This window comes from Methylobacterium sp. CM6241 (assembly GCF_054817845.1).
Genome location: NZ_CM139246.1, coordinates 3,428,065 through 3,649,036, shown reverse-complemented (window position 1 = coordinate 3,649,036; position 220,972 = coordinate 3,428,065). Strand labels below are relative to the sequence as shown.

The 220,972-nt window shown below is 67.2% G+C and carries 214 protein-coding genes, 1 tRNA gene and 6 pseudogenes (1 of these 221 cut by a window edge); 105 read left to right on the top strand and 116 right to left on the bottom strand.

Going from position 1 to position 220,972, the window contains the following annotated elements; all coding sequences use genetic code 11:
* The 4 genes from ACYQR9_RS17160 to folK form a co-directional block, all read left to right on the top strand.
* Positions 1-148, top strand: partial view of a hypothetical protein gene (locus ACYQR9_RS17160; RefSeq protein WP_056424410.1) — the final stretch only. It extends 221 nt beyond the left edge of the window; 148 of the gene's 369 nt are visible here — the last part of the coding sequence; its start codon lies beyond the left edge, outside the window; the stop codon is at positions 146-148.
* Positions 149-362: 214 nt separating this feature from the next.
* A complete protein-coding gene (gene folP, locus ACYQR9_RS17155; RefSeq protein ID WP_461227504.1) occupies positions 363-1,199 on the top strand; it encodes a dihydropteroate synthase in 837 nt (278 codons plus the stop codon).
* A complete protein-coding gene (gene folB / locus ACYQR9_RS17150) occupies positions 1,196-1,573 on the top strand; it encodes a dihydroneopterin aldolase (protein ID WP_056256306.1) in 378 nt (125 codons plus the stop codon). The genes folP and folB overlap by 4 nt, the downstream gene beginning before the upstream one ends.
* Positions 1,570-2,043, top strand: a complete 474-nt coding sequence (folK, locus tag ACYQR9_RS17145; RefSeq protein WP_311275146.1) for a 2-amino-4-hydroxy-6-hydroxymethyldihydropteridine diphosphokinase — start codon at positions 1,570-1,572, stop codon at positions 2,041-2,043. Before folB ends, folK begins: the two co-directional genes overlap by 4 nt.
* Before the next feature lie 11 nt (positions 2,044-2,054).
* Here folK and ACYQR9_RS17140 read toward each other — a convergent pair whose 3' ends face one another.
* The 7 genes from ACYQR9_RS17140 to ACYQR9_RS17110 all read right to left on the bottom strand — a co-directional run bounded on the left by ACYQR9_RS17140 (position 2,055) and on the right by ACYQR9_RS17110 (position 9,273).
* The gene (locus ACYQR9_RS17140) at positions 2,055-2,600 is read right to left on the bottom strand and encodes a L,D-transpeptidase family protein (RefSeq protein ID WP_461227503.1); all 546 of its coding nucleotides are present in this window, start codon (positions 2,598-2,600) and stop codon (positions 2,055-2,057) included.
* Between the two features lie 62 nt (positions 2,601-2,662).
* Positions 2,663-3,517, bottom strand: coding sequence for a rare earth element methanol dehydrogenase accessory protein XoxJ (xoxJ, locus tag ACYQR9_RS17135; protein ID WP_461227502.1), 855 nt, complete (start codon positions 3,515-3,517; stop codon positions 2,663-2,665).
* On the bottom strand, positions 3,517-4,125 hold the full coding sequence (locus ACYQR9_RS17130) for a c-type cytochrome, methanol metabolism-related (RefSeq protein WP_056424425.1): 609 nt from the start codon (positions 4,123-4,125) through the stop codon (positions 3,517-3,519). Before ACYQR9_RS17130 ends, xoxJ begins: the two co-directional genes overlap by 1 nt.
* 134 nt (positions 4,126-4,259) lie before the next feature.
* A complete protein-coding gene (gene xoxF1, locus ACYQR9_RS17125; RefSeq protein ID WP_419952660.1) occupies positions 4,260-6,062 on the bottom strand; it encodes a lanthanide-dependent methanol dehydrogenase XoxF1 in 1,803 nt (600 codons plus the stop codon).
* Between the two features lie 704 nt (positions 6,063-6,766).
* Entirely contained in the window at positions 6,767-7,516 is a 750-nt protein-coding gene (locus ACYQR9_RS17120) for an ABC transporter ATP-binding protein (protein ID WP_461223420.1), read from the bottom strand.
* Positions 7,497-8,234: an ABC transporter permease gene (locus tag ACYQR9_RS17115; RefSeq protein WP_461229828.1), complete on the bottom strand. Its 738-nt coding sequence runs from the start codon at positions 8,232-8,234 to the stop codon at positions 7,497-7,499. The genes ACYQR9_RS17120 and ACYQR9_RS17115 overlap by 20 nt, the downstream gene beginning before the upstream one ends.
* Before the next feature lie 58 nt (positions 8,235-8,292).
* Entirely contained in the window at positions 8,293-9,273 is a 981-nt protein-coding gene (locus tag ACYQR9_RS17110; protein ID WP_311274602.1) for an ABC transporter substrate-binding protein, read from the bottom strand.
* A 314-nt stretch (positions 9,274-9,587) separates the two neighbouring features.
* Here ACYQR9_RS17110 and ACYQR9_RS17105 point away from each other — a divergent pair, with 314 nt between their 5' ends.
* Entirely contained in the window at positions 9,588-9,965 is a 378-nt protein-coding gene (locus tag ACYQR9_RS17105) for a 4a-hydroxytetrahydrobiopterin dehydratase (protein ID WP_207411184.1), read from the top strand.
* A gap of 3 nt (positions 9,966-9,968) precedes the next feature.
* Here ACYQR9_RS17105 and ACYQR9_RS17100 read toward each other — a convergent pair whose 3' ends face one another.
* From ACYQR9_RS17100 to ACYQR9_RS17090, 3 genes are all read right to left on the bottom strand, one after another.
* Positions 9,969-10,190, bottom strand: coding sequence for a hypothetical protein (locus tag ACYQR9_RS17100; RefSeq protein WP_056425532.1), 222 nt, complete (start codon positions 10,188-10,190; stop codon positions 9,969-9,971).
* A 116-nt stretch (positions 10,191-10,306) separates the two neighbouring features.
* On the bottom strand, positions 10,307-11,158 hold the full coding sequence (locus tag ACYQR9_RS17095) for a metallophosphoesterase (RefSeq protein WP_461227501.1): 852 nt from the start codon (positions 11,156-11,158) through the stop codon (positions 10,307-10,309).
* Between the two features lie 64 nt (positions 11,159-11,222).
* Positions 11,223-11,834, bottom strand: a complete 612-nt coding sequence (locus ACYQR9_RS17090; protein ID WP_461223423.1) for a cation transporter — start codon at positions 11,832-11,834, stop codon at positions 11,223-11,225.
* Positions 11,835-12,013: 179 nt separating this feature from the next.
* Between ACYQR9_RS17090 and croR the strand changes: the two genes are divergently transcribed.
* The 12 genes from croR to ACYQR9_RS17030 all read left to right on the top strand — a co-directional run bounded on the left by croR (position 12,014) and on the right by ACYQR9_RS17030 (position 24,175).
* Positions 12,014-12,493, top strand: a complete 480-nt coding sequence (gene croR, locus ACYQR9_RS17085; RefSeq protein ID WP_056425543.1) for a 3-hydroxybutyryl-CoA dehydratase — start codon at positions 12,014-12,016, stop codon at positions 12,491-12,493.
* A 73-nt stretch (positions 12,494-12,566) separates the two neighbouring features.
* A complete protein-coding gene (locus ACYQR9_RS17080) occupies positions 12,567-13,403 on the top strand; it encodes a TrmH family RNA methyltransferase (RefSeq protein ID WP_461227500.1) in 837 nt (278 codons plus the stop codon).
* A 143-nt stretch (positions 13,404-13,546) separates the two neighbouring features.
* Positions 13,547-15,154 (top strand): phytoene desaturase family protein, encoded by a 1,608-nt coding sequence (crtI, locus tag ACYQR9_RS17075; RefSeq protein WP_056425549.1) that lies wholly within the window; start codon positions 13,547-13,549, stop codon positions 15,152-15,154.
* Positions 15,155-15,192: 38 nt separating this feature from the next.
* Positions 15,193-15,579 carry a DUF2141 domain-containing protein gene (locus tag ACYQR9_RS17070; RefSeq protein ID WP_461225380.1) on the top strand — a complete coding sequence of 129 codons (387 nt, stop codon included), beginning with the start codon at positions 15,193-15,195 and terminating at the stop codon, positions 15,577-15,579.
* A gap of 11 nt (positions 15,580-15,590) precedes the next feature.
* On the top strand, positions 15,591-16,568 hold the full coding sequence (locus ACYQR9_RS17065; protein WP_461227499.1) for an ABC transporter ATP-binding protein: 978 nt from the start codon (positions 15,591-15,593) through the stop codon (positions 16,566-16,568).
* Positions 16,565-17,770 carry an ABC transporter permease gene (locus ACYQR9_RS17060; RefSeq protein ID WP_461227498.1) on the top strand — a complete coding sequence of 402 codons (1,206 nt, stop codon included), beginning with the start codon at positions 16,565-16,567 and terminating at the stop codon, positions 17,768-17,770. Before ACYQR9_RS17065 ends, ACYQR9_RS17060 begins: the two co-directional genes overlap by 4 nt.
* Before the next feature lie 181 nt (positions 17,771-17,951).
* A complete protein-coding gene (locus tag ACYQR9_RS17055) occupies positions 17,952-19,496 on the top strand; it encodes a phytoene desaturase family protein (RefSeq protein WP_461227497.1) in 1,545 nt (514 codons plus the stop codon).
* 59 nt (positions 19,497-19,555) lie between these two features.
* The gene (locus ACYQR9_RS17050) at positions 19,556-20,308 is read left to right on the top strand and encodes a lysophospholipid acyltransferase family protein (RefSeq protein WP_461229827.1); all 753 of its coding nucleotides are present in this window, start codon (positions 19,556-19,558) and stop codon (positions 20,306-20,308) included.
* The gene (locus tag ACYQR9_RS17045) at positions 20,305-21,459 is read left to right on the top strand and encodes a glycosyltransferase family 2 protein (protein WP_461227496.1); all 1,155 of its coding nucleotides are present in this window, start codon (positions 20,305-20,307) and stop codon (positions 21,457-21,459) included. Before ACYQR9_RS17050 ends, ACYQR9_RS17045 begins: the two co-directional genes overlap by 4 nt.
* A 623-nt stretch (positions 21,460-22,082) precedes the next feature.
* A complete protein-coding gene (gene oxlT, locus ACYQR9_RS17040; protein ID WP_056425573.1) occupies positions 22,083-23,378 on the top strand; it encodes an oxalate/formate MFS antiporter in 1,296 nt (431 codons plus the stop codon).
* Positions 23,379-23,588: 210 nt separating this feature from the next.
* The gene (locus ACYQR9_RS17035) at positions 23,589-23,786 is read left to right on the top strand and encodes a hypothetical protein (protein ID WP_056425576.1); all 198 of its coding nucleotides are present in this window, start codon (positions 23,589-23,591) and stop codon (positions 23,784-23,786) included.
* 221 nt (positions 23,787-24,007) lie between these two features.
* On the top strand, positions 24,008-24,175 hold the full coding sequence (locus tag ACYQR9_RS17030; protein ID WP_156467719.1) for a hypothetical protein: 168 nt from the start codon (positions 24,008-24,010) through the stop codon (positions 24,173-24,175).
* A 102-nt stretch (positions 24,176-24,277) separates the two neighbouring features.
* Here ACYQR9_RS17030 and cutA read toward each other — a convergent pair whose 3' ends face one another.
* Positions 24,278-24,598, bottom strand: a complete 321-nt coding sequence (cutA, locus tag ACYQR9_RS17025) for a divalent-cation tolerance protein CutA (RefSeq protein WP_419952651.1) — start codon at positions 24,596-24,598, stop codon at positions 24,278-24,280.
* Positions 24,599-24,684: 86 nt separating this feature from the next.
* On the opposite strand from cutA, the gene ACYQR9_RS17020 reads away from it, so the two are divergent.
* A complete protein-coding gene (locus ACYQR9_RS17020) occupies positions 24,685-25,455 on the top strand; it encodes an NAD kinase (protein ID WP_461227495.1) in 771 nt (256 codons plus the stop codon).
* Between the two features lie 201 nt (positions 25,456-25,656).
* Here ACYQR9_RS17020 and ACYQR9_RS17015 read toward each other — a convergent pair whose 3' ends face one another.
* The 4 genes from ACYQR9_RS17015 to ACYQR9_RS17000 all read right to left on the bottom strand — a co-directional run bounded on the left by ACYQR9_RS17015 (position 25,657) and on the right by ACYQR9_RS17000 (position 30,665).
* The gene (locus tag ACYQR9_RS17015; protein ID WP_461227494.1) at positions 25,657-26,550 is read right to left on the bottom strand and encodes an EamA family transporter; all 894 of its coding nucleotides are present in this window, start codon (positions 26,548-26,550) and stop codon (positions 25,657-25,659) included.
* A gap of 67 nt (positions 26,551-26,617) precedes the next feature.
* Positions 26,618-28,243 carry a DUF2336 domain-containing protein gene (locus tag ACYQR9_RS17010; protein ID WP_461227493.1) on the bottom strand — a complete coding sequence of 542 codons (1,626 nt, stop codon included), beginning with the start codon at positions 28,241-28,243 and terminating at the stop codon, positions 26,618-26,620.
* Positions 28,240-29,379: a lytic transglycosylase domain-containing protein gene (locus ACYQR9_RS17005; protein ID WP_461227492.1), complete on the bottom strand. Its 1,140-nt coding sequence runs from the start codon at positions 29,377-29,379 to the stop codon at positions 28,240-28,242. The genes ACYQR9_RS17010 and ACYQR9_RS17005 overlap by 4 nt, the downstream gene beginning before the upstream one ends.
* Before the next feature lie 116 nt (positions 29,380-29,495).
* Positions 29,496-30,665 carry an MFS transporter gene (locus ACYQR9_RS17000; protein ID WP_461227491.1) on the bottom strand — a complete coding sequence of 390 codons (1,170 nt, stop codon included), beginning with the start codon at positions 30,663-30,665 and terminating at the stop codon, positions 29,496-29,498.
* Positions 30,666-30,764: 99 nt separating this feature from the next.
* Here ACYQR9_RS17000 and ACYQR9_RS16995 point away from each other — a divergent pair, with 99 nt between their 5' ends.
* Together ACYQR9_RS16995 and ACYQR9_RS16990 are read left to right on the top strand one after the other, a co-directional pair.
* Positions 30,765-31,682 carry a LysR substrate-binding domain-containing protein gene (locus tag ACYQR9_RS16995; RefSeq protein ID WP_207411198.1) on the top strand — a complete coding sequence of 306 codons (918 nt, stop codon included), beginning with the start codon at positions 30,765-30,767 and terminating at the stop codon, positions 31,680-31,682.
* Between the two features lie 52 nt (positions 31,683-31,734).
* A complete protein-coding gene (locus ACYQR9_RS16990; RefSeq protein WP_461227490.1) occupies positions 31,735-32,415 on the top strand; it encodes an aldolase/citrate lyase family protein in 681 nt (226 codons plus the stop codon).
* 48 nt (positions 32,416-32,463) lie between these two features.
* Here the strand turns inward: ACYQR9_RS16990 and ACYQR9_RS16985 are convergent, their stop codons facing one another.
* The 3 genes from ACYQR9_RS16985 to ACYQR9_RS16975 form a co-directional block, all read right to left on the bottom strand.
* A complete protein-coding gene (locus tag ACYQR9_RS16985; protein ID WP_461227489.1) occupies positions 32,464-32,922 on the bottom strand; it encodes a hypothetical protein in 459 nt (152 codons plus the stop codon).
* 180 nt (positions 32,923-33,102) lie between these two features.
* Positions 33,103-33,714 carry a flavin reductase family protein gene (locus tag ACYQR9_RS16980; protein ID WP_461227488.1) on the bottom strand — a complete coding sequence of 204 codons (612 nt, stop codon included), beginning with the start codon at positions 33,712-33,714 and terminating at the stop codon, positions 33,103-33,105.
* Positions 33,715-33,722: 8 nt separating this feature from the next.
* The gene (locus ACYQR9_RS16975) at positions 33,723-34,310 is read right to left on the bottom strand and encodes a nitroreductase family protein (protein WP_056425610.1); all 588 of its coding nucleotides are present in this window, start codon (positions 34,308-34,310) and stop codon (positions 33,723-33,725) included.
* Positions 34,311-34,554: 244 nt separating this feature from the next.
* Between ACYQR9_RS16975 and ACYQR9_RS16970 the strand changes: the two genes are divergently transcribed.
* Together ACYQR9_RS16970 and ACYQR9_RS16965 are read left to right on the top strand one after the other, a co-directional pair.
* Entirely contained in the window at positions 34,555-35,472 is a 918-nt protein-coding gene (locus tag ACYQR9_RS16970; RefSeq protein WP_246747829.1) for a hypothetical protein, read from the top strand.
* Positions 35,469-35,852, top strand: a complete 384-nt coding sequence (locus ACYQR9_RS16965; protein ID WP_056425620.1) for a hypothetical protein — start codon at positions 35,469-35,471, stop codon at positions 35,850-35,852. The genes ACYQR9_RS16970 and ACYQR9_RS16965 overlap by 4 nt, the downstream gene beginning before the upstream one ends.
* A 68-nt stretch (positions 35,853-35,920) precedes the next feature.
* On the opposite strand, the gene chrA is transcribed toward ACYQR9_RS16965, so the two are convergent.
* From chrA to ACYQR9_RS16930, 7 genes are all read right to left on the bottom strand, one after another.
* A complete protein-coding gene (chrA, locus tag ACYQR9_RS16960; RefSeq protein ID WP_461227487.1) occupies positions 35,921-37,135 on the bottom strand; it encodes a chromate efflux transporter in 1,215 nt (404 codons plus the stop codon).
* Positions 37,136-37,332: 197 nt separating this feature from the next.
* Positions 37,333-37,962, bottom strand: a complete 630-nt coding sequence (gene ureG / locus ACYQR9_RS16955) for an urease accessory protein UreG (protein ID WP_056256188.1) — start codon at positions 37,960-37,962, stop codon at positions 37,333-37,335.
* 11 nt (positions 37,963-37,973) lie between these two features.
* On the bottom strand, positions 37,974-38,648 hold the full coding sequence (locus ACYQR9_RS16950) for an urease accessory protein UreF (RefSeq protein ID WP_461227486.1): 675 nt from the start codon (positions 38,646-38,648) through the stop codon (positions 37,974-37,976).
* 94 nt (positions 38,649-38,742) lie between these two features.
* Positions 38,743-39,270 carry an urease accessory protein UreE gene (locus ACYQR9_RS16945; RefSeq protein ID WP_461229826.1) on the bottom strand — a complete coding sequence of 176 codons (528 nt, stop codon included), beginning with the start codon at positions 39,268-39,270 and terminating at the stop codon, positions 38,743-38,745.
* An 8-nt stretch (positions 39,271-39,278) separates the two neighbouring features.
* Entirely contained in the window at positions 39,279-41,006 is a 1,728-nt protein-coding gene (gene ureC, locus ACYQR9_RS16940) for an urease subunit alpha (protein WP_056425635.1), read from the bottom strand.
* Positions 41,006-41,566, bottom strand: a complete 561-nt coding sequence (locus ACYQR9_RS16935) for an HD domain-containing protein (protein WP_461227485.1) — start codon at positions 41,564-41,566, stop codon at positions 41,006-41,008. Before ACYQR9_RS16935 ends, ureC begins: the two co-directional genes overlap by 1 nt.
* Entirely contained in the window at positions 41,563-42,183 is a 621-nt protein-coding gene (locus tag ACYQR9_RS16930) for an urease subunit gamma (protein ID WP_461227484.1), read from the bottom strand. The genes ACYQR9_RS16935 and ACYQR9_RS16930 overlap by 4 nt, the downstream gene beginning before the upstream one ends.
* 310 nt (positions 42,184-42,493) lie before the next feature.
* Here ACYQR9_RS16930 and ACYQR9_RS16925 point away from each other — a divergent pair, with 310 nt between their 5' ends.
* The 3 genes and pseudogenes from ACYQR9_RS16925 to rutR all read left to right on the top strand — a co-directional run bounded on the left by ACYQR9_RS16925 (position 42,494) and on the right by rutR (position 44,852).
* On the top strand, positions 42,494-43,039 hold the full coding sequence (locus tag ACYQR9_RS16925; protein ID WP_461227483.1) for a hypothetical protein: 546 nt from the start codon (positions 42,494-42,496) through the stop codon (positions 43,037-43,039).
* Positions 43,040-43,179: 140 nt separating this feature from the next.
* Positions 43,180-44,070 (top strand): annotated as a pseudogene (gene puuE, locus ACYQR9_RS16920) (allantoinase PuuE); the annotation flags it as partial.
* Positions 44,071-44,210: 140 nt separating this feature from the next.
* Positions 44,211-44,852, top strand: a complete 642-nt coding sequence (gene rutR, locus ACYQR9_RS16915; RefSeq protein ID WP_461227482.1) for an HTH-type transcriptional regulator RutR — start codon at positions 44,211-44,213, stop codon at positions 44,850-44,852.
* A gap of 70 nt (positions 44,853-44,922) precedes the next feature.
* Here the strand turns inward: rutR and ACYQR9_RS16910 are convergent, their stop codons facing one another.
* A complete protein-coding gene (locus tag ACYQR9_RS16910) occupies positions 44,923-45,282 on the bottom strand; it encodes a c-type cytochrome (protein WP_311274587.1) in 360 nt (119 codons plus the stop codon).
* A gap of 342 nt (positions 45,283-45,624) precedes the next feature.
* Between ACYQR9_RS16910 and rutA the strand changes: the two genes are divergently transcribed.
* The 6 genes from rutA (at position 45,625) to ACYQR9_RS16880 (ending at position 50,913) form a co-directional block, all read left to right on the top strand.
* Positions 45,625-46,725 (top strand): pyrimidine utilization protein A, encoded by a 1,101-nt coding sequence (gene rutA / locus ACYQR9_RS16905; RefSeq protein ID WP_461227481.1) that lies wholly within the window; start codon positions 45,625-45,627, stop codon positions 46,723-46,725.
* Positions 46,725-47,456, top strand: a complete 732-nt coding sequence (gene rutB, locus ACYQR9_RS16900; protein ID WP_207411339.1) for a pyrimidine utilization protein B — start codon at positions 46,725-46,727, stop codon at positions 47,454-47,456. Before rutA ends, rutB begins: the two co-directional genes overlap by 1 nt.
* 207 nt (positions 47,457-47,663) lie before the next feature.
* Positions 47,664-48,053 (top strand): pyrimidine utilization protein C, encoded by a 390-nt coding sequence (gene rutC / locus ACYQR9_RS16895; protein ID WP_056425656.1) that lies wholly within the window; start codon positions 47,664-47,666, stop codon positions 48,051-48,053.
* Positions 48,050-48,829 carry a pyrimidine utilization protein D gene (gene rutD, locus ACYQR9_RS16890; RefSeq protein WP_461227480.1) on the top strand — a complete coding sequence of 260 codons (780 nt, stop codon included), beginning with the start codon at positions 48,050-48,052 and terminating at the stop codon, positions 48,827-48,829. The genes rutC and rutD overlap by 4 nt, the downstream gene beginning before the upstream one ends.
* A 147-nt stretch (positions 48,830-48,976) precedes the next feature.
* Positions 48,977-49,507: a flavin reductase gene (locus ACYQR9_RS16885; protein WP_461227479.1), complete on the top strand. Its 531-nt coding sequence runs from the start codon at positions 48,977-48,979 to the stop codon at positions 49,505-49,507.
* Between the two features lie 74 nt (positions 49,508-49,581).
* Positions 49,582-50,913: a solute carrier family 23 protein gene (locus ACYQR9_RS16880; RefSeq protein WP_461227478.1), complete on the top strand. Its 1,332-nt coding sequence runs from the start codon at positions 49,582-49,584 to the stop codon at positions 50,911-50,913.
* Between the two features lie 47 nt (positions 50,914-50,960).
* Here ACYQR9_RS16880 and ACYQR9_RS16875 read toward each other — a convergent pair whose 3' ends face one another.
* Together ACYQR9_RS16875 and ACYQR9_RS16870 are read right to left on the bottom strand one after the other, a co-directional pair.
* A complete protein-coding gene (locus ACYQR9_RS16875) occupies positions 50,961-51,200 on the bottom strand; it encodes a hypothetical protein (protein WP_461227477.1) in 240 nt (79 codons plus the stop codon).
* A gap of 202 nt (positions 51,201-51,402) precedes the next feature.
* On the bottom strand, positions 51,403-52,941 hold the full coding sequence (locus tag ACYQR9_RS16870) for an ATP-binding protein (protein ID WP_207411216.1): 1,539 nt from the start codon (positions 52,939-52,941) through the stop codon (positions 51,403-51,405).
* Positions 52,942-53,210: 269 nt separating this feature from the next.
* Here ACYQR9_RS16870 and ACYQR9_RS16865 point away from each other — a divergent pair, with 269 nt between their 5' ends.
* Together ACYQR9_RS16865 and ACYQR9_RS16860 are read left to right on the top strand one after the other, a co-directional pair.
* A complete protein-coding gene (locus ACYQR9_RS16865; RefSeq protein ID WP_056425674.1) occupies positions 53,211-53,417 on the top strand; it encodes a hypothetical protein in 207 nt (68 codons plus the stop codon).
* Positions 53,418-53,437: 20 nt separating this feature from the next.
* Positions 53,438-53,713, top strand: coding sequence for a hypothetical protein (locus tag ACYQR9_RS16860; protein WP_056425677.1), 276 nt, complete (start codon positions 53,438-53,440; stop codon positions 53,711-53,713).
* 43 nt (positions 53,714-53,756) lie between these two features.
* On the opposite strand, the gene ACYQR9_RS16855 is transcribed toward ACYQR9_RS16860, so the two are convergent.
* Positions 53,757-53,894 (bottom strand): hypothetical protein, encoded by a 138-nt coding sequence (locus ACYQR9_RS16855; protein ID WP_461227476.1) that lies wholly within the window; start codon positions 53,892-53,894, stop codon positions 53,757-53,759.
* Between ACYQR9_RS16855 and ACYQR9_RS16850 the strand changes: the two genes are divergently transcribed.
* Positions 53,893-55,437 (top strand): calcium-binding protein, encoded by a 1,545-nt coding sequence (locus tag ACYQR9_RS16850; protein WP_461227475.1) that lies wholly within the window; start codon positions 53,893-53,895, stop codon positions 55,435-55,437. The genes ACYQR9_RS16855 and ACYQR9_RS16850 overlap by 2 nt on opposite strands.
* A gap of 28 nt (positions 55,438-55,465) precedes the next feature.
* On the opposite strand, the gene ACYQR9_RS16845 is transcribed toward ACYQR9_RS16850, so the two are convergent.
* The 9 genes from ACYQR9_RS16845 to ACYQR9_RS16805 all read right to left on the bottom strand — a co-directional run bounded on the left by ACYQR9_RS16845 (position 55,466) and on the right by ACYQR9_RS16805 (position 65,202).
* Complete coding sequence (locus ACYQR9_RS16845; protein WP_461227474.1) at positions 55,466-56,458, bottom strand: P1 family peptidase; 993 nt, start codon at positions 56,456-56,458, stop codon at positions 55,466-55,468.
* 38 nt (positions 56,459-56,496) lie between these two features.
* Positions 56,497-57,402 carry an EamA family transporter RarD gene (gene rarD / locus ACYQR9_RS16840; RefSeq protein WP_207411219.1) on the bottom strand — a complete coding sequence of 302 codons (906 nt, stop codon included), beginning with the start codon at positions 57,400-57,402 and terminating at the stop codon, positions 56,497-56,499.
* Positions 57,403-57,682: 280 nt separating this feature from the next.
* Positions 57,683-59,722 (bottom strand): YgiQ family radical SAM protein, encoded by a 2,040-nt coding sequence (locus ACYQR9_RS16835; RefSeq protein ID WP_461227473.1) that lies wholly within the window; start codon positions 59,720-59,722, stop codon positions 57,683-57,685.
* Positions 59,723-59,897: 175 nt separating this feature from the next.
* Positions 59,898-60,293: a hypothetical protein gene (locus ACYQR9_RS16830; protein ID WP_056425689.1), complete on the bottom strand. Its 396-nt coding sequence runs from the start codon at positions 60,291-60,293 to the stop codon at positions 59,898-59,900.
* Between the two features lie 133 nt (positions 60,294-60,426).
* Positions 60,427-61,167, bottom strand: coding sequence for an amino acid ABC transporter ATP-binding protein (locus ACYQR9_RS16825; RefSeq protein WP_461227472.1), 741 nt, complete (start codon positions 61,165-61,167; stop codon positions 60,427-60,429).
* A 25-nt stretch (positions 61,168-61,192) separates the two neighbouring features.
* Entirely contained in the window at positions 61,193-62,326 is a 1,134-nt protein-coding gene (locus ACYQR9_RS16820) for an amino acid ABC transporter permease (protein WP_461227471.1), read from the bottom strand.
* Between the two features lie 2 nt (positions 62,327-62,328).
* Positions 62,329-63,489, bottom strand: a complete 1,161-nt coding sequence (locus ACYQR9_RS16815; RefSeq protein ID WP_461227470.1) for an amino acid ABC transporter permease — start codon at positions 63,487-63,489, stop codon at positions 62,329-62,331.
* A gap of 177 nt (positions 63,490-63,666) precedes the next feature.
* A complete protein-coding gene (locus ACYQR9_RS16810; RefSeq protein ID WP_461227468.1) occupies positions 63,667-64,674 on the bottom strand; it encodes an amino acid ABC transporter substrate-binding protein in 1,008 nt (335 codons plus the stop codon).
* Positions 64,675-64,914: 240 nt separating this feature from the next.
* Positions 64,915-65,202, bottom strand: coding sequence for a GIY-YIG nuclease family protein (locus tag ACYQR9_RS16805; protein ID WP_461227467.1), 288 nt, complete (start codon positions 65,200-65,202; stop codon positions 64,915-64,917).
* Between the two features lie 379 nt (positions 65,203-65,581).
* On the opposite strand from ACYQR9_RS16805, the gene metC reads away from it, so the two are divergent.
* A complete protein-coding gene (gene metC / locus ACYQR9_RS16800; RefSeq protein WP_207411225.1) occupies positions 65,582-66,769 on the top strand; it encodes a cystathionine beta-lyase in 1,188 nt (395 codons plus the stop codon).
* A gap of 187 nt (positions 66,770-66,956) precedes the next feature.
* Here the strand turns inward: metC and ACYQR9_RS16795 are convergent, their stop codons facing one another.
* The 5 genes from ACYQR9_RS16795 to ACYQR9_RS16775 all read right to left on the bottom strand — a co-directional run bounded on the left by ACYQR9_RS16795 (position 66,957) and on the right by ACYQR9_RS16775 (position 71,642).
* Complete coding sequence (locus ACYQR9_RS16795; protein ID WP_419952625.1) at positions 66,957-67,565, bottom strand: pyridoxamine 5'-phosphate oxidase family protein; 609 nt, start codon at positions 67,563-67,565, stop codon at positions 66,957-66,959.
* 10 nt (positions 67,566-67,575) lie between these two features.
* On the bottom strand, positions 67,576-67,917 hold the full coding sequence (locus ACYQR9_RS16790; protein WP_056425711.1) for a lipid-A-disaccharide synthase N-terminal domain-containing protein: 342 nt from the start codon (positions 67,915-67,917) through the stop codon (positions 67,576-67,578).
* 86 nt (positions 67,918-68,003) lie between these two features.
* Positions 68,004-68,747, bottom strand: coding sequence for a glycosyltransferase family 2 protein (locus ACYQR9_RS16785; protein WP_461223459.1), 744 nt, complete (start codon positions 68,745-68,747; stop codon positions 68,004-68,006).
* Positions 68,744-70,483 (bottom strand): ArnT family glycosyltransferase, encoded by a 1,740-nt coding sequence (locus ACYQR9_RS16780; protein WP_461227464.1) that lies wholly within the window; start codon positions 70,481-70,483, stop codon positions 68,744-68,746. Before ACYQR9_RS16780 ends, ACYQR9_RS16785 begins: the two co-directional genes overlap by 4 nt.
* A 145-nt stretch (positions 70,484-70,628) precedes the next feature.
* Positions 70,629-71,642 carry a GlxA family transcriptional regulator gene (locus ACYQR9_RS16775; protein WP_461227462.1) on the bottom strand — a complete coding sequence of 338 codons (1,014 nt, stop codon included), beginning with the start codon at positions 71,640-71,642 and terminating at the stop codon, positions 70,629-70,631.
* An 83-nt stretch (positions 71,643-71,725) separates the two neighbouring features.
* Here ACYQR9_RS16775 and ACYQR9_RS16770 point away from each other — a divergent pair, with 83 nt between their 5' ends.
* Entirely contained in the window at positions 71,726-72,424 is a 699-nt protein-coding gene (locus ACYQR9_RS16770) for a DJ-1/PfpI family protein (protein ID WP_461227460.1), read from the top strand.
* 3 nt (positions 72,425-72,427) lie between these two features.
* On the opposite strand, the gene ACYQR9_RS16765 is transcribed toward ACYQR9_RS16770, so the two are convergent.
* Together ACYQR9_RS16765 and ACYQR9_RS16760 are read right to left on the bottom strand one after the other, a co-directional pair.
* Complete coding sequence (locus ACYQR9_RS16765) at positions 72,428-72,898, bottom strand: winged helix-turn-helix domain-containing protein (protein WP_461227458.1); 471 nt, start codon at positions 72,896-72,898, stop codon at positions 72,428-72,430.
* Positions 72,899-72,987: 89 nt separating this feature from the next.
* A complete protein-coding gene (locus ACYQR9_RS16760; RefSeq protein WP_018043688.1) occupies positions 72,988-74,106 on the bottom strand; it encodes a replication protein RepA in 1,119 nt (372 codons plus the stop codon).
* Between the two features lie 715 nt (positions 74,107-74,821).
* Here ACYQR9_RS16760 and mazG point away from each other — a divergent pair.
* Entirely contained in the window at positions 74,822-75,652 is an 831-nt protein-coding gene (gene mazG, locus ACYQR9_RS16755; protein WP_461227456.1) for a nucleoside triphosphate pyrophosphohydrolase, read from the top strand.
* Positions 75,653-75,689: 37 nt separating this feature from the next.
* Here the strand turns inward: mazG and ACYQR9_RS16750 are convergent, their stop codons facing one another.
* Genes ACYQR9_RS16750 through pabB form a run of 4 tightly spaced genes read right to left on the bottom strand, consistent with a single transcriptional unit; the run spans position 75,690 to position 78,955 of the window.
* The gene (locus ACYQR9_RS16750; RefSeq protein WP_461227454.1) at positions 75,690-76,154 is read right to left on the bottom strand and encodes a DoxX family protein; all 465 of its coding nucleotides are present in this window, start codon (positions 76,152-76,154) and stop codon (positions 75,690-75,692) included.
* Complete coding sequence (locus ACYQR9_RS16745; protein ID WP_461227452.1) at positions 76,127-76,972, bottom strand: aminotransferase class IV; 846 nt, start codon at positions 76,970-76,972, stop codon at positions 76,127-76,129. Before ACYQR9_RS16745 ends, ACYQR9_RS16750 begins: the two co-directional genes overlap by 28 nt.
* Positions 76,959-77,561, bottom strand: coding sequence for an anthranilate synthase component II (locus ACYQR9_RS16740; RefSeq protein ID WP_056425731.1), 603 nt, complete (start codon positions 77,559-77,561; stop codon positions 76,959-76,961). Before ACYQR9_RS16740 ends, ACYQR9_RS16745 begins: the two co-directional genes overlap by 14 nt.
* Positions 77,558-78,955: an aminodeoxychorismate synthase component I gene (pabB, locus tag ACYQR9_RS16735; RefSeq protein ID WP_461227450.1), complete on the bottom strand. Its 1,398-nt coding sequence runs from the start codon at positions 78,953-78,955 to the stop codon at positions 77,558-77,560. The genes ACYQR9_RS16740 and pabB overlap by 4 nt, the downstream gene beginning before the upstream one ends.
* A gap of 271 nt (positions 78,956-79,226) precedes the next feature.
* Between pabB and rimO the strand changes: the two genes are divergently transcribed.
* Positions 79,227-80,570, top strand: coding sequence for a 30S ribosomal protein S12 methylthiotransferase RimO (rimO, locus tag ACYQR9_RS16730; protein ID WP_461227448.1), 1,344 nt, complete (start codon positions 79,227-79,229; stop codon positions 80,568-80,570).
* 90 nt (positions 80,571-80,660) lie between these two features.
* On the opposite strand, the gene ACYQR9_RS16725 is transcribed toward rimO, so the two are convergent.
* The 3 genes from ACYQR9_RS16725 to ACYQR9_RS16715 all read right to left on the bottom strand — a co-directional run bounded on the left by ACYQR9_RS16725 (position 80,661) and on the right by ACYQR9_RS16715 (position 82,676).
* Entirely contained in the window at positions 80,661-80,867 is a 207-nt protein-coding gene (locus ACYQR9_RS16725) for a hypothetical protein (protein ID WP_056425741.1), read from the bottom strand.
* A gap of 73 nt (positions 80,868-80,940) precedes the next feature.
* A complete protein-coding gene (gene pncA, locus ACYQR9_RS16720; protein WP_207411235.1) occupies positions 80,941-81,573 on the bottom strand; it encodes a bifunctional nicotinamidase/pyrazinamidase in 633 nt (210 codons plus the stop codon).
* A 128-nt stretch (positions 81,574-81,701) separates the two neighbouring features.
* Positions 81,702-82,676 carry a quinone oxidoreductase family protein gene (locus ACYQR9_RS16715; protein WP_461227446.1) on the bottom strand — a complete coding sequence of 325 codons (975 nt, stop codon included), beginning with the start codon at positions 82,674-82,676 and terminating at the stop codon, positions 81,702-81,704.
* 193 nt (positions 82,677-82,869) lie between these two features.
* Here ACYQR9_RS16715 and ACYQR9_RS16710 point away from each other — a divergent pair, with 193 nt between their 5' ends.
* Complete coding sequence (locus tag ACYQR9_RS16710; RefSeq protein ID WP_018043697.1) at positions 82,870-83,073, top strand: hypothetical protein; 204 nt, start codon at positions 82,870-82,872, stop codon at positions 83,071-83,073.
* A 222-nt stretch (positions 83,074-83,295) separates the two neighbouring features.
* On the opposite strand, the gene ACYQR9_RS16705 is transcribed toward ACYQR9_RS16710, so the two are convergent.
* Both ACYQR9_RS16705 and ACYQR9_RS16700 read right to left on the bottom strand, forming a co-directional pair.
* Positions 83,296-84,060 (bottom strand): alpha/beta fold hydrolase, encoded by a 765-nt coding sequence (locus tag ACYQR9_RS16705; RefSeq protein ID WP_461227444.1) that lies wholly within the window; start codon positions 84,058-84,060, stop codon positions 83,296-83,298.
* Positions 84,061-84,168: 108 nt separating this feature from the next.
* Positions 84,169-85,560 (bottom strand): GntP family permease, encoded by a 1,392-nt coding sequence (locus ACYQR9_RS16700; RefSeq protein ID WP_461227442.1) that lies wholly within the window; start codon positions 85,558-85,560, stop codon positions 84,169-84,171.
* A 196-nt stretch (positions 85,561-85,756) separates the two neighbouring features.
* Between ACYQR9_RS16700 and ACYQR9_RS16695 the strand changes: the two genes are divergently transcribed.
* The gene (locus ACYQR9_RS16695) at positions 85,757-86,959 is read left to right on the top strand and encodes an FAD-dependent monooxygenase (RefSeq protein WP_461227440.1); all 1,203 of its coding nucleotides are present in this window, start codon (positions 85,757-85,759) and stop codon (positions 86,957-86,959) included.
* A gap of 3 nt (positions 86,960-86,962) precedes the next feature.
* On the opposite strand, the gene ACYQR9_RS16690 is transcribed toward ACYQR9_RS16695, so the two are convergent.
* Positions 86,963-88,243 carry a patatin-like phospholipase family protein gene (locus ACYQR9_RS16690; protein ID WP_461227438.1) on the bottom strand — a complete coding sequence of 427 codons (1,281 nt, stop codon included), beginning with the start codon at positions 88,241-88,243 and terminating at the stop codon, positions 86,963-86,965.
* A 326-nt stretch (positions 88,244-88,569) separates the two neighbouring features.
* Here ACYQR9_RS16690 and ACYQR9_RS16685 point away from each other — a divergent pair, with 326 nt between their 5' ends.
* The gene (locus ACYQR9_RS16685; RefSeq protein WP_056425762.1) at positions 88,570-89,622 is read left to right on the top strand and encodes an HpcH/HpaI aldolase/citrate lyase family protein; all 1,053 of its coding nucleotides are present in this window, start codon (positions 88,570-88,572) and stop codon (positions 89,620-89,622) included.
* 298 nt (positions 89,623-89,920) lie between these two features.
* The gene (gene hspQ / locus ACYQR9_RS16680) at positions 89,921-90,274 is read left to right on the top strand and encodes a heat shock protein HspQ (protein WP_056453784.1); all 354 of its coding nucleotides are present in this window, start codon (positions 89,921-89,923) and stop codon (positions 90,272-90,274) included.
* A 114-nt stretch (positions 90,275-90,388) separates the two neighbouring features.
* Here the strand turns inward: hspQ and ACYQR9_RS16675 are convergent, their stop codons facing one another.
* Entirely contained in the window at positions 90,389-91,162 is a 774-nt protein-coding gene (locus tag ACYQR9_RS16675; RefSeq protein ID WP_056425765.1) for an invasion associated locus B family protein, read from the bottom strand.
* Between the two features lie 499 nt (positions 91,163-91,661).
* On the opposite strand from ACYQR9_RS16675, the gene ACYQR9_RS16670 reads away from it, so the two are divergent.
* Positions 91,662-92,897 (top strand): AMP-binding protein, encoded by a 1,236-nt coding sequence (locus tag ACYQR9_RS16670; protein ID WP_461227436.1) that lies wholly within the window; start codon positions 91,662-91,664, stop codon positions 92,895-92,897.
* 303 nt (positions 92,898-93,200) lie between these two features.
* A complete protein-coding gene (locus tag ACYQR9_RS16665) occupies positions 93,201-93,545 on the top strand; it encodes a hypothetical protein (RefSeq protein ID WP_056453741.1) in 345 nt (114 codons plus the stop codon).
* A 133-nt stretch (positions 93,546-93,678) separates the two neighbouring features.
* Here ACYQR9_RS16665 and mfd read toward each other — a convergent pair whose 3' ends face one another.
* Complete coding sequence (gene mfd / locus ACYQR9_RS16660) at positions 93,679-97,272, bottom strand: transcription-repair coupling factor (protein ID WP_461227434.1); 3,594 nt, start codon at positions 97,270-97,272, stop codon at positions 93,679-93,681.
* Positions 97,273-97,451: 179 nt separating this feature from the next.
* Positions 97,452-97,745, bottom strand: a complete 294-nt coding sequence (locus ACYQR9_RS16655; protein WP_056425773.1) for an FAD assembly factor SdhE — start codon at positions 97,743-97,745, stop codon at positions 97,452-97,454.
* 163 nt (positions 97,746-97,908) lie between these two features.
* Here ACYQR9_RS16655 and recG point away from each other — a divergent pair, with 163 nt between their 5' ends.
* Both recG and ACYQR9_RS16645 read left to right on the top strand, forming a co-directional pair.
* On the top strand, positions 97,909-100,050 hold the full coding sequence (gene recG / locus ACYQR9_RS16650; protein ID WP_461227432.1) for an ATP-dependent DNA helicase RecG: 2,142 nt from the start codon (positions 97,909-97,911) through the stop codon (positions 100,048-100,050).
* A 300-nt stretch (positions 100,051-100,350) separates the two neighbouring features.
* On the top strand, positions 100,351-100,683 hold the full coding sequence (locus ACYQR9_RS16645; protein ID WP_026175920.1) for a hypothetical protein: 333 nt from the start codon (positions 100,351-100,353) through the stop codon (positions 100,681-100,683).
* Positions 100,684-100,793: 110 nt separating this feature from the next.
* On the opposite strand, the gene ACYQR9_RS16640 is transcribed toward ACYQR9_RS16645, so the two are convergent.
* From ACYQR9_RS16640 to ACYQR9_RS16600, 9 genes are all read right to left on the bottom strand, one after another.
* Positions 100,794-101,597, bottom strand: coding sequence for a DUF502 domain-containing protein (locus ACYQR9_RS16640; RefSeq protein WP_461227430.1), 804 nt, complete (start codon positions 101,595-101,597; stop codon positions 100,794-100,796).
* A 118-nt stretch (positions 101,598-101,715) separates the two neighbouring features.
* Positions 101,716-101,913, bottom strand: a complete 198-nt coding sequence (locus tag ACYQR9_RS16635) for a hypothetical protein (RefSeq protein ID WP_056425783.1) — start codon at positions 101,911-101,913, stop codon at positions 101,716-101,718.
* Between the two features lie 96 nt (positions 101,914-102,009).
* A complete protein-coding gene (locus ACYQR9_RS16630; RefSeq protein WP_461227428.1) occupies positions 102,010-102,345 on the bottom strand; it encodes a nitrile hydratase accessory protein in 336 nt (111 codons plus the stop codon).
* Positions 102,342-103,010, bottom strand: a complete 669-nt coding sequence (nthB, locus tag ACYQR9_RS16625; RefSeq protein ID WP_461227426.1) for a nitrile hydratase subunit beta — start codon at positions 103,008-103,010, stop codon at positions 102,342-102,344. The genes ACYQR9_RS16630 and nthB overlap by 4 nt, the downstream gene beginning before the upstream one ends.
* Positions 103,007-103,648 (bottom strand): nitrile hydratase subunit alpha, encoded by a 642-nt coding sequence (gene nthA / locus ACYQR9_RS16620; protein ID WP_461227424.1) that lies wholly within the window; start codon positions 103,646-103,648, stop codon positions 103,007-103,009. The genes nthB and nthA overlap by 4 nt, the downstream gene beginning before the upstream one ends.
* A 139-nt stretch (positions 103,649-103,787) precedes the next feature.
* On the bottom strand, positions 103,788-104,834 hold the full coding sequence (locus ACYQR9_RS16615) for an endonuclease/exonuclease/phosphatase family protein (protein ID WP_461227422.1): 1,047 nt from the start codon (positions 104,832-104,834) through the stop codon (positions 103,788-103,790).
* Between the two features lie 189 nt (positions 104,835-105,023).
* Positions 105,024-106,850 carry a glutamine--fructose-6-phosphate transaminase (isomerizing) gene (gene glmS / locus ACYQR9_RS16610; protein ID WP_461227420.1) on the bottom strand — a complete coding sequence of 609 codons (1,827 nt, stop codon included), beginning with the start codon at positions 106,848-106,850 and terminating at the stop codon, positions 105,024-105,026.
* A gap of 235 nt (positions 106,851-107,085) precedes the next feature.
* Positions 107,086-108,489, bottom strand: a complete 1,404-nt coding sequence (gene glmU / locus ACYQR9_RS16605) for a bifunctional UDP-N-acetylglucosamine diphosphorylase/glucosamine-1-phosphate N-acetyltransferase GlmU (protein ID WP_461227418.1) — start codon at positions 108,487-108,489, stop codon at positions 107,086-107,088.
* Between the two features lie 151 nt (positions 108,490-108,640).
* Positions 108,641-108,877 (bottom strand): hypothetical protein, encoded by a 237-nt coding sequence (locus ACYQR9_RS16600; RefSeq protein WP_207411253.1) that lies wholly within the window; start codon positions 108,875-108,877, stop codon positions 108,641-108,643.
* A 246-nt stretch (positions 108,878-109,123) separates the two neighbouring features.
* Here ACYQR9_RS16600 and ACYQR9_RS16595 point away from each other — a divergent pair, with 246 nt between their 5' ends.
* The gene (locus tag ACYQR9_RS16595) at positions 109,124-110,734 is read left to right on the top strand and encodes a glucan biosynthesis protein D (RefSeq protein ID WP_207411254.1); all 1,611 of its coding nucleotides are present in this window, start codon (positions 109,124-109,126) and stop codon (positions 110,732-110,734) included.
* The gene (gene mdoH, locus ACYQR9_RS16590) at positions 110,722-112,872 is read left to right on the top strand and encodes a glucans biosynthesis glucosyltransferase MdoH (RefSeq protein ID WP_461227416.1); all 2,151 of its coding nucleotides are present in this window, start codon (positions 110,722-110,724) and stop codon (positions 112,870-112,872) included. The genes ACYQR9_RS16595 and mdoH overlap by 13 nt, the downstream gene beginning before the upstream one ends.
* 304 nt (positions 112,873-113,176) lie before the next feature.
* Here the strand turns inward: mdoH and ACYQR9_RS16585 are convergent, their stop codons facing one another.
* Complete coding sequence (locus tag ACYQR9_RS16585; RefSeq protein ID WP_207411256.1) at positions 113,177-113,590, bottom strand: flagellar biosynthesis repressor FlbT; 414 nt, start codon at positions 113,588-113,590, stop codon at positions 113,177-113,179.
* A 242-nt stretch (positions 113,591-113,832) separates the two neighbouring features.
* Here ACYQR9_RS16585 and ACYQR9_RS16580 point away from each other — a divergent pair, with 242 nt between their 5' ends.
* Entirely contained in the window at positions 113,833-115,530 is a 1,698-nt protein-coding gene (locus ACYQR9_RS16580) for a flagellin N-terminal helical domain-containing protein (RefSeq protein ID WP_461227414.1), read from the top strand.
* Positions 115,531-116,038: 508 nt separating this feature from the next.
* Here the strand turns inward: ACYQR9_RS16580 and ACYQR9_RS16575 are convergent.
* On the bottom strand, positions 116,039-116,434 hold the full coding sequence (locus tag ACYQR9_RS16575; protein ID WP_461227412.1) for an MliC family protein: 396 nt from the start codon (positions 116,432-116,434) through the stop codon (positions 116,039-116,041).
* Positions 116,435-116,814: 380 nt separating this feature from the next.
* Between ACYQR9_RS16575 and ACYQR9_RS16570 the strand changes: the two genes are divergently transcribed.
* From ACYQR9_RS16570 to ACYQR9_RS16555, 4 genes are all read left to right on the top strand, one after another.
* Positions 116,815-117,057: a hypothetical protein gene (locus ACYQR9_RS16570; RefSeq protein WP_311274542.1), complete on the top strand. Its 243-nt coding sequence runs from the start codon at positions 116,815-116,817 to the stop codon at positions 117,055-117,057.
* Between the two features lie 114 nt (positions 117,058-117,171).
* Entirely contained in the window at positions 117,172-117,390 is a 219-nt protein-coding gene (locus ACYQR9_RS16565) for a hypothetical protein (protein WP_056425820.1), read from the top strand.
* On the top strand, positions 117,387-118,163 hold the full coding sequence (locus tag ACYQR9_RS16560) for a hypothetical protein (protein WP_461227410.1): 777 nt from the start codon (positions 117,387-117,389) through the stop codon (positions 118,161-118,163). Before ACYQR9_RS16565 ends, ACYQR9_RS16560 begins: the two co-directional genes overlap by 4 nt.
* 87 nt (positions 118,164-118,250) lie before the next feature.
* Positions 118,251-118,463: a hypothetical protein gene (locus ACYQR9_RS16555; protein WP_056425826.1), complete on the top strand. Its 213-nt coding sequence runs from the start codon at positions 118,251-118,253 to the stop codon at positions 118,461-118,463.
* A 155-nt stretch (positions 118,464-118,618) separates the two neighbouring features.
* Here ACYQR9_RS16555 and ACYQR9_RS16550 read toward each other — a convergent pair whose 3' ends face one another.
* Positions 118,619-118,939, bottom strand: coding sequence for a DMT family transporter (locus ACYQR9_RS16550; RefSeq protein ID WP_207411260.1), 321 nt, complete (start codon positions 118,937-118,939; stop codon positions 118,619-118,621).
* Between the two features lie 321 nt (positions 118,940-119,260).
* Here ACYQR9_RS16550 and ACYQR9_RS16545 point away from each other — a divergent pair, with 321 nt between their 5' ends.
* Entirely contained in the window at positions 119,261-119,638 is a 378-nt protein-coding gene (locus ACYQR9_RS16545; RefSeq protein ID WP_056452601.1) for a DUF4440 domain-containing protein, read from the top strand.
* 53 nt (positions 119,639-119,691) lie between these two features.
* Here the strand turns inward: ACYQR9_RS16545 and ACYQR9_RS16540 are convergent, their stop codons facing one another.
* The 4 genes from ACYQR9_RS16540 to ACYQR9_RS16525 all read right to left on the bottom strand — a co-directional run bounded on the left by ACYQR9_RS16540 (position 119,692) and on the right by ACYQR9_RS16525 (position 122,575).
* A complete protein-coding gene (locus tag ACYQR9_RS16540; RefSeq protein ID WP_461227408.1) occupies positions 119,692-120,087 on the bottom strand; it encodes a limonene-1,2-epoxide hydrolase family protein in 396 nt (131 codons plus the stop codon).
* Between the two features lie 149 nt (positions 120,088-120,236).
* Positions 120,237-121,073 (bottom strand): alpha/beta fold hydrolase, encoded by an 837-nt coding sequence (locus tag ACYQR9_RS16535; protein ID WP_461227406.1) that lies wholly within the window; start codon positions 121,071-121,073, stop codon positions 120,237-120,239.
* A 103-nt stretch (positions 121,074-121,176) separates the two neighbouring features.
* Positions 121,177-121,779, bottom strand: a complete 603-nt coding sequence (locus ACYQR9_RS16530) for an NADPH-dependent F420 reductase (RefSeq protein WP_056452594.1) — start codon at positions 121,777-121,779, stop codon at positions 121,177-121,179.
* Positions 121,780-121,816: 37 nt separating this feature from the next.
* Positions 121,817-122,575 carry an SDR family oxidoreductase gene (locus tag ACYQR9_RS16525; protein WP_461227404.1) on the bottom strand — a complete coding sequence of 253 codons (759 nt, stop codon included), beginning with the start codon at positions 122,573-122,575 and terminating at the stop codon, positions 121,817-121,819.
* Between the two features lie 106 nt (positions 122,576-122,681).
* Between ACYQR9_RS16525 and ACYQR9_RS16520 the strand changes: the two genes are divergently transcribed.
* The gene (locus tag ACYQR9_RS16520) at positions 122,682-123,611 is read left to right on the top strand and encodes a LysR substrate-binding domain-containing protein (RefSeq protein ID WP_461227402.1); all 930 of its coding nucleotides are present in this window, start codon (positions 122,682-122,684) and stop codon (positions 123,609-123,611) included.
* Positions 123,612-123,798: 187 nt separating this feature from the next.
* Here the strand turns inward: ACYQR9_RS16520 and ACYQR9_RS16515 are convergent, their stop codons facing one another.
* Positions 123,799-124,068 carry a hypothetical protein gene (locus tag ACYQR9_RS16515; RefSeq protein ID WP_207411264.1) on the bottom strand — a complete coding sequence of 90 codons (270 nt, stop codon included), beginning with the start codon at positions 124,066-124,068 and terminating at the stop codon, positions 123,799-123,801.
* 281 nt (positions 124,069-124,349) lie between these two features.
* Between ACYQR9_RS16515 and ACYQR9_RS16510 the strand changes: the two genes are divergently transcribed.
* From ACYQR9_RS16510 to ACYQR9_RS16455, 12 genes and pseudogenes are all read left to right on the top strand, one after another.
* The gene (locus ACYQR9_RS16510; RefSeq protein WP_461227400.1) at positions 124,350-124,880 is read left to right on the top strand and encodes a sigma-70 family RNA polymerase sigma factor; all 531 of its coding nucleotides are present in this window, start codon (positions 124,350-124,352) and stop codon (positions 124,878-124,880) included.
* Positions 124,877-125,668, top strand: a complete 792-nt coding sequence (locus ACYQR9_RS16505) for an anti-sigma factor family protein (protein WP_461227398.1) — start codon at positions 124,877-124,879, stop codon at positions 125,666-125,668. Before ACYQR9_RS16510 ends, ACYQR9_RS16505 begins: the two co-directional genes overlap by 4 nt.
* A gap of 9 nt (positions 125,669-125,677) precedes the next feature.
* Positions 125,678-126,790 (top strand): catalase family peroxidase, encoded by a 1,113-nt coding sequence (locus ACYQR9_RS16500; protein WP_461227396.1) that lies wholly within the window; start codon positions 125,678-125,680, stop codon positions 126,788-126,790.
* Positions 126,787-127,368: a cytochrome b gene (locus tag ACYQR9_RS16495; protein WP_461227394.1), complete on the top strand. Its 582-nt coding sequence runs from the start codon at positions 126,787-126,789 to the stop codon at positions 127,366-127,368. The genes ACYQR9_RS16500 and ACYQR9_RS16495 overlap by 4 nt, the downstream gene beginning before the upstream one ends.
* Positions 127,365-127,706, top strand: a complete 342-nt coding sequence (locus ACYQR9_RS16490) for a hypothetical protein (protein WP_461227392.1) — start codon at positions 127,365-127,367, stop codon at positions 127,704-127,706. The genes ACYQR9_RS16495 and ACYQR9_RS16490 overlap by 4 nt, the downstream gene beginning before the upstream one ends.
* Positions 127,707-127,896: 190 nt before the next feature.
* A complete protein-coding gene (locus ACYQR9_RS16485) occupies positions 127,897-128,499 on the top strand; it encodes a TetR/AcrR family transcriptional regulator (RefSeq protein ID WP_461223505.1) in 603 nt (200 codons plus the stop codon).
* 132 nt (positions 128,500-128,631) lie between these two features.
* Entirely contained in the window at positions 128,632-128,862 is a 231-nt protein-coding gene (locus ACYQR9_RS16480; RefSeq protein ID WP_311274529.1) for a hypothetical protein, read from the top strand.
* A gap of 102 nt (positions 128,863-128,964) precedes the next feature.
* The gene (locus ACYQR9_RS16475; RefSeq protein WP_461227390.1) at positions 128,965-129,648 is read left to right on the top strand and encodes a type 1 glutamine amidotransferase domain-containing protein; all 684 of its coding nucleotides are present in this window, start codon (positions 128,965-128,967) and stop codon (positions 129,646-129,648) included.
* A 114-nt stretch (positions 129,649-129,762) separates the two neighbouring features.
* The gene (locus tag ACYQR9_RS16470; RefSeq protein WP_461227388.1) at positions 129,763-131,169 is read left to right on the top strand and encodes an amidase; all 1,407 of its coding nucleotides are present in this window, start codon (positions 129,763-129,765) and stop codon (positions 131,167-131,169) included.
* A 77-nt stretch (positions 131,170-131,246) separates the two neighbouring features.
* A pseudogene (locus ACYQR9_RS16465) lies at positions 131,247-131,456 on the top strand (IS3 family transposase); the annotation flags it as partial.
* Between the two features lie 34 nt (positions 131,457-131,490).
* Positions 131,491-131,658, top strand: a complete 168-nt coding sequence (locus ACYQR9_RS16460) for a hypothetical protein (RefSeq protein WP_311274527.1) — start codon at positions 131,491-131,493, stop codon at positions 131,656-131,658.
* Between the two features lie 78 nt (positions 131,659-131,736).
* Positions 131,737-131,826 (top strand) — tRNA-Ser (locus ACYQR9_RS16455).
* 203 nt (positions 131,827-132,029) lie between these two features.
* On the opposite strand, the gene ACYQR9_RS16450 is transcribed toward ACYQR9_RS16455, so the two are convergent.
* The 6 genes from ACYQR9_RS16450 to ACYQR9_RS16425 all read right to left on the bottom strand — a co-directional run bounded on the left by ACYQR9_RS16450 (position 132,030) and on the right by ACYQR9_RS16425 (position 139,149).
* Positions 132,030-132,290, bottom strand: coding sequence for a helix-turn-helix domain-containing protein (locus ACYQR9_RS16450; protein ID WP_461229825.1), 261 nt, complete (start codon positions 132,288-132,290; stop codon positions 132,030-132,032).
* Positions 132,291-132,735: 445 nt separating this feature from the next.
* A protein-coding gene (locus ACYQR9_RS16445; protein ID WP_461227386.1) for an IS630 family transposase occupies positions 132,736-133,691 on the bottom strand; the annotation gives its coding sequence in 2 pieces (ribosomal slippage) (positions 132,736-133,352 and positions 133,352-133,691; 957 coding nt in all).
* Between the two features lie 313 nt (positions 133,692-134,004).
* The gene (locus ACYQR9_RS16440; RefSeq protein ID WP_461227384.1) at positions 134,005-135,684 is read right to left on the bottom strand and encodes a dipeptide ABC transporter ATP-binding protein; all 1,680 of its coding nucleotides are present in this window, start codon (positions 135,682-135,684) and stop codon (positions 134,005-134,007) included.
* Positions 135,681-136,592, bottom strand: coding sequence for an ABC transporter permease (locus tag ACYQR9_RS16435; RefSeq protein ID WP_461227382.1), 912 nt, complete (start codon positions 136,590-136,592; stop codon positions 135,681-135,683). Before ACYQR9_RS16435 ends, ACYQR9_RS16440 begins: the two co-directional genes overlap by 4 nt.
* Positions 136,589-137,521, bottom strand: coding sequence for an ABC transporter permease (locus ACYQR9_RS16430; protein WP_461227380.1), 933 nt, complete (start codon positions 137,519-137,521; stop codon positions 136,589-136,591). Before ACYQR9_RS16430 ends, ACYQR9_RS16435 begins: the two co-directional genes overlap by 4 nt.
* Before the next feature lie 5 nt (positions 137,522-137,526).
* Entirely contained in the window at positions 137,527-139,149 is a 1,623-nt protein-coding gene (locus ACYQR9_RS16425; RefSeq protein ID WP_056434242.1) for an ABC transporter substrate-binding protein, read from the bottom strand.
* A 343-nt stretch (positions 139,150-139,492) separates the two neighbouring features.
* On the opposite strand from ACYQR9_RS16425, the gene ACYQR9_RS16420 reads away from it, so the two are divergent.
* From ACYQR9_RS16420 to ACYQR9_RS16395, 6 genes are all read left to right on the top strand, one after another.
* The gene (locus ACYQR9_RS16420) at positions 139,493-140,833 is read left to right on the top strand and encodes an LLM class flavin-dependent oxidoreductase (RefSeq protein WP_461227378.1); all 1,341 of its coding nucleotides are present in this window, start codon (positions 139,493-139,495) and stop codon (positions 140,831-140,833) included.
* An 843-nt stretch (positions 140,834-141,676) separates the two neighbouring features.
* Positions 141,677-142,426: an ABC transporter ATP-binding protein gene (locus tag ACYQR9_RS16415; protein WP_461227377.1), complete on the top strand. Its 750-nt coding sequence runs from the start codon at positions 141,677-141,679 to the stop codon at positions 142,424-142,426.
* 14 nt (positions 142,427-142,440) lie between these two features.
* Positions 142,441-143,658, top strand: a complete 1,218-nt coding sequence (locus tag ACYQR9_RS16410; protein ID WP_461223587.1) for an ABC transporter substrate-binding protein — start codon at positions 142,441-142,443, stop codon at positions 143,656-143,658.
* Positions 143,655-144,503, top strand: a complete 849-nt coding sequence (locus tag ACYQR9_RS16405; protein ID WP_461227375.1) for an ABC transporter permease — start codon at positions 143,655-143,657, stop codon at positions 144,501-144,503. The genes ACYQR9_RS16410 and ACYQR9_RS16405 overlap by 4 nt, the downstream gene beginning before the upstream one ends.
* Before the next feature lie 11 nt (positions 144,504-144,514).
* A complete protein-coding gene (locus ACYQR9_RS16400; RefSeq protein WP_461227373.1) occupies positions 144,515-145,063 on the top strand; it encodes an OsmC family protein in 549 nt (182 codons plus the stop codon).
* Entirely contained in the window at positions 145,060-146,142 is a 1,083-nt protein-coding gene (locus ACYQR9_RS16395) for an acyl-CoA dehydrogenase family protein (protein ID WP_461227371.1), read from the top strand. Before ACYQR9_RS16400 ends, ACYQR9_RS16395 begins: the two co-directional genes overlap by 4 nt.
* Before the next feature lie 10 nt (positions 146,143-146,152).
* On the opposite strand, the gene ACYQR9_RS16390 is transcribed toward ACYQR9_RS16395, so the two are convergent.
* The 4 genes from ACYQR9_RS16390 to ACYQR9_RS16375 all read right to left on the bottom strand — a co-directional run bounded on the left by ACYQR9_RS16390 (position 146,153) and on the right by ACYQR9_RS16375 (position 148,729).
* A complete protein-coding gene (locus tag ACYQR9_RS16390) occupies positions 146,153-146,335 on the bottom strand; it encodes a hypothetical protein (RefSeq protein WP_461227369.1) in 183 nt (60 codons plus the stop codon).
* Positions 146,336-146,346: 11 nt separating this feature from the next.
* A complete protein-coding gene (locus ACYQR9_RS16385; RefSeq protein ID WP_461227367.1) occupies positions 146,347-146,862 on the bottom strand; it encodes an ABC transporter substrate-binding protein in 516 nt (171 codons plus the stop codon).
* Positions 146,863-147,290: 428 nt separating this feature from the next.
* Positions 147,291-148,247 (bottom strand): sulfonate ABC transporter substrate-binding protein, encoded by a 957-nt coding sequence (locus ACYQR9_RS16380; RefSeq protein WP_461227365.1) that lies wholly within the window; start codon positions 148,245-148,247, stop codon positions 147,291-147,293.
* Between the two features lie 2 nt (positions 148,248-148,249).
* Positions 148,250-148,729 carry an OsmC family protein gene (locus tag ACYQR9_RS16375; protein WP_461227363.1) on the bottom strand — a complete coding sequence of 160 codons (480 nt, stop codon included), beginning with the start codon at positions 148,727-148,729 and terminating at the stop codon, positions 148,250-148,252.
* 537 nt (positions 148,730-149,266) lie between these two features.
* Between ACYQR9_RS16375 and ACYQR9_RS16370 the strand changes: the two genes are divergently transcribed.
* From ACYQR9_RS16370 to ACYQR9_RS16355, 4 genes are read left to right on the top strand one after another with little or no spacing between them, the layout of a single operon-like run.
* Positions 149,267-149,587, top strand: a complete 321-nt coding sequence (locus tag ACYQR9_RS16370) for a gamma-butyrobetaine hydroxylase-like domain-containing protein (protein ID WP_461229824.1) — start codon at positions 149,267-149,269, stop codon at positions 149,585-149,587.
* On the top strand, positions 149,580-151,316 hold the full coding sequence (locus ACYQR9_RS16365; protein ID WP_461227361.1) for a fumarate reductase/succinate dehydrogenase flavoprotein subunit: 1,737 nt from the start codon (positions 149,580-149,582) through the stop codon (positions 151,314-151,316). The genes ACYQR9_RS16370 and ACYQR9_RS16365 overlap by 8 nt, the downstream gene beginning before the upstream one ends.
* 39 nt (positions 151,317-151,355) lie before the next feature.
* Positions 151,356-151,589 carry a 4Fe-4S dicluster domain-containing protein gene (locus ACYQR9_RS16360; RefSeq protein ID WP_461227359.1) on the top strand — a complete coding sequence of 78 codons (234 nt, stop codon included), beginning with the start codon at positions 151,356-151,358 and terminating at the stop codon, positions 151,587-151,589.
* Positions 151,590-151,594: 5 nt separating this feature from the next.
* The gene (locus ACYQR9_RS16355) at positions 151,595-152,554 is read left to right on the top strand and encodes a HEAT repeat domain-containing protein (protein ID WP_461229823.1); all 960 of its coding nucleotides are present in this window, start codon (positions 151,595-151,597) and stop codon (positions 152,552-152,554) included.
* A gap of 87 nt (positions 152,555-152,641) precedes the next feature.
* Here the strand turns inward: ACYQR9_RS16355 and ACYQR9_RS16350 are convergent, their stop codons facing one another.
* Positions 152,642-153,418, bottom strand: coding sequence for a Crp/Fnr family transcriptional regulator (locus tag ACYQR9_RS16350; protein WP_461227357.1), 777 nt, complete (start codon positions 153,416-153,418; stop codon positions 152,642-152,644).
* Positions 153,419-153,820: 402 nt separating this feature from the next.
* Between ACYQR9_RS16350 and ACYQR9_RS16345 the strand changes: the two genes are divergently transcribed.
* The 4 genes and pseudogenes from ACYQR9_RS16345 to ACYQR9_RS16330 form a co-directional block, all read left to right on the top strand.
* A complete protein-coding gene (locus tag ACYQR9_RS16345; protein ID WP_461229822.1) occupies positions 153,821-155,203 on the top strand; it encodes an ABC transporter substrate-binding protein in 1,383 nt (460 codons plus the stop codon).
* Positions 155,204-155,271: 68 nt separating this feature from the next.
* Positions 155,272-156,057 (top strand): ABC transporter permease, encoded by a 786-nt coding sequence (locus tag ACYQR9_RS16340; protein ID WP_461229821.1) that lies wholly within the window; start codon positions 155,272-155,274, stop codon positions 156,055-156,057.
* Entirely contained in the window at positions 156,054-156,896 is an 843-nt protein-coding gene (locus tag ACYQR9_RS16335; RefSeq protein WP_461227355.1) for an ABC transporter ATP-binding protein, read from the top strand. The genes ACYQR9_RS16340 and ACYQR9_RS16335 overlap by 4 nt, the downstream gene beginning before the upstream one ends.
* Positions 156,897-157,011: 115 nt before the next feature.
* Positions 157,012-157,550, top strand: a pseudogene (locus tag ACYQR9_RS16330) (helix-turn-helix domain-containing protein); the annotation flags it as partial.
* Between the two features lie 260 nt (positions 157,551-157,810).
* Here the strand turns inward: ACYQR9_RS16330 and ACYQR9_RS16325 are convergent.
* Complete coding sequence (locus tag ACYQR9_RS16325) at positions 157,811-158,836, bottom strand: IS110 family RNA-guided transposase (protein WP_461227190.1); 1,026 nt, start codon at positions 158,834-158,836, stop codon at positions 157,811-157,813.
* 64 nt (positions 158,837-158,900) lie between these two features.
* On the opposite strand from ACYQR9_RS16325, the pseudogene ACYQR9_RS16320 reads away from it, so the two are divergent.
* A pseudogene (locus ACYQR9_RS16320) lies at positions 158,901-159,335 on the top strand (transposase); the annotation flags it as partial.
* A gap of 495 nt (positions 159,336-159,830) precedes the next feature.
* Here the strand turns inward: ACYQR9_RS16320 and ACYQR9_RS16315 are convergent.
* Positions 159,831-163,793 carry a peroxidase family protein gene (locus ACYQR9_RS16315; protein WP_461227353.1) on the bottom strand — a complete coding sequence of 1,321 codons (3,963 nt, stop codon included), beginning with the start codon at positions 163,791-163,793 and terminating at the stop codon, positions 159,831-159,833.
* Positions 163,794-163,911: 118 nt separating this feature from the next.
* A complete protein-coding gene (locus ACYQR9_RS16310) occupies positions 163,912-169,932 on the bottom strand; it encodes a peroxidase family protein (RefSeq protein WP_461227351.1) in 6,021 nt (2,006 codons plus the stop codon).
* A gap of 1,656 nt (positions 169,933-171,588) precedes the next feature.
* Between ACYQR9_RS16310 and ACYQR9_RS16305 the strand changes: the two genes are divergently transcribed.
* Together ACYQR9_RS16305 and ACYQR9_RS16300 are read left to right on the top strand one after the other, a co-directional pair.
* The gene (locus ACYQR9_RS16305) at positions 171,589-172,401 is read left to right on the top strand and encodes an IS5 family transposase (RefSeq protein WP_461227349.1); all 813 of its coding nucleotides are present in this window, start codon (positions 171,589-171,591) and stop codon (positions 172,399-172,401) included.
* A 29-nt stretch (positions 172,402-172,430) separates the two neighbouring features.
* Positions 172,431-172,613 carry a hypothetical protein gene (locus tag ACYQR9_RS16300; protein ID WP_461227347.1) on the top strand — a complete coding sequence of 61 codons (183 nt, stop codon included), beginning with the start codon at positions 172,431-172,433 and terminating at the stop codon, positions 172,611-172,613.
* A gap of 14 nt (positions 172,614-172,627) precedes the next feature.
* Here the strand turns inward: ACYQR9_RS16300 and ACYQR9_RS16295 are convergent, their stop codons facing one another.
* Positions 172,628-172,960 carry a hypothetical protein gene (locus ACYQR9_RS16295; RefSeq protein ID WP_461227345.1) on the bottom strand — a complete coding sequence of 111 codons (333 nt, stop codon included), beginning with the start codon at positions 172,958-172,960 and terminating at the stop codon, positions 172,628-172,630.
* Between the two features lie 612 nt (positions 172,961-173,572).
* Here ACYQR9_RS16295 and ACYQR9_RS16290 point away from each other — a divergent pair.
* Positions 173,573-174,085, top strand: a pseudogene (locus tag ACYQR9_RS16290) (catalase/peroxidase HPI); the annotation flags it as partial.
* A 137-nt stretch (positions 174,086-174,222) separates the two neighbouring features.
* Here ACYQR9_RS16290 and ACYQR9_RS16285 read toward each other — a convergent pair.
* Entirely contained in the window at positions 174,223-174,711 is a 489-nt protein-coding gene (locus tag ACYQR9_RS16285; protein WP_461223625.1) for an Lrp/AsnC family transcriptional regulator, read from the bottom strand.
* A 106-nt stretch (positions 174,712-174,817) separates the two neighbouring features.
* On the opposite strand from ACYQR9_RS16285, the gene ACYQR9_RS16280 reads away from it, so the two are divergent.
* The 4 genes and pseudogenes from ACYQR9_RS16280 (at position 174,818) to ACYQR9_RS16265 (ending at position 179,396) form a co-directional block, all read left to right on the top strand.
* On the top strand, positions 174,818-177,211 hold the full coding sequence (locus ACYQR9_RS16280) for a transketolase (protein WP_461227343.1): 2,394 nt from the start codon (positions 174,818-174,820) through the stop codon (positions 177,209-177,211).
* A gap of 80 nt (positions 177,212-177,291) precedes the next feature.
* Positions 177,292-177,624, top strand: a pseudogene (locus ACYQR9_RS16275) (L-lactate permease); the annotation flags it as partial.
* A gap of 137 nt (positions 177,625-177,761) precedes the next feature.
* Entirely contained in the window at positions 177,762-178,907 is a 1,146-nt protein-coding gene (locus ACYQR9_RS16270) for an alpha-hydroxy acid oxidase (protein ID WP_056434198.1), read from the top strand.
* 255 nt (positions 178,908-179,162) lie between these two features.
* Positions 179,163-179,396, top strand: coding sequence for a hypothetical protein (locus ACYQR9_RS16265; protein WP_461227341.1), 234 nt, complete (start codon positions 179,163-179,165; stop codon positions 179,394-179,396).
* A 416-nt stretch (positions 179,397-179,812) separates the two neighbouring features.
* Here the strand turns inward: ACYQR9_RS16265 and ACYQR9_RS16260 are convergent, their stop codons facing one another.
* From ACYQR9_RS16260 to ACYQR9_RS16250, 3 genes are all read right to left on the bottom strand, one after another.
* Entirely contained in the window at positions 179,813-180,559 is a 747-nt protein-coding gene (locus ACYQR9_RS16260; protein WP_461227339.1) for an NADPH-dependent F420 reductase, read from the bottom strand.
* Positions 180,560-180,593: 34 nt separating this feature from the next.
* The gene (locus ACYQR9_RS16255) at positions 180,594-181,028 is read right to left on the bottom strand and encodes a MarR family winged helix-turn-helix transcriptional regulator (RefSeq protein WP_461227337.1); all 435 of its coding nucleotides are present in this window, start codon (positions 181,026-181,028) and stop codon (positions 180,594-180,596) included.
* A 319-nt stretch (positions 181,029-181,347) separates the two neighbouring features.
* Positions 181,348-182,640 (bottom strand): alpha/beta hydrolase, encoded by a 1,293-nt coding sequence (locus ACYQR9_RS16250; protein ID WP_461227335.1) that lies wholly within the window; start codon positions 182,638-182,640, stop codon positions 181,348-181,350.
* 309 nt (positions 182,641-182,949) lie between these two features.
* Here ACYQR9_RS16250 and ACYQR9_RS16245 point away from each other — a divergent pair, with 309 nt between their 5' ends.
* Entirely contained in the window at positions 182,950-183,990 is a 1,041-nt protein-coding gene (locus tag ACYQR9_RS16245) for a YihY/virulence factor BrkB family protein (RefSeq protein ID WP_056434187.1), read from the top strand.
* 181 nt (positions 183,991-184,171) lie between these two features.
* Here ACYQR9_RS16245 and pbfA read toward each other — a convergent pair whose 3' ends face one another.
* The 6 genes from pbfA to ACYQR9_RS16215 form a co-directional block, all read right to left on the bottom strand.
* On the bottom strand, positions 184,172-185,548 hold the full coding sequence (gene pbfA / locus ACYQR9_RS16240; protein ID WP_461227333.1) for a (R)-1-hydroxy-2-aminoethylphosphonate ammonia-lyase: 1,377 nt from the start codon (positions 185,546-185,548) through the stop codon (positions 184,172-184,174).
* Complete coding sequence (locus tag ACYQR9_RS16235) at positions 185,545-187,368, bottom strand: putative 2-aminoethylphosphonate ABC transporter permease subunit (protein WP_461227331.1); 1,824 nt, start codon at positions 187,366-187,368, stop codon at positions 185,545-185,547. The genes pbfA and ACYQR9_RS16235 overlap by 4 nt, the downstream gene beginning before the upstream one ends.
* A gap of 8 nt (positions 187,369-187,376) precedes the next feature.
* Positions 187,377-188,474, bottom strand: a complete 1,098-nt coding sequence (locus ACYQR9_RS16230; protein WP_461227329.1) for a putative 2-aminoethylphosphonate ABC transporter ATP-binding protein — start codon at positions 188,472-188,474, stop codon at positions 187,377-187,379.
* Positions 188,475-188,530: 56 nt separating this feature from the next.
* Positions 188,531-189,550 (bottom strand): putative 2-aminoethylphosphonate ABC transporter substrate-binding protein, encoded by a 1,020-nt coding sequence (locus tag ACYQR9_RS16225; protein WP_461227327.1) that lies wholly within the window; start codon positions 189,548-189,550, stop codon positions 188,531-188,533.
* Between the two features lie 345 nt (positions 189,551-189,895).
* The gene (gene phnX / locus ACYQR9_RS16220; protein WP_461227325.1) at positions 189,896-190,723 is read right to left on the bottom strand and encodes a phosphonoacetaldehyde hydrolase; all 828 of its coding nucleotides are present in this window, start codon (positions 190,721-190,723) and stop codon (positions 189,896-189,898) included.
* 54 nt (positions 190,724-190,777) lie between these two features.
* Positions 190,778-191,884 carry a 2-aminoethylphosphonate--pyruvate transaminase gene (locus tag ACYQR9_RS16215; RefSeq protein ID WP_461227323.1) on the bottom strand — a complete coding sequence of 369 codons (1,107 nt, stop codon included), beginning with the start codon at positions 191,882-191,884 and terminating at the stop codon, positions 190,778-190,780.
* Between the two features lie 127 nt (positions 191,885-192,011).
* On the opposite strand from ACYQR9_RS16215, the gene ACYQR9_RS16210 reads away from it, so the two are divergent.
* From ACYQR9_RS16210 to ACYQR9_RS16200, 3 genes are all read left to right on the top strand, one after another.
* Positions 192,012-192,887 carry a LysR substrate-binding domain-containing protein gene (locus ACYQR9_RS16210; RefSeq protein WP_461227321.1) on the top strand — a complete coding sequence of 292 codons (876 nt, stop codon included), beginning with the start codon at positions 192,012-192,014 and terminating at the stop codon, positions 192,885-192,887.
* Entirely contained in the window at positions 192,884-193,699 is an 816-nt protein-coding gene (locus ACYQR9_RS16205) for a DeoR/GlpR family DNA-binding transcription regulator (protein WP_207411302.1), read from the top strand. The genes ACYQR9_RS16210 and ACYQR9_RS16205 overlap by 4 nt, the downstream gene beginning before the upstream one ends.
* Before the next feature lie 126 nt (positions 193,700-193,825).
* Positions 193,826-194,668 (top strand): EamA family transporter, encoded by an 843-nt coding sequence (locus ACYQR9_RS16200; RefSeq protein ID WP_461227319.1) that lies wholly within the window; start codon positions 193,826-193,828, stop codon positions 194,666-194,668.
* Between the two features lie 241 nt (positions 194,669-194,909).
* Here ACYQR9_RS16200 and ACYQR9_RS16195 read toward each other — a convergent pair whose 3' ends face one another.
* Positions 194,910-195,596 carry a L,D-transpeptidase family protein gene (locus ACYQR9_RS16195; protein ID WP_461227317.1) on the bottom strand — a complete coding sequence of 229 codons (687 nt, stop codon included), beginning with the start codon at positions 195,594-195,596 and terminating at the stop codon, positions 194,910-194,912.
* 677 nt (positions 195,597-196,273) lie between these two features.
* Between ACYQR9_RS16195 and ACYQR9_RS16190 the strand changes: the two genes are divergently transcribed.
* Positions 196,274-197,512, top strand: a complete 1,239-nt coding sequence (locus ACYQR9_RS16190; protein ID WP_461227315.1) for a hypothetical protein — start codon at positions 196,274-196,276, stop codon at positions 197,510-197,512.
* Positions 197,513-197,515: 3 nt separating this feature from the next.
* Positions 197,516-199,057 carry a M10 family metallopeptidase C-terminal domain-containing protein gene (locus ACYQR9_RS16185; protein ID WP_461227313.1) on the top strand — a complete coding sequence of 514 codons (1,542 nt, stop codon included), beginning with the start codon at positions 197,516-197,518 and terminating at the stop codon, positions 199,055-199,057.
* 46 nt (positions 199,058-199,103) lie between these two features.
* Here the strand turns inward: ACYQR9_RS16185 and ACYQR9_RS16180 are convergent, their stop codons facing one another.
* On the bottom strand, positions 199,104-199,976 hold the full coding sequence (locus ACYQR9_RS16180) for a type 1 glutamine amidotransferase (RefSeq protein ID WP_461227311.1): 873 nt from the start codon (positions 199,974-199,976) through the stop codon (positions 199,104-199,106).
* Between the two features lie 307 nt (positions 199,977-200,283).
* Between ACYQR9_RS16180 and ACYQR9_RS16175 the strand changes: the two genes are divergently transcribed.
* The gene (locus ACYQR9_RS16175) at positions 200,284-200,667 is read left to right on the top strand and encodes a hypothetical protein (RefSeq protein WP_056434164.1); all 384 of its coding nucleotides are present in this window, start codon (positions 200,284-200,286) and stop codon (positions 200,665-200,667) included.
* Between the two features lie 154 nt (positions 200,668-200,821).
* On the opposite strand, the gene ACYQR9_RS16170 is transcribed toward ACYQR9_RS16175, so the two are convergent.
* On the bottom strand, positions 200,822-201,013 hold the full coding sequence (locus ACYQR9_RS16170) for an Rmf/CrpP family protein (protein WP_244477943.1): 192 nt from the start codon (positions 201,011-201,013) through the stop codon (positions 200,822-200,824).
* Between the two features lie 254 nt (positions 201,014-201,267).
* On the opposite strand from ACYQR9_RS16170, the gene ACYQR9_RS16165 reads away from it, so the two are divergent.
* Positions 201,268-201,936, top strand: coding sequence for a DUF4142 domain-containing protein (locus ACYQR9_RS16165; protein WP_207411306.1), 669 nt, complete (start codon positions 201,268-201,270; stop codon positions 201,934-201,936).
* Positions 201,937-201,995: 59 nt separating this feature from the next.
* Here ACYQR9_RS16165 and ACYQR9_RS16160 read toward each other — a convergent pair whose 3' ends face one another.
* Positions 201,996-202,874 (bottom strand): DUF4336 domain-containing protein, encoded by an 879-nt coding sequence (locus ACYQR9_RS16160; protein WP_207411307.1) that lies wholly within the window; start codon positions 202,872-202,874, stop codon positions 201,996-201,998.
* A 269-nt stretch (positions 202,875-203,143) separates the two neighbouring features.
* On the opposite strand from ACYQR9_RS16160, the gene ACYQR9_RS16155 reads away from it, so the two are divergent.
* From ACYQR9_RS16155 to ACYQR9_RS16145, 3 genes are all read left to right on the top strand, one after another.
* Positions 203,144-203,347, top strand: a complete 204-nt coding sequence (locus ACYQR9_RS16155) for a hypothetical protein (RefSeq protein WP_461223645.1) — start codon at positions 203,144-203,146, stop codon at positions 203,345-203,347.
* 502 nt (positions 203,348-203,849) lie between these two features.
* On the top strand, positions 203,850-205,310 hold the full coding sequence (locus tag ACYQR9_RS16150; RefSeq protein ID WP_461229820.1) for a DUF2252 domain-containing protein: 1,461 nt from the start codon (positions 203,850-203,852) through the stop codon (positions 205,308-205,310).
* Positions 205,311-205,384: 74 nt separating this feature from the next.
* Complete coding sequence (locus ACYQR9_RS16145; RefSeq protein ID WP_056434160.1) at positions 205,385-205,594, top strand: hypothetical protein; 210 nt, start codon at positions 205,385-205,387, stop codon at positions 205,592-205,594.
* A gap of 97 nt (positions 205,595-205,691) precedes the next feature.
* On the opposite strand, the gene ACYQR9_RS16140 is transcribed toward ACYQR9_RS16145, so the two are convergent.
* The 5 genes from ACYQR9_RS16140 to ACYQR9_RS16120 all read right to left on the bottom strand — a co-directional run bounded on the left by ACYQR9_RS16140 (position 205,692) and on the right by ACYQR9_RS16120 (position 211,210).
* Complete coding sequence (locus tag ACYQR9_RS16140) at positions 205,692-206,393, bottom strand: sensor histidine kinase (RefSeq protein ID WP_461227308.1); 702 nt, start codon at positions 206,391-206,393, stop codon at positions 205,692-205,694.
* 40 nt (positions 206,394-206,433) lie between these two features.
* On the bottom strand, positions 206,434-207,177 hold the full coding sequence (locus ACYQR9_RS16135; RefSeq protein WP_461227306.1) for a Crp/Fnr family transcriptional regulator: 744 nt from the start codon (positions 207,175-207,177) through the stop codon (positions 206,434-206,436).
* Positions 207,178-207,308: 131 nt separating this feature from the next.
* Positions 207,309-207,680, bottom strand: coding sequence for a response regulator (locus ACYQR9_RS16130; protein ID WP_056434152.1), 372 nt, complete (start codon positions 207,678-207,680; stop codon positions 207,309-207,311).
* Positions 207,631-210,579, bottom strand: coding sequence for a PAS domain S-box protein (locus tag ACYQR9_RS16125; RefSeq protein WP_461227304.1), 2,949 nt, complete (start codon positions 210,577-210,579; stop codon positions 207,631-207,633). Before ACYQR9_RS16125 ends, ACYQR9_RS16130 begins: the two co-directional genes overlap by 50 nt.
* Positions 210,580-210,808: 229 nt before the next feature.
* Positions 210,809-211,210 carry a response regulator gene (locus tag ACYQR9_RS16120; protein WP_348646094.1) on the bottom strand — a complete coding sequence of 134 codons (402 nt, stop codon included), beginning with the start codon at positions 211,208-211,210 and terminating at the stop codon, positions 210,809-210,811.
* 344 nt (positions 211,211-211,554) lie between these two features.
* Here ACYQR9_RS16120 and dinB point away from each other — a divergent pair, with 344 nt between their 5' ends.
* Positions 211,555-212,646, top strand: a complete 1,092-nt coding sequence (dinB, locus tag ACYQR9_RS16115; RefSeq protein WP_461227302.1) for a DNA polymerase IV — start codon at positions 211,555-211,557, stop codon at positions 212,644-212,646.
* Between the two features lie 117 nt (positions 212,647-212,763).
* Complete coding sequence (locus tag ACYQR9_RS16110) at positions 212,764-213,150, top strand: phage holin family protein (protein WP_461227300.1); 387 nt, start codon at positions 212,764-212,766, stop codon at positions 213,148-213,150.
* Between the two features lie 50 nt (positions 213,151-213,200).
* On the opposite strand, the gene ACYQR9_RS16105 is transcribed toward ACYQR9_RS16110, so the two are convergent.
* Together ACYQR9_RS16105 and rsgA are read right to left on the bottom strand one after the other, a co-directional pair.
* A complete protein-coding gene (locus tag ACYQR9_RS16105) occupies positions 213,201-213,830 on the bottom strand; it encodes a 2,3-bisphosphoglycerate-dependent phosphoglycerate mutase (RefSeq protein WP_207411311.1) in 630 nt (209 codons plus the stop codon).
* 81 nt (positions 213,831-213,911) lie between these two features.
* Positions 213,912-214,928, bottom strand: coding sequence for a ribosome small subunit-dependent GTPase A (rsgA, locus tag ACYQR9_RS16100; protein ID WP_461227298.1), 1,017 nt, complete (start codon positions 214,926-214,928; stop codon positions 213,912-213,914).
* Between the two features lie 140 nt (positions 214,929-215,068).
* Here rsgA and ACYQR9_RS16095 point away from each other — a divergent pair, with 140 nt between their 5' ends.
* The gene (locus ACYQR9_RS16095) at positions 215,069-215,365 is read left to right on the top strand and encodes a hypothetical protein (protein ID WP_461227296.1); all 297 of its coding nucleotides are present in this window, start codon (positions 215,069-215,071) and stop codon (positions 215,363-215,365) included.
* Positions 215,366-215,401: 36 nt separating this feature from the next.
* Here the strand turns inward: ACYQR9_RS16095 and ACYQR9_RS16090 are convergent, their stop codons facing one another.
* On the bottom strand, positions 215,402-215,668 hold the full coding sequence (locus tag ACYQR9_RS16090; protein ID WP_056434138.1) for a hypothetical protein: 267 nt from the start codon (positions 215,666-215,668) through the stop codon (positions 215,402-215,404).
* A 202-nt stretch (positions 215,669-215,870) separates the two neighbouring features.
* Here ACYQR9_RS16090 and ACYQR9_RS16085 point away from each other — a divergent pair, with 202 nt between their 5' ends.
* Positions 215,871-216,179 (top strand): hypothetical protein, encoded by a 309-nt coding sequence (locus ACYQR9_RS16085; RefSeq protein ID WP_246747837.1) that lies wholly within the window; start codon positions 215,871-215,873, stop codon positions 216,177-216,179.
* A gap of 282 nt (positions 216,180-216,461) precedes the next feature.
* On the opposite strand, the gene ACYQR9_RS16080 is transcribed toward ACYQR9_RS16085, so the two are convergent.
* Entirely contained in the window at positions 216,462-216,722 is a 261-nt protein-coding gene (locus tag ACYQR9_RS16080; protein ID WP_461227294.1) for a hypothetical protein, read from the bottom strand.
* 474 nt (positions 216,723-217,196) lie between these two features.
* Complete coding sequence (locus ACYQR9_RS16075) at positions 217,197-218,069, bottom strand: aldo/keto reductase family oxidoreductase (RefSeq protein WP_461227292.1); 873 nt, start codon at positions 218,067-218,069, stop codon at positions 217,197-217,199.
* 93 nt (positions 218,070-218,162) lie between these two features.
* On the opposite strand from ACYQR9_RS16075, the gene ACYQR9_RS16070 reads away from it, so the two are divergent.
* Complete coding sequence (locus ACYQR9_RS16070) at positions 218,163-219,071, top strand: LysR family transcriptional regulator (RefSeq protein WP_056434133.1); 909 nt, start codon at positions 218,163-218,165, stop codon at positions 219,069-219,071.
* 33 nt (positions 219,072-219,104) lie between these two features.
* Here ACYQR9_RS16070 and ACYQR9_RS16065 read toward each other — a convergent pair whose 3' ends face one another.
* Positions 219,105-220,208 carry a helix-turn-helix transcriptional regulator gene (locus tag ACYQR9_RS16065; RefSeq protein ID WP_461227290.1) on the bottom strand — a complete coding sequence of 368 codons (1,104 nt, stop codon included), beginning with the start codon at positions 220,206-220,208 and terminating at the stop codon, positions 219,105-219,107.
* A gap of 358 nt (positions 220,209-220,566) precedes the next feature.
* Positions 220,567-220,845 carry a hypothetical protein gene (locus tag ACYQR9_RS16060; RefSeq protein ID WP_461223655.1) on the bottom strand — a complete coding sequence of 93 codons (279 nt, stop codon included), beginning with the start codon at positions 220,843-220,845 and terminating at the stop codon, positions 220,567-220,569.
* Positions 220,846-220,972: the final 127 nt, after the last annotated feature.

The following is a 220,972-nucleotide window of genomic DNA, read 5'->3' as shown; positions in this document are numbered from 1 at the left end:
CCAGGCGAGCACGGTCCTGTCCATGCGCCAGGGCATCGGCGCCCGCTCGAACGAATTCAAATCGACCAAGGTATTCGACGACAAGGTCGCGGATCTTCGCCGTGCCCAGGCCGAAGCCGAGATCCGCTGCTATCGCGGCGGAGTGTGACCGGCGGGATCCACCCCAGATACGGCGCTCCTATCCACCCACCTCATCCTGTGGCTCCGCGAAGTGGCCTCGAAGGCGCCCTCCAATGCTCACGACGCGACCTGGAGGCCTCCTTCGAGGCCTTCGCTTTGCTTCGGGCACCTCAGGATGAGGTGGAAGAATGGGACCATCCTGGTCTACAGCATAGAGATCGATCCCTCGTCGAAGAGCTCCCGTGACGTCTTCTCCTCCGATCCTGAAAACCCTTCTGCCCGGTCTCGGAGAGCGCGTGCTCGTCATGGGCATCCTCAACGTCACCCCGGACTCCTTCTCCGATGGCGGACGTTTCGAGGGTGTCGAGGCGGCACGCTCCCAGGCTGGCGCGCTCGTGGCGGAAGGGGCGGCCCTCGTCGATATCGGCGGAGAATCGACGCGGCCGGGCCATACGCCCGTGTCGGCCGAGGAGGAGCAGGCCCGCATCCTGCCCGTCATCCGCGATCTCGCCCCGCGCCTTGCGGTCCCCATCTCGGTGGACACCTACAAGGCTTCCACCGCCGACGTGGCGCTGGCGGCCGGTGCGCGCATCGTCAACGATGTCTGGGGCCTGCAGCGCGAGCCCGACATCGCCCGCGTGGCAGCTGCCCATGGCGCGCCCGTCATGGTGATGCACAATCGCGAGACCATCGATCCCGCGATCGACATCATCGCCGACATGCTGCGCTTCTTCGAGCGATCCCTCGACATCGCCCGCCGCGCCGGCATCTCGGATAGGGACATCGTACTCGATCCGGGGATCGGTTTCGGCAAGAGCTGGGCCCAGCATCTCGAAGCCCTGCGGCGCCTGCCCGAGATCAAGGCGCTGGGCTTTCCCGTCCTCGTCGGCGTCTCGCGCAAGTCGATGCTCGGGCGCCTGCACGATGCCGAGACGAAGCCGGTGGATCGCCTGTTCGGCTCGCTCTCGAGCCATGTCCTCGCCGCCACGCTGGGGGCCGACATCGTCCGCGTCCACGACGTGGCGCCCCATGTCGACGCCCTTCGCGTGGTCGACGCCGTGATGCGGACAGCCTCATGACCGACCGCATCCTGGTCGAACGCATCGCCGTCTTCGCCTATCACGGCCTTCTCGAAGAGGAAGCGCGGATAGGCCAGCGTTTCTACATTTCCCTCGACTGCCGGATCGACCTGCGGCCGGCCGGTCTGTCGGACGATGTGGCAAAGACCGTGAGCTATGCCGACCTCACCGAGATCGTCGTGCGCATCGCCACCACCCGGCGCTTCGCCCTCATCGAAGCTCTGGCCGAGGCCATCGCCGCCGAGATCCTCGAGCGGTTCGAGGGCGTGGACAGCATCGTCGTGCGCGTCGACAAGCCGAGCGCGCCGGTACCCGCGGTGATCGACGGCGTCGCCATCTCGATCCTGCGCAGCCGGGCCGGACTCCCGCGATGAGTGCCGCCTATCTCGGCCTCGGCAGCAATATCGGCGACAAGGCCGCGACCATCGCCGAGGCGATCCGGCGGCTCGAAGCCAGCCCGGGCATCCGTCTCACGGCACGGTCAAGCGATTACCGCACCCCCCCCTGGGGCGATACCGATCAGGACTGGTTCCTCAACGCGGCCATCGCCGTCGAGACCGACCTGACTCCCCACGACCTGCTGGAGACAGGTCTCACCATCGAGACCGCCATGGGTCGCGTGCGCGAGCGGCGCTGGGGGCCACGCGTCATCGATATCGATGTGCTCTCGTATGAGGGGGCGGCGATCTCCGACGAGCGTCTCGTCCTACCGCATCGTTTCGTGCGGGAGCGCGCCTTTGTCCTCGTTCCGCTCGCCGAAATCGCGCCGGATCTGGTCATCGGGCCGGAGACCGTGAGCCAAGCCCTGTCGAAGCTCGACACCACCGGTATCGTGCGGGACTGAGATCCGCCCACTCACGGACGCAGTTCGACGGGCGTTCCCACATCCACCCGCGCGTAGATGGCCGCCATCTCGTCATTGGCCACGCCGACGCAGCCGCTGGTCCAGTCCTTCAGCCGATGGAGCCGGCCGAGCCAGGAGAAGCCGTTCATGATCCCGTGGATCATAATGTCGCCGCCCGGCTCGTAGCCGCCGTCATGGGCGGCCAGCGTATCGGCCTCGTTCGGATAGGACACTTTCAGGGAAAGATGGGCGACGCTGAGCGGGTTGCGGTAGGCGATGGAATACAGCCCCTCAGGTGTGCGCCCGTCGCCCTCCCGCTGCTTGTGACCGATGGGAGAGAATCCGAGAGAGACGGGATAGGTCGCCAGAACGCGGCCCTCACGCAGAAGAGTCAGGCGGCGGGCCGACTTCTCGACGAGAACACGGTCGGCCCGGTCAGGCTCGGCGACGAGCTCGGGTGCGACGCGGCCGATCTGGGCGTGATCGACCGCGACGATCCCCACCGCACCCAAGGCGAAGAGAGCTCCGACCGCAAGGCCGATCCGCCATCGTCGCATTGCCACTCTCTCCGCTCGAACCTGGGGGGCTCATACCAAACCCCGCGAGTCCTGACGACCTGTCAGGGCGCGGCCGGTTCGAGCAGCTTGTTGCCTTCGTCCTCCAGCAACGGGACGTCGTAGTCGCGCAGAACCTTCTCGATATCGGCCCTGCGCTTGCGCAGGATCGTGTTGAGGCTGCGCTTCCAATCGTTCTCCTCCATCCGCACGCCCATGGCGATGCGGAAGGTGAGTGCAGGACGATCAGGCTCCTGCAGCAGCGGCACGACCTTCATGGCGACACCGCTCTGCTTGGCGAGCCAACCCGCGGCCGGCCCCCACAGGATCGCGGCGTCGATTGTCTTCTCAGCGAGATCACCGATGACCTCGGCAGAGACCGTCTGGTACTTGCGCGAAGGATCGAGCTGGTAGGGAGCGTAGGCCTTCATCGAAGCGATCAAGCCGAGCTCACCCATCCGGTTCACGGGTGGCGTCCCCCCGATGACACCGATGGACTTGCCCTTGAGCTTCGGATCGTCGAGCCGGGTCACGTCGTCGAACTCGCCGCTGCGGACGACCAGGGCATAACTGGAGCGGTAGTAGGGATTGGTGTGCTGGACCAGCTCACCGCCGGCAGCCGAGCCGATGATCAGGTCGCACAACCCGGTCCCGAGCGTATTGCGAACGAATCCGGGCCCCTGCGTCAGCCAGTAATAGCGGAGCTTGACCTTGAGCTCGTCGGCGAGGATCGCCGCGATCTTATTCTCAAATCCGTTCTCCTTGCGTTCGGAGAACGGCATGTTGCCCGGGTCGCCGCAGACGCGCAGGACATCCGTGGTGACGAGGTCGGGAAGCGACTGCGCCAACGTGGGACGCGCCCCTGCCGAAATCAGCAGGAGCGCGCAAACCGTCGTGGTGAAGGAGCCAAAGCGTGCCATTAGCCGCCCAGGCACTCCTTCTCGGCCTTCTTGGCCGCTTCCGGCTTGTCTTCCTTGTCGGTCGGACGCACGCGCGGCATGGCACCGGAGGCGCGGGCCTTCAGGTAGACGTAGAGGTCGTCGGCGTAGCACATCACGTTCTTGTTATCGCCGAAGGCGGGCATCACATTGGTGCCGCTCGAGCTGATGTCCTGCTTGCCACCGGCGATGATGCCGACGAACTCCTCATAAGACAGGCGCTTCAGCGAGTCCTTGAGGGCGGGCGCGTAGGTCGAACCCATGGCGTCGGGGCCGTGGCAGACGTGGCACTCGGCATGGTAGCGGCGGTAGCCGGAATAGGCGTACCAGTCGAACTTCTTGCCGTCGTTGGTGATGTGGTAGGTCGGGGCGCCATCCCCGTCGGAATACTTGCCGTCTTCGACCTTCACCGCCTGATACTTGTCGATCAGCTTGGCGTCCTTTTCAGGAGCATTCGGATCGAGCTGGTTCGCAACGGCAGGATCAGCGGCGGGCTTGGCATCCTGGGCCTGAACGGCGCCGGCGGAAGCGAATGCGAAAACGAGGGCGGCCACGAGCGGACGGATGGCGGCTTTGCTTTGATACTGCAACGACGTTTCTCCCAGGAGCAACCGTCGGCCCGTTCGACCGACGTTCGAAGTGTTCTTAATAACGATCTAATCATAAAGGTGCCGGCGCGGAAACCCGCGCCGGCACCCTATTGTCTCAGGCTTCGTGCGACCGATTAGTTCGGCAGCGAGAAGACGGTCAGCTGACCACCGAGGTTGGTGTAGTTCGAGAGGGCAGCGTAACCACCCACCGCGCCGAGACCGGCGTTCGGGTCGGTCAGGCCGGCCGCGAGGCCGATGCCGGCCCAGCCACCGACACCCGACAGGATGCCGACGAACTGCTTGCCCTTGTGCTGGTAGGTCATCACGTTACCGATGATGCCCGACGGGGTCTTGAACTTGTAGAGTTCCTTGCCGGTCTTGGAGTCAACGGCCTTCAGGTAACCCTCGAGGGTACCGTAGAACACGATGTCGCCAGCGGTGGCGAGGGCGCCCGACCACACCGAGAACTGCTCCTGGTTCGACCACTTGATCTTACCAGCGACGCCGTCCCAGGCGATGAAGTTACCCATGCCGCCGTGGCTGTTGGGGGCCGGGTACATGGCCAGCGTCGCGCCGACATAGGGCTGACCCGGGGTGTAGGAGACCCGGAACGGCTCGTAGTCCATGCAGACGTGGTTGGTGGGCACGTAGAACAGGTTGGTCTTCGGCGAGAACGCAGCAGGCTGCTGGTCCTTGGTGCCGAGGGCCGCGGGGCAGATACCCTTCGAGTTGGTATCTTCGCCGTTCTGCTCGGTGGAGTACTTGGCCTGGACCAGGGGGCGACCGTAGGTCTTGGAGCCCTTGTCCATGTCGACCTTGGAAGCCCAGTTCACCACCGGATCGAACTTCTCGGCGACCAGGAGCTCGCCGGTGGCGCGATCGAGGGTGTAGCCGAAGCCGTTACGATCGAAGTGGGTGAGGAGCGGACGATCCTTACCGTCGATCTTCTGATCCGTGAGGATCATCTCGTTGATGCCGTCGTAATCCCACTCGTCGTGCGGGGTCATCTGGTAGACCCACTTGGCCGCACCCGTGTCGGGGTTACGTGCCCAGATGGTCATCGACCACTTGTTGTCGCCCGGACGCTGCTTGGGGTTCCAGGTCGAGGGGTTGCCCGAGCCGTAGTACATCAGGTCGAGCTTGGGATCGTAGGAGAACCAGCCCCAGGTGCAGCCGCCGCCCGTCTTCCACTGATCGCCTTCCCAGGTCTTCAGCGAGGAATCCTTGCCGACCGGCTTGCCGAGAGACGTCGTCTTCTCCGGGTCCATGATCATGTCGGCATCGGGGCCCTGCGAGTAGCCGCGCCACACCTTCTTGCCCGACTTCGAGTCGTAGGCGGTGACGTGGCAGTTCACGCCGAACTCGCCGCCGGAGATGCCGACGATGATCTTGTCCTTGACCGGCAGAACCGTCGCGGTGTTGGTCTCACCCTTCTTCGGGTCGCCGTTGACGACGGACCAGTTCACCTTGCCGGACTTGGCGTCGAGCGAGACGACGGTGGTGTCGGCCTGGTGCAGGATGATCGCGCCGTCGGCATAGGCGAGACCACGGTTGACCGTGTCACAGCACATCACCGGGATGACGCTCGGGTCCTGCTTGGGCTCGTACTTCCAGACGATCACGCCGTCCTTGTCGAGGTCGAGGGCGTAGACGATGTTCGGGAAGGGGGTGTGCACGTACATCATGTTGCCGATGACGAGCGGCGAGCCTTCGTGGCCGCGCAGGACACCGGTCGAGAACGTCCAGGCCACCTGCAACTGCTTCACGTTGCTGGCATTGATCTGGTCGAGCTTCGAATAGCGCGTATTGGCGTAATCGACCGTCTGCAGAACCTGCTGGGCCGGATCGGCCGAGCGCTTCAGGACGTCGTCGTTGGCGAAGGCGGGGGCCGAAGCCACCAGACCAGCGCCGAGTGCGAGAAGATGGACCGCTCTCATGCATTCCTCCGACAAGTCTTTGACACAACTGGAGAGCAGTTCGACCTGCTTCCGTTTGCGCGACCTGTTATTTGCGACAGGGATAGTTCACTTCGATAGAGTCTCCTAAGCGGTTGTTTCCGCGAAACTTTCGCCTCAACCACCACCTGCTCTCCCGGTCGCCGCTACCCCTTTGCGGCGCCCCTCCGAACCGAAGCTTGAATGAACTCTAAGAAAAATCTCGGCGGCGTCAACTCGATTGAGCAAGCTTGAGCATGGTCTGCATCAAGTCCTGGTGAACGAATGTCTTCCCCGGCAGGCATTCCATGCACCTGCACAAGGAAATGCTGCGTTGCAAAATCGCCAAGTTCAAAGACAAAAGCATTTGTAAGACTCAGGTGCTTCTTATGCACTCCATGCATGAGCTCGGCCTGGCATGCCAGATTCTCTCTGTTCCAGCAGAGAACACTGGTGGAAACGACCGCTTCGTCCCACGGAAGGGCAAGTTTCACCACTCGGAATAAGCATTATTTTGCTTGCTTGCAAAATAGATCGAGTACCCCCGGCATGTGCGGAAACATCGATTGGGCGCCATTTGATCGGACGCTGCGTTGTCTCGCCGCATGAGTACGTAGCGCGCCGCGCATGCGCCTTACGTCTTGTGCGCATGTGCATAATGTTGCGTCGGCGATATCTTGCGCCTCATGCAGGACGGTAAACGCTGTTCAAGCGGCGATGACGCCCGGAAAGCGATTCGCCAAATCCTCGCGCATGGCCTCCGACCATGCCCGGTCGCGTCTGTTGCGTGGCCGGTCGAGGGTCACGTCGGCGAGCAGGCTGGCAGGGCGCGCGGAGACGAGCAGGAGCCGGTCGGCGATCTCGATCGCCTCCGCGACGTTATGGGTGACCATGAGCACGCTCATCCCCTCGCGCCCCACCGTCTCCACCACGATCTCCCGCAGGGACGCGGCGGCCCTGTCGTCCAGGGACACGAAGGGCTCGTCGAGCACCAGGATTCGGGGACGTAGGGCCAAAGCGCGGGCGAGGGCCACGCGACGTGCCATGCCCAGGGAGAGCTTTCCCGGATAGCGGCCGCGCCACGGCGTCAGCCCGAGGGATTCGAACAGGCCGTCGAGATCACGCCCCCGCTCCGGGCGGGGCAGGCCGAGGCGGACGTTCTGCTCGACGCTGCGCCAGGGGAGGAGGCGAGGCTCCTGGAAGACCATGGCGATCCCCGCCTCGCGCGGATCGGGAGTCACCGCGCCCTCGTATGCGTCGTCGAGGCCGAGCAGGATGCGCAGGGTGGTGGTCTTGCCCGCCCCGGAGGGGCCGATGAGGCAGGCGATCTCCGAGCGGCGGATGGTGAAGGAGAGGTCGCGCACCGCCTCCACCGGCTCCGGCCCATCGGCGCCGTAGACTTTGCGGAGGATGGAGACGGAGAGAGCGTCCGCCATCTCAGCGCCAGCGCCGGACATACGCTTCGAGGCGCTGGAGGATGAGGATGTCGATGGCGATCATGACACTCATGAAGACGACGCTGTAGCCGATGATGGCCGCCACGTTCAGGCTCTGAACGAAGTAGAAGTTGATGGCGAAACCGACGCCGTTCGGCCGCCCGAGCAGCTCGATCACCAGCACGATCTTCCAGGCCAGCGACAGGCCGGACCGGGCCGCGGCCACGACGAACGGCTGCAGTTGCGGCACCAGGACGTGGGCGATCCAGGTGCGGCGATCGAACCGGTAGGTCTGCGCCATTTCCTCGAGCCCCGGATCGAGGCCCCGCGCGCCCTCCCGCACGATCACCGCCACGTTGGGCAGCTTGTTGAGCACCACGGCCAGTACCGCGGCCCCTTCGTTGAGGCCGACCCAGATATAGGCCAGCACGGTGATGACGAGGGCGGGCGTGTTGAGCAGAATGAGGAGCGGTGTGTCGAGGGCGAGGTTCAAGCCCTTGAAGCGTCCGAGGGCGATCCCAAGGAGCACGCCGAGCCCCATGGCGATCATGAAAGAGACGCCCACCCGCGTTAGGGTGATGCCGACATTGCGCCAGAGGTCGCCGCTGGCCGATTCACTGACGATGAAATCGAGGATCGCGAGCGGTGCGGGCAGGAGCCGCGATCCCGCCAGGCTCGCCGCCGCCTGCCAAGCCGCCAGCAGCAGCAGGACGGAGACGAGCCGGGTCGCCACCCCCATGGCGTTGGAGCCGGGCCGGATCAATGTCCGCCGTACCGATCGGAGAGGCCGCAGCGGCTCAACCGTTTCCGGCCCCGTCGAAATACAGGCCGGGGGGCAGGGTCGTCCCCGCCCCGACGAGGCGCTCGCCGCCGAGCTTGGACAGAACGCCGAACAGGCGCTCACCGTCGCCGCGCTCGGTGGCGATGGGCCGGCGCGGAATGCCGGCGAGGAAGTCCCGCTTCAGGGCCTCGAAGGTCGGCTCGTCATCGGCCGACATCAGCGGTCGCACCACCTCCCAGGCGGACGGGTCGTTGGCGAGCATCTCCTTGGCGGTGCGCGAGGCGCGGGCGAAGCCGGCGATCGCCTCGCCCTTGCCCGAGACCGTGCTCCCTTCGAACAGGTAGCCGATGAGGGCGATGGAGCCGGTGGCGCCGAAGGCGCGCATGATGTCGTCGGAGCCGATGATGCGACGGAACCCCTTGGGCTCGAGCCGTGCGCAATAGGTCCAGTAGAGCAGGGCTGCGTCGAGTTCTCCCTGTTCCAGCTTCAGGGCCAGGAGGGGCGGCGCGCCATAGGCGATCTGCGCCTGAGATTCGAGGTCGATCCCGGCGGCATCCTTGGCCTGAGCCTTGAGCAGCAGCCAGTTCTTGTCGAGGGGCCCTCCGGCGATTCCGAGGCGTTTCCCGACGAGATCCTTGAGGCCTGCGATGGAACTGCCGGGCGGCACCATCAGCGATCCCTCGGTGGTGGAATAGGGGATAAAGCGCATCGCCCTGCCCTCGTTGCCGAGGCGGGCGGCCCAGAGCAGGTCCCCCACGATGGTGTCGACCTGACCGCCGAGAAAGGCGATGCGGGCGGCGTCGTTGCCGGCGAGCTTGACCACGTCGAGGGTGAAGCCGTTGGCCGTGTCGAGGCCGCGCGCCTTGATGATGGCGGCCTCCCAGGACACGGTGCCGAAGGGCAGGCTGCCGACGCGCACGCTCGCCGATGCGGCCGCCACCGCGCCGGCCATGGGCCAGAGCGCCGCCGTCGCGAGCAATCCGCGCCGTGACAGCATGAGCATCGTCTCCCTGGAACCGGATTTTGAAAGCCCGGATTTTGCCGTTCGACGGCCTCATCACTGAGACTGCCCGGCGGTCCTTATATTTAATAGGGTCTCACATCTCCGTCGTCCACCGACGCGCGCCACGGTCGAGTGGCCGCAGGTGACGAGCTCGGACGACCGGGGGCAGAGAATCCGAAAAACCCGAGCTCCGGAAAACTTGCCGGACTACGCTGCTCGGGGCAGGGTCCGGACCCGGAATGCCTCCGGTACCATCACGACATCCAGTCGCTGGATGACATCCACCTCACCCAACAGGAATGCAGGCCATGGCCGGATCACGCGAAGACGTTATCGACGACGCTACCATAGCAGAGCGTTTGAGCGCCGAGCTGCCCGCCTGGACCTACGAGGATGGCTGGATCCGGCGGACCTACAAGACAGCGAGCTGGAAGAGCACGCTGATGGTCATCAACACGGTGGGACACCTCGCCGAGGCCGCCTGGCACCATCCGGATCTCACCGCTTCCTATGCCTGGGTCGAAGTGCGGCTGATGAACCATGCCGCCAAGGGCATCACCGACAAGGATTTTGCCCTGGCGAAGAAGATCGAGGAGGTCGTGGGCTGGCAGCCCGGAACGGAAGGCCAAGGCCTGGAGGGCACGCCCGGCGACGCGCGCTTCGCTTATATCAAGTACGACAAGTAGGGCTCACCGCGCCTCCTTCACTCTCCGGCACTCGGTCTTGAGATAGGCGGTCTTACCGATCTCCTCGTTGAGATCCGTACGGGAGATGATCTCCTGCCAGCCGTTGGTGCAGCCGAGTTCGTTAGAAACGCGGACCTTGCGCACCTCGCTCGCCTTGTCGTCCGAACAGGCCTCGATCGGGATCGCGTTGGCGCAGACGAGCACGACGGCGATGAAGGTGTTCATGACAGGCTCCGGTGCGAGGCGGGGCCGTGCCCCTCGGCCCTCTACGTCGGACGGAGGGCTTCGGTTTCGCGTGAGCCCGCTCTCTCGAAGATGATCGGAGAGTCGAGGCCTGCCCTTCACCCCAGATCGACGAACCTCTCGGCCGAGTAAGTCGCCCCCTCCACCGGGTTGGCGACCCAGCGGGTACGGCCGACGCGCAGGTCGTGGCCGGAGTGGAAATGGCCGGAGACCCAGAGATCGGGCCGGCTCGCCTCGGGGAGATCGTCGAGAGCGGTGGTGGCGTAGAAGGCCGGCACCCACCAGGGCACGCCGGGCGTGGTCCGGAACGCGTCGGCCGCCAGTGGACTGCCCGGATGGTGGGTGACGACCACGGTGGGGCCGGGATGCGGCACGGCGAGGGCGCCGGTCAGCTCGGCCTTCTGGGCCAGATGCGCCGCCATGGCATCGGCGGGCGACCAGACCGTGCCGTCACCCTTGCGGATCGACCCGCGAAACTCTCGCGAACCGGTCACCGGGTCGGTCATCCGCGCGGCGGCGAAGGCGACGGGGTCGGCCGGGTGGTCGGCGACGGTCTCGTCGAGCCAGCGACCGGCCAGCGACCAGTCACTCCAGAGCGTAGTGCCGACGAAGCGGATTCCATAGAGGACGACGCTGGCACCGTGGTTGAGGAGGTGGACCGGACCGCCCTCCCCCGACGTGTTGATCCGCGCCACCTCGGCCTCCAGGGCGGCGATCAGTTCGGGCGCGGTGCGCGGGTCACCCGTCGGCGCATAATGTTCGTGGTTGCCCGGCACGAGCACGATGGGACGGCCCTGCGCGATCTGTCGCAGGGCGGCGAGGCCGAGTTCGGGCCGGCCCTCGTAAAGATCGCCGGGACAGACCAGCACGTCGAACGCTTCTGCCGGCCGCGCGATCGTCTCCGGACGCCGGCGCTCGAGATGCAGGTCGGAGATCGGGAACAGGCGCATCTTTCAGAACCTCATCATCTTGGCGATGCCGGGCATCGGCGCGGCCGGGCGGCGGGGCACGCTCTCACGCGACGGGATGCGCCGCGCGCCATTCGGCACGGGCGGCCTTGAGGATGTCCACGGCCGAATCCGCGTTGAGCACGGCGATGCCGGCCGCCGCCACGAGATCGGGCCAGGGCGAGAGGGTGAGCGCCGTGACGAGGCCTGCGCCGATGATGGCGAGATTGGCAAAGGCATCGTTGCGGGCCGAGAGATAGGCTGCCCGGGTCAGGCTTCCCCCGCCCTCGCGGTGACGCGCCAGCATCATGGCGCAGACGAGGTTCACGCCGAGGGCGCCGAGGCCGGCGAGGGTGAGCGGCAGCGGCGCGGGGGGCGCCATGTCGGAGACCTTCTCCCAGGCGGCATAGGCGGTGGCGAGTGCTGGCAGCAGCAGGATGCCGGCCAGCGCCATGCCGAGCCGCGCCCGGTTTCGCAGGCTCCAGCCGATCCCGGCGAAGATCAGCAGGTTGAGCGCCGCATCCTCCAGGAAATCCAGGCTGTCGGCGATGAGCGCGAGGGAGCCGATCGCCAAAGCCACGGCGATCTCGATGCTGAAATAGGCGAGGTTCAGTCCCGCCACCCGCAGGACGACCGGGCGCAGGGTGGCGTGACCTGCCGGGGTGGATGCGTCGGTCATCGGCTCTCAGGATCGGCTCTCGAAAAAGTCTTTGCCTCTTGGACCGACGACGACAGGCCTGTCGAGCCGCGATTTTCGGCGTGCTTGCGCTGGATTTGCAGCAGCGCTTGTGCGACGCGACACGTCGGATGCGGGGCCAAGTCCCGTGAGTACGACGTGAGACGGGGGGAGACCGACCGATGATGCCAGAGCTGCGCGTCCTGTATTTCGAGGATCTCGAGGTCGGATTGTCCGAAACCTTGAACAAGGTCATCGCCTCCTCCGACGTGGTGGGCTTCGCCGAGATCACCGGCGATCGCAACCCGATCCACCTGTCCGAGCACTTCGCGGCCCGCACGCCTTTCGGCACCCGCATCGCCCACGGCCTGTATACGGCCGGGCTGATCTCGGCCGTGCTCGGCACCCGCCTGCCCGGCCCCGGCGCCATCTACATCAGCCAGACCCTGAACTTTCGCGCGCCGGTCCGCATCGGCGACACCGTCCAGGTGACGGTGGAAGTGGCTGAGCTCGTCCCCGAGCGCCGCCGCGCCCGGCTCAAATGCACCTGCTCGGTGGCGGGTGAAGTCGTCCTCGACGGAGAGGCCCTGGTGAAGGTCCCGACCAAGGAGGAGGCCGACCCGCTCGCCATCCGCATGGGCGGCCGCCCCGCGAACGCGTAGCGCGCATACCCCTCTTTCCGCATGCGGGAAGAGGGGCAGCTCCGGCCATGCGCATCATCTGCCAGGGCATAGGATGCGGCCAGCGGTGACACCCATCCCCATCGACGACCCCTCCGACCCCCGCATCGCGGCCTATGCCGCCATGCGGGAGCGCGACCTGATCGGCCGCGAGGGCCGCTTTATCGTGGAGGGGGAGGTGACCCTGCGGGTCCTGCTCTCGGGTGCCGCGCGTTTCCCGGCCGAATCACTGCTCCTCAGCCACGAGCGCCTGGCGCCCCTCTCCGATGCGCTCGCCGCCCTGCCCGCTTCGGTGCCGGTCTATACGGCCTCGAAGGCGGTGATGAGCGCCATCGCCGGCTTCCCGATCCACCGGGGCGTGATGGCGGTGGCCTCGTGCGGAGCGCCCCCACCTCTCGTCCTGCCACCGTCCCCGGCGCCCGTCACGATGGTCGGGCTCGTCGGCTTGACCAACCATGACAATGTCGGCGGCCTGTTCCGCAACGCCGCCGCGTTTGGAGCCACCGGCATCCTTCTCGATTCCGCCACCTGCGACCCGCTCTATCGCAAGGCGATCCGGGTTTCGGCGGGCGCGGCGCTGATCGTGCCGTTCGCGCGGCTGGAGGCAGAGGCCATGCTGCACTTCGCGCAGGCCAACGACCTCGTCCCCCTGGCATTCAGCCCGCGCGGGGAGGCGGTGCTCGCGGACCTGCCGCCCTCACCGCGCACGCTTCTGCTCCTCGGCACCGAGGGGCCGGGGCTGTCGCACGGCCTGATGGCGCGCGCCCGAACAGTGCGCATTCCCATGGCACCGGGATTCGACTCGCTGAACGTGGCGACAGCGGGGGCATTGGCGCTCCACCATCTGGCGATGCAGGCACGCGACAATCCGCACCCATTGTCCCGCTGGTGATGCCGGTCGAGATTAGGCGGCAAGCTAGGCCGGTGCGTCGGGGATTCCGGACGCCGCGACCTTGAGCTTGGAATGAATCTCGATACCCCTTACGGGAGGAACGATCCGCCGTAGGGGGCCTGTCGCCGAAGGAGTTCAACGCGTTGCTTCAGTCTCGGGATGGCATGCGGACCTTGTCCGGACGCCGCGTCATCATCGTCGGCGCCGGCCCCGGGGGATTGGCGACGGCGCTGCTCCTCGCACGAGCGGGCATCCACGTCACGGTGGTCGAGAAGGACCCTGCCGTCGGCGGCCGGACCAAGACGGTGGAGGCGCCCGGCGGCTACCGCTTCGATATCGGCCCGACCTTCTTCCTCTATCCACAGATCCTCGCCGACATCTTCGAGACATGCGGCGAGCGTCTCGAGGATCACGTCAAGCTGGAGCGGCTCGATCCGCAATATCACCTCGTGTTCGAGGGTAAGGATGCGGAGGGCAGGAACGGGGTCTCGGGCGAGATCCGTGCCACCGGTGACATGGAGCGCCTCGAGGCGGAGATCGCCCGCATCGCCCCGGACGACGCCAAGAACGTCCGCAAGTTCTTCGCCGACAACCGGGTGAAGCTGAAATTCTTCAAGCCCGTGCTGGAACAGGCCTTCCACACCCTGCGCGCCATGGCCTCGCCGGCCATGATCGCCGCTCTCCCCCACCTCCATCCCGGCCGCAGCGTCGACAAGGACCTGCAGCGCTACTTCAAGGACCCGCGGGTCCGCCTCGCCTTCGCGTTCCAGACCAAATATCTCGGGATGTCGCCGTTCCGTTGCCCGAGCCTGTTCACGATCCTGTCGTTCCTCGAATACGAACACGGGGTCTACCATCCCGTCGGCGGCTGCGGCGCGGTGTCGGAGGCGATGGCCGGGCTCGCCCGCCGCATGGGCGTGGACATCCGCCTCGACACTTCGGTCGACCGGGTGATCTTCGATGGCAAGAAGGCCACCGGGGTGGTCTGCGGGACAGAGACCCTGAAGGCCGACGCGGTGGTCATCAACGGCGATTTCGCCAAGGTCATCAAGGATTTGGTGCCGCAGACGCATCGCCCACGCTGGCGCGACGCCAAGATCGGCAAGGCCCGCCTCTCCTGCTCGACCTTCATGATGTATCTCGGGATCGAGGGGAAAGTGCCGGCGGCGCTGGGCCACCACACGATCTTCCTGTCGGAGGAATACGCCCGCAACATCCGGGAAATCACCGAGGGCACCCTGCCGATGCAGCCCTCCCTCTATGTCCAGCACGCGGGCTACACCGATGGCGGCATGGCGCCGGCCGGCCATACCAGCCTCTACGTCCTCGTGCCGGTGCCGAACCTGAAGTCGGGGATCGACTGGCCCTCCACCCGTGAGAGCTACCGCCGTCTCGTCCTCGACCGGCTGAAGCTGCTCGGCCTCGACGATATCGAGGATCGCATCCGCTACGAGCGTATCGTCGACCCGTCGCAATGGCGCGACGATTTCTTCGTGTATGAGGGCGCCACCTTCAACCTCGCCCACGACCTGATGCAGATGTTGTATTTCCGCCCTCACAACCGCTTCGGGCCAGGGCTCTACCTCGTGGGCGGCGGCACTCATCCGGGTTCGGGCCTGCCGGTGATCTACGAGGGCGCGCGCATCACCGCCCGTCTCCTCATCGAGGAGCTCTCAGCCGGGCGCGTCGGCGCGGAGGCCGCCGGCATCCCCACCACCCAGCCGCTCGCCACGTCGGGCGAAGCTTCGTGAGGCGTTTCTTCGCGACCGCTTTGGCGCTGGCCTTCGTCATGCCTCTCGATCCCGCGCGGGCAGCCACCGTCGAGGTCGTGGTGGAGGGAATCGAGCCGGGGGCGGGTGCGGTCTACGTCGCTCTGTGCCAGGGCGGCCTGTCGGAGACCGAGTGTCGCAATGGGCAGGACGTTCCCGCCGACGGCAGGAGCCAGCGGGTGATCCTCACGGGGATCGAACCCGGCGCCTACGCGGTGGCGGCCTATCAGGATCTCAACGGCAATCGTCGCCTCGACCGGACGGGCCTTGGCCTTCCCCTCGAACCCTATGGCTTTTCCGGCGAGGCGGCGCGCGCGCGACCGGATTTCGCCCGTGCGCGCGTCGTCGTGCGCGAACCGGGTCTCGCCCTGCGGGTGCGCCTCGTCCGCGCCCTGCCACCCCGCTGAACCCGCCCAGGATGAGTCCGGGACAGGAGCCCCTGGTCGTGGTCCGGGGCGCCGTCCTCGCCTATCGCGGGCATCGGGTCCTGCGGGGCGTCGATTGCCGGATCGAGGCGGGCGAGACCCTCGCCCTGCTCGGCCCGAACGGCGCCGGCAAGAGCTCGCTCATGCGCATCGTGGCCGGACGATTACCGCCGGAGAGCGGCACCGTGCGGATCGCTGGTGCCGATCCGTTCCGTGAGCGCGAGGCACGGCGCGCCATCGGTTGGGTGCCACAGGAGATCGCCCTCTATCCGCGCCTCACCGTGGCGGAGAACCTCTCCGTCTTCGCGCAGCTCTCCGGGATCGGCCGGCGCGAGCGCAAGGCGGCGGTCCAGGCCGCCATCGATCTGGCCGATCTCGGCGAGGTGGCGCGGCGTCCGGTGGGCCACCTGTCCGGCGGCTACCAGCGCCGGGCCAATATCGCCGCGAGCCTGATGGCGCGGCCGCGCCTCGTCCTCCTCGACGAGCCGACCCAGGGAGTGGACCTGCACGCGCGCGCCGCGATCCATGCGGTGCTCGCGCGCCTGCGAGAACAGGGCGCCGCGATCCTCATCGCCACCCATGATTTCGCCGAGGCCGAACGCCTCGCCGACCGGGTCGCCATCCTGGCGGACGGGCGGCTCATCCATGAAGGCCGGCTCGCCCTCCTCCTCGAACGCATCCGCGCGGAAGTGCCCGAGCACGAGGTGGCGCTCACCAATCCCGCCGGCCCGGACGCCGTGGCCGCCCTGCGCCGGGCGGGATTCACCCCTATCGATACCGGACTGACCTGGAGGGCGAGCCACAGGGCCGGGCTCGACGGGACCGCGCTCCTCGGCAGCCTGCGGGCGGAAGGCGTGCCGGTGGGGGAAATCCGCATCCGCGCACCGGGCCTGGACGCGATCTATCGCGAGGCCCTCGACCGGGCCGGGCCGGGCCGGGCCATGCCCCTCCACACGGGACACGAGGCATGATCACCGCCGCCTTCCGGGTGATGCTGATCAGCCTTCGGCGCGACCGCGCCGCCCTGGTCATGGCCTTCGTCCTGCCGACCGTGATCTTCATGATCTTCGCTGCGATCTTCTCGGGCGCCATCGGCGACCGGATCCGCATCCATCTCGGTCTCGTCGACCTCGCCCGCACGGCAACCACCGAGCGGCTGATGACGGCCCTGGAGGCCGACACCTCCCTGCGCATCGAGCGTCTGAAGGCCACCGATCTCGCCGGGGCGACGAGCGCGGTCCGGCGCGGGGAGGTGGACGCCGCCCTGGTCCTTCGGGGCGACCTCGACGCACCCGTGGCCGGAGCCCCGCCCGAGGCCGCCCAGCCGGTGATCCTCATCGAGAACCCCGCCCGGGCCCTAGCCACGCCGATCGCGCTCGGCCAGTTGCAGCGCATCCTCAACGAGGCCCTGCCCGACGTGGTCCTCGCCCGGATCGTCGCCGACGTGGAACGGTCGGGCAAGATCGGGCCGGACGAACGCGCCTTCCTCAACTCGGCCTTCGCCGAGCAGCGCGCCCGCAAGGAGCCGTTCTCCTTCGCCTCCCTGGTGGAACGCCAGAGCACCGCCTCGGGCAGCACCAACGAGCGGGTGAGCTATTATGCCGGCGCCATCACCGCCGTATTCCTGCTGTTCGCGGCCATGCAGGGAGCGATGTCCCTGGTGGAGGAGCGGCAATCGGGCCTCGCCGACAGGCTCATGGCCGGGCCCGGAGGGCTCGCCGTGGTGGTGGTGGGGAAGTTCCTGTTCCTGGTGATCCAGGGCGTGGTCCAGGCCGGGCTGATCTTCGCCGCCGCCGCCCTGGTCTACAGGGTCGAGATCGGCCCGCACTGGCCGGCCTGGATCGTCACCTCGTTCCTCGTCTCGGCCATGGCGGCGGGGTTGGCGCTCGCCGCCTGCGCGGCGGCCAATACCCGCCAGCAGGCGCATCTCGCGTCCACCTTCGGCGTTCTACTGCTCTCGGCGGTGGGCGGCAGCATGGTCCCACGCTTCCTGATGCCGCCCTGGCTGCAGCAGGTCGGCTGGCTCACCCCCAACGCCTGGGCGATCGAAGCCTATCAGACGGCGCTCGGCGAAGGCATGGCCGCGGCCATGCCGGCCTGGGGGGTGATGATCACCGTGGCGGCCTTGGGCCTGGTGGCCGCCGTGGGGTTGGTGGCGCGTCGGGTGGTGTGAGCCTGCGGGCGTCACCTCGAACCTGAAACTGGCCGGCCCGAACTTCCAATCCCCGCTCTCGGCCTTGTAATGGGCAATAACTCCGGCGGCGCGACCGGTTAGCGCGTTGACCGCGCGGCGATCCGGTCTAGCTTCACCCGTGAGGCGCGGCATCGGCCGGGCCCAGGGAGTGACGATGAACATGCGGGTCGGGTCTTCGGTCGCCGTGGTCGGCGCAGGGTTGGGCGGCCTCGCGGCGGCCTGCGTCAGCGCTGCGCGCGGCCACACGGTCACTCTCTACGACAAGAACGATTGGCTCGGCGGCAAAGCGGCGGTGCTGCACGAAGGCGGATTCCGCTTCGACATGGGCCCGACCATCCTCACGGTGCCGAAGGTGCTTGAGCGCATCTTCCAGGAAGCCGGCCGCAACATCCACGACTATCTCGATCTGCGCCGCCTCGATCCGCAATGGCGCTGCTTCTTCGACGATAACACCCATCTCGACCTCATGGCCGACGTGCCCACCATGGCGGCCGACATGGAGCGTTTCGCGCCCAATACCGGCGCCGGCGAGGGCTACAAGAAGTTCCTCGAAATCTCCGAGCACCTGCACGACGTCTCGAACAAGTTCTTCTTCTGGAAGCCGGTCGAAGACTTGTTCGACACGATCAACATCCGCGCCAACATGAATCCCGGCACCCTGCGGGACGTGCTCTCCCTCCGCATGGGCTCGTCGGTTGCCGGCACCATCCGCTCGAAGGTCAAGGATGCGCGCCTCGCGCAGATGCTCGACCATTTCGTGCAATATGTCGGCTCGTCCCCCTACGGCGCGCCGGCCGTGCTCTGCGCCATCGCCCACATGCAGACCGCCGAGGGCGTCTGGTACCCGATGGGCGGCACCCGCGCGGTGGCCGAGGCGCTGACGAAGCTCGCCTCCGAACTCGGCGCGACCCTGCGGCCTGGCGACGAGGTCACCGGGCTCGCCATCGAGAAGGGCACGGTGAAGGGCGTGAAGACCGCCGCCGGCATCACCCCGTTCGACGCGGTGATCTCCAACATGGATTCGGTGCGGACCTACCGCGAGCTCGTCGGCGGCGATGTCGGCAAGGCCTACGAGAAGAAGAGCTTCGAGCCGGCCTGTTCCGGCGTGGTGCTCTATCTCGGCCTGAACAAGCGCTACGACCACCTGAACCACCACGATTTCGTCTTCTCCCGCGATCCGGAGGAGGAGTTCGACTACATCTACCGCAAGGGCGAGCCGGCTCCGGACCCGACCGCCTATCTCGCCGCCCCCTCCTCCACCGACCCGTCGGTGGCCCCCGAAGGCGGCGAGGCGCTCTACGTCCTCGTCCACACGCCCTACCTGAGGCCGCACCACGACTGGTCCAAGATGTTCCCGGCCTACCGCCAGGTCATCCTCGACAAGCTCAAGCGCACCGGCCACATGCCGGATCTCGAAGAGCGCATCGTCGTCGAGCGCCATCTGACGCCGCAGGACATCCACGAGCGCTACAAGGTGCTCAACGGGGCGATCTACGGCCTCGCTTCGCACGGCAAGTTCATGGGCGCGTTCAAGCCGGGCAACCGCTCGCGGCAGGTGCGCGGCCTGTATCTCGCCGGTGGCGCGGCCCATCCCGGCCCCGGCATGCCCATGGTGATGATGTCGGGTTGGATCGCCGCCGACGCGCTCGATTCCGACGCTCGGCAGGGTGGGGCGGCCGGTAGCGAGGTACGGCAGAGCGCGTGAGGCCAGCGGCGTCCCCGGCCCGACCGGCTCCCCGTCATTCGCCGCTGATCTGGCGGTTCATGGTCGGGTATTTCGACCGCTTCCTGCGCCGGCACATGAACGCGCTCCGGCTCGCCCGCTGGGGCGCGCCGGATTGTGCCGATCATGCCGGCCCCATCGTCGTCGTCCTCAACCATCCGTCCTGGTGGGACGCGGCCGTGGTGATCCTCCTGGCCGGCCGCCTGTTTCCGGAACGGACGAGCCACGCCCCGTTCGATGCGGCGGCGCTGGAGAAATACGCGGTCTTCGGGCGAATCGGCGCGTTTCCGGTGGATCTCGAATCGCTGCGCGGGGCGGCGCAATTCCTTGCCCATTCCCGCGCGATCCTCGGCGCGCCCGGACAGATGCTCTGGATCACGGCGCAGGGACGCTTCGTCGATGTCCGCGCCCGCCCGCTCGACCTGCGCGCGGGAGTCGCGAGACTCCCCGAGATCGCCCCGGACGCGCTGTTCGTGCCCCTGGCCCTGGACTACGCCTTCTGGGAAGAACGAGGCGCCGAAGCCTTCGCGGCCTTCGGCACGCCGGTGCGGGGTGCCGATCTCCTCGCGCTGCCCCGGCCGGAGCGGCTGGCCCGGATGGAGGCCGACCTGACCGCCACCCTCGACCGGCTCTCCGCGGACGTCGTCGCCCGCGAGCCCGACCGCTTCACGACCCTGACCTCCGGCGGCAAGGGTATCGGCGGAATCTATGACGGCTGGCGCCGGATGCGGGCTATCCTCACCGGTCGCCGCTTCGACCCCGCCCATCGCCCCGAGGGAGACAGAGCCCCGTGACCCTCGTCCTGGCGCTCGTCGCCCTCGCCTTCGCCCTCCTCCCCGCCATCCTGGCCTGCGCGAACCTCATCGCCTTGCGCACGCCGGAGCCGGAAGCGGCGCAGGACGGGCTGGTCTCGATCCTGATCCCCGCTCGCGACGAGGAAGGCACCATCGTCGACACGGTGCGGGCCGCGCTGGCGAGCACCGGCATCGCCGTGGAGGTGCTGGTGGGGGACGACCATTCCACCGATGGCACGGCGGGCCTCGTCCGCGCCCTGGCGCAGACCGATCCCCGGCTCCGGCTGGTCCCCGTGCCCGCCCTGCCCGAGGGCTGGACGGGGAAGAACCACGCCTGCGCTGCCCTCGCGGCCGAGGCGAGGGGCGGGCAGCTCCTCTTCATCGACGCGGACGTCTCCCTCGCGCCCAGTGCCGCGGCAGGGCTCGTCGCCCATGCCCGCGCCACCGGGGCCGCCCTGGTGAGCGCCGTGCCGCGTCAGATCATGCGCAGCCTGGGCGAGCGGCTCACCGTGCCGATGATCAATTTCCTCCTCGTCGGCTACCTCCCCGTGCCGATGATGCGCGCCTCGCTCCGTCCGGCTCTCGGCGCCGCCTGCGGCCAGCTCGTCCTCATAGACCGCTCCGTCTACGGTGAGACCGGCGGCCACGGCGCCATCCGCGGACTCCTGCATGACGGCGTGTTCCTGCCCCGGATCCTGCGCCATGCCGGGCATCGGACCGACCTCGTGGCCGGGCACGCGCTCGCCACCTGCCGGATGTACCGGAACCTCGCCGAATCCTGGGCCGGCTTCTCGAAGAACGCCCATGAGGGTATGGCCACGCCCCGTGCCCTCCCCGTCTGGACGCTGCTCCTGCTCGCGGGTCATGTTCTGCCGCTGCTGCTCGTTCTCGCCGCCGCCTTCGGCCTCGCGACTCCGACGGCCGGGCTCGTCGCGCTCGCTGCCCTCGTCGTCTCGCTCGCCACCCGCGCGGCGATCACCCTCATCACCCACGAGCCGGCCGCGACCATCCTCCTCCACCCGCTCGGTGTGGTGGTGGCCCTGGCGATCCAGTGGAACGTGCTGCTGGACCCCAAGCGCGCCGGAGCGGCGGTGTGGAAGGGCCGAAGCTATCCGGTGAAGGGGACGAAGAGGCCCCATTCCCAGCCGTAGGCGAGGCCGGGTTTTCAAGCGGTACCGTCGCCTGCCGGCTGTTCCCCGGCTGGCCGGCCGCGCACAGGATTTCTATCCCGGCGACCAAAGGATCGGCCCGGCATCACGACGACGCGTCGGCTGAACCGGAGACCACCGGAGCGTGGAACGAAGTATACCAAGTGTTTGTTTTTTTTGACGCAAATATCAAAAAACTCTTGGTTTTATAATTTATGCAGATCGAATACTCGGATCTACGCGGCACGACATTGTCTACCCCGACAGGGATCCGATCATAGCCTGCCCGTGCCGGTCAAACAGCTCGGAATGCGATGGCTTCGATCTTCTGCCTTCCCGTCATCGTCGCGGCCAAGCCGGTGAAGTTATTTTTCCCGACTGTGGTGGATGAAAAATCCTGCTCATCCGTGAGGCATTTTGGAGCAAAATTTCGCGAATTCTGGATGAATCCTCTTCGGCTTATGCATTATGGTGCTTGCAAGCCAATCTGATATGCCAAATACTGAATACCAGCCAGCGACCTCTGATCTCGACGATCACTTGCCGCGGCCAAGGAAGCCGATGCGCTGGGGTGCCTCGACCACCAAGCCTTCAAGTATCCATGTCCATGATCAGGGAGAAAGCTCATGGCGACGTCCGTGACCGCGCCCATAGCGGTGCAACCTTCAAAGCGGTGGCTCCAACTTATTCTCGGCGTTGCCTGTATGGTCGCCGCGGCGAACATCCAGTACGCCTGGACTCTGTTCGTCCCGGAAATTCAGAAGACGTTCGGCTGGGACCGCGCCGCGATCCAGGTCGCGTTCACGATCTTCGTCGTGGTGCAGACATGGCTGACCCCGATTGAAGGCTATTTCATCGATAAGTACGGCCCGAGCCGGGTCGTGATGTTCGGTGGTCTGATGACCGGCCTCGCCTGGGTCATCAACTCCTACGCCACCTCGCTCACCGGCTTCTATCTCGGCTCCGTGGCGGGCGGTATCGGTGTGGGCTGTGTCTACGCCACCTGCATCAACAACGCCCTGAAATGGTTCCCGGACAAGCGCGGCCTCGCGGTCGGCCTGACGGCGGGCGGCTACGGCGCCGGCTCGGCCCTCACCATCCTGCCGATCGCCAGCATGATCTCGCACGGCAGCTACGCCCAGGCCTTCTTCATCTTCGGCCTGATCCAGGGCGCGGTCATCATGCTGGCCGCCATCGGCCTGCGCTCCCCGGCCAAGGACCAGGTCATCTTCTCGACCAAGGTCCTGCAGACCCGGCGCGACTACACCCTCGGGGAAGCCCTGCGCACGCCGGTCTTCTACGTGATGCTGCTCATGTTCACCTGCACGGTCACCGGCGGCCTGATGGCCGTGGCCCAGCTCGGCGTCATCGCGCAGGATCTCGGCGTGAAGGAGTTCCAGGTCAACCTGTACTTCTTCGCCATGGCGGCCCTGCCCTTCGCACTGATGCTCGACCGGATCATGAACGGCATCTCGCGGCCGCTCTTCGGCTACATCTCCGACCGGATCGGGCGTGAGAAGACGATGTTCATCGCCTTCACCATGGAGGGTATCGGCATCGTCGCCCTGGGTTACTTCGGCTCGAACCCCTGGGCCTTCGTGATCCTGTCGGGCATCGTGTTCCTGGCCTGGGGCGAGGTCTACTCGCTGTTCAGCGCCACGGCCGCCGACACGTTCGGCTCCAAGCATATCGGCAAGATCTACGGCGTGCTCTACTGCGCCAAGGGTTTCGCCGCCCTGTTCGTCCCGGTGGGCAACCTGCTGATGCAGGCCACCGGCACCTGGGCGACGGTGCTGTACACCGTGGCGGTCATGGATCTCTTCGCCGCCTTCCTGGCCGTGGCCGTCCTCCGGCCGATGCTCAAGCGCCACCACGTCGCCAACGGCTCGGTCACTCCGGCGGGCGCCCTGGCCCACGCCTGATCCCCGGCTCGTCCCGCCCGACCGGCGGGGCGAGCCCGGCACGACCGAAGGAACCAATGACCGGCTCCTTCAGCGACCGGCCTCGATGGCGCCCCTCCGAGGAGCGCCATCTCCGGCCCGGCACACGGTGCGCCATCCTGTCCGCCGCCCCCGTGTTGCCCCATGGGCCGTCATGTCCAACTCTGCTCGGCTACCGCCGGAGTGCCCGAGATGAACATCGCCGCCATCCTCGCCCTGCAGAGCATTCCGTTCGCGGCCCTGGTGCTCGCCACGGCCGGTGCCAACCGCGACCTCTTCGCGGTGCTGTATGTAGCGGCCTTAGGCCTGACCTTATCGATCATCATCTTCGGCGACGGCTATCATGCGCTTCCGCTGATGCCCGGCGTGTCCGGCGGCAACCATCGCTGAGACGCCCTCAGCCAGGTTACCGGCACCGGAACGGCCCCCCCGTCGCATTCTCGACACTCACGCACCTTCCCGATGACCGGCTGGCCCCTCGCGCGACCGCAGAGTGGCCTTCATCCGCAGATCCGCGTCCGGAACATAACCGTCATACGGAATGTGATATACCAAACACCATTGTGCGATGCGATATAGGCTTCATTGCAGTTGCAAGAGAGGCTCCCTTCATGATCGCTCTGTTCATCCTCGGCCTCGCCGCCGTCGCCGTCGGCCCTGCTTTGGCGCTGCTCACGGATCGCCCCGAATCGGCTGAGCCGGTCTCCAACACGACCTCGGCCGGCATGTTCGTCGCCATCAACGACAACGCCCAGGCCTCCTACCGTCTGGCCGCCTGAGCCGAGGCCGATCGATCGGCACCCGTCCAGTACCGTTTCCCCCCGCCAGGCTGAGCCGAGGCGGGGTTTTTCATGCCCGGCGGGAGAGTGACCGCACGCGCCTCAACCGCCGGTCTCGCCCAGGATCCACGCCGCAGTGGCGGCATCCGCCCCGCTCGTCGCCAGATGCAGGATGATCGGCGTCTCGTACGGGTGGCGCTGTTTCAGCGCGGCGGCGAGGTCGTCTGCGAGCCCCTCCCGGGTCTTGAGGATGGCGACGACCTCGTCGCCCCGCTCCACCGCGCCCTTCCAGGCATAGACCGACCGCATTCCCGGCAGGACGTTGACGCAGGCGGCGAGCCGCGCGCGCACCAGTTCCTCGCCGATGGCGAGCGCCGTCTCGGCATCGGGAAAGGTGGTGTAGACGAGAAGCGGACGCTCCATGCTATGGGTCTCCCGGTCTGCGGCCTGTTCCGAGCGGAATGAGGCGCGCGGTCGAGCCCGGCGTCAACACGAGCGGACGATCACCCATGGCGCGGCGCTTCCAGAGGATCGCCTTCATCGCGAGCCCCACCGCCGATGCGCGCGGTGCGGCGGATACGCTGATGCGGCGCTACGACAGCGTCGCCCCCGAAGAAGCCGACGTGATCGTGGCGCTCGGCGGCGACGGGCTGATGCTGCAGGCGCTGCACCGCTTCATGCTGGCCGGCATACCGATCTACGGCATGAACCGCGGCACCGTCGGCTTCCTGATGAACGAGTACCGTGAGGACAACCTCCTCGAACGGCTGGAGAGCACCAAGCGCAGCACCATCCACCCGCTCATGATGGAGGCGGTGGACGTGGAAGGGCGCCGACACTCGGCTCGCGCCATCAACGAAGTCTACATGCTGCGCCAGACGCACCAGACCGCCAAGCTCAAGATCTCGGTGGACGGACATGTGCGCCTGCCCGAGCTCATCGCCGACGGTGTGCTCTGCGCGACGCCCGCCGGCTCCACCGCCTACAACCTCTCGGTGGGCGGTCCGATCCTGCCCCTGAATTCTCGGCTTCTGGCGCTGACACCGATCTCGGCCTTTCGCCCCCGGCGCTGGCACGGAGCCCTGCTACCGGATCACGCCCGCATCCATGTGGAAGTGCTCGACGCGGCGCATCGCCCGGTGGCGGCGGTAGCTGACCACACCGAGTTCCGCCGGGTCTGCACCGTGGAGACCTGGCTCGACCTCAAGACCGACCTCACCCTCCTCCACGATCCCGGCCACAGCCTGGACGAGCGGATTCTTCGCGAACAGTTCGGCTGATACGCCGGCGGCATATACAGGAACGCCCGCAAGAGCTCGGGGACGGGACACGGCCTTTCCTGCCGCGATCGGTGCGTCTCGCGTGAGCGTACCTGTCACGACCAGCAGCTTTTCCGGTCGCCTGGAATGTCAGCGGCTCATCTCATCATCAGCCGCAAGAACAATCGCTCGCAAATCCCCGTATCACATACGTTTTCTCGTTCATGCCGATCGGTTGGGATCCGCCCGCTTCGCCCGGTAGGCGCCAATCGTACTGCCCGCCGACGCCGTCATGATGCAGGCGATGGCCGCTCCCTGCAGGGACGTGAGACGCTCCCCGAGGATGAGGTAACCGGCGAGCGCGCCGCAGACCGGCTCGAGACTGAGCAGGATGCCGAAGGTCTGGCGCGGCAGGCCCCGCAGCGCCACCATCTCCAGGGAATACGGGATCGCGCTCGACAGGATCGCCACGGCGAGTCCGGCCACGACGATGGAGGGCGAGAGCAGCGCCGTGCCCGCACCGGCAATGCCGAAGGGCAGGATGACCAGGGCCGCCACGCTCATGCCGAGGGCGACCGCCTGCCCACCGGGCAGGTGCCCCGCCCTCTGGCCGACGAGGATGTAGAGCGCCCAGCACAGGGCGGCGCCCAGCGCAAAGGCGACGCCGAGGGGATCGAGGCCGGCGCTCGCCCGATCCAGGGGCAGCAGCAGGCACAGCCCCAGCATGGCGAGCGCCACCCAGACCAGATCGACGGCGCGCCGCGACGAGACCACCGCCACGAGGAGCGGCCCGACGAACTCGATGGCGATGGCGAGCCCCAGCGGGATCGTCCGCAGGGAGAGGTAGAACAGCAGGTTCATGCAGCCGAGCACGAACCCGTAAAGCACCACCACACCGGCATCGCGACGGCTGAGCGACCGGCGCCAGGGCCGCCATACGGCGAGCAGCAGCACCGCCGCCAGGGTGACGCGGTAGGCCGAGGTGCCTTCCGCGCCGATGACCGGGAACAGCTGTTTGGCGAAGGAGGTGCCGATCACGAGGGAGAGGATCGAGCCTACCAGGGCAGCCACGGGGGCGAGGCCGGAAAGAAGGGCTCTGGTGTCGGTGCCTGTCATGCCGCCCTCATAGCCGGATGAGGGCGAAGGAGCGACGGCCGGCGGAGGCCGGTCGCACCCCGTCAGGTCAGGCTGCCAAACGCATTCGGTCGCGGTCGGCGCGGTAGCTGGCGATCAGGGCGCCGGGGATCGCATCCAGGATCGCATCGGCTTCGTGGGTCGGCGATACGCCGATTTCGATCCGCACGGGGTCGGGTGCGATGTCGAATTCCGGCTGGGACACGACGATGGAGGGCACGTCGATCGTCACGAGGTCGTGGCCAGTCAGATCGATCGGCGCGGCGGCGAGCGGGCGGACCTGCGCCCTCGCCTCGCGCACACTCGCCCTGAGCCCGTCGGACAGGGCATCGAGCACGGATTCCATCGCCTGCCCCTGCTCGATGGTGACGGCGTCGATGCGGACGGGCTGGAGGGCCAGCGGTGCGGGTTGGGCCGGCCGGGGAGAGACGAGCTGCTGCGCCAGGCGCCATTCAGCGTCGAGGATCTGCATTCGTGTCCGGGTCTCCCGGCTCTCCTTCTCCTCCATGGCCTTGGCGGTGACGCGGGCCTCCTCGCGGGCGGCCTCGGCTTCGTAGCGGGCGAGAAGAGCCATGACGCTCTGCGCCTCGGCGAGCGGCATGGTCTCGCAGGCGGTGAGCGCGCGTTCGATCATCCGGCGCGACAGGCTGGCATTGCCGGGCTTGGCTTGGCTGGTTTTGGCTTGGCTGGTTTTGGCTTGGCCCGGCTCGGCCTGGAAACCGGCCTCGCGCCAGGCCGAGAGCGCGGCGGCGAAGGCGGGCAGCAGGACGGGCGGCAATCCGGCGCGGCGGTGGAGGGCGGCGAAACCCGAGGCGGAAGGGTCGTGCATCAGCCCAGCCACGCGGTCGGCCTTCAGGCCGGTGAGATCGGACAGCGCCGCCTCCGCGAAGGCCATGCGGCCCGACAGGATCGCCCGCAGGATCAGGCCGGCATTGAGCTGTCCCCGGATGCGGAGATGGCTCACGAGGCGCGCGAGATCCGCCCCGTCGGCACCGGCGCTCACCTCCAGGGTGCTGCGCTCCAGGGCCTCGCGGCTCGCCCGCTCCCCACGAGCAGGGGTGAGCCAGCCCGAGGCGATGGCGAAGGCCGAGAGCGATGCCGCCACACGGGCGGTGACGGCCTGCCGCACTTCGAGGGGCAGGTCGGCCCGTAGCGTCAGGGCGTTCCTGAGGCCGGCATCGCCGCCGTGCCGCTCCACCATGCGCAGCAGACTGCCGGTGGTGATGCGGGCGCTGCGGTTGCGCACGAGGGTGGTGAGCGAAGGGACGCCGCCGATCTCGGCCATGGCGCCGGCCACCGCGTGGGAGAGGCCGAGCCGGCCGGCGATGGCGGTGCGGGTGGTCTCGCAGCCGACGGCGATGCCGTCCACGAGATCCGCATCGGTCAGGACGGAGGAGCGCCGTAGCACAAGGGCGGCGATGTCGGGATGGTCGCCCGCCAAAGCCACGACCAGCGAGCGGGGTGCAGTCGCGCAACCGGCGCAGGCCTGCGCCAGGGCCCGACGCACGGCGAGGGCCGGATCGTCGAGAAGCGCCAGGATCGCCGATTGCGCGTCGCGCGCCGCCCCGGCATCGAGCCCGCCATAGAGATAGGCCCGGGTCAGCGCCGCCGCGGCCTCCGCGCGACGGTCGATGGAAGCGTCACGGGTCCAGGACAGGAATTGGCGGATGATCATTGACCGCTCCGGGTCGCGAAGAGTGAGAGATCGAGAGGTTTGGAGGCGAAGGGTCCGGCCGACCGGGCGGCGGCAGTGAACTCGGCGGGCCGGCGCGGGGGCAGCGGTGCGCCGACGAGGGCGGTGGCCGTGGCGGCGGTGGGCGAGGCCGTCGCCACGACCTTCGCCGGCTCCGCGGGGATTGCGGCCGTCACGGAGGCCGTCTCTCCCGTCCCGTCCGAGCGCGGGAAATAGGTCGGCGCGCTGCGCGTCGGCTCCGGCGACGGTGACGTGGCCCTGCCCTGCCAGAGGCGGGCGACCCCCTCGGACATCGCCCCCTGGCGCTTGTCGGTCTGGAACAGGGCCCGCAATCCGCCGCCATCGATGGCCGCATAGGCGGAGACGGGATCGGTGGTGGAGGCCGGCTCGGCTGCGGCACCCGTCAGGGCCGTGGGGGCGGGCCGCGACGCGGATTGGCTGGCGGAGAGGAGCGCGTAGAGTTCGGCGGCGCCGCGAGGGCGGCCGGTCTTGTCGTAGAACAGGCTCCTGTTGGCGGCGGCCGCCTCCGGCATGTCGAGGGCGGCGGCGCGCGCCGGACTCGCCTGGGCGGTGCCGATCAGCGTCGCCGCCCCCCGTGCGCCGAGAACATGGGCGGCGTAGAGATCGCCGCCGGTCGGCTCGCGCCCGAGGGCGGCGGTGAGCGCCTCGCCGTTGCGCTGGGTCAGGGCGCCCGCCATGGTGGCGGCCACCGCAGGGTCACGGCGCAGATCCAGGATGGTCTGGCGAGTGGTGGCGTCCTCGACCGCATAGGTGCCGTTGGGCCGGGCGGTGATGGCGTCGGCATAGGCCGAGAGGCCGAGCTTCGGCCCCGCATTCTTCATCGTCCCGAGCCAGGTCTGTTCGATGAATTGGAACAGCCCGGTGGCCGAGGACGTGGCGGCCTTGGCCGACGGGTCGAGGGAGGATTCGCGCTTGGCCGTGGCGAGAAGGTAGTCGAATTCGGTGCCGGTGCTGCGCGCGCCGCTGCGGATCGCATCGACCACGCCCGCCGAAGCCGATCCGGCGGCCGTTCCCGTGGTCGCCCCGTTCCGCGTGCCCGCGTCCCGGCCGAGGCCGGTCTCGCGAGTGCTGGCGGGGGGCGTCGTGAAGAGGAACATGACCGTCCGGCTGCAGGCGGACCTGACGATGTCGGCCTAAGCCTTAATCTGTTCCGGTTATGGTAAATAAAGGTTAAAGGAACCGCCACTCGCGCCGTCCCGAACCTGTATAAGTTTCAGGACGATACGGGTTCCGCCAACCCGCGCCGCCCCCGGCGCAGGGCCACCAGCATCGCGAGGCCGGCAGCGGCCATGGCAGCCCCGGCGAGGGGGACGGCCGGATAGCCGAGGCCCGCATCGATCACGCCTCCGCCGAGGGCGGCACCGATGGCGTTGCCGAGGTTGAATGCGCCGACATTCATGGCCGAGGCGAGGTTGGGCGCGTCCTGTGCCCTCTCCATCACCCGCATCTGCAGCGGCGGCACCAGGGCGAAGCTGGCGACGCCCCAGAGGAAGATCAGGATGGCGGCCGGGATCTCCCAGCGCATGCCCCAGGCGAAAAGGACCAACACCGCCACCAAGCCGGCCAGGGAGGCCACGAGTGTGCCGTCCACCGAGCGATCGGCGAAGCGCCCGCCGGCCCAGTTGCCCACGGTGAGGCCGATTCCGTAGAGCACCAGCATCGCCGTCACGAACGGCGTCGCGGCTCCCGTCTCGATCCGCAGGATCGGCACGATGTAGGTGAACACCGTGAACATCGCGCTCGCACCGAGCACGGTGAGGGCGAGGCCAGCGAGCACCGGCCCCCGCATCAGGACGCGGAGTTCGGCCCGCATGTCGCCACCGGCCTCGGCCTCGAGGGGCGGCAGAGCCAGGCGCAGCGACAGCATGGCCACGGCTCCCACCGCGGCGATGCCCCAGAAAGCCGCGCGCCAGCCCAGCATCTCCCCGACCCAGGCCGCCAGCGGCACGCCGCCGATGGCGGCGATGGTGAGCCCCGAGAACATCGCGGCGACGGCAGCGGCGCGGCGCTCGGGCGGCACGATGCCCGCCGCCACCACCGCCCCGACCCCGAAGAACGCGCCATGGTTCAGGGACGTGACGAGGCGGGCGACGATCAACATCGTATAGCTGTCGGCCACCGCCGAGAGGAGGTTGCCGAGAGTGAAGATGCCCATCAATCCGACGAGCAGGCGGCGGCGCTGCATCCGGGCAAAGGCCAGCGTCATCAACGGTGCACCGATGAGCACGCCCATCGCATAAGCGCTGACGACGAGACCCGCCGCCGGGATCGAGACCTGCAGGTCGTTCGCTATCAGCGGCAGCATGCCCATCGGCGTGAATTCGGTGACGCCGATGCCGAAGGCACCGGTCGACAGCGCCAGCAGGGGAAGGTTGAGTCTCATGATTCGTACTTTCCGTCTGTTCCGGAACAGCACATGGCGGATACCGCTTCTCCCTGGTAGTATCGCGCTGGGACCAACATCCGTGCGCCGGAGGCATCAATGCTGCGCGACAAGGTCGACCGGGCCGGAGACATGGCGGTCTTCCTCGCCGTGGCTCAGGAGGGTAGCCTGTCGGCGGCCGCGCGCCGGTTCGGCCTTACCCCCTCGGCCGTGAGCCGGGTGGTGGCACGCATCGAATCCCGGCTCGGCGTCCGGCTCCTCGTGCGTACCACGCGCTCCCTGCACCTCACCGCCGAGGGCGAGACCTATGCCCGGGCGGCGCGGCGGATCCTCGCCGATCTCGACGAGACCGAAGCGCAGATCGCCGACCAGGGCTGCCCGCGCGGCCGGGTCCGCGTCAGCGCTTCGATGGCCCATGGCAGGCGTGTGGTGGTTCCCCTCATCGGCGATTTCGTCGCCCGCCATCCGGGGATCGTGGTGGAGATCGACCTCAGCGACGAGGTCGCGGACGTGATCGGCGGGCGGGCCGATCTGGCGATCCGGTTTGGGCCGCTGGCGGACAGCCCCCTTACCGCCCGGCGCCTCGGCGAGACCGGGCGCATGGTCGTGGCCTCACCCGCCTATCTCGCCCGCGCCGGCACGCCACGGGTTCCGGGAGATCTAGCCGGCCATAATTGCCTCGACTTCAACTTCCGCCGGATCGAGCCGGGCTGGCCGTTCCGCGAAGACGGGCGCGACCACCTCCTGGCGGTGCGCGGCAACATCGCGGCGAATAACGGCGAGACCCTGGTGCAACTCGCCCTGCAGGGCATCGGCGTCACCCGTGTCGGCACCTTCCATATCTCGGAGGATCTCGCGGCGGGCCGCCTCGTGCCGCTTCTGGAGGCATACAATCCTCAGGATCGCGAGGCGATCCATGCGGTGTTCGTTGGCGGCCCGGCGATGCCCGCCCGCATCCGGGTCCTGGTGGATTTCCTCGCCGAGCGCATGGGCCGCAGCCAGGGACCGGTTTCATGAAGGTGATCGGCAGCGATCGGACGTCCCGCGCCGGAATACGGGAGAGGCCGTCATGCGCGCATTCCTGATCGTTCCTGGGGATTCAGGGGCCATCGCGACGGCGATAGCGAGCGGCGCGCATGCGCTGATCGTGGATGTCACCGGCCTCGCATCACCGGATTACTTCCTCGACCGCAAGCAGAGCGCACCGCTGATCTACCTACGCTCGGGCGAGCTGGAACGTGACCTCCCGGCGATGATGGCCATGGCGCCGCACGGCATCCTGCTGTCCCGCTGCGAAGGCGTCCGAGATGTCATGCGCCTCGGTGCGCAACTCGCCGTCGAGGAGGCGATACATGGGTTGGCCGACGGGTCGACGCAGATCCTCGCTCTCATCGAGACGGCGCGAGGCGCCCTGGCCTCGCATACCCTTGCGGATTCGAGTGGGCGTCTCGCCGGTATCGCCTGGGACGCCCAGGCCATCAGGGCCGAGATCGGGGCGCTCACCACCCGTGATCGCGGCGGCGCGCTGAGACCGCCCCTCGCTCAGGTCCGCTCTCTCATTCGCCTCGCCGCCGCCGCAGCGAGGGTCGCCGCGATCGACGCGGCATGCCCGCCGGGGGTCGACTTCGCAGACGAGGTCGATGCTGCGTGGAGCGATGGATTCGAAGCGAAGCTCGTTCTCGAACCGGATCAGGCCAGATTCGTCACGACTTTCGACGGTCGCTTCCCGGCACCGTCCACGGATGGCTGACGGTGCCGGGAAGGAGGCGCTTCATTGTTCGAGAGCGTCGGGGCCAGCCTATTCGGCGGCTTCGCCGTCCTCATCCGCCGGCAGGGTCCGAGCGGTCGGATCACGCTGCGCTTCGGGCGAGACGATGTCGTGGCTGACGGGGACGGCCGTTACGTCGGGGGTGGAGCGTGAGCCCGTATCCGCCAGCATCATCGAAGCGCCCACTGAGATCAGACCGGCGAGGGAGCGGATGTCGTCCGGCTGGCGCGGGCTCCGGGAGATGACTTCGGCCTCGCGCTGAAGGCGCAGGTTGCAGGCCTTGCTGGGCAGCCCGCCATCCGGCGTGCAGGCGTCGTGCCGGGCACAGGCCGCATCGAGGGCGTCGATGGGCGGGAGTGGGGCGTTGTTGCCGGGCCCGCAGTAATTGCCATGGATCAGCATGGTCGGCGGCCGGGTCGTCGTTTGCGCCAGAGCCGGCGTCGCGAGAGTAGCAGCCAGCAGAAGCGGTGCGGTGAACTTGAGGAACATGATATGACTACCTGTGCGAGCGCCCCCTCAGGCGTTTCGCGGAAAGGAGTCGCCGAACGACGGCTCGGCCCATTAAGGCTTTGCCCCTCATCTTGGTTCCCACTTTGACACGAAGCAGACCCCGGCCACTCTCGTCATGGCTCAGCTTGCGCCGTTGGTGGGAGACTGGCCGAACCGAGGCTACTGACCTGCTCCGGGCGGACGCTTCAACTCGAAACGCGCTTCGTCGGTAACACTGAAATAATCGAAATATCCTCCCCGCATGAGAGGATGCATGGCGCCGGTATCGACCCGGCCGTCCTTGATGAAGGCATCGTCGACATAGATCGACACAACCTGCCCGATCACCAGGAAGTGGTTGGCTTCGCTGCCGTCGAGAGGTGTCAGGGGCACGGTTTGGAGCCACCGGCATTCCAAGGCGGCGGGGGACTCGGCGACCCGTGGCGGACGCACCTTGCGCGATGGCACCGGAGTCAGCCCGGCCGCCACGAACTCGCTGTCGCCCCGGGCGAGGGGGGCCGAGGTGGCATTCATAGCGTCGCGCAGATCGTAGGTGGCGAAGTTGCAGACGAACTCCCCGCCCTCCTCCGCGAAGGTCATCGCATCCTTTCGGCCTGAGGACGAGAACATCACCATGTCGGGACCGGTGGCGACGGCGTTGAAGTAGGAATAGGGGGAGAGGTTGACGTGGCCCTGCTTGTTCATCGCGCTGATCCAGCCGATGGGCCGGGGGGCGACCAGGGCCTTCAGCGGGTTGTGCGGCAGGGTGCGGTTCTCGGAATCGTAATGCATGGCGCGGCTCAGATCCGGGTGACAATGTCGGCCAGGGCCGGTCTCGGGCGATCGCCCGGAACCTCGCGGGCACGGCCGAGATGGATGAAGCCCGCGAGTTTCTCGCGCGGATCGAGGCCGAGGACGTCGAGAATGCGGCGGTCATAGGCGAACCACTCGGTCAGCCAGGCAGTGGCGAAGCCCGCGGCATTGGCCGCGACGACGAGGTTCATGCACACGGCACCGGCCGACAGCACCTGCTCCCATTCCGGGATCTTCACATGGGGGGCGGCGCTGGAGACGACCGCGACCACGAGGGGGGCATGGGCGAGGCGGTGGCGCTCCAGATCAAGGCGCTTCGGATCGGCCTCCGGGTGGTCCGCCGCATAGGCGTCCGCGATGGTCTCACCCACGCGCAGGCGGGCATCGCCCTCGATCACCAGGAAGCGCCAGGGGCTGAGCTTGCCGTGGTCCGGTACGCGGGACGCGATGGTGAGAATCGCATCGAGCTCCTCGGTGTTCGGACCCGGGCCCTCGAGATTGACCGGCGGAACCGAACGGCGGACGCGAAGGAGGTCGATCGTGTCGTTCCGCGGAATGTCGGATATGGTGTCCATGGAACCTGTTCGGGGCGAATGAGGAACGTGGGGGCACCGCCGGGCGGCTGGTCTGAGGCGAGCCGCTTCGGCGATCGATAGGAAGCTTCGGCCTTGGAGCCGCCACGGTCCGGATACAAAGCGGGATGTCGCATTCGGCACGGTGACGGTCGACAAGCGAAAACATGCCGTGCGGTCCGCAGCTTGGCAATCGCCGACATGCATGGCCGCCCCGTGCATGGTGGCCCCGTGAAGGAGATAGCGGATGGGACCGGTAATGCGCGCGCTCGCGGTGACGGGAGCCATGGCGATGGCGGCGTTTCCGGCGCAGGCGCAGGAGCGCGACCCGTTCGGCGGTCGCAACGGTCCGGCCCTGCCCTCCCCCTCGATCACGGGACCGCAATTGCCGAGCCCACCTGTCGAGGGCGAGGCACCGCTCGCCCTCACCGCCCTGTTCGCGGGCAGCAACCAGCCTGTACGGTCCGGCCTCGCCTGGCGCATCTACGAGGACCGGTCCGACGGGGTGCGGCCGAACATCGTCGCGCGGTCCGAGGCGGCGGATCCGAGCTTCACCCTGGCACCCGGCACCTACGTCGCCACCGTCACCTACGGCTTCGCCAGCGCCTCGAAGCGCATCACCATGGCGGGCGCGGCACTCAGCGACCGCCTGACGATCACCGCGGGGGCGCTCAAGCTCTCTGGTGCCATCGGCGACATGAAGATCGCCCCCGCCGAACTCGCCTTCTCGGTCTTCGTGCCCATCGGCACCAATTCGGAAGGGCGCCTCGTGCGCAGCGGCGTGAAGGCGGGCGAGTTGATCCGCCTGCCGGAGGGGACCTACCACGTGGTCTCGAACTATGGGGAATCGAACGCGATCCAGCGTGCCGACCTCAAGGTGGAGAACGGCAAGGTCACCGACGCCACCCTCAACCACCGGGCCGCCACGGTGACCCTCAAGCTCGTGGCCGCGCCCGGGGCAGAGGCCTTCGCCGGCACCGCCTTCAGCGTCCTGACGCCGGGCGGCGACACGATCCGCGAAGCGATCGGCGCCTTCCCGCAGGTGACCCTGGCCGAGGGGGACTACGTCCTCATCGCCCGCCATGACGGGCAGGTCTACACCCGCGAGTTCAAGGTCGAGAGCGGGATGGACCGCGATATCGAAGTGGTGGCGAAGGCGTCATGATCCGGACCGTCTGCGTGTCCGTCGTCCTTCTCGCCGCCGTGCCCGCCACGGCGCAGACCATCACCGACGGGTCCGACGCGACGGTGGGAGCGGAGGTCGCCGCCGCCACGACGGCGCTGCTGGGCAAGGGGCTCAAGAGCCCGGCCGAGGCACGCTATTCCCGGCTGCGACCGGGCAAGGCGGGCGCCGTCTGCGGCGAGGTCGACGTGACCAACCGGATGGGCGTCCATGTCGGCCCGCGCCCCTTCGTCGCCGATACCGGATCGGGATTTGCCGGCATTCTCCCCGACGCGGCGGAAATCCGGCACCCGTCCAGCATGGCGCAGTATCAGGGTTTCCAGCGCATTCTGGCGCTGCTCGCCGCGAATTGCGAGGGATGACTTTTTCTCGGCCCCCTCCTGCGGACTTATCCTGAAATCAATCGGATGGGACGGAGGGGGCCTGAACCTCAGCCTCCGAGAACCGCGAAGCCGGCCCCCGAGGCGGCCGTCAGCACGACGACGATCCAGGGCGGGGCCGCGCCGACCGTCAGGAGCAGGAACGCGCCGGCGGCGAGGGCGAAATCGCGCGGGCCGAGGACGGCGCCGGTCCAGAGCGGATCGTAGAGGGCAGCGGCGAGGATCCCGACCACTGCCGCGTTGGCGCCCCGCATGGCCGCCTGCGCCAAAGGCTTCGCGCGGAACGCATCCCAGAACGGCAGCGCGCCGTAGACCAGGAGCAGGCCCGGCAGGAAGACCGCAACCAGGGCGATGACGGCCCCGGCCAGACCGTTCGGCTCAGGCCCGAGGGCAGCGCCGAGATAGGCCGCGACGGTGAAAAGCGGCCCCGGCACGGCCTGGGCCGCGCCGTAGCCGGCCAGGAACGCGTCCGGGCCGATCCAGCCGGTCTCGACCAGAGCCGTGCGCAGGAGCGGCAGCACCACATGGCCTCCGCCGAAGACGAGGGCGCCCGCGCGGTAGAACGCATCGAACATGGCGAGCCCCTGCGAGGCCAGAACTTCGGCCAGGAGCGAAGGTAGAACGAGGAACAGGCCGAACAGGAGGAGGGCCACCGTGCCGGCCCGGCGCGAGACCGGGAAGCGGAGCGGCTGGCCCGGCACTCCGGCCGCCTGCCGGCACAGGACGAGGCCGGCCATGGCTCCCGCCGCGATGGCAACGACCTGCCCCGCCGATCCAGCGAGTGCCGTGACGAGGCAGAGGGCGGAAAAGGCGATGGACGCGCGGGTGACATCGGGCGCGAGGCTGCGGCCCATGCCCCAGACCGCCTGCGCCACCACCGCCACGGCGACGAGCTTCAGCCCGTGGACGAGGCCCGATCCGACCGGGCCGCCGAGGGCACCGGCGCCATAGGCGAAGGCCACGAGAAGGAGCGCCGAGGGCAGGGTGAAGGCGGTCCAGGCCGCCAACCCACCGGCCAATCCCCCTCCCCGCATCAGGCCGAGGGAAAACCCGACCTGGCTCGATGCCGGGCCGGGCAGGAACTGGCACAGGGCCACGAGATCCGCATAGGCTGCCTCGTCGAGCCAGCACCGACGGTGCACGAACTCCTCGCGAAAGTAGCCGAGATGGGCGATCGGGCCGCCGAAGGCGGTGAGCCCGAGCTTGAGGAAGGCGAGGAAGACTTCCCGCACGGAACCCTCGCGGGCGAAAAGGGGTGTCGTCACGTGGGAGGACCTCGAGGGGACGGGGGCGGGCTCGCTCCCACGACGTCTTCCTACCCGAATTCCTCATCCTGAGGTGCCGCGAAGCGGCCTCGAAGAAGGGCTCCAGCCTGACTGGCGCTCCCTGGACACCTCCTTCGAGGGCTCCGCTGCGCTGCGCCGCCTCAGGATGAGGTCGTGGGTGGGATGACTCCCGGAACCTATCCCAGTCCGCCGGCCTCGACGATGAAGCGGGCCACCGTGTCGGCGCCGTGCCCCTCGCGCAGGGAGGAGAACACGTAGGGCCGCGTGCCCCGCATGCGCCGGGTATCCGCCTCCATCACCCCGAGATCGGCGCCGACCATGGGGGCGAGGTCGGTCTTGTTGACGATGAGGAGATCGGACCGGGTGATGCCGGGGCCGCCCTTGCGTGGGATCTTCTCGCCGCCGGCGACATCGATGACGTAGAGGGTGAGGTCGGCGAGTTCCGGCGAGAAGGTCGCCGCGAGGTTGTCGCCGCCGGATTCGATCAGGATCAGGTCGAGCTTCGGGAAGCGTCGGCGCATCTCGGCCACGGCCGCGAGGTTGATCGAGGCGTCCTCGCGGATCGCCGTATGCGGGCAGCCGCCGGTCTCGACGCCCATGATCCGCTCCTCGGGCAAGGCGCCGGCCACGGTGAGGATACGGGCATCCTCCTTGGTGTAGATGTCGTTGGTGATGGCGCAGATCTCGAAGCGATCGCGGAAGCGCTTGCAGAGCTGTTCCATCAGGGCGGTCTTGCCGGAGCCGACAGGGCCGCCGATGCCGACGCGCAAGGGGCCGTTCGGTGAGTGGCCGTTCAGTGAGGTCATGACGGGGTCTTTCACGAGCGGAAGATCCGAGAATACTGGGTCTCGTGCCGGGCCGAGCCGAGATCGAGGCGCAGTGTCGCGCTGCCGATCTCGTCCAGGCTCAGGGGCGGGATGGTTGCGGCCAAACCCGCCACCCGAGGGGTGAGGGACGCGATCACCCGCGTGCCGGCGCTCTGGCCGATGGGGGCGCAGCGCAGCGCCGCCGAGACGAGGTTCTGCAGGAAGGCGAGGCCGAACCCGGCGAGCACCGGGGCGAGCGCCATGCGATGGGCGCCGGCCGAGAGCCCGACCGCCACCGGATAGGCGACGGAGCCGGGCAACGCCTCGCTCAACCGATCGAGTTCCGGCAGCCCCCAGGCGGCGCGGGTGGCGTCGAGGAAGCTGCGGCCTTGCTGGGTCGTCTCGAGGTGGAGTTCGCGCGTGGGCGCCAGGGCGACGGCGAGGTCGTTGACCTCCATCAGCACCGGGACGTCCCCCGCCTCGGCGGCGGCATGGGAATGGGCCAGAAGAATCAGGTCGTTTCGCACAGCGCCCCGTTCGAGCACGTCGCCGAGCCATGCCAGCAGCGAGGCCTCGCCGCCGACATCGCCGCATTCCACGGCCCATTCGAGCCCATGCGAATACGCATAGGCCCCGACCGGATAGCCCGGCGAGAGCCAGGCCATGAGCCGAACGGTGTCGATCATCGAGGGTTCGCCCCTCATCGTACCGGGCGCCCTTCCCTGGAAGCCCGAACCGCCAGCGGCCCATGGGGCAGAGGATGGGGGCAGAGGACGAGGCTCAACCGGACACCGTGCCGTGGCTGTGCGGATGAGGGTGGTCGTGAGCATGATCGTGTTCGTGGGCATGGCCATGCCCGTGGTGGTGCCCGGCAGCCTCGCCGGCATAGGCCCCGCCCTCGGGCCTGAACGGACGCTCCACCGGCTCGGCCGTTCCCCCTAAACCCCGCACCATCTCGGCCAGCACGTGGTCGTAGGCGATATGGACCGCGTCCGCGCCGATCTCGGCCGGGATGTGCCGGTTGCCGATGTGCCAGATCAGGCGCTTGAGGGCGAGGTCGTCGGCGGCCCGGATCTCGAGCAAGCGCTCGGGCGCGGCCTCGACCCAGACGAGGCGGCCATCCTGCAGCACCAGGGCGTCGCCGTCGTCGAGGACCGTAGGCTCGGGCAGGTCGAGCAGGAAGGACAGTCCGCCGATCCCGCGCATGGCCATGCGGCGGCGATGCCGGTCACCATGGTCGAGGACGATGCGGTCGACGATCTCGCCGGAGAGCGCGTCTCGGCGGATCACTTTCGTGGCGCGGATCAGGGAAGAGCTCAAAACAGGAAATACCGCTGGGCCATCGGCAGCACCTCGGCCGGCTCGCAGACCAGGAGCTCGCCATCGGCGCGCACGTCGTAGGTCTCCGCGTCGATCTCGATGTTCGGCGTGGCGTCGTTGAGGATCATGCTCTTCTTCGAAATGCCGCCGCGCACGTTCTCCACGGCGACGAAGAGCTTCTGCGCGCCGAGCCGTTCGCGAAGACCGTCCTCGATGGCGGCCTTCGAAACGAAGGTGAGCGCGGTGGCGAAGGGCGACCGGCCGATCGCCCCGAACATCGGGCGGTAATGCACCGGCTGGGGCGTGGGAATCGAGGCGTTGGGGTCGCCCATCGGCGCGGTGGCGATCATGCCGCCCTTGATGACGAGGTCGGGCTTCACCCCGAAGAAGGCCGGGGTCCACAGTACGAGATCGGCGAGCTTGCCCGCCTCCACCGAGCCGACATGGGCCGAGACGCCATGCGCGATGGCCGGATTGATCGTGTATTTCGCGATGTAGCGGCGGGCGCGCAGGTTGTCGTTGCCGGAAGCGTCGCCCGGCAGGCTCCCGCGCTGGCGCTTCATCTTGTCCGCCGTCTGCCAGGTCCGGATGACGACCTCGCCGACCCGGCCCATGGCCTGGCTGTCCGACGACATCATCGAGAGCGCACCGATATCGTGCAGGATGTCCTCGGCCGCGATGGTCTCCTTGCGGATGCGGCTCTCGGCGAAGGCGAGATCCTCGGGAATCGCCGGGTCGAGGTGGTGGCAGACCATGAGCATGTCGAGATGCTCGTCGATGGTGTTTTTCGTATACGGGCGCGTCGGGTTGGTGGAGGACGGGAGCACGTTCATCAGCCCCGCCACCTTCATGATGTCCGGCGCGTGGCCGCCCCCCGCCCCTTCCGTGTGGAAGGCATGGATGGTCCGCCCCGCGAAGGCGCGGATCGTGTCCTCGACGAAGCCGGATTCGTTGAGCGTGTCGGAATGGATCATCACCTGCACGTCATGCAGGTCGGCCACCGTGAGGCAGGTGTCGATGGCCTGGGGCGTGGTGCCCCAATCCTCGTGGAGTTTCAGGGCGCAGGCGCCGGCGCGGACCATCTCGACGAGGCTCTCGGGCCGCGAGGCGTTTCCCTTGCCGGCGAAGGCGAGGTTCATGGGGAAGCTATCCGCCGCCTCGATCATCCGGGCGAGATGCCAGGGGCCGGGGGTGCAGGTGGTGGCGAAGGTGCCGTGCGCCGGGCCGGTGCCGCCGCCGAGCATGGTGGTGACGCCCGAGCACAGGGCCTCCTCGATCTGCTGCGGGCAGATGTAGTGGATGTGGCTGTCGAACCCGCCGGCCGTGAGGATCTTGCCTTCGCCGGCGATCACTTCGGTGCCGGGGCCGACGATGATGTCGACGCCGGGCTGGATGTCCGGGTTGCCGGCCTTGCCGAGCTTGAAGATCCGCCCCTTCACGATGCCGACATCGCATTTCACCACGCCCCAATGGTCGAGGACCACGGCATTGGTGATGACGGTGTCCACCGCGCCATCGGCATTCGTCACCTGCGACTGCCCCATCCCGTCGCGGATGACCTTGCCGCCGCCGAACTTCACCTCCTCGCCATAGGTGGTGTGGTCGCGCTCCACCTCGATGACGAGGGAGGTATCGGCGAGGCGGATGCGATCGCCCGTGGTGGGGCCGAACATGTCGGCATAGGCCGAGCGGGCGAGGGAGGCGGGGCGGGGTGTGTTGGACATCAGGCGGCCTCTCGTGCCTCTGCGACGGCGCGGTCGAACAGAGCGTCCAGCGCCGCGTTGACGCCGCGACAGCCGGCAACGACTTCTTTCGCCCAATCGATGTAGTTCGCCACGCGCTCCGCGCCCCAATCGTCCGGGGGGCTCGCCACGAGCGAATGCAGGTTGCTGATCTTGTCCGCGATCTTGAGTGCGCAGGCGCCGCGCGACTTGTGCGGCGCCTGCTCGACCTGGAGCCGCTTGCGCTCGGCCTTGGGCAGAGATTTGTCGTCCGTGACCTCGGCCACGAGTTCGGCGACGCGCCGACCGAACAATTGCTCGATCTCCTCGCGGCTCGTCCCGGTATCCTCCACCGTGTCGTGGAGCCAGCCCGCCGCCACCAGATCGGCATCGGGCGCTTCGGCCGTCGCGGCCAGGAGCGAGGCCACCTCGGCGAGGTGGTTCACGTAAGGCTCGCGCGCCGCGCCCTTCCGGGTCTGCCCCACGTGACGCCGCGCGGCGAACTCGGCGGCACGGGTGACGAGGAGGATGCCATCGCGCAGGCGGAACGTCTCGTCGGTCATAGGGACCCCATCACGTCACCGCGGAACCCGTAGACCGTCCGCGCGCCGAGCAGCGGCACCAGGGAGACCTCCCGGGTGGCGCCCGGCTCGAACCGCACCGCCGTGCCCGGCGCGATGTCGAGGCGCTGGCCCCTCGCCTTCTCGCGCTCGAAGGTCAGGCCCGGATTCACCTCGTAGAAATGGTAATGCGAGCCCACCTGGATCGGCCGGTCGCCGACATTGGCCACGGTGAGCAGGGTGCGCTGGGCGCCGTCGTTGAAGACGATCTCGCCCGGAAGAGTCGTCACAATGCCCGGCACATCCGACGAGGGCGCGCCGCGGATCGGGTGGTGGACGGTGACGAGCTTGGTCCCGTCGGGGAACGTCGCCTCCACCTGGATGTCGTGGATCATCTCGGCGATGCCCTCCATCACTTGGTCGGCGGTGAGGACATGGGCGCCCGCCTGCATCAGTTCGGAGACCGAGCGGCCATCCCGCGCGCCCTCCACCACGGCATCGGTGATGAGCGCGATCGCTTCGGGATAGTTCAGCTTGACGCCGCGGGCGAGCCGGTTGCGGGCGACCTGGGCGGCCATGGCGACCAGGAGCTTGTCCTTTTCGCGCGGGGTCAGGAGCACGGGAAACCTCGGGTGTTGGCCAATCGAGCGGAGACTTGGACACGTTGGCCCTCAAGGCAAGGACCGTGCGCGACGAATGCAAGCGGTATCGATGCATCTCTGCGCAAACAACGCGACCCCGGCAGTCCGAGCGCCTTCGTGGCGTAGGGCTGGTTTCTGGCGGGATGTGCCAAATTCGTCTTTCCACTTGATTGGACAAATCACGTTCGGAGAACAGCTGAGACGATAGGGATTTTTCAATCCAAAGATGTCATTCCCGATCCTAATCTCGCACCAATATAAGTATAGAGCCGACTTTAGGATCCGAGTCATGACAGAATCCAGCAAATTGCCTGCCGAATTGGACATGACGAATGCGGCGGATGTCGAATGGGTGAGATCGCGAAACGATCCCGCGATTTGGCATGAAGCGGCGATAGCGGCAGTTGCTTATCGTGGCGACAAGCATGGCTTTCTGCCATGGCTCATACAACAGCCAAACATGGACCGCGCAACGGCAGGATGGTTGCTTTTCTGGCTTCAAGGCTCAAAATATTTACAAGGTCAAAAAGACTCGTTCTGGGCAAAAATTTACGACAATGATGCCGTCTCTCTACTGGATAGTCTTTGTCAGAGAAGTGAGAAGATCGGCTTCATCGAAGATAGCATCGGTCTGGACGGTGGCTTCGAGAAGGAGCGCCAAGCGTGCCTAGCAGTCATTGAAGATGGACTGCTGGCTACGGAAATCACCGTTCCCCATGCCATTATCGCAAAAAGCTTCAAATCTCCATCGGGAACCCAGCCCTATGAGATCCATGACGGGACGCTTCTGAGCATCGATTTTCTTCGGGATTCGATGCCGGAACTATATTCGTGACGATGCCGAAGTGGCAAACATAGCGTGCCTGTCCCTAACCGGCGACAAATCTATACGGTCTATGCGCCATCGGTTGACAGGACGCCGCTCCTCGGCCGAACAGCGGAGGCATTCCTCTCCCTGAGACTAGGGCAGGCCCCGTGACCTATCCCCGCGACCTCGTCGGCTACGGCCGCAACCCGCCCCATCCGCGCTGGCCGAACGGCGCGCGGATCGCGGTGCAGATCGTGCTCAACTACGAGGAGGGCGGCGAGAACTGCATCCTGCATGGCGATGCTGCCTCGGAGGCGTTCCTGTCGGAGATCGTCGGCGCCCAACCCTGGCCGGGCCAGCGGCACATGAATATGGAATCGATGTTCGAATACGGCTCGCGTGCGGGCTTCTGGCGGATCTGGCGTCTGCTCCAGGCGCGGAATGTTCCCGTCACCGTGTTCAGCGTCGCCACGGCGCTCGCCCGCCATCCCGATATCGCCGCGGCCATGAAGGAGGCCGATTGGGAGATCGCCTGCCACGGCTTGAAATGGATCGACTACCGCGACTTCACCCGCGAGGAGGAGAAGGCGCATATGGACGAGGCGATCCGCATCCACACGGAGATCACCGGCGAGCGGCCGCTGGGCTGGTACACGGGCCGCTCCTCGGTTCACACCCTCGATCTCGGCGTGGAGGCCGGCTTCACCTGGCTCGCCGATTCCTACGCCGACGACCTGCCCTACTGGATCGAGGAACCGAGCGGACGCGGCCTCGTGGTGCCCTACACGCTGGACGCCAACGACATGAAATGCGTCGCCCTTCAGGGGTTCAACACCGGCGACCACTTCTTCACCTACCTGCGCGACACGTTCGACGCGCTCTACGCGGAGGGCGAGACCGCGCCGAAAATGATGTCGGTGGGCCTGCATTGCCGCCTCGTCGGGCGCCCGGGACGGATCGCGGCGCTGGCCCGCTTCCTCGACCATATCGCCGCCCATGAGGACGTCTGGGTCGCGCGGCGGATCGATATCGCCGAGCATTGGATGAACACTCATCCGCCGGGCTGATCCCCCGCCCGCTGGACGGAACGGGCGTTCCTACTCCATCCTCGAAGCGGTATCCCCGACGGGACGAGGGGAACGCGTGAGGCCGTGGAGTTCCCAGCCGCTTCTTCGAAACCCGACAGGACCGCATCTCCGTGCCAACGACCGTCGAGAAGCCCCCCGAACGCCGTCGCCGCAAGGACGGCGCGGCGCGGCGCGAGGCGATCCTCGATGCCGGACTAGAGGTGTTCTCAGGGCTCGGCCTGCACGGGGCGAGCGTCGACCGGCTCGCCGAGCGGGCCGGCCTGTCGAAGGCCAACCTCCTCTACTACTTCCCCTCCAAGGAAGAGCTCTACGTGGCGGTGCTGCGCCGCGTCCTCGACGTCTGGCTCGATCCCCTGCAATCCTTCGACGCGGACAGCGAGCCCGCCGACGCGATCCGGGCCTATATCCGCGCCAAGCTGACCCTGTCGCGGGATGCGCCGCAGGCCTCGCGGCTGTTCTGCCTGGAGATCGTCCAGGGCGCACCGCTCCTGCGGGCCGAACTCGAAGGCCCCCTGCGCGGGCTGGTGGAGAGCAAGGCGGCGATCCTGCGCGGCTGGATCGACCAGGGCCACATCGGTGCCCACGACCCGCACCACCTCATCTTTTCGATCTGGGCGATCACCCAGCACTACGCCGATTTCGCGGTCCAGGTGGATGCGGTCACCGGCCGGAGCCTCGACGAATCCGACTTCTTCGAAAGTACAGTGGCGAGCACGCAGGCCCTGATCCTCACCGGGCTGGGCCTGCGATAGGCACTCGGCGGATTTCGCGTCCAGGAGCCCGCTCTGGAAGCGAGCCCCATCGGCGAGATCCCCGAAAAACCTATTTCTTCGAGGCGAGATACGCGATCACGTCATCGATCTTCTTGTCGTCGGGATAGCCGGCGAACACCATCTTCGTCCCCGGCACCTTGGCCTTTGGGTTCTTCAGCCATTCGTGCAGGCTCGCCTCGTCCCAGGTGAGGCCGGACGCCTTGAGCGGGGCCGAGTAGGAATACCCGTCGAGGGAGGCCGCCTTGCGGCCGACAACCCCCGTCAGATCCGGGCCGACGCCGTTCTTGCCGAAGGCATGGCAGGCCTTGCAGGGCGCGAACGCCTTCTCGCCAGCGGCGGCATCGCCCTCGGCGTGGGCCGCCATCGGAAGCAGCATCGCGACGAGAGCACCGAGCATCGGGTACCGCATGGGGTTTCCTCTCCGTGGTTGTTTTGAATACCTCCAGATTACTGACCGCATGCTTCCCGAAGGCAATGTCCGAGAGGGAAGACTCACGAGAACGTGTCACGTCGCGAGGATGGCCAGAGAAGATTCGCGTATCCGCCCCGCAATTCAGCAGACGCCGCCTCCCCACCGGGCAAATCGGAGAGAGTTTGGGCAAACACCTAATCTGTTAGATTTAGAGTTTGATCATATGGTCCAAACAGCTACCGTTCACCATCGGACGGGGCGAACACGGTACACTCCGTTCGCAACCTTGACCGGCATTGGATCCCATCGTCCAATCTCTGCCAGCTCAGCGAGGTTGTCATGAATGTCGGCGTCTTCATTCCTATCGGCAACAACGGCTGGCTCCTGTCGGAGAATGCGCCGCAATACAAGCCGAGCTTCGAACTGAACAAGCAGGTCGTCCTCAAGGCCGAAGGCTACGGGCTCGATTTCGCCCTGTCGATGATCAAGCTGCGGGGCTTCGGCGGCAAGACCGAGTTCTGGGACCACAACCTCGAATCCTTCACGCTGATGGCGGGCCTCGCCGCCGTGACGAGCCGGATCAAGCTCTTCGCCACCGCCGCCACCCTGTGCATGCCCCCCGCCATCACAGCCCGGATGGCCTCCACCATCGATTCCATCTCCGGCGGCCGCTTCGGGCTGAACCTCGTGACGGGATGGCAGCGGCCTGAATACTCGCAGATGGGTCTGTGGCCCGGCGACGAGTACTTTTCGCGGCGCTACGAATACCTCTCCGAATACGCCCAGGTACTGCGCGATTTGTGGGAGACGGGGTCCTGCGACCTCAAGGGCGAGTTCTTCCAGATGGACGATTGCCGGCTCTCGCCCCGGCCGCAGGCGGAGATGAAGATCATCTGCGCCGGCCAATCGGCCGCCGGCATGGCGTTCACGGCGAAATATGCGGACTACAATTTCTGCTTCGGCAAGGGCGTGAACACGCCCACCGCCTTCGCCCCCACGGTGGAGCGACTGGAACTCGCCAAGGCCGAGACGGGCCGGGACGTCTCCTCCTACGTGCTGTTCATGATCATCGCCGCCGAGACCGACGAGGAGGCCCGCGCCACCTGGGAGCATTACAAGGCGGGAGCGGATCAGGAGGCCATCGCCTGGCTCGGGGTCCAGGGCGCGGCCGATACAAAATCGGGCGCCGACACCAACGTGCGCCAGATGGCCGACCCGACCTCGGCGGTGAACATCAACATGGGCACCCTCGTGGGCTCCTACGCGGAGGTGGCGCGCATGCTCGACGAGGTCGCCACCGTGCCCGGCACCGAAGGCGTGCTCCTGGTCTTCGACGATTTCCTCGAAGGGCTCGATGCCTACGGCACCCGCATCCAGCCGCTGATGCGCTCGCGGGCGCATGTCACCGCCGATGCGGTGCCGATGGCGAAGGTGGCGTGATGGTCGCCGGCTATCACGACGCAGCCGGACGCCATGGCGGCATCACCCTCCCCGCCCGGCCCGAGCCCATCGCCTTCGCTGCCGAGGCCACGGCCCTCATCGTCATCGACATGCAGAACGCCTACGCGACGAAGGGCGGTTATCTCGATCTCGCCGGGTTCGACGTCTCGGCGACCGGGCCGGTGATCGGACGGATCGCGACGGCCGTCGCTGCCGCCCGCAAGGCCGGGATCAGGATCGTCTGGTTCCAGAACGGCTGGGACCCGGATTATGTCGAGGCCGGAGGGCCGGGCTCGCCGAACTGGCACAAGTCGAACGCCCTCAAGACCATGCGCAGCCGCCCCGACATGAACGAGCGGCTGCTCGCCAAGGGAAGCTGGGACTACGCCCTGGTGGATGCGCTGAGCCCCGAGCCCGGCGACATCGTGCTGGGCAAGCCGCGCTACAGCGGCTTCTACAACACCCAGCTCGACAGCCTGCTGCGCTCGGCCGGCATCCGCACCCTGGTCTTCACCGGCATCGCCACCAATGTCTGCGTGGAATCGACTCTGCGTGACGGGTTCTTCCTCGAATATTTCGGCATCGTCCTCGCCGACGCGACGCATCAGGCGGGGCCGGACAGCCTGCAGGCGGGCGCGCTCACCAATATCGAGACCTTCTTCGGCTGGGTCTCGGATGTCGCGAGCTTCGAGGCGGCCCTGGGCGAGCGGGACGCCGCCGCGGCGGAGTGACACCCTCCCCTCGCGCCCTCGACCTCATCTTGAGGTGCCGCAGCGTAGCGGAGGCCTCGAAGGAGGCTTTCAGTTCGCTCCCAGGGGCCTGGAGGCCTCCTTCGAGGCCCGCTGACGCGGGCACCTCAAGATGAGGTCACGGGTGGGCAAGACGACACAGACGACGAAGACGGCCATTTCGACGATCGAACGGGAGCACCGCGAACCATGCCCAAGACCGTGATCATTCCCCCAGGCACCGGTAAGCCGTTGGCCCCCTACGTGCCGGGCACCCTCGCCGACGGCGTGCTCTACGTCTCGGGCACCCTGCCGCTGGATGCGGATGCCAACGTCGTCCATGTGGGCGATGCCGGCGCGCAGACGAGACACGTGCTGGAGACGATCAAGGGCGTCGTGACCGCCGCCGGCGGCACCATGGACGATGTCACCTTCAACCACATCTTCCTGAAGGACTGGGCCGATTACGCCGCGATCAACGCGGTCTATGCCAGCTACTTCCCCGGGGAGAAGCCGGCGCGCTACTGCATCCAGTGCGGCCTGGTAAAACCAGACGCCCTGGTGGAGATCGCCTCCGTCGCGCATGTGGGCAAACCGTGAGCGCGACCATCCATCACGAGATCCACGGGGACGGGGAACGGACGGTCCTGCTTTCGCCGGGCCTCGGCGGATCGTGCGGCTATTTCGCACCGCAGATTCCGGCCCTGGCCGAGCGGTTCCGGGTGGTCGGCCACGATCATCGCGGCACCGGGCGCTCGCCCGATGCGCTGGAACAGGGCCACAGCATCGCCGCCATGGCCGCCGACGCCCTTCGGGTGATGGACGATCTCGGCATCGCCACGGCCGACATCGTCGGGCATGCGCTCGGCGGGCTCATCGGCCTCGAACTGGCGCGTGCCCATCCCACCCGGGTGGGGCGGCTCGTGGTCATCAACGGCTGGGCCAGGACCGATTCCGCGACGAAGCGGTGCTTTGCCGCCCGCAAGGCCCTGCTGGCCCATGCCGGCCCCGAAGCCTACGTGGCCGCGCAGGCGATCTTCCTCTATCCGGCGCCCTGGCTTTCGCTCAACGCGGAGCGCGTCGCGGCGGACGAGGCCCATGCCCTGGCGCATTTTCCCGGACCTGAGAACACGCTGCGGCGGATCGCGGCGCTGGAAGCCTTTGATCTCACCGCGCATCTGTCCGGTATCCCGCACGAAACCCTCGTGATGGCAGCGGCCGACGACGTGCTCGTGCCCTATCTGCGCTCGGAGGAACTCGCGGCGGCGTTGCCCAACGCCACGCTGGATCTGGCCAAGAGCGGCGGCCACGCGCATAGCGTGACGCAGGCGGAGGCGTTCAACCGCACCCTCGTCACCTTCCTCGACCGGCCCTGAGGGAGTTCGTCATGGCTCATCCGGCTCGACCGGTTCGTCTTGGCGAGCCAGCGCGCCATCTCGCTCGGATCCTCGAGGGGCTGCCGGTGTTCAGGCGCGAAACCGGTGACCACTTTTGCTGAACCTGCTCAGGATGAAAGCTCCGCCATGACCGAGACGACGTTGCCCACGGTCGAGGCCGGAGCTTTTCGCGAAGCGATGGCCCATCTGGCCAGTTCGGTCCATCTCGTCACCACCGACGGGCCGGGCGGACGGGCCGGTTTCACGGCCTCTTCCGTCTGCAGCGTCAGCGACGCGCCGCCGACGCTCCTCGTCTGCATCAACCGAACCTCCTCCGCCTATGTCGCAGTGAGCGCCAATGCGGCCCTGTGCGTGAACACGCTGTCGGGCGGGCAGGCCGCCATCGCCGGCGCCTTCGGCGGCCGCACCCCCATGGACGAGCGCTTCGCGGCGGGGGCCTGGCGAGTGCTCGCCACCGGGGCACCGGTGCTGGAGGGAGCGTTGACCGCCTTCGATTGCCGCATCGTGGCGCGCCACGCCGTCGGCAGCCACGACGTGCTGTTCTGCGAGGTGGTGGATCTCTCGGAGCCCGCCGGCCAACAGGGTCTCGTCTATGCCGGCCGGCGCTACCACACCCTGCCCGTGGCGGTCGCTCCGCCGCACCCCGCCGCCGTCTGACCGTCCGGCCTCGCCCCGAGCATCCCGTCACGCTCCTCGCCTCACGCGATCCACCGCCCGGAGACCACGAGACCATGGCAGCCGAACCCTATTTCCCCGTCTGGCGCGCCAGAGATGCGACGACCGAGGCCGCGGACGTCATGCCCGACGAGCGCCTGCCGGCGGGCCAGACCGTGCTCCTCGGCTTCCAACACGTGGTGGCGATGTTCGGCGCCACGGCCTTGATGCCGATCCTAATGGGGTTCGACCCCAACCTGGCGATCTTCTTCTCCGGCATCGGCACACTCATCTTCTTTCTCGCCACCGGCGGCCGGGTGCCGAGCTATCTCGGCTCGTCGGCGGCCTTCGTCGGGGTGGTGATCGCAGCCACGGGCTATGCCGGGGCGGGACCGAACCCCAACATCGCCGTGGCGCTCGGCGGCATCATCGCGGCGGGCCTGCTCTACGGCCTCGTCGGCGCCGTCATCGGTCTCGTCGGCTATGCCTGGGTGGAGCGGGTGATGCCACCGGTGGTGACCGGAGCGGTGGTGGCCGCCATCGGCCTCAACCTCGCGCCGATCGCGACGCGGATCATCTCGGCCTCCGCCTTCGACACCTGGTTCGGCCTCCTGACGGTGGTCATCGTCAGCGTCATCACCATCTACGCGCCCGGCCTCGCCCGTCGCCTGCCGATCCTAATCGGAGCGGCCCTCGCCTACCTTCTCTATCTCCTCCTCGCCAACGGGTTCGGTCTCGCCAAGCCCATCGACTTCTCCGCCGTCATGGCCGCCCCCTGGATCGGCGTGCCGGGCTTCGTCGCGCCGGTGTTCGACACCAAGGCGATCGCCCTCATCGCCCCGGTCTTCGTGGTGCTGATCGCCGAGAATCTCGGCCATATCAAAGCCATCGGCGCGATGACGAGCCGCAACCTCGACCCCTACATCGCCCGCGCCTTCCTCGGCGACGGCCTCGCCACCATGCTGTCGGGCGGGCTCGGCGGCACCGGGGTGACGACCTATGCGGAGAATATGGGCGTCATGGCCATGACCCGAATCTACTCGACCCTGGTCTTCGTGGTGGCCGGCTTCACCGCGATCCTGTTCGGCCTATGCCCGAAATTCGGAGCGCTGATCCTGACCCTGCCGGTGCCGGTGATCGGCGGATTGTCGGTGGTGGTGTTCGGGCTGATCGCGGCCACCGCCGGGCGGATCTGGGTGGAGAACAGGGTCGATTTCGCCAATGCCCGCAATCTCCTCACCGTCGGGATCGCGGTGGTCCTCGGCGCCGGGGACCTGACCCTGAAATTCGGCTCCTTCGCCTTCGGCGGCATCGGCACCGCCACGTTCGGGGCGATCCTCATCTATCATCTGCTCGGGCTGACGCGGCTCGGACGCGCACCGGCCAATCCGGCCAGCGTGCGGGCCTGAACGGACCCCGTCTCAGGACGCCCGCGGATCCGAGCCTCACTCGGGCCTCAGCGGGATCTGTACCCGCCGCGACGGGCGGAGCCGGTGGCGATGTCGCGCTCATCCCCGCGGCGGGGCGCGGAGGCGGCGTATCTGCCGCGAGCATCCAAGGCGGCCTGGCCTACGAGGCCGCCGGGCGCCACGACCGCCGGGAGGCCGGCCGGCGCGGTATAGCTCTGGGCCGAGGCGGCGGAGGCTGCCAGGACCGAGGCAAGGGCGAGAAGACCGGTGGACAAACGTGCCGTCATGGGTGTCGTCCTCATCGTCGATTCCGATGCCGACCCACCGGCATCATCGATTCGAGGTCCCAATCCTTGAGCAGGACTGCCCAACCAAGCAACAGAAATTGCCGCCGCACTGTGCAGCATGCTGCCGACAGGCAGAGGACGATCGGCCCCTATCCGGCAGAAATCGAGCGGGCCAAGCGTGGTTCGGTGCCGGGAGCGCGGCTCATTCGGCCGCGAACAGCCCCGGCATCTCGGGCTCGACGCTGCCCGGCAGGCTCGCCTTCGGGTCGCCGGGGCCGGTCTCACAGCCGAGCGACGGCAAAGCGATGACGCGGTTGCCGCGAAAATCCATGCGGCAGACGATGGTGCCACGGGTCTCGACATAGGCGAGCAGACGCCGTGCCCGGCCCGGCGAGCGGCTGCCGATGGCGCGGGCCAGGGCCTCGTCGCCGGGGCAGGGCTCTCCCGCCAGAGCGGCGCGAGCGAGCAGCAGGAACAGGCCCTGGACCTCGTCGGGCAGGGCGGCGGCGGCGCTTTGCGCCTCCTCCCAGCGCCCGTCGCTGTCGGCCGGGGCGCCTTGCCCGTCGATTCCCGCACGGGCGACGCCGAGGCGGCGGCGGAAGGCGGCGAGAGTGAGGGACTCACCGTCGAGCCCACGCATGCGGCAGCGGACGAGGAAGTCCTGATAGATCACCGCCACCGGCTGACGCCCGGCATCCGGGTCGGTGGCGATGCCCCGCAGGATCTCGTCGAGCCCGGCACGCAGATCTTCCTCGCTCAAGGGCTCGGGCGCCTCGGCGGGTTCGGGCCGGTAGGCACTGAGCTCACGCAGCAGATCGGCCGGGCTGGCGCGCGGTGTCGGAGGGGTGCGCGGAGCCGGGGCCCAGGAGGCAGGGCCGTCCTCGGCCGAGCGGGTGAGGATCAGGGCGCGCAGATCCGCATCGGCGGGGGCGGGGAGCGGCACGAGCTTCGGGGAGCCCGAGCGCGCCGAGGTCGAGACCGGGCCGATGCGCAGGGCCAACGGCCGACGGCTCAACGCGGGCCCGAGGGCCACGAATTCGCCGCGCGAGAGGTCGCGGAACCGCTCGGCGCCGCGGCGGTCGAGGCCCAGCAGGTCGGCGGCGCGGGCCATGTCGATATCGAGGAAGGTGCGGCCCATCAGGAAGTTGGTGGCTTCCGCCGCCACGTTTTTCGCGAGCTTGGCGAGGCGCTGCGTCGCGATGATGCCCGCGAGCCCGCGCTTGCGGCCGCGGCACATCAGGTTGGTCATGGCGCCGAGGGAGGCCTTGCGCGCCTCGTCGGAGACGTCGCCGGCCGCGGCCGGTGCGAAAATCTGCGCCTCGTCGACGACGACGAGAACGGGGTGCCAATGGCTGCGCTCGGCCTCGAACAAACCGCCGAGGAAGGCGGCGGCCGCGCGCATCTGTGCCTCCATGTCGAGGCTCTCCAGGGTGAGCACCACGGAGACCCGGTGGGCGCGCACCCGCGCCGCGATGGCCTGGAGATCGCCCTCGCCATGGGCACCATCCACCACCACGTGGCCGTAAGCCTCTGCCAGGGTGACGAAATCGCCTTCGGGATCGATGATGACCTGCTGGACCGAGCCGGCGCTCTGTTCGAGCAGCCGCCGCAGCAGATGCGACTTGCCCGAGCCGGAATTGCCCTGGACCAGGAGACGGGTGGCCAGCAGCTCCTCGAGATCGAGCCGGGCGGGCTCTTCGCCCGGGCCCATGCTCAGCCCCATCTCGATCCCGACCGTCATTCCCGCTCCGCTGTCCCGCAACCCGTCCGCGACGATGGCGACCCTAGCACGGATGGGCTCAGGCGACCTCCCCCTGCCCTTCCCACATCCACAGGGACGCTCCAGGAGAAGAATAGGTCCATCATCCTAGGACAACTAACGCAGGCCTTTTGTCCTAGGAACATAGCCCTTCTCGAGAGGAAAGCCTCGAATGAGCAGTGGGACGGATGCGTTGCATTTTCCTGCCGGACTCCCTTGCCGGCTCGCCCGGGGCATCTAGTTCGCCTGTCATGAACACCATCCTCGTCGTCGCCCTCGTCTGCGCCTCCACCGTCCAGGCCCCGGATTGCACGCGGGAGACCGCCCTCGACGTGATCACCGGGCAGGCTCACACCCTGCAGGAATGCCTGATGCAGGGGCCGGTCCTCGCGGCCAATGCCGGCCACGGCGCCGACAAGGACAGCTACGTGAAGACCCGCTGCGACCAGCGGCGCTGACATCCGGGAGCGCGACCCTCATGAGCGACGACGTCAGCCCGGACCGGGCGGTGATGATCCGCTTGCGCGCCCGCCTTGCGGTGGTGGAGCGGGCAGCGTGGTTCGGCTTCGCCGAGGCGATGCGCCGGCAGCCGGAGGAGACCGAGGCCTATATCGCGGCAGAGCGCGCCAAATGCGCCGCCGGCTTCGCCGGGCCGAAATGGGCGCGCGACCTCAGCGATGCCGAGCGGGCGATGCTCGGCGCCGAGGTCGATGCCGGGCTGGCGCAGCTGGTGGAGGACGCCAAGGAGGCGTGAGCCTTACGGACCTCCCTCCCCGCACATCTTCGGGCGCTGCTCATCACGACCAAATCACATTGTCGGTCGATTTGCGGCAAAATCGCAACAGATCGTCGATTTTAAGAGTGTTGCGGAAGAGAATCTCGACTTCCACCTGAAAACCCATGATTGCTCCCTTGATCGACTGGGGAACATCCATGGCCACCGTTCAAGTTGAAGATAACTACTTCGATATTGAAGCAATCCATGGCGCATGGTCCGCAGGATTTCTCAGAAAGACATCGGCCACCAAATATACACTCTCGCGCGACGATGGCACCTCCTATGGAATGGAACTGGTAGGATCCGGGTTCCAATACACAAAAAGCGGAGACATCAAAGCCGGGACGATCAAGTCGATCAGCCTGATCCACGTCGATGGATCAACGCAATGGACGATGTCGGGACTTTCGCTCAACGCGAATGCCTTTCGTATTGCACTGACCGATTCGAGTTTCGATGATAAGGGGCCGCTCCTCAAGCTGTTCGCCCCCATTGCACTGACCGTCTACGGTGCGTCTCTAGACGATAAGTTCTTCGGCGGCCAAAAGGCCGATACCTTTCTCGGCAGTTTCGGTTCGGATACCTTCGTGGGTGGCTCCGGCAAGGATGCGATCGACGGAGGGATCGGGGATTACGATGTCGTAGACTACAGTCGCGAGTCCGGTGGCAGGGCCATCAAGGTCGATCTCGAGAAGGGCACGGCGACCGATACCTACGGATTCGTGGATTCGATCAAGAACGTCGAGTTGATCATCGGTACGGGCAAGGCCGATTCCTTCATGGGATCGAAGACGGCGTCCTACGAAGCGTTCAGCGGCGGTGCCGGCGCGGACATCATCAACGGCGGCGGCGGAACCCACAACACGGTCCGGTACGACATCACGGCCTCGACGGGTGTGATCGTCGAACTGGCGGGCAATCCAGATGGGAGCGGCTTTGGACGCTCCCTCTCCCCGCTTGAGGATGACAGGTTGATCGGCATTCAAGACGTCGTGGGAACGAGAAGCGACGATACGATCATCGGCTCCAATGAAAACAACATCCTCTCCGGCCTCGCGGGCGCTGATCATCTCGACGGCGGACGAGGGATCGATACGGTGGATTATTCTCTCGAAACCGGATGGGACACCGGCATTAGGGTAAACTTGGAGCAATCGTCCGGCTACGACACGATGGGAAAAAAGGACGATCTGATTTCCATCGAAAACGTCACCGGATCGGAGTTGATAGATTTCATCACGGGCTCCCGGTTCAAGAATACGCTCCTCGGGCTCGACGGCAACGACACGCTTCGAGGCCTTGCGGGAAACGACCGCCTGTCGGGTGGCGATGGAGCCGACATTCTCTTCGGCGGTCTCGGCAAGGACATTCTGACGGGCGGTTCGGGCCACGACACCTTTGTCTTCGATAGCACGCCGAATGCCGTGTCGAACGTCGACCGGATCGTCGACTTTTCCGTGTCCGACGACAGGATCAGGCTCGATCACCCTGTCTTTGCCGCCCTCGCGAAGGGCCATCTCACCTCCGACGCCTTCATCATCGGCGCCAAGGCCACCGATGCCGATCATCGGATCCTCTACAATTCCAAGACCGGCGCAGTGTCGTACGATGCCGACGGCAACGGCGGTGCGAGTGCCGTGCAATTCGCCACACTCGACGCGAACCTCAAGCTGACGGCGGACGATTTCTACGTTCTGTAGGAGCGTCGAGAACCACCTTGGGGGGACCTCACCCGCCCCACAGGTCCCGCCATGCGGGCGGCATCGCCAGCCCCGGCAGGCTCGTCGCTGCGTGAATTCCGATCGCCACTGCACGGGCGAGCGTGTCGGCCGCCGCCGCGCCGATGCGGGCGAGGTCCGTGATGGGGTCGGAGAGCGCGACCCGGCCGGTGGAGACCGCGAAGACCGCATCACCGTCGAGCGGGGTATGAACCGGGTGGATCGCCCGCGACAGCCCGTCCTGTGCCATCACCGCGAGGCGGCGGGCCTGGGCCTTGGTCAGGTCCGCGTCGGTGGCGACGATGGCCAGGGTGGTGCTGCTGCCGGGCAGAGCCTCGCGCGGCCAGGTGAAGGCGTCCGCCGGCATCGGATCGGGGAAGCCGAGAGCGCCGAATTCGCCGTTCCGCTCGAAGGGTGCAGCCCAGAAATGCCGCCCCTCCCCCACCGTGACTCGGCCGAAGGCGTTGACGGCCACCAGCGCCCCGACCCGCGCCGGCGTGCCGCCCACCAGGGAGGAAGCCGAGCCGAGGCCGCCCTTGAGGTTGGCCGTGCGCGCGCCGTAGCCCACGCCGACGGTGCCGAGGGCGACATCCTCGGACGCAGCGGCGGCGGCGGCGTAGCCGAGGTCGCGATAAGGCGAGACGCGGCCCCATTCCTTGTCGCCGCCGTTAAGGAGATCGAACAGGATCGCGCCGGGCACGATGGGGACGCGGATGTCGCCGATGGGAAACCCCCTCCCCCTCTCGGCGAGCCAGGCCACGACGCCGGCGCCCGCATCGAGGCCGAAAGTCGAGCCGCCGGAGAGGACCAGGGCGTCGATGCGTTCCACCGTGCGTTCGGGATCGAGGAGGTCGGTCTCGCGGGTGCCCGGCCCACCGCCGCGCACGTCCACCCCGGCCACCACCGGGGCGTCGAACAGGATCGCGGTGGTGCCGCTCGCCACCCGCGCGTCATGGGCGTGGCCGACCCTGATACCTGCGATGTCGGTGATGCGGTTGCGCATCGGAATCCTCCGAATCTCGTGGATCCTCCAAATGTCTCTCAGAACGATCTCATGCCGGGGCGGTCGGGGCCAGCGGCGACGGGTTCCGGCGGCGTCTTGGCCCGCCGCGCGGCGCGGAGGGAATCGGCGGCATAGAGGGCGAGCGCCAACCAGATCAGGACGAACAGGACCAGTCGATGCGGCTCCAGCCGTTCGCCATAGACGAGGACGCTGAGCCCCAACAGGCAGGAGGGGGCGAGGTATTGCATCAGCCCGAGGGTGGAGAGGGTGAGGCGCTGGGCGGCGGCGGCGAACCAGATCAGTGGCAGGGCGGTGGTGACGCCGGTGAGGAGCAGCAGCGCGAGCCGGACGGGATCGCCCTTCACCACAGGCTCGGCGAGGCCGACAAGGTAGATTCCCGCGAGGGGCAGGAGCAGGAAGGTCTCGGCGGCAAAGCCCACCATGGCGTCGACCCCCACGACCTTGCGCACCAGCCCGTAGAGCGAGAAGCTGGCGGCGAGGCACAGGGACAGCCAGGGCAGGTGCCCGGCCAGCACCACTGCGAGCACCACCCCGGCGGCGGCGAGCCCCACCGCCACGGCCTGGACCGGCCGCAGCCGCTCACCGAGGACGAGGGCGCCCAGCGCCACGCTCATCAGCGGGTTGATGAAGTAGCCCAGACTCGCATCGAGCATGTGCCCGGACTGGACCGCCACGAGGTAGAGCAGCCAGTTGACGGCGATGAGCCCGGCCGAGACGACGAGGAGGAGATGGCGCCGCCTCAGGGGAAACGGGTTGCGCACCCGCCGGCGCAGAATCGCCAGCAGGGCGACCACGAGCACGCTCGACCAGACGATGCGATGAGCCAGGATGCTGCCGGCCGGCACGGCATCGAGCAGCCGGAAATGCACCGGGACGACGAGGCCCCAGCTCAGATAGGCACCGAGCGCGTAGATCAGACCCACGACGTTCCTCCCCTCCCTTGCGAGGTTGGGACGGGGTTTACACCAAGTCTCGCGGGACGGCTCCGGTGGGGGATCGGGGAGCCGATCTAGATGGAGAGGCCGTTCGGTTCCGCGACGGGATGACCGTGATCGGGAGCGGCAGAGCGGCGGTTTCTTGCTCGAAACCTGTCGCCTGTCATCGACCACTTTGCCCCTTAGCGGCCCCGGGGAAGGTCAGCTTCAGGGCAAAGAACCCTGAAAGCCGCCGTTGAAGCCTTCAGTTGCCGAACGCACGAGACCGTCACTTCCTCAGCGGCACGCCCTTCGTGGTGAAACGCGGCGCGCCCGAATGGCGCATGGGGCGCGGCTGGCCCTGTCCCTTGCCGGCACCGAGCCCCGTTCCCGGCGGCTGCGAGGACGGAATCAGCTGGTCCGGCCTCGGCCCGATGAGATCGGCGCGGCCCATGGCCCGCAGCGCCTCGCGCAAGATGGGCCAGTTCTCGGGGTCGTGGTAGCGCAGGAACGCCTTGTGCAGCCGGCGCTGCCGCATCCCCTTGATCGCGTCCACCGGCTCGCTGCCGCCGCGCCGCACGCCCTGCAGCGGATTGATTTCGGTGTGATACATGGTCGTGGCCGTCGCCATGGGCGAGGGCAGGAACGTCTGGACCTGATCGGCGCGATAGTCGTTCTTCTTGAGCCAGACGGCGAGGTTCATCATGTCCTCGTCGGTCGTGCCCGGATGCGCCGCGATGAAATACGGGATCAGGTAGTATTTCTTGCCGGCCTTCTTGGCGGCGGCGTCGAACATCTCCTTGAAGCGGTCGTAGGTGCCGATCCCCGGCTTCATCATCAGGTCGAGGGGGCCGCGCTCGGTGTGCTCGGGCGCGATCTTGAGACGGCCGCCGACGTGATGGGTCACGAGCTCCTCGACATATTCGGGGCTTCGCACCGCCAGATCGTAGCGCACGCCGGAGGCGACCATCACCTTCTTGACGCCCTCCACCTCGCGGACCTTGCGATAGAGCCGGATCAGGTCGTCGTGCGAGGTGTTGAGGTTCGGGCAGATGTCCGGGAAGACGCAGGACGGCAGGCGGCACGCCGCCTCGATCTTCGGGTCCTTGCACGCCATCCGGTACATGTTGGCCGTGGGTCCACCAACGTCCGAGATCACGCCCGTGAAGCCCGGCGTCTTGTCGCGGATCAGCTCGATCTCGCGCAGGATCGAGCCCTCCGAGCGGTTCTGGATGACGCGGCCCTCGTGCTCGGTGATGGAGCAGAAGGTGCAGCCGCCAAAGCAGCCGCGCATGATCGTCACCGAGAACTTGATCATGTCCCAGGCGGGGATCTTCGCATCGCCGTAGGAGGGATGGGGGGCGCGGGCGTAGGGCAGGTCGTAGACCGCATCCATCTCCTCGCTGGAGAGCGGGATCGGCGGCGGGTTCAGCCACAGGTCGCGGTCGCCGTGGCGCTGGACGAGGGGGCGGGCGTTGCCGGGATTGGCCTCCCGGTGCAGCACCCGCGAGGCGCGGGCATAGGCCTCCTTGTCGTCCTTGACCTCGTCATAGGCGGGGAGCCGGATCACGGTCTCGCCGGGGCGGCGGCTGGCGGCCTCGTCAGCCGAATCGAGATCGTCGGCGGGCAGCTCGGTGTAATGCTCGGGCACGCGGCGGAACAGGGCGACGCCCCGGACGGAGTCGAGCTCGTGCGGCGCCGCGCCGGCCGCGAGGCGGTTCGCCACCTCGACCACGGCGCGCTCGGCATTGCCGTAGAGCAGAAGGTCGGCCTTCGCGTCCGCCAGGATCGAGCGGCGCACCTTGTCGGACCAGTAATCGTAATGGGCGATGCGGCGCAGGGACGCCTCGATGCCGCCGAGGACGATCGGCACGTCCTTGTAGGCCTCGCGGCAGCGCTGCGTGTAGACGATTGTGCAGCGGTCCGGGCGGGCGCCGCCTTGTCCGCCCGCCGTGTAGGCGTCGTCGCTTCGCAGGCGACGGTCCGCCGTGTAGCGGTTCACCATCGAATCGAGATTGCCGCCGGTGACGCCGAAGAACACATTCGGCCGGCCGAGCGCCTTGAACGGCTCCGCCGATTGCCAGTCGGGCTGCGCGATGATGCCGACCCGGAACCCTTGCGATTCGAGGAGCCGGCCGATGATCGCCATACCAAAGCTCGGATGATCGACATAGGCGTCCCCCGTCACCAGGACGATGTCGCAGGCATCCCACCCGAGCGCGTCCATCTCGGCGCGGCTCATGGGCAGGAACGGCGCCGCCTTCCGGAGAGGCTGCAGGTTGCAGGCGAGGGGAGCCACGGATCGACTCGGGGAAGCTTGAAGGTCCATGGGGTCCGTGCATAGACCGCCCAGGCCGCAAGCTCAACGAAAGGTCGAATTCGAATAAGAGGCCTTCCAAAAACCATCGGCGGCTCGAGATGGGTGGCGAGCCGCTTACCCGGCCCGAATTGCTGCCGGCCGCTTCACACCTCGCTCCGCCTCCCGAGGAACGGGCGGCCCCCAATCACCGCCGTGGCGGGGTGATCGGGTCGCCGCGCAGGAGGGCGTTGAGACGTTCGGTGTCGAAGCCGTCCGTGGCCTTCGGCTTGGCCGGGACGGGTTTCGCGGAAGCGGTCTTGGTCACCGGGGGCTTGCCCGCCGAGGAGGCGGAGGGCTTCGCCGAGGCGGGCTTCGCGCCCGTCGGACGGGGGGCCACCGGGCCTGTGGTGGAGAGGACGCCCGGCTGGAGCAGGGTCGGGATCGAGCCGGTATCCTGAGGCTCGCTCACAATCGGAGCCTGCACCATCTGTGGCGCGGGCGCCGCCGGAAGATGGGCCAGCCGGTCGGCGCTGACGAATCCGATCGCCAGGATGCTCAGCCCAAAGACGCTGCCGATGACGAGGAAGCGCAAGATACGCACGCGATACGCTTTCTACAAATACTCAACACCTTGATCACCAGTTTTAATCCAAGGCCGTTAACGAACCCGAGCATCGGCGGGGGCCGGACCGTGCCATTTTCTGACCCTTTCTCATGTCGCTGGCAGGAGACGGTCACAGGATCTGGCTGAGGAAGGCTTGTGTCCGGGAATGCCGGGGCCTGTCGAAGAAATCGGCCGGCGGAGCGGTCTCGATGATCTGGCCCTCGTCCATGAACACCACGCGGTCGGCGATCTCGCGGGCGAAGCCCATCTCGTGGGTGACGCAGAGCATGGTCATGCCGCCGCGCGCCAGCTCGGCCATGGTGTCGAGGACCTCCTTGACCATTTCCGGGTCGAGGGCCGAGGTCGGCTCGTCGAACAGCATCACCTTCGGGCTCATGCACAAAGCGCGGGCGATCGCCACCCGCTGCTGCTGCCCGCCCGAGAGCTGGCCGGGAAACTTCCCCGCCAGCTGCGGGATGCGGACGCGTTCGAGATAGCCCATCGCCAGTTTCTCGGCCGCCGCCCGGCCCATCCGCTTCACGTGGATGGGGGCCAGGGTGCAGTTCTCCAGCACGGTGAGATGGGCGAACAGGTTGAAGTGCTGGAACACCATGCCGACCTCGCGGCGCACGGCGTCCACGCTCGCCTGCGCGCCGGTGAGTTCGGTTCCATCCACCCGGATCGTGCCCTGCTGGTGCGCCTCGAGCCCGTTGACGCAGCGGATCAGGGTCGATTTGCCCGAGCCCGAGGGGCCGCAGATCACGATCTTCTCGGCCTTCGCCACCGTGAGGTCGACGTCGCGCAGGACGTGGTGGGCGCCGAACCATTTGTTGACGCCGGAGAGCGCGACGGCGGGGGAGGTCTCTGTCATCGGGTCTCGTCCCTGGCTTTCACCGTCATCGCCTGTCCCCCGCCGCGAGGCGGCGCTCGATGAATCCGGCATAGCGCGCCATGCCGAAGCAGACGGCGAAATAGACGAGGGCGGCGAAGATGTAGGCGGTGGCCGGGATGGTGGCGGCCGACCAGCGCGGATCGGCGCGGGAGGCTTCCAGCACGCGAATGAAATCGCTGATGCCGACGATGGAGACCAGGGTCGTGTCCTTGAACAGGCCGATCATCGTGTTGACGATGCCGGGCAGAGCCACCTTCAGCGCCTGGGGCAGGATGACGAGGCGCAGCGCCTGGCCCCGGCCGAGGCCGAGCGCCGCCGCCGCTTCGGCCTGCCCCTTCGGCACGGTCTGCAGCCCGCCGCGCACCACCTCGGCCATGTAGGCGGAGGCGAAGAGCGCGATGCCGACGAGGGGCCGCAGCAGGCGGTCCACGGTGATGTCGCCGGGCAAGAACAGCGGCAGCATCACGTTGGCCATGAACAGCACCGTGATCAGCGGCACGCCGCGCCAGAACTCGATGAAGGCGGTGGAGAGCACGCGCACCACCGGCATGGTCGAGCGCCGCCCCAGCGCCAGCAGGATGCCGAGCGGCAGGGAGACGACGATTCCCACCGTGGCCACCACCACGGTGACGAGGAAGCCGCCCCACAGGCCCGTCGCGACGGTCTTCAGCCCGAGGGACGGTGCGCCGGAGAGGAGCAGGTAGGCCAGGACCGGGAAGACCAGGAAGGCGAAGAGCGCGCCGAGATTGCGCCGGGGCGCCCCGAGCCAGAGCATCCATCCGGCGGCGAAGGCCAGCAGCGCGACGGCGAAGTTCGGGCGCCAGCGCTCGGCGGCGGGGTAGGAGCCATAGGCGAGGTAGTTGATCTTGTCGGCGATGAAGGCCCAGCAGGCCCCGACTGGCCGCCCCGCCACTTCCGGCCGGCAGGCATCGCCCGACGCCCCGGTCCAGACCGCATCGATGACGAGGAAGCGGATCGCGATGGGCAGCAGCCAGGCGAGCAATCCCAGGATCGCCAGGGTGGTGAGCCCATTGCCGAGACTCGAGAACAGGTTCCGGCGCAGCCAGCCCAGCGGTCCGCCGACGGTGGCGGGCGGCGGGCGCGAGGCGACGAGATCGGCGCGGACGAATCGCTCCATCCTCAGCGCTCCACCCTGGTCACGCGGCGATTGTAGAGGTTCATCAGGAAGGCCGTGGCGAGGCTGAGCGTGAGGTAGACCGCCATGGTGATCGCCACCACCTCCACCGCCTGGTTGGTCTGGTTGAGCACGGTGCCCATGAAGACGTGGACGAGGTCGGGATAGCCGATCAGCACCGCCAGCGACGAGTTCTTGGTGACGTTGAGATACTGGCTGGTGAGCGGCGGCACGATCGCCCGCATCGCCTGCGGGACCACCACGAGACGCAAGCTCTGGCCCCGGCTCAGCCCCAGGGCGGAGGCCGCCTCCCCCTGCCCCCGCGCCACGCTGGAGAGGCCGGCCCGCACGATCTCGGCGATGAAGGCGGCGGTATAGGTGGAGAGCCCGAGCACCAGGGCGGCGAATTCCGGCAGGATCGGTAACCCGCCCTCGACATCGTAGGGGCCGCGCGCCGGCCAATCGACCGCGACCGGATGGCCGGCCAGCGCCAGCCCGATCCAGGCGAGACCCGGCAGGAGGATCGTGAGGGCCAACCCCGGCAGCCAGACCCGGACCGGAGGCAGGCCGGTCTCGGCTGCGCGGCGCGCCCGCCGTCGCAGGTGCGACAGGGCGGCAATGCCGGCGAGGAAAGCGATCGGCACCAGCCAGGCGGCGCCTGAGAATTCGGGGCTCGGCAGAACGAGACCACGCTGCGAGACGAAGGCGCCCCCCAGGCTCGCAGGAGCCTCGGCCGAGGGCAGGGCCACCCGCACGGCCACGTACCAGACGAGGAGCTGCAGCAGCAGCGGCACGTTGCGGATTGCCTCCACATAGGCGGAGGCCAGCCCGCGCGCGAGGAGGTTCGGCGACAGCCGGGCGATGCCCACCACGAAGCCGATCAGCGTGGCGAGCACGATGCCCAGCGCCGCGGCCAGCAGCGTGTTGCAGAGCCCGACGAAGAACGCATCGAGATAGGTCGAGGTCGCCGCCGCGTAGGGGATCAGCCGCTGGCCGATGTCGAACCCGGCATTGCGCGACAGGAAGCCGAACCCGGCGACGATGCCCTGTTTGGCGAGCTTCTGCGCGGCATTGCCGGCAGCGAGATAGACGAGGCCGGCGACGGCGAGCGCCAGGACGATCTGGAGCGCGAGGGCACGCAGGGAGGTCTTTCGGGATTCAGCCATGACGGCATCCTCCACGCGCAACCCCTCTCCCCCCTGCGGGAGAGGGTGGCCTTCGCGTCAGCGAAGGTCGGGTGAGGGGAGCGCCCTCTCCGGAAAGACCTGTGCCGGCCCCTCTCCCGCCCGCTCCGCGGGCACCCTCCCCCGCGAAGGGGGGAGGGTCTTGCTCCCACACGCCCCTCACCGGATCGGAGGCCCGTATTGCAGACCGCCCTGGTTCCACAGGGCGTTCAGGCCGCGCGGGATCTTCAGCGGTGTCTGCGCGCCGACATTGCGCTCGAAGGAATCGCCGTAATTGCCCACATGGCGGACGATCCGGTAGGCCCAGTCGGTGGTGAGGCCGAGGCCCTCGCCGTATTTGCCCTCGAGGCCGAGGATGCGCTTCGCGTCGGGGCTGAGCGCCGATCGGCGCATCTCCTCGACATTGGCCTGGGCGATCCCCGCCTCCTCGGCGTCGATCATGGCGTAATGGGTCCAGGCGACGAGATCGCGCCATTGGTCGTCGCCCTGGCGTACGCCGGGGGCGAACGGCTCCTTCGAGATCGCCTCGTCGAGGATGACGTGCTCGTCCGGATGCGCCGTCTTCAGGCGCTCGCCGTAGAGGGAGGATTTGTCGGTGGAATAGGCGTCGCAGCGGCCGGATTCGTAGGCGCCCAGCGTCTGCTCGCTATTGGCGAAGGTGACGACCTTGTAGGTCAGGCCCCGCGTGCGGAACCAATCGGCGAGGTTGAGCTCGGTGGTGGTGCCCTGCTGCAGGCAGATCGTCGCCCGGTCGAGCTGTTTCACCGACGTGATGGCGAGGGACTTTCGCACCAGGAACCCCTGCCCGTCATAGAAGGTGATGACCGGGAAGTTCATGGCGGCGGTGTCGCGCGACAGGGTCCAGGTGGTGTTGCGCGACAGGACGTCGATCTCGCCCGATTGCAGGGCGGTGAAGCGCGCGGCCGAGGATTGCGGGATGAACCGCACCTTGGCCGGATCGTCGAAGATCGCCGCCGCCAGCGCCCGGCAGAAATCCACGTCGAGCCCGCGCCACTGGCCCTGGCTGTCCGGAATGCTGAACCCCGCGACCCCGCCGCTGACGCCGCAGACGAGATGCCCCCGCGCCTTGACCTGAGCGAGGGTGCCTTGGGCGAGGGAAGGAGACGCGGTGAGGATGGCGAGGAGCGGGATCGAGACCAGTCGCATCCGCGCATTGCAGAGGATCGGCCGCCGCGGTCAAGCCGCCGCCCTCACCATCGTCATCCCGGGGCCGCATAGCGGAGCCCGGGATCCAGACGCACATACATTGCGAGGATGGATCGCGATCATGCGGCCGAGGCAGTGCCAATTCCAACATCCGTCGCGGCTCTGGATTCCGGGCTCGCCTTCGGCGACCCGGAATGACGGAGTGAGTCATGACATCCGTACTGCTGGCCGCACGTTACGTCAGAGAGCTAAACTCGCCGTCAGATCGGACCAATCCGGGTTGACCTCCTCGATCAACCGGATCTTCCAATCACGCCGCCAGGTCTTGAGCGATTTCTCGCGCTGGATCGCCTCCACGACCCGATCGTAGCTCTCGTACCAGACGAGGCGATCGATATTGTAGCGCGCGGTGAAACCGGGTTGCCGCTTCGTCTTGTGCTCGTGCAGGCGGCGCGCGAGATTGTTCGTGACGCCGATATACAGCGTGCCGTGACGGCCGCTGGCGAGCATGTAGACAGCAAAGGACATGAGCCGCATCGAGGCGAATGGACGGTTCCACGATGGATCGAACGTGCGGCTGAGTCAGCGCTGATTCTGCCATCCGTCTCGGCCGTGGATTCCGGGCTCGCCTCGGGCGACCCGGAATGACGGGGTAGGGCATGACATCCGCACCGTCATCCCGGGGCCGCACAGCGGAGCCCGGGATCTAGACGCACATACATTGCGAGGATGGATCGCGATCATGCGGCCGCGTCAGCGCTGATTCCAACATCCGTCGCGACTCTGGATTCCGGGCTCGCCTTCGGCGACCCGGAATGACGGTGGGCTTAGGCAGCGCGAGGTTGACGCGTCGTCTCCCGCGAGGCTGAGGTTGCGGCGCAACCGCCCTCCCCGCATACGGGTTTCCATGTCGAACACCCCTCCCCGCGATCCCGCCCGTTTCGGCCCGGCCACACGCCTCGTCCATGCGGGGCGCGATCCGTCCGCGCAGCATGGCTTCGTCAACACGCCGATCTATCGCGGCTCGACGGTGCTGTTCCCGACCTATGACGACCTGCAGCACCGGCGCGGGCGCTACGATTACGGCACCAGCGGCTCGCCGACGATGGATTCGCTCACCCAGGCCTGGAGCGAGCTCGCCGGGGCGGCGGGCACGGTGCTGACGCCCTCGGGCCTGGCCGCCCTCACGGTCGCCCTGATGAGCGTGGTGAGCGCGGGCGACCATCTCCTCGTCACCGACAGTGCCTACCGCCCCACCCGCATCTTCTGCGACGGGGTGCTGAAGCGCTTCGGCGTGGAGGTGACCTATTACGATCCCCTCGTCGGCGCCGGCATCGGCGCTCTGATGCAAACGAACACCAAGGCGGTTTTGGTGGAGGCGCCGGGCTCGCAGAGCTTCGAGATGCAGGACGTGCCGGCCATCGCGGAGGTCGCCCATGCGCATGGCGCCGCCGTCATCATGGACAATACCTGGGCGACGCCGCTGTTCTTCCCGCCGCATGAGCGGGGCGTCGACATCGCCGTGGAGGCGGGGACCAAATATCTCAGCGGCGGCTCGGACCTGCTCCTCGGCCTCACCTCGGCCAACGAGCGATACTGGCCGGCGCTCCACCGCACCTTCGAGCATTTCGCCATGTGCGCCGGGCCGGAGGACGCGTTCCTGGCGCTGCGCGGCCTGCGCACCATGAACCTGCGCCTGCGCGAGCACGAGCGCCAGGGCCTCGCCATGGCGCGCTGGCTGCAGGCGCGGCCGGAAGTGCTGCGGGTGCTCCATCCGGCCCTGCCGGAGGATCCCGGCCACGCCATCTGGAAGCGGGACTTCTCCGGGTCGTCCGGCCTGTTCGGAGTGGTCCTCAAACCGGCTCCGGCGAACGCCGTGGCGGCGATGCTCGACGGGCTCGAATTGTTCGGGATGGGCTTTTCCTGGGGCGGCTTCGAGAGCCTCGTCATCCCGTTCGATTGCCGGACCTACCGCACCGCCACGCGCTGGGAACCGGGCGGACCGGGCTTGCGCTTCCATATCGGCCTCGAGGAGATTTCGGATTTGCAGGCCGATCTCGATGCCGGGTTTTCGCGGTTACGCGCCGCGATGTGAGGCGCTCTTCGTAAGACACGGCGCACCGTCATCCCGGGTCGCCAAAGGCGAGCCCGGGATCCAGAGCCGCTGCCGGTGCATCGCCTTGCGCTGTCGTCGCTTCTGGATTCCGGGCTCCGCTACGCGGCCCCGGAATGACGGCGGATGACGATCGTGAGGGGGTTTTCCAAAACAGAAAAAGGGTCTTTCACGGCGCCAGCCAGGTCCCCGCCCAGCCGTCGCCGTCCCGCTTCCAGGCGGCGCGCCGGTGTCCCCGCCGGTCGAGGAACAGGAATTCGAGCCGGGTGGCACTCACCTGAACCGCGCAGAAATTCGGCCGGCCGGCGGCGATGGCCGCGTCGGTCTCCGGCAGGGAATAGCCCTCGCCCGAGGCGAGTTCGGTGCCGGGCCCCGGCGCCACGCCATAGCAGACCCGGCTCATCGCCATCGATCCGTCCCAGGCGGCATCCGCCAGGGCATCGTCGGTATGGAGCGTGGCCGGGCCCGAGACCCGGATCTGGACCTTGCTCGCCGAATCGTAGCCGTGCAGCGCGGCCCGGCCAGAGGCGGCGATCTCGGCGGCCTTGCGGGACCGGCGGTCGCAATGGAAGCGCAGGATCCCGGTCCTGCGCTCGGCCTCGCGCAGGACGATGGTGCGGACCTGCGGGCAGCCGTCGGCATCCACCGTGGCGAGGGCGGGCATGTGGAAGGCGTTGCGGCGCAGCCTCGGCCCGTCCTCCAGAAGCTGCCAGAGATGGGCCAGGCTGGCGTCGAGATCGTCGAAGAAATCCGGCAGCGGAATCGTCGGGGGAGTCATGCCGAGAACGTCACGGAACGGGATCCGCCCCGGACTTCCGGCGCTTTTCCTTCAGGATCAGCGCGACGTTGCGGAGATAGATGCCCGTCGAGAGGGCCTGTCCGAAGATGATGACCGGCTCGCGCCGCACCAGCCCGTAGACCAGGGTCATCAGCCCGCCCGCGATGGAGAGGAACCAGAACGAGAGCGGCATGACGCTGCGGCCGGCCTTCTCGCTCGCCAGCCATTGCAGGATGAAGCGGGCGCCGAACACCACTTGGGCTAGGATGCCGAAGACCAGCCAGCCGTCGAACTTGGTGACGAAGATGTCGTAGGCGTAGCCGCTCAGGTCTTCCGAAAGCTGCATCAGCATGGGTTCAGGCCTCCCCACCGGTCACGAGAGCGCCCTGCGCCGAAGTGATGCCGGTTCGGCGAAAAAGAGCGTGGCACGACAAAGGTCTAGATCTCCACCGCCTCGGGCGAGGGCCGCTTGCGGCGGATCAGCCACCACACCCCCGCGAGATCGAGGAGGCCCACCCAGAGCCGGTCGAACAGGCCGTAATTGGAACGCCCGGTGAAGCGCGGCCGGTCGACCACGTCGGCATGGACCACGCGGTAGCCCTCGCGGGCGACGAGGGCCGGCATGAAGCGGTGCAGCGCATCGAAATAGGGCAGCGCCCGGTAGACCTCGCGCCGGAACACCTTCATGCCGCAGCCGGTATCGCGGGTGTCGTCCTTGAGGATGCGGCCGCGCACGCCGTTGGCGATGCGCGATTGGAGGGTCTTCAGACGCCCGTCCTTGCGGCCGACGCGCTGGCCCTGGGCCAGGCCCGTGCTCCGGCCGCCCTCCTCCAACGCTGCCACCAGGGCGGGGATGAAGGCCGGATCGTTCTGGCCGTCGCCATCGAGGGTGGCGATGAGGGCGCCCCGCGCCACGGCGACGCCGCTGCGGATCGCGGCCGATTGCCCGCCGCTGCGGGCATGGCGGACCACGCGCAGCCAGGGCCGGGTACGGCGCAGATCGCCAAGGACCGCCCCGGTGGAGTCGGTGGAGCCGTCATCGACATAGATCACCTCGAACGGGACCAGGGCCGAGCAGGCGCGCTCGATCTCGGTGACGAGGCTCTCGACATTGCCGGCCTCGTTCTTCACCGGGACGACGATGGACAGGCGGGTGGAGGGGGCTGTGTCGGTTTGGGTCACGGGGTCACCGCATAGGCCGAGAGGTCGATCCGCCGGCCGCTGTTGATGTTGAAGCCGGAGACCCGGCCGACCGGGGCAGCCTTGACGGGGGTATCCTTAGCGCGTGTCTCCGCCCGCCGGAACTCGTCCAGGAACGGCTCGGTGACGAAGACGAGGCGGCAGCCGCCCCCTGCCAGGAACTCCGCCGCCTCGGCCCCGGTATTCAGCATGGCGAGGTCCGTCCCGATGAGGAAGACGAGGCTCGGCTCGCGGTAGCCGAGGCTGGCGACCTTCGGGGCGGCGCAGGGCAGCCCGTCGCGGAGGGCGGCGAGGCGCGGCGAGACCTTCAGCGCCGCGAGCACCGGCTGGGTCAGGCCGAACACCGCCGGCGAGAGCAGGGCCGAGGCCAGGATGGCGCAGGCCAGCGCCCGTTCGGGCAGGCGGCGGGCGAACAGCACGACAGCGAGGATCGCGGCGGCGCAGGAGGCCAGCAGCAGCGGCAGCCCGGCGACGGGGATCACGTGGTCGAAGGTCCAGGCCACGCCGACGAGGCCGAGGGTCAGGCCGACCGGGATCAGCACCACCAGGGCGGCCACGGCCCTGGCTCCCCGCCGGCCCGGATCGAGGGCGCCGCGCCCCACGGCCAGGAGGGTGAGGATCGCCACGGCCGGCATCAGCGGCAGGACGTAATGCGGCAGCTTGGTCGGCACGGCCTCGAACAGGATCCAGGCAGGCACGATCCAGGCGAGGAGGAACGCGATCGCATCGTTGCGCCGATTGGCGAAGGCGAAGGGCGCGCTCAGCGCCGCGAAGGCGGCCCCCGGCCAGAAGGTGGCGAAGAACACCGCCAGATAGGTGCCGGGCGGCGCGCCGTGCTTCTCGGCGGCTCCCCCCACCTTGCCGAGCATGTCGCGACCCACCGCCTCGCCGAAGAACGCGCCGCCGCTCTTCCACGCGATGGCGACGAACCAGGGGGCGACGATGGCCAGGGTCAGCCCGAGGCCGAGGCCGGGACGCAGGTCCATGAGCCAGCGGCCGGACCGCTCCTTCAGCGACAGCGCGAACGCGGCGAGCCCGACGAAGAGCGGCACCATCGGCCCCTTGATCAGGATGCCGATCGCCATGGCCAGCCAGAACACCAGCACGGTCGTGAGATCGGGCCGGCCCCGCGTCCGTCCGGGCGTGATCCGGCCGAGCCAGACCCGCGCCAGCGCGCCCATCGCGGCGACCGAGCAGGCGGTGAGGAGGGCGTCCGTCTTGGCGAGGCGCGCCTCCGCCGAGATCATGATGCAGGCCGAGAACAGGGCGGCGGCGACGAGCGCGCCCCGGCGCGGCAGGAAGGCGAGGGCCGCCCAATAGGTGAACAGGCTCGCCAACAGCGCACCGATCAGCGAGGGCACGCGGTAGAGCGCGATGGTGGTGCGGGCCCGGTCGACCCCCAGGGCCTCGGCCCCCTTCACCACCGTGGCCTGCACCCAGTAGATCCCCACCGGCTTCTTGTGGCGCGCCTCGCCCTGGAAGCGGATGTCGACGATGTCGCCGGTCTCGATCATCTGCTTCGAGGCCTGGGCGAAGCGCGGCTCGTCGCGGTCCATCGGCTGGAGCGAGACGAAGCCCGGCAGGAAACAGACGAGGCAGAGAGCCAGGAGCAGGGCGCAGGCGCGGGCATGGCTCGCCGAGGCCGCCTCGATCAGCCTGTCGAGGAAGCCCGCTCCATCGCCGGGCGGGACGGCATGTCCGGCATCGGCGGTTCTCATGAGACGGGACGCGGTGGGGCGGACATGGGGCGGCTCCGGGCCGACGGGCAGCCCTTGACGATCGGTCGATGCCGCGACGGGCGGCGGTGTCGATGATGCGGCCGGGAAAGTCAAATTCGCCCGCATCGGAGGAGTGCTGCCAGGATCACGCAAAAGCAGCGAAACGACGGCGGTAATCGCCGGGCGTCGTCGCGATCCGGCGCAGGAAGACCCGGCGCAGGGTTTCCTCGGCACGAAGGCCACAGCGTTCGGCGATGCGCTTCAGCGGCAGGTCGGTCTCCTCCAGCAGCCGGCGAGCGGCCTCGAAACGGATGCCCTCGATCGCCTCGGCCGGGCTGCGGCCCGTCGCGGCGCGGTAATGCCGGGCGAAACTGCGCGGGCTCATCCCGGCCCGGTCGGCCAAAGCGGGGATCGTCAGATCGGCGGCGAGGTTCTCGCCGATCCAGGCATGGAGGCGGCCGAACCGGTCGTCGCCGCCCTGAAGCGAAAGGGCCGCGCTGAACTGGGCCTGCCCGCCGGGCCGCTTGAGGAACACGACGAGGTGACGCGCCACGGCCAGGGACGTCTCCCGCCCGAGATCGGCCTCCACCAGGGCCAGCGCGAGATCGATGCCCGCGGTGACCCCGGCCGAGGTCCAGAGCGCGCCGTCGCGGATGAAGATCGGGTCGGCCTCGACCCTCGCCGCCGGATAGAGGGCCCGCAGGGCATCGCAGCGGGTCCAGTGGGTTACCACGCGGCGGCCGTCGAGGAGGCCCGCCGCCCCGAGGAGGAAGGCCCCGGTGCAGACCGAGGCGACGCGACGCGACCGGGCGGCCCGGCCGGACAGCCAGGAGACCAGGCCGGGATTGTCGAGATGGGCATGAACCCCTCGCCCGCCGGCGACGATCAGCGTGTCGATGGAGCCGGAATCCGGAACCAGACCCTCGGCGGTCAGTGCGAGACCCGAGGAGGTGACGACGGAGCCGGCACGCTCGGCGACGACGCTGACCCGATAAGGGGATGGCCGTCCGGCGTCGACGAAAAGGTCGTTGGCGGTGGCAAAGACCTGGAGCGGACCGGCCACATCGAGGAGCTGCACCCCCGGATAGGCCAGGATTGCCACGGCGAGTGGTGGCTCCCGCAGGGGGTGGTTTGGCAGGATACGAGGGTTTTTGGTCATGTCGGCCGGCAGCCTGCGCCGGTACCGTCGGATCTGTCCAGTCGCGGCCCTTCCGTTGCCGCCCCCTCCCGGAGACCCTTGCCATGCCCCAGACCGAGATCCGCTTCGAGATCGGCCTCCTGACCTTCGAGGGCGTGCAGCAGCTCGACCTCACCGCACCCTACGAGGTCTTCGCCTCGCTGCCGGGGGCGCGCGTCCATCTCGTCGGGCTCGACCGCGCCACCGTGGTCAGCGCCACCGGGTTGCCGCTGACGCCCACGACGGATCTCGCCGCCTGCCCGCCCCTCGACCTCCTCTGCATTCCGGGCGGGATCGGCGTGAACGCCCTGATGACGCACGCGCCTGTGCTCGATTTCGTGCGCGCCCAAGCCGAGCGGCCGATCCTGGTCACCTCGGTCTGCACCGGCGCCCTCATCCTCGGGGCGGCGGGCCTGCTGCGGGGGAAGCGCGCGACCACCCATTGGGGCGCCCTCGACCTCTTGGCGGCCTTCGGGGCGATCCCGGTCGACGAGCGGATCGTGCGCGACGGACGGATCATCACCGGGGGCGGCGTCACCGCCGGCCTCGATTTCGCCCTCGCGGCGGTGGCCGAGCTCGCGGGCCGGACGGAAGCCGAGACGATCCAGCTGGCCCTCGAATACGCGCCGGCCCCGCCCTTCTCGGCGGGCCATCCCGGCACGGCCTCGCCTGAGGTGGTCGCGGCTGCCCGCGCACGATTCGCCGCCTCGCGCGCCGCCCGCGAAACGATCATCGCGGGGATCACCGGGAACGGGGGGTTCTGAGCCTCATGCGTCATCGGGCCCGGCGGCGAGGGCATAGACCGCCTCGCCGAGGCGCTGGAACGGACCGTCGGGCCCCGAGCGCTTCCACAGCCGGGTGTTGAGGGCCGCCACCGGGTCGATGCCGGGGACCGACAGGCCGCGCAGGGTCAGGCCCTCCAGGATCTCGGCGGCGTGGAGAGGCCGGCCCGCCTCCTCGAGGATCTCGGAGGCGGCCTCCATGAGGAGACGGCCCTCGCGCCGGGCCTGCGACCGGTCGCCGCCGGATTCGCCCGCAGGCTCCTCGCTTGCCGAATCCGGCGGCGGGGCGACCGGGGCCGGATCGCGCCGCCCGTCCCCCGCCCCTCCGCCGGGCCCGGATATCCGGCGGCCGATATCGAGGAAGAGCGTGAAATCGGCGATGGCCCGCTCGATCCGGGCCCGCTCGCGATAGAGGTCGGAGAGGCGCGCCTCGGCCTCGGCTTCCGTCAGGAACATGGTGGTACCTCTGGAATATTCCAATTACGGAATATCTAGCAGAAGGCGTGCCGGTATGGAATATTCCTCTCGGATATTCGGAAGATGTCTCAGCCCGCGAGGGCGCGCCGTGCCGCACCGGCCTTGGATGCGCCCGCCTTCGCCCCGCCGAGCCTGGGCGGCACCAGCAGGGCGCTCGGATGGGCGGGCTGGAGCATCATGCCGGCCTCGTCGAGGGAGACGGGCAGTTTCGGGAAGACCTCCTGCATATGGGCGAGATCGGCCTTGAAGGCCTGCCGGAAGCTGCGGATGCTGGCATTGTCGGCACCGAACTGGCTGTGCAGGTTGGCCCAGGTCAGCCGCAGCGGGCGCTGCAGGACGCGCAGGCGGTAGCCGAGCCAGAACAGGAGATCGAGCTTGCGGGCCGAGCCGGCGAAGGCGCGGGCCGCGCGGATATCGACCGGCAGGGCGTGCTGGATCAGGTTGTCGTAGAAATCCTGGTGGAACTGCACGGTCTTCGACCAGACCTGACCCTCCCCCGATCCGTGCGAGAGCCAGAGGTCGAGCTGGCGGAAGGGCGGCACGTTGAGGGTGCTGGCCTTGTCGCTGCCGTCCCAGAGGCCGATCTGCAGGGTACAGGCGGCGAGCCGGTTGAGCTGTTCCTTGAACTGCCGGATCGTGCCGCGCTCGCCGCCGGTGACGGAAAATCCCATCTCCTTCATGAAGCCCGACAGGCTGTCCGCCACCGTGATGGTGGGGCTGCGCTGGCGCACCGCCTCGGTGCAGAGATGCAGCAGGACGAGGCGGGCCTTGGGGCCGTAGGGCAGGCCCTGGAATTCCATCTCGCCATTGACCGGGTTCTTGAGGCGGCCGGCCAGCAGGCTGAGGGAATTGCGGCCGTATTCCCGGAAGAACTCGCGGGCATCGCCCGGATCGCGATAGGGCAGGCCGCACAGGGCCAGCACGCTGTGGATGTGCTGCAGGTTCTCCGGCAGGGTCGGTTCGTTCTCGATGACCTCGCGCACCATGTCGCGCCGGCGCCGGTCGCGGGGCATGGCGCCGCGCATGTCGGCGGCCTCGCGCAGGCTCGCCGACTCGGCGTCGCGGGCACGCTGCCGATGGAGGATATGCTCGACGATGCTTCCGAACAGGAAGCTGCCGCGGCCGGCCTCGACCTCCTCCAAGAGGTCGGGATCACGGATCTGGGCGAGCTTCTCCTCGATCCCCATGGCTGTCATCGATACCGGCGGCTCTGGTCACTGAACTTCCGCCATCGCACGATTCCGAGGCCAGGAGTCGCCGGGGCCGGATCTTATCCCGACAATCCACGGAGTCGGCCCAAGGGCTCGGCCACGGAACCCCGCAGCCGGGGGATGGGCCGCACCCGTGCGGCGATCCCGCCGCCGGAAGAGACCGCCCCTCAGCCCTTCCGAGGTCTACGCAGAGTTCGATACGGGCCGGAATTCCGTTCTATCCCCATACTTCACCGGCAAACCTCGTTCTCCCCGCAGAATTCCATACGGATCGGCGCAGAATCGCATACGGATCGGGGCCGCGACAGCGCAGAATCCGATACGGGGCCACGCAGAGTTCGATACGTACCCGCGCAGAGTTCGATACGCGAAAGGGTCTCAACCTACGGGGAGACCACGCGAATTCGCCGTCCCATATAACTTGCTGAACTGACTCTCTAAAAAGAGGTTACTGATATCTTTCCTAAGGGGTCGGTGGGTCGTTCGCTTTACCGGACGGCACGGTTTTTTGATCGATATCTTGGAATTTCCAGAATTCCTCCTCTCCCGGTCCACAGGTTCGGCACAGACGAGGATGGATCGTGCCCCCCTGCGACACCGGCTTGAGGGGACGCCACCGGTTGGCCTAACCGTGGCCGAGCCCGGACCTGCGCCCTTCCCCCTTCCTGACTTTCCCCAGCATGGTGAGCCCGTGACATCCGAAGCCCCGATCGAGACCCTGCTGCGATTGATGGCGGCCCTGCGCGATCCCGAACGGGGCTGCGCCTGGGACCAGGTCCAGACCCTCGACAGCCTCGCCCCCTACACGCTGGAGGAGGCCTACGAGGTGGTGGACGCCATCGAACGTGGCGATCTCGCCGATCTCCAGGGGGAACTCGGCGACCTCCTGCTTCAGGTCGTGTTCCAGGCGCGGGTCGCCGAGGAGGCCGGGAGCTTCGCCTTCGACGATGTGGTCCGGACGATCTGCGCCAAGCTGATCCGGCGGCATCCGCATGTGTTCGAGGCGGATGGGTCGCTGCTGGCGGATGGTCCCGAGCGCCTGAACCAGGCGCAGCTCGACGCCAACTGGAATGCGGCGAAAGCGGCGGAACGGTCGGAGAAGACGGGGCGGTCCGAACACGCCGGGGGCGACCTCCTCGGCTCCGTCGCCAAGGCCCTGCCCGCCCTCACCCGGGCCGAGAAGATCAGCCGCAACGCGGCGCGGCACGGATTCGACTGGCCGGACGCGGCCTCGGTCGTCGCCAAGATCCGCGAGGAGGTGGACGAGGTCGCCGACGCGCTCGGGCGGAACGACCCGGATCACCTCGCCGAGGAGATCGGCGACCTGCTCTTCGCGGTGGTGAATCTCGCCCGGCATTCCGGAATAGACCCGGAATATTCCTTGAAAAGAGGGAATATCAAGTTCGAGCGGCGCTTCCACGCCATGGCGGCTTTGATCGCGGAGGATGGGGCAAGCCTGGACGAGGCCGATCTTCCCGCCATGGAGGCGGCCTGGCAGCGGGTGAAGCGTTCGGAAGCCTGATCGCCGGCTGGCTTCGGTCCGTTCGCCCGCCCGCGCTCTACCGCCGCCCGAACGGCCAATCGACGATCCGCGTGGCGTGGAGCGACCACCAGACCAGAACCGGTTGGAGGGCGAGGCGGGGCCCGTGATACCACCAGCTATCGGGCAGGCCGGGAACGGAGATCCCCTCGACCGCGTGCTTGATATTGGCCGGGAACACGCAGATCGCGTAGGCGGCCAGGGCGTAGCCGGCAGCGCGGCGAGTGCGCGCGACGAACAGGCCGGCCACGCAGGCGAGTTCGTAGAGACCCGTCAGGATGACGACCTGCCTCGGCCAGGGCACCCAATCGGGCATGATCGGCAGGAACCTGTCGGCGGCCGCGAGGTGGAGGAGGCCGATGCCGCCATAGAGCGCGGCGAGGCCGAGCCGCGAGAGCAGGCGGCTGTGCGTTGGGGCCTCCGTCGTGGGGGCCTTCGGCGCGATGCCGCCCGGCCTCACGCCACTTCCGGCGCGACGCCGCATTCCTCGGCGATGAGACGGCGGAGCGCGTGGCTCAACGCGGCGACGGTCTCGTGCCCACCGGGGAACGCCGTCGTCCCGATCGCCGTGACGGGGGAGAGGCCGCGCAGGGAATTGGTCATGAGCACCGCCTCGGCGGCCAGGACCTCCTCGGGGGCGAGGGAGCGTTCCGTGGTCCCGATGCCGAGGGATTGTGCCAAGCCGAGAACCTGCGCCCGGACGATGCCGGGCAGTACGCCGTCCGACAGGGGCGGGGTGACGAGGCGCCCGTCCAGGATTGCGAACAGGTTGCCGGTCCCGGCGCAGGCGAGGTGGCCTTTGGTGTTGAGGAACAGGGCCTCGTCGAATCCCCGCGCCCTCGCTTCCCGGGCGGCGAGGATGGCGTCGAGATAGCCCAGCGTCTTGATCCTCGCGGCCGGCGAGGTCTCGTTGCGGCGGATCGTGCTCGGATGCAGCGAGACCGGCGCGAAACCCGACCCCGCCCGGCGCGGCGTGGCGGCGATCCACCAGACCGGCCGGGCCGGCTCCGGCGGGGCGAGACCGCGCGGGCCGGAGCCGCGGGTGATCGTGGTGCGGAGCGCGCCGTCGCCGATGGCAGCGGCGACGCGGCGCATCGCCTCCCCCACTGGCTCCCGGTCGATGGAAAAGCCCAGATCGTCGGCCGAGGCGGCGAGCCGGGCGAGATGCGACTCATGGAAGGCGAGGCGGCCGCCGAGGCAGAGGGCCGTGTCGAAGAGGCCGTCCCCGAGGGTCAGGCCCCGGTCGGCGAGGTCGAAACCGTGGCGGCTGCCCTCGTGGAGGGCGCCGTCAAACCACAGCATCGCGGCTCTCCCGCCACCGGCGCGCCAGATCGAGGAAGTTGCCGAACACCGCGTGGCCGTTCTCAGTCAGCACCGATTCTGGGTGGAACTGCACGCCCATCGTCGGGTGGCGCCGGTGCGACAGGGCCATCACCTCGCCCTCCCCCGACACGGCGTCGACGACGAGGGATTCGTCCATGCCCGGCTGGGGCGTGACGATGAGGGAATGGTAGCGGCCCACCTGCATCGGGTCGGGCAGGCCCGCGAACAGGCCGGACCCGTCATGCCGGATCGCCGTCGCCTGGCCATGGAGCGGCCGCGCCGCCCGCTCGACCCTTCCGCCGAAGGCCGCGCCGATGGCCTGGTGGCCGAGGCAGACGCCGAGGATCGGGATCTCGCCGGACAGGGCCTCGATGGCGGGCAGGGTCACGCCGGCCTCGTTGGGGGTGCAGGGGCCTGGGGAGAGGATCAACGCCTCGGGAGCGAGTGCCCGGATGCCGGCGACGTCGACGGCGTCGTTGCGCAGCACCTTCACCTCCTGGCCGAGCTCCTCCACGTAGCGCACCACGTTGAAGACGAAGGAATCGTAATTGTCGACGACGAGGATCATGACGCCTCGCCCTCGTTCCGGTCGGGCTCGAAGGCGGCGAAGACCCGCGCCGCCTTGGTCAGGGTCTCCTCGTATTCGGCGGCCGGGTCGGAGAGGAGCGTCACCCCTCCCCCGGCCTGGAGCACGGCGCGGGCCTCGTCCATGAACACGGTGCGGATGGCGATGGAGGTGTCGAGCGACCCGTCGAACCCGATGGCGCCGATGGCCCCGCAATAGAGCTCGCGGGCATCGCCCTCGATCTCCGTGATGATGCCCATGGCGCGCAGTTTCGGGGCCCCGGTGATCGAGCCGCCGGGGAAGGTGGCGGCGATCAGGTCGATGGCGTCGAGCCCCTGGCGCAGGGTCCCCGTCACCACGGAGACGAGGTGGTGGACCGAGGCGTAGGATTCGAGCCCGCACAGGACCGGCACCTTGACGCTGTGCGGCTCGCAGATCCGCGAAAGGTCGTTGCGCAGGAGATCGACGATCATGATGTTCTCGGCCCGCTCCTTGACGTTGGCCTGGAGCGCCTCGCCCAGAGCCCGGTCCTCGGCGGGATCCTCCACCCGGCGCACGGTGCCCTTGATCGGCCGGGTCTCCACTGCCCTGCCCTGCAGCTTCATGAAGCGCTCGGGGCTGCTCGACGCGATGGTGAGGGCGTCGAAGGACAGATAGGCGCCGAAGGTCGCCGGGTTGGTCTCACGCAGGCGGTGATAGAGCGCGAAGGGATCGTATCCCGCCGGCAGCGCCGCCTCGAAGCGCTGGGCGATGTTGGCCTGGTAGATGTCCCCGGCCCGGATGTAGTCGCGCACCGTCTCCACCGCCGCCTCGTAGGAGGCCCTGGTGAAGTTGGAGCGCCAGGCGAGGGGCGCGGCCTCTGCTCTCGTCCGGGTGCCGCCGCCGCCCGCGAGCAACTCCGCGAAGCGGTCGAGCCGCGCCCGTGCCCTGTCGGCGCGGGTGGAATCCGTCAGCTCCGGAAAGCCGGTGGCGATGAGCCGGCAGGTGCGGCTGTCATGGTCGATGGACAGGATCGTGTCGTAGAGGTTGAAGGCGATGTCGTCGGTGAGGCCGGCGCGGCGGGCCGGCGGCGTCACTCGCTCCAGGCAGGCGCCGAGATCGTAAGCGAAATAGCCGATGGCCCCGCCGGGAAAGCCGATTCCCTCGTCGCCCGCCAGCCGGTAGGGCGCGAGGCAGGCGCGCAGGGCCTCCAACCCGGACCCTTCGAGGGCGCGTCCGTCGAGCGTCGCGCGGCCGTTCGCGTAGCGGAACCGCCCGAACGGATCGGCGGCCACGATCGAGACGCGCCCCAGGGTCTCGTGGCGCATGGCGCTGTCGAGGAAGGCCAGTCCCGGCAGGGACGAGAACGCCTCGGCCGCCGCGACGGGATCGATGAAGGGGATCTCGCGGGTCCACATGATGCTGTCGGACTTAAGAGCTTGACGCGGGCTGGGACACGGGCCCCTCCTGCGGCATGGTTTCCTGATGACGCGCCACAGGTGACACGGGTCGCGGTCCGACGGAAGCCGCGCGGGCTGCATGGGCCGTGGAGATTGGCGGCATGGTGCCCGGAACCGCCGCCCTCGCAACCGCGCGAGGATGGGCGTATAGGAAGGCTGCAACCCGGCACCCTCCGCCCCGAGAATCACGGCCGGTCGAGTTTTCCTCGGCCGCGACCGACGAGCGACCATGACCGTATCCGTCACCGTTCCGACCCCGGCGAAAGCCGCGCCCAAGATCTCCTTCGTCTCCCTCGGCTGCCCCAAGGCGCTGGTGGATTCCGAGCGCATCCTCACGCATCTACGGGCGGAAGGCTATGAGCTCGCACGCCGACATGACGGGGCTGACGTCGTCATCGTCAACACCTGCGGCTTCCTCGATTCGGCCAAGGCCGAATCGCTCTCGGCCATCGGCGAGGCCATGGCCGAGAACGGCCGCGTCATCGTCACCGGTTGCATGGGCGCGCAGCCCGAGGAAATTCGCGAGAAATATCCGAACCTCCTCGCGGTGACCGGGCCCCAGGCCTACGAATCGGTGGTCGCCGCCGTGCACGAGGCGGTGCCCCCGGCCCATGACCCGTTCCTCGATCTGGTGCCGCCGCAGGGGGTGAAGCTCACCCCGCGTCATTACGCCTATCTGAAGATCTCCGAGGGCTGCAACAACCGCTGCACCTTCTGCATCATTCCTTCCCTGCGCGGCGACCTCGTCAGCCGGCCGGCCGGCGACGTGCTGCGCGAGGCCGAGAAGCTGGTCAAAGCCGGCGTCAAGGAATTGCTGGTGGTCTCGCAGGACACTAGCGCCTACGGCGTCGATATCCGCTACGCCACGAGCCTCTGGCGCGATCGCGAGGTGCGGGCGAAGTTCTACGATCTCTCCGCCGAACTCGGCGAACTCGGCGCCTGGGTGCGGATGCACTACGTCTATCCCTACCCGCACGTGGACGACGTCATCCCGCTGATGGCCGAGGGCAAGATCCTGCCCTATCTCGACATGCCGCTCCAGCACGCCAGCCCGTCCGTGCTCAAGCGCATGCGCCGGCCGGGCAACCAGGAGAAACAGCTCGAGCGCATTCGGCGCTGGCGCGAGATCTGCCCGGACCTCGCCATCCGCTCGACCTTCATCGTCGGCTTCCCCGGCGAGACCGAGGCCGAGTTCGAGGAATTGCTGACCTGGATCCGGGAAGCCAAGCTCGAGCGCGTCGGCTGTTTCGAATACGAGCCCGTGGGCGGCGCGGTGGCCAACGGGCTCGGCGATCTCGTCCCGCCGGAACTCAAGGCCGAGCGCAAGCGCCGCTTCATGGAGGCGCAGCAGGGCGTCTCGGCCCGCCTGCAGAAGGCGCGCGTGGGCAAGCGCCTGCCGGTCATCATCGATGCCGTCGAGGGCGGTATCGCCAAGGGCCGCTCGAAATACGACGCGCCCGAGATCGACGGCAACGTCCATGTCACCTCGCGCCGGCCGCTGCGGGTCGGCGACATCGTCACCGTGAAGATCGAGCGGGCCGACGCCTACGACCTCTACGGCAGCGCGGTCTGACACCGCCCACCAAGGAGCCCCACCGGCCGCGACCGGCGGGGCCTTCCTCGTTAGCCGGGGTGTTCCTGACCCGTCAGAAATTCTTGCTCGTCAGGAATTCTTGCGCGGGCGGTGGTTCGGATCGATGCCGCCTTCCGGCGTGGTCTCGTTGTCGACGTCGCCTTCGAAGGTCGACTCGCCTTCGAGATCGCGGGGGTCGCCCCCCGACATCGTCATCCCCTTCGAGGTGCCGATTCCGGGATTGCCCTTGAGGTCCGCATCGGTCGGGACGTCGGTCTTCATGTGCTTGTTGGACATGAGCGCTCCATCACAGCTGCGATGACCCGTCAACGCGGCACCCACCGGCCAAGTTACCGGGTATCGTGCCGCATCAGGAATCGATGGACGCGCTGTCGATCCGGGTGATCCCGGCGCGGTCCATCTCGTCCCAGGCGCGGGCGAGCGAGCCGCTCTGGTCGATCGCCCTCACGGCGTCCTCCACCACGACGATGTCGAACCCCGCGCGCCGTCCGTGGAGGGCGCTCCAGGCGACGCAGAAATCCGTGGCGAGGCCACAGAGGAACAGGCGGGTGACGCCGCGTTCGCGCAGGTATCCCGTGAGCCCCGTGGGCGTGACGCCATCGGCTTCGAGGAAGGCCGAGTAGCTGTCCGTATGCGCATGGTAGCCCTTGCGGATCACCAGCTCGGCTTGGTCGGCATGCAATTCGTCGGAGAGCCGCGCGCCGGGCGAGCCCTGGATGCAATGGTCCGGCCACAGGATCTGTGGGCCGTAGGGCAGATCCATGGTCTCGAACGGGCGTCGCCCGGCATGGCTGGACGCGAAGGAGACGTGCCCGGCCGGATGCCAGTCCTGAGTCAGGACCACATGCGGGAACAGGGCGGCGAGGCGGTTGATCGGCGCGATCACCGCATGGCCGTCCGGCACCGCGAGGGCTCCGCCGGGCAGGAAGTCGTTCTGGACGTCGACCACCAGGAGAAGGTCGCGCTCACCTGGGGTCATCATTCGCTTCGTCCTGTCGTCGGGTGATCCCAGGATCGCGGTATCCTTGAATCACGGGATACTCGGATCACGAGACGCCTGAATCAGGGGATGCTCGGATCCGGAGATTCTTGGATCCGGAGATCCTTGGATCACGGGGTCATGATCGTGGCGCCCGTGGTCTGGCGTCCGGCCAGATCCTTGTGTACCTGCACCGCGTCGGCGAGTTTCGCCCGCGCATGGACGGGGATCTTCACCGCGCCGCTCGCCACCACGCCGAACAGGTTCTCGGCCATGGAATCGAGGGTGGCCCGGGTCCCCGCATGGGCGAACAGGGAGGGACGCGTCGCGAAGAGCGAGCCTTTCTGGCCCAGCACCGCCAGGTTGAAGTTCTCCACCGGGCCCGAGGCGGAGCCGAAGCTCACGAACATCCCCAGCGGGGCGATGCAGTCGAGGGAGGCCGGGAACGTGTCCTTGCCGACGCCGTCATAGACGACGCGCACGCCCTTGCCGCCGGTGATTTCCTTCACCCGCGCGGCGAAATCCTCGTCGCGGTAGAGGATGACGTGATCGCAGCCATTGGCCCGCGCCAGTTCCGCCTTCTCGGCCGAGCCCACCGTGCCGATGACGGTGGCGCCGATATGCTTGGCCCATTGGCAGGCGATGAGGCCGACGCCGCCGGCGGCGGCGTGGAACAGGATCGTGTCGCCGGGCTTCACCGGGCAGGTGCGGTGCAGGAGATACTCGGCGGTGAGGCCCTTCAGCATCATGGCCGCGGCGGTGTCGTCGTCGACCCCGTCGGCGAGATGCACGGCGGCGCTGGCATTGATCACCACCTCCTCCGCATAGGTGCCCTCGGCCGAACCGTAGGCCACGCGCTCACCCACCCGGAACCCGGTGACACCCTCGCCGATGGCGGTGACGACGCCCGCGCCCTCCTTGCCGGGGGTGAAGGGGAGCTGAGCCGCCTTGTAGGCGCCCGAGCGGAAGTAGATGTCGATGAAGTTGACGCCGATGGCCGTCTGGCGGACGCGGATCTGGCCGGGGCCGGGTTCGCCGACGGTCACCTCCTCGTAGCGCATCACCTCGGGCTCGCCGTATTCGTAGACCCGGATCGCCTTGGGCATTGTCGTCACTCCTCGTCTGTTCGATGGACGCGACATAAGCTGCCGGTATTAAGGGGCAAGTCCGGCGCTGCCGATTGAGGGGCCCGGCCGGAGGCGCGGGCGGCATGGCCATTGCGAAACATCGCCCGCCTCGTGTGAGAGAGGCCGGGCGGCGGCGTTCCCCGGCAACCGCGACGGAGGGTGGCAGCGTTCCATGGAAGAGATCGTCTGGATCAGGCCCGCCGATTACGATCCCGCCGTCGTCGCGGGGCTCGTGTTCCAGCCGGAGCCGGGCCTTCCCGCCTTCGAGGTCATGGACCGCTGCCGGGTGGTGATGATGTTCAAGGCCGGGATCGCCTGGGAAATCAGGCCGTTCACGCAACTCACCTTGAAGATCGTCGAGGAGCCGGAAGGCTGAAGTCTTTCACGGGATCCGCGACAGTTCCAGGTCGCGGCGGATCGCCAGGAGGTCGAGGACGGCGAGAACCAGCCAGGGACCTGCGATCCCGATGAAGAATGCCATGTGACCTCTCCTATCCCGGCGATGATCCGGCATCGCCGCATCGGACGATAGGACAGGTCCCGGCGGTCGGCAAACGGCAGGGCGCGGGTCTCGATCCGCCCTGCCCCCGGACGATGGTCAGGGCCGGCCGGCGGCGTCCAGGATCAGCCTCGCGATCGTGTCGGGCTGGGAGATCAGGGACAGGTGGCTCGCCGTCACCTCGATCGTGGTCGCGCCCATCCTCTTCGCCATGAAGCGTTGGAGAGCGGGGTCGATCGTCCGGTCCTCCGTCGAGACCGCGTAGAAGCTCGGCTTCGATCGCCAGGCCGCCTGGGTGGTCCTGCCCGCCAGCAGCGCTTTGGCGAAGGGCTGCTGCACCGCGTAGAGCACCTTCGCCTTTGCCTCGGGAAGGTCGCCGGCGAAATCCCGCAGGAAGGCCGCTTCGCCGAGACGTCCGTACTCGCCGTCGAAGACGATGCCGGCCGTGGCGGGCGGTGTCGGAAACGTCCTGGCCAGGGCGGCGTAATCCTCTCCCGCATCGGGGGCGCGCGCCGCCACGTAGACGAGGGCCGACACGTTGGGGGCGATGCCGGCTTCCGTGATGATCATTCCGGCGAAGGAATGCCCGACGAGCACGGTCGGCCCGTCCTGCCGCGCCAGCACCCGCCGCACCGAGGCCACCGCCTCGTCGAGGGTGGTCAGCGGGTTCTGCACCGAGGTGACATCGAGCCCCGCCGCCTGCAGCCGCCCGATCACCTCCGACCAGCACGACCCGTCGGCGAACAAGCCGTGGACGAGGACCACGTTGCGCGCCGGCGGGACCGGTGCGGCCAGAGCTGGGCGTTGCAGAAGCGGGACGACTGACGCGGCGGCGGACAGCCTCAGGAAAGAGCGGCGATCCATCGGGGGCTCCTCTGACGGCGACAGATTTGTCATTGACCGCGCCTTCGCGAGGAAAGTCCAGGCGCGGCTCGAAACCCTACCCGCCGGGATGAGCGCCCCCGGCCCGCCTCAGACCAGCCCGGTCAGGTAATAGACCCCGATGACCAGGAAGACCGCACTCGTCTTCAGCAGCGTGATCGCGAAGATGTCGGCATAGGCCTGCCGGTGGGTCAGCCCCGTCACCGCGAGCAGGGTGATGACCGCGCCGTTATGGGGCAGCGTGTCCATGCCACCGCTCGCCATGGCGGCGACCCGGTGCAGCACCTCCATGGGGATGCCGGTGGCCTGGGCCGCCGCGATGAAGGTGGACGACATGGCGGCGAGCGCGATGCTGAGCCCGCCGGAGGCCGAGCCGGTGATGCCGGCCAGAGCCGTCACCGTCACCGCTTCGTTCACCAGCGGATTGGGGATCGCGGACAGCGCCTCGCGGATGACGATGAAGCCCGGCAGGGCCGCGATGACCGCGCCGAACCCGTATTCGGAGGCGGTGTTCATGGCGGCGAGCAGCGAGCCCGCCACCGCCGCGCGGCTGCCCTCGGCGAAGCTCTTCGAGACCGGCTTCCAGGCGAAGACGAAGACCGTGAGGATGCCGGCCAGCAGCGCCAGTTCCACCGCCCAGATCGCCGTGACGGAGGACAGGGTCGTGACGATCGGCTTGTCGAGCCCCGCCAGCATGGTCTCGGTCTTCGCCCCGTAGAGGCGCGGGATGAGCGCGGTGAAGGCGAGGTTCGAGAGGCCGACCACGACGAGCGGCAGAAGCGCCACCAGGGGATGCGCCAGGGCTTCGTCGGAGACGGGCGTCGGCTCGTTGCTGTGGCCGCTGCCGTAGCCCTCTCCCCTGGCCTTGGCCGAGGCGATGCGCCGGTCGAGATAGGCGACGCCCGCGACGAGGATGAAGGCGGCGCCGATCAGCCCGAGCCAGGGGGCCGCCCAGGTGTTCGTGCCGAAGAAGGTGGTGGGAATGATGTTCTGGATCTGCGGCGTGCCGGGCAGCGCGTCCATCGTGTAGGAGAAGGCGCCGAGCGCGATGGTGCCGGGGATGAGGCGCTTCGGGATCTCGCTCAGCCGGAAGGCTTCCGCCGCGAACGGATAGACCGCGAACACCACGACGAAGAGCGAGACGCCGCCATAGGTGAGCAGATTGCAGACCAGCACGATGGAGAGCACGGCCCGGCGCGGGCCGACGAGATCGATCACTGCCGTGACGATGGAGCGCGAAAAACCCGACAGTTCGATGACCTTGCCGAACACCGCGCCAAGGAGGAAGACCGGCAGGTACAGCTTCACGAAGCCGACCATCTTCTCCATGAACAGGCCGGAGAAGACCGGCAGCACGGCGGACGGGTCGGTGAGGAGCACGGCAAGCAGTGCGGCCACCGGGGCGAACAGGATGACGCTGAAGCCGCGATAGGCGACGAGCATCAGGAAGCCGAGCGCCAGCAGCGCGATGGCGAGGCTCATGACGACGCTCTCATGATGGGGCAACCTCCGGGCACTCTGCCCCTGTCGAGACGCACAGCTGATGCTAGAAGCCGCAGCGTGGCAATGCCACAGCGAGGTGACCCGAGACGGACGGCACCTATTTGAAACGGCAGCGGTCCGGTCGGTGCCGCTTCGACTGGTCTGGTGAGGGTGCCCCTCGCCGAGGAGCGATGACATGAAGCCGTCCTCTCCCCGTTTCGACGTGGCCGTCGTCGGCGCAGGTGCGGCCGGGCTCGGTCTGGCCCTGGCCCTGGCGCGCGAGGGCATCGCTACGGCCCTCGTCGGCCGCCACGCCCCCGTCGCCGACGGACGCACGGTCGCCCTCCTCGACGGATCGGTGCGTTTCCTCCGCGCGCTGGGGGCCTGGGCGGAGGTGGCGCCGCATGCGGCACCCCTGGCCGAACTCCACATCGTCGACGATACCGGCAGCCTGTTCCGTCCGCCGCCGGCCCGGTTCGTCTCCACCGAAATCGGCCTCGACGCCTTCGGCTGGAACGTGGAGAGCGCCCGCCTCGTGGAATCGTTGCGAGCGCAGGCCCGGTCGGCTCCCGGCCTGACTCTGTTCGAGAGCGACGCGGTGGGGCTGGAACGGGATGCCGACGAGGCGCGGATCCTCGTCGGGGAAGGGGCCGCCGTCGCGGCGCGCCTCGTCGTCGGTGCGGACGGAGCCCGCTCGCGCATGCGGGAGCAGGCCGGCATCGCCACCAAGGACTGGTCCTACCCGCAGGCCGCCATCACCACGCTGCTCGCCCATGAGCGCCCGCACCGGGACGTCTCCACCGAATTCCATACCCGGCAGGGGCCGTTCACCCTGGTCCCCCTCCCCGGCGGGCATCGTTCCAGCCTCGTCTGGGTCACCGGCGCGGGACCGGCGCGTCGCCTCTCCGAACTGGAGGATGCCGACCTCGCGCGCGCCATCGAGAACCAGGCCCAAGCCATGCTCGGTGCCATGCGCATCGACGGGCCGCGCGGGCTCGTTCCCATGCGCGGCCTCTCCGTCGCCTCCCCGGTCGGGCCTCGCATCGCGCTTATCGGCGAGGCGGCCCACGCCTTTCCGCCCATCGGAGCGCAGGGGCTCAATCTCGGCTTGCGCGATGCCGCGGCGCTACGCGACAGCATCCTGGCCGCGACCGCGGACGGCCGCGATCCGGGCTCGCGCGAGGCTCTGTCCGGGTTCGCCCGTTCGCGGGCACTGGATGCCCGCCTGCGCACGGCTGCGGTGGATACGCTCAACCGCAGCCTGCTCAGCTCCCTGATCCCCGTCGATGCCCTGCGCGGGCTCGGCCTGCTGGCCATGACCACGATCGGGCCGCTGCGCCGCATCGTCATGCGCGAGGGTGTGCTGCCGCGCCTCGGCGCCCCCGCCCTGATGCGGTGACGGTCAGCGCCGGGCGAGGCTCGTCGGCGCATCCGCCGCACCGAAACGATCGCCGGTCGATCCGGTGGGGATCGAGGCCGCGGGCGTTCCGCGGCTGAAAGCGGTGCCGTCCCGCCCGAGGCGCTCGCCATGGGCGAACAGGGCCTTCATGTAATCCTGGTCGAACGGCGCCGAGGTGGTGCGCGTGAACCGGTTGTCGATCTGGGCCACGTCGAGATCGAGGCCGTTACGCTCGGCGAAGCTTTCCGTCAGGGCGAGGGCCGCGCGGGTCTGCGCCTTGATCGCGGCCGACATTGCGCGTCCGAGCACGCTCAGGGTCGTGCGTGTGGCCATCTGGAAGTCCGGCGTCACCGTGTTGTTGACGACGAGATAGACCGTGCTCGTGGGAAGCCTCACCTTGGCCTTGCCGAGGATCGCGGCTTCCGGCGCCAGGTAGAACGGCGCGGTGGTGCCGCCATCCGCATGCATCTTTTGGAAATGCTTCCCGTCCGTACCGACCACGTCGATCATCACTGGCGGGAACACGCCCGGCACCGCCGAGGAAGCGAGGATGACCGCGCGGAACAGGTCGAGCGCCTTCGGGCTGCCCTCGGAGGCGATGGCGCCCATGTCCCACAGGACGGGGCGTTCGCTGTCCACCGCCGTGGTCGCCACCAACAGGCGACGTCCCTTGGCGTGCTCGGCGGCGATGTCGGCGAGAAGCTTGCCGGTGACCATCCGCTCGATCCGGCGCTTGAGCGGCCAGGTATCGGTCAGGGCTTCGTTGGTACCGCCGAATTCGAAGACGTCGGCGGCCGAGATCTCCGTATAGGCCCGCGCCAGTGTCGCATCGGCGCTGGATCCGAGGAAGGCGAAGGGCGCGATCATCGCCCCCGTACTGACCCCGGTGATGATTCCGAAAGCGGGCCGGTTGCCGGCCTTGGACCAGCCGTTGAGGAGACCGGCGGCGAAGGCCCCGTTCTCGCCGCCGCCGGACAGGACCAGCCACGGATCGGACGCGGCACCCGCGCCGTCGATGAGATGCTGGAAGGCCTTGGTGTCGTCGGCTGGTATCCGGAGAAGGCCCTTCAGGCCGTCGGGCCTGGCATCGGCCGCATCACCAGCCGTGAACGCGACCCGTTCGGATGATCTCGCTGGCGATGACTTCGAGGATTCTTTGAGGGGAGCGGATCTCGCCGGTGCGCCCGCATGGGCCGGAGCGGCCTCGACCGGTCCGGCGATGCCGAGCATGGCCACCATGCTGGCCGCATAGAAGAGACCGTGTCGGCTGGATGATCCGGACATGAGAGAGTGTCCTTGGTAAGTCTCGAAACGCCCGCCTCTGCTGCGAGAACCCGGCGTCGACCGGCCGGTTCCGGTCCGTGGACCCTCCCCTTGCGTCGAACATGCGCCAGCGCACGTCGTTGGGAAAGCGGTCTCCTCCGAAAACCCGCCTTTACGCGGGGGGTAACCTTGACTAACCGCTTCGAGGCTAGAGCATCATCCGGAAAGTCAGATCTGGTTTTCGGTAAAGATGATGCGGTGCCAACACCCTAGGTCGACGACCTGAATACGATATGCAGGTCGTCGACTTGGTCCAACGACTATCCATAGCCGGAGCCCGAGTCCCGATGAAACTACCGCGCCGCTTCTTCCAGCCGCTCGCCACAGGCGCGCCGGCCCCGTTCCGTGACCTGCCGGTGAAGCTCGAGCGGATGATCCATTTCGTGCCGCCGCACAACGACAAGGTCCGCTCCCGGGTGCCGGAACTCGCCGCCACCGTGGACGTGGTGCTCGGCAATCTCGAGGACGCCGTGCCGGTCGATCAGAAGGAAGCCGCGCGCAAGGGCTTCGTCGCCATGGCGCAGGCCACCGATTTCGCCGCCTCCGGCACCGGATTGTGGACCCGCATCAACGCCCTCAACAGTCCCTGGATTCTCGACGACCTGTTCGAGATCGTGTCTCAGGTCGGGGACAAGCTCGACGTGGTGATGGTGCCCAAGGTCGAGGGACCGTGGGACATCCACTATATCGACCAGTTGCTGGCCCAGCTCGAGGCGAAGCACGGCGTCTCGAAGCCGATCCTCGTCCACGCCATCCTGGAGACCGCCGAAGGCGTCGCCAATGTCGACGCCATCGCTTCCGCCTCGCCGCGCATGCACGGCATGAGCCTCGGCCCCGCCGATCTCGCCGCCTCGCGCGGCATGAAGACCACCCGCGTCGGCGGCGGCCACCCGGATTACCGGGTCATCGCCGACCCGACGAGCGACGGCGCCGCCCGGGCTAGCGCCCAGCAGGACCTCTGGCACTACACCATCGCGAAGATGGTCGATGCCTGCATGGCCAACGGCCTCAAGGCCTTCTACGGCCCGTTCGGCGACTTCTCGGACGGGGATGCCTGCGAGGCTCAGTTCCGCAACGCCTTCCTCATGGGCTGCGCCGGCGCCTGGACCCTGCATCCGAACCAGGTCGCCATCGCCAAGCGCGTCTTCGCCCCCGATCCGGCGGAAGTCGCCTTCGCGGTGCGGATCGTCGAGGCGATGCCGGACGGGACCGGCGCGGTGATGCTCGACGGCAAGATGCAGGACGACGCCACCTGGAAACAGGCCAAGGTCATCGTCGATCTGGCCCGGCTGGTGGCCGAGAAGGACCCGGAGCTCGCCAAGACCTACGGCCTGAAGTGACCTCTGGCCCGAACTGAGATGGCCTTCCCTCTCCCCGCACGCGGGGAGAGGGCTTCATGCCTCCTCGTCGGGGCATGAAGCGAGGCGGCAGCCGAAGGTGAGGGGGCGGCTCAGGCACAGCCTCGTTCGTTCGACCCCCCTCACCGCCGCTCCGGCTTCGCCTCCGCTTCCCGCAGCCACGGATCCCGAAGCGATCGGCCGGATGCCGTCCGAGATCTGCAGACCGAGACGGCTCCTTGCGATGCGGCGTGGCAACGCCGCCGATGACAACCTGTCCGACGCATCCTATTTTGGCGTCATGACCGATTTCTCTCCCACCGGAATCCAGACGCGCACCGCCAAGTTCGGCCTCGGCGCCGTGGTGCGCCACCGGATCTACCCGTTTCGCGGCGTCGTCTTCGACGTGGACCCGATCTTCGACAACACCGAGGAATGGTGGCTGGCGATTCCCGAAGAGGTACGGCCGCGCAAGGACCAGCCGTTCTACCACCTTCTCGCCGAGAACGCGGAGAGCGAGTACGTGGCCTATGTCTCCGAACAGAACCTCATTCCCGACACGTCCGGCGAGGCCCTGCGTCATGCCGGGATTCCGGAGGTGTTCGAGCGGGATTCGGACGGCGCCTACCGCCTTCGGGGCGCGCACGCGAATTGAGTCCCGGACGGGACCCTACATCGCGGAGCCCTCTCATCGACGGTGCGCATGAAAAAGGCCGGGCTCGCCGCCCGGCCTTTTCCTATTGTCATGAAGTGGGTTCGAGGCCCGGTCTCAGGGCTTCGGAGCGGTACCCACGGCGGCAGCGCCGGCGGCATTCTGCTTCTCGAGGTTCTTGCGCATGTCTTCGCTGCGCTTCTCGAGCTCGGCCTGGAGCTTCTTCTGCTGCTCTTCCAGCACCTTCGGATCGACGGCCGGGCCGTCGAAGGCCTTGCCGAAGCCGGTCAGCGGCACGGCGAAAGTCACCTCGCGCTGGGCCTGGTTCTGGACGCTGATGTTGAGGGTGGTGCCCTTCTTGAGCGCGTTCACGAGGTCGTTACCGACATTGCCGGCCTCGGCGAAGCAGCCGTTGGGGAAGCACACGGCGAACTTACCCGGCGTCGCCTGCTGGCCATCGACGGTGAAGCGGATGCCGGGGCCGAGGAGCAGGCCGAGCGGCAGCAGGTAGCGCACCACGCGCACGCTCTGCTGGGCGTTCTTCATGTCGTAGACCGCCACGGCGAGGACCGGCTGGCCCTGGTCGGAGACGAAGTCGCGGGTGGTGTAGCAGACGTCGGTGCTGGTGTTCTGGTCCTTGCCGCAGACCTTGGTCCAATCGGCCTGGGACGGCTCGGACTTTACGTTGACGATCTGCGGGCCGGCCGGCTGCTGGGCGGCCGGGGTTTGGGTGGCCGGCGCTGCCGGGGCCGGTGCGGTCGGAGCGGGGGCCTTGCCCTTCGGAGCCTGGGCGAAGGCCGGTGCCGCCAAGCCCGCATTGCCCATCATGCCGGCCAGGGCGAGAATCGCGGCGGCGCGCATCGGGCGCGCGGGACGGTTGGCAAAGAACATCAGCTCTGACCCCTTGGATATCGCGAATGACGAAGACATGCTGCGGCGCTTGAACCCAGCAGGACGTTTCCTGAACTCGATGATGCGGATCGAAACCCGCGGACGGCGTTCGGCCGAGCCCTCGCCGCCCTGGTTCGCGCGGTCAAGCCCTCGGCGCGCGCAAATCACCCGCTCCTGAACCCTGGATGGCCAATATGGGCCCGCCAGGGTGCCGAACGGGGCGTTCAACGCCTCGAACCCGCTCGAACGACCGGGCCGCCTGCTTCCCTGCGGAATGCGGCGAAGACATGACACTTGCGCTGTCCGCCGGATCGCGGACGACCTGTCCGTTGCCCTTTCCAAAGGGCGTTTTTAAGCAAAGTTTAACCCTAACCGTTCATCACCGCAGGGCACGGAAAGTCGATGCACGCGGGGAGTTGAGGCGGAGGTGTCGGCGCAGCCAGCGATCATACCCTTTGGCGACGCTCCTCCCGTCGCCCTTCCGGCAGACAGGCCCGTCTTGCCGAGCCCGCATTCGGATGTGGTCAGGCCTGGCCTCTGCACGTTGCTGGCGGCGACCGCCCATGCCGATCCGGGCCGTGTCGCCTTCATCGATCCCAAGGACAAGGTCGGGTGGTCCGGGCGCAGCCCCATCACCTGGACCTATGGGTCCGCTGCCGAGATCGTCGCGCGCCTCGCCAGCGGGATGAGGCAGTGGCGGCTGGCCCCGGCGAGCCGTGTGGGCCTGATCGCCGCCGCCGGGTCGGAGACCGTGCTCTCCTACCTGGCCATCGAGGCCGCGGGCCACATTCCCTGCCTCCTACCCCTGACATGGGACGAAGACGCCCTCGTGGCCGGCATCCAGGCCGCCGGTATCCAGGCCGTGCTCACCCAATCCCGTATCGCCGGAATGCTGCCGGCCGAAGGCCTGCGCCGTGTCGCCCTGCGCTATTTCGGCCTGCGCTACCTCGCGGCCTTCGGGCCGGAGGTGCCCGACGGGGTCATCAGTCTCGACGGCATGGTCCTCGATGGACATGGCGGCCCGTTCGCGCCGTCGAGCGCCGGGCTCGTGACTTTCGCCGCTGCCGATCCCACGCAGCCGGTCTATCGCCCGGCGGACGCGCTGATCGCCTCGATCGCGGTCCATCTCGCCACGATCCGGATCGCACCACGCGACCGAATCCTGACCCTTCTCGCGCCAGCCGACCTGAGGGGCCTCGTCACCGGCCTCGGCGCCGCCCTCGTGGCGGGGGCCGGGCTCGAAACATGTGGGCCGTTCGACGCCGCCCACCTCGCCGAGGCGCTGGCTCGACCGGGACCGACGCATCTTGTCGTGCCCGCTGCCCTGGAGCGCAATCTCGCGGCGAGCCGTTGCCCTCGCAGCCTCGAATCCGTCACCCTTGCTCACCGGTTGCCGACCCGCCTGACCACACGGCTGCTGGCGCCGGGCGCTGTGCATGGTCCGCGAAGGGTGATCGATGTCCTCGCCTTCGACGAGGCGGCCCTCCTCACCGCCTCGCGGGCCGATGGGGACGTCGCCCACTTCCTCGCGGATGCCCATCCGTTGGCACCGTTCCCGGCTCTTCTGGATATCGCCCGTGACGAGGACGGGCGATTCGCTTTCCGGGGCCGCGCCTCCAAAGCCAGCCCCCTGCAACGCGGCATCCCGCCGGAAAAAGCCGCCAATCTGTGGAGGGCCGTCCCATTCGCGGCAAAAATATTTGCCGGACGAGCAACAGAGATCCTTCGCTGCTGACCATCCGGCGGTATCGTCGTGCCCGAAATTCACCGCTTTCGACGCGTGGCACGGCGGCCGTGCCGAAGTCGGTGATTCAGCTATTTTGTGAAACGAATTTCCTATTTCGGAACAGCGGTCTAGAGTGAGTTCCGGATGTCTTGCGCGATGCCGCGTGAGGCTAGGGCGCCACGGGTCGCGAGCGGGCTCTTCGCCGGATAGCAAGAGGATTTTCACCCTGCAGCCGGCGAACCAACTGGGTTCACGTGTGTTATCGCACGGGTCCCTTCCCAAGGGGCGATGGATGAGCTAACCCTGACAGTCATGAGTGCGCTGCAACAAGTGTTGGTCGTCGATGATGGTCACCGCGCCATCGATCACTCCCTCGCCGCCGAGCTTGCCGAGCTGGGTTATGCGAGCGTTACCGCATCCCTCGAGGCCGCCGACGACGTTCTCGCCGTCATCGCCCGCCCCGCGGCCATCCTGCTTCAGACCTCGACCCGGCTCGACCCGGCCTATGCCATGCTTTCCGAGCGCCTGCGTGAGCAGATGCAGCATGCGGGCATTCCCGTCATCGTCATCGATGGCCGGACGGGACGCGGTAGCGGTGCCTCGGTCGATCTGCAGAGCCGCATCGGTCCTTACGTCCTGAACGAACCGGACCTCTAATCCTGCCTATGAGGACAGCACCGCAGGTGCTTGTTTGAGAAAAGATTTTTCGATGGAGGCGGGCCGGTGAGCCCGCCTTTTTCATGAGGTTTTCGCCGAATACGCCGGGGTGATCGACCCGGCGTGATGTCCCTCACGCCGCCTTCTTGGCGCGGGCGATCTTGGACAATTCGCGCAGGATCGAGGTCGTGATCTTCAGGCGCTCGGGGATGGAATCGAGCTCGCGGATGAACACGATGCTCATGTCCGGGCGCACCTTGGCGAAGGAGGCCTGACCGCCGACGAAGGCCACCAGCCCCTGCGGATTGGCGAAGGACTTGTCGCGGAAATGGACGACGACGCCCTTCGGCCCGGCCTCGACCTTCTCCACGTTGGTGTCGCGGCACAGGATCTTGATCGTGACGATCTTGAGGAGCTGCTCCACCTCCGGCGGCAGCGGCCCGAACCGGTCGATCAGCTCGGCCCCGAAGCTCTCCATCTCGGCATCGTTCTCCAGGGTGGAGAGCCGGCGATAGAGGCCGAGGCGGACGGTGAGGTCCTCGACGTAATCCTCCGGGATCGTGACCGGTGCTCCCAGCGCGATGGTGGGCGACCACGCCTCCTCCACCGGCTCCTCGATGCCGGCCTTGAGGGCGGTGACGGCATCCTCCAGCATCTGCTGGTAGAGCTCGTAGCCGACCTCCTTGATATGGCCGGACTGGGCGTCACCCAGCAGGTTGCCGGCGCCGCGGATGTCGAGGTCGTGGGAGGCGAGCTGGAAGCCAGCGCCCAGCGTGTCGAGGGTCTGGAGCACCTGGAGGCGCTTCTCCGCCTGCACGGTGAGCTGCTTGTTCGCCGGGGTCGTGAACAGGGCGTAGGCGCGGGCCTTGGCGCGCCCGACGCGGCCGCGCAGCTGGTAGAGTTGGGCGAGGCCGAACATGTCGGCCCGGTGCACGATGAGGGTGTTGGCAGTGGGGATGTCGAGGCCGGATTCGACGATGGTGGTGGAGAGCAGCACGTCGAACTTGCCCTCGTAGAACGCGGTCATCACGTCCTCGAGCTGGCCCGCCGCCATCTGGCCATGGGCCACCGCCACCTTGGTCTCGGGCATCTCGGTATCGAGGAAGCGCTTCACCTCCGCCAGATCCTCGATCCGCGGCACCACGTAGAAGGACTGGCCGCCGCGATAGCGCTCGCGCAGCAGGGCTTCGCGGATCATCAGCGCATCGAACGGGATCACGAAGGTGCGCACCGCGAGGCGGTCCACCGGTGGCGTCGCGATGATCGAGAGTTCGCGGACCCCGGTCATGGCGAGCTGGAGCGTGCGCGGGATCGGGGTCGCCGAGAGGGTCAGCACGTGGACATCGGCCTGGAGCGCCTTGAGGCGCTCCTTGTGGGCCACGCCGAAATGCTGCTCCTCGTCGACGATGATGAGGCCGAGATCCTTGAAGGCCACGTTCTTGGCGAGCAGCGCATGGGTGCCGACTACGATGTCGACGGTCCCGGCGGCGAGGCCCGCGCGGTTCTGCTTCATCTCGGCGGCGGAGACGAAGCGCGAGAGCTGCGCCACCTGCACCGGCAGCCCTTTGAAGCGCTCGGCGAAGGTCCGGTAATGCTGGCGCGCCAGCAGGGTGGTGGGCACCACTACCGCCACCTGCTTGCCGCCCATGGCCCCCGCGAAGGCGGCGCGCAACGCCACCTCGGTCTTGCCGAAGCCGACATCGCCGCAGACGAGGCGGTCCATGGGACGACCGGCATTGAGGTCGGACAGGACGGCGTCGATGGCGGTGGCCTGGTCCTCTGTCTCCTCGAACGCGAAGCGGGCGGCGAACTCGCCGTAGAGGCCGTCCGGAGCCTGGAGGCGGGGTGCCTGGCGCACGAAGCGCTCGGCCGCGATCTTGATGAGCTGGCCGGCCATCTCCAGGATGCGCTTCTTCATCTTGGCCTTGCGGGCCTGCCAGGCACCGCCGCCGAGACGATCGAGGGCAACTTCGGCATCTTCCGAGCCGTAGCGAGTCAGAAGCTCGATATTCTCCACCGGCAGCAGCAGCAGGCCGCCGGCATACTGGATCTCCAGGCAATCGTGCGGTGCGCCCGCCGCCGTTACCGTCTTGAGGCCGACGAACCGGCCGATGCCGTGATCGGCATGGACCACGAGATCGCCGGGCTGCAGCGCCTGCACCTCCAGGATGATGTCCTGTGGGCGTTTAGACTTGCGCTTCTGGCGCACCAGCCGGTCGCCGAGGATGTCGCCTTCCGAGATGACTGCGAGCTTGTCGACGACGAACCCGGAATCGAGCCCCCACACCGCCACCGCCATGTCGGTGCCGCGCTTCAGGGCGTTCACCGCCGTGAGGGTGTTGATGGAGACCGGCTTCTTCAGGCCGTGATCGGTGAGCACCCCGCACAGCCGGTCGCGCGAGCCGTCGGACCAGGATGCGAGGATCACATGATGACCCAATCCCTGGAGTTCCTTCACATGGGCGACGGCGGCGTCGAACACGCTGGCCGTCTCGTCCGCCCGCTCGGCGGCGAAGCTGCGGCCCGCCTTGCCCTCGCAATCGATGGTCAGGCGGTCCGGGCTTTCGGGCATTGCGAAGGGCGAGAGCCGCGCGACGGAGGCGGCGGCGACCCGCTCCTTCCAGTCGTTTTGCGTCAGGTAGAGGGAGGATGGCCTCAGCGGCTTGTAGGGCGCGACGCCGGTGGACGGCGTCTTCATCGCCTCGGCGCGGGCGTCGTAATAATCGCGGATCAGGGTGAGGCGCTCGGCGACCGCCTCCTCCGCCTGCGCGTCGAAGACCAGCGGCACGCCCGGCACGTAGTCGAACAGGGTGTCGAGATGGTCGTAGAACAGCGGCATCCAGTGCTCGAGGCCGGCATAGCGCCGTCCCTCGCTGATGGTCTCGTAGAGCCGGTCGTCGCGGGTCGCCGCGCCGAAGGTGTAGATGTAGCCCTGGCGGAAGCGCCGGATCGTCTCCGTGGTCAATTGCACCTCGCTCATCGGAACGAGATCGAGGGAGCGGAGCGAGCCCACCGTGCGCTGGGTCTCCGGGTCGAAGGCGCGGATGGATTCCAGGGTATCGCCGAAGAAGTCGAGGCGGATCGGGTTCGGCAGGCCCGGCGGCGACAGGTCGAGGATGCCGCCGCGCACGGCGTATTCACCCGTCTCGCGCACCGTCCCCGTGCGCAGGAAGCCGTTGGCCTCGACCCAGGCGGTGACGGTGTCCATCGGCACCACGTTGCCGATCGCCGCCGAGAAGGTCTCCACCGCGATCTTCTCTCGGGGAGGCACCCTCTGGATCAAAGCGTTGACGGTGGTGCAGAGGATGCGCGGCTGTTCCTCCGAGGAGCGCGAGCGCGAGAGCCGCGACAGCGCGGTCATCCGCTGGGCGGCGATGGCGGCGTTCGGAGAGACCCGGTCGTAGGGCTGGCAGTCCCAGGCCGGGATGCTCATCACCTCGATCTCGGGGGCGACGAATTTCAGCCCGGTCTGGAACGCGTTCGAGCGCCCGGAATCGCGTGCCACATGCACCAGAACCGCCGGTCCCTCGAAACTCCGCGACAGGGCGCGGGCGAGATCGGCCACCACCACCGCATCGAACCCTTCGGGCACGTTGGCGAGCGTCGGGCTATCGCCGCGCTTCAGCGCCTCCAGCGCACGGGCGAGCGCACCGGATTTCGGCAGGGCGAACCGCGCCGTCTGGGGCTTCGGGGCGGGAGCGGTAGCTTTGGGCTGGGGTTTGGCCATCGGGTCGGGGTTTTCGAACTCATGGGAAAGTGAGACGCGACGCGCCTTCCTCCCCCCTGTGGGGAGGGACCGAGGGTGGGGGTGGTTGGGCGACCCTCCCACTGCGGAGGCGAGCGGCGCTACCCCCACCTCCAACTCCTCCCCACAGGGGGGAGGAGAGCCTCGCATCGCCTAGACCGCTAATGAATCGGCGCGTCGTGCTTATGGAACGCCTGGAGGCGGCGGTATACCGGCGTGTCGTAATTCTGCGGCGTCTCGTCCTCGCCGGTGAGCCAGCGGAACAGGTCGCGGTCGGGCAGCTCGATCAGGGCCTCGAAGGTCGTCAATTCCTCATCGCTCAGCGTACCGATCTCCGCATCGGCGAAACGGCCCATGATCAGGTCCATCTCGCGCATGCCGCGATGCCAGGCGCGGAAGAGGGTGCGGCGGCGGCGCGGATCGAGATCCGCGCTGGTGCGGGTGGTTCCGGACATGGGGTCAGCCTGTCATGCTGCGATCCTGGGATCCGGTGATCCCGGGACAGGGGAAACTGTGCGCGGCCCGGTGCCGCGATAGCGGCGTAGGGCCCTGCCGTCGTCTATATAGACCCGCGCGGCGGCATCACCATCTCCGTTCGCGCGGCTCAACCGGCTTTGCATGACAGACGAACCCCGCCCGACGAACCTGCGCCCCAGCATCCTCGATCCGCTCTTCGCCCAGGCCCGGACCCTCCCCGGCGTCGGGTCGAAGATGGCGCCGCTGATTGAGCGGCTCCTCGGCACGCCCGAACAGCCAGCGCGGATCGTCGATCTCCTGTTCCACCTGCCCCAGGGCGGGGTGGCGCGCACGATGATGGGCTCCATCGCCGAGGCGCCGCCGGGCGAGCCCGTGACGTTGGGTGTCACCGTGACCGGCTATCGCCCGCCGCAGCCCGGGGCGGGGCGGCGTCCCTTCCGGGTCCTGGTGGAGGACGGCACCGGCGACATCACCCTGGTGTTCTTCGGCATGCCGCAGGCCCGCGTGGAGAAGATGCTGCCGCTCGGCGCCCATCGCTACATTTCCGGCCGCATCGACCTGTGGGACGGGCACCGGCAGATGGTGCACCCGTCGCGGATCGTGGACGAGGCGGGGCTCGCCGCCCTCCCCGCCGTCGAGCTCGTCTACGGCGCCACCGAGGGGCTGACCTCGCGGGCGATCTCGAAACTGGCGCATTCCGCCCTCGACCGGCTGCCGACCCTGCCCGAATGGCAGGACCCGGCCTGGCTCGCGCGGGAAGGGCTGCCGGGTTTCGCCGATGCGCTCAGGGCCGAGCACCGGCCCGAGAACGCGCCGCCGGCACCGGCGAGCGATGGCGTCACGCCCCGCACCCCGGCACGCCGGCGGCTCGCCTATGACGAACTCCTCGCCTCGCAGCTGGCCCTCGCCCTGATGCGGGCCCGCAACCGCAGGGCGCCCGGCCGGGCCAATGCCGGCGACGGCCATCTCAAGGACCGGATCGAGGCCGCCCTGCCCTTCGCGCTTACCGGCGCCCAGGCCCGGGCCGTCGAGGAGATCCGTGCCGATCTCGCCTCCGACCGGCGCATGCTGCGCCTGCTCCAGGGCGATGTCGGTTCGGGCAAGACGGCGGTGGCGCTGCTGGCCATGGCCTCGGCGGTGGAGGTCGGCCGGCAGGCGGCTCTGATGGCGCCCACCGAGATCCTGGCGCGCCAGCATTTCGAGCGCCTGACGGAGCTCGTCGGTTCGCTGCGCCTGCGCCTCCTCACCGGGCGCGACAAGGTCTCGGAGCGCCGCGCCACCCTGGCCGACCTCGCCGACGGCCATATCGATATCGTGGTCGGCACCCACGCCCTGTTCCAGGATAGTGTGATCTTCAAGGATCTCGGCGTCGCCGTGGTGGACGAGCAGCATCGGTTCGGCGTCCATCAGCGCCTCGCGCTAGGCGCCAAGGGGGCGGCGGTGGACATCCTGGTGATGACCGCGACGCCGATCCCCCGCACCCTGGCGCTGACCTGTTTCGGCGACATGGACGTCTCGGTCCTCGACGAGAAGCCGGCCGGCCGCCAGGCCATCGCCACCCGCCTCGTCTCCATCGACCGGCTCGACGAGGTGGTGATGGGGCTCGGCCGGGCGCTTGCCTCCGGGGATAGGGTCTACTGGATCTGCCCGCTGGTGGCGGAATCCGAATATGTCGACCTCGCCGCCGCCGAGGATCGCTTCGCCGACCTGCGGCAGGAATTCGGCGACGCCGTCGGGCTGATCCACGGCAAGATGCCGGGGCCGGACAAGGATGCCGCCATGGAGCGGTTCGCCGCCGGCGAGACGAAGATCCTGGTCTCTACAACGGTGGTGGAGGTGGGCGTCGACGTGCCCGAGGCGACCATCATGGTGATCGAGCATGCCGAGCGGTTCGGCCTCGCGCAGCTGCACCAGCTGCGCGGACGGGTCGGGCGCGGGGCCAAGGCCTCCACCTGCCTGCTCCTCTATCGCGGGCCGCTGGGACAGGTCTCCCGCGCCCGCCTCGAAATGATGCGCGAGACCGAGGACGGCTTCCGCATCGCCGAGGAGGATCTGCGCCTGCGCGGCGAGGGCGAGGTGCTGGGCACCCGCCAATCGGGCGCGGCCGCCTTCCGCCTCGCGAGCCTCGAGAGCGACGCCAACCTGCTGGAGGTCGCCCGCGATGATGCGCGGCTCATCGTCGAGCGCGATCCCGGCCTCAGATCCGAGCGTGGCAGGGCACTCCGGGTGCTGCTCTACCTATTCGAAAGGGACGCGGCGATTCGGTTGCTCGGAGCCGGTTGAGCCGATTCGCCGGCCGTCAGGAACCCACGCCAAACCTGAACGCATCGCCACAAAAGCGACGAATCGACCACCGATGACGTCTGCGCAGTTCAGCTTCGAGAACCATGGCACCGCAGCCACACGTCGCCGGAAAGAGCTTGATTTTCAAAGACTAAGCTGATTTCCGGATCTCGTTTCCCGAGCCGTTGTGCGGTGCCGCACGGACTTCCTGAACTTGAAATGAACGTATTCTCCTCTTAACTGAACATGAACGAACAGCCCGCCAGACTGGGCTGCCACAACGAATTCAGGAGGATGGATATGTCTGCCGGACTGTTCCAAAACCTACCGGGTGCCCACGAAATGGGGAGCGTCCACGCCCTTCCGAGCGAGCCGTGGCTGCTTCCGATCTCGGATGGCAAGGAGCCCGCGCTGAAGACGACGGACGATGTCCTCCTCGCGGTTCGTCAATCCGCCCGCCCCTTCCAGATCGCCGCGAATGCGCTGATGGTCCTGCTTTTGGTGGCCGTCACCGCCCAGATCGCCATGGGCTGGGGTGGTTCCACAATTGCCCCGCACGCCAACAGCCATGTCGCCGATGCCTCGCCGCCGACGCTGCCCATCGAGAAGGCCTCGATGACGGTTCACAACTAGGCGCGTTCCAGCGAGGCTCCCGAAAGGCGGGTTCGCTTTTTGGGAGATGCGCGTCGGGTCGACGTCCCGGCTCGGAGACTTGGACCGGCAGCCCTGCGAGGGCGAGCTTTTCACTCTGTGCTGACGAGCTTGTCCTGGCGACGGGACGAGGCTTCGAGCACCGCCTCCGGCCCGGCCGCCTGCCCGTTCTGAGCCGCGCGGATCGATGCCGCCATGGCCTGCAGCCTGACCTGCGGATCTTCCGGCTGGATCACCCCCGCCGACATCACCAGCTTGGCCGCGTCGTCGATGCTCATGGGCACTTCGATGATATCGGCCCGTGGCAGGTAGAAGAAGAAGCCCGTCGTGGGGTTGGGCGCGCAGGGTAGGAACACGCCCACATGGTCGTTCTCCTCGCCGAGCGCCGTTTGCACGTCCGGTCCGGCCGGCGCCGAGACGAACACCACCGACCACGTTCCCTTCACCGGGAATTCGACCAGGCCGACGGTGCGGAACGACGTGCCGTTGGCCGAGAACAGCGTCTCGAAGATCTGCCGCAGGCCCTTGTAGAGGCCCGAGATCACCGGGGTGCGTGCGAGCAGCACCTCCCCGAACTCCACCACGCTGCGGCCGACGAGGTTGGCGGTGAGGAAGCCGAGCAGCGTCACCGCGACGAAGGCGATGACGAGGCCGATGCCCGGAAGCGAGAAGGGCAGATAATGGTCCGGCAGATAGCTCGCCGGCACCAGGGGCTTCACCCAGCCGTCGATGAGGCTGATGAACCACCACGTGATGTAGATGGTGATCGCCAACGGCCCGGCGACGATGATGCCGGTGAGGAAGTAGGTCCGCAGGCGGCTCTTCTTGCTCACCCGAGGCGGCGGCCGTGCGACGGCGGGGTCTGGTTCCGGCAACGGGGTGAGCGTTTCGCGCACGGGCGGCCTGTCTCGTGGGAGGCTGGTCTTCAGCCTGCATGACAAGGGTTAGCGGGTCGGGCGTGTCACCTCAAGCGCGAGGAAGCCACGCCCCTGGCCGGACGAGCGCAGGCGTGGATCACGGCTTGGTTTCGCCGAGCGCCGCCTCCGCCGCCAGCGCCCTCTCCTTCCAGGCATCCCGTTCCGCGAGGGCCTCCTTGAGGGCGAGTTCGGCGCGCTGTGCCCGCGTGGCGCTGGCCGAGGCCAGGGCTTGGGCCCGTTCGCGGGCGCGGGTCTCGCCGGCCATCTGGACCTTGAGGTCGCGCGGCGTTGCCATGGTCGTGTCCGTTCTCGTCGGGGAGGGAAGTTGCAGGATGCCTCGCCGGCGCTCGGTTCGCCAGAGCCGAGGCACCGTTCCCAGGGCGGCGTTACCTCAGGTCGACGAAAGCGGGTCGTTTGCCAGGACGATCGCCTCACCATGCGGGGTCGCGGCGGCGGCGCGCAGGAAGGCGTCGCTGCGGGCCTGGACGCTCGCGGAATCGGTGACACCGCGTTCGGCGAGCAGGGCTTCCAGAGTCGCGAGCCAGCGTCCGTAATCGGCCGCCGCTTCCGGCTTCCCCTCCGGCCGGATGCTGCGTCCGAGGGCGCTCGCCCACTCCTCCTGCGTGAACAGGCCCCTCTCCTGCAAGGAGACCACCAGGGCGAAGACCTGCGCCTCCCACGGTTCCGCGAACGGCCGCGGATCGTCGGCCCGGCAACCGGCGCTCATGACGCCGCCCCCGGCAGGAGATACCCCTCGAAGGCGGCCACGGTGACGCGCCCTCCCGGGTCGGCGCTCGTCCCCCATAGTTCGGCGGCCTCGAACCCCACCGTGTAGAGCCATTGCGGCGGGGCCTCCCGGCCCTCCGCGCTGGCATCGGGCAGGACGAAGGCGCCGTGGACCCGCTCGATGACGCCACGCCGACCCCGGACGTAACGGGGTAGGCGGGTATGGCCAATGGGGTGGTCGTTGCGGGTCAAGACGGGGTCGCGTACCGCATATAAGGCCGGCGCATCCGGCGGCCGGTCACTGGGAAATCCCACGGAGAAGCGAGGCGGGATCTCCTCGGCACGCAGCACCCGTTTCACCGGGCTCGCCGGCCCAGCGCTGGCGCCCGCGGCGATTTCCTCTTGCGTGGCAAGGCCATGGGCGACGACCTGCGCTTCGAGGGCGGCGAGCCAGATCTCGTAATAGCTCGACGACAGGTACTCCGCCGGGGGCAGCGATTCCCGCGCGGCGCGGCTGCCATCCAGGGTCCAGGTACCGGTATAGCCCACCGCCAGAGCCAGGGCGAAGACGCGCCGTTCCCATTCCGCATGAAAAACCGGCTCGTTCGCCTCCGGCATGACGGTGCCGAATCCGTGGGCGCCGCCGAGATCCTGCGCGCCGTTCATCGGCCGGCCTCCGGGGCGAGCGGCAGCCCGGTGCCGATCATGGAATCGCGCGTGACCAGGGCGGCGAGCTCGGCCTCGCTCAGGGATTCGGTGCCGGCGGGCCGCAGGGGCAGGACCATGAAACGGGTCTCGGCGGTGGAATCCCACACGGTGATGCGGGTCGCCTCGGGAAGGGTGAGACCGAACTCGGCGAGGACCCCGCGCGGGTCGAGGACGGCGCGGGCGCGGTAGGGTGGCGCCTTGTACCAGACCGGCGGCAGCCCGAGCACCGGCCAAGGATAGCAGGAGCACAGGGTGCAGACGACGAGGTTGTGGCTGTCGGGCGTGTTCTCGACCACCACCATGTGCTCGCCGCCGCGCCCCCCGATGCCGAGTTCCGCGATGGCCGGCGTCCCGTCGGCGAGGAGCCGTTCGCGATAGGCCGGATCGGTCCAGGCGCGGGCGACGACGCGGGCGCCGTTATGGGGGCCGATGCGGGTCTCGTACATTTCGACGAGCGCATCGAGTGCGTCCGCCTCCACGTAGCCTTTCTCGAGAAGCAGCGATTCCAGCGCCCTCACCCGCGCCTCGATGGGGGTGAGGGCGCTGCCATGCGCGTGGTCCGGATGGTCATGGTGATGGTCGTGATCGTGCGCCATGGCGTCTCGTCCTGTGCCCGGAACGGATTTCAAGTCGGTTGTCCGGCCCGGAGGCGGGCAAGCACGGGGCGCGCCGGGCATTGTGCGAGGCCCAGTCTGATACCGGAGAGGCACCGTGTCGACACCACTTCGCAGTTCGTCAACGCACGGCTTCGATGGCCTCCTGGGCATCGCGGTGATCCTCCGCGGTGGCCTCGGGCTTCTGCTGCCGGGCGGGGGCCTGTGGCGCGGCGCAGAGGCTGACCGTGATCGGGAAATGGTCCGAGCCGACGCCGGGCAGCCGTTCCATGTGGCCGAGCAGGAAGTGCTCGCTGAAGAAGACATGGTCGAGGGGCCAGCGCATCACAGGCCATTTAGCGTGGAAAGTCGCGAACAGGCCGCGGCCCCGGCGCGGATCGAGCAAGCCGCTGATACTCTGGAACAATTGGGTCGTGCGGGACCAGGCCACGTCGTTGAGATCGCCGGCGACGATGGTCGGACCCGGCGCTTCCGCCACTTCACGGGCGACGATCACCAGTTCGGCGTCGCGCGGCGCGCTGCTATGGCCGGGATGCGGGGGGCGCGGATGCAGGCCATAGAGCCTCACCGCCTCGCCGTCCGGCAGCACCACCTGCGTGCGCAGCGACGGCACGTCGTCCTGGAGCAGGAAGCGGATTTCGGGGTCGCGCAGGGGAAGGCGCGAATAGAACAATAGGCCGTAGGTGTTGTCCTGCGGCTGCTCGACCCGGTTCGGGTAGAGCGTACGCAATGGGGACATGGCCTCCTGCCAGGCAGAATCGGTCTCCAGCAGCAGGACGAGATCGGGCGAGCGACGCGTGACGAGATCGAGGGCCGCGCCGTAATTCCTGTTCGTCTGCAGGACGTTGAGCACCACGAGGCTGAGCCGGTCTCCCGGCTCGCAGGCCGTGGCCGCCTTCGCCTGGGTGGCGGCGAGCGGCGTGAAGGGCAGGATGTAGCGGACCTGCATGACCAAAGCCGCCGCCATGGCGAGGGCGAGGATGAGGGACGTCGTGTCCCGGGAGACCAGAAGGAGGCCGGCGAGGCAGGCCGCCAGCGCCACCGCGATCTGGAGCCGGGGGAAGTCCAGGCTGCGGACGAAGCCGAGATTGGTCTCGATCAGGGGCAGCACCGTGGCTGCCACCAGCAGACCGGCGATGCCCTGCAGGGCGAGCGTGAGATACGTCAAACCTGGTCTCCGCCGCCGTGCGCCCGTCAGGGAGCCACCCAACCGGGCCATTCAATGGGCCATGCCGCGTCGTCTCGCGCGACCGCCACGCGGCCCGTAATGACCGCCATGCGACCCCCGCTTCGACCGCCACGCGACCCGGTTTCGAGGGGCGCCTGACAATCGACGGATTCCGGTGGCGGTTCCGGCCTATTCCACCGTCACGGACTTGGCGAGGTTGCGCGGCTGGTCCACGTCTTTGCCCATGAAAACGGCCGTGTGGTAGGCGATGAGCTGGATCGGCACCGCGTAGACGATGGGAGACACGACCGGGTCGAGGTCGGGCATGGTCACCGTCGCCATGGTGTCGAGGCCGGCCGCCGCCGCGCCCTTGGCGTCGCCGATGAGGATGATGCGGCCGCCGCGCGCGGCCACCTCCTGCATGTTCGACACCGTCTTCTCAAAGATCGCGTCGTGCGGCGCGATGACGATGACCGGCACGCTCTCGTCGATGAGGGCGATGGGGCCGTGCTTGAGCTCGCCGGCGGCGTAGCCCTCGGCGTGGATGTAGCTGATCTCCTTGAGCTTCAGCGCGCCTTCCATCGCCATCGGGTAGCTCGTGCCGCGGCCGAGATAGAGCACGTCGCGGGCCTTCGAGACCTCACGGGCGAGAAGCTCGATCTCGCCTTCCAGCTTGGTCGCGTCCGCCATCAGGCCCGGCACGGTGATGAGCGCGTCGACGAGTTCGCGCTCGCGCTCGGCGCTCAGGGTACCCCGCGCCCGGCCTGCCGCGATGGCGAGGCACAGGAGCACCGTGAGCTGGCAGGAGAAGGCCTTGGTGGAGGCCACGCCGATCTCGGGGCCGGCGAGCGTCGGCACCACGGCCGAGGCCTCGCGGGCGATGGTGGAGGTCGGCACGTTGACCACGGCCAGGGTGTGCTGGCCTTGGCTCTTGGCGTAGCGCAGGGAGGCCAGGGTGTCGGCGGTCTCGCCCGATTGGGAGATGACGAGGGTCAGGCCGGCCGTGTCGAGGGGCGGCTCGCGGTAGCGCGCCTCGGAGGCGACGTCGATCTCCACGGGCAGCCGCGCCAGGGATTCGAACCAGTATTTCGCCACCAGCCCGGCATAATAGGCGGTGCCGCAGGCGGTGATCGAGAGCCGCGAGAGGTCCTTGAAATCGAACGGCAGCGCCTCGGGCAGGGCGACCCGGCCATTGGCGAGATCGACGTAATGGGCCAGCGTGCGGCCGACCACTTCGGGCTGCTCGTGGATTTCCTTGGCCATGAAGTGGCGGTGGTTGCCCTTCTCGACCCGGTAGGCCTGGGCGACGATGCGCTGGCGCTGGCGCGAGACCGGGTTGCCGTCGATGTCGCGGATCGCGGCGCCCTCACGGGTCAGCACCGCCCAGTCGCCCTCCTCCAGATAGGTGATCTCCTCGGTGAAGGGGGCGAGGGCGAGGGCGTCCGAGCCCAGATAGGTCTCGCCATCGCCGAAGCCGATGGCCAGGGGCGCACCGTGGCGGGCGCCGATGAGGAGATCGTCGTAGCCGGTGAAGATGAAGCCCAGCGCGAACGCACCGCGCAGGCGCGGCAGGGCGGCGGCCACGGCCTCCACCGGGCCCAGGCCCTTGTCCATCTCGGCGCTGACGAGCTGGGCCACGACCTCGGTGTCGGTCTCGCTCTCGAAGCGTACGCCGCCGGCCTGCAACTCGGCCTTCAGCTCGCGAAAGTTCTCGATGATGCCGTTATGGACGACGGCCAGCCGCGCCGTGGCATGCGGGTGGGCATTGGTCTCGTTGGGGCGGCCATGGGTGGCCCAGCGGGTATGGCCGATGCCGATGGCGCCGGGCAGCGGCTCGTCGCGCAGCCTGAGTTCGAGGTTGGAGAGCTTGCCCTCGGCGCGGCGGCGATCGAGCCGGCCATTGGCCAGGGTGGCGACGCCAGCCGAATCGTAGCCGCGATATTCGAGGCGGCGCAGGGCTTCGACCACCTGTCCCGCCACCGCCTCATGCCCGACGATGCCAACGATTCCACACATGGTCGCTACTTCTCATACGAGTGGGCTTGGCCGGGGAGCGGAAGCAGGACTGGCCTCCGACGTCTCCGACCGGGATCTTGGCGGTGGCCCACGCAAGGAGCGGCCCAAGCCTTCTGGGAGGGCCTTGTACCGGATCGGAACACGATCCGGCCAGGGTTCCTGCTCTTTCACGGTCTCCGAGGCTGAATTCGGCTCAACGGATACGTTCACGTCCGACGATACGATACTGACGGAGCTAGTCTTTCTTGGAACGGGCGGCCTTCATCGCCTGCAATGCCGCCCGCATCCCGCTGGCCATGCCCTCGATGATGCGCTGGCGGCTGCGGGCGATGGCGAGGGCATCGGCCGGCACCGAATGCGTAATGACCGAGCCCGCGCCAATGATCGCGCCGGCCCCGACGCTCACGGGCGCCACCAGGGCGGTGTTCGAGCCGATGAAGGCGCCGGCCCCGATCTCGGTCCGGTGCTTGTTCACCCCGTCGTAATTGCAGGTGATGGTGCCGGCCCCGACATTCGCGCCCGGCCCGATCTCGGCATCGCCCAGATAGGTCAGGTGGTTGGCCTTGGCGCCCTCGCCGAGGCGGGCGTTCTTCATCTCGACGAAATTGCCGATACGCGAGCCGGCCTCCAGCACCGCGCCGGGGCGAAGCCTCGCATAGGGGCCGATGCTGACGCCCTGTGCCAGGGTCGCGCCTTCGAGATGCGAGAAGGCATGGATCACGCAACGGTCGCCGACCGTCACTTTGGGGCCGAACACCACATGAGGTTCCACGAGAACGTCCCGGCCCAACACCGTGTCGACGCTGAAGAAAACCGTTTCCGGCGCCACCAGGGTGGCCCCGCCGATCTGGGCCGCGCGGCGCAGCCGCGCCTGGATCGTCGCCTCGGCGACGCTGAGCTGGACCCGGTCGTTGACGCCCTGCGCCTCGGCCTCGTCCACGGGCACCACCGCCACGGCGAGCCCGTCTTCCACGGCAAGGGCGACCGCGTCCGGCAGGTAGTACTCGCCCGCCGCGTTGGCGTTGCCGATCCGCGTGAGCAGGGCGAGGGCATGGGGGCCGGACAGTGCCATAAGTCCGGCATTGCACAGGGTGACGGCGCGTTCCTCCGCGCTCGCATCCTTCTCCTCGCGGATGGCGAGTACGCGCCCGCCCTCCGTCAGCACCCGTCCGTAGCCGGTGGGATTCTCCGCCGTGAAAGCCAGCACCGCCACCGCCGCCCCATCGGCCAGGGGCGCGCGCAGGCGGGTGAGGGTGGCCCCGGTGACCAGGGGAGTGTCGCCGAACGCGATCACCACGTCGTCGGAGCCCGCCTCCAGGGCCTCGCGGGCGGCCAGAACCGCATGGGCGGTGCCGAGGCGCTCCACCTGCGGATGGACCGAGGCTCCGGGTGCGGCCCGCGCGATCTCGGCGGCCACCGCCTCCTGCCCCGGCTCGACCACCACGGCGATGCGGGTCGCCCCGGCCTCGCGAGCGGCGGCGAGAACATGGCCGAGCATGGTCCGCCCGGCCACCGCGTGCAGCACCTTAGGCAGGTCGGACCGCATCCGCGTGCCCTTGCCGGCGGCGAGAACGATGGCCGTGAGGCTGCGTCCGCCCGTCCTGGCGGGCTCGGTCGAATGGGGGGTCTGCGCCGTCATCGTCGCTCCGCCGCTGTCGGGCCGGGGGCCGGCTCGCGTCCTATCCGGCTGCGCTACTGCGTGGCTTGTCGGGTAGCAAGCCTGCGCGGCCGGCGAGCCGGGGGCGCGGAAGGAGATCCGGTCCGAACCGTCCGAGTCATCAGCTCTTGCATCAGCTCTTGAGGATCAGGGTGATCAGCACGGCGGCCAGGCACACGAACATGACGACCCCCAGGACCAGGCTCGCCAGGGTGGTGGAGGAGATATAGGTGCCGGCGACGGTTCCCAGCATGCGCGTCACACCGCCTCCCGCCGGGGAGGCGGCGTCACCGGGGTGGCCGCATCCCGGACAGGCCACGGCTTGCGCGGAGACCTGTCGCGAGCAGGCAGGGCATGGGATGAGCGCCATGAGGTGCCTCGTAAGAGGTGAACGACCTCTGGAATCTGTCACAAGCGCGGCTATTCGGCCAGTCCGGGACCCTTATCGCCCCTCGCCGCCGTTCCCGGCCGAACTGCTTGCCTGCCGGGAAAATCCGCGTTCCGTTGAACGGTTTCGGTTCCTTCCGGCTTAAGGTTGGGTTCGGGCCGTGCCGTGGTAAAGCCGGGACATACTGCATCGCACCCCGCGCCTTCCCGCGCCGACATTACAGGTCCAATGACGCCGACGATTCCGGGACTTCGCCGCGCCGTGACAGAACCCTCCTCCGATGATCCCGTGCTGACGGGACCGCAGGACCGGAGCCGCCGGGAGCTTTTCTTGCAGGCGAGCGCCGCCGCGCTGGCTCTCTCCCTCCCCGGCACCGCCTCGACCGCCTGGGCGGACGATGCCCCCGCCCTCCCCGCCGAGGGCGCGCCGTTCCTCGGCCATACGGTGCCCGACCTCGCCCGCGAGCTTGCCAAACGCCCCTATGCCGCCCCCCGCACCGACGACCTGCCCGGTGCCCTGACCGGGCTCAACCGCGAGCAGTACAACGCCATCCGGACCGTGCCGGGCAGCGCGATCTGGGCGAACGAGGCCTTCGGCTTCACCCTCGAGCCCCTGCATCGCGGCTCGGTCTTCACCGGCCGCGTGGCCCTGGCCCTGGTGGAGGACGGCACAGTGCGGCCGCTGGCCTACGACCGCGCCCGGTTCGAGGCGGAGGGCATCGCCCTGCCCGAGTTCAAGGACGATCCCGGCTATTCGGGCCTGCGCATCCGCGCCCGGTTCGATGGCGGCGAACTCACCGATTTCGCCACTTTCCAGGGGGCGTCGTTCTTCCGCCTCGTCGCTACCGGCCAGGGGTTCGGCGTCACCGCGCGCGCCCTCACTCTGCGCCCCGCCGATTCACGCGGCGAGGAGTTCCCCGAACTCCGCGCCATCTGGGTCGAGCGGCCGGGCCCCGGCGGCCCGCTGGTGCTGCATTGCCTCGTCGATTCCCCCTCGGCCACCGCGTCCCTGAGGATGAGCCTGCGGCCCGGCGGCGATTCGCTGTGCGATGTGGAGGGCACGGTGTTCGCGCGCGCGGCCATCGACCATCTCGGTCTCGGCGGCATGACCACGAGCTACCTCTTCGGCCCTTACGACCGGCGCGGTGCCGACGATGCCCGGGCCGGCGCCTATGCCTCCACCGGCCTGCAGATCCGCACCGGTGCCAATGAGGCGATCTGGCGTCCCGCGCGCAACCCGGAGACGCTGCAGGTCTCGTCCTTCGTCGACGAGAACCCCAAAGGGTTCGGCCTGATGCAGCGGGCGCGCAGCTACGCCGATTTCGAGGACGACGTGCAGCATTGGGAGTGGCGCCCGTCGCTCTGGCTCGAACCGTTCGGCAATTGGGGGCCGGGCGCGGTGACGCTCCTCGAGATCCCGAGCGATTCCGAGTTCAACGAGAACATCCTGGCCTATTGGCGGCCGAAGGCGACGCTGGCGGCGGGCACCGAGCATGCGTTCAGCTATCGCCAGCACTGGTGCTGGCAGCCGCCGGAGGCGCCGCCCGTGGCGCTCGTCTCCGGCACCCGCAGCGGCAAGGCGCCGGGGAGCAACCGCCGCCTCTTCCTGGTGGATTTCACCGGTGACATCCTGTTCGCCGATCCGGACCTGCAGCCGACGCTCCTGACCTCGCCCGGCACGGTGGCGGCCCCGACCCTCTATCGCTATCCCGACCGTAAGACGGTGCGGGTCTCCTTCGAGCTCGACACGGGCGGCGGGAAGTCCTGCGAACTGCGCCTCGTGCTCAAGCGCGGGGAGGCCTCCGTCACCGAAACCTGGCTCTACCGGTGGACACCCTGAACACGCACGCGCTTCCCCCCACCGCCCCGGCTTCCTTCCGGCCCGCGATGCCGCCCGAAGCCCCGCTGCCCATGCCGGTGCAGGCGCTCGACCGCTGGGATCCCGCATCTGGGCACCGTCCGGCCAAGCCCGCGCGACGGCCCTGGGCCGCCCGCGCCTTCGTCTTCGGCGGGGCGGCGCTGCTCACCGCCTACGGCGCCCTGGAGATGTACGAGGTCGTGGCCGTCTCGGGCGGGACGACGGCGCTGCAATATGTGCTGCTCGTGCTCTTCACCCTGAACTTCTCCTGGATCGCCCTCTCCTTCATGAGCGCGATCCTGGGCTTCGCCACGCTCCTGCGCCGGCCGAAGGCGCCGCTTCCGCCGACCCGGCTCGCCACGAAGACCGCCATCGTCATGCCGGTCTATAACGAGGCCACTGCCCGCACCTTCGCGGCCGTGGAAGCCATGCGGGCGGAGATCGACGCCACCGGCCTCGGCGAGGCCTTCGACTATTTCGTCCTGTCGGACTCGACGGTGGGCGATGCCTGGATCGCCGAGGAGCGCGCCTTCCTGGCCCTGCGCGAGCGCTGGGGCGAGGATGCGCGGCTCTATTACCGGCACCGGGCGAAGAACCATCACCGCAAGGCCGGCAATATCGGCGACTTCGTCTCGCGCTGGGGCGGGGCCTACGACCACATGCTGGTGCTCGACGCCGACAGCCTGATGACCGGTCCTTGCGTGGTCCATCTCGCCGCCGCCATGGAGGCGGACCCGGATTCCGGCATCATCCAGTCGCTGCCGCTCATCATCAACCGCAACACCCTGTTCGCCCGCGTCCAGCAATTCGCCGCCCGCATCTACGGCCCGGTCATCGCCACGGGCCTCTCGGTCTGGTCGGGCCGCGACGGCAATTACTGGGGCCACAACGCCATCATCCGCACCCGCGCCTTCGCGGAGGCCTGCGGCCTGCCCGATCTCAAGGGCAAACCGCCCTTCGGCGGCCACATCCTCAGCCACGATTTCGTCGAGGCGGCGCTGATCCGGCGGGCCGGCTGGAGCGTGACCATGCTGCCCGCCCTGCCCGGCTCCTACGAGGAGAGCCCGCCCTCCCTCATCGACGTCGCGGTGCGCGACCGGCGCTGGGCGCAGGGCAACCTGCAGCACAGCCGCGTCATCGGGGCGGCGGGCCTGACGCTGGCCTCGCGCCAGCATTTCGCCACCGGCATCGCCGGCTACGTCGCCTCCCCGCTCTGGCTCGGCCAGCTCGTGGTCGGTATCGCCCTTGTGCTCCAGACCGCCTATGTGCGGCCGGAATATTTCACCTCCGAATTCGGGCTCTACCCGGTCTGGCCGCGCTTCGACCCCGTGCGCGCGCTCCAGCTGTTCGGGCTCACCATGGGCATCCTGCTGGCCCCGAAGCTCCTGGGGCTGATCCTCGCCCTCATCGACGGGCCGGTGCGCCGGGCTTCGGGCGGCGCCATACGCCTCGTCCTGTCGAGCCTGATCGAGACGATCCTCTCCGCGCTCATCGCCCCCATCGCCATGCTGATCCAATCCGGCTCGGTGTTCGAGATCCTGGTCGGGCGCGATACCGGCTGGAACCCGCAGCGGCGCGACGACGGCTCGATACCCTTGCGCGACATCGTCCGCCGCCACCGCTGGCACATGGTGCTGGGGCTGGTGACCGGCATCGCCGCCTTCGCCATCGCCACCTCGCTGTTCCTCTGGATGTCGCCCACCATCCTCGGCCTCGTCCTGGCGATCCCGATCTCCTGGGCGAGCGGCCAGTTGTCCTGGGGCCTCGCCCTCAAGCGCCTCGGCCTGCTGATGACCCCGGAGGAGCGCGACCCGCCGGCCATCGCCGTCACCGCCGGGACGCTCGCCGCCCGCAACGCCGAGGCCGGCCTCGACGACTCGGATGCGATCCGCGCCCTCCACGCCGATGCGGGCTTCGCCGAAGCCCATGCCCTGATGCTGCCCGAGATGCCCAAACGTCCCCGCGGCGTGATCGACACGGACCGCGCCCTCGCCCAGGCCAAGGTGGTGGAGGCCGAGACCATCGCGGAGGCCGCCGAGTGGCTCAGCCCGAAGGAGCGCATGGCCCTCCTCCACGACCGCGCCCTCCTCGACCGCCTCACCCGTCTCGCGCCCGCGTGAGCTACGATCGTCACGCCTGTCGCGGGATGCGCTGACGAGCCCTCCTCCCCCTTGTGGGGAGGAGTTGGAGGTGGGGGTGGTCGGGCGACCCTCAAGCTGCGGAGGCTGGCGGAGCCACCCCCACTCCTAACCTCTCCCCACAAGGGGGAGAGGGACGCGGTCTGCCAACGAGGGCAGATGTGTGAATCCGGTAGCCCGCGTGAGACGGGGGGATCGACCGTGCCCGGAGCTCGTTTCCACGAGAGCCCGCGGATCCGGGCGGCCGATGCCGGCCCCCTGCCCGCTCGGCCGCCGATCCGGAAGGTCAGTCGGCGTTTCCCGAATCGGGTGCCTTGGCGAGACGGTCCGCCAGGGAGGCCTCGTACTGGATGAGGTCCTTGCCCCGCTTCATCGCCCGGTAGAAGTCCCGCGCCGCCACGTGGGCGTTGATGTCCCGGACATAGGGAGCCGTGGTCGGTACCGCCTCGAGCAATTCGCTCGCCTGGGCCACGAACAGGTTCTCGATCTCCGACACGTCGTCGGAGAGATAGAGCACCGTGAGAGTCAGGTAGAGGCGCTTGCAGGCCGTATCGGCCTCGCTCTCCGTGATGATGTCGGATTCGCGCAGGAACTTCGTCATCGTCTCGATGACGAAACTCGACCGCCGGGACCCGTTGCGGATCGCGGCCCCGCCGATCAGCAACCGCTCGAACGGCTTGAGTTCGATCTTCAGGGGCATGACCGGTCCTTCGGGCTCGGGCGGGATCATCGGTCCGGACGGTTAACAAGACGTCACCGCATTGGCGAGGGTTGCTTCGCGGAATCCGGCATCGCCCCGAAGGCCGCGAAAATACGGAGAATGCAGCGGATCCCCCACATGTTTTGTTGACCGTTCGCCTTAAGACCTTCGCAACGTCCTCGTGGTTTGGTGACGCTGCATCCAAAAAAGGGGTGCTTCCAGATCAGAATGGATCGGACCACATGTCTTCAGGCATCACGCTCACCGCGGCAACGCGCCAGAACCTGCTCTCGCTGCAGGGTACCGCCGACCTCCTGACCCAGACCCAGAACCGTCTGTCGACCGGCAAGAAGGTCAACTCGGCCCTCGACGATCCGACGAGCTTCTTCACCTCGCAGTCCCTGTCCGGCCGCTCGGGCGATCTCGGCTCGCTCCTCAACGGCATCTCAAACGGCGTCCAGACGATCCAGGCCGCCAACCAGGGCATCACCTCGATCCAGAAGCTGGTCGACTCGGCCAAGTCCACCGCCAACCAGGCGCTAGCCGACAAGAGCGCTGTAACGAGCGGCACGCCGGCAACGTCCGCAATCCTCTCGGCAGCGACGTCCTTCCAAGGTACGTCCACGGCGGCCACCGACGGCACGCAGGACTTCTCCGGCACCCGCAACGCCGTTTTCACCGTGAATGACGGCACCAATAATACTGTGATCACCCTCGATGCTTCCACGCTGAGCGGCGTGACGAGCAACGTCGGCAAGGCGACCGCTGATGACGTGGTCAAGGCAATCAATAACCAGCTGGCCAACGACACGACAAATCCTGCTGCGGTCTCTGCCTCCAAGACGACAGATGGTCGGATTGTTTTCACGTCGACTGCGACCGGTAAGGACGCAACGGCAACGGTCACTAACGCGACCGGCAACGAAGTCGATCTTGGATTTGGTACTGCCACAGCTGCACAGACAGCCAAGGGTGCTGATGCTAAGAACGGCGCCACAGCTGCAGCTGCAGAAGGTGCAGCAGTTGCTGGTTTGGCCACTGGTGGTACCGGCCCTGACTTCACGGGCGCAGCCGATGCGTCGTTCACGATCAAGCTCGGCGATGGCCCGGCCAAAAAGATCGAGCTGAACACGGCTGCGGATGCCACGCTCGGCGCTCTGACGGATGCAAAGGCAACGGACCTTGCCACCGCGATCAACAAGCAACTGAATGCCGATACCGGTTTCAAGGGTAAGGTCACGGCCGTTGGTGATGATACGACGGGTAAGGTGACCTTTACTTCGACGGCGACGGGTTCAGATCAGAAGATCACGATCGATGCGTCTTCCGCGACGACCGACACGGATATCGGTTTTGGTGCCGGTGCCACCGCAAAGCCGGTCGTGGCGAGCGGTGCTGGATCTGCCAGCGGCACCAACGCGACCCGCACCTCCCTCGCCAAGCAGTTCAACACGCTGCTGGATCAGATCACCCAGCAAGCGAAGGATTCGAGCTACAACGGCATCAATCTTCTGTACCGTTCGGGCACGGACAAGGCCGAGAACTCGCTGAAGGTCACTTTCAACGAGACGGGTTCGTCCAACCTGAACATCGAGGGTGCCAAGCTCGACTCCGATGGCCTTGGCCTGAGCTCGGTCACCGGTGGGTTCCAGTCCGACGACGAGATTAACAAGGCCCTGACGGCCATCACCGCCGCCACCAGCCAGCTTCGTGCCCAGTCCTCGACCTTCGGCTCCAACCTTTCGGTGGTGCAGAACCGTCAGGATTTCTCGAAGAAGTTGATCAACATCCTCGACACCGGCTCGGCCAACCTGACGAACGCGGACCTCAACGAGGAAGCCGCCAACTCCCAGGCCCTGTCGACCCGCCAGTCGATCGGCATCTCGGCCCTCTCGCTCGCCAACACGGCGCAGCAGGGCATCCTGCAGCTTCTCCGCTAAGCGGATCAGCCGTCACGACCCTAAGCGGCCGGGGGAAACCCCGGCCGTTTTCGTTCGCGCCACGTCCCGGCCCCGGCCGGATGGAGATTCTCGCGGGACGACCGGGCGGGCCACCACGATCCGACAGATAAGGGCGGTTCGGTCTCGCTGCCGCCGCCACGGGTGACGCTGCCCCGCATTCGGCCGGGGACAAGGCCGCCGGATGATGGGATCGAGCCCGTTCGGCGACGGACGACAGCCCAGGCGTCGGCGAAGGCACGCCATCGCGCCTTCGCAACGGCTTGGAAGGATGGCCGAGTAATTTGAGGAAGCGGACTTCAGATTCGCTCCCGGCCATTCCGCGCAGTCCCTCGAGATCAGCGACAGTATTGCCCGGGCTCGGTCTTTCGATCCGAAGGCGTTCGCTCATCGTTCTCTGCCCCTGCCCGTATCGAGGCGTTGGGCGGGCCAAAGGCGACAGCACTCGTTCGGCCTTTGGCCCGCCGCCGAACGGCCGCCGGAGCGGAGCTCAGTTCGGCTCTGTCCCACCCGCGGGCGGCTTCTGCTCCGTGCAGACGATGGGGTGCTTGGACTGGTCGGTCCACGTGACCTCCTGCCCCTTGCCGCGCAGTTCGTGCGTGTCGTCGCCGTAGCGAAACCCTGAGCCCGAAGGCTGTGCCGGCAGAGTGATCTCCGGCCCTTCGGGAGGCCGGACGATCGCAGGCTGTGCCGGGTCGGAGGTGACGAACTCGACCGTGAGCAAGACGTTCTTCGGGCACGAGAAGATCACCCGCTTCGTCGTTGCCCCCTCGCTGGCGGTCGCCCGGGACAGCGTCTTGTCGGGGGCCTCTGCGTGAGCCTGGATCGACATGCCGACCATGACGACGGCAACGAGTAACGGCGATACGGTGTGAAGGCGCATCATCGAGAGCATCTCCGAATTTAGCCTGATCGGCCGGAGGGCTGAGGACGCGCCCGACCGGAGGTCCCGTCAAGGATACGACCGCTCGGGATCATGATGATGGACCGGAACTCAGGGGCTCCGCGAGATCCCGATCACCGCTCCTCGCCCATGACGATCCGACACGGGCTGCCAGGAGGGCCTCCATCGACGTCTCTCCATCCGCATCCGGCTCAACGTCAGTATCGGTCTCCCGGTCGGTATCCACTTCGGCGGAGAGCGCTCCAGCGTGGCTGGCCCGCCCGTTCGAGGGGGCGAAAGACCGGAGTGGAACCAGCCTGCGAGCCATCACCGTTGTTCCGTAGAGGACGCCTCAGGTGAGGGCGACCGCAGGAGGCATGTCCATGCAGAGCAAGCTCACGAAGACGATCATCGGGGCTGTCATCGCCGTGGCTCTCGCGGCTGCCGTGTCCTATGGGCTCATCAACCAGCAGACGGCGGATCAGCTGCAGACCAAGGCGAACCAGACGCTGTCGGACGACCAGGCCGCCCCCGGCACGGCGCCTCAGCAGCCGGCCCCCGCGCCGCAGGGCCCCAATCAGCAAGCGCCGGCGCAGCCGACCCCCACGCCCGCACCTCGGCAGTGACGGTGGCGGCACGGACATCCGCACGCCGTCTCGGTTCGCCGGCTGAAACCGCCCGGTAACCCTCCGGCTTTAGGCCTCGTTAGGCACGAAACCGCCGAACCGAGATGGATACCGATGACCAGGGACCAGCTTTCCGCCGAATTGTCGCGCATGGCGAAGATGCAGATCAGCGACATCACCCGGGCGGTGAAGAGCGGCGATAAAGCCATCGCCTTGAACGAGGTGAGCGACCTCGCGCTACGCTTGAATTTCCTCGCCGATGCCATCGCCGGCGTACCGGTCCCAGCACCGGCACCGGCGGTTTCCCCCGCTCGTGTCCTCGATCCGGCGTGACCGCTGCATCGGAGTGGCGCGCGGAGCGCAATGGACGCTCCCGCGCCCGGCTTGAACGCTCGCTTCCCGCCCTCTTTCCGGTGCCGGTCCTGCAGCACGCGCTGTCACGCCCGCTGACGCCGCCCACGCCGCGCCTCGCCGTCGAGAGCTATTGGCGCAACCACGTCCTCCGGGCCGATCGCCTGGCGCGGGCACTGGCCGCACGCTCAGGCCAGCCGGAGGGATGGACGTGGCGTCTCGGCTCGGAGAAGGGTTCGGGCCTCGCCGCGACCTTCCGGATGCCCCCTTCGCCCTATCGCGAGCCTGCGCACGCGCGAGGGCCCGGCCATTGCTGCATCTGCGGGCAGCCGGTCTTCCGCTTCGGCTGGCACAAGGATCTGTGGGGCACCGGCACGCCGAACAAGAACGCCCGCTGGCATTCGGCCTGCGTCACGGCCTGGAAGTTCTGGGTGGCGCCGAGCGACCAGGTGAAGGTTTTGAAGGCGCATCAGCGCCATCGCTGCGCCGCCTCCGGGAAGCGCCTGCTGAAGACGGCCGAGGTCGACCATCGCACGCCGCTCTATCGCGTCTGGCGCGAAGACCGCGACGCTGCTTGGCCGAGATTGCTGACCTATTGGGGCGCTCCGAACCTTCAGGTCGTGAACCGCGTTGTCCACGTGGAGAAATGCGGTGCGGAGGCAAGCGAGCGAGCGCTCCAGCGGCGGTCTTTCGTATCGGACAATCCTCTCGATACGGAGGCTGACGCCATGATGCTTTTCTCGACACCGGCGTGAACCACTCGCCGTGAAGCCTTTCCACGGACCTGCTTCCCGCGCGCGATGGGTCATCACGCTACCGCTTCCGGAATTGGAGATGATCGAATGACGGATGACAAAGTCGGCCGGCAGGACCGTAAGGACACGAGGGCTGCCAAGGCCGCCGAACGTGCCGACACGGCAGGTCAAGTCTGGGAAGAAGTCAAAGTCCGAGAGACGGCGCGTGACGACCAGATCGTTCGGCTGAAGGCTCAGCGGCTCGAGCGCGATGCCGCGGATGCCGCTGCAGAGAAGCCTCCCACGAAGCGCTCGTCGTGAGTGAGCTTCGGCGCACTGACCGAAGCTGTCGGCTGCGGAATCCTAGGCCGAGCGGTGCGGGCCGATCGCAGCGCATCTGGTTTGGGACCAGGGGTGCATCGAAGCCGCCCTCCCCGGCGGCCGCATGGAGCAGACGTACGAGTGACCGGGGATAGTTAGTGAGCGCTCGCGAGTTTCATGGTCACGAGTCCTGAGACGATGAGGACAGCCGCGATCATGCGGGTGAGGCTGGCTTCCTCTCCGAGGACCGTCACGCCGACTACGAAAGCGCCGATCGCGCCGATACCCGTCCAGATCGTGTAGGCAGTCCCCAGCGGCAGGGTTCGCATGGCCATGGCCAACAGCCCGAAGCTTCCGACCATCGCCACCAAGGTGATGACCGTCGGCCAGAGGCGGGTGAAGCCGTCCGACTGCTTCATCATGGATGCCCAGACGATCTCGAGGACACCGGCAATTCCGAGATAGACCCAAGCCATATCGGCCCTCTGCTTCAAGGGCCGGGCCGTCCCGGACTTCGACCCTGCAGGAGGGGGAGGACGTGGCCTCGCGAGTGCCTAATTAGCGAGCAGAATGCTTATTTTCAAGGCGGAGAAGTGCCGGTCATCCCGAAACGGGAATGGCGGCCCCTGAGATGCCGCTGCGCAGGAACACGCCTGTTCCATCCTTTCGACTGGACGATGGAGGCCCCTCGCTCGCGCATCGTCATTTTCCCGACCGCATCCGCGTAGGCCACCGCGCCAGGAACGAACCGCGCTCCGCGATCTTCTCTGAAAGACAGCAGCCCGTGGGAGAGCACAATGGACGACGATCGCGTCTGGTCCTTCGAGAAGAGTCTCTGGACCGGTGGGGCGGACCATTACCGTGAACTGGTCGACGACGAATGCCTGATGGTGCTGCCGCAACCCCCCTTCGTGCTGAGCGGCTCGCAGGCCATCGAGGCCGTCGCGGACACGCCGCGCTGGTCGGAGGTCGAGCTTTCCGGGGGACAGATCTCTCGTCCGCAGGAAGGGCTGATCGTCATCGCCTATCATGCGAAGGCCTCGCGGGACGGCGAGACCTATCAGGCGCATTGCACCTCGACCTATCGCCGGCTGTCACACGAGGTCTGGCGCGTGGTTCAGCACCAGCAGACGCCGCCGCTGGTCGGCTCCACGGCCGAGAAGGCCGCCGGATAGGGACGGCCATCCTCGACATCCGGACCCTGCGCTCGACGCGCGAGAGCGGCGAGTCAGGCTTCCAGCGCAGCGGCCTGTCGCTCGAAACTGGCGAGGTCGAAATAATCCCGCCATTCCGTGATCGCGCCGTTGCCAACGCGCATGCTGCCCATGGTGGGAAGGGTGATGCGGCCGCCGTTCCGGTCGGTGAAGAGATCGAGCCTCTCGGTCAGAACCGTATCGCCATCGTTTGCGATGTGCAGGAGCTGCCACTCGACACGAATGCGACTGCCGACCCCGAAAGCTTTATGGAAGCTTCGTGCGTTCTCCCGGCCACGGATCTCCGGCAGCGGGATGTTGTGGTAGACGACGTCCTCGGCCAGGAGATCGATCGCGTCATCGAAGCGATCTGCGTTGATGCGTTCGAAGAACAGACGCACCAGGGCGATCTCGGGGGTGTCTTCGATCATTGCGTGCCTCGTTTCCCCTCAATCGGCGTCGCCGGTCGGCGACTGAACTTCGAACGAGACCGCGCATGGCGCCGGCAGCCGATCGACGCTGCCGGACGATCCACATGGTCGGCGGACCACGTCACCGCAGCCCTCGTGCAGGGGAGAACCTACCCCCTCACGAAGGCGAGAATGTCGGCGTTGAGCGTGTCCGCATTGACGGTCAGCATGCCGTGGCTGAAGCCGGGATAGGTCTTCAGGGTCCCGTTCCGGAGGAGCTTGATCGATTCCCGCGCCGCCGCCCCGATCGGCACGATCTGGTCGTCCTCGCCGTGCAGAACGAGAGTCGGGACGGTGATCGACGTCAGGTCGTCGCGCTGGTCGGTTTCCGAGAAGGCCGCAATGCCGTCGTAATGTGCCTTGGCACTGCCCATCATGCCTTGGCGCCACCAATTCGTGATCACGCCGGGCTGCACCGTCGCGCCATCGCGATTGAAGCCGTAGAAGGGCCCTGTCGGCACGTCGATGAAGAATTGCGCCCGGTTGGCGGCGAGCGCCTGACGGAAACCGTCGAAGACCTCGACCGGCAGACCGCCCGGATTGTCGGCGGTCTTGAGCATGAGCGGCGTCACGGCGCTGACGAGCACGACCTTGGCGACGCGGCCGTCCGGTTGACCGTGCCGGGCGACATAGCGGGCGACCTCACCGCCCCCGGTGGAATGGCCGACATGGACGGCGTCGCGCAGGTCGAGGTGCCGGACGACGGCGGCCGCATCCGCGGCGTAAGCGTCCATCGTGTGCCCATCCGAGACCTGCGCCGAGCGACCGTGACCGCGCCTGTCATGTGCGACCACCCGGAAACCCTTCGCAAGGAAGAAGGGCATCTGCGTGTCCCAATCGTCGGAGGAGAGCGGCCAGCCATGGTGGAAGACGATGGCTGGCGCATCTCTTGGCCCCCAATCCTTGAAGAAGATGTCGACGCCGTCGGATGTAGAGACGTAGGGCATGGTCGTGTTCCTGCTGTTTGCCGAAGCAGTACGGATCGATGGAGCGTAGAGCGGGGGTCGTTTCAGGGGTGTGACAAGGCTATTGTGCTTGGCCGCAGCGTCATCAAGCGAACCTGACTAGGTTGAGGGCCGGCAATGGCCCCCCTGGGAACTGTGCAAGACGGCCGCCATCCGCGAGAGAACCGAGGTCGATGCCGAAGAAGCCGAGCCGGTCGATGAGCGTACGAACCGTCGCTTTCGCCTCGGCATCGTCGCCTGAATAGAAGAGGACGCGCCGACCGCCTTCGCTGGCCGGATCGCCTGCCAGGAGCGGTGGCCGGAGATGGTTGAACGCCTTCACCACCCGGGCGCCGGGGACGAGGGTGGCGACGATCTCGGAGGACGAAACGCCCCCGAGATCCACCGGCTCGAACGACGGTGCCTCGATCGGATTGTTGGCGTCCACCACGATCCGGCCGCCGAAATCCGGCAGGCCGCCCAGTGCAGCCGGCAGCTTCGACCAATTGACCGCGACGATGATCATGTCCCGGGCGGCGGCGTCCTCGCGCGTGCCGGGCGTGATCGTCGGGCCTAACGAAGCAATGGCCTCGGCGAGGCTGTCTGGACCGCGACTGTTCGCGAGGATCGCCGGAATCCCGTGCCGAGCGAGGGCGCTGGCAATGGCACGGCCGATCTGGCCCGCGCCGATGATGCCGATGGAGGGCATGGAGAGGTGTCCTTGCGAGGGAGGTCGAGAGGAGGCGTCAGGCGGATTGGCCACCGTCGACATTCAGTGTGGCGCCCGTGACGTACCCGGCGTCGGGACCGACGAGGAACGCGACCGCTCCGGCGATATCCTCCGGACGGCCGTAGCGGCCGAGGGCCGCGAGGCCCTTCAGTGTCGTGGCGAAGGGGCCGTCCTCGGGGTTCATCTCGGTGTCGATCGCACCCGGCTGGACGAGGTTGACGGTGATGTCGCGGGGACCGAGATCCCGTGCCCAGCCCCGCGTGTAAGCCGCCACGGCCGCCTTCGTGGCGACGTAGTCCGCCGCACCCGCGAAGGGGACATGCACGGCCCCTGTCGTGCCGATCGAGACGATGCGTCCCCCATGCGTCATCAGCGGAACGGCAGCACGGACCGCGGCGGCGACGCCCTTCACGTTGATATCGAGTTGCCGATCGAACGCGGCACGGTCGGCTTCCGGATCGTCCACCATGCCGGTGACGAAGACGCCGGCCGAATTGACCAGGATGTCGAGCCGACCGAACGTGGCATGCGTCTGGCGGACCAGGCCGGCGACCTCGGATGCGTCAGCCTGGTCGGCCCTGACGGCGATGGCGCGGCGTCCCGATGCCGTCAATTCGGCGACGATCCGGTCGGCCCGTTCCCGCGATGCGGAATAGCTGAAGGCCAGATCGGCGCCGTCACGCGCGAGGCGACGAACGATGGCGGCGCCGATGCCACGCGATCCGCCGGTGACAAGGGCTACCTTGCCGGCGAGCGGTTGCGGGTCCTGACCCATGATGCTGCTCCTGTCCTCTTGGTGGAGCGAATATGGCCGAGGTATTGCGCTTGGTTTAGCCGGGATTGGGTTGCTACACCTTCAATCATCCCTTGAAGGTGGCATCGTGGAAACCCTGGCGAACCTGGAATCCTTCATCCGCAGCGCGGAGCATGGCAGCTTCTCCGAGGCCGCCCGGCGCTTGTCGCTGACTCCGGCCGCCGTCAGCCGGAACGTCGCCACGTTGGAGCGGAACCTCGGTGTGCGGCTGTTTCATCGTTCGACGCGGAAGCTGAGTCTGACGGAAGCGGGTGAAACCTTCCGCCTCGCGGTCGCGGACAATCTGGAAGGCATCCAGGCGGCCATCGCCGGGATCGCCACCGCTGGCGGCGAACCGGCCGGTACCCTGAAAGTCAGCATGGCCCTGACATTCGGCACGATGCACATCCTGCCGCTCTTGCCGCCGTTCCTCGAACGCTATCCTCTGATCCGCCCGGAATGGCATTTCGAGAACCGTCGGGTCGATCTCGTCACGGAGGGCTACGACGCCGCGATTGGTGCCGGGTTCGACCTGGCGCCCGGTCTCATCGCTCATGCTCTGGCCCCCGCGCACGTCATCGCGGTCGCCTCGCCGGCCTACATGGAAGGCCGCCCACGTCCCGACGATCCGACCGGGCTTCAACCGCTCCAAGGCATCGTCCAGCGTTCGCTCCGGACCGGCCGCCTCCAGCAATGGACCATGCGCAATCCCGCAGGCGAGGACATGCCAGCGCACCTGTCTGCAACCATGGTCGTCAACGACCCGGCGGCGATGCAGGAAGCGGCTCTTCTCGGGCTGGGCGTCACCATGCTGGCGGTGCCCGACGTCCTGCCGGCATTGGAGGCTGGCCGCCTGATCCAGCTGCTGCCGGGTTGGTATGCCGATGCGGGAGCGATCTCGCTCTATTATGCCAGCCGAACCCTGCTGCCTGCCAAGACCCGCGCATTCGTCGACTGGGTCACCGAAGCGTTCAGGAATCGGCGTCTCGCCGAGCGCTTCGCGGGGCACTCTCTCTAGGCTCGTGGGTCCTGCACCAGGCCGGTGTCCTGTACTAAGGCAGATGTCCTGGCGCCGATGTTCTGGCGCCGATGTCCTGCATGGCTCTAGAGCTGCGCCCGACCACGTTGGGTCGGGTGCAGCTCTAGGCCTTTGTTTTGCCGCGCTCTTCTTCGCCGAACCGGCATCCACTTCGGCGGTGAGCGCTCTAGTTCGGGATCAGCTCGCGGGCCGGGCCGCCCGTCTCCTGGCCACGGGCCTGGGCATAGCCCGGCAGAGCCGGGTTCTTGGCGTTTCCGCTGTCGGTGTCCGGCCCGCCGAGCCAATACGCGGATTGCGCCGGCGCCGGGATCGAGCCGGTGATCGTCGGGCTCTCCATCCGATGCGGGGCGGGCCGGGCCTCAGAGGCCCCGGTCAGGGCGGCGAGCGTGCAGGCGGACGCGAAAACGACGGCCGAAAAGGTCTTGATCATCGTCATGTCAGGTCTCCGGTAATTCCTGCTCGATCCGATCTCGTCGAGCAGTGATGCCGGACAGACGACGTCTTCGGCTGCTTATTCCATGACCCTATCGAAAAATTCCAACGCTATGCTCGGGACCATATCCCGTGAACGAATACTCGATACCGAGTGCGAAGTTTTTTGTGCAGACGTGGAATAAACAGGATTTTGCGGCGTCCATGCCCCTGTCGCCGGATCCGAAATAGGTTCGGTCCGGCCAGCGTGCCGACGGGAGCCCCGCCCATGCCAGGAGACAGGAGATGATGGACATGATGCGCCTCATCGAGCCGCTGATCCCGGCCCTGCGCCGCTACGCGCACGCCCTCCTGCGCAATCCGACGGATGCCGACGATCTGGTGCAGGATTGCCTCGAGCGGGCCGTCACCCGCTGGCACCAGCGCCAGGCCGACGGCGACGCGCGGACCTGGCTCTTCGCCATCCTCCACAATCTCGCCGTGACGCAGATGCGCCAGCGCGCGCGCCGCGGCGCCCACATGCCGATCGAGGACACGGCGGAGGCGAGCCTCGCGGTGGCGCCGACACAGGAGAGCGGCCTGCGCCACCGGGACCTGATGACGGCGCTCGATACGCTGCCGGAAGAGCAGCGCAGCGTGCTCCTGCTGGTGACGGTGGAGGGCCTGTCTTACGCCGAGACCGCCGACATCCTCGCGATTCCGACCGGGACCGTGATGTCCCGCCTGTCCCGGGCCCGGGACCGGATGATCCAATCGATGGACGGCACCGAAGCCTCCGTCCCCGCCAAGCGCCCGCTCCTGCGGAGGGTGAAATGAGCATGCGTCCGATCGGTGACGACGATCTCCAGGGCCTCGTGGACGAGCGGCTCGATACGGCGCGGAAGCGTGAGGTCGAGGCCTATCTCGACTCTCATCCCGAGGCGCGGATCCGGGTCGAGCGCATGGTCGCCCTGCGTGAGGACATGCGGGCCGCCTTCGCGCCCATCGCCGCCGAACCGGTTCCGGCCCGGCTGAACCTGGCGCGGATCGTCGAGGCGCGCCGCCGGCCGGCACATCCGATCTGGCAGGCTTCTCCGATCTGGCAGGCGATGGCGGCGGGGCTGCTGCTCCTCGTCGGAGGCGCCGTTGGCTGGGGCCTGCGCGAGGTGGTCTCGCCCGTGCCCACCGGCATCGAGGCGCTGGCCCAGTCCGCGAGCGTGAACTACGCGGTCTATGCGCCCGACCACACCCGCCCCGTCGAGCTCGCCGCTGCCGACCGCGACGAACTCGCCGGCTGGTTTTCCGCCCGGATGAAGCGGCCGGTCGCCGTGCCGGACCTGAGCGGCTCCGGCTACCGCCTCATGGGCGGGCGTCTCGTCGCCACGCAGCAGGGGCCCGCCGGGCTGCTGATGTACGACGATGGGCACGGCGCGCGCTTCGTCATGTTGATGCGGCCCATGAGCGTACCCGGCGACGCGCCGATGCGCGCCCACACGACGGAGACGTCGAACGGCTACGCCTGGGCCCAGGACGGGCTCGGCTACAGCCTCGTGGGTGCGGCCGACCCCACGATCCTGCACCCGCTCGCCAACGAGATCCGCCGCGCCACCGCGAAAGCCATCTGAAGGCCCGACATGTCCCTCCTGAACGACCTCACCGGGGCCGATCCGGCCTTGAGCCCGCGTGCCGCTGGTCTCCGCCTCGCCGCCATCGGGGCGCTCGTCGCCGGCACGACGGGGGCCTTCGCCTATGCGGGCGGCTGGCTCTCTCCGGGGGACCTGACCCAGGCGCGGATCGTCGACCGCTTCGAGCAGGTGAATGGCCCCCATCCGGGCTTTCGGCGCAACCACGCCAAAGGGCTCTGCCTCGCCGGGCGCTTCGAGAGCAGCGGCCGGGGCGCGCGTTTGTCGACGGCGTCGCTCTTCACTGCGGGACAGGTCACGCCCGTCACCGGCCGCATCGCGCTGGCGGGCGGCCAGCCCTATGCGGCGGACGCGGCCACGACGGTGCGCAGCCTCGCGCTGCGTTTCCACCTCCCCGACGGTGAGGAATGGCGCACCGGCAACAACGACATCCCGGTCTTCCCGGTCCGCAGCCCGGAGGGGTTCTACGCGCAGCTTCTCGCCGCCAAGCCCGATCCGGCCACGGGCAAGCCCGATCCGGAGGCGCTCAAGGCGTTCTTCGCCGCGCATCCCGAGAGCGCGAAAGCGGCTTCCCTGATCAAGGCGCGAACCATCACCTCAGGCTTTGCCGACGACACCTTCCGGAGCCTGAACGCCTTCCGGTTCATCGCCGCGGACGGGACCCGGACGCCGGTGCGCTGGGCGTTCGTGCCGGAACAGGCCGCGACGGCGGAGAACCCGGCCCAGAGGGCTCGCGCGGACAAGAACGTTCTGTTCGACGACTTCGTGTCCGCCGTCCGCCGGGCGCCCGTGCGGTGGCATCTCGTCGTCACCCTGGGGCAGCCCGGCGACCCCACGGCGGATGCGACGCTTCCCTGGCCGGTCGAGCGGCAGAGCCTGGACGTCGGGACCGTAATCGTCGCGGACACGCAGCCGGAAGCGGATGGCAATTGCCGCGACCTCAATTTCGACCCTCTCGTCCTGCCCGCAGGCATCGTGGGATCGGACGATCCGCTGCTCAGCGCCCGTTCGGCGGCCTATTCGCAATCCTTCACGCGCCGCGCCGGCGAACCGAAAACGCCGAGCGCTGTCCAGAACACGCCAGCATCGGGAGCCGGATTGTGAGCCGCACCGCGCGCTTCAACCTGCCGGCCCGGCTGCTGCACTGGACCATGGCGGCCCTGATCCTCGCCATGCTGTTCATCGGCGTGGCGATGGTGACCTCGCTGGCGCATTACCACACCCTGGTCGCGCTGCACCGCCCACTCGGGATCGGCATCCTGGTCCTCGCGCTGCTGCGCCTGCTCAACCGCTGGCGCCATCCTCCGCCCGGCCTGCCGTCGGACCTTCCGGGCTGGCAGCGGCGGGCGGCTCATGTCTCGCACGTCTTGCTCTATGGGCTGATGCTCGCTCTGCCGCTGGTCGGCTGGGCGATGCTGTCGGCGGCCGGCTATCCGATCGGGCTCGTCGGCTCCCTCGTCCTGCCGCCGATCCTGCCGCGGGATCCAAGCCTCTATGCGTGGCTCCGTCCGCTTCACACACTCCTGGCCTACACCCTGTTCGGTCTCGTCCTCGCTCATCTCGGCGCGGCCCTGATGCACGGTTTGATCCGCCGGGATGGCGTCTTCTCCAGCATGGTCGCGCGCCCGACGCAGGCCCGGCCCCGATACCATCGAGGCAGGCTGGAAGGCGAAACACGGTGAACGATCGCGCAACAGGCAGGGTGCTCATCGCCGGCGGCGGCATCGCGGGCCTCGCCATCAACCTGCCGGGCAACGCAGTCCAGGCTCTCGGCCAACTCGGCCTGGGCGACGCGCTCACGCTGAGCGCTCTGCTGGCGGAGAGAACGGACTGGGGCACGGTCGGTCCACCCTACGAAGCGCTGCGCCGGCCCCGCGCGGCCCGTGTCCAGGCCATGACCGATCGCCTGTCCCGCACCGCGCGGATGCCGGGCTGGGCCGGAAACCTCCTGCTTCCCGTGATCGGCCCGCGCAGCTACCGCGCGACTTACTCGCCGCTGCGCACGCCGGTCTCGGGCTGAGCCTGGCTGCGGCGATTGCTCGGCCTTCCCACGGTCGAGGTTCTCGGCCTTGGTGCCGCGCAGGCCGGTCCGGCCCATGAGAACCGCGGCAGGATCGGTTCGTTGGCCCGGCGGCACATAAAAGTGCTTCCAGCAAAAAATGGAGCGCACCCCTCTAGACGACCGGTCTAATTCAGACTAGTTAAGGGTCATGGCACGCGTCACCGCACATACCGACACCCGACAGGGCATCCTCGATACCGCCTACGGCCTCGTGGGCGCGAAGGGTTTCTCAGGGGTCGGTCTCAATGAGATCCTGGCCACGGCCGGCGTGCCCAAGGGGTCATTCTACCACTATTTCGGCTCGAAGGAGGCATTCGGCGAGGCTCTTCTGGCGGATTACTTCGAAAGCTACCTTGCCGATCTCGACACAACCCTCGCTGAGCCCGGCTTGAGCCATGCCGAGCGACTGATGAACTACTGGCGGAAATGGCAGGCAACGCAGGGAAGCATCGACGACCAGCGCAAGTGCCTCGCGGTGAAGCTCGCGGCGGAGGTCTCGGACCTGTCCGAGGCCATGCGCCTTGCCCTCAAGAGCGGGACCGCCGGGATCATCGAACGCCTGTCGGGAGCGATCGCGGCGGGCGTGGCGGAGGGCTCGCTCACAGTCGAGGGCGAGCCGCGGACGATCGCCGAGATGCTCTACCACGTCTGGCTGGGCGCGAGCCTGATGGCCAAGATCGTCCGGACCGACGCACCGTTCGAGGCTGCCATGGGGACGACCCGGCGCATCCTCGGCCTCAGCTCGCATTGACCCACCTCATTCCGACGTTGCCGAGAACCACCTTTTACAGGCCCAAAAATGAGACGACCGGTCTATTTTTTACCGGCAGACGATCACCTTCCTCTGGCCGGCCGGCGAACAGAACCCAGACGGAGAAAACCCATGCCCCACCACACGAAGACATCTGTCGCTGCGACCCTCCCCTTTGCCGGGCTGATGGCGTTCCTGACCATGCCGGAAGCAACTGCGCAGGAACGGATCACCCTCGAGACGATCGGCGCCGTCCGCATGGCGCGGTTCGAGGAGGTCCGTGGCGCGAACCCGGAGCTCCGCCCCTCCCAAGCGGCGCCGGTGCGAGATCCGGCCACGGGACGCACCGCAAAGGCGCGATAGCGCCGGTCCACCTTCCCCGAGCCGCCACCGTGCGGACCCGGCGAAAGTCCCGATAACCCAAGACGTCCTGCTCACCCCAAGCGAAAGATCCGGAGAACAACGATGAAGATCCTCATGGTGCTGACCTCGCACGACCGCCTCGGCGATACCGGCCGGAAGACCGGCTTCTGGCTGGAGGAGCTCGCGGCCCCCTACTACGTGTTCAAGGATGCGGGTGCGGAGGTGGTCCTGGTGTCGCCCGAGGGCGGCCGCCCACCGCTCGATCCGAAGAGCGCCGAGCTGAGCTTTCAGACCGACACGACGCGCCGCTTCGAAGCCGACGCGGCGGCCATGGCGGTGCTCGCCGAAACGGGCAGGCTCGACGCCGTCGGCCACGAGGGCTTCGACGCCGTCTTCTATCCCGGCGGTCACGGGCCCCTCTGGGACCTCGCAGAGGACCCGGCCTCGATCAGGCTCATCGAAACGACGCTCGGCGCCGGCAAGCCCGTAGCCCTGGTCTGTCACGCCCCCGGCGTCCTGCGCCATGCCAAGGCGGAAGGCGGGAAGCCCCTCGTCGAAGGCCGGAACGTCACCGGCTTCACGAACACCGAGGAGGAGGCCGTCGGTCTCACCCAGGTGGTTCCATTCCTGGTCGAGGACGAGCTCAAGCGGAACGGAGGCCTCTACGCCAAGGGAGCCGATTGGGGACCCTTCGTCGTCACGGACGGCCTGCTCGTCACCGGCCAGAACCCGGCCTCCTCCGGCCCTGCCGCCGAGCGCCTCGTCGCCCACCTGGCGAACCGCTGAGGATGCGGGCGCCCGAGGTGGCGCCCGCACCCGACCACCCGCTCGAACCATGATCGTCGCTTGGCCGAGCCAGCGCGATCCGGCCGCACCGGCGGTCTCGAAGGATCTCATCCCATGGCCACCGACATCCTCTTCTCGGACGCGACCCGTCTCGCCGAGCTGATCCGCACCCGGCAGGTCTCGCCTGTCGAGGTGGTGCAGGCCCATCTCGACCGCATCGCGGCGGTCGATTCCAAGATCAACGCGATCGTCACCATCGCGGAGAATGCGCTGTCCGTCGCGAAGGAGGCCGAGGCAGCGGTCATGGCTGGCAGGGAACTCGGCCCCCTGCACGGCGTGCCGTTCACCGTCAAGGATTCCATCGACACCGCCGGCGTGATGACCCAGCGCGGCTCACCCATCTTCAAGGGCCGCACCCCCGACACCGACGCGACCAGCGTCGCCCGCATGAAGAAGGCCGGCGGCATCCTGCTCGCCAAGACCAACCTGCCGGAGTTCTCCTACTGGATCGAGAGCGACAACCTGCTCTCCGGCCGCTCGAACAATCCTTGGGATCTCACCCGTACACCGGGCGGATCGAGCGGCGGCGAGTCGGCGGCCATCGCGGCGGGCATGTCGCCGCTGGGCCTCGGCACCGACCTCGCCATCTCGGTACGCGGACCGGCGGCGCAGACCGGCATCGTCTCGCTGAAGGGGACCCATGGGCGCGTGCCGATGACCGGCATCTGGCCACGGGCGCCCCGCCGCTTCTGGCATGTCGGCCCGATGGCGCGCAGCATCCGCGACCTCGCGCTCGCCTTCTCGCAACTGGCCGGCCCCGATGGACTGGACGCCTTCGCGACCGGCGCCGTCCCGTTCGACGCCGGTATCGGCGCCGCGCCGGACCGCAAGCTTCGCGTCGGCTGGATGGTCGGGCCGGGCTTCGGTCCCATCGACACGGAGGTGGTGGCGACCGTCAAGGCGGCGGCCGAGGCGCTCAACGGCGAGGGGCACCTCGTCGAGGAGGTCCACATCCCGGCACTGGAGCGCGACTTCGCCCTCGACGTGTTCAACAAGCTCCACGTCATGGAGATGAAGCCGGCCTTCCGGGAGGCGACTGCCGGGCACGAGGACCAGATGTACACGATGGCCAAGACCATGCTGTCGCTGCCCGACACCTCGATGGAGGACTACATCGAGGCCGAGCAGGCGGCGGAGCGTCTCCGGGACGGCTATGCGACCTACTTCCGAGATTACGACGTCCTTCTCACCCCGGTGCTGCCGGTGCCGGCGCACGAACACGGCATCACCGAACTCGTCGTGAACGGCGAGACGGTTGACCTGACCTACCTGCAGGGCGCGACGGTGCCCCTGAACGTGACGGGCTTGCCCGGGCTGTCGATGCGCTTCGGGACCAGCCGGGAGGGTCTGCCCATCAACGTGCAGTTGGTGGGGCGCTGGCAGGCAGAGACCACGATCCTGCACGCCGCCGCGGTACTGGAGAGCGTCAGCACAGTCCGCGGCCTGCACCCGAGCCTCTGAGGGGCGGGAACCTGCCGGAGAGCGCTTCGGGGTCCCCGGCCATGACCGGAGGTCGAACGGCGGAAATGCCTGCTCGAAAAGGGCATGGGCGGGGCTGGGGGAAACGAGGCACGAGGTATCCGGTCCCCAGGAAGCTGGCGATCATCCGGCTGGTCGAGCCGTCTCACCTGCCGGTACGGGCCACCCTGGAGAAACCCGGTATCTCGCGTGCCACCTTCTACCGCCGGTACGAGGCCCACCGGAGCGGCAGCCCCGAGGCCCTGCCGACCGCCCTGCCCTCGCATCCGCTTCCACGACCTGCAGCACAGCCACGCGACGCAGATGTCGACGAGCGGCATCCTCCCCAAGATCGCGCAGGAGCGCCTCGGCCATTCCAGCATCGGCATCACCCTCGATCTGTACTCCCGCGTGATGCCCGGAATGCAGGAGGATGCCGCCGCGAAGGTTGACGCTGCCATGCGCGCCGCCATAGACAAGGCGGCCGGATGATTGGGTATAAATCCGGCAGCGACGGACGTAGAATCAAGCGTCGGCAAAGGCAAATTATCTAGCTTTTTGCAACGGCTTGGAAGGGTGGCCGAGTGGTTTAAGGCAGCGGTCTTGAAAACCGCCGTGGGGGCAACTCCACCGTGGGTTCGAATCCCACCCCTTCCGCCAGTAATGCGCGTAAGTCATTGTTGTTGCATATGTTTTTATGACGAGCCACTGTCGGCCCTATTTTCGGCCCTAACGACGCTGGCGGACATCTGCGGACGTGAGCGGTCGTTCTCACCGGCAGTCGGACACTCGCTTCATAAGATTTGTACGTGCTGAGGATCGGTTCAGTAGCGGGATACACCCCTCCCCGGTGCTTTGGCCGTTCAGCCTCGGCGGCGCCCGGGTCTCAATGGCGACGGAGGTTGTTCGCTGTCGGCAGGCAACGCAAAAAGCTCCGAGACATCGACCGACAGAGCGGACGCGAGGCGATCTAAAATGTCCACGGTGGGGTTGAAGCTACGACGCTCAATGCCGCTTACGTACCCACGGTCCACGCCAGCATCAACGGCGAGCGCCTCTTGAGACAGCCCCCGTTCAACCCGCAATCGCCGCAGATGCCACGCCACGCGGGCTCGTCCGTCCATGACGCGGACGCGAACAGCTTGCACCCGGGGAAACCATCGAATATCTGCGATACAATTGCTGCGAGAACCTGAGACGAGAAGGTTATCCCCGTTGCGCAATCGGTGCGGCGTATGGGGCTCGTCCATTCGATGCAGGTTCGTATCCACCGCGGGGCGCGTGAGATCGGCGGTACCTGTGTGGAATTGGCCCACGATGGCGCGCGCATCCTCCTCGACCTCGGTCTTCCGCTAGATGGCGAACCGGATGATGTGTCTTGCTACCCATCCGTGGATGGCATGGCCGGCGGCGGTGATCTGAAGGCCCTCATCCTCTCACACGGCCACCGTGACCATGTCGGGCTGCTCACCTCACCGGACCTCCCGGTGGTCATGGGCGCCGCGACACAGGCGATCCTGACGGCCGCCGCCCCGTTCGTACTGGACGCCTACCTAGAGCGGCATCCGATCAGGTTGGATCGAAAGCATCGTAGCCTGCGGCCACGAGGTAGTTGCGGCACTCATTCGGTGTGAAGCGCCTGAAGGCCTGCTTGATGGTGTCGCAGAGTTCCACAACCGTGCGGGCGCCCTGGGCTCGCAAACAGGCCTTGAGCTTGGCAAAGGCCAGTTCGATCGGATTGAAGTCGGGCGAGTAGGCCGGCAGGTAGAGCAGGCGGGCACCGGCCGCCTCGATGCGTTCGCGGATGCCGCTGACTTTGTGGGCGGGCAGGTTGTCGAGCACGACTGTGTCACCCTGCTTCAGAGTCGGCGCCAGGGTCTCATCGACATAGCGGCGGAAGCGGACCCCGGTCATGGGGCCGTCGAAGAGCGCGGTCGCCGTCAGGCCGCTGGCCCGCAGTCCCGCTGTGACCGTGATGGTTTTCCAGTGACCGAACGGCACGGCCACCCGGCAGCGCTTGCCACGCAGCGCCCATCCGTAGCGACGCGTCATTTTCGTGTTGGTTGCGGTCTCGTCCAGGAACACGAGCCGGTCTGGATCGAGGTCGAGCTGGCCCTCGAACCAGGCCAGGCGCGCGGCCTTCACGTCCTCTCGATCCTGCTCTGCGGCGTGGCCGGTGTTTTTTTACGCGTGATGCCGTGGCGCTTGAAGAAGCGGGACAGGCTGCTGACCCCGACCCGCAGGCCGCGTTCGGCCAGATGGGTGCGTAGCTCCCGCAGGAACAGTTCCGGTTTGGCCTCATAGGTCCGCCGGATCAGGCCAGCCTGGGCCTCGATGGCGTGCGAGCGCTGATCGCCGCCCATCGGCTTGGCCCATGTGCGTCCTTCCCGCATGAAGGCCTCGTGCCAGCGCACGGCGCTAGCCGGACTAACCTCGAACCGTCTGGCGGCTTCCCGGCGCGAGGCTCCTGCCTCGATCGCCATCACGACCCGTTCACGCAGATCGACTGACAGGGCTGAGGGCATCCGGCTCTCCTCCTCGGAAAGCCGCGCATCGAATCACATCTGCGCCGCCCCCGAAACCCCGGTCGATTCAAGCCGATCGGACACCGCTCTAGCGCCATCGACTGATCAAGTCTGCATCCCCATGGGACCCAGCAAGTCCGCTGCAGGTAGGGGGCAACAGGATCCTGGCAGCCCGCCTCGAAGCGGACATTCCTCAGCCGACCCAACTGCGCCGTACGAGCAACCCTACACAATTCCCAGAAGCGGTCGTTCGTAGAGACCATGAGCCTGCGCAGAGCCCCGACTGTCAGGAACCTGCTTGCGAAAGCCCGGCTCAGGCTAAAGCTTGGTCCAGTTCGAGGCGTGGCTGAGAGGCTAGAAGCGCTTTCGTGTAGGCATCTGTCGGATGTGTCAGGATCTCGCCCACAGGACCCTGTTCCACCAGCTTCCCGTGGTGGAAGACGAGTACGCGGTCCGCGAGATGCTGAATGACCCCAAGGTCGTGTGAGATAAATAGGAGCGCCGTTCCGAGGCGCGCCCGCAGATCCGCGAGTAAATCGAGTACCTGGGCCTGGATGCCGATGTCGAGGGCCGAGACCGGCTCGTCGCAGACGATGAGGGCCGGCTCGGCTGCCAGCGCCCTGGCTATCGAGACGCGCTGGCGTTGACCTCCCGATAAGGAGGACGGGTTGCGCGCTGCAATGTCGGCGGCCAGGCCGACCTGCTCGAGAAGTTCGACCACGCGCGCGGCCCTGTCCGCGCGTGCATGACTTGCGAGGTTCTCCCCGATGATGTCGGAAACGCGGTACCGCGGGTCGAAGCTGCTCAGAGCGTCCTGCGGGACGTATTGCAGGCGCGGGCGAAGGCCGCGCCGCTGCGTTTCCGGGATGCCGCTCCAGGGCTGCCCAAGGAGGCGGACGCTGCCACGATCCGGCGCCAGCAAACCGAGGACGATTTTGGCGCAGGTCGACTTTCCCGAGCCGGATTCACCCACGAGGCCCACGACCTCGCCAGCTCGTACCACGAAGCTCACATCGTCGAGGGCCTTCGTGGCGAAGGCCGGGCGGCCATAGCCCGCGGCCCCCGCGTAATGCTTTGCGATCCCGCGCACCTCCAGGACGACCTCCTGGCGGGGAGCGGGTCTCGGATCGCCACCATCCCGGTGAATTGCCTGAGCCGCCCCGGTGAGCCGGCGACCCCGCGAGGCGGAGGAAGGAATCGCCGCGATCAGACCCTTGGTATAGGGGTGGCGCGGCCGCGTTAGGACCTCCGCCGTTGGCCCGCTATCGACCACCCGGCCGTGCCGCATGACCAGTACCCGGTCCGCGATCCCGGCAACCACCGCGAGATCGTGGCTGATGAGCAGGAGCCCCGCACCCGCCCGCACCCGCCCCGCGAGCACCTGCAGAACCTGCGCCTGTACCGTCACGTCGAGAGAGGTGGTCGGCTCGTCGGCGATGATCAGGTCGGGTTCGCCCGCGATGGCCGAGGCGATGAGGGCGCGCTGGCGCAGCCCCCCGGAGAGCTGGTGAGCATATTGGCGGGCGCGGTGCTCCGGGTCCGGAATTCCCACCCGGGCCAGGACGTCGAGGACGCGCGCGCCGATGGCTTTCCGTCCCGCCAGGAGGCGATGCTCGGACAGGACCTCCGCCACCTCCTGCCCGATGGTGCGCAGCGGATCGAGCGAGACCAGGGCGTCCTGCATCACGAGGCCCGTCACTGTGCCGCGCAGGCGGCGCCAGTCGGCGGCCCCGAAGGCTTTCGCATCGCGACCCTGGAGGCGGAAGCGGTGGGCCTCCACCGTTGCGCCCGCGCCAGCGAGGTTCAGGAGGCTGCGCGCCGTCAAGCTCTTGCCGGACCCGGACTCGCCGACGAGCGCGACGCACTCTCCGGCCCGGACGACGAGATCGACCCCCTGGACGATGGGCGGCCCACCGAAGCCAATGGACAGGTTGCGGATGTCGACCAGCGGCGGAAGCGCGCCGGTGGCTGAGGCCTCAGCCGCGCCCCTCATGCGATGCGTCCCTCAAAGCGCTTTTGTAGGAAGACCCCGACGGTGCTGAAGGCGATGACCGTCAGGGTGATGGCGGCGCCCGGAAACACCGCCGGCCACCAGGCGACGCGCAGAACATCGCGGCTCTCGGCCAGCATGACGCCCCATTCGGGGGTCGGCGGCTGTGGGCCGAGGCCGAGGAAGCTAAGGCCCGACACGGTCAGGATGGTACTGCCGATATACACGGTGGCGATCACCGGGACCGCCACCAGAACGTTCGGCAGCACGTGTCGGAGGAAGATCTGGCGCCGGCCGAGCCCGTAGATGGCGGCCTGCGTCACGTAATCGGCATCGCGGACCAGTTGGGTCTGGGCGCGCACGATGCGGCCGAACTTCGGAATGCCCGCGATGCCCACCGCGAGGGCGATGTTGAGCATGCCCTGGCCGAGGAAGGTGACGACCAACATGGCGAGGAGAACGCCGGGAAACGACGAGAGCACGTCGAAGAGGCGCGAGGTCACCTCATCCAGAAAGCGGTTGCGCTGGCCGGCCAGGATCCCGAGGAAGACGCCCGCCAGCACCGAGACCGTCATGCCGCCGAGGCCGATCAGCAGGGAGTAGCGGGCCCCGTACAAGGTGCGGGCGAGGACATCCCGGCCGAGCCGGTCGGTGCCGAAGGGATGGACCCAGTCCGGCGCCTTCAGACCCTCCAGGACATCGCCAACCAGCGGGTCGTGGGCCGTGAAGAGGCCGGGCGCCGCCGCTACAGCGAAAAGGGCGGCGAGGAACAGGGCAGAGCCCAGGACGGGAAGCGGATAGGCGCGGTGCCGGTTCAACGCGACGCTGGCGGGATCATGTCCGGCCCGCGCGGGCGCGCCGGGCTCGTGGAGCAAGCCAGAGGGAGGAGCGATGCGAGCGGAAGCAGTCATGCGGTCCTCAATCTCGGGTCGATCAGTAGGTACAGGATGTCGAGGAGCGTCGAGGCCGCAACGTGAATGAAGGCGGCGAGGAGCACGACCGCGAGCACCACCGGAACGTCATGGGTCAGCACCGCGCCAAGGGTGACGCTGCCGAGTCCCGGCCGGCCGAACACCTTTTCGGTGATGACCGCGCCGCCCAGCAGCCCACCGATCAGCCAGCCGCCGAGGGTGACGGCCGGCAGTGAGGCATGACGCAGGAGGTGGCGGGTCCGGATCGTGAGTTCGCCGACCCCACGGGCGCGGATCGTGGTGACGAAGGGCTGGTCGAGGGCCTTCTCGATGGCCTCCCGGAGCACCTGCGCCAGAAGGCCGGCGGTGGGCAGCGCCAGGGCGATCGCGGGTAGGACCAGGGATTGCCAGCCATTCGCTCCCGAGACCGGAAACCACCGCAAGGTGAAGGAGAACAGCATCAGCAGCAGGATGCCGATCCAGAAGACCGGGGTGGAGGCCAGGACGAGTTCAATGGCGGAGGCGACCTTCCGGGACAGCCGGCCCCGCCCGGCGGTGAGAAGCGCCACCGCCACGGCGAGCGCCACCGCCAGCATGCCTGCCGTCAGTGCGAGTTGAACCGTGGGCCAGAGTTGCGAGCCAACGATCTCGCGTACGGGCTGGCGCAGGACGTAGGAAGTGCCGAGGTCGCCGCCGGCGATGCGGGATAGGAAGGCCCAATATTGCGCGAGCAGGCTCTGATCGAGCCCCCATTCGGCGGCGATGGCCTCGCGCAGCCCCGGGGTATCGATGTCGCCTGCCAGGATGTCCTCGATCCGGCCCGGGAGCGCATGGAGGGCGAGGAAGGCCGCCGTGACGCTGGCCCAGGCGACGATGATGCTCGTGCCCAGGCGTGCGACGACGCGGGACCAGAGGGCGCGCGAACCCATGGGGGCTACTCCTTTGCGAGCCAGACGTCGTAGGCGTTCGACGGCGAGTCGAGCCCCGCCTCGAAGCCCAGCCCGCGCACGGCCGTCTTCGCAGCCAGGAACCAGCTCGGCGCGAACAGGGGGACGATGAACGCCTTCTCGACGCCCAGGACCTGGATGCGGTCCGTGAGCGCGCGCTTGGCGACCGGGTCCGTCGCCTGGAGGGCCTGATCGATCAGGCCGGTGATCTCCGGGTCGGGATTGGGCACCTTCGTGTAGAGGAAGCCCTTCGAGCCGAGCATGTCCCATAATTCGCGGGCCGGGTCGGCGGGGTTGTCGGTGTTGGGATAGATCGACCAAGTGCCGGTGGCGTTGCCCTTGGCGTACTCGCCCGCCGTGACGATGCGCAGGTTGAGGTCCAACCCGATGTTCTTGCGCAAGGCCGCCTGGATGCCCTGGATGAGGATCTCCCGGTTGTCGCGCACGTAGGGTTGCGGATACCCGACATCGAGGGTGAGGCGCCGGCCCTCCCGGGTGCGGAACCCCTGCGCGTCGCGCTGCGTCCACCCGGCCTCGTCGAGCAGCCGGTTCGCGCCCGCGATGTCGTTGCCCCAGGCCCCCACCAGAGCCTTGTTGTAGGCCGGGTTGGCCGGCCCGATGATCGACCAGGCCCGCTTCACGTGGCTGAGATAGACCTGACGCACGATCGGCTCGGGATCGAACCCGTCGCGTAGGGCGCGTCGAACCCGGATGTCGTCGGCCGGCGCCCGGGTGTAGTTGATGTTGAGGGTGAAGGACGTGCTGGCACCCGACGGGCCGATGAGGAGCCGGTACTGCGGATCGTCCGCGAACAGGGACACGTCGGTGGCCTGAACGCCCTCGATGACGTCTACCTGCCCCGACGTGAGGGCGCCGGTGCGCACGGCGTATTCGGGCAGGAACCGGAAGCTGAACCCGTCGAGATGGGCCGGTCCCCGACGGGCCGCGTAGCCGGGGGGCCAGGCGTAGCGCTCATTACGCACGAAGCTCGCCGACTGGCCGCGCACGTAGCGCTCGAAGACGAACGGGCCGGTGCCGGCGAGGGACGGACCGCCGCCGCAGAGATCGCCCTTGGCCAGGGACTTGGGCGAGATCAGGCCGAGTTTGACGTTGGAAACCGATTCAAGAAACGTCGAATCCGGCTTCGAGAGCGTGAGCCTGACCACGTGCGGTGAGATCACCTCGGCCGAGCTGAAATATTCGAGCAGCGCGACGGCGTTCGCTGCGTTGGCGGGGTTCTTCACGAAGTCGAAATTCGCTTTCACCGCCGCCGCATCGAACACCTCACCGTCATGGAAGATGACGTCCTCGCGCAAGGTGAAGGTATAGACCTTTCCGTCCGGCGATATCGTCCATTCCGTGGCGAGCCAGGGCGCGAAGGTCCCGTCCGCCCTCTTGCCGACCAGCGAGTCGATGTAGTTGCGCGCCACGAAGAAGGCGGCCTGCTGCGACGAGCGATGCGGATCGAAGCAGGACGGCTCCGTCGTCACGCCCCAGGTGAGGGTGCCGCCGGGCCGAGGCTGCGGTTCCGCAGCATCGACGGGTGACAGAGGAGCGAGCCCGGTCGCGGAGATCGTGGCCAGCGCAAGCAAGGAAACGAATTTTTTCATCAATCTCAGCTCGGGATATGCTTTGTCTACGACCAGACTCAACGCGAGCAAAACATTCCCTAATTGATGCTGAGGGAATTTTTTGACTTCATCTCTGATCTTGATCGGTTTAGTTGTTGCTGGCGTGATCTAGTGCGACGTAGAAGCCAAAATCAACTGGGAAATACCAGGCAACCGACAGCATCGCGCTATTTGGAAACTTACCAGCGCCGAGCCGGCGTTGCGGAGACGAAAACTTCGACTCGCATTGGCGCGAAGAACCGGATCGTCTCCCGGACATGACCGCACCGCGCCACGCTCGCCCCGACACGTCCCACCCCGCGATCGACGGATCACCTTCCCGATGTCTCCACGCCAGCTGCATCTCAACGTGAACCTGCTGCATTCGGGCGTGTACCCGTCGGCCTGGCGCTTGCCCGGCAGTCAGCCCGACGCCTTCGTCGACATCGCCCATTACGTCCGGGTCGCCCAGGTCGCCGAGCGGGGCTTGTTCGACGCGATCTTCCTCGCCGACACCCCCTCGATCTCGGACCGCCTCGATTACCGCCCGTTCAATGCCCTGGAGCCCACCATCGTGCTGGCCAGCATCGCCGCGGCCACGGCGCGGATCGGGCTGATCGCGACGGCCTCGACCAGCTATAACGAGCCCTACAACCTCGCCCGCCGCTTCGCATCACTGGACCACGCGAGCGGCGGACGGGTCGGTTGGAACGTGGTCACCACGGCCGATGCCGCCGCGAGCCGGAACTTCGGGCTGACCGCCGCCGTCGAGCACGGGACGCGCTACGCGCGCGCCCGGGAATTCGTCGAGGTCGCTCACGCCCTGTGGGACAGCTGGGAGGACGATGCCCTCATCGGCGACAAAGCCAGCGGCCGCTTCGTCGACCCGGGGAAGGTGCATGCCATCCGCCACCGGGGCACTCACTTCTCCGTCGACGGGCCCCTCAACGTACCGCGCTCACCCCAGGGCCGCCCGGTGACGGTTCAGGCCGGCGGCTCGCAGGATGGACGTGATCTGGCGGCGGCCACCGCCGAGGCGGTCTTCACCCTGTCGCAGACCATCCCGGATGGAGTGTCCTATGCGCGGGACCTGCGGGCGCGCGCCGCAACCTTCGGACGCTCGCCCGAGTCCATCGTCATTCTGCCGGGGCTGGCCACTATTCTCGGCAGTACCGAGGCGGAGGCGCGCCAGCGTCAGGACGATCTGTGGAACCTGGTTCCGATCGAGTACAGTCTGGCGCGTCTCGCTGGCACGCTCCAGATCGCACCGGAGCGCCTCGCCCTCGACAAGCCGCTGCCGGACGCGCTGCCACTGCCCGCCAATGCCAACCACACCATGTTCCTCGGAACCGTGGCGCTCGCCCGTCGCGACAACCTCACGGTGCGTGAATTGCTGCGGGCCCTCGGAGGCGGTGTCGGCCACCGCATCATCGTAGGCACGCCGGAGGCCGTGGCCGACGACATCGAGGCGTGGTTCCGGGCCGGAGCGGCGGACGGCTTCAACCTGATGCCCGACGTGCTGCCCGACGGTCTGGAGACCTTCGTGGACGCCGTTGTGCCGATCCTCCAGAAGCGCGGCCTGTTCCGCACCGCCTATTCGGGAACCACTCTGCGGGACCATCTCGGTCTCGCCCGGCCGCCGAGCCGTTTCGCGGATAGCCCGGAGGTTCGAGTTACGGCCTGAACCCAGCGATCTATCCCCCAACTCGCTACCGGCGGGGGCTTACGGCACGATCGAGGTCAGAACCTCGGCAAGAGGAGGCTTTCGTTAGCCTGCTGACTTTCAAGCTGAACGGAACAGACCGTGACCTCGAAGTTCGATCCTCCTCAGGCTACCGAGATCGTCAGGCCGCCGGGATATGGGAAGGCGCCGAGGCGCATGCGGTCGCGGCGGGTCGGTATCGCATGCCTGCCTCAGGCCGTGCCGACGCGGTACTCGCGTGGCGGGCCGTGCTGTTGACTGCGAAGGCGCCGACGATACGGTCGCGGTAGATCGACGAAGAACCTGGCTTCAGACATGCGATGTTCCCAGGAGCGATTTCGCCTTGGGCTCGTCCTTGTAGGCCTACCATAGCGCCAGCATCTTCACACAAGGACCCAAGTGGCTTTTCCTTTGGAAGTGCATCGTCTGCTTCACGGCCGCGGTTGTCGCAGAATTCGATTCGACCGCCGTCGAGGCCAGATCGTCGAGTTCGTGGGCCTTCCGGAGCGCATCCAACTCGATGAAGCGCGGCCCACGCGAACTCTGACGATATCGGTCACGGTCGACCTCGCACCGGTGCCGAATGAAACCCGATCGCGTCTCCAGCTGGGAAAGGCTTCACTCGTAGGGGCGCTGGGTATCATGCAGCCAATAGGGAGAGGTTTTTCTTCGTTAATCCGAAAATCAGGAAGTCGCATTCTACTTATGCCTTGATTTTTATTATATTAATCTATCGACTTAGCTCGCCGAGGCCTTCATGTTCTAGAGACGAGACTTGATGGTCTTGGCTCGATGGAAAACTCTCGGTTCGGCGTACCATTCCCTGTGCCTGAAAATCTTGCGCCATCGCCACAATTCGTCTTCGATGCCGTTGGTTTCCGGCGCGGCGGCCGACCGATCCTCAATGGGATCTCGCTGAGGATCGCCCCCGGTGAACGGATCGGCATCGTCGGGCGGTCCGGCGTCGGGAAGTCGACGCTGCTGCAGATCGCCGCCGGCCTTGTCCCGCCATCCTCCGGTGACCTGACGATCAACGGTGCGCGCGTGAAGGGCCCCGTCCCGGGGGCCACAATGATGTTCCAGCGGCCCGCCTTGCTGCCCTGGGCGAGCGTCCTCAACAACGTGCTGCTGCCGGCCCGCCTGTCCGGCCGACCCCTGGGAAGCGCCGGCGGCGACCGCGCGGACGCACTGCGCATCCTCGGAGAAGTCGGCCTGGCCGACAGGGTCGATGCCAAGCCACATGAGCTCTCGGGCGGCCAGCAGCAGCGCGTGGCCCTGGCGCGGGCGCTCGCGAGCCGGCCGCGCCTCCTCCTCCTCGACGAGCCGTTCTCCGCCCTCGATCCGGAGATGCGGACCGCCCTGCGCGCGGACGTGAAGCGCCTTGCGAGCGAGCGTGGCCTAACGCTCGTGATCGTGACCCACGATCCGGCCGACGTCGCAGCTCTGGCCGAACGTGCCCTCGTTCTTGCAGGCACTCCCGCCGTGATCGTCGCGGATTTCCCCGTCCGATCCGAGGTCGAGCTGAGGTCGCGGCTCGGCGCATCACCCCTCCCCGTCGACCGCGAAGCGGCGTGAACCGGACCCTCCTGATGACCGCTCCCGACGACCTCTCCGCCCTTTGGACGCATGAATGGACGCGCGCGGACTGGACCCGCCGCGACACCCTCGACAGCCTCGCGCGCGGCGGCCTCGCCGCCCTGCTGGGTGGTGCCGGCCTCGGCCTGTCGAGCCGGGCCGTGCACGCGGCCGACGACGATGTGGTGCGCATCGGCTACCTTCCGATCACCGACGCCACCGCCCTCCTGGTCGCCCACGCCAAGGGCTATTTCGAGGAGGCAGGCCTCAAGGTGGCCGAGCCAACCCCCGTGCGGTCCTGGTCGGCCCTGGTCGAAGGCTTCGCCGCCGGCAAGTTCAACCTCGCCCACCTGCTCAAGCCCATCCCGGTCTGGATGCGTTACAACAACAAGTTCCCGGTCAAGGTTCTGGCCTGGGCCCACACCAACGGCTCCGGCATCGTCGTCGGGGGCAAGGGCGGCATCACCGACTTCAGGGGGCTCGCCGGCAAGCGGGTCGCGGTTCCGTACTGGTACTCGATGCACAACGTGGTGCTGCAGTACGCGCTGCGTGAATCCGGCATCACGCCGGTGATCCGGGGCGAGGCGGGCCCAGGTGAATGCGCTCTCCAGATCCTGCCGCCACCCGAGATGCCGGCGGCGCTGGCGGCCGGCAAGGTCGACGGCTACATCGTGGCCGAGCCGTTCAATGCGCTCGGCGAGATCAAGGCCGGCGCCCGGATGCTGCGCTTCACCGGGGACATCTGGAAAAACCACCCCTGCTGCGTGGTCGTCGCGCATGAGCGGACAACGGTGGAGCGCCCCGAATGGACGGGCAAGGCCATCGACGCCATCGTGCGCGCGCAGGCCTATGCGTCCGCCAACAAGGAGGCCGTGGCCCGGCTCATCTCGAAGGACGGACGCGGTTACCTGCCGATGGCCGCCGACGTGGTGGTCAAGGCAATGACCGATTACGGTCCCGCCTATGCGGCGAGCGGTGCCATCCGCCACGCGGACTGGGCGGCGAGCCGCATCGACTTCCAGCCCTGGCCCTACCCGTCCGCGACCCGCCTGATCGTCGAGGCCATGGGCCGGACCGTGGTGGAGGGCGACGCAACCTTCCTGAACGGGCTCGATCCGGATTTCGTCGCGCGCGACCTCGTCGACGACCGCTTCGTGGCCGCATCCCTCAAGCGCTTCCCGGATGCGTTCCCCGGGTCCGGCACCGACCGCACCGAGACGCTGTCGCTATGACCGTGGGCCTCCTGAAGTCCGCACCAGCGGACATCGGCGGCCCCACGTCCGCGCCCGCCTGGCCGGAGAGCCGATCCTTTGCCGGCGTGCTGCATTGGACAGCGCCGCTTCTCGGTGTCGGCACCATCCTTTTGCTGTGGTTCGCGGCCGGCTGCCTCCTCGCGAACGATCCGGCCTATACCGCCTTCGCGGGCTTCGCTCCCGGACCGGCCATCGCGTCGTTCGCCGATCTTCTCACCTCCGGCGAGGCCTGGCGGGCCGCGCTGCCGAGCCTTGCCAGGATCGGCCAAGGCCTCGCCTACGCCTTCGTGCTCGGGGTGCCATTCGGATTGCTCTTCGGGGCCTCGCCGCTGGCCGAACGCGCCCTGCAGCCCCCCTTCCAGCTCCTGCGCATGGTCTCGCCGCTGGCCTGGATGCCGGTGGCGGTGCTGGCCTTCCCGACCTGGGAGGGCGCCATCGTGTTCCTTATCGCGGCCGCCGCGATCTGGCCGATCCTGTTCTCGACCGCGGCTGGCGTGAAGCGGATCGATCCGATCTGGCTCACCCTCGCGCGCAACCTCGGCGGCGGCCGGATCGCCACCCTGCACCGGATCGTGGTTCCGGCGGTGCTGCAGGACATCCTCACGGGCCTGCGCCTGGCGCTCGGCGTCGCCTGGATCGTGCTCGTGCCGGCCGAGTATCTCGGGGTCACTAGCGGCCTCGGCTATGCCATCAACGATGCGCGCGACACCCTCTCGTACGACCGCTTGGCGGCCCTCGTCCTGCTGATCGGACTGATCGGCTACGCCCTCGACGCCGGCCTCGGACGGCTCGCTGCCCGCGCCCGCTGGATTCCCGCGACCTGAAAGGAACGCCCATGTCGTCCGCCTCCGTGAGAGAGATCGTCCAGACTTTCGAGACCATCGACCGGGACGCCCTGGCGGCCCTGTCGGAGAAGGGCCGCGCCGATCCGACGGCCGTTCGCACGGTGCGCGCCCGGACCATCGCCGAGGGTCGGCGCTTCCGCCATCTCAACTACGTGCGCAACCTCGACGCCCACGTGGTGGACGAGCCGCGCGGCCTCCTCGGCGATGACACCGCCCCGAACCCCACCGAGGCGCTGCTCGCAGCCCTCGGCACCTGCGTGGCGGTTGGCCTCCAAGCCAACGCAGTCGCGCGCGGCTGGACCGTGCGCGGCATCGAGATCGAGAGCGAGGGGGATATCAACATCACCTCGGTCTGGGGGACGGGCGACCTGTCGCCGAAGACCGTCGGCCTCACTGCCGTGCGCCTGACCGCGCGCCTCGACATCGAGGGGGCGAGCCAAGCCGAACTCGACGACCTCGTGGCCCATGCGGGTGACTGGTCGCCGGTGCTCAACACGGTCAGGAATCCCGTCGCCGTCAGCCTCGTCCGCAATCGATGAGCGCGGCCCTCGCCCGCCCCGCGGCGCTTCCCGAAGTCCCTCGGGACGTCGCCGGCGTCGTGCGTGACGAACTCGCGCCGATCGTCGGTGCGATCGACGGGGGGCTCTATCCAGACGGCGTGCTGCGCGGCCTCGGCGCAGCCGGTGCCTATGCCCACCACACGCAGGGTACACCCGAGGGACTGATCCGAGCCGTGGAAGCGATGGCGGCGGTGGGGGCCGCCTGCCTGTCGACGGCCTTCTGCGTCTGGTGCCAGGACGCCCTTGCCTGGTACCTCGCCCATGGCAATGCGCCTGCCCGCGACCGCCATCTGGCCGACATTGCCAACGGCGTACGCCTCGGCGGCACTGGACTGTCTAATCCAATGAAGGCGTTCGCCGGCATCGAGCCCCTCGCCCTCACGGGTCGACGGGTGCCAGGCGGCTACAGGGTGCGCGGGCGCTTGCCCTGGGTCTCCAATCTCGGCCCCGACCACCCGTTCGCCAGCATCTTCGCCCTGGACGACGGCCGCCGTGTCATGGCGGTGTTCGCGGCAGGCCAGGAAGGGGTTGCCATCGCAGCCAATGCCCGCTTCGTAGCCCTCGAAGGCACCGGGACCTACACGGTGATGGTCCGCGACGCCTTCGTGCCTGACGACGACGTGATCGCCCCTGACGCCGCGGCCTTCGTCCCCCGCATCCGCAACGGCTTCGTTCTACTCCAGGCCGGCATGGGACTGGGGCTCGCCCGTGGCGTCGCCGCGCTGATGCGCGCGGATGGCCGGGGCAGCCGGGACGGCGCGGCGCTTCCTCTTGGGGCCGAGGGGATCGACGCGCGGGCGGCCGACCTGTGGACGCGGTTCGTGCACGCGGCCGAACGCCATGCCGACCCGGCGGCGGGCGCGTTCCGCGAGACCCTGCGCCTACGCCTCGACATTTCCTGGCTCGCCCTGGAGGCGGCGCAAGCCGCCATGCTTCAGTTCGGCGCGCGCGGGTATCTCGAAGGCTCCGAACCCTTCCGGCGGCTGCGTGAGGCGCAGTTCGTGGCCATCGTCACGCCCTCGGTGAAGCACATCACGCGGGAACTCGCGGGCGGGTGACGGCTGCTTGTCAACGCGCGGTGCTCGACAGGTGCGGCCGGTTGGATCCCAGCAGGAAGCCCACAGGAACCCGCGCAAGGCTCGCGGCTAGGTCCGACGGCAGTTCACCAGAGATCAGCCATTCGTGCAGCGCCTGCGCCACGACGGTCGGCGGCGGGAAAAGCACGGTGTTGACGATGCCCGCCTGCGACACGGCTTCCTAGATCAGGAGAAACAGCGGGAGCGACAGGTATCCCACGGCAGCATCGAGGAGTGACCCGTGCCGACCGGCTTTTTATTGTAAGGGTTCGAGAGCCCGTCCGTGCCCTCATAGAGGTGCTTGGGAAGCATCCGCGCGCCATTGTATTGAGGGACGATAGGATCGCAGGCGAGGGCTGGCTGAGGCGCAGGATCACGGTAAGCGGATCGGGCGTCTCGACGGTCGTCACCTTGCCAAAGGTGATCTGGGCCAAAGCTGATCTGGTCGCGCGGATGGATCTTGGTCCAGACGTTCTCGAGGGTCCATTTAACGTCCGCCGCCGTGAAAGGCTGGCCGTCGTGCCAGCTCACGCCGGAGCGCAGGTGCAGGGTCAGACTGAGCCCGTCGCGTGCAGTCTCCCAGGCAGTGGCGAGAGCCGGAATCGGCTTGAGGTCGCGGTCGTAGTCGACGAGCCCGTCGAAAATCGTCCCGCTTACCACCCCGGTTGGAGCGGCTGAACTGACCGCCGCGGTCAGGATCACCGGCTCTGGCTGGACGATCGCGGTCAGGGTCCCGCCTTGCCGCTCGGGCTCTGCGCATACCGGACTTACCGCGAGCGCTAGCATCACACCTGCGACGCCTCGCATACTTCTTAACACCATCCCGCCGCCCCCAGTCACACACGCCGAAGGCCAAGACAGCCGAGCTGTCCCGCCAAGCCACGATGTCCACGTATTGAACAATGTATTCATCAGCTGCACTGCAATAAGATTGGCTGAATACTATATTAATTCGATTTAATGGATGATTGTTCTGCGGGGTAGCAAGATCGATACCGACATCTGTTCGTCTACTGCCGGGCGGTTCTTCCGGCAACTTAGTTTTCGGACGAAAGCCGAACGACGTCGTATTCGTCTCATCGGGCGTTCTAAAGGCGATTCAACTCTGCAACAGACCGAGGCCGCCGCGCTCAGGTGCGCGGCGGTGTCCATACGGCGTCACGGACCTGGATGGCGCGGGGAATCAGGCCGAGGCGATGGAACCGGTCCGCCGTCGCCTGTTGGTTCGCAAGGATCGGGTCGGAAAGTGGCCGCACACCGAACTGCGTTCGGTCCGCAGCCGTCTTCTGGATAGCAAAGGGAATACCGGTCACGGTCGCTAGCGCTTGGGCCACTTCGTCGCGATGTCCTTCGGCCCAGGCCGCCGCCTCGGAGAGTGCCGACAGGGCGCTGACCACGACGCCCGGATGCTTGTCGGCGAAGGTCTTGTTCGCCAGGAAATAGGCGGACACGTCGAGGGTCTGGCCCGAGGTGGCAAGAACCCGTGTCTTGCTCCGCGCCTGCGCGACAGCAAAGTAAGGGTCCCAGATCGACCAGGCGTCGACGCTGTCGTTGGCGAAGGCCGAGCCGGCATCGGCCGGCGTCAGGTAGGCCGGCGTGATGTCGGCGAAGGTCAGGCCAGCTTTCTCAAGAGCGGCGATGAGAAGGTTGTGCGCAGAGGTGCCACGTCCGAACGCGATCTTCTTGCCCTTGAGGTCGGCAACCGAGCGGATCGGTGAATCCTCCTTGACCAGGATCGCCTCTCCGTCTCCCGAGGGCGCCGAGGCGGCGACATAAACGAGATTGCCGCCCGCAGCCTGATTGAAGATCGGTGGCGCGTCGCCGGTATAGCCGAAGTCGATGCTGCCTGCGCTCAAAGCTTCGAGCAGGGGTGGTCCCGCCTGGAACTCGACCCACTGTACCTTTGTGCCCTGGGACGCCAAGCGCTTCTCGATCACGCCCTGCTGGCGTGCGACGACGATAAGGCCGATCTTCTGATAGCCGATGCGGAAGTCCTTGGGTGCACTCTCATCGGCGACCGCCCCAGTAAATTCCGCGAGGCCCGTTCCGAGGGCAAGAAGCAAGGCCGGCACACGGCGTCGGGTCATCGTCACGGGTTCGTCTCCTGTAGAGGGGCATCCGCCCCATGGCCGGGCGCGGTGTGGGTGAAGCGGCCGCTCACGGATTGTGGCAGGCGAAGCAGATTGAGGATGGGGCAGGCCTTCTCGACCCGGGCCCGAAACGCCTGGACCGTCGACGGTTCGGCCGGTGAATCGAGGCGTACCTCGTAGGTCAGGTCCCGCGGATGCACGGGGATATCCTCGAAGCCCTCCGTGCCCGCCCGCGGGTCGAACGTCCCCGCGACCTCGACCTCCAGGGAGGTGATCGGCAGATCCTGAAGGGCGGCCTGGATCAGGATCGTATGGGCGAGGCAGGAGCCGAGGACGCCGAGCTGAAGCTCCGGGGAGCTCGGCCCGAGGTCGAACCCCGCGAAGTCGGGCTGGCTGTCGGACACGATCGCGTGCCGGCGAATTCCGATGCGGCGCACGCCGCTGCGGCCCTCCACCGACGCGCGCGCCGTCAGTGGCACCGCGGAAACCTTGCCCTGCCGGACGCGCTCTTGGCGAGAATCAAGCGCGCGGCGTTTGTCTTCGAGATACAAATCTATTTCGCTCATCGGCTGGCCGCTACAGTGCTTGCATCCGCGGATGAACCCAGAGGCGTATTGCGTATGCCTCTGTATAGCCTTCATGCAGCAGAATGAGCGTTCGTTGTTGTGACGAATATGGGAACGATATTCTGGAAAATCCCGATGTCAGGGTTTCCCGATGCCGCCGACTCTGACGAGCGGGACCTGGAACCGCCCGTCGGACAGCGTTCGGTTTGACGGCATGGCCCGCATGCTCATCCGCTTGAAAAGGGGGATGTTTGCAACGTCAGCGCTCGCGTTGCCGGCAAGGAAAGGCTCCGGGCGGCAAACCGCCTTACAAGGCTTGGCGTGATGGCTTGGCTTTAAGGCCCGGCTCGCCGCCGAGGCAATTAGTTTCTTAACAACCGGGCACGCCCTCCGCTCTAACCGTTCCGAGCCGCCGGTCTCCCTGGCCTTAGGCTCGACGGGAAGGAGGCGATAGTGGAAATCCCAAGCGAGATCAGACTGACGAAAGGGGCCACACGCCTCGACGTCCGGTGGGAGGACGGCACCCTCTCATCCCTGTCGGCCGCGACCCTCAGGGCGGGAAGTCGGAGCGCAGGCTCGGTGCGGGCATCCGTGGATGCGGTCCCCTCGGTCCTACCGGCGGATCTGGTGATCCGCGATGTCCTGCCGGTGGGCGCCTATGCGGTGAACCTCGTCTTCTCCGACGGTCACGACCGGGGGATTTTCCCGTGGTCCTACCTGCGCACGCTGGCCGAGGGCGCCAGCACCACATCCGAGGCCGGCCATGGATGAGATTCACGATGCCACGTCGGAGATCGCGTGCGACGTGCTGGTCATCGGCGGCGGCACGGCGGGCCCAATGGCAGCCCTGAAGGCCAAGCTGCGCAACCCGAAAGCCAGGGTCGTGCTCCTGGAGAAAGCAAATGTGAAGCGTTCGGGCGCGATCGCAATGGGAATGGACGGGCTGAACAACGCCGTCATCCCAGGTTACGCCACTCCCGAGCAGTACACCAAGGAAATCACCATCGCGAATGACGGCATCTGTGATCAGGCGCCGGTCTACAAATACGCGGAGCGTTGCTACGAGATCATTCAGGAACTTGACCGCTTCGGCATCCGCTTCCAGCGTGACGGTAACGGCGATTACGACGTCAAGAAGGTGCATCATCTCGGCACCTACGTCCTGCCGATGCCCAATGGCGAAACGGTGAAGAAGGCGCTCTACCGGCAGTTGCGCAAGGCGCAGGTGCTGATCTCGAACCGCTTCATGGCAACCCGGCTCCTCAATGCGCCGGATGGGCGTATTGCAGGGGCCGTGGCGGTCAACACCCGCAGTGCCGAATTTCTGGTCATCCGCGCCAAGGCGGTGATCCTGTGCCTGGGAGCCGCCGGACGCCTCGGTCTGCCGCAATCGGGCTATCTCTGGGGAACCTACGAAAACGCCACCAATTCGGGCGACGGCTACAGCATGGCCTACCATGCCGGCGCCGGTCTCGCGAACCTCGAATGCTACCAGATCAATCCCTTGATCAAGGACTATAACGGCCCAGCCTGCGCCTACGTGGCGGGTCCGTTCGGCGCCTACACGGCCAATAGCGAGGGCAAGCGCTTCATCGAGTGCGATTACTGGTCCGGCCAGATGATGCAGGAATTCTATAACGAGTTGCAGAGCGGGAAGGGCCCGGTCTTCCTCAAGCTCGACCATCTGCATGCCGACACGGTGGGCGAGATAGAGACGATCCTGCACAAGGTCGAGCGGCCCTCGCGCGGACGCTTCCACGAGAACCGGGGCACGAATTACCGCCAGCGGATGATCGAGATGCATATCTCGGAGGTCGGCTTCTGCTCGGGCCACAGCGCGTCCGGCGTCTTCGTCGACGAATTCGCCCGCACGACCGTGCCGGGGCTCTACGCGGCCGGCGACATGGCCAATGTGCCTCACAGCTACATGCTTGGCGCCTTCACCAACGGTGCCATCGCGGGCGAGCATGCCGTCGACCGTGCGGCGGAGATCGACTGGCCGGAGGTCTCGGCTGAGGACATCGCCCGCGAGCGCGACCGGGTGCTGGCTCCGACACGGCGGGAGGACGGCATTCCGCCGAACCAGATCGAATACAAGACCCGGCGCTTCGTGAACGACTACCTGCAGCCGCCCAAGGTGACGGCCAAAATGGAGATTGGCCAGCGCCGCTTCGCCGAGATCCGCGAAGACCTGGAGACCCGCATGGTCGCCCGCGACAGCCATGAATTGATGCGAGCCCTTGAGGCTTCCTCGATCCTCGACTGCGCCGACATGGCGGCGGCGGCCTCACTCTACCGGACCGAGAGCCGCTGGGGCCTCTATCACAACCGCACGGACCATCCGGACAAGAACGATTCCGACTGGTTCTGCCACACCATCCTGCGCAAGGAGGCCGGGCGCATGATTAGCGAGAAGCGGCCCATCACCCCTTACATCGTGGCCATCGCGGACGAGGAGCGTGGTGCTTACGACCACCAGCGCGTCCGTAAGCAGGCCTGAGCAAACACCTCGACGCGACGTCAGTCCAGAAGGATACCGATGCCCCTTGCCCACGCCCCGAGTACGGTGCCCGTCACCGTGGATGCCACCAAGTGCATCGCCGACAAGGGCTGCACAGTCTGCGTCGATGTCTGCCCCCTCGATGTGCTGCGGATCAGCGATCTCACCGGCAAGGCCTACATGAAATACGACGAGTGCTGGTATTGCATGCCCTGCGAGACCGACTGCCCGACCGGCGCCGTGAGCGTCCAGATCCCCTATCTGCTGCGGTGACCATGATGGCGGTGACCGATCCTTTCGAAGAGTTCGGCGATGTCGCCGAACTCGCCCTCAGGCTGACTGATCCCGATCCGGCCGTGCGTCGCGTCGCGGTTCTGGACCTCGCCGAGACGGCGGATCCCAACGCGGTCCCGCATCTCACCGGCATCGCCGCCGATCCGGATGCCGGAGTGCGCCGGCAGGTCGCCGAAGCCCTCGGCGGCTTCGACGGTCCGGCGGTGGCGTCCGCCCTCGCCGGAGCCCTTGCCGATCCCGATCGCGACGTGGCCAAGGCGGCGGCGGAAAGCCTGACCGAGCTGAAAGATCCAGCCGCCGGCGCGCCGCTGCTGCCCTTCGTCCGGCATGCGGATGCCTTCGTGCGCGCCGCTTCCCTAAGAGGCCTCCGCAACCTTCGTCTCGACACGTCCCTCGGCCCTGCCGTCGCAGCCCTCGGTGACCCAGAGCCGGCGGTGCGGGCGGAAGCCGTCGGCGTCATCGCCTATTTAAAGAGGGAGGAGGCGCTGCCTTCCCTCATCGGTTCCACCCGCGATCCGGATGCCGAAGTGCGGCGGGCCGGAGTCGGTGCGCTCGCCTTTTCCCGGCACGGCCACGCCGTGGATGCGATCGCGGATGCGCTCCGCGACGCCGATTGGAGCGTGAGGGAGATCGCCGCAGAGGCGTTGGGCAGGACCGGACCGGGCGTGCGCTCTGCCGCCCTGCTCGATGCGCTGGGAGACTCCTACTGGCAGGTGCGCCAGAAGGCCCTGCGCAGTCTCGGTAAGCTGAAGGAGCGGAGCGCCGTATCCGCGATCCTGGCCGCTCTCGATGACGAACGACCGGCTTTGCGCAAGGAGGCCGCTGCAGCTTTGGGTGAAATTGCCGATCCTGCTGCACGGCCGGGACTCACGGCGGTCGCGGACGATTCCGATCCGGACGTCCGCAAGACCGCGCGCTGGGCCTTGGAGCAATTGTCCGCCTGAATGCTTGAGCAGTGTGCCGGGGGAGCCTTCGAAGAGGCGCCTCACGGCCTCGCTCGATCCCCGGACGGAACCGGCCAGCTCCGTAGATCAGCCCTCGGTCTGCACGATTTCCTGCAGCCGTCCCGGACGGAGCAGGCGGATATGCGCCTTGTCGATCGCGACGATCCTATCGTGCTGGAATCGCTTGAGCATCATCGTTACCCATTGGCGGGTCGAGCCGACCAGGGCGGCGATCTCATCATGGGTGATGCGCCTATGAATAACTACGACGCCACCCTCTCGGCCGCCCTCCGGAGTTCCGTAGAGTTCGCCGAGATTGAGCAGAAGCTGAGCTAGGCGCTCGATCACCGAGCGCGTTCCCAGCATCTGCGCCATCGCGGTGTAGCAACGGCCTTTCGCCTCGAGCGCCGCGATGAGGCAGAGGGCGAAGCCCGGCATCTGGCGGATCAGGCTACGCAGGGTCGCGCTCGACAGGACGGTGACGCGCACCCGCTCGATCGCGACCCCCGACCATTGGTGCGAACCACCGCCATAGATGCTTGGGCCACCGATGAAATGGCCGGGCGTCCAATAGGCGAGCGTCACCTCCCTGCCGGACGGCCCGGAGTAGAATACCCTGACGCGTCCTTCCTCGATCAGGAAGATGCCCGCATGCGGCTCGCCCTGAGTGAACACACTCTCGCCGGGGGCAAGCGTCAGGACACGTCCGGCGGCGCGGACACGAGCGATCTCCGACAGCGTCAGGCCGTCGAGGAAGCTTGCACCGTCATCAAGGCCATCTGTCGTCTCGCTGAGGAACAGGGCACTCGCGATGAGGGGCGCAGGCCTGCAGAATTCCGTATGTGCGAGCGTTGCCGAAGACATGATGGGACTCGTTCTCGAGCAGCCCACGCGCTGGGGAACCGACACCGGCACCAAGGATGGGCTGCACGGCGATTATCGGGTGAAGTCCGCTTGAAGCAATTCTAAATTCAGACGCTGGAAGGCTACGATCTTCCAATAGCTGGCCCCGCAAGAGACATTGCTTCCAAAGCGACAGATCAAATGCAATTCATGTCAAGTGTTCGCTTGTCGATGAAATTAATTGCTCGCCCAGCGGGATCGCTTCTCGCCTAATGGTCCCGGTGCATGGCTTCGAGTTCCCGGCGGTTGAACCGTCGCTGCACCGAATTTTCCGCGATCCGCCAGTTCGATGGAGACAAACGCGTGATCAATCCTCGTCCGCTTGCCCGGGGCCTCGGCCGCACGGTCGCAGCGCTTCTTCTCATGGGCACGGCCCTTGGCGCCGCTCGTGCTGAAACGATCCGCATTGCAGTCGGCACGCAGGACACCACGATCAACTGCGCCACGGGCGGCCTGTTGATCCGTGAGCTGAAGCTCCTTGAGAAGTATCTGCCTCGTGACGGCAAGTATAAGGACGCGACCTACGCCATCGAATGGCGGAACTTCACCAGCGGGGCGCCACTCACCAACGAGATGGTGGCGGGCAAGCTCGACCTCGGTGCCATGGCTGATTTCCCGGGCTCACTCAATGGTTACGCCTTCGCCAAGGCCGGACGCCGCAGCCTGTTCATCAGCGTGCTCTCCGGCAGCGTGAAGGGAAGCGGCAACGGCATCGTGGTGCCGAAAGATTCGCCGGTCCAGTCTCTCTCTGATCTGAAGGGCAAGACCATCTCCGTCCCCTTCGCCTCCACCGCGCACGGATTGCTGCTGCGGGCCGTGAAGGCCCAGGGCTGGGACCCGGCGCGCGATGTGACCATCATCACTCAGGCTCCCGAAGTGGCGGGCTCGGCGTTGCTCGCCAACAAAATTGACGCCCATGCCGACTTCGTACCCTTCGCGGAGTTGTTTCCGTGGCGTGGCTTCGCCCGCAAGATCTATGACGGCTCGCAGGCGGGCGCCCCGACCTTCCACGGCGCCCTCGCCGACGCGGATTACGCGGAGAAATATCCCGAGATCGTCACGGCCTATCTGCGGGCCGGAATCGAAGCGGATCGGCTTGTCGCCGCCGAGCCCGAACGTTACGCCGAACTGATCGAGAAGGTCACCGGGATCGAGGCTGAGGTCGCCTATCTGTTCCATGGCCCCCTCGGGCTTCAGACCCGCGACATCACTTGGAAGCCGGAATACCGCCAGGCGGTGAAGACCTCCTTCGAGACCTTGAAACTTCTGAAGAAGGCGGATTCCGACATCGATCTCGATCGCTTCGTCGATGACCGCTTCATCCGTGCCGCGTCGGTGCAGGCCGGCCTCGATTACGAGGCCCGCTTGAAGGATTACGCACAATCGCCGCTGGTCGCGAACGATGCCGGAACCGGCCTGCCGATCACCGATGTTACGCGTGTCGCTCAGATCTGGGTGCGCGGTGAGCCAAAGGTCCGGCATTACGCTACCCCCGAAGGGGCTTTACTGGGACTTGCCACCCTGAGCCGCGAGGGACGTGAGGCCCGCGCCTTCTACGCCCAGGATCGGCAATCGGGAATCAAGCTCCTGGCAACGCAGGCTTGGTTCGTCCGGGACGCGAGCAAGCGCCTCGACGCCTTCTTACTCAAGGGTGACGCCGAAGCCCATGCCGCGCGGAATGGCGGCGAGGTCATCGATTTTGCGACCGCCCGCAGCGGTGGCGGTGCGCAGTTGAGCGCCCGGTGAGCGCCTCGGTCACGGCCGCCTTTGCCCCAGCGGGAACGCGAAGCCGGGGGCCGGCATGGCTCGGCGTCCTGCGTCGCCTGCCCGAGCTGCGCCTCGTCCTGCGCGGGACCTCGCTCCTCGCCAGTCTCGCCGCCTGGCATCTCCTCGCGAACGGCAAGGTCGATCTCGGCATCGTCAGCTTCCGCAACGTGCCGACCCCGATCGAGGCCGCGCAGGCGGCCCTCGCCCTCTTCCGATCCCCGATTCTCTGGCCCCATCTCGGCGCCAGCCTCGTGCGGGTCATGCTGGGCTTTCTGGCAGCGCTCGCCGTCGGAATCGGTCTCGGTGTCGCCATCGGTCGTTTCCGCCTGGCCCGGGACCTCCTGCTGCCGCCTCTGGAGGTGGTTCGGCCCATCCCCGCCGTCGCCTGGATTCCCTTGGCGATCCTGATGTTTCCGTCCTCCGAACTGTCGATGGCGTTCATTACCTTCACGGGCGCGGTGTTTCCGATCCTCCTCAACACCGTGCATGGGGTCGAGACGGTGAGTCCGCGCCTCGTCGCCTCCGCCCGCAGCCTCGGCGCGGGACGGGCCGCGATCCTCCGTGAGGTGATCCTGCCCGGCGCGACCCCGAGCATCGTCACAGGGGCCGCCATCGGGATGGGCACGGCGTGGTTCTGTCTTGTGACCGCCGAAATGATCTCCGGCCAGTACGGTATCGGTTACTTCACCTGGGAATCCTACACGCTGCAGAACTACGACAACATCGTCGTCGGCATGCTGTTGATCGGGCTGCTCGGGATGGGATCGAGCCTGCTGGTGCGCGGGATCGGATCCCTGCTGACCCCCTGGGCCGCCCTGGGAGGCGCACGATGACCAAGCCCGCGCGCTCCATCGGCGGCCACGTCGCCCTGGAGGGTGGCGTGATCCGGCTCGGCCGAGGAGCCGCCGCCTTCGACGTCGTCGAGGACATCGACCTCGACATCGCGCCCGAGCAGTTCGTCTGCCTCCTCGGCCCCTCGGGATGCGGCAAGTCGACGTTGCTGGGGGCGGTCGCGGGACATCTATCCCTCCGCTCCGGCCGCGTCAGCCTCGACGGCCGTGACATCGCCGGCCCGCATCCCGATCGGGGCATCGTGTTTCAGCACCACACGCTGTTTCCCTGGCGCAGCGTCATCGACAATGTCGCCTTCGGCCTCAAGATGAAGGGCGTGGCGAAGCGCGAGCGCCTGGCCCAGGCGCGCGATTTCCTGGCCCAGGTCGGCCTCTCGGGCTTCGAGGATCGCTACCCGGCGGAACTGTCGGGCGGCATGCAGCAACGCGTCGAGATCGCTCGCGCGCTGATCAATCGGCCTCGCGTTCTGCTGATGGACGAGCCCTTCGGGGCCCTCGACGCGCAAACGCGCCTGACGATGCAGGAACTCCTCCTCAGGGTCTGGAGCCAGAACAGGACGACGATCCTATTCGTCACCCACGACATCGACGAGGCGCTCTTCTTGGCCGACCGCATCGTCGTGATGACCCCGCGCCCCGGGCGTATTCTCGACGATCTCACAATCGACTTTGCGCGCCCGCGCCAGCGGGACCTGATCTCCTCCCCCCACTTCACGACCCTTAAACGACATTGCTTGACTCTCCTTCACACAGACCCTGCCGGCCTGCCCCTTCCACGCCTCACCCCTATCGGAGCTCCCGGCGCGCTCGGGCCTGCTTGAGCTGACGGCGTGCCGGACGAATGGACAGGTGATCCTTTCTCGGTGTCTTAGAGCCGTTCCCGCGGGCGTTGCGACGGGTTAGCGGTTGCGGCGTTGGTTGGTGAAGGAGCCAGCGATGCCGTCACCGTTGTCTGTCGATCTGCGCGAGCGCGTCGTGGCGGCCGTGGCCGAGGGCGCCTCCTTCCATCGAGCGGCAGCCCGGTTCGGTGTGAGCGTGTCGAGTGCCAGCCGGTGGTCGGCGCGGTTCGCGCAGGAGGGCCACGTCGTGCCCAAGCCGACGCGGGGCGACGATCGTCTCCCGGCCATCGAGGCGCAGGCCAATCGGATCCTCTCCACCTACGAAGCCCAGCCCGAGTTCTTCCTGCGCGAGTTGCGCGACGCCCTGGCGGCCCAGGGCGTGCAAACCAGCACGAGCGGCCTGTCACGGTTCTTCGCCCGCCACGGCATCACCCGTAAAAAGGGGCTGTCCACGCGGCCGAGCAGGAGCGGCTGGATGTGAAGGCCGCACGCGAGGACTGGTTCGAGCGTCAACCCGATCTCGATCCGGATCGCCTGGTCTTCCTCGACGAGACGGCCGCCACGACCAAGATGGCCCGCCGCTGCGGTCGCGCGCCGCGCGGCCAGCGCTGCCGGATCGCCGTGCCTCACGGGCATGTGTGGACGCCCCTTCGGGTGCAAGCAAAATCTCTGGACGGGTGCGGTGCGTGATCGGGTGCTGCCATGTGTCCGGCCTCTGATGCGGCGGGTTACATGCCGCGGGCCCGTATGGGAGTGCGAGAGTCGGGACCACATCACTACAGCGCGCTCGAAGCGCTCCCCGTGCGCCTGGTTCTCCCAACTCCGTCTCACCGACGTTGCGCCATACCTGTCCGTCGACCTCCTCACGCCCTCCGACAGCCTCGCGTCCGCCCCGCCTACGCGGTGACGGCCGGAGCTCGGTAGATCCCACCCTTCGTCAGAAGGGCCCACGCGATGCGCGCGTTCTTGTTCGCCACAGCTACGATGACCAGCATCGGCGGCTTGCGAGCGAGCATTTGGCCGAGCCATGAGTCGGCCGGCACGCCCTTGCGCTTGGCCCAGCGTACCACCGCGCTGGCCGCGATGATGAGCAGGCGTCTCAGCGTCCGCTCGCCCATGCGCGAGGTGCGACCCAGGCGCTCTTTGCCGCCGGTCGAGCGCTGCACCGGTGTCAGCCCGACCCAGGCGGCGAAGTCGCGGCCCGAACGAAACGTCTCAACGGGCGGGGCCAGGGCCTCGATGGCAGTGGCGATCAGCGGGCCGATGCCCGGCACGCTCATCAGCCGCCGTGCCGTATCGTCGGCCTTCGCGCGCGTGGCGATCTCAGCATCCAGGGTTGCGGTCTGCTCCTGCAGATGGCGGAGCGCACAGACGAGAACGGCGAGGCTGGCGCGGGCGGCTGGAGGAATGTCCGAAGCGGGATCCTCGATCTGCGCGATCAACCGCTCGATATGGGCGGGCCCCTGCGCCGCGATCAGGCCGTACTCGGCAAGATGGCCGCGGATCGCGTTGATGAGCTGGGTGCGCTGGCCGACCAGCACGTCGCGGGTCCGGAAGATCACCGCGGAGGCCTGCTTGGCTTCGCTCTTCACGGCAACGAAGCGCATGGTCGGACGCTGCGCGGCCTCGCAGATCGCCTCGGCATCGGCCGCGTCGTTCTTCTGCCGCTTGACGAAGGGCTTCACGTAGGCAGGCGCGATCAGCTTGACCGTGTGACCGAGCTTGCCGATCTCGCGGCCCCAGTGATGCGCACCGGGGCAGGCCTCCATCGCCACGAGGCAGGGTGGTTGGGCCGCAAAGAAGGCCAGCACCTGCTCCCGCCGCAGCTTCTTGCGGAAGATCGGCGCACCGGCAGCGTTCGCGCCGTGCGCCTGGAAGACGTTCTTGGCCAGATCCAGGCCGATGATGCTAACCTCTGTCACGGACGCCTCCCTCGGGTGGTTCACAACACCACCAATCTGGCACGTCGATGCCGTCGGGGGGCGTCCACCCCATCACTACAAGACCACCACCGTCACCGCCGCTCTGCGCAGCACCGGCCTGTGCGCCCTCAGCCTCGTCGATGGCGCCACCAACGGCGCCCGCTTCCGCAGCTACGTCGCCGACAGCCTCGTCCCGATGCTGCAACCCGGCGACACCGTCATCCTCGACAACCTGCAGGCCCACAAGGTCGCCGGCGTGCGCGAGGCCATCGAGGCGGTGGGGGCACGGGTTCTGTACCTTCCGCCCTACAGTCCAGACCTCAACCCCATCGAGCAGATCTTCGCCAAGCTCAAGCACCTGCTGCGAACCGTCGGCGCCCGAACCGTGCCAGATCTCTGGGCCGCCATCCGCTATGCCTTCGCCCGCTTCACACCAGACGAGTGCCGCAACTGCCTCACTGCCGCCGGATACGAAGACGACTTGGCCGTCGCTACATAGGCGGGAACAGCTCTAGGTGGCAGCCTCAACTGACTCTTCTCGGTCTTTAGGCGTCCACAACAGGGGGACCGCAATGGCGGCCCAGGGCATGCGGTGGAATTCACCGCCTCGGAAGATCTCTGTCGATTGACGTAAAGATCGTCGGCTAAGAGACTAAGGGTTCGCCGAGGCCTGGATCTGATGAATCAGTGCCAGCGAAGCTAGTCTGTCCCCACCCATCGCTCAATTCGCCCCGGTTCCACGAGGTTAGCCCGCCGTATATACTCGGTTGATGCTTTGATGAAGGGAAGTTATTCAAAAAGGATAGCTCGGTATAATTTTGTGTTACTTGTTGTGAGCATGCAGGGGCGACGACATCCCGAATGGTCGGCTAAATCGTCCCCCTCCGGGCGTTCTCCCCTGGCCGCGTCCGTGAAGCGGACGTTTCGTGATAAATTCATCAATGCTGCCGATTCGAGCTTCCTCGCGCCGAGGAGCGCGAGGAAGCGGATCGTGTCACGACAGGTGGAAGTCGGTCTGCGTGACGGTGGTGGCGTTGACGGCGAGGAGCAGGATCGTGTCGACGCCGATCACGACGGCGGTGTTGGCACCGGCCTGAGTGATCGCAACTTCGCTGGCGAAGCTGGCCCCCGTGATCCCGAGGCCCGTCAGGTCCATGACATCCTGGCCACCGGTCGGGTCGGCATCGAAGCCGACGATCCGGTCCGATCCGAACCCGGATGCGAACACGAAGGTGTCGTTTCCGGCGCCCCCTTTCAGGGTATCGTTCCCGAGGCCACCGTTCAGGCGATCTCCGCCGCTGCTCCCGACGAGCGTGTTGGCGAGCTCGTTGCCGGTGAGGCTGAGGCCGCCGACCTTAGCGATGAGGGTCTCGATCGATTCACCCGCCCCCAGGGTGAAATTGCTGCTGGCGTAGATCTTGTCGGTTCCAGCCCCGCCCGCCTCGTGGACGACGTCGTTCACGCCGTTGACGTAGTAGATGTCGTTGCCGCCAAAGCCGCTCAGAGTATCGGAACCGGCACCGCTGTAGAGCGTGTTGACGAGCTCGTTGCCGCCGAGGTTGATGCCGAGGTTTCCTGCCTTGGCGATCAGGGTCTCGACCGATTCACCCGCCCCCAGGGTAAAATTACTGCTGGCGTATATCTTGTCGGTTCCGCCCCCCGCCACTTCGTGCACGACGTCGCTTGCGCCGTTGACGTAGTAGATGTCGTTGCCGGAAAAGCCGCTGAGAGTATCGGCGCCGGCACCGCTATGGAGCGTGTTCGCGAGATCATTGCCGCCGAGGCTGATGCCGAGGTTTCCCGCCCTGGCGACCAGGATCTCGACGGCCTCACCGGCCCCCAGGGTGAAATTGCCGCTCGCGTAGATCTTGTCGGCTCCGCCACCGGCCACCTCGTGGACGACATCGCCCAGCTGATCGACGTAGTAGATGTCGTTCCCCGACCCTCCGGAGAGGGCATCCGCACCGCCAAGACCGTCGAGGACGTCGTTGCCGAGGGCCGAGGTGATCGTGTTCGCCAGATTGGTTCCCGTGAGCCGGTCGGCGTAGTCGCTGCCGAAGAGGTTCTCGAAGCCGTGGATCTGGTCGCCTTGCGCATGGCCGCTGCTGGCAGTCAGGGTGAGAAGATTGACCGTGACGCCGGCATTGGAACGCGCGTAGCTCAGGGTATCGATGCCGCCCCCGCCTTCCAGGTTGTCGCCAGCCCCTCCGCCCTCGATCATGTTGGCGAGGTTATCGCCGGTAATCCGGTCCGCGAGCGCGGAACCGACCACGTTCTCGACATTAACGATCACATCCCGTTCGGCGTCGCCCCCCAATGCCTCGTCGGGTAATAAGCGCCCGCTGCGGACCTGCATGTTGATCCTCACGCCCGCCGCGGAGGCGCTGTAATCCACCGTATCGATGCCGTCGCCGCCATCCACCGCATCGCGGCCCGCTCCCGGAGTGAGCCAGTCGTCACCGCCCCCCCCCTTGAGAAAATCCTTGCCGGCTCCGCCGCGGAGTGTGTCGGAACCCTCGCCGCCGTCCAGCACGTCATCGCCGCGACCGCCGTTCAGCGTATCGTTCCCGTCCTCCCCGTAGAGGTAATCGTCCCTCGTATCGGGGCCTGAACTCAGCGTGTCGTTTCCACCCTCGCCGTGGAGGGCGTCGCTGCCTCCCGTTCCTCCGTTCAGAATGTCGTTCCCGGCACCGCCATAGAGCGTATTGTCGCCCGACGTTCCGATGATACGGTTGTCGAGATCGTTGCCAACGAGGACGAGTGCGACGCCCGCCGCCACGCCCGCTCCGGTGAAATCGCGGTTCTCCTCGCCGGCTGCCAAGTTCCGCTGCTCCGACACTTTAAACGTGTCCCAGTGGCCATGCGCGATGCCGGAATTCCGGGCGATCAGGTCCGAGAAATGCTGCGCGTTGATATCGTTGACGAGCATCGTGCCATCGAGTTGTTCCAGGTAGTAGAAGCGGTCGCCTTCCTGCAGCCGGTCCAGCTGCTCCTGGAAGATCCACGTGAAGGTGGAGCCCATCTGGCTGCCACCGCTGGGCGCTTCGGCGAGACCGCCGATCCACAGGTCGACGTCGTTCACATGGCTGATGCCGGTGCCGTTGATCTTGCCGTTGGCCGGATCGATCACGTCCTCGCCATAGACGGCCTTGAACTGCGCCAGAAGCTCGGCTCTTTGAGCGGCGTTGCCGCGAAGGTGGGCCCCGAATTCGTTCCAGTTCTGGTAGGCCGCAAGGCTTGGCACACCCGGCCCCCCCGCATAATCGGACGCTTGGCCGAGAGCGTCGAGACTCGTGCCCGCGCTGCTCACTTCGGCCCTGAACTCGTTCAGCGAAGAGAGCCCGAGTTCGCGCCCGCGCATGATGTTGGCCGCACCGAGATCGAGCGGAAGCCCGAGAAGCTGGCTGCGCACGGCCTCGACCAGCTTCTCGTCGATCTGGTCGTGTGCCACCTGCATCGTCCCGGCCAGGAACGCCGCCGTCCCTCCCGTCACGCCCGGATGAGCCGAATCCTTGCCGGCGAACATGGCCGGGTTCAGGAAGGCCTGGATGAGGGGAACGTCCTTCAGTTCGCCGTTGGCATCGACGTAGGGAATCGTTTCGTTGATCATCGAGTGACCGACGCGATACATCGCACCAGCGAACTCCTCGGAGATCGCAGCGTTGACGTTCGCGCGATACCCGCTGAATCCGTGGTCACCGGCACCGGGAATCTCACCCGACATCGCGGTAGCGAACTCGTCGAAGACGATCCTCTGATATTCCGCCGAGGTGATGACCTTTGCGGCCTGGAAGACCTCCTCCGCGCTCCATTCGGGGTGAAGAGCGCGGATCTGGTCGGCCTGATAATTATGCTCCCGATGAAATACGGTATGCACGGAGGTTAGCGCGACGTTCTCGTTCGCCCGGTGATCACCGGCGATGTAGTAGGAAAGCAGCGTTTCCAAGCTGAAGTTCGGATCCGGCTGACCATCACGGCCGAGCGGGGACGTGTCGAAATCGTTTTTGTCGCCGAGCAGGATCGTGTGCTTGCCATCGCCGATATCGGCGAAGTCGACGAAATTGGCCGCGTTCTTCAGGTAGGTCCAGGCGGCGTAGTCTCCCCCCGATGCGCTCGCCAGATCCAGGGCATGGGCCATATCGGCATCGCTGACTCCGTTGTTTAGCAGGACGTCCTTGTAGGTCGCGAGGGTGCCGCGGGCGACGCCGTCCGGGCCGACCTCCTCCACGCCGTCGAGGAGATGATGCGTCTTGACGAGATGGCCGCCTGCATCGCGGATGACCGCGCCGTTGGCATCTCTCGCGGTTTCGCGAAGCAGCCAGGTCATGCCGGGCTCCGACCCGTAGGTCTGGTTCTGGTCCACGAAGGGCGAGACCTTGTTCAGGTGCTCGGTTCCATTCACGTTATCCAGGATGGCGTTGCCGTCCGTGTCGATCGTGTATCGGGCCGCGCGGCCGCCGATGAGGAACTGCAGCTGGGGTGGAACACCCTGGGCGATGATGTTGTCCGTCGTGTCGATGGTCAGACCGGGATTGGCGGCCGCGATCTGCGCGAGCTTCGCGTCGACGCCGCTCATATCGACGAATTGCGATCCGCCGCCACGGTCGTAGAAATCAAGGCCGTGATCGAAGAACTGACCGAACGACATCAAGAGGAGATTGGTACCGTAGCTATTCGGCGTCTCGACGGATTGGCCGTTCTGATCGATGGATTCGGAGACGACGTTGCTGATGACCCTCTCGTTGGGGAGCAGAGCGCCGCTGGCTCCAGTCACCCGAACGCCATTGATGCTCCCCGGTTCATAATGAGCAGCCGTCAGGCGAACGAAGGGCTGGTCCGCGTTGCCCCAAGAGGGGTGCGCGAGGTTGTTGCCCTCGCCATTGACCGCTCTGAAATCGCCCTCGTCGAACAACGTATCAAGGAAGGCCAAATCTTGTGATCGAAGTGAAATCGTCATTGGAACACTCCTTATCGATCGAGTAACCGGGGGTGTTCGCCGACTTTCGTCGGCGTTCATCGGTCTAAAACAAGTGGCCGATACTGGTCGTGTACGCGGCGGGTTCGACCGGCTGCGGCTACAGCAGGTGGAAGTCGGTCTGCGTGACGGTGGTGGCGTTGACGCCGAGGAGCAGGATCGTGTCGGCCCCGATCACGACGGCGGTGTTGGCACCGGCCTGAGTGATCGCAACTTCGCTGGCGAAGCTGGCCCCCGTGATGCCGAGGCCCGTCAGGTCCATGACATCCTGGCCACCGACCGAGTCGGCATCGAAGCCGACGATCCGGTCCGATCCGAACCCGGATGCGAACACGAAGGTGTCGTTTCCGGCGCCCCCTTTCAGGGTATCGTTCCCGAGGCCACCGTTCAGGCGATCTCCGCCGCTGCTCCCGACGAGCGTGTTGGCGAGCTCGTTGCCGGTGAGGCTGAGGCCGCCGACCTTAGCGATGAGGGTCTCGATCGATTCACCCGCCCCCAGGGTGAAATTGCTGCTGGCGTAGATCTTGTCGGTTCCAGCCCCGCCCGCCTCGTGGACGACGTCGTTCACGCCGTTGACGTAGTAGATGTCGTTGCCGCCAAAGCCGCTCAGAGTATCGGAACCGGCACCGCTGTAGAGCGTGTTGACGAGCTCGTTGCCGCCGAGGTTGATGCCGAGGTTTCCTGCCTTGGCGATCAGGGTCTCGACCGATTCACCCGCCCCCAGGGTAAAATTACTGCTGGCGTATATCTTGTCGGTTCCGCCCCCCGCCACTTCGTGCACGACGTCGCTTGCGCCGTTGACGTAGTAGATGTCGTTGCCGGAAAAGCCGCTGAGAGTATCGGCACCGGCACCGCTGTAGAGCGTGTTCGCGAGACCATTGCCACCGAGGCCGATGCCGAGGCTTCCCGCCCTGGCGATCAGGGTCTCGACCGCTTCACCCGCCCCCAGGGTAAAATTACTGCTGGCGTAGATCTTGTCGGTTCCGCCCCCCGCCACTTCGTGCACGACGTCGTTCGCGCCGTTGACGTAGTAGATGTCGTTGCCGGAAAGGCCGCTGAGAGTATCGGCACCGGCACCGCTATGGAGCGTGTTCGCAAGACCATTACCGCCGAGGCTGATGCCCAGCGTGCCGGCCCTGACGATGAGGGTCTCGACGGCTTCACCGGCCCCCAGGGTGTAATTGCCGCTCGCGTAGATCTTGTCCGCCCCAGCCCCGGCCACCTCGTGGACGACATCGCCCAGCTGATCGACGTAGTAGATGTCGTTCCCCGACCCTCCAGAGAGGGTATCCGCTCCTCCGAGACCGTCGAGGACGTCGTTGCCCGTGCCCGCCCGGATGATGTTGGCCCGGCCATCGCCCGTCACTGATTCCGGGGCGACATCATTGATCGTGATCGTGAAGGTTTTCGTGATGGTGAATGACCCATCACTGACGGACACCGTGATGTCGTGGCTTGGCGTCTGCTCGAAATCGATCAGCGTCCGGTCGGCGATGACGATCCTCCCCGTATTGTCGATCGCGAAGCGGCCGCCGGCATCGTCCAGCAGGGCATAGGCCAGGACGGCCGTATCGGCGTCGACTCCGACGACGCTTCCGACGACGGAGCTATTGACCCGGTTCTCGTCGGATGAAAGCGGTCCGCCGACAATGTCGGTTGGTGTATCGTTGATGGCGATGACAGGCGCGGTCGGGTCCGATATGAGCCGTTCGGGAACACCGAGACCATCCATGAAACTCGCGACAACGCGCAGAGACTGACCTGCCTGGAGGTCGCCGGGCGTGAAGGTCGCGCCGGTTGCGCCGGGGATGTCGCGCCAGTCGGTCCCGTCAAAGGACTGCCATGTCAGCACCAGGGTGCCCGGCCTGATCCCATTGAGATCGTTAAGGCTCAGAACCGCCGCGGTGAGGACCTGCTTCTCGGTGGGCGTCGCATCGTTGATCGTCACCGCCCCGGTCGCGATGGCGTTGGTCCCGCTGATCGTGATGGTCTGATCGGCGAATTGCAGCCGCTCGATGTTACGGATCGTATCGGTGCCATCCGTACCGACGTTGTCGGTCACGGTGCGGCGTCCGCCGCCATCGGGTCCGCTGATCGTGTAATCCGCGACATCGCCCGAGAAGACGGCGGTGTCGACGTCGTTGACGCCCACGCCCGTGGTGACGATCTCGCGGACGATGCCGAGCTGACCGGGATTGATCGCCCCGGACAACATCTGCGCCTTGATCTCGTTCAAGCTATCCACCGAGCGAATGACGGCGCCGCTGCCGTCCTTGTTCGCATGAACCGCGATCCGGACGTTGAGCCAGGCATCGCCGTCGATGAAATCGCTGCCGAGATTGCCGCGGATCAGGTCGCTGCCCGCGCCGCCGAGAAGGATTTCGCCGCCCGTGCTGCCGATACCGGCTCCTCCGCTCGGGTCGAAGACCACAGCGTTCGGCAGGCCCGGCGCCACGTCGAGAAGTCCGCGCAGGCCGGTGATCCTGTCGACGCCCGCCTGGGTGAGGACGTTGACGAAATTCTCACCGATCACGAGCTTGGAAGCACCGGTCAGGGTGTCGTTGAACTTCCATCCCGACAGGCCTTCGACGGAATCGAAGCGGTCTCGCAGGATGATGTTCTCCCGGTTGTCGAAGACGCGGATGCCGAGATCGGAATCCGCCGCGTTCGGATCGCCCTTGTGGATCGACCAGTCGAACCCCTCCATACCGTTGTTGCGCTGGATGCCCGGCCCTTCGACCATGATGTCGTCGCCGTTCTCGCCATCGTAATCCGTATCGTTCCCCTGACCGTTCAGGACGTCGTGGCCCACGATGGTGCTGTTGAAGAAGAGCTGCGAGTTCTCCCCCGAGAGCCCGTCGAAGCCCTCGCCGCCCTCGATCCAGTCGTCGCCTTCGTTGCCCATCAACGCATCGGGGGCGCTGCCGCCGAGAATGAAATCGTTGCCCAGCCCGGCAAACACCTCCTTAGTGTCGGTGGTGCCCATGATGAAATCCTGACCGGCATCGCCGAACAGCAGATCGAGGCCCGTGCCGCCGTTGATGACGTCGTTGCCGAGGTTGCCCCGCAGCACGTCGTCACCGAATGGATCCTCGATGATATCGTCGCCATCGCCGCCGAAGACGTTGTCGGATTCCATGCCGGCATTGAGGTAATCGTTGCCGCCGTCGCCCCAGAGGGTGTCGATGCCCTTGTCGCCGTAGAGCTTGTCGTTGCCCTCGGTGCCGCCGAGGACGAAATGCTCGCCGCCGCTCACCTTGAGCGTGCCGCCGACGTCATGCACCTTACCGTCGACGGTGATCGTGGCGCCGGTGTAACTGCGCACGACTTTAGGGTCGATCGCCTGCTGCGAGGCCCTGTCCCAGGTCGGATCCAGGCCATCCTGAGCGATGCCGCGGTCGAGTTCGAGGATGTAGTCCGGAGTGGTGAAGAGCGAGCCGTTGAGGTGAGTAGAGTAGAGCCCGCCCAAATCGGTGTTGCGCATCACCAGATCGGTGAAGGTGTTCGGCTCCAGATTGTTGAGCAGGTTCAGTCCCTGCGTGCGGCTCAGGTAGTAGAGCCGGTCGCCGTTCTGCAGATGCTCCATCTGGTATTCGAAGACGAAGTTGAAGGTCGAGCCCAGCATGCCGCCGAACTCGTTCAGCTCCTCGGCCAGGCCGCCAATCCAGAGATCGACCGTGTTGAGACCGCCGTGGTTGCCGCCTGCATAGTCGCCGGTCGCGTTCAAGAAATCGAGTCGATCGCCCGCGACACCGCTACCATTCTCGTCCACCCCCAGGACCAGTTCCATGGCCGCAACGCGCTTGGCATCGACCGTCGTCGCGCCGGTGATGGTCGCATGGGTCCCGTAGGCGGCGATGAAGTTGATGATCGAGGTGGGATTCTTGATGTGCTGTGCGAAGTCTGCCCAGCTCGTATAAGGTTTGAGATCGGGGTCGCCGAAATCAGTATAGAGCTGCTTGCGGGTCTCGTTGAGCGAAGGCACACCGGTGTCGCGGGCGCGGGCGATATTCAGCGCCGCTAGATCGAGCGGAAGGCCGAGCAGGTTGCTGCGCACGTCCTGGACGATGAACTCGTCCATCTCGTTTCCCACGTCGCGGGTCAGGCCCCGGATGATGGCACCGTTCGTCGCGGCGAGATCATGGGCCGTACCGACATACATCTGCGGATTGAGGAACGCTTCGATCAACGTTGCCTGGGCGTCGTCGCCGTTGACGGGGGCTAGGTCGTTATCGAGCCGGTCCACCGTACCGGTGAGCATCGAATGGCCGAAGCGGTAGACCACATGCGCGAACTCGGCCACGATCGATGGGTCGATGTCGGCGCTGTTGGTGAAGACGAACGGATCGACGTTCGGCTGAACGCGGCGCGCAAATTCCTCGAAGACGAGATGCTGGTACTGCATTTCGGTAACGAAGCGCGCGGCTTGGAAGAGGCGTTCACCGTCCCATTCGAGTCCTGAGGCGGATGCAGGGATCTGCGTGATGTCCTTCGTCAGCCATTCGTTGATGAAATCGATGTCGCCGGTGGCGAGAATCGTGGCCTTGTTCTCCTCGACCAGACGGTTGTGCTCCGAATGGAAGACGGAATGCACCGCGGTGAGGGCGACGTTCTCGTTGCCGCGCCCGTCGCCGGTCACAAAATGCGCGTCGAGCATTTCGTTGTCGTAGGTCAGCGGATTCCGGTCGTCGGCCACGAGATCGGCCGCATCGATCCTGCCGTCGAAATTGAGGTCCTTCAGATCGTCGAGATCGATGCCACCGCTCTGGTTCGCATCCCGGATGACGCCCGCTCCGGCAGCGAGGTCGGCCGCATTGCTAACGCCGTCGCCATTGAAATCGAGGCGGTCGTCGTCGGCGACCTGTTGCAGCTTCGGAGTTCCCGGATTGTGGTCGTGATCGACGAAGACCGGCTCGGCGTGATGCGCGATGTCGTTGAGGAAGGCGTGGTTGGTGCCGATGGACCCCGCCGTGGTGATGCCCGCGGCGGTTCCTTCCTTGAACCAGGGGGTGTCGTGCGTGGCGTCCGGCGCCATGACCAACTGAGCGTAGCCGTTCTCGCCGGGAATGAAGCGACCGTACTGATCGGTCTTGAGCAGCGGGACGTTGTGGACGTCGAAATCGCCGAGCCGGATGCCCAGCATCTCGAGCGCCTGGGCCTTGACCTCGGCCCAGTTCCCGATTGCGCCGTCGAGGGATCCGTTGCTCGCCTTGCCGTCGAGGAGGCGCCCGGTCGAGACCGCGTGGCCGATGGCATTCTTCTCGTATTCGCGCAGGAAGACCTGATGAGAGGCATGTGACGTATAGGTCTGGTTCTGGTCGACGAACGATGTCGTCGTGTTCTCATGTTGCGGGACGCCGTTCGCATCGAGCGTCACGGTCGCCCGCGTCAGCGCCATGAAGTTGGTCGGGCTGCCCGGTACGTAAAGCGGGTCGTCGGGCTGCAGCGGAATATAGACCGTGCCATTATTGCCCTTGGTGACGAGATCCAGCCCATGGTCGAAGAACTGGCCGAAGAAAGTCATATAGGAATTGAAGCCCGGGGACAGACCGATATCGGGTGACTGGTTCGGGATCTTGGCGATGTCGGCGTTGGTGACGACCAGCTGGTTGCCCGTCGGTGTCTCCCCGGGGCGGATCGGAACCATTCCGGGATGATCCGCCTCGAAGGCCGCGAGCGAGAGGGGATTGTTGAACCAGGCGTCGAGGGCCGCCGGGTTGTCGACGGTCATGTTGACGATGAGATTGGAGATGATGCGAGGATCCGCGTCGGCGACGCTGCCGGAGATCCCATAATCTGTGTTGGTGATCGTAGGGGCGTCCGATCCAGGTGGACCGAGAGGCATCGTGTCCCCGTCGCCGTCATTCATGAAGACCGGGTCCAGCAGGCGCGGGAACAGATTGTCGCCGGCACCGTATTCGGGTTGTAGGAGGTTGTTGTCCTGACCATCGACCGTGCGCAGGCCGTAGGGCGTTAAGGCGGCATCGGCGTCAGACAGGCCGACATAGACAGACTGAATCGCTGCCGTCATCGTCTTGCCGTCGGCATGCGCCTCCGCGATCTTGATTTGCTTGAGTATGAAGCTGAGATCATCTTGATTGACAATGAAACTCGTAGTCATTGCTCCCTCCCCTGATCAAAAGTATTCGATTTTTACGCGATTATATTTGACCTTCGAGTCTTTCAACCGCTCGACGTTTTACAAATATTACGCCCTATGCATCTTCGATATATTCAAGAGATATAAGTTCAATACTTATAAGCGCGCAGACGAATCGCTCAGTCGAAGAGCCATCAGCGCAACAAGTGAAAATAAATATAGAAATCGCGGCAATCAAATGCCTATGTCAGTATTACTTCATGCTTCAGGGCGATAATCTAGCGCATATTTCGGCATATAGTCCGAAATAGATGGTCGACAGAGCATTTTGCCTAGTACCGACCATGCCGAAGGGGCGGCAACGGCTCGCCCTCCGGGAGAGTAATGCTGGCGATTTCCCTGCACGAGCCAGCCACCAACGCGGCCATGCTTGTGGTGCGATCGGTTGTTAATACCGAATTGATCTAACGGCTGAGCACGCACGCGAGCATCATCGTAGAGGCACCGAAAGAATCCGTCACCGAACACTGCATGAGGGCCGACGCCGCGAGGGTAACCAAAGATGGACAGGGCAATAGGCGACTGGCAGCCGATCGACACAGCCAAACCCAAGACATGCAAAGATTTTCTTGTTTCCTGCCCAAATGGATTGGTTACCTTGGCGTGGCTGGCAGACGATGGATGGAACGACTCCACTGTGCCGGACAACCTCGATCCACGGCTGGATCCTCAGCCAACGCATTGGATGCCGTTGCCTCAACCGTTTCAGACCGGAGATCCCCCGCCTCGTCTACGCCGGAAAAGGGAGAAGGATGGAGGAAGGTGAGAAATCGAAGATCCATCTTTTGTGCTCATTTTTGCATCAACAGTTGTCAACTGTATTGATCTGCTGTTTTCGAATTTATTATAAATTAAAAACGACGAGTAAATTACAGCGAATGCAGATTGAACATTAATTCGAAATTTGAGGATGTTTTGGAAGACATTCTAGATCAATAATAATTAATCTATATATCGCATGGCAATATATTTATATAAACGTGTTACCGACGAGTTTGAGTCAATTTAAATTATTTCTGGGTGATTCGGCGGCGGGAAAGACTATATGATTAGTGTGCGAAAGGGTGGACGCCTTCTGCCGTCAGAACTGCTTTATGAAACAGCTTGCCCTGGCTATCATCATTCTTAAAAGTGACACCGAACGTCCGTCTGTGGGTAGCCGACCTACTTCCGTTCACGGCACGATCCGGATCCAAAGTTCTCACTCCCGCAGCGTCCGCTATCGAGGTGCTGCCAGCGTCGGCTGGACAGCGGCTATATGCGCTAAGCTGTCGATTCGCGGCCCTCGTTCGAACGTCCGTTTCTTAGATCTCGTCGCTTCAAACCGGACCGTCGCAAACCCACCCGACCCGGTCGTAGAACGGTCGGACAGGTCCCGACTCAACCTCGCCGTTCAGTCATCACAGCCATCCGCGACATGCGAAGCCAGTCAAATGGCTCGGTCCGGTCACCCGCTGACAGATGGCGGTCGTCCCTATTCTGTCGTTAAGGGGCCGCTAACTAGGAGGAGGCACCCTGACGGCTCTCTCAGAGCCTGTCCGATAACGCCTGATGGGGGTTGAGCGACCGGGACGGCGGTGATTCCAAGAGGGTGCTGAAGCCTGATTTGGAAGTGCCATGTGGACCCCGATCACTCGCCGGCAGCATAGCCGCGCCGGCCTGCGCTACGAAACCGACCTAACGGATAGCGAGTGGGCCGTGATCGCGCCGCTGCTGCCGGTGCCGGCCTCGTGCGGTCGTCCGCCTGTCTGGACGATGCGCGAGATCTGGAACGCGATCTTCTATGTGCTGCGCGGCGGCATCGCGTGGCGGATGATCCCGAAGGACCTGCCTCCGCGCAGCACAACGTTCGGCTACTTCAGCCGCTGGCGGGACGCGGGCCTGTTTGGCCGGATCAACCATCACCTCGTCATGGCCGACCGTGAGCGGGTCGGTCGAGAGGCTTCGCCGACGGCTGCGGTGCTTGACAGCCAGAGCGTCAAGACCACCGAGAGCGGCGGCCCGCGCGGCTACGACGCCGGAAAGAAGATCAAGGGCCGCAAACGTCAGGCCCTGGTCGATACGGACGGGCGGGCGCTCGTCCTCGATCCGCAGGCTGCGGACGTACAAGATCGGGATGGGGCCGGACCGGTGTTGCGCCTATCGCGGCGGACTTTCCCGTTCATCACCAAGGCCTTTGCCGATGCGGGCTATGCCGGCGATAGGCCCGCGACCGCCACGAGCATCACCGTCGACATCGTGCGCAAACCCAAGGATCAGGTCGGCTTCGCCGTGCATCCGCGCCGATGGGTGGTGGAACGCTTCTTCGGCTGGATCAGCCGCAACCGCCGCCTTTGGAAGGACCCGGAGGCGACCCTCGCCTCGGCCCAGGCCTTCCTCTACGCCGCCGCCGTCATGATCCTCGTTCGAAGGTTAGGCCGAGCAGTGTGACTTATCGGACGGACTCTCAGGGACGAACCATGCAACGCGCCTTAGTCCGACTATGGACTGTCCTGAAAGCCACTCTGGCGATTGGGCTGCTTGCGGCCAGTTCCCTCTACTCGGCTAGCGTCGCTGACCGGCAGGGCCTCAACCCATTCGCCGCTGCCCTGACCGAACCGACGACGACGACGGGAGCGATCAGGCCCAAGCTCGCCCCGTAGCGGCGAGCCGCGGCCTACCTGGACGGAAGACGACAGGACGGCGGCGTATCGATCGCACATGACGGAGGCGCCTCGCGGTAGATCCTGACCAGCGGCGGCTCCTCACCATTCTCTATCGCGTAAAGACGTTCCTCCTCAACGTAGGCCCAGCTCTTCTCGTCTGAGTGCTCTGCTTCGAGGAACACGCCGGATCGACAGCCCCAGCCGTGAGCCCGTGCCACCTGCGCCTGCTCGTAGCTCACCGAGTAGTACCCGAAGTCATGAGCCTCCCGATCGCGGCATAGGATCTTGCCGTCGTCGGTGACGATGTCGCCTGGCTTGGCACTGGCCGGAATGTCGATGGTCATTGGGTCGCTCCAGGAGCGGGATGAGGGACCGTTTCGATCGCGGCCTTGATCAGATCACGGAGAAGGTCCGGTGCCAACTCCGGATCGTCCTATGGGATCTCTGCCTCTTTGGAGGCCGACGTTAGGCGCGTCACGAGCTCAGCGACGCGGGCTTCGATGTTTCCAGAAAAGGAGAGATCGCTCGGGACATTCTCGCTGATCCAATCGCGCACGAAATTCGAAGGGTTCTCGGCCATGGCGTCCTCTGCATCCGACCCGTGATCAGATCGGGGCGGCGGCGATGCTAACTCGATCCTCGTCAAGGGGAAGCGAAGCCCCGCTTTCATCCGCATTTGCTAATTTCGTCGCGGTTCTAGCGGCTTCGCGTTCCAGCCTAGCAGCTTCGAGATCCAGTCGGATGTCTTCGAGTTCCGCAGGTCCAATCATCGCGGCGCACTCCCATGACGATTGCAACGCAGCATAATAAAGAGACGTTGGCAGCCAGCTGTTCCCCACCTGTGGCCTCGGTACGAAACCGGACGGCGCTCTCCCGCTTCGAGCGGACGCGGTACTTCCGGAACGTGCCCGGTCGACCGACGGGCGCGGTGCCGATCTGGGCTGCGAGGCGGTAGGCTGAAGCCCGTCGTGGACGGCTTCCGCAACTACGTCGATGACGGGTTCGGGGAGATGGCGCAGCGTCTGGCGCCGGAGGAGATGTTCCTCGACAAGGCCAACCTGCTGACGCTGACCGCGCCGGAATGGGTGGTGCTGACCGGCGGCCTGCGCGCCCTCAACGCCAACCACGACGGGTCGAACCGGGGCATCTTCACCGACCGGGTCGGCGTGCTGACGACGGACTTCTTCCGGAACCTGACCGATACGAATCTGGTCTGGGAGAAGGCCGACTCGGCCGGGACGTCCTTCGCCCTCAAGGACCGCGAGAGCGGGCAGACGAAGTTCCAGGCCACGCGCAACGATCTCGTCTTCGGGTCGAACGCGCAGCTGCGCAACATCGCCGATGCCTATGCCGGCAGCGATGGCCAAAGCCGGTTCGTGGCGGATTTCGTGCGGGTCTGGGACAAGGTGATGATGCTGGAACGGTTCGACGTGAAGGGTCACCGTCGTTACGGACCCATGGCGGCCTAATCGTCGCGGCTGCGAGCAACCCGTGCCCCCGTTCCACCCTTCGGTGGGCCGGGGGCACCACGAGAGCAGGTCGGCTCAGAGGCGATGTGTCATCCTGGATGTTCCGACCCCAGCGGATCGAGGGCGAGGCCCGGTCATCACCGTTTTCCATCCTCCGCCCGGATCGGCAATGCGTTCGCGCGCTTGATCTGGCCAAGGGCGAAGCTCGATTCGATCGCTGCGACGCCGTCGAGGCGGGTGAGCTTATTCTTGAGAAAGCGCTCGTAGGCTTCGAGATCCTCGACGACGATCCGGAGCAGGTAGTCGCGCTGCCCCGTCATCAGGTAGCAATCGACCACCTCCGGCCAGCGGATGACGGCCATGGCAAAGCGGTCGAGCTCCTCCTCGCGCTGGCGTTCCAGCTTCACCGAGGCGAAGACGCTGACCGGCAGCCCGACCGCGACCTGGTCGACGACCGCCACGTAGGCCTTGATCACCCCGGCGGCCTCCAGGCGGCGCACGCGCCGCGCGCAGGGCGAGGCGGAGAGCCCGACCCGCTCGCCGAGCTGCAGCACCGTCAGACGGGCATCCTCCTGGAGCGCCACGAGGATATTGCAGTCGATGGCGTCGAAATCGGCTTTTGGCACAGAACACTCGCGATCGTTACCCCGGCAGTCCATTTGAGCCACAATCCTTGCATCCGGCAAGTGGGTTTGGTCCCTTTTCGCCCCACGCCGTGGCTACGATTGGCCCATGAGCGATCCGCGATTACCCCACCTGACCGCGCTGGCCCGGAAGAGCCTCTGGCTCTCGACCTGGATCATCCACAACGCCAACCACCTCCGCGCCTCGGCGGACGGGTTGAAGGTGGGCGGCCACCAGGCCTCCTCGGCCTCGCTCTGCGCGATCATGACGACGCTCTACGGCGCCGTGCTGCGCCCGGAAGACCGGGTCGCGGTGAAGCCCCACGCGAGCCCGGTCTTCCACGCCCTGCAATACCTGTTCGGCCAGCAGACCCGTGAGAAGCTGGAGAACTTTCGCGGCTTCGGCGGCGCCCAGTCCTATCCGTCGCGCACCAAGGACGTGGACGACGTCGACTTCTCCACGGGCTCGGTCGGCCTCGGCGTGGCGCAGACGCTCTTCGCGTCGCTGACGCAGGATTACGTACGGGCGAAGGGGTGGGGCGGCGAGCGGACCGAGGGCAAGATGGTCGCCCTCATCGGCGATGCCGAGATGGATGAAGGCAACATCTTCGAGGCCCTGCTGGAGGGCTGGAAGCACGGCCTGCGCAACACGTGGTGGATCGTCGACTACAACCGCCAGAGCCTCGACGCGGTGGTGCGCGAGGGGCTGTGGTCAAAATTCGAGGCGATGTTCCGCAATTTCGGCTGGGACGTCGTCGTGCTCCGCCACGGCACGCTCCAGCGCGCCGCCTTCGCGGAACCGGGCGGCGAGCGCCTGAAGGACTGGATCGAGGCCTGCCCGAATCAGACCTATTCGGCGCTGGCCTTCCAGGGCGGCGCGGCCTGGCGTCGGCGCCTCACGGAGGAACTCGGCGACCAGGGCGACGTTTCGGCCCTGATCGACCGGCGCTCGGATGCGGAACTCGCCGCCCTGATGGGCAATCTCGGCGGCCACGACCTGCTCATGCTGCTGGAGGCCTTCGAGGCGGCCCGCGCCCATGACCGCCCGGTCTGCTTCATCGCCTACACGATCAAGGGCCACGGCCTGCCGCTCGCCGGCCACAAGGACAACCATGCGGGCCTGCTGACCCCGACCCAGGTCGAGGGCTTCCGGGCCGAAATGGGCATCCGGCCGGGCCGCGAATGGGACCCTTTCGAGGGCCTCGACATCGCGCTGGAGGCCATGCGGCGCTACCTCGCCGAGGTGCCCTTCGTCCAGCGGGGGCGCCGCCGCTACGAGGCTCCGGCGATCCCGGTGCCGGAGCGTCTCGCGACTCCGAAGCAGGCCTCGCTCTCGACCCAAGCCGGGTTCGGCCTGCTGATGCACGAGATCGCCAAGACCGACGGCGCCTTCGCGGCGCGCATCGTCACCACCTCGCCCGACGTCACGGTCTCGACCAATCTCGGTGCCTGGGTGAACCGGCGTGGCCTCTTCGCCAAGCAAGCCATGGCCGACCTCTTCCGCCAGGAGCGCATCCCCTCGACCTTCAACTGGACCTTCTCGCCCACCGGCCAGCACCTCGAACTCGGCATCGCCGAATCGAACCTGTTCACCGCGCTCTCGGCGCTCGGCCTGTCGCATTCGATCTTCGGCGAGCGCCTGCTGCCGGTGGGCACCCTCTACGATCCCTTCATCGAGCGCGGCTTGGACGCCCTGAACTACGCCTGCTACCAGGATGCGCGCTTCATCCTGGTGGCGACGCCGGCCGGCATCACCCTCGCCCCCGAGGGCGGCGCCCACCAGTCGATCAAGACGCCGCTGATCGGCATGGGCCAGGACGGGCTCTCCGCCTTCGAGCCGGCCTTCGTGGACGAACTCGCCGTGCTGCTGCGCTTCGCCTTCGCGCATATGCAGCGTTCCGGCGCGCCCGAGCCCGACCCGGTCACCTGCCTGCCCGATGCGGCCGGCGGCTCGGCCTATTTCCGGCTCTCGACGCGGGCCGTGGAGCAGCCGGTCCGAGTGATCGATTCGGATCTTGCCGCCGATATGGTGGCGGGGGCCTACTGGCTGCGCCGGCCCGGCCCGAACGCGGAGGTCGTCGTCGCCTATCAGGGCGCCATCGCCCCCGAGGCGATCGCCGCCACGGGCCTGATGGCCGAGGATCGGCGCGATGTCGGCCTCCTCGCCGTTACCTCCGCCGACCGGCTGCAGGCCGGCTGGACCGCTGCGCAAGGGCTGCGCGAGCGGGGATCGCCGGGCGCGTCGAGCCATATCGAGCGACTGCTCGCCGGCGTACCCAGCCATTGCGGCCTCGTCACCGTCCTCGACGGCCACCCGGCCACCCTCGGCTGGCTCGGCTCGGTGCTGGGTCACCGCACCCGCGCCCTCGGCGTCTCGCATTTTGGGCAGACCGGCACGATCGCCGACCTCCACCGGCATTTCGGCATCGATGCACGGGGCATCGCCACGGCGGCCCAGGCCATCGCCCCAGGTCGCCGGATCCGGCATCTCCAACTCGCTTGAGCCTGACGCCCGCTGCATCCGCTTCCTCGCGCTCACGCCGTTGGCGTGAGCGGTGTCGATGTGGTGCATCTGTCACCGCGTATTCCGGCACCGGTGCCATGCTGGGTTGGCTCGGTGTTGCCCTTGCGGCCTCGAATGTGTTGTTCGGCGGCCTGCAGAAGATCACGGCGGTGCAACTCGGGCTGTCGCCGGTCCTGATGGCCGCGTCCAACTCCTCCGGGGGCGTAATGGGCAAGATGATCGACGCGCAGTCTATCGTCGTCGCCTCCACTGCGACGCAGTGGTACGGCACTGAGGCGACGATATTGCGCTACGACATCTTCCACTCGATCGCGCTTGCCTGCCTCGTCGGTGTGCTGGTGATGCCGCAAACCTATCTGCCGTCCTTCACAGCCATGGTCCCGGCGCATTGAAACCTGCTAGAGCGCTCACCGCCGAAGTGGATGCCGGTTCGGCGATAAGAGAGCGCAGATCTTGGCAGGGGGCGTAGGAGCGCCCCCGCTTCTTTCCTTCATTCGGCGATGGCGCGACGCGCCCGCGGAGACCCACGATGCGTCTGAGCGACTGTCACAGCTTCCACGATTTCCGCCGCATGGCGCAGGCGCGCCTGCCGGGACCGATCTTCGACTACATCGACGGGGCAGCGGACGACGAAGTGACCTACCGGCGCAACACCGCCGCATTCGAGACTTGCCAACTCGTCCCCAACGTCCTGCGTGGCGTGGGCGAGATCGACATGTCCGTGACGGTGATGGGCCAGAAGCTCGCCATGCCGGTCTATTGCTCGCCGACCGCCTTGCAGCGGCTGTTCCACCACGAGGGCGAGCGGGCCGTCGCCGCTGCGGCCGGCAAGCATGGAACGATGTTCGGCGTATCCTCCCTCGGGACGGTGAGCCTGGAAGAGGCGCGCCGGATCAGCAGCGGTCCGCAGGTCTATCAGTTTTATTTCCACAAGGACCGCGGCCTGAACCGCGCGATGATGGAACGGGCCAAGCAGGCGGGTATCGAGGTGATGATGCTGACGGTCGACAGCATCACGGGCGGCAACCGCGAACGCGACAAGCGGACGGGCTTCTCCATCCCGTTTCGCCTGACCCTCGCCGGGATGATGCAGTTCGCGGTGAAGCCGGCCTGGGCGATCAACTACCTGACCCACGAAAGCTTCAAGCTACCTCAGCTCGACGGCCATGTGGACATGGGTGGGGGCGCGCTCTCGATCAGCCGTTACTTCACCGAGATGCTCGATCCCTGCCTGTCATGGGACGACGTGGCCGCCATGGTTCGGGAATGGGGCGGCCAGTTCTGCCTCAAAGGCGTGATGTCGGTGGACGACGCCAAGCGCGCGGTCGAGATCGGCTGCACCGGTATCGTGCTGTCGAATCACGGCGGACGCCAGCTCGACGGCTCCTGCTCGGCATTCGATCAGCTCGCGGAGATCGTGGACGCGGTCGGCGACCGGATCGACGTGATCATGGATGGGGGCGTTCAGCGCGGTACCCACGTGTTGAAGGCCCTGTCACTCGGCGCGAAGGCGGTCGGCCTGGGTCGGTACTACCTGTTCCCTCTCGCCGCAGCCGGTCAGCCGGGTGTCGAGCGCGCCCTGGACCTGATGCGGTCCGAAATAGAACGCGACATGAGGTTGATGGGCTGCGCGTCCATCGACCAGCTGACGCGCAGCAACCTGCGGTTTGTCTGAGAGGGATACCGTCCCTTCCCGATGCCCGATCTCCGAGAACGTTGGGGATCGGGTGTCATGGGATACGTCCGCGTAAGATGGACGGGGCGGTGCCCTAGTAGCGCGCAAGTGCGTCTTCCGGTCGGTCCTTGCATTTGCGGGAATCCTGATGGGATAGTCATGCGGAAGCCGCCGTCTCCCGCTCGAACCTTTATGCGCCCGGATACAGCTTTTGGGGGCGGTCCACCGATGGATCGCGCGAACCCCGGCCGTTCCATGCCTGTCACCATTCCGGTCGCCGCCCTCGCCTCGAAAGCGGCCGAGCCTCCCTCCAGACGCTTCATCGTTGGCCAGGACCCGCAGGGGAACTGGGTCGCCATGGAAGTCCACGGCCTCGGCGGCGGTCTGTTCCGCACACGGCACGATGCGCTGCACTACGCGACCGACATCACCGGCCATCGTCCGGATGCGGTGGTGATGTCGGCCGACCGCATCGAGCTTCTTCTATGAGATCGGCGCCGTTCGGCATGCGACCGGCCCGGAGCCAGCGGGCGCGGTGTATCCGTCATCCGGCTGCGCGCGCCCCCTCGCCTCTCGACGCGCCGGGCGCGTACGGCCTCGAAGCCACGGGGCTTCGGCGTGAGCCACCTGGAACGCCCATCCCGAGGCCTGTCCGTCACGAGAGGCGGACAGGAATGCGGGCTCTGAGCCGCGTTCAGGATCTGCGAGAGCCGCACGATGAAGTCCCGACCCGGATTGGTCCCGAATTCGAACCGCTCCTGGTAGACTGCGAACATCAGGTCCCGCCGCCTGCGCGAGCGTGCCAGATCGGCGGCCGCCAGTGCTTCGGGCAGGTCTGCCAGGGTCACCTCGGTGCAGGAGCAGGTTTTTAAGTCGCGTACTCCCAAGGTTCGCTTTGGCCGTTCTCAGTGGTCGGAATGCACCGAGCGGTTCATGGCGATGATCTCGGCATGGCTGGGGTTGGGACCGAGCTTTCCCATGAGGCCGTAGACTCGGTTCAAGGTCTTCGGCGCCTCTCCCTTCACCGCGGCGAGCAGGGCCTCGTGCATCGTCTCCGCGTCGTAGTCGCAGCAATAACTCGGGTTGGCGGGCTGCTGACGCCAGGATTCCGCCAGCATTCCGGCATCCACCGGGTCGAAGCCGATCTGGTCCACGATGCCCATGACGGTCCGCTTCGCGGCATCGTCATCGCCGGCCACGGCGACGGCGATCCGGTCGGGCGCTCCGGCCGGACGACCGAGTTCGGCGAGGGAATGGGCGAGGATGTTGTTGAACGCCTTGATGATGGGGCGGCCGACCTGTTCCGACACCCAGACGCTCTCCGTCTTCCCGGCGTCGAGTTCGGCGATCTGCGGATCGCGCAGGCCGGGATAGTAATTGCCCGTGTCGACGATCGGAGTGGCCGCGGGCAAGCCGTCGAACAGGTCCTTCGGCAGCGTCGCCACGGCGGGGAACGGGATCGACAGGATCACGAGGTCCGCGCCCTCGACGGCGCCACGGATATCGACCGGAGTCGCGCGGATTTCCTGGGCGAAGGCGTGGACGCCGTCGGGGCCCTTGGAATTCGCGACGCGGACCTCGTGCCCTGCCGCGCTGAGCTTGCGGGCGAGCGTGCCGCCGATATTGCCGGTGCCGATGACGCCGATGTTCATGCCTGGTTCCTTTGCAGTTGGATGGATGGCCCCTTCAGGGGGCGGTGGTCGGGCGCGCGAGAGCGTCCAGCGTCCGCCGTAGCGATTCGAGGCCGTCCGGGGTCAGCTGGCACGCCGTCCGGATCTTGTCGGGAATGCCGCGAAGCGCGTCTTCCATGGCCCGGCCATGCGGGGTGAGATCGATCAGAACCCGGCGTTCGTCGGACGCGTCACGCGTCCGCGTGACCACGCCAGCGGCTTCCAGCCGCTTGAGCAACGGCGTCAGTGTGCCGGTCTCCATGTCGAGGCGGGCACACAACTCGCCTACGGATTGCGGCGAGCGGTTCATCAATTCGAGGGCGACGAGGTACTGCGAGAACGTCAGACCCAGCGGCTCCAGGAACGGCTTGTGCAGCCGCACCATGCGGTTGGCGGCCGCGTTGAGCGCGAAGGAGAATTCCGCGGCGGTGCTTTGTCGATCGTCGGCCATTTGTGAAGCTTGCTATCATGTAGTGTGCTATATAACTGGCCGAAGACAGCGCCTCGTCAACCCCCGCGATGCCGACATTCCAGCGGAGCAGGCGTGCCGACGAGTGGCCGGAACGGGTCGCGAGAGCGGTGGAGGAGATCGGTACGGCATCCCGAAGCCATGGACGCAGCCAAGCCGATCCTGACGACGAAGCAGCGCCTTGACGAAGCTAACGGAATCTCATCGGGTCGTAGCGCCGGGACGCCGGCATTCTCCGACGCCCACCCTGCCCCTGCCCCGCCGTGAGACCGGACGTCTCCGCCTCCGTCCGAGCGACCCGCTAACGCCCGCTTCCACCCAGCGCGCGAACCGGAGCACCGGCGAGGTCGACCGTGGAGCCCACGGTGTCGCGGAGGCCCGAGCCCATGTTCGAGAGGTGCTCGCCATATGTTTCACGGGTCTGCGGGTCGACGAGCGCGACCGGGGCCGCGACCGCCAACGCCGCCCCCGTCGCCACCGTCGATGCGGCACCCGCGGCCGTACTCACCAGCCGGTCGCCGATGCCGATCTGCCCGTCCGAGATCGGCTGGCCGTCGGCAAGCCGTCTACCCAGCAGGGCGACGACTTCGCCGGATGCGAACTTGCCGTGGTTGAGCGCATCGTCCGACTTCACTGTCGACAGATTCAGGACTGCGACGTTCTCCCGTTCCAGCTCGGAACGATAGGGCTCGGCAGCAGGGTCGATGGCCCCCAACCGTACGCTGTCTCCCCAGACCAAGCGGGAGACGGCGAGAGCCTGGTCGTCCCCGGACACCATCAGCGTCAGGCGTGGGCGGTCCTTGCCCATGTCGTGGAACGCAGCGCGGGCGAGGTCCATATCGACGTCGGGTGCCGCCAGGATCACGTTCCGGATCTTGGGGGCCACGCGCTTGTCGCGGATGGCCATCTGACGGAGGCTTTCCAGGGCGAGCCAGTTGCCCATCGAGTGGGCCAGGACGGTGATCTCACCGACATTCGGGTCCCGCGCGAGGTCGCGCAACAGCGTCTCCAGGGCGTTGCGGGAGAAGTTGGTACTCTCCCGGTCGTACCCATAGGCGAGCACACTGCCGCGCGACGGCCATGTGAACAGGACGGGCGCGACCTCGGCGCCAGAATCATGCACGATCTGCGCGAACCGAAAGACGGCGTCCTCGAACTTGTTGTTGAAGCCGTGCACGAAGACGAGAGCGTGGCGCTTGGCCCCGCGCCGGACCGACCGACCTGTCCAGCTGGCGACCTTCGACCGCTCGACCGGGTCGGCGCGTAGCGCCACGAAGTCGGTGGCCGGATTGCCCGGAACGGATTTCGGCCATTGAACCGAGCCGGGCTGTCGCGTGGCGTCCGGCGGGATGGAGACCGCGAGGTCGGTATAGGTCACGGCCTCGCCCCGCTCGCCGGAGAACAGAACGCCCTTGTCCGCCGCGGATTTGCGGGTCGTCGCAACGAGCATGTCGACACGCGAGGTCCCGGGCACCGCCCCCGCATCGGCGATGGGCAGGAGCACGCCGGACGGGCGGCCGGCGCAGGCCGGCAGGGCGAGTAGTGCCGTCAGGACGAGCGCCGCACGCCCATCCCGTTCAATTCGTCCGAACACTCGTGCCCCCGAAAACTGCCGTCCCATGCAACCTGGACGACCGGCCGGTTAACGGGCTGTCAAGGTCGGTACGGGCTATCGCAGGATTGAGGCGGGACCCAGGCTCGGCTCGGATTGCGATCGCCTCATGCGCCGGGCTTTTCCAACGCCGATGCGCCGTGCTTTTCTGACGCCGATGCGCCGTCCCGGCGGATGCCATAAGGTGAAATGGCGCCCATCGTCGGGTTCCCGGTTTCGCCGGTTCCGAGGCTTGCCGGTTCCGAGGCTTGCAGCCCGATGACGCGACCCGGCCCTCACAGAGATGCAGCCATGGTCCAGGACGTTGACGAGGGAGACGACTGGCGCTCGGTCGGCACGCGGTCGCAGGATTCCGCCGCCCTCGAGACGGCCCGGCAGCGGGCGCGGGAGCCGGACCGGGGCCGCGATGCGAGCCGTCCCTCCGACATTCCGGGGGCGGGATGGAAGGACATCCTGTGGCGCGTCCTGTGGGCCCTGCCGCAGGATCGCGTGCTGACCACCGCCGGCGGCGTCGCCTTCTTCGCCCTGCTCGCCGTGTTTCCCGGTCTCGTCGCCGTGGTCTCGATCTACGGGGTGTTTTCCGATCCCGCCGTGATCAGCCAGCATGTCGGGCTCCTGACCTACATCCTCCCCACCGCGGCCCTCGATCTCCTGGCCGAGCAGCTGGTGCGAATCGCCGAACGCAGCACGGGGTCGCTCGGTCTCACCTCGACGATCAGCCTGCTCATCGCCCTGTGGAGCGCGAATTCCGGCGTCAGCGCCCTCTTCGATGCCCTCAACGTCATCTACCGGGAGCGGGAGGACCGGACCCTGGTCCGGTTCTATGCCACGACCTTCCTGTTCACACTCGGCGGGGCCGCGTTTCTCCTCCTGACGATCAGCGTCGTCGTCCTCCTTCCCGCGATCCTGGAGCGGGTCGGGTTCGGGGGATTGGCCGACACGCTCCTGTCCGTGGCGCGGTGGCCGGTCATCCTGGTCGTGGTGAGTCTGAGCCTGTCGCTGATCTATCGCTACGGCCCGAGCCGGCGCCGGGCGAAATGGCGCTGGGTGACCTGGGGCAGTGCGCTGGCGGCGTTTCTCTGGGTCTGCACCTCCGGGGTGTTCTCCTGGTACGTCGCCAGCTTCGACAGCTACAACCGCATCTACGGGTCGCTCGGCGCCGGCATCGGCTTGATGTCGTGGATGTGGCTGTCGATCGTGGTCGTCCTGCTCGGCGCCGAGATCAACTCGGAGATGGAACGCCAGACCGCCCGCGACAGCACGGAGGGGCGGCCGAAACCCCTCGGCGGCCGGGACGCCTTCGCCGCCGACAACGTCGGACCGGGGCGCTGATGGACCCCTCCATCGCGCCATCGCCCGGAAAGCCCGGTTTCATCCAACTCTGAAAGGCCGATAGACCTGAGTTCCCAATCCGGTGAACGCGAATGTGGCCTGAGGAGCGCCGAATGCATGGTTGTGCTCCCGGGACTTGAATGCGAACCGCAAGAACCGTCGCGGAGCAGGAGGGGGCCGGTTATCTCCGGCGCTCTCGTGTCGCTTCCTCGATGGCTGTCTCGACGATGTCGAGGGCGTCCGTCATCTGCTCCGGCGTGACGGTCAGCGGCGGCGTCAGGGTCAGGACGTTGCCCATGGTGGTCTTGAACGACAGGCCGGCATCGAGCGCCCGGTAGAGCACCGCCTCGGCGAGGTCGGCATCGGGTTCGCGGCTGGCGCGGTCGCGCACGAGTTCGATGCCGATGAGGCAGCCCCGGCCGCGCACGTCGCCGATGGACGGGCAACGGTCCATCATGGCGCCGAGGCGGGCAATGGCCAGCGCCCCGACCCGCGCGGCGTTGGCGACGAGATCCTCGTCCTCGATGATCCGGATCGTCTCCAGGGCGGCCCGCGTCGTCACCGGGTTCTTCTCGTGGGTATAGTGGCCGAACGCCCAGGCGCCGCCGACATCGAGGCTCGGGTCGGCGATCACCGCCGCGATGGGCAGGATGCCGCCGCCGAGCCCCTTGCCGATCACCAGGATGTCGGGGGCGACGCCGTCATGCTCACAGGAGAACATCCGCCCGGTCTTGCCCAGGCCGGTGGGGATCTCGTCGAAGATCAGCAATACGCCGTGCCGGTCGCAGATGCGCCGGACCTCCGCCCAGAAGCCCGGCGGCGGGATGTAGGGTACCGCCCGCGTCGGCTCGGCGACGAGGGCCGCCACGTCGGGGTCGCGGGTGAGGACGTAGTCGATCATCCGGGCGCAGGCCCGGCCGCTCGCCTCGGCGCTGTCGGTGCCGTAGGGGCAGCGATAGCCGCCGAAGGGGGCGACGTGCAGGGCACCGGCCACCAGGGGCCCGGCGGGGCCGGAGCGGAACAGCATCTCGCCCGACATCGCCGCCGAGCCGGTGCCGGCGCCGTGGAAGGCATCCCAGAACGACAAAGTCTTGTGCCGGCCGGTGGCCGTGCGGGCGACCTTCACCGCCACCTCGACCGCGTCCGAGCCGCCGGTGGTGAACAGCACCTTCGCGAGGTTGCCCGGTGTGATCGCCGCGAGCTTCTCGGCGAGAGCCACGGCAGGCTCGCAGGCGTAGCGCCTGGGCGCGAAGGGCAGCGCGTCCATCTGCTCGGCGATGGCGCGCTTGAGGCGCGGATGGCCGTAGCCGATATGGTGGACGTTGTTGCCGTGGAAATCCATGTAGCGGCGCCCGGCCGCGTCCTCGATCCGGATGCCCTCCGCCCGCACGATCGCGTTGAGGCAGGGCGTCGAGACCGACTGGTGCAGGAAGGCGTTCGAATCCCGGGCGAGCAGCCCGCGCGTCGCCGTGTCGAGGCTCCGCGCCTGCCAGGCGACGCGCCGGTCGGTGCGGTTGGTGTCGCCCTCGGATTCGGCGATCCGTGCGTCCCGGCTCATGCGGTCGCCTCGCGGCGGCGCCAGCCCTGGGCGCGGGCGATCACGAAGCGGTTGACCAGCGCCAGAGCGAGGCGGGCGCCGAGGGCGGTCGCCATGATCACGCTCGCCATCGCGGCGGCGGCGGCCGTGGTGCCGGCCTCGTCCATGTGGACGATGGCGATGGCGGCGAGCTTGGTGCTCGGCCCGTAGAGGAAGATCACCGCCGAGACCGTCGTCATGGCGTTGACGAACAGGTAGACGAACAGTTCGAGCACGGTCGGCAGGCAGATCGGCAGGCTGACCCGGCGGAAGGTCTGCCAGAACGGTACCTTCAGGGAGGCCGACACCGCCTCGAATTCCGGGTCGATCTGCTTCAGGGCCGTCGTCGCCGTGACGTGGGCGACCGTGTAGTAATGCGCCAGCGTGTTGATCACGAGGAGCGCCAGGGTCCCGTAGAGGACGTTCAGTGGGTTCCAGGGCGCGTTGAAGAAGAACACGTAGCCGAGGCCGAGCACGAGGCCCGGCACCGCGAGCGGCAGCATCGCCAGCAACTGCGCGAAGGCCCGACCGGCGGGAAACAGCTTCAGCTTCTCGATGAGGTAGGCCCCGCAGAGGATCGTCATCGTGCCGATGGCCGCGACCGAGAGCGCCATGGCGAGCGAGTTCCAGTAGGGCGACCAGCCATCGGAATCGGCCGCCGCGAAGTCGTAATGGTCCAGGGTCAGGCCGAGGTTGTAGGGCCAGTAGCGGATGAACGAGGCCCAGACCGCGACCCCGTAGGTGCCCACGATCACGCCGGCCACGAGCATGGCGTAGACCAGGACGAGGCGGTCGCGGACCGGATGGGGCTTCGGCTCGTAGGGTACGGAGCGGGCCGAGAGCAGGGACGATTGCCGTCGCTGGATGAGCCGGTCGACGATGAAGGCCAGCACCGCCGGCACCAGCATCAGGAGGCCGACCACGGCGCCCATGGGGAAGTTCTGCTGGCCGACTACCTGGCGGTAGGCGTCGGTGGCGAGCACCGGGTACTGGCCGCCGATCACCTTCGGGATGCCGAAATCCGTGACCACGAGGGTGAAGACCACGAAGGCCGCGCTGACGAGGCCGTAGCGGGCGCCCGGCAGCGTCACGGTCACGAAGGTGCGCAGGCTGCTCGTGCCCATGGCGGAGGCGGCCTCGTAGAGGCGTCCGTCCGAGAGGCCGAGGGCGGTGACGAGGATGATGAGGGCGTGCGGGAAGGCGTAGAGGCATTCGGCGAGGGTGATGCCGATCGGCCCGTAGACGCTGTGGCCGAACAGGAGCCCGCGTAGGAAGCCCTGGTTGCCGAGGATGTAGGTGAGCGCGATCCCCGAGAGCAGCGAGGGCGCGAACAGCGGCAGCAGGGCCAGGGCCAGGAATAGGGCCTTGAACGGCATCGCCGTGCGGGTGAGCGCGTAGGCGTAGCCGAAGGCCAGGGGCACCACGAGTGCCACGACGATGCCGGCCACGGTGAGGCTGTTGAGCAGCGCATCGACCAGGGTCGGCGTCGCGAAGTAGGTGCGGAAGTTGGACAGGCCCGCCATCCCGCCATCCGGCGCCTCCAGGCTCTTGATCAGCAGCGTGCCCAGCGGCAGCGCGATGATGAGCAGAAGGAACAGGCACAGCACCGCGATCAGGGCGGTGCCGATGGCGGCTTCGGGCACGGTGCGGCGCTTGGCGGGCAAGGCCTCCGGCAGGGACAGGACCGCCTCCGGCAGGGACAGGGCCGCCTCCGGCAGGGACAGGGCCGCCTCCGGCAGGGACAGGGCCGCCTCCGGCAGGGAGACAACGAGGGGAGATGTCCCCAGGACGGACTCGGCCATGGCGCGGCTCACGGGCGGGCGGCCACGGGGAAGGCCCGCAGGGCCGCCGGCGGCAGGGAGACGTAGAGGTACTGGCCTTCCGTCAGGGCGAGGTCGCCGTGGAGATTGGCCGAGACGTCGGCGACCAGGGAGCCGCCCAGGTCGAGGCTCGGTTCCAGGCGGGCGCGGGTGAAGGCTCCGAGGAATTCGAGGCTGCGCACCCGCACCTGGAAGGCGTTGACGTCGGTGGGATGCACGTTGCCGACCCGGATCTCCTCCGGGCGGAAGCCGAGGCGCACGGGACTGCCGGGGACGAAGCCGCGCCCGTCCTCGCAGACGAGATCGACGGCACCGACCCGGATTTGCCGGGCCGATCCCACCCGGGCGTCCAGGAACGTCATGGCGCCGATGAAGTCGGCCACGAAGGCGCTAGCCGGGTTCCGGTAGATCTCCGCCGGGGTGCCGACCTGCTCGATCGCGCCGCGATTCATCACCACGACCCGGTCGGCCATGGCGAGCGCCTCCTCCTGGTCGTGCGTGACCATGATGGTGGTGATCCCGAGGCGCTTCTGAAGCTGGCGGATCTCGTCGCGCAGCCGGGTACGGACCTTGGCGTCGAGGGCCGAGAGCGGTTCGTCGAGGAGGAGCAGGGAGGGCGAGGTCGCCAGCGCCCGGGCGAGGGCCACCCGCTGCTGCTGGCCCCCCGAAAGCTGGACCGGATATTTAGGCCCCTGCTCGGGCAGCCCGACCAGGGCCAGGAGTTCGGCGACCCGCGCGGTGACCTGCGCCTTCGGCATTCGCCCGTTGACGAGGCCGTAGGCGACGTTGGCCGCCACCGTCAGGTTCGGAAATAGCGCGTAGGATTGGAACACGATGCCGAAGTCGCGCGCCGCCGGGGGCGCCGTCGAGACGTCGACGCCGCCGATCACGATACGTCCCGAATCCTGACGGTCGAGCCCGGCGATCAGGCGCAGCAGGGTGGTCTTGCCGCAGCCGGAGGGACCGAGGAAGCAGACGAACTCGCCCCGGCCGATTTCCAGGTCGATTCCGTCGAGGGCGGTGAAGGCCCCGTAACGCTTCGACAATCCCGAAACCCTGAGGAACGGCGTCGCATCGCGAAGCGTCATGGCGGTGCCCCCTACTCTTTCGTGTGGTCGTTCAGGCTCGCTTTGCGTCGTCGCGGCTACTTCTTGGCAGCCTTCGCCTCGTAGCGGCGCGACCATTCGGCGAGCACCCGCTCGCGGTTGTCGGCCATCCAGCCGAGATCGTTCTTGATCATCGCGGCCTCGGCATTGGCGGGGTAGTTCGCCGGCACGTTGGCGACGCCCGGATAGGCCACCACCGCGTAGCTCTTGGCGTAGAGTTCGTTGGCGGCCTTGGTGGTGCCCCAGTCGGCGACCTTGCGGGCCAGATCCAGGTGCTTGGTGGTGCCGACGATGGCGTAGGCCTCTTCGTCCCAGCCCGTGCCGTCGGCGGGGACGACGACGGCCAGCGGTGCGCCCTTCGTCTTCTCCGAGGCGCCGCGCATGTCCAGCGACAGGCCGGCGGTGCGCTCGCCGCGCGCCGCCTGGACGCAGGGAGCCGAGCCGGAATGCAGGTAGGCGGCGATGTTCTCGTGGAGCTTGTCCATGTAGGCCCAGCCGGCCTCCTCGCCCATGCCCTGGAGCCAGCCGGCCACCAGCAGGTAACCGGTGCCCGAGGAGGCGGGATGCGGCATCACCACCTTGCCCTTGAGTGCGGGCACCAGGAGATCGGCCCAGCGCACGGGGGTCTTCACCCCGTCCTTCTCGGCTTCCGCCGTATTGAAACAGACCACGCCGATGGAGGCGTCGGTTCCGGTCCAGCTGTAGGGGCCGATGGAATCGCGGAAGGCGGGCTTCAGCGCGTGGGCGCCCTTCGGCTCGTAGGTGGCGAGCAGGCCCTGCTTCTCGAACAGCAGCAGGCTGGAGGCAGCCAGCCCCATCACCATGTCGGCGCGGGGATTATCCTTCTCTGCCAGGAACCGTGCGGTGATGACGCCCGTCGAATCGCGCACCCAGACCACCTCGACCTCCGGCACCGCCCGCTCGATCCCGGCTTTGAAGGGAACGAGCTGATCGTTCTCGAGGGCCGTGTAGATCGTGAGCTTTGTGCGCTCGGCGGCCATGGCCAGGGTCGGCGACGTCAGGGCGAGGGTCAGAGCGAGGAGGCCGAGGATCTTCATCGATAATGCTCCGGAGTCTTGTCGTTCCGACGTTTAAATCCTGATGCATGACAGGAAGAAGACAAAACCCCGTGCAATCAAGTCCAGGCTTTTTGCATATGCTGCCTATTACAAGATCATGGCGCAGAATTACTTACGTTGATTGCGGACAGCCGAAATCGACCCCCGGCGCTTGGCCGCGGGTCGATGTTGAAACCTTTCGATTGCTCCCGTGAAACGGTCTCCAGCCGTGACGCGGTGTCCCTTAGAGTGTTCTCCGCCGAAGCGGATGCCGGTTCGGCGAAAAGGAGCGCGGCAAAACAGAGGTCTAGAGCTGCATCCGACCCAACGTGGTCGGGTGCCGCTCTAGCAGGCCTGTGGCATGCGTCCGGCCGCCAGCAATCCGTTGATATCGGCGACGACACCCGGCAGGTCGGCGATCGTGTCGATGAGGAAGTGGGGCTTGGATTCCGCGAACAGGGTGGCGATCCGCGTCCGCTCGGCGGCGAGGCGATCGGCGGACAGCGCCCGGAACGCGTCGTAGGTCAGCCCCAGCGCGTTGCCCGAGCAGGTGAGCGCCACCGTCCACATGCCGGCTTTGCGGCCTTCGAGGATGCCCGGCACCGTGTCGTCGACCTTCACGCAGGCGGCGACGTCGTCGATGCCGAGCGCGATGACGTTCGCCAGCGCCTGGGCCGGAAAGGGGCGCCCGTTCGGAACCTCGTCCGTGGCCACCACATGGTCGGCGACGTAGCCGTTGGTGGCGGCGAGTGCGACCACGCGCTCCATGACGCGCGCCGGGTAACCCGAGCAGGAGCCGATCTTGAGCCCCCCTGCCCTGAGGTCGGCGATGGCGTCGAGGGCGCCGGGGATCACCGCCGAGTGCTCGGCGATCTTCTCGATCTGCAACGGCATGAAGCGCTCGTAGATCGCGGTGACATCGGAGTCGGTGGCCGGATGCCCGTGGGCGGCCGCATAGCGCGCCGCGATCTCGGGCTGGTTCAGGAGCGTGCGGATGTGGTCCCACTTGCCCATGCCCATGGGCCCTCGCGCCTCGGGCAGGCTCACGGCGACGCCGAATTCCGCGAAGGCCTCGACGAAGATCTGGGTGGGCGCGAAGGAGCCGAAATCGACGACGGTGCCGGCCCAGTCGAGGATCGCGGCCTGGAGTTTTCTCGGGGGGGTGTAGGACATGGCGGGACTTTCCGGGTGACCCGCGGAACGCGCGGGAGGCCGAGGAACGGGCGGTCAGACGGTCGTGATGCTCAGGTCGGTGAACACCGCCGCGACGGCCTCGACCGCGCGCTCCATGTCGGTGGATTCGACGTGGCCGATGCAGCCCACGCGAAACGTCTCCAGCTGCGTGAGCTTGCCCGGATAGAGGATGAAGCCCCGTGCGCGGACGGCGGCGTAGAAATCGGCGAAGCGGTACTTCGGGTCGCGCGGGGCGTGGAAGGTCACGATGATCGGCGCCTGGATCTCGGGCGCCAGGAAGGATTTGAGGCCGAGGCGCTCCATGCCGCGGATCAGCACCTCGCAATTGCGCGCGTACTTGGCGTGGCGGGCCGGCAGGCCGCCCTCCTCGTCGTATTGCAGCAGCGCCTCGTGGAGCGCCGCGACCACGTGGGTCGGCGGGGTGAAGCGCCACTGCCCGGTGCGCTGCATGTAATCGTACTGGTCGCTGAGGTTCAGGGCCAATGAGGCCGAGTTGCCCTCGGCCCGCGCCAGGGCATCCGCCCGCGCGATCACGAAGCCCATGCCGGGCACGCCTTCGAGGCACTTGCCCGAGGCGGCGATCAGCGCCTCGAACGGAACCGTGGCCGCGTCGATGGGGAGCGCCCCGAAGGAGCTCATCGCATCGACGATGAGGCCGCGCCCGTGGCGGGCGACCATTGCGGCGATCTCCGGCAGGGGGTTGAGGATGCCGGTGCTGGTCTCGCAATGGATCAGCCCGACATGGCTGATCGTGGGATCGGCCGCGAGCAGGCTGTCGACGGCCTCGGGCGTCGTGGGCACGTCGTCGGCGGTCTCGTAGACGCTATGATCGCGGCCCAGAGCTTCGCAGATCTTGGCGAGGCGCTTGCCGTAGGCGCCATTGACGAGGACCAGGACCTTGCCGGTGCGCGGCACCAGGGTGCCGATCGCCGCCTCGACCGCGAAGGTGCCGCTGCCCTGGAGTGGCACGCAGACATGGCTGCCGGTGCCGTTGGCGAGGGCGACGAGGCGCTCGCAGACGCTGGCCGTCAGGGCGTTGAAGCTGCCGTCCCAGGAGCCCCAATCGGTCATCATCGCCGCGCGGGTGCGCTCCGACGTCGTCAGCGGGCCGGGAGTCAGGAGAATGGGAGCGGCTGTCATGGTGATCCTGCCCGATCTGCCGTGAGCGCCGGGAGCGCTTCGGGACAGGTAAATCTTGCGTTCGGGCAAGCCATCAGATCAAATCGTTTCTTGTGATGCCCGCCATCAGTTTCGCCGATAGGTCGCCATGAACCTGTTCCAGCTGCGCGCCTTCGACGCCGTCGCGCGGGAGGGCAGCTTCACACGCGCGGCCCAGCGCCTCTGCATCAGCCAGCCGGCGGTGACCGGGCACATCAAGGCGCTGGAGGAGCGCTACGACCTCGTTCTGTTCCGGCGCACGGCGCGGGCGGCGGAACTGACTCCGCAGGGCCGGGCGCTGTCCGAACTCACCGGCCCGCTCTTCGGCCTCGTGGAGCAGGCGGAGGATCTCCTGGAGGCCAACCGGACGCTGGTTTCGGGGCGGGTCGAGATCGCGGTGGATTCGCCCCATATCGTGATGCCGCTGCTCGCCCGCCTGCGGGCCCGCCACCCCGGCATCGTCGTCGGGCTGATCCTCGGCAACGCCGCCGATACCCGCGAGGCCCTGCTGTCGGAGCGGGCGAGCGTCGCCGTGCTCACCGAGGCCGAGGCGCATCCGGACCTCCACCTCGCGGAGATCGCGGTCTCGCGCATCTGCGCCGTGGTCCCGCGCGACCATCCCCTGGCGGGTCGCGCGGCGCTGGATCTGGCCGAACTCGACGGCGCCGCCATGGTGCTGCGCGAGCCCACCTCCGTGACCCGCCGAACCTTCGATCGTGCCTGCCGGCGCATTGGCATCGCGCCCGCCGTGCTGATGGAACTCGACAGCCGCGAGGCGGTGATCGAGGCCGCCGCCGCCGGAATCGGCATCGGCATCGTCTCGTCCCTGGAATGCGGGGAGGACGCCCGGATCGCCGCGATCCCGATCGACGGGCCGGACCTCGTCAATCGACACGCGATCGCCTGTCTGGCGCGACGCCGGAACCTGCGCCTGATCCGTGTCGTGTTCGAACTGGCGGTCGATGCGGCGGAGGCGACGCGATGAGCCGGAAGCCCTCCGCACCGGAGAACCGGGCGCTGGCCGCCTCCCGCCACGACGCGATTCTGGCAAGGCTCGGCCAGGACGGCAGCGTCAGCGTCGAGGCGATGGCGGACCGTTTCGGCGTCTCCCGCGAGACGATCCGGCGCGACCTGAAGGCCCTGGCCGAGCGGGGCCGGCTCGCCATCGTGCACGGAGGCGCGACCCGGCGCGCGGACGAACCCGTCCTGGCCATCCGCGAACGCGACAATCCGGCGGGCAAGGCCGCGATCGGACGGGTCGCGGCGGGGCTCGTCGAGGACGGCATGGTGGTGGTGCTCGATTCCGGCGCCACCACCCTGGCGGTGGCGAACGCGCTGGCCGGCCGCGACCCGCTCTTTTCCCGCCCCATGCCCAAGGGGCTGACGATCTGCACCAACAGCCTGCCGGTGGGGCTCCTGCTCTGCCGCGTCGCCGGCGTGCGGGTCCACTTCCTCGGGGGCGAGATCGAGGGCGCGGACGAGGCGGCTTTCGGCACCGAGGCGCTCACCGCCCTGGCGCGCTTTCGCGCCGACCTCGCCTTCGTGGGTGCCGGCGGCATTTCACCAAGCGGCGAGATCACCGACTTCGCGCCGCTCCCCACCGAGTTGCGCACCCACATGCTGGCGGCGGCGGAGCAGGGCTACGTGGTGGCCGACAGCACCAAGTTCGGTCGCCTGACCCCGATCCGCCTCGCGCCGATCCCGGCGGGGACCGGTCTCATCGTCGATGTCGAGCCCCCGCCCCTTCTCCGGGACGCCCTGACCCGACGCGGCCTCGACCTGATCGTCGCGCCCTGATGTGGTTTTTTGTGGCTTTTTGATTTCTTTTGCAGCGGGTCTGCATTAGGAACGGACGACGTTTTCGGCCGCTCGTCGGCGTGGCGCTGCCCTCACAGGACGCGAGATCTCATGATGGCCACCGGCATGAGCCTACCCGTCTTCTGCGCAGTGCTTGCCGCCGCCTTCATGCATGCGGGCTGGAACGCGGTGGCGAAGCTGCGCCTCGAGCCGATTCTCACCATGGCGCTGATCTCGGCCTCGGCCGGGCTGTTCGCGCTTCCGGCCTCGCTCTGGTTCGGATGGCCCCAAGCCGCCTCCTGGCCCTGGCTGGCGGGTTCGATCCTGCTGCATCTCGGCTATTACATCGCCCTGGCCGAGGCCTACCGGCACGGGGATATGGGGCAGGTCTACCCGATCGCGCGCGGCAGCGCCCCGCTGCTGACGGCCTGCGCCTCGCTCCTGCTGCTGCAGGAGACGCTGGCCCCCCTCGCCGCCCTCGGGATCGGCATCCTCTGCGCCGGGGTCGCCCTGATGGCGTTCGCCAAGGCCGGCGGCCAGCGGCTGAGCCGGGCGGCCCTGGTGCACGCGCTTCTCACCGGCGCCCTGATCTCCGGCTACACGCTGGTGGACGGGCTCGGCGCGCGGGCGGCGGGCGACCCCCACGCCTATGCCGCCGCACTTTTCGTGATCGACGCGATCCCGCTGCCGGTTTTCGTGTTCTGGACGCGGGGCCGCGACGTGCTGCGCTCCGTGCGGGGCCTCATGTTGCCAGGACTCGGGGGCGGAGCCCTGGCCCTCGGCTCCTACTGGATCGCGATCTGGGCGATGACGGTCGCGCCCATTCCCCTGGTCGCGGCGACGCGCGAGACCAGCGTCCTGTTCGCGATGCTGATCTCCGTCATCGTGCTGAAGGAGCCGCTTCTCCTGTCGCGAACGGCGGCGGTGGTCATCATCGTGGCGGGGGTCGTGGCCATGCGCCTGGCCTAGAGGCTCGATCCCGCGGCGCGCTCCGACGATCGAGCACCATGCCGCGAGGGATACGCGAAGCGCGGCAAAGCGGAGCTCCCGATGCGAGGGAATGGATCGTCAGAGCCGCCGGGCCGGGCGACCGTCTCTGACGACGAGCACTTGATTGCGTGCAGGCTGCGAATATCCACTCATGAAGCAAAGCCGGTCCCCGCGACGATGACGCGAAAGTACCGCTCCGGGCGTGTTCCTGCGCGTTTGCTTACGCCGGCAGGATGACCACCTTGGTTTTGACCGGTGTCCGCGAATAGAGGTGGATCATGTCCTGGCTGAGCAGACCGACACAGCCGCTCGTGATGCCCGTGCCGATCGTGTCGGGCTCGCTGCTGGCATAGATCGTATAGAGCGTATAGGCGCCGTTCTGGTAGAGATGAAGGGTGCGGGCGCCGAGCGGATTGTCCAGGCCGCCCGGCATGCCGCGGGCATATTTGGCGGCCTCCGGCTGACGCCGGATCATCTCCTTCGGCGGTGTCCAGGTCGCCCATTCGGACTTGCGGCCGACATAGGCGTCGCCGCTCCAGAGGAAGCCATCGCGGCCGACATTCGCGCCGTAGCGGGTGGCGGAGCCGTCGCCCTCGATGCGGTAGACGTAGAAATTGCCGGGATCGACGACGATCGTGCCGGGAGCTTCCTTGGTGTCGTAGCGAACCGTCCGGCGATAATATTTCGGGTCGACCTTGCTGATATCGGCGGCCGGGATCGGGAATTTCTCGTCCGGCATCGGCCCGTAGATCTTCGCCGCCTCGGCGAGGATCAGGCCGTCGGATGTCGCGCAGCCGGCGAGCCCCAAGGCACTCAATCCAGCGGCCGAGCCGGCCAGGAAAGACCGGCGGGTGAGAGGCCGCGTTCCACGCCCGAGCGGATCGATAATCCCACCGTCCATGATCATGATCCCGGACCTTCCCTGCCCTGCGGACCAAAGAACGAGTGCTCCGGTCGCGCCTCAATGGCCAGCTGAGACTGGCAAGCTCGGCTTTTGCGTCGAGAGTATGGCGAAACTCTCTCGTTGCCGGGGATGGGGGGACGACAACGGCCTTTGAGCGTCTTCGGTGAGGACGATGACTTGCGATGCGAACGACCGGTGCCGCGCCGTCGCGCCAGGAGGCCTCGATGGATCAGGCTCAGCGACGCCCGATATCGGGTCGGCGCCAGCGAGGTGTCGCACCGGTCTTCGCCAAAGCTGGCCGTACGGGTTTCTTTACAGAATTCATCGATGACATGGAGCGATGTTGCAGGGGCTGTCGCCATGCTCCCGATCGATCTCGAGATCGGGAACGGCTCAGTCCGCCAGACGTGCGGGTGATGGGTCGATACAATGGCGACGGGCGTTCAGAATTCTCAGGTCGTCATCCCTCTCTACACCTCGGTCGGGAAGCTGGCCTACAGCCCCCTGGACTCTGCCGGCCTGCAGAGCGGCATGTACGCGCATGTCTCCGTGGTCGGCATCGCCGGGGCCGACGGGAAGCCCGTTCCCGCGTCGCTGAGCCAGACCCTGCCCGCGGCACATTCGACCCCCGGTGCGACCCCCGGTGCGACCCCCGAGGCGAACCACGGGCGGGGGTCGACGTGTCGCCCGCCACCGGCATCTTCCAGGTGGATACCGGATCCTGGGCGACCGTCCTTCCGCAAGAGCTCGTCGAGGCTGCGGTCGGGCCGATCGACTGGACGCAGTATCCGCAATATCGAGAGGGTAGCCTGAAATACAGCAGCGACGGCATCGTCGAAACCGGGCACTGGGTTCCGCTGATCCTCGCCTTCCCCGACGCGACTCTGCCGGATGGCAGCGTGCCGGCGACCACGGTGACGGCCCTCGTCCGCGGCGACGGCACCACGACGTATATGCTCGGCGTCGGGTTCAACACCGGCTTCGCCACGGATGTGAAGGGGACCACGCTCACCTCCGCGAACAATGCCGTCCTGAACCTCGCCGAGATGAAGAGCGGGGAGATGGCCCATAGCTACATGATCGATCGCGAGGGCATGCATCTCGGCTGGTCCGGCGCCGACGAGGGGGCGGGCTGGACCGTGCAGAAGCTCGACGAGGCCCTTTCGGCGCCGTTGCCGGGCAGCCCGCAGGATTGGCTCTGGCCGACCGGCTCCGTCGTCATCGACGGCACGGTCCATAGCGGAATGGACCTGCTCTTCGACACCGGCACGCCGGAAGCCTTCGTCCATTACCCCGGCATCACGAAGCCGGGCCATTTGATGCCGGATGGCAGCGCATTCACCGTGACCGTTCCCGGCTCGAACGGTGCGGCGACCAGTTACGGCTTCGTCCTCGGCGACGAGAGAGGGGATACGCCCTCGAACGTCTGGGAGAGCCGCGCCACCCATGGCTCGGCCTCGTTCATGAATACGGGAGCCCATTTCTTCCGCGACCACACCTACGCCTACGATGCGGATAAAGGTCTCATCGGGTTCAAGACCAACGGCGCGCCGGTCTCTCCGACGATGGCCGAGGAGGTTTCGTTCATCAACGGGCTCTCGCCCGACGGAACGCTGACGGAGGCGAGCTTCGCCGGCTGGGAGGGTAGGACGGCGCATAAATGGGGGGCGCCCACCGCCGGAACCGGAGCGACGATCACCTATGCCTTCGATCCGGACTCGTCGTTCTCCGCGAACGAGCAGGCCACCGTCCTGCGGGCCTTCGCGACCTGGTCGGGCGTGGCGGATGTCCGTTTCGTGGCGGCTTCGTTGAGCACGGCCGCCGACGTCCTGATCCATCGCGGGAACGATGGCCGGGCCGACACGAGCAACACGAGTTCACGCGGCAGCGGAAGCACCCTGGGCACGCCTCAGAGTTAGGTCGTGGTCTCGATCGATACGAGCAAGCATGGGTTCGACCTGTCGGGCTCCCTCCACAAGGCCGCCGGATACGGGTTCGGGACCATCGTGCACGAGATCGGCCATGTGCTGGGTCTCGGACATGATGGCCGCTACAACGGCAAGGTCGATCCGGCGACCCAGCAATTCAGTGCCTATGACGACCGCGAATGGTCGGTCATGTCCTATATCGACTGGACCAAGGCGCATGACGCCAAGTACCGCGCGAGCGATCCGGTCGCCGGCACGGATTGGGGCCATGCCGATGGCGAAACCCGCAAATCCAGCCAATCGCTGATGCAACTCGACATCCTGGCGATCCAGCAGCTCTATGGCGCCGCCTCGCCGGCCGGCACGCCGTTCTCGGGCGGGCAGACCTACGGCTTCAACAGCTCGATCACCGGTCCCCTGGAGAAGATCTACGATTTCAGCCTCAACACGCAGCCGGTTCTGACCCTCTTCAACGAAGGCCGCCACAATATCCTGGACCTGTCGGGTTTCGCGAAGGCCGCCTTCGTCGATCTCCGCGCGGGGGCCTTCAGCAGCGTCGCCGGCCTGACGAACAACATCGCCATCGCTCAGGGCACGGTGATCGAGACCGCCATCGGTGGAAGCGGGCGCGACACCATCGTCGGAAACGATATCGCAAACCTCCTCGACGGCGGCGACCGGTCCGACTTCCTCTACGGCCTGAAGGGCGGCGACACCTACATCGTCGATAGCAAAGCCGATCGCGTCTACGAACTCGCGCATCAGGGCTACGACCGGGTTCTCACGGATGTCGGCTACGCCCTCGGCACCGGCCAGTCCGTCGAGTTTCTGGCCGCCAGGGACGCCACCGCCACGGACGCCTTCAAGCTCGTGGGCAACGAGATCAACCAGGTGCTGCGCGGCAATGCCGGCGACAACGTCCTGAACGGCAAGGGCGGTACGGACAGCCTTTACGGTGCTGCCGGCAACGACACCTACATCGTCGACCGCCTCGCCGACCGTGTCTTCGAGACGGGCGACGAGGGCCGCGATACGGTCGTGGCGTCGACGAGCTATGCCCTGGCCGCCGGCCAGGAGATCGAGATACTGAAACTGGCGATCGCCACCGGAACGTCGCGTCTGCACCTCGTCGGGAACGAGTTCGACACCCTGTTGCGCGGCAACGAGGGCGCCAACACCCTCGACGGGGGATTGGGTTCCGATATCATGAGGGGGCTCGCCGGACGCGACGTCTTCGCGTTCTCGACCACACTCGGGGCCAACAATATCGATCGCCTTACCGATTTTACCGTGGGCGAGGATCGCATCCGGCTCGACGACGCCATCTTCACGGCGCTGGCCCCCGGTCGCCTCGCCGCCGACGCGTTCAAGGATGTGAGCGTGGCCAGGACCGATGCCGACGATCGCATCCTCTACGATCACGACACCGGAAACCTGTTCTATGACGCGGATGGCAGCGGTACGGGACAGGCCATCCGGTTCGCCATCCTGAACGACGGGGTCGATCTCGGCTACCGCGACCTCTTCGTGGTGTGAGACCGAGCCGCGCCAGCTCTGCCGGATGGGGTTCTGTCACGCGCGATCAGGGCGCCAGTGACCGTCCATGCCTCAGCAAGGCGTCGATGAAGTTCTGGATTTCCGTCTGGCGCCGCTCGGGGTCGGTGACCTGATCGTCGAGTCCCAGCCGCCAGGCGAGGTCGCGCCGGTCCGGCTCGCGATGGAGGTTCTCGACCAGGGCGGCCTGCGCCTCGACCTCGGCGGGGGACAGGGCGAGCCCGCTCTCCACGAGATCGTCGGCCTGGCGGCGCAGGGCGCCCGCAACCTCGTCGAGGCCGATTTCGGGGTGGTACTGCACGCCCCAGAAGACACCCCCGTCATGGCGGATCTCGGCGGCCTGGACCGTGGTACCCCGGTTGCTCGCCAGGAGGGACGCGCCCGCCGGCAGGGTCTCCACCTCGTCGGTATGAATGCTCGGAGCGTCATAGGCGGCGGGTCGGCCGGCCAACATGGGATGGGCACGGCCACTCTCGGTGACGGTGATGCGGCGGGCAAAGCCAGCCTCCGGGCCGTGAAGGTTGCGTCGCACGGTTCCGCCGGCTGCGACGGTGGCGAGTTGCAGCCCGGCGCAGGAGCCGAAGGCGGGGGTGCCGGATGCGAAAGTGGCCTGCATGAAGGCGACCGCGCGCCGAACTTCCGGTGTCTCCTCGTAGAGGGCGAGCGGCGAGCCGCTGAAGAAGACGGCATCGTAGCCGTCCGGCGTTTCACCCGGCGGCAGGGCGCTGTCCGCGTCGGCCGGCGTGACCCGGTGACAGGTCGCGCCGGGTGCCATTCGAGCCAGGAGATCGAGATAGGTTTCTCCGGATGACCGCCCGACGCTTTTCCGGCGTTCGTCGCGCGCTTCGGGAGGCTCGCTTTCGGCGATCAGGAAGCGCAACCCGGCTGTGGTGACCTTCAAGGAAACGCGTGCTCCGGAGAGTTATTCTCCGGTACCCGAACCGGTGGCGGCGATCCGCGTTCCAGCCTCGGCGAACCTGCCGCAGGGGGCTCGACGGTCCGCGCCACCAGCGTCGCGCTCATGACGCGTGGGAGGATCGGCGCATCATGGCTACGGTTCCGAAGTCCAGTCCCGGATGTTCCGCCGAGCCGGAGAGTCGGCTTCGTTTAAGATTTTCTCCGGGTCCGACACATCCAAAACGAAGGTCCGAGAGTTTTCAGGGCAAGCCGTCTTCGGGCGGCGTGTCTCGTGACTGAAGGAGAAGACGATGAGACTGCTCGCCTTGGGCGCACTCTCTGCGCTGACCCTGGGAGCTTGCTTGAGCGTCGGTTCGGTGACTGCACAGGCCGGCGATTACGGCTATGGCGGCTACGATGAGCCCGCGACCGTGGTCACTCGGCGCACGGTTGTCGAGCGCCAGGTCGTTCGCCCGCAACGGTTCGTGCGTGAGGAGATCATCGAGCGACCGCCGGTCTATGCGCCGCGCCGCGTCGTCCGCGAGGTGATCGAGGAAAGGCCGGCCGTCTATCGGCCGCGTCCGGTGGTTCGGGAGGTCATCGTGGACCGGGAGCGCGTCTACGACCATCGCCCTTATGGTCCTCGTCCGGTCGGGTTTCGGCACCCTGGGCCCGATTTCGAGCCTTACGATTGACAGTGGCCGACAGGGTGTAAGCCCGTGGGACAGTGCGAGGGGCCTGTGAGGCCCCTCGTCACGCTCAGGCGGGGCCTCGCTGAGGCTGACAATATCGAGGCTGACTTGCCGAGACCTTGCCGCTTCAGGCCTTCCCACTTCAAGCCTTCCCACTTCAAGCTTTGCCGCCCTCGCCTTCCCTGACCGCCGCATCATATCCGGCGATCCATTCCGCATGCGCCTCGGTGCCCTCGGCATAGGGGCAATCCTCGCGCCTCAATCCCTTGCCGGGGGCGTAGTAGCCGAGGGCGCGGTGGTCGAGGTTGTCGTCTGGAGGCTGTGTCATTGCCGCAAGGTAGGGCGCCATGAGCCCGGTCCAAGAGGGCGAAGCCCGATGAAGGGCTGCGGCGGAAAGCTTGAGCGCAACAATCGCTGTATCAGGCTATTTGATCCGGGACCCCAAATGTCGTGCGATGATTGATATTTGCTATAAACCTTCTATAATTGACGCGATGTCGCCATTTATTCTTGGAACATTGCTTGATCAGCATGGTTTTTGGCTGAGCACCTAAAGCTAAGCTACATCGGCGAGGTGCGTCCTCAAGCACTCGGAGCACTGCAATGCATCGTCGCGCCTTCGTACTTGGCATGCTCACGGCCACCGCTTCCCTTGCCGTCACCCGCACCGCGGCGGCCCAGCCTGTTCCCGGTGGTGGCATGCCAACGCCGGTCTACCTCAACATGGCGACCAAGGGCGGCCTGTTTCTCGAGAACACGGCGCGTGATGCGTTCGACAAGACGACCAACCCTCGGGTGAAGAAGTTCTCCCGCGCGGAAGTGGTCGAGCAGGTAAACCTGTCCCGCAAATTGGCTCCCTATTCGGAGGGGTTGGCCTCCGCGGCGGCAGGCGGCCCTCCCGGCCCAGGAGGTCTCATCGGGGGACTCGTCGCGGCGCCTCTGGCTGTCGCGGGTGGGGTGGCCGGCGCCGCTGTTGGTGTCGCCGGCGGTGCGCTGGGGGCCCCTCCGCCCGGCGGCATGACCACGGACGAGCAGAAGGCTCAGCTCCTCTCGCAGCTTGCCGCGACCCAGCCGGGCCCGCAATATGATGCGGCCTTCGTGAGCGCCTCGCTGCAAGGCCACCAGGAAGCCTATGCCATTCATGGCTCCTACGCCGAGAGCGGCGAAGATCCCCAGCTCCGCCGCATTGCCCAGGGCGCCATCCCGCTCATCCGGCTCCACATTTCCCAGCTGACCAAGATGCAGGCGATGATGGGCGGCCAACGCGGCTGACCGTCCCGGCGTTGCGGCGCGTGAAGGGCTCGGCGGGGTTCCGCCGGGCCCTCTCCGTTTCAGGAACGGCGGCGCCCTCGTCTGACCCACGCAACGAGCGCGGCGACGCCGACAAGGGCCGCGCCGGCGAGGACGGCCCGGGGCCATGGAGCGACGGAAGATGGGCCGCTCGGCCGGGACAGAAGTCGCCCGCCGCCGCTGTCGGGTCCCAGAAGCCATGAGAGCGAGCGGCGCAGTTTCGCGGCCGCGTCACGGTCGAACCATTCGCCGTGCGTGAAGATCACTCTCTCCGGCTCGAATCCCACCAGACGTTCGGCCGCTCGCGCGACCTCGCTACGGTTCGCGCGCAGAAGAAGCCTGAGATAGAGCGGCGCCTTTCCGTCGGGGGAGACGATCCCGAGCATGCGGGCCAGGGACCGCGGCACGGCGGACAGATCATCCGCCCGCAGGTTAATGATGAGGTCGGTGAGGAGAAGCGTGCCGCTCGGTCGGTGAAAGAGGCAGACCTCTTTGAACACGGGGCCGGCGACCAGCACCTGGTCGATCTCGTCGGCCCAGAGGCGGGGCGGTCTGTTCCCGAGCTCGGCGTCGATCCGGACACCGGAGCGGCGAACCTGGCCACGATCCTCGAGTCCCGGGACCGCCCAGGTGATCGCGTTCGGACAGGCCGCCTGCCAATCCCGGAGGAACATCCAATGGCCGACGCTCGGGGCCACGAGATGACCGATGCGGCCGAGTTCCTCCAAGCCGCGCTGTAGGCCTGGATTGTACGGGATGGGCGAGTGCAGGAGCAGTTCGCCACCCGCCAACCGTAGAACCGTCATGCGGATCGGCAACGGTATCCCGCCCGCATGGATGGGGGCCGCGTCCACGATCCAGACGCCATCGGCAACCTGTTTCAGGGTATTCAGAGGTGGATAGCCGGTTTCGTACGCCACGCCATGGATCTCCGGGTTCGCTGTCCATCAGAGGGTGAAACGTAGGAACCGGGCGCGAGGGTCCCATCTTGGGCGTTACTCAACGCTCAAAGGCTCTGTCTTAGAACCTGCGGCACGATATGCCTTCTGTAGCGTTGGGAGCACCGGCTATAGCCGGTGGCCGGGGAAGCGGGCCACTAAGTCGCACACGAAAAGCCCCCGAAACCCGGCGGGCGCCGGGGCTTTTCCGCGCATTGATGCGTTGGCCGCTGCCGAACAAGGAGACCCTCATGGCAGCGAATGACAAGGCCACGACCTACACCCTGAAACAGGCCCTCGCGGCGAAGGTTGGCGACCACGTCGAGATCGCAGTGGAAGCCGAGGACGGGACCAAGTTCAAGATCGTGGCGACCGCCGAGCAGCTGGACGCGCTGACCGGCGATCTGGAAACCATCCTCGACGAGGACGACGCAAAGGTCGAGGCCGCGGAGTAACCGCGATCCGGCACGGTGATCATTGATTATTAACTATATTGCCCCCATCTAGGGGACATACCGATCGCGACCTCGTCGCTTCATCGGAGACGGCCACGATGCCGGGACAGGGTGACGCCGGATGTACGCGCACTTTGGCCCGGCCTTCGTGGCCGTTGGCTTTGACAGGAGCCGGGAACTCTTCGCTGAGCTTCCAACGCTACGTCTCTTCTGTCCGACATCATGTCATCCACGGGCGGGAAAGCATGCGCCGCCGCACGGTCGAACCGGGCCGTGAGCGAGGTGGAGTGACGGGCGGCCCATCCGCCCGCCTCGGTCTTTCCCATCGCTGATGTCTTCTCCTCGCGACTCTGTTCGAGACTGTTCGCGATGATGTGTTTCGTGAGATGTCGAATGAATGCAAAAGCTGCCGGCATCGTGTTGCCCGCGATCCACCCCCGTTCTAATCCATCGCTTTGAGAAGGATCGCGACTTGGATCGATCGACGGATGTTTCCGACGTCATACACGCCGAGCCGAACGATGCCGTCGAGACTGGGCCGGACGCTGTCCTGGAACCGTTGGCGGACTTCCCCCATATCGATCTCCGCACCGGGGTAGAGCCCTGGGAGAAGCGCCGGGCCGCCGGCAAGACCTTGCGGGGGAAAGTGCCTCACGCGGTCCATGCCTCTCTCGACATCGGCTCCGACCGTCCCGATCCGGTCTCGCTGATCGAGGGCGCTCATGATGGCAGGCAGACCCATCTGGTCCCGCTCAGGGTCGCCCGCATGGCGAGCTCCCCGTTCGCCTTCCTGCGCGGCGCGGCGCATGTGATGGCCTGGGACCTGGCGCAAGGACCCCACGGGACGATCGACGTCGTGATGAACGGCGACGCCCACATCTCGAATTTCGGATTGTTCGGGACACCGCAGGGTGAAGTGGTGTTCGATCTCAACGATTTCGACGAGGTGACGATCGGGCCCTGGGAATGGGACCTGAAACGGCTCTGCGCCAGCATCGAGGTGGCGGCGCGCGACGATGGCGTACGGGCCGTGGAGCGGCGGGCGGCCGTGCTCGCGGCCGTTGCCGGGTATCAGCACACCATGGACGATCTGGCGCCCCGTGGTTCCCTCGATGTGTGGCAGCGGGCGGCGCGGGCCGACCAGCTCGAATTTTCCGGTATCGAGATCGACGCGCAATCCCAGACGGTGGTGCGCAAGGCCGTCGAGAAGGCGCGCCGCAAGAACAACAAGAGCTTGCTCGACCGGGTCGGCGAGCGACGCACAGATGGCAGCTGGCGCTTCAGCGAGGAGCCGCCGATCCTCATGCGCGTCGACGAGGAGACGCGCCAGAACGTGACCTCGGGCCTCGAACGTTATGCCGAGACCTTGCCGCGCGAGCGCCGCTTCATGCTCAACCGCTATCACGTGGTCGATGTGGCCCATCGGGTGGTCGGGGTCGGGAGTGTCGGAACCCGCGCCTATGTCGCCCTGCTCTGCGGCAATTCCGATCAGGACGCGCTCTTCCTTCAGGTCAAGGAGGCCGTTCGCCCGGCCCATGCGCCCTATCTGACCGGCATGCCCGAACCCTATGCGAGCCACGAGGGCGAGCGCGTCATCTACGGGCAGAAGCTCCTGCAGGCGGTGGGAGACCCCCTGCTCGGTTGGACGTCGATCGACGACCGGCCGTTCTATGTCCGCCAGATGAAGAACATGAAGGGGGAGATTCCCATCGCCAGGATGGCGGGGCAGCCTTTGCTGTACTTCTCCCACGCCTACGGCGCCCTCCTCGCTCGGGCGCATGCCCGTACGGGTGATGCGGCCGCCATCGCCGGCTATTGCGGTCATGACGGGCGCGCGGATCTGCGCGAGGCCTTCGCGGACTGGGCGCACGCCTACGGAGATCAGAACGAGGCGGATTACCGGGCGTTCCTGTCCGCGATTTCTGATGGCAGGCTCGAGGCCGCGCCGGATTCCTGCCTCTGATCGGGGAGGCGGGAGGGATGGGCGCCTCGGCCCATTGCCCTATCTCGCCATGGTCGCCGAGCAGGGAACCGATCATGAGTACCGAACGCGCCGAGGGCTACCACGAGGCATTGTCGAGCGTCAGAACCACGATCCAGCGACGCGTGAAGGCCGCCGACATATCGCATGAGGGGAAGCTGGAACTCCTCGACCTCCTGTCGATGCTGGACGATATGCTGAATTCGGGCAAGCGGGACGAGGATGCCGACCGGTCCCCACCCGTGCCCCTGAGCGGCAGCTTCTGACCACCCGTCGTCACCGCGGGGAGGTTTTGACAGCGGACGCGGTCCGATCCTCCGGACGGTGCCGAGCAGGCATCGTCGAGACGGCATCGATTCCCTGCTAAGGGTGCCCGTCCCTCTTCTCGGGGAGCGAAAGGGGGACGGCGTCCCCTTGCAGGGTCCGGCTGGTGAGGGGCATCGCCATACGGTAGCGCAAGCCGTCGGGCGTGAAGGTGAAGCTCGCCTCGGCCTTCAGGTTGTGCGCCAGCATCTCGCTCAGAACCACCGTGCCAAAGCCCTTGCGGCGCGGCTCGCGCTCGTCCAGCGGCACGCCACGCTCCACCCAGTCGAACACGAGGTAGGGGCCGCCATCCCGCTCCTCGATTTTCCGCTCCTCGATCCGCCATGTCACGGCCAGGCCGCCCCCCGGCGTGGATAGGGCCCCGAACTTGAGGGCGTTCGTCGAAAGCTCATGCAGCGCGAGCGCGAGGGGTTCGGCCGCGCGCAGATGCAGCCGCAGGTCCGGTCCGTCGACCTGCGTGCGTCCATCCTGGTAGGCGAGCGCGCTGGTGAGTTCGTCAGTGACGAGGCGGTCGAGATCGACCCCGGCCAAGGGGTTCTGGATGATGACGTTCTGCACCCGGGCCATGGCGGCCAACCGCCCGTCGAGATGCGCGGTGTAATCCTCCAGGCTCTCGCTGAATTCGGCCGAACGCCGCGCGATCATGCGCATCGTCGCCAGCGTGTTGCGCACTCGGTGCTGCAATTCGGCCAGCAGCACCACCTGCTCTTCTGTGTCCGTCGGGTTGGATCCCATCGTCATCGCAGCTCCACGGCATGCTTGAGGCAGAACCGGTTCAGGATCACATCGATCCGTTGGCATCGAAATGATGGCCTTCGTGGTCGAGGTGAAGATAACTCGGATTGAACAAGGATGCCCTCTGCAGGGCAAGAAAGTCGGGAATGGTCAGGCGCCCACCCTTCAGCACGATCAGGCCGGCGCGTCGCAATTCCTGCAGCGTGCGGTTGATGTGCACGTTCGAGAGCCCGAGCGCATCCGCCAGTTCCACCTGCGTCAGGGGCAGGTCACAGGTGGTGCCTTCCGTCAGGCCGACGCTCTGCAAGCGCAGGAAGAGTTCGCAGAGGAGATGACCGACGCGCTCGAAGGCCGTGCGCTGGCCTAGATTGACCGTCCATTCACGCTGGACCGCGACCGTCACCAGGGTGTCCCACCAGAATGCCTTGGTGAGCCGCACATTGTCGTTGGCGATCTGTTCCAGCGCGGCGCGCGAGATCTCCGCCAGTTTGACGGAGGTGAGGGCAACGATGGAATGGTCCATCTCGCGCAGGAGATAGACGTGGCTGTCGCAGAGATCGCCCGGCACGAAGAAGGAGATGATCTGACGCCGGCCATCGTCGAGCTGCTTGTAGCGACAGGCCCACCCTTCCAAGATCAGGTTGACGTGATGAGGATCGTCACCTTCGCTGATGATATCGGAGTGTTTTGCAAAAATCCGCTGCTTGCTGGCCGCGATTTCCAAGGCCTGCCGGTCGTCATGCGAGAGCTTGGTGAAGTGCTCAAGCTTGCGAAGGAGATGTTGCGGCATGCTTTCCTCGTCGTGCGCAGAGCACGAATAGAGAATTGCCCACACACAATAATTTACTTGTGTTAAGTTTCCGGGGGGCTTCCCATTCACCCCCCTGTAAATGAAAGCAAGACCTTGCACGGGTGCCGCCGTCAAGCCTTGAGGAGCGTCTCGATCGCGGCAAGCACCGTTTCGGGCTCGACCGGCTTTTCCAGGCGGAGAACATGGGCGTAGGCGTCCGGGATGACGCCCTGGTCGTAGCCCGTCGTGAAGACGAACGGCACGGATCGGGCGATCAGAACGTCCGCGAGCGGGTAGACGCACTCGCCCCCGAGATTCACGTCCAGGCTTGCTGCATCCGGCTTCGTACGTGCCTCCAGGATCTGGAGGCCGCTCCGCACGGAGGCGACCGGGCCCAGCATTTCGGCTCCGGCATCCTGCAATTCGCGCCGCAACTCGTCCGCCAGGAAATACTCATCCTCCGCGACGAGGATGCGTCGGCCTTGGAATATGCTGTGCGGCATCGGTGTCCTTCTGGCGGATCGTGCGTTCCGATACGGGAAGTGCAATGGTGCAGTGAATGCCGTCGGCTTCCATCACGTAGGTTGTTCTGGCCCCGAGTTGGTAGGGCAATGCCCGCTCGATCAGTTCGCGGCCGGAGCCGCCTCCCTGCGGCTGATCATCCCGCGATGGCATCCGCACGCCGTGCTCACGCCAGTCCACATGGAGCCATGGGCCATCTTCCGGTCCGGGATACTCCACGTGCCAGCGAATTTCGAGGCGTGCCTGCCGCTGCGCGAGCGCCCCGTATTTCAGCGCATTCGTCGCCAGTTCGTGCAGGGCCAGGGCGAAGATCTGGACCGTCGAGGAGCGCAGCGCGATCGCCGCCGGCCCGTTCATGCTGACGCGGGAGGCCCCGCCGTCGAGCGCGGCCACTTCGCTCCGGATCAACTCGTCGAAACTGACTCTCTCACCCTCGGCGAGGCGAGACAGTAATCCCTGCACACGGGCGAGGGCCGCCAGGCGCGGGCCGTAGCGCGCCCGGAAATCGGCGAGATCCGTGCTGTTGCGCAGGGTTTTGTCGACGGTGGCGCGCACCACGCCCATGAGATTGCGGGTGCGGTGCTGCAGCTCCGCCACGAGCACGCTCATATGCTCGGCCGTCTCCTTCTCCTCGGTGATGTCCCGGCCGACGCCGCCGATCCAGCACACGGCACCGGCCGCGTCGCGCATGGGAAAATCGGTGTCCCGCAGCCAGCGGATGCCGCCGTCACTGGGCCGCCTGACGCGATACTCGAAGGTGACGCTCTCGCCCGTCCGGACCCGTTGCAGGCTCTCGACCGCACGCTCGCGGTCTTCCGGCACGATCAGCTCGACCCAGCTGGTCATGTGGTCGCCGGCGACTGCCGTCGCACGGTCGAGACCGTAGATCGTCTCGAAGGCAGGCGTGAGATAGACCCACTGGAAGGTCGAGGCGTCGCGCATCCAGAGCACGTTGGAAGAGGCTTCGCCGAATTGGCTGAGGCGCTCCTCGCTCTCGCGCAACGCCGTCTCGGCTTTCCTGCGCGCCGTCACATCGCTGGCCGTTCCCAGCCATTCCTTGATCTCGCCCCACTCCGTGAGCGTCGGCACGGCACGGGACAGGCTCCAGCCGAGCGACCCGTCGCTGCGGATCACCGCATGTTCCAGCTCGAAGATCGATCGCGTCGCGATTGCCCGGTCGATGGCGGCGCGGACCTCCGCCTGGTCGCCGGGGCGGATGTAGCGGTCGAGCCAGGTCTTGTTCGGCTGGTCCGTGGCGCTCCGGAAGGCGCGTCCCTCCAGCCGTTGCAGCTCGGACCAGTCCGGGCTCATCCGGTAGACGACGTCCGAACTGGCGGTGACGAAGGCACGGAAGCGCTCCTCGCTCTCCCGCAGGGCCGCCTCGGTGCGCTTGCGAGGTTGGATGTCCTTGAACAGGATGGCGACCCGCTGCTGTTCGGTGGTGCCGACGCGAAAGGCATAGACGTCGTACCAGCGCCCGATGGCGCTCGACCGGCGTTCGAACCGTTCCGCCACGCCGTTCAGGGAGATCCGGCCGAACGTCTCGAACCAGTTCGCCTCGAGCCCGGGGAGCAACTCCCGCATCGTCCGGCCGACGGCGTCGCCGAGCCCGGTCTGGTGACCGAATGCAGGATTGACGGAGAGGAACCGGTAATCGACCGGACGCTGCCTGTCGTCGAAGATCATCTCGACGATGCAGAAGCCCTCGTCGATGGAGTTGAACAGATGGCGGTACATCGCCTCGCTCTCCTCCAGTTTCGTTTGCGCGACCTCGTCTTGCAGACGCAGGATCTCCTCCTGAGCCGCCTTCCAGGCGGTGATCTCCTTGGCGGTGGTCGCCACGCCGTCGCCGAGTTTCACCACCGATTGGTAGAGCCAGCCGTCTCCTCGCTCGTGTGCGTAGCGGCGTTCGGCGACCGAGGACCGGCCTGTCTGCACGACCTGCCGAAAAGCCTCGAAGGTCCCTTCCTGAACCACGCCTGGACTGCGTTCGAGGAGGCTTTGTCCCCTCACCTCGCCGAGGTGCCGTTCCGACGTGTGGTTGTTCAACCGCCAGCGGAAATCGACGATCTCGCCCGAAGCGTCCCGGACAGCCTCGAAGACCTGGATCATGTCCATTGAACTGTCCAGCGTAGCCTGCAGCAGGTCACGGCTCAGCTTCAGCTCGGCCGTGTGCTCCCTCACCTCCCGTTCCAGTTCGGCACGATGCCACGCTTCGGTTTTGCGTAGTGCGTCATGGGCGTCCGTCAGGGCACGGGTACGGTCCATGACCCGCTGCTCCAGTTCGCTCCTGCCGGCCCGTGCCTCATCAAGGGCGCCGGTCATGGCGTAAGCGGCGGAGGCGAAGTGCGTCAGCCGAGTGAGGAGCCTGAGATCCTCGCCGTCGAAGCCGCGACCGGGGTCATGGATGCCGGCCCAGAGCGTACCGACCGGCTCATCGCCGGCACGGAACGGCACCAGCAGGAGTTCCCGGATCAGCGGCTCGACACGGGCGGCCGGGAAGCGGGTATGGGGGCGGGAAAGCAGCAGGGGAATATTGCGGCTCACCACGAGTCCGCAGGGGCTCTCGTCGAAGGAGATCGAGCCGCCCATATGCGCAGCCCATGGTCCTGCGATTGCCGGCCAGTGGAAGCTTTTCGTCGGCTCTCCCGACCCGAGAATGCTGATGCCGGCCGACTCGGCCATGCCCATCTCGACGACGAGATCCGCCAGGCGCTGCAGGACCGTGTCCGGCCGGACGGCCAGCGCCTGGGCCAGTTCGGCCAGCGCATGGGCTTCCGCCTCGTAGTCGGGAGGCCGTACGGGACGCCTCAGCAACGCGTCGGTGATCAGGACCTCTTCGAGGCCGGCCAACGCATCCGGTGACTCCGTGAGGGTCATCTCTCTTGGGTGCTCGTCGTTCGTTCGAGGTCGAAGCAGCCAGGAACACTGCGAGCGTACTCAATTTCGCTCTCCAGCGCGAATGTCATCAATCTTTCCGCGATAGGGCGCGCTGAATCAATTTAAACTTGTGCCGAAAGCCGAATACGCATTGGTCCAATCTCCAAGGTGCCGCTTTCGCTCGAGACGGACCGATCGACGTCGAGGGGACGAGCCGGCGGTGCGCGCCCTATCCGTCCGCGTCCGTCCGGGATGCCCGGTCGCCGAGGATGAGATCGAGCTCCCGAAAGACCGCCGCATTGCTCACCGGTTTCTCCAGCCGCCGAGCGGATGCGTATCGGTTCGGGATCGTCGCCAGATCGTAGCCGGTGGTGAACAGGAACGGTACGTCGAGGGCACGGAGGGCGTCGGCCACCGGGTAAACCTCGTCACCCCCGAGATTCACGTCCAGGATGGCGGCGTCGGGCGGCATCGGGCCTTTGAGGAGGGCGAGGGCACCCTCGAGGGTGGCGATGGGACCGAGCACCTCGGCGCCGGCATCGGACAAACCGCGCGACAGTTCGTCGGCCAGGAAGTACTCGTCCTCCACCACCAGGATACGCCGGCTGCAGAGCGTCCGCTTCGGCATCATGTCTACTCCCTTCCCCCGTTGTGAAACGGATGGAACCATGATGCCGTCAACGTCATCTTCTTCCATCACGTAGATTGCTTATGCGTCGAACCAGTCGGGTGGGGGGCGATTACTCAGCCCACCGGCCGGATCATCCCGTTTATAACGATGCGCTCCTGCGTGGGAGCGGACCCTGCGGGCGGACGAAACACGTCATGCGTCTTGAAACCGGTTCGGTTCGATGGCTCGCCGGCAAAAGCCGGATCCTCGTCGCCGGTTGACCCGAGGGCTGAAAATCGCGAGGAACAAAGGCCGAACGCGTTGCCTGCCTGCTGCCCCGTGCACCGATGTGACAGCCCGATCCGATGTCGAGCCCTGCCGACACTGCCTCCGTCCGCAAGATCATCCATATCGACATGGATGCGTTCTACGCGTCCGTCGAGCAGCGCGACGATCCGGCTCTGCGAGGGCGGCCCCTTGCGGTCGGCGGGTCGCGCGAGCGCGGCGTGGTGGCGGCCGCCAGCTATGAGGCGCGAGCCTTCGGTGTGCGCTCGGCCATGCCCTCCGTCACGGCCCGGCGCCTGTGCCCCGACCTCGTCTTCGTCAAGCCGCGCTTCGAGGTCTATCGGGCGATCTCCGAAGAGATCCGCGCGGTCTTTGCCCAGCATACCGCGATCATCGAACCGGTGGCCCTCGACGAGGCCTATCTCGACGTCACCGAGAACCTGCAGGGGCTGACCACCGCCACCGAGGTGGCGCGGGCGATCCGGGCGGAGATCCTCGCGCGGACCGGTCTCGTGGCATCGGCCGGCGTCTCCTACAACAAGTTCCTCGCCAAGGTCGCCTCGGACTTCCGCAAACCCGACGCGCTGTTCGTGATCACGCCCGTGATGGGCCCTGGCTTCGTCGAGGATCTGGCCATCGGCCGGTTCCACGGCGTCGGCCCCGTCACCGAGGCGAAGATGAAGCGGCTTGGCATCCTTACCGGCCGCGACCTGAAGGCCCGCTCCCTGGAAGAGCTGCAGGCGGCCTTCGGGAGCTCGGCGGCCTATTATCATTCGGTGGCGCGCGGCATCGACGAGCGGCAGGTGCGTGCCCATCGGATTCGGAAGTCGGTGGGGGCGGAGACCACCTTCTCGGAGGACCTCACCGAGTTCGATGCCATGGAGGCGCGACTGGCGCCGCTCATCGACAAGGTCTGGGCATCCTGCAGCGCCAAGGGTGTCGCCGGCCGCACCGTCACGCTGAAGGTGAAATTCTCGGATTTCGTCCAGATCACTCGGGCGCAGTCCTTCGAGTCTCCGGTCGCCGGTCGCGATACGATGATGCACACGGCGCTGGGACTGCTGCGCACGGTGTTCCCGCTCCGCCGCAGCGTTCGCCTGCTCGGCGTCTCCCTGTCGGGCCTGCAGCAGGGCGAGACGGAGGGACCGCGCCAACTCGGGCTCGCGATCTGATCCCGGCAGCGGGCAACGGCGGATGACGATTGCCGCGCGACACCGGCGCACTATCTGAATCGAGCAGCTCATGGATCGATCGGGTCCGGACCAGGACGTGCGGATAAGAGGGAATGCATGAGCAGCCGGAATGACAAGGGACTCCTGCTCCTCCTCGGCGACGCCATCGGCGAAACCCAGATCCTGATCTCCAAGCAACTCGCCCTGTTCCAGACCGAGATCGGGTCGGCGGTCAATCAAGTGGCGCGTCCGCTTGCCCTGTTCCTGATGGCGGCACTCTTCGTCCTGATCGGATTGTTCGTGCTCCTGGTCGCCTTCGTCAAAGGGCTGGCGCTCCTGATCGGTTCGGAGGCGATCGCGTCGCTGATCGTCGGCGGTGCCTTTGCCGCCGTGACGCTCGGTCTCTTCGCCTTCGGGTATCGGTTGATGTCCCTCTCGAACCTGGAGCCGATGCGGACGCGGCGCCAACTCGCACGGGACCGGGACGCCCTGAGAGCCCGCTGACGCCGAGCCAGCAGCCGCCTTCCGGTCTCCTCGCCGATCGACCTCCGGGCTCAGGCGGGGATTTCCTGTTTGTCGACCACCCTGCCCCGCTCGTCGAAGCGGTAGGCCAGCATCTGGGCCGTGGCGAGATGCACGTCGGCCACCTCGGCGGCGCTGATCCCGTCGAGATGCATGATCAGCGCCCGCAGCGAATTGCCATGCGCCACGAGAAGAACCCGCCTGCCCTCCCGGACCCGGGATTCGATCTCGTCCCGGTAATACGGCAGCATCCGGTCGGCGGTCATCGCCAGGCTCTCGCCGCCCGGCGGTATCGCATCGAAGGACTTGCGCCAGGCACGGACCTGCTCCACGCCCCAGCGTTCCTGGGATTCGCGCTTGTTCAACCCGGCGAGCTCGCCGTAATCGCGCTCGTTCAGCGCGGCGCTCCGGTGGACAGTAAGGTCGGGTTGCCCGAGGCCCGCCAGGATGAGAGCCATCGTGCGCCGGGCCCGCGTCAACTCGCTGGTGAAGGCGAGATCGACGACGAATCCGAGCTCTTTCAGCCGGCGCCCGGCGCTCTGCGCCTCGCTGACGCCGCGTTCCGTCAGATCGGGATCTCGGATGCCGGAGAAGAGGTCACGCTCGTTGTCGTGGCTCTGCCCGTGGCGGACGATGACGAGAGTTCGGTCGGGAAGGAGCATTCGGGGAGCGGTGTCCGCAGGAGGTCGGGCGAAGTCGGGTTGTGCGAAGTCAGGTCGCGGGTCAACGCCTGCGGCTGCCGGTCAACGCCTACGGCTGCCGCGCGGGCCGGTGACCACCGGGGTGTTGGCCCGGTTCTCGTCGAGGAGCTTGCGCCACCGGGTCAGACGTTCGGGATCGAGCGTGCCCTCCGTGACGGCGGCCTGAACGGCGCAGCCCGGCTCGTGGGCGTGGGTGCAGTCCCGGAAGCGGCAGGAGGGGGCCAGCTCGACGATCTCGGCGAACAGCGTATCGATGCCCTCCGCGGCGTCGCTCACATGCAGCGTGCGCATCCCCGGCGTATCGATGACCCAGCCGCCGCCCGCGATGGCATGGAGGGAACGCGACGTGGTGGTGTGGCGCCCCTTGGCGTCGTGTTCGCGGATCCCGCCGGTCTCCTGGGGGAGATCCTGATCCGGGCCGGCGAGCGTATTGACCAGGGTCGATTTCCCCACCCCCGATGAGCCGACGACCGCCACGGTCAGACCTTCGCCGCACCAGGGGGCGAGGAGCGTCACGGCGTCCGGAAGGCGCGGATTGACCGTGACGACGGCGAGGTCGCGCTGCAGGCCGGCGGCCTGCCGCCGGTAGCTCTCGGCATCGGGCGCCATATCGGCCTTGGTGAGGACGATCACCGGGTTCGTCCCGCCCTGATTGGCGAGCGCCAGGTAGCGCTCCAGCCGGGCGATGTTGAAATCGGCGTTGCACGACGTGACGACGAAGAGGGTATCGACATTGGCCGCCGCCAGCTGCAGCGGGCCTCCGCCTTCGTTGCGCCGTTGCAGCACGCTCCTGCGTGACAGACGGCGCTGCATCGTCCCGGTCTCGGGCTCGACCAGCACCCAATCGCCCACGGCGAAATCGCCGGTCTGGGTATGGACCGGAAGCACGAGCCCCACCGCCCCCGTGAGGGACAGGGCGGTCAGCCGGGAGCGGTGGACCGTCGCGATCCGCATGGGCACGAGACCGGCCTCGGCCGGTTCACGTTGCTCCTCGAAGAAGTCGGACCATCCGAGACGGGAGGGCCGCAGGGAATGAGAGTTGCTGAGATCATCGGTCACCGGTCAGCCATGACAGGGCCTTGGCGGATTGACCAGCGCTTCGCCGTCCCCTGGCGCCCTCCCCTTGCTCCGTGGCGGCAAGGTGACCGATCATCGAGGCAACGGATTAGGAAGAATGGATTCCAGGGATGGGTCAGACGATGTCGAAGCTCGAGGAGAAGCGCGAGGAGATCGCGGCCCTGATCGCATCGGAACTCGGTCTCGGCGATCTGACCGGATTGAGCGAGGCCGACCACGCGGCCGTCGATCGCCAGACCTCGGAAGTGATCGAGGGCTGCGCCCTCGACACGGATGAGCCGGCCGATTGCGAGGAGGCGGGCACGCAGCTTCAGCAGCGGCTGCGAGAGTACCGCGCCCTGCTGGAGTTGCGGACGGACGAGGCGGATGCCCGGCTGGCCGAAGAGGGCGAGGTGTTCGGCCGCGAAGACGATGCGTGAATCCGGCCCCGCCGGCACCGGAAGACTGCCCTTCGCCTATGTTCTCGACGGAAGTCCGTTCGCGACGGCCCCGCCCGACGTGTCGAGCTTGGCCCGACATCCGACCGCGTAGACATTGGGCGGCCGGCTGCCGACCTCACGCTGCCAGCGGCAGGTTTGCGTGAGCCTCACATAGACATCCAGAACCGAGGCGTGATCGCCGAATTGCTGGCGGAGGCGGGCGACCCGATAGATGCCCCGGCGCTCGCAAGGACCGCAGGCGATGACGAGGTGCGAGGCCCTCACGTCGCAGAGGCGCTCCATGTCAGGCCACCGAACCGGGAGATGAGCCCCGGATCCTGCTCTGCGCCGGTGCGACGTTGCCGGTAGCTGCCTCCCCGCCGGCCATGTTCGTCGCTTCGGACGTAGCTAGGGCCGCAAGCCGCAGCAAAGGATCGGCCAGCATGGTGGACACTCCGCGCATAAGAACATATAGAGAACATAGAGTTCAAGCGAGGAGGTCAAGATGCAGACGGCCGACCTGTGGATATCGGGAAATCTCTCTCCCGCCGGCCTGCCCTCGGGCATGGCGAAGCGCGCGAATGCCGGTTCGGCGGCACGCGTGCCGTCACCCCGCACGAGCGGAGACCGGGCCATGCATTTCGACGTGCTGGAGGAGCGGGTCGGGCGCTGGGGCTGGTCACTGCGTGACGCTTACGGCCAGGAGGTCGCCCATTCTCCGATGCCGTATCCGAGCCGTGTCCAGGCCTCGGCGGCGGCCTTGGCCTTTTCCCAGCTCGTGGCTTACGCCGGCAAGCAGATGCGCCGGCCCTGAAGCCGGACGGCGAGTGTTTGCCGGGTGTGGATTCCCTCGCGCCTCGTGCGAGCGAATGACGGATCGACCCGTTCCCCTAACGGATACTGCCGCAGGGGAGCGAACCGATCCTGCCGGGGATCTCGAAGATCGTCCCGGATTGTAGTCCGGGACGATGTGTTACGAATTTATCAGTATATTGGCGGAGCCCACGATAGTCGCGGCCAGCATCACCGATGCAACGCCGACCATGATGTAGGAAAAGACTTTCAGTATCGATGCCAATGAACTGTCCTGACTGGGTTAGCAGTGGCTTCCGCCGGACGTCTGGCCGTATTGCATGACGTCGCGGGTCTGCTGGTTTGCGTTGCCCTCCGCGGCCGAACTCATCGGACAACCGAAGGACGCGGGGACCCGACGGTCGGCTCGGATCGCGTTGGTGGTCTCGACGTCGTAGGGAGCGAACGCCGTGTAACGCGAGGGACGCTCCATCGCCATCGTAGGCAAGACCGATGTCAGTCCCACGACGAGAGCAGTCGAGAGGGCGGCGATGTAAGACTTCATATGGGCAATGGCTTTCTTTTCTTGTGAAGCCTCCGTATCCCGGCTGCTTCTTCTGTGTGAAGCCAATATGAAGTAATAATTTCCTTTGTGGCGTGTCGGCACGCACGTGGTGCAGCGGATCAAAGATCCTGATCAAGCCTATGTCATCGATGTATGTGGCATTCCAGCATCGAATTATTTGATGGGACAATCAAATACAAAAGTGTTGGTTATATAATCCCTGAATAGTTTGGGAATGAGTGTCGCAGGGCCTGCGATGGCGGAAGTGGCTGTGACCAGGGCCTGATTTCGAGAATGGCCGTTCCGATCTCGTCGATGCGAGTGCCGTTCGGACGAGTTGTGCCGACGGCGTGTGGGCGGCTCTCCTCCCCCCCTCACGCCATCGTCCGCATCGGTTCGCGCGCCGGATCATCCCCGGTCGATCATCGGCGAAGAGCATCGCCTCGCTCGTCGATGATCCTCTGCCAGCCTGTGTCAGGTCGAGGGTGCGATACGGTCGAGCGCCGCCATCGTGTCGTCGGACAGGTCGAGTTCCGTCGCGGCCATGTTCTCGCGCAGGTGCTCGACCGACGACGTGCCGGGGATCAGCAGGATGTTGGGAGAGCGGCGCAGGAGCCAGGCCAGCGCGACCTGCATGGGCGTCGCGCCGAGCCCCTCGGCAATCTCGTTCAGTACCGCCGACTGGATCGGGCTGAAGCCGCCGAGCGGGAAGAACGGGACATAGGCGGTGCCGGATGCGGCGAGATCGTCGATCAGTGCGTCATCGGCCCGATGGACCAGATTGTACTGGTTCTGGACGCAGACGATCGTCGCGAGGGATCGACTCTCCGCCACCTGCCGCGCCGTTACGTTGCTCAACCCGATTCGGCGAACGAGGCCCTGTCGCTGGAGATCGGCGAGGATGGAGAGCGGCGCCTCGATGGAGCCTTCGGCCGGTCCATGCACGTCGAGCATGATGCGCAGGTTGACCACGTCGAGGGCGTCGACGCCGAGGTTACGCAGGTTGTCATGGACAGCGCTCGTGAGCTCCGCTGCGGAGAAAGCGGGGTTCCAGGAGGCGTCCGCACCGCGCCTGGCTCCGATCTTGGTGACGATCACGAGGTCGTCCGGATAGGGGTGGAGCGCTTCGCGGATGATCTGGTTGGTGACGTGCGGTCCGTAGAAATCGCTGGTGTCGATGTGGTTGACGCCGCGCTCGACCGCTTCGCGCAGCACCGCGATGGCGGCGGCCCGGTCCTTCGGAGGACCGAAAACGCCGGGCCCCGCCAATTGCATCGCGCCGTAGCCCAGGCGCTTCACGGTGCGGTCTCCGAGGGCGTAGGTCCCGGCCTGTCCGATCTTGGTCATGCGACTCTCCTGTAGGATGACCAGGACTGTAATGCCTCATGGATTGCGTGATAATGCGCCCTTATCCGCACGGGATGTGCGAAAAGGCGAACAATGGCGACCGATCTCGGGGATTTGGCGGCGTTCGTCGCCGTTGCGGAAGCCGGCGGGTTTCGCGATGGCGCACGGGCGAGCGGCGCGAGCGCATCCGGCTTGAGCGAGGCGGTCCGCCGGCTGGAGGCCAGGCTGGGCGTCCGGCTCCTCAACCGGACGACCCGCAGCGTCGCGCCGACCGAAGCGGGCGCACGCCTCCTCGAACGATTGATGCCGGCCTTGGGCGAAGTTGATGCCGCGCTGGACGTCGTCAACGGCTTTCGCGATCGTCCGGCCGGCACACTCAGGCTCAACGTGCCGGTCAGCGCGGCGCGGCTCGTGCTGCCGCGGATCGTGCCGCCTTTCCTCGAAGCCTATCCCGATATCAGGCTCGACATCGTGGCCGAGGACGGTTTCGTGGATGTGCTGGCCGCTGGATGTGACGCCGGGATCCGCTACGACGAGCGGCTCGAACAGGACATGATCGCGGTTCCGATCGGGCCGCGCCGGCAGCGCTTCGCCACGGCCGCCTCCCCGTCCTATCTCGATCGTCACGGGCGTCCCGCCCATCCGAGAGACCTGCTGAGCCACGCCTGCCTCGGCGGCCGTTTCGCGAGTGGCGCGACGACGGCGTGGGAATTCGAGCGTGAGGGCGAGGTCGTTCGCATCGACCCCAGCGGTCCCCTCATCGTCCGGGTCGGGGCCGCCACCGACCTCGCGGTGGATGCCGCCATTGCGGGGACCGGGATCATTACCCTGTTCGAGGATTGGCTACGCCCGCATCTCGAGAGCGGGGTTCTGGAGCCCGTGCTGGAGCCATGGTGGCAATCGTTCTCCGGCCCGTTCCTGTATTATCCGGGCCGGCGCTACCTTCCCGCGCCGCTGAGGGCCTTCGTCGACTTCATCGGCGCGCATCGCGATCCTCGCTGATCTCGCCGCGCGACCGAGCGCCTCGTCGTCTGCTCAGAGGCCGAAGTTTCGGCTCAGGACGATCATCAGTTCCGTCTGGCTCGCCGTATCCGTCTTGACGAAGATCTTCTTCAGATGGGTCCGGGTGGTATGGATCGACATGCCGAGCCTGTCCGCGCATTCGCCGGTGCTGTGGCCGGCCAGCAGGCTGTGGCAGAGTTCGGCCTCCCGTGGCGTCAGCCCGTACAACGTTTTCAGGATGTCACCGGCGAGTTCCCGGCTGTCATCGAGGTCCGTAATGGTCAGAATGGCGCGGCAGCCGTCGAAATACTCCAGCCCCGCCTTGCGCAGGGGCTGAACCCGGAGAGTGAGAGGCCGCTTGGCCTCCCGGCGGATGACGATCGGCGCCGAGGCGAGTGAGACAGCTTGCGGATCGGACCAGATGGCGGCGGTGATATGCGCGCGAAGCCGGGCCGTGGCCTGAGCATCGGAGGGAACGACGAGTTCCCCGAGCCGCACAGCCAGATCGGGGCCGAACAGGCGTTCCGCGCCGCTGCTCACCCGCAGAACCCGTCCCGTCCTGTCGAGGAGCACGCTAGGATTGCGGACCGTTTCCAGGGCGTCGGCGATGCCCGTGAGACGCGCCTCGCCGAGGCTGTGGGCCAGTTGGGCGGCCCGGTTGAGGGGGGCGATGAGGCGCCGCAAGGCGATCTGCTCATCCAAGGTGTAGGGCCCCTGTTGGATGGTCCGCTGCATCATCATCACCCAAGCATCATCGCCCGCCTGGACCATCAGTCCGGCGGACCATTGAAAGCCGTGGCTGCGCAAGTAGTCGGCGTAGAACGCTTCGGATCGCATGGCCTCCGGCGTCGCGTAGTCCTGATCGACGAACATGCCTGTCTTGAGAAGCTTGGGGACGCCTCTCACGCGGTAATCGTTCTTCGACCAGCCGTCGCGAAAATAGCCGTCGGCCACCGCCTCGAGACTGGCGCTCATCGGCAGGCCGGGTACGCGTCCCTTCAAAGGGATGGCGACGACCCCTCTCGCGCCCGTGGAAGTCGCGATTTTGGCGACTGCTTTGTCCCAGTCATGAGACTGAAGCGCGGATGTGACGAGCGAGTTTTCGATGTCCTGCAAAGTCTCGTCGTCGAGGAACATCTTGATCCTTCAGCGGCGTCGAACGCTCCCGCGTAAAGCGATGCACTCTCGGCTGAGGAAAAATAACCCGGCTGAACTTAATTGAAAAGACCTTGATATGTTTTTGTTGGATGAGGTGCTTATTTTATAAATAAGCCTTACTGTGATTGCGCTTTCTAGAAATATTATAATATTTTCTAATAGTTATAAATATATAGAGCGTTTGCAGAGCTATCGGTTGGTCGCAGATTCTGTCCTGCATAGAACAATCGGCGGTCAATAGTTGCAAGCACGCTGCAAGGCGGGGGAGCTGGATCCCTTCGATCATCGCCACGCCGCCCGTTTCGCCGCGCCTGGGCTTGCCGCTCCATCGCCGCCATCAGGCCGGCTCGTAGGCAGGCGCCGACAATCGAGTGCTGTCCGAAGCCGTTTCCTGTGAAAGCGCACCCAGGGGGCCGGCATGAAGCCGGGCGATCAGCCGTGTCATGTCCTCGGGCAGGTCGGCAGCGCTCTCGAGGCCGAAGGCGAGATCGAGGCCGGGTATCATGCTGCGTAGGAAGGCCTGGGACGCCTCCGCGCCGGGGCGGGGAAGCTCCGACCCCCTGGGCGGGATGTGCAGGACGGGCGTGCCGAGGGTCGTTGTGGGGAGAGCGAGCATGGCTTCCACGGGGTGCGCGACGCGCCTTGCGCAATCCCGCCGCCACCGGACCGGGGCGGCCTATCTCGTAAGGCTGCCCAAGCTAGACCATACTGGTTGAACCGTAGCTGAAGGGAGCCGGTGGCCT

What these genes read in the sequence shown, in the direction of transcription:
- ACYQR9_RS17035 (WP_056425576.1), top strand. Translation starts at nt 23,589, where the DNA reads ATGAACATCGCCGCCATCCTCGCCCTGCAGAGCATTCCGTTCGCGGCC.
- ACYQR9_RS16985 (WP_461227489.1), bottom strand. Translation starts at nt 32,922, where the DNA reads ATGTTCCTCAAGTTCACCGCACCGCTTCTGCTGGCTGCTACTCTCGCG.
- ACYQR9_RS16350 (WP_461227357.1), bottom strand. Translation starts at nt 153,418, where the DNA reads ATGTCTTCGGCAACGCTCGCACATACGGAATTCTGCAGGCCTGCGCCC.
- ACYQR9_RS16200 (WP_461227319.1), top strand. Translation starts at nt 193,826, where the DNA reads ATGAGCCTACCCGTCTTCTGCGCAGTGCTTGCCGCCGCCTTCATGCAT.
- ACYQR9_RS16855 (WP_461227476.1), bottom strand. Translation starts at nt 53,894, where the DNA reads ATGGATGTTCCCCAGTCGATCAAGGGAGCAATCATGGGTTTTCAGGTG.
- ACYQR9_RS16795 (WP_419952625.1), bottom strand. Translation starts at nt 67,565, where the DNA reads ATGACTCCCCCGACGATTCCGCTGCCGGATTTCTTCGACGATCTCGAC.
- ACYQR9_RS16815 (WP_461227470.1), bottom strand. Translation starts at nt 63,489, where the DNA reads ATGGCTGAATCCCGAAAGACCTCCCTGCGTGCCCTCGCGCTCCAGATC.
- ACYQR9_RS16810 (WP_461227468.1), bottom strand. Translation starts at nt 64,674, where the DNA reads ATGCGACTGGTCTCGATCCCGCTCCTCGCCATCCTCACCGCGTCTCCT.
- ACYQR9_RS16435 (WP_461227382.1), bottom strand. Translation starts at nt 136,592, where the DNA reads ATGACTGCTTCCGCTCGCATCGCTCCTCCCTCTGGCTTGCTCCACGAG.
- pncA (WP_207411235.1), bottom strand. Translation starts at nt 81,573, where the DNA reads ATGATGACCCCAGGTGAGCGCGACCTTCTCCTGGTGGTCGACGTCCAG.
- ACYQR9_RS16630 (WP_461227428.1), bottom strand. Translation starts at nt 102,345, where the DNA reads ATGAGCGCCGGTTGCCGGGCCGACGATCCGCGGCCGTTCGCGGAACCG.
- glmU (WP_461227418.1), bottom strand. Translation starts at nt 108,489, where the DNA reads ATGACGGCGCAGACCCCCCATTCGACCGAGCCCGCCAGGACGGGCGGA.
- ACYQR9_RS16655 (WP_056425773.1), bottom strand. Translation starts at nt 97,745, where the DNA reads ATGTCCGGAACCACCCGCACCAGCGCGGATCTCGATCCGCGCCGCCGC.
- ACYQR9_RS16255 (WP_461227337.1), bottom strand. Translation starts at nt 181,028, where the DNA reads ATGGCCGACGATCGACAAAGCACCGCCGCGGAATTCTCCTTCGCGCTC.
- ACYQR9_RS16990 (WP_461227490.1), top strand. Translation starts at nt 31,735, where the DNA reads ATGCGCGCATTCCTGATCGTTCCTGGGGATTCAGGGGCCATCGCGACG.
- ACYQR9_RS16600 (WP_207411253.1), bottom strand. Translation starts at nt 108,877, where the DNA reads ATGGCGCTCATCCCATGCCCTGCCTGCTCGCGACAGGTCTCCGCGCAA.
- ACYQR9_RS16095 (WP_461227296.1), top strand. Translation starts at nt 215,069, where the DNA reads ATGTCGAAGCTCGAGGAGAAGCGCGAGGAGATCGCGGCCCTGATCGCA.
- ACYQR9_RS16345 (WP_461229822.1), top strand. Translation starts at nt 153,821, where the DNA reads ATGGGCACGGCCCTTGGCGCCGCTCGTGCTGAAACGATCCGCATTGCA.
- ACYQR9_RS16460 (WP_311274527.1), top strand. Translation starts at nt 131,491, where the DNA reads ATGTCGACGAGCGGCATCCTCCCCAAGATCGCGCAGGAGCGCCTCGGC.
- recG (WP_461227432.1), top strand. Translation starts at nt 97,909, where the DNA reads ATGACAGACGAACCCCGCCCGACGAACCTGCGCCCCAGCATCCTCGAT.
- ACYQR9_RS17030 (WP_156467719.1), top strand. Translation starts at nt 24,008, where the DNA reads ATGATCGCTCTGTTCATCCTCGGCCTCGCCGCCGTCGCCGTCGGCCCT.
- pabB (WP_461227450.1), bottom strand. Translation starts at nt 78,955, where the DNA reads ATGTGGACCCGCGAGATCCCCTTCATCGATCCCGTCGCGGCGGCCGAG.
- folK (WP_311275146.1), top strand. Translation starts at nt 1,570, where the DNA reads ATGAGTGCCGCCTATCTCGGCCTCGGCAGCAATATCGGCGACAAGGCC.
- ACYQR9_RS16380 (WP_461227365.1), bottom strand. Translation starts at nt 148,247, where the DNA reads ATGACCCGACGCCGTGTGCCGGCCTTGCTTCTTGCCCTCGGAACGGGC.
- ACYQR9_RS16135 (WP_461227306.1), bottom strand. Translation starts at nt 207,177, where the DNA reads ATGCCGCAACATCTCCTTCGCAAGCTTGAGCACTTCACCAAGCTCTCG.
- ACYQR9_RS17070 (WP_461225380.1), top strand. Translation starts at nt 15,193, where the DNA reads ATGCCTCTCGATCCCGCGCGGGCAGCCACCGTCGAGGTCGTGGTGGAG.
- ACYQR9_RS17050 (WP_461229827.1), top strand. Translation starts at nt 19,556, where the DNA reads ATGGTCGGGTATTTCGACCGCTTCCTGCGCCGGCACATGAACGCGCTC.
- ACYQR9_RS16085 (WP_246747837.1), top strand. Translation starts at nt 215,871, where the DNA reads ATGCAGACGGCCGACCTGTGGATATCGGGAAATCTCTCTCCCGCCGGC.
- ACYQR9_RS16545 (WP_056452601.1), top strand. Translation starts at nt 119,261, where the DNA reads ATGGACGACGATCGCGTCTGGTCCTTCGAGAAGAGTCTCTGGACCGGT.
- ACYQR9_RS16910 (WP_311274587.1), bottom strand. Translation starts at nt 45,282, where the DNA reads ATGCGGTACCCGATGCTCGGTGCTCTCGTCGCGATGCTGCTTCCGATG.
- ACYQR9_RS17000 (WP_461227491.1), bottom strand. Translation starts at nt 30,665, where the DNA reads ATGAGACTCAACCTTCCCCTGCTGGCGCTGTCGACCGGTGCCTTCGGC.
- ACYQR9_RS16430 (WP_461227380.1), bottom strand. Translation starts at nt 137,521, where the DNA reads ATGGGTTCGCGCGCCCTCTGGTCCCGCGTCGTCGCACGCCTGGGCACG.
- glmS (WP_461227420.1), bottom strand. Translation starts at nt 106,850, where the DNA reads ATGTGTGGAATCGTTGGCATCGTCGGGCATGAGGCGGTGGCGGGACAG.
- ACYQR9_RS16075 (WP_461227292.1), bottom strand. Translation starts at nt 218,069, where the DNA reads ATGACCAAGATCGGACAGGCCGGGACCTACGCCCTCGGAGACCGCACC.
- ACYQR9_RS17120 (WP_461223420.1), bottom strand. Translation starts at nt 7,516, where the DNA reads ATGTCCGGCGCTGGCGCTGAGATGGCGGACGCTCTCTCCGTCTCCATC.
- ACYQR9_RS16825 (WP_461227472.1), bottom strand. Translation starts at nt 61,167, where the DNA reads ATGACAGAGACCTCCCCCGCCGTCGCGCTCTCCGGCGTCAACAAATGG.
- ACYQR9_RS16975 (WP_056425610.1), bottom strand. Translation starts at nt 34,310, where the DNA reads ATGGACACCATATCCGACATTCCGCGGAACGACACGATCGACCTCCTT.
- ACYQR9_RS16440 (WP_461227384.1), bottom strand. Translation starts at nt 135,684, where the DNA reads ATGAGGGGCGCGGCTGAGGCCTCAGCCACCGGCGCGCTTCCGCCGCTG.
- ACYQR9_RS16715 (WP_461227446.1), bottom strand. Translation starts at nt 82,676, where the DNA reads ATGCCCAAGGCGATCCGGGTCTACGAATACGGCGAGCCCGAGGTGATG.
- ACYQR9_RS16210 (WP_461227321.1), top strand. Translation starts at nt 192,012, where the DNA reads ATGAACCTGTTCCAGCTGCGCGCCTTCGACGCCGTCGCGCGGGAGGGC.
- ACYQR9_RS16420 (WP_461227378.1), top strand. Translation starts at nt 139,493, where the DNA reads ATGTCTCCACGCCAGCTGCATCTCAACGTGAACCTGCTGCATTCGGGC.
- ACYQR9_RS16760 (WP_018043688.1), bottom strand. Translation starts at nt 74,106, where the DNA reads ATGGGGATCGAGGAGAAGCTCGCCCAGATCCGTGATCCCGACCTCTTG.
- ACYQR9_RS16685 (WP_056425762.1), top strand. Translation starts at nt 88,570, where the DNA reads ATGAAACTACCGCGCCGCTTCTTCCAGCCGCTCGCCACAGGCGCGCCG.
- ACYQR9_RS16500 (WP_461227396.1), top strand. Translation starts at nt 125,678, where the DNA reads ATGTCCCTCCTGAACGACCTCACCGGGGCCGATCCGGCCTTGAGCCCG.
- ACYQR9_RS16505 (WP_461227398.1), top strand. Translation starts at nt 124,877, where the DNA reads ATGAGCATGCGTCCGATCGGTGACGACGATCTCCAGGGCCTCGTGGAC.
- ACYQR9_RS16120 (WP_348646094.1), bottom strand. Translation starts at nt 211,210, where the DNA reads ATGATGCCGAAGCGGACGCTCTGCAGCCGGCGTATCCTGGTGGTGGAG.
- mfd (WP_461227434.1), bottom strand. Translation starts at nt 97,272, where the DNA reads ATGGCCAAACCCCAGCCCAAAGCTACCGCTCCCGCCCCGAAGCCCCAG.
- ACYQR9_RS16585 (WP_207411256.1), bottom strand. Translation starts at nt 113,590, where the DNA reads ATGCCCCTGAAGATCGAACTCAAGCCGTTCGAGCGGTTGCTGATCGGC.
- ACYQR9_RS16070 (WP_056434133.1), top strand. Translation starts at nt 218,163, where the DNA reads ATGGCGACCGATCTCGGGGATTTGGCGGCGTTCGTCGCCGTTGCGGAA.
- croR (WP_056425543.1), top strand. Translation starts at nt 12,014, where the DNA reads ATGATGCCAGAGCTGCGCGTCCTGTATTTCGAGGATCTCGAGGTCGGA.
- ACYQR9_RS16235 (WP_461227331.1), bottom strand. Translation starts at nt 187,368, where the DNA reads ATGGCCGAGTCCGTCCTGGGGACATCTCCCCTCGTTGTCTCCCTGCCG.
- ACYQR9_RS16575 (WP_461227412.1), bottom strand. Translation starts at nt 116,434, where the DNA reads ATGATGCGCCTTCACACCGTATCGCCGTTACTCGTTGCCGTCGTCATG.
- metC (WP_207411225.1), top strand. Translation starts at nt 65,582, where the DNA reads ATGTCGAACACCCCTCCCCGCGATCCCGCCCGTTTCGGCCCGGCCACA.
- ACYQR9_RS16310 (WP_461227351.1), bottom strand. Translation starts at nt 169,932, where the DNA reads ATGACTACGAGTTTCATTGTCAATCAAGATGATCTCAGCTTCATACTC.
- ACYQR9_RS16865 (WP_056425674.1), top strand. Translation starts at nt 53,211, where the DNA reads ATGAACACCATCCTCGTCGTCGCCCTCGTCTGCGCCTCCACCGTCCAG.
- ACYQR9_RS16315 (WP_461227353.1), bottom strand. Translation starts at nt 163,793, where the DNA reads ATGACGATTTCACTTCGATCACAAGATTTGGCCTTCCTTGATACGTTG.
- ureG (WP_056256188.1), bottom strand. Translation starts at nt 37,962, where the DNA reads ATGACCTCACTGAACGGCCACTCACCGAACGGCCCCTTGCGCGTCGGC.
- phnX (WP_461227325.1), bottom strand. Translation starts at nt 190,723, where the DNA reads ATGTCCTACACCCCCCCGAGAAAACTCCAGGCCGCGATCCTCGACTGG.
- ACYQR9_RS16245 (WP_056434187.1), top strand. Translation starts at nt 182,950, where the DNA reads ATGGTCCAGGACGTTGACGAGGGAGACGACTGGCGCTCGGTCGGCACG.
- ACYQR9_RS16700 (WP_461227442.1), bottom strand. Translation starts at nt 85,560, where the DNA reads ATGAGCCTCGCCATCGCGCTGCTGGCGCTCGGCTTCCTGATGCTCGTC.
- ACYQR9_RS17010 (WP_461227493.1), bottom strand. Translation starts at nt 28,243, where the DNA reads ATGATCATCCGCCAATTCCTGTCCTGGACCCGTGACGCTTCCATCGAC.
- ACYQR9_RS16510 (WP_461227400.1), top strand. Translation starts at nt 124,350, where the DNA reads ATGATGGACATGATGCGCCTCATCGAGCCGCTGATCCCGGCCCTGCGC.
- ACYQR9_RS16400 (WP_461227373.1), top strand. Translation starts at nt 144,515, where the DNA reads ATGTCGTCCGCCTCCGTGAGAGAGATCGTCCAGACTTTCGAGACCATC.
- ACYQR9_RS16550 (WP_207411260.1), bottom strand. Translation starts at nt 118,939, where the DNA reads ATGGCTTGGGTCTATCTCGGAATTGCCGGTGTCCTCGAGATCGTCTGG.
- ACYQR9_RS16335 (WP_461227355.1), top strand. Translation starts at nt 156,054, where the DNA reads ATGACCAAGCCCGCGCGCTCCATCGGCGGCCACGTCGCCCTGGAGGGT.
- ACYQR9_RS16305 (WP_461227349.1), top strand. Translation starts at nt 171,589, where the DNA reads ATGTGGACCCCGATCACTCGCCGGCAGCATAGCCGCGCCGGCCTGCGC.
- ACYQR9_RS16270 (WP_056434198.1), top strand. Translation starts at nt 177,762, where the DNA reads ATGCGTCTGAGCGACTGTCACAGCTTCCACGATTTCCGCCGCATGGCG.
- ACYQR9_RS16195 (WP_461227317.1), bottom strand. Translation starts at nt 195,596, where the DNA reads ATGATCATGGACGGTGGGATTATCGATCCGCTCGGGCGTGGAACGCGG.
- ACYQR9_RS16540 (WP_461227408.1), bottom strand. Translation starts at nt 120,087, where the DNA reads ATGATCGAAGACACCCCCGAGATCGCCCTGGTGCGTCTGTTCTTCGAA.
- rutA (WP_461227481.1), top strand. Translation starts at nt 45,625, where the DNA reads ATGAATGTCGGCGTCTTCATTCCTATCGGCAACAACGGCTGGCTCCTG.
- ACYQR9_RS16565 (WP_056425820.1), top strand. Translation starts at nt 117,172, where the DNA reads ATGACCAGGGACCAGCTTTCCGCCGAATTGTCGCGCATGGCGAAGATG.
- ACYQR9_RS16635 (WP_056425783.1), bottom strand. Translation starts at nt 101,913, where the DNA reads ATGGCAACGCCGCGCGACCTCAAGGTCCAGATGGCCGGCGAGACCCGC.
- ACYQR9_RS16875 (WP_461227477.1), bottom strand. Translation starts at nt 51,200, where the DNA reads ATGACGGCACGTTTGTCCACCGGTCTTCTCGCCCTTGCCTCGGTCCTG.
- nthB (WP_461227426.1), bottom strand. Translation starts at nt 103,010, where the DNA reads ATGAACGGCGCGCAGGATCTCGGCGGCGCCCACGGATTCGGCACCGTC.
- ACYQR9_RS16880 (WP_461227478.1), top strand. Translation starts at nt 49,582, where the DNA reads ATGGCAGCCGAACCCTATTTCCCCGTCTGGCGCGCCAGAGATGCGACG.
- ACYQR9_RS16125 (WP_461227304.1), bottom strand. Translation starts at nt 210,579, where the DNA reads ATGACCCTCACGGAGTCACCGGATGCGTTGGCCGGCCTCGAAGAGGTC.
- ACYQR9_RS16770 (WP_461227460.1), top strand. Translation starts at nt 71,726, where the DNA reads ATGCCCCAGACCGAGATCCGCTTCGAGATCGGCCTCCTGACCTTCGAG.
- ureC (WP_056425635.1), bottom strand. Translation starts at nt 41,006, where the DNA reads ATGTCCAACACACCCCGCCCCGCCTCCCTCGCCCGCTCGGCCTATGCC.
- ACYQR9_RS17055 (WP_461227497.1), top strand. Translation starts at nt 17,952, where the DNA reads ATGCGGGTCGGGTCTTCGGTCGCCGTGGTCGGCGCAGGGTTGGGCGGC.
- ACYQR9_RS16935 (WP_461227485.1), bottom strand. Translation starts at nt 41,566, where the DNA reads ATGACCGACGAGACGTTCCGCCTGCGCGATGGCATCCTCCTCGTCACC.
- ACYQR9_RS16265 (WP_461227341.1), top strand. Translation starts at nt 179,163, where the DNA reads ATGCCTGTCACCATTCCGGTCGCCGCCCTCGCCTCGAAAGCGGCCGAG.
- ACYQR9_RS16790 (WP_056425711.1), bottom strand. Translation starts at nt 67,917, where the DNA reads ATGCTGATGCAGCTTTCGGAAGACCTGAGCGGCTACGCCTACGACATC.
- rutC (WP_056425656.1), top strand. Translation starts at nt 47,664, where the DNA reads ATGCCCAAGACCGTGATCATTCCCCCAGGCACCGGTAAGCCGTTGGCC.
- ACYQR9_RS16525 (WP_461227404.1), bottom strand. Translation starts at nt 122,575, where the DNA reads ATGGGTCAGGACCCGCAACCGCTCGCCGGCAAGGTAGCCCTTGTCACC.
- ACYQR9_RS16480 (WP_311274529.1), top strand. Translation starts at nt 128,632, where the DNA reads ATGCCCCACCACACGAAGACATCTGTCGCTGCGACCCTCCCCTTTGCC.
- rimO (WP_461227448.1), top strand. Translation starts at nt 79,227, where the DNA reads ATGACCGTATCCGTCACCGTTCCGACCCCGGCGAAAGCCGCGCCCAAG.
- ACYQR9_RS16845 (WP_461227474.1), bottom strand. Translation starts at nt 56,458, where the DNA reads ATGCGCAACCGCATCACCGACATCGCAGGTATCAGGGTCGGCCACGCC.
- ACYQR9_RS16725 (WP_056425741.1), bottom strand. Translation starts at nt 80,867, where the DNA reads ATGTCCAACAAGCACATGAAGACCGACGTCCCGACCGATGCGGACCTC.
- ACYQR9_RS17100 (WP_056425532.1), bottom strand. Translation starts at nt 10,190, where the DNA reads ATGAACACCTTCATCGCCGTCGTGCTCGTCTGCGCCAACGCGATCCCG.
- ACYQR9_RS16260 (WP_461227339.1), bottom strand. Translation starts at nt 180,559, where the DNA reads ATGAACATCGGCGTCATCGGCACCGGCAATATCGGCGGCACGCTCGCC.
- ACYQR9_RS16300 (WP_461227347.1), top strand. Translation starts at nt 172,431, where the DNA reads ATGCAACGCGCCTTAGTCCGACTATGGACTGTCCTGAAAGCCACTCTG.
- ACYQR9_RS16885 (WP_461227479.1), top strand. Translation starts at nt 48,977, where the DNA reads ATGACCGAGACGACGTTGCCCACGGTCGAGGCCGGAGCTTTTCGCGAA.
- ACYQR9_RS16710 (WP_018043697.1), top strand. Translation starts at nt 82,870, where the DNA reads ATGGAAGAGATCGTCTGGATCAGGCCCGCCGATTACGATCCCGCCGTC.
- ACYQR9_RS16215 (WP_461227323.1), bottom strand. Translation starts at nt 191,884, where the DNA reads ATGACAGCCGCTCCCATTCTCCTGACTCCCGGCCCGCTGACGACGTCG.
- ACYQR9_RS16745 (WP_461227452.1), bottom strand. Translation starts at nt 76,972, where the DNA reads ATGCTGTGGTTTGACGGCGCCCTCCACGAGGGCAGCCGCCACGGTTTC.
- ACYQR9_RS16805 (WP_461227467.1), bottom strand. Translation starts at nt 65,202, where the DNA reads ATGTCCTTTGCTGTCTACATGCTCGCCAGCGGCCGTCACGGCACGCTG.
- ACYQR9_RS17065 (WP_461227499.1), top strand. Translation starts at nt 15,591, where the DNA reads ATGAGTCCGGGACAGGAGCCCCTGGTCGTGGTCCGGGGCGCCGTCCTC.
- hspQ (WP_056453784.1), top strand. Translation starts at nt 89,921, where the DNA reads ATGACCGATTTCTCTCCCACCGGAATCCAGACGCGCACCGCCAAGTTC.
- dinB (WP_461227302.1), top strand. Translation starts at nt 211,555, where the DNA reads ATGTCGAGCCCTGCCGACACTGCCTCCGTCCGCAAGATCATCCATATC.
- ACYQR9_RS16555 (WP_056425826.1), top strand. Translation starts at nt 118,251, where the DNA reads ATGACGGATGACAAAGTCGGCCGGCAGGACCGTAAGGACACGAGGGCT.
- cutA (WP_419952651.1), bottom strand. Translation starts at nt 24,598, where the DNA reads ATGGAGCGTCCGCTTCTCGTCTACACCACCTTTCCCGATGCCGAGACG.
- ACYQR9_RS16355 (WP_461229823.1), top strand. Translation starts at nt 151,595, where the DNA reads ATGGCGGTGACCGATCCTTTCGAAGAGTTCGGCGATGTCGCCGAACTC.
- ACYQR9_RS16750 (WP_461227454.1), bottom strand. Translation starts at nt 76,154, where the DNA reads ATGCGGCGTCGCGCCGGAAGTGGCGTGAGGCCGGGCGGCATCGCGCCG.
- ACYQR9_RS17115 (WP_461229828.1), bottom strand. Translation starts at nt 8,234, where the DNA reads ATGGGGGTGGCGACCCGGCTCGTCTCCGTCCTGCTGCTGCTGGCGGCT.
- ACYQR9_RS16130 (WP_056434152.1), bottom strand. Translation starts at nt 207,680, where the DNA reads ATGCCGCACAGCATATTCCAAGGCCGACGCATCCTCGTCGCGGAGGAT.
- ACYQR9_RS16535 (WP_461227406.1), bottom strand. Translation starts at nt 121,073, where the DNA reads ATGCCCTACGTCTCTACATCCGACGGCGTCGACATCTTCTTCAAGGAT.
- ACYQR9_RS17110 (WP_311274602.1), bottom strand. Translation starts at nt 9,273, where the DNA reads ATGCTGTCACGGCGCGGATTGCTCGCGACGGCGGCGCTCTGGCCCATG.
- ACYQR9_RS16530 (WP_056452594.1), bottom strand. Translation starts at nt 121,779, where the DNA reads ATGCCCTCCATCGGCATCATCGGCGCGGGCCAGATCGGCCGTGCCATT.
- xoxF1 (WP_419952660.1), bottom strand. Translation starts at nt 6,062, where the DNA reads ATGAGAGCGGTCCATCTTCTCGCACTCGGCGCTGGTCTGGTGGCTTCG.
- ACYQR9_RS17020 (WP_461227495.1), top strand. Translation starts at nt 24,685, where the DNA reads ATGGCGCGGCGCTTCCAGAGGATCGCCTTCATCGCGAGCCCCACCGCC.
- ACYQR9_RS17105 (WP_207411184.1), top strand. Translation starts at nt 9,588, where the DNA reads ATGGCCGGATCACGCGAAGACGTTATCGACGACGCTACCATAGCAGAG.
- folB (WP_056256306.1), top strand. Translation starts at nt 1,196, where the DNA reads ATGACCGACCGCATCCTGGTCGAACGCATCGCCGTCTTCGCCTATCAC.
- ACYQR9_RS16765 (WP_461227458.1), bottom strand. Translation starts at nt 72,898, where the DNA reads ATGTTCCTGACGGAAGCCGAGGCCGAGGCGCGCCTCTCCGACCTCTAT.
- ACYQR9_RS16080 (WP_461227294.1), bottom strand. Translation starts at nt 216,722, where the DNA reads ATGAAGTCTTACATCGCCGCCCTCTCGACTGCTCTCGTCGTGGGACTG.
- ACYQR9_RS16365 (WP_461227361.1), top strand. Translation starts at nt 149,580, where the DNA reads ATGGATGAGATTCACGATGCCACGTCGGAGATCGCGTGCGACGTGCTG.
- ACYQR9_RS16105 (WP_207411311.1), bottom strand. Translation starts at nt 213,830, where the DNA reads ATGCTCCTTCCCGACCGAACTCTCGTCATCGTCCGCCACGGGCAGAGC.
- ACYQR9_RS16860 (WP_056425677.1), top strand. Translation starts at nt 53,438, where the DNA reads ATGAGCGACGACGTCAGCCCGGACCGGGCGGTGATGATCCGCTTGCGC.
- ACYQR9_RS16780 (WP_461227464.1), bottom strand. Translation starts at nt 70,483, where the DNA reads ATGAGAACCGCCGATGCCGGACATGCCGTCCCGCCCGGCGATGGAGCG.
- ACYQR9_RS17140 (WP_461227503.1), bottom strand. Translation starts at nt 2,600, where the DNA reads ATGCGACGATGGCGGATCGGCCTTGCGGTCGGAGCTCTCTTCGCCTTG.
- ACYQR9_RS17080 (WP_461227500.1), top strand. Translation starts at nt 12,567, where the DNA reads ATGCGGCCAGCGGTGACACCCATCCCCATCGACGACCCCTCCGACCCC.
- ACYQR9_RS16205 (WP_207411302.1), top strand. Translation starts at nt 192,884, where the DNA reads ATGAGCCGGAAGCCCTCCGCACCGGAGAACCGGGCGCTGGCCGCCTCC.
- ACYQR9_RS16515 (WP_207411264.1), bottom strand. Translation starts at nt 124,068, where the DNA reads ATGACGATGATCAAGACCTTTTCGGCCGTCGTTTTCGCGTCCGCCTGC.
- ACYQR9_RS16645 (WP_026175920.1), top strand. Translation starts at nt 100,351, where the DNA reads ATGTCTGCCGGACTGTTCCAAAACCTACCGGGTGCCCACGAAATGGGG.
- ACYQR9_RS16170 (WP_244477943.1), bottom strand. Translation starts at nt 201,013, where the DNA reads ATGGCGCCCTACCTTGCGGCAATGACACAGCCTCCAGACGACAACCTC.
- ACYQR9_RS16995 (WP_207411198.1), top strand. Translation starts at nt 30,765, where the DNA reads ATGCTGCGCGACAAGGTCGACCGGGCCGGAGACATGGCGGTCTTCCTC.
- ACYQR9_RS16065 (WP_461227290.1), bottom strand. Translation starts at nt 220,208, where the DNA reads ATGTTCCTCGACGACGAGACTTTGCAGGACATCGAAAACTCGCTCGTC.
- ACYQR9_RS16970 (WP_246747829.1), top strand. Translation starts at nt 34,555, where the DNA reads ATGGGACCGGTAATGCGCGCGCTCGCGGTGACGGGAGCCATGGCGATG.
- nthA (WP_461227424.1), bottom strand. Translation starts at nt 103,648, where the DNA reads ATGGCGCACGATCACGACCATCACCATGACCATCCGGACCACGCGCAT.
- ACYQR9_RS16695 (WP_461227440.1), top strand. Translation starts at nt 85,757, where the DNA reads ATGAAGCCGTCCTCTCCCCGTTTCGACGTGGCCGTCGTCGGCGCAGGT.
- oxlT (WP_056425573.1), top strand. Translation starts at nt 22,083, where the DNA reads ATGGCGACGTCCGTGACCGCGCCCATAGCGGTGCAACCTTCAAAGCGG.
- ACYQR9_RS17060 (WP_461227498.1), top strand. Translation starts at nt 16,565, where the DNA reads ATGATCACCGCCGCCTTCCGGGTGATGCTGATCAGCCTTCGGCGCGAC.
- ACYQR9_RS16090 (WP_056434138.1), bottom strand. Translation starts at nt 215,668, where the DNA reads ATGGAGCGCCTCTGCGACGTGAGGGCCTCGCACCTCGTCATCGCCTGC.
- ACYQR9_RS17015 (WP_461227494.1), bottom strand. Translation starts at nt 26,550, where the DNA reads ATGACAGGCACCGACACCAGAGCCCTTCTTTCCGGCCTCGCCCCCGTG.
- ACYQR9_RS16450 (WP_461229825.1), bottom strand. Translation starts at nt 132,290, where the DNA reads ATGGACGGACGAGCCCGCGTGGCGTGGCATCTGCGGCGATTGCGGGTT.
- ACYQR9_RS16295 (WP_461227345.1), bottom strand. Translation starts at nt 172,960, where the DNA reads ATGACCATCGACATTCCGGCCAGTGCCAAGCCAGGCGACATCGTCACC.
- ACYQR9_RS16740 (WP_056425731.1), bottom strand. Translation starts at nt 77,561, where the DNA reads ATGATCCTCGTCGTCGACAATTACGATTCCTTCGTCTTCAACGTGGTG.
- ACYQR9_RS16165 (WP_207411306.1), top strand. Translation starts at nt 201,268, where the DNA reads ATGCATCGTCGCGCCTTCGTACTTGGCATGCTCACGGCCACCGCTTCC.
- ACYQR9_RS16225 (WP_461227327.1), bottom strand. Translation starts at nt 189,550, where the DNA reads ATGAAGATCCTCGGCCTCCTCGCTCTGACCCTCGCCCTGACGTCGCCG.
- ACYQR9_RS16850 (WP_461227475.1), top strand. Translation starts at nt 53,893, where the DNA reads ATGGCCACCGTTCAAGTTGAAGATAACTACTTCGATATTGAAGCAATC.
- ACYQR9_RS16110 (WP_461227300.1), top strand. Translation starts at nt 212,764, where the DNA reads ATGAGCAGCCGGAATGACAAGGGACTCCTGCTCCTCCTCGGCGACGCC.
- xoxJ (WP_461227502.1), bottom strand. Translation starts at nt 3,517, where the DNA reads ATGGCACGCTTTGGCTCCTTCACCACGACGGTTTGCGCGCTCCTGCTG.
- ACYQR9_RS16665 (WP_056453741.1), top strand. Translation starts at nt 93,201, where the DNA reads ATGAGTGCGCTGCAACAAGTGTTGGTCGTCGATGATGGTCACCGCGCC.
- ACYQR9_RS16950 (WP_461227486.1), bottom strand. Translation starts at nt 38,648, where the DNA reads ATGATCGACACCGTTCGGCTCATGGCCTGGCTCTCGCCGGGCTATCCG.
- ACYQR9_RS17005 (WP_461227492.1), bottom strand. Translation starts at nt 29,379, where the DNA reads ATGTTCCTCTTCACGACGCCCCCCGCCAGCACTCGCGAGACCGGCCTC.
- ACYQR9_RS16155 (WP_461223645.1), top strand. Translation starts at nt 203,144, where the DNA reads ATGGCAGCGAATGACAAGGCCACGACCTACACCCTGAAACAGGCCCTC.
- ACYQR9_RS16475 (WP_461227390.1), top strand. Translation starts at nt 128,965, where the DNA reads ATGAAGATCCTCATGGTGCTGACCTCGCACGACCGCCTCGGCGATACC.
- ACYQR9_RS16410 (WP_461223587.1), top strand. Translation starts at nt 142,441, where the DNA reads ATGACCGCTCCCGACGACCTCTCCGCCCTTTGGACGCATGAATGGACG.
- ACYQR9_RS16060 (WP_461223655.1), bottom strand. Translation starts at nt 220,845, where the DNA reads ATGCTCGCTCTCCCCACAACGACCCTCGGCACGCCCGTCCTGCACATC.
- ACYQR9_RS16675 (WP_056425765.1), bottom strand. Translation starts at nt 91,162, where the DNA reads ATGTTCTTTGCCAACCGTCCCGCGCGCCCGATGCGCGCCGCCGCGATT.
- ACYQR9_RS16870 (WP_207411216.1), bottom strand. Translation starts at nt 52,941, where the DNA reads ATGACGGTCGGGATCGAGATGGGGCTGAGCATGGGCCCGGGCGAAGAG.
- ACYQR9_RS16395 (WP_461227371.1), top strand. Translation starts at nt 145,060, where the DNA reads ATGAGCGCGGCCCTCGCCCGCCCCGCGGCGCTTCCCGAAGTCCCTCGG.
- ACYQR9_RS16230 (WP_461227329.1), bottom strand. Translation starts at nt 188,474, where the DNA reads ATGACGCTTCGCGATGCGACGCCGTTCCTCAGGGTTTCGGGATTGTCG.
- ACYQR9_RS16360 (WP_461227359.1), top strand. Translation starts at nt 151,356, where the DNA reads ATGCCCCTTGCCCACGCCCCGAGTACGGTGCCCGTCACCGTGGATGCC.
- rutB (WP_207411339.1), top strand. Translation starts at nt 46,725, where the DNA reads ATGGTCGCCGGCTATCACGACGCAGCCGGACGCCATGGCGGCATCACC.
- ACYQR9_RS16175 (WP_056434164.1), top strand. Translation starts at nt 200,284, where the DNA reads ATGAGACTGCTCGCCTTGGGCGCACTCTCTGCGCTGACCCTGGGAGCT.
- ACYQR9_RS16595 (WP_207411254.1), top strand. Translation starts at nt 109,124, where the DNA reads ATGACGCCGACGATTCCGGGACTTCGCCGCGCCGTGACAGAACCCTCC.
- ACYQR9_RS16140 (WP_461227308.1), bottom strand. Translation starts at nt 206,393, where the DNA reads ATGACGATGGGATCCAACCCGACGGACACAGAAGAGCAGGTGGTGCTG.
- ACYQR9_RS16820 (WP_461227471.1), bottom strand. Translation starts at nt 62,326, where the DNA reads ATGGAGCGATTCGTCCGCGCCGATCTCGTCGCCTCGCGCCCGCCGCCC.
- ACYQR9_RS16965 (WP_056425620.1), top strand. Translation starts at nt 35,469, where the DNA reads ATGATCCGGACCGTCTGCGTGTCCGTCGTCCTTCTCGCCGCCGTGCCC.
- ACYQR9_RS16835 (WP_461227473.1), bottom strand. Translation starts at nt 59,722, where the DNA reads ATGGACCTTCAAGCTTCCCCGAGTCGATCCGTGGCTCCCCTCGCCTGC.
- ACYQR9_RS16580 (WP_461227414.1), top strand. Translation starts at nt 113,833, where the DNA reads ATGTCTTCAGGCATCACGCTCACCGCGGCAACGCGCCAGAACCTGCTC.
- pbfA (WP_461227333.1), bottom strand. Translation starts at nt 185,548, where the DNA reads ATGAGCCGGGACGCACGGATCGCCGAATCCGAGGGCGACACCAACCGC.
- ACYQR9_RS17090 (WP_461223423.1), bottom strand. Translation starts at nt 11,834, where the DNA reads ATGACCGACGCATCCACCCCGGCAGGTCACGCCACCCTGCGCCCGGTC.
- ACYQR9_RS17095 (WP_461227501.1), bottom strand. Translation starts at nt 11,158, where the DNA reads ATGCGCCTGTTCCCGATCTCCGACCTGCATCTCGAGCGCCGGCGTCCG.
- ACYQR9_RS16485 (WP_461223505.1), top strand. Translation starts at nt 127,897, where the DNA reads ATGGCACGCGTCACCGCACATACCGACACCCGACAGGGCATCCTCGAT.
- ACYQR9_RS16405 (WP_461227375.1), top strand. Translation starts at nt 143,655, where the DNA reads ATGACCGTGGGCCTCCTGAAGTCCGCACCAGCGGACATCGGCGGCCCC.
- ACYQR9_RS16775 (WP_461227462.1), bottom strand. Translation starts at nt 71,642, where the DNA reads ATGACCAAAAACCCTCGTATCCTGCCAAACCACCCCCTGCGGGAGCCA.
- ACYQR9_RS16690 (WP_461227438.1), bottom strand. Translation starts at nt 88,243, where the DNA reads ATGTCCGGATCATCCAGCCGACACGGTCTCTTCTATGCGGCCAGCATG.
- ACYQR9_RS16470 (WP_461227388.1), top strand. Translation starts at nt 129,763, where the DNA reads ATGGCCACCGACATCCTCTTCTCGGACGCGACCCGTCTCGCCGAGCTG.
- ACYQR9_RS16145 (WP_056434160.1), top strand. Translation starts at nt 205,385, where the DNA reads ATGAGTACCGAACGCGCCGAGGGCTACCACGAGGCATTGTCGAGCGTC.
- ACYQR9_RS16570 (WP_311274542.1), top strand. Translation starts at nt 116,815, where the DNA reads ATGCAGAGCAAGCTCACGAAGACGATCATCGGGGCTGTCATCGCCGTG.
- ACYQR9_RS16980 (WP_461227488.1), bottom strand. Translation starts at nt 33,714, where the DNA reads ATGCATTACGATTCCGAGAACCGCACCCTGCCGCACAACCCGCTGAAG.
- ACYQR9_RS16705 (WP_461227444.1), bottom strand. Translation starts at nt 84,060, where the DNA reads ATGGATCGCCGCTCTTTCCTGAGGCTGTCCGCCGCCGCGTCAGTCGTC.
- ACYQR9_RS16925 (WP_461227483.1), top strand. Translation starts at nt 42,494, where the DNA reads ATGACAGAATCCAGCAAATTGCCTGCCGAATTGGACATGACGAATGCG.
- ACYQR9_RS16425 (WP_056434242.1), bottom strand. Translation starts at nt 139,149, where the DNA reads ATGAAAAAATTCGTTTCCTTGCTTGCGCTGGCCACGATCTCCGCGACC.
- ACYQR9_RS16280 (WP_461227343.1), top strand. Translation starts at nt 174,818, where the DNA reads ATGAGCGATCCGCGATTACCCCACCTGACCGCGCTGGCCCGGAAGAGC.